At 40.1% G+C, this 230,686-nt stretch carries 224 protein-coding genes, 6 tRNA genes, 1 other RNA gene and 1 riboswitch (1 of these 232 cut by a window edge); of the genes, 180 read left to right on the plus strand and 51 right to left on the minus strand.

Annotated elements, in window-relative coordinates; all coding sequences use genetic code 11:
* Window positions 1-11: 11 nt before the first annotated feature.
* From AB8E63_RS00005 to AB8E63_RS00025, 5 genes are all read left to right on the plus strand, one after another.
* Window positions 12-92, plus strand: a tRNA-Tyr gene (locus AB8E63_RS00005).
* Between the two features lie 6 nt (window positions 93-98).
* Window positions 99-169 (plus strand) — tRNA-Trp (locus tag AB8E63_RS00010).
* A gap of 12 nt (window positions 170-181) precedes the next feature.
* A tRNA-His gene (locus AB8E63_RS00015) sits at window positions 182-254 on the plus strand.
* 13 nt (window positions 255-267) lie between these two features.
* A tRNA-Gln gene (locus AB8E63_RS00020) sits at window positions 268-339 on the plus strand.
* A gap of 9 nt (window positions 340-348) precedes the next feature.
* Window positions 349-432 (plus strand) — tRNA-Leu (locus tag AB8E63_RS00025).
* Between the two features lie 74 nt (window positions 433-506).
* Here the strand turns inward: AB8E63_RS00025 and AB8E63_RS00030 are convergent.
* From AB8E63_RS00030 to AB8E63_RS00050, 5 genes are read right to left on the minus strand one after another with little or no spacing between them, the layout of a single operon-like run.
* Window positions 507-1,640 carry a tyrosine-type recombinase/integrase gene (locus AB8E63_RS00030; protein ID WP_368909402.1) on the minus strand — a complete coding sequence of 378 codons (1,134 nt, stop codon included), beginning with the start codon at window positions 1,638-1,640 and terminating at the stop codon, window positions 507-509.
* A 3-nt stretch (window positions 1,641-1,643) separates the two neighbouring features.
* Window positions 1,644-1,838: a DUF3173 domain-containing protein gene (locus AB8E63_RS00035; protein ID WP_247935092.1), complete on the minus strand. Its 195-nt coding sequence runs from the start codon at window positions 1,836-1,838 to the stop codon at window positions 1,644-1,646.
* 59 nt (window positions 1,839-1,897) lie between these two features.
* Window positions 1,898-2,284 (minus strand): hypothetical protein, encoded by a 387-nt coding sequence (locus AB8E63_RS00040; protein ID WP_001096844.1) that lies wholly within the window; start codon window positions 2,282-2,284, stop codon window positions 1,898-1,900.
* Between the two features lie 2 nt (window positions 2,285-2,286).
* Window positions 2,287-3,483 (minus strand): replication initiation factor domain-containing protein, encoded by a 1,197-nt coding sequence (locus tag AB8E63_RS00045; protein ID WP_368909405.1) that lies wholly within the window; start codon window positions 3,481-3,483, stop codon window positions 2,287-2,289.
* A gap of 40 nt (window positions 3,484-3,523) precedes the next feature.
* Window positions 3,524-3,997: a hypothetical protein gene (locus tag AB8E63_RS00050; protein WP_368909406.1), complete on the minus strand. Its 474-nt coding sequence runs from the start codon at window positions 3,995-3,997 to the stop codon at window positions 3,524-3,526.
* A gap of 321 nt (window positions 3,998-4,318) precedes the next feature.
* Here AB8E63_RS00050 and AB8E63_RS00055 point away from each other — a divergent pair, with 321 nt between their 5' ends.
* A complete protein-coding gene (locus tag AB8E63_RS00055) occupies window positions 4,319-4,774 on the plus strand; it encodes a helix-turn-helix domain-containing protein (protein WP_368909408.1) in 456 nt (151 codons plus the stop codon).
* Window positions 4,775-4,934: 160 nt separating this feature from the next.
* On the opposite strand, the gene AB8E63_RS00060 is transcribed toward AB8E63_RS00055, so the two are convergent.
* Both AB8E63_RS00060 and AB8E63_RS00065 read right to left on the minus strand, forming a co-directional pair.
* The gene (locus tag AB8E63_RS00060) at window positions 4,935-6,251 is read right to left on the minus strand and encodes a beta-carotene 15,15'-monooxygenase (protein WP_368909410.1); all 1,317 of its coding nucleotides are present in this window, start codon (window positions 6,249-6,251) and stop codon (window positions 4,935-4,937) included.
* Between the two features lie 17 nt (window positions 6,252-6,268).
* The gene (locus AB8E63_RS00065; RefSeq protein ID WP_016466107.1) at window positions 6,269-7,000 is read right to left on the minus strand and encodes an ABC transporter ATP-binding protein; all 732 of its coding nucleotides are present in this window, start codon (window positions 6,998-7,000) and stop codon (window positions 6,269-6,271) included.
* A 770-nt stretch (window positions 7,001-7,770) separates the two neighbouring features.
* Here AB8E63_RS00065 and nagA point away from each other — a divergent pair.
* From nagA to rpmH, 18 genes are all read left to right on the plus strand, one after another.
* Entirely contained in the window at window positions 7,771-8,922 is a 1,152-nt protein-coding gene (nagA, locus tag AB8E63_RS00070; RefSeq protein ID WP_368909412.1) for an N-acetylglucosamine-6-phosphate deacetylase, read from the plus strand.
* A gap of 140 nt (window positions 8,923-9,062) precedes the next feature.
* A complete protein-coding gene (locus tag AB8E63_RS00075) occupies window positions 9,063-10,121 on the plus strand; it encodes a zinc-dependent alcohol dehydrogenase family protein (RefSeq protein ID WP_004251543.1) in 1,059 nt (352 codons plus the stop codon).
* 136 nt (window positions 10,122-10,257) lie between these two features.
* On the plus strand, window positions 10,258-10,635 hold the full coding sequence (locus tag AB8E63_RS00080; protein ID WP_036752150.1) for a DUF1033 family protein: 378 nt from the start codon (window positions 10,258-10,260) through the stop codon (window positions 10,633-10,635).
* A 53-nt stretch (window positions 10,636-10,688) separates the two neighbouring features.
* Window positions 10,689-11,630 (plus strand): competence type IV pilus ATPase ComGA, encoded by a 942-nt coding sequence (comGA, locus tag AB8E63_RS00085; protein ID WP_070676995.1) that lies wholly within the window; start codon window positions 10,689-10,691, stop codon window positions 11,628-11,630.
* Window positions 11,551-12,594, plus strand: coding sequence for a competence type IV pilus assembly protein ComGB (comGB, locus tag AB8E63_RS00090; RefSeq protein ID WP_368909629.1), 1,044 nt, complete (start codon window positions 11,551-11,553; stop codon window positions 12,592-12,594). Before comGA ends, comGB begins: the two co-directional genes overlap by 80 nt.
* Window positions 12,595-12,918 (plus strand): competence type IV pilus major pilin ComGC, encoded by a 324-nt coding sequence (gene comGC, locus AB8E63_RS00095; RefSeq protein ID WP_368909413.1) that lies wholly within the window; start codon window positions 12,595-12,597, stop codon window positions 12,916-12,918.
* On the plus strand, window positions 12,881-13,315 hold the full coding sequence (comGD, locus tag AB8E63_RS00100) for a competence type IV pilus minor pilin ComGD (protein WP_368909414.1): 435 nt from the start codon (window positions 12,881-12,883) through the stop codon (window positions 13,313-13,315). The genes comGC and comGD overlap by 38 nt, the downstream gene beginning before the upstream one ends.
* Window positions 13,278-13,580 carry a competence type IV pilus minor pilin ComGE gene (gene comGE, locus AB8E63_RS00105; protein ID WP_368909415.1) on the plus strand — a complete coding sequence of 101 codons (303 nt, stop codon included), beginning with the start codon at window positions 13,278-13,280 and terminating at the stop codon, window positions 13,578-13,580. The genes comGD and comGE overlap by 38 nt, the downstream gene beginning before the upstream one ends.
* Entirely contained in the window at window positions 13,543-14,004 is a 462-nt protein-coding gene (gene comGF / locus AB8E63_RS00110) for a competence type IV pilus minor pilin ComGF (protein WP_368909416.1), read from the plus strand. Before comGE ends, comGF begins: the two co-directional genes overlap by 38 nt.
* The gene (gene comGG, locus AB8E63_RS00115; protein ID WP_368909417.1) at window positions 13,982-14,419 is read left to right on the plus strand and encodes a competence type IV pilus minor pilin ComGG; all 438 of its coding nucleotides are present in this window, start codon (window positions 13,982-13,984) and stop codon (window positions 14,417-14,419) included. The genes comGF and comGG overlap by 23 nt, the downstream gene beginning before the upstream one ends.
* A gap of 58 nt (window positions 14,420-14,477) precedes the next feature.
* Window positions 14,478-15,179 (plus strand): histidine phosphatase family protein, encoded by a 702-nt coding sequence (locus tag AB8E63_RS00120; protein WP_074324295.1) that lies wholly within the window; start codon window positions 14,478-14,480, stop codon window positions 15,177-15,179.
* Window positions 15,180-15,368: 189 nt separating this feature from the next.
* Complete coding sequence (locus tag AB8E63_RS00125) at window positions 15,369-17,075, plus strand: ABC transporter ATP-binding protein (protein ID WP_368909418.1); 1,707 nt, start codon at window positions 15,369-15,371, stop codon at window positions 17,073-17,075.
* A 1-nt stretch (window position 17,076) separates the two neighbouring features.
* Complete coding sequence (locus tag AB8E63_RS00130; protein WP_368909419.1) at window positions 17,077-18,843, plus strand: ABC transporter ATP-binding protein; 1,767 nt, start codon at window positions 17,077-17,079, stop codon at window positions 18,841-18,843.
* A gap of 288 nt (window positions 18,844-19,131) precedes the next feature.
* Window positions 19,132-19,821, plus strand: coding sequence for a gamma-glutamyl-gamma-aminobutyrate hydrolase family protein (locus AB8E63_RS00135; protein WP_004251575.1), 690 nt, complete (start codon window positions 19,132-19,134; stop codon window positions 19,819-19,821).
* A 178-nt stretch (window positions 19,822-19,999) separates the two neighbouring features.
* Complete coding sequence (locus AB8E63_RS00140; protein ID WP_368909421.1) at window positions 20,000-21,349, plus strand: glucose-6-phosphate isomerase; 1,350 nt, start codon at window positions 20,000-20,002, stop codon at window positions 21,347-21,349.
* Window positions 21,350-21,478: 129 nt separating this feature from the next.
* A complete protein-coding gene (gltX, locus tag AB8E63_RS00145; protein WP_368909422.1) occupies window positions 21,479-22,939 on the plus strand; it encodes a glutamate--tRNA ligase in 1,461 nt (486 codons plus the stop codon).
* Between the two features lie 471 nt (window positions 22,940-23,410).
* Window positions 23,411-24,625, plus strand: a complete 1,215-nt coding sequence (locus tag AB8E63_RS00150) for a pyridoxal phosphate-dependent aminotransferase (RefSeq protein ID WP_004251584.1) — start codon at window positions 23,411-23,413, stop codon at window positions 24,623-24,625.
* A gap of 144 nt (window positions 24,626-24,769) precedes the next feature.
* On the plus strand, window positions 24,770-24,904 hold the full coding sequence (rpmH, locus tag AB8E63_RS00155; protein ID WP_000831905.1) for a 50S ribosomal protein L34: 135 nt from the start codon (window positions 24,770-24,772) through the stop codon (window positions 24,902-24,904).
* A 182-nt stretch (window positions 24,905-25,086) separates the two neighbouring features.
* Here rpmH and AB8E63_RS00160 read toward each other — a convergent pair whose 3' ends face one another.
* Window positions 25,087-26,931, minus strand: a complete 1,845-nt coding sequence (locus AB8E63_RS00160) for an APC family permease (RefSeq protein ID WP_368909424.1) — start codon at window positions 26,929-26,931, stop codon at window positions 25,087-25,089.
* A 155-nt stretch (window positions 26,932-27,086) separates the two neighbouring features.
* Between AB8E63_RS00160 and AB8E63_RS00165 the strand changes: the two genes are divergently transcribed.
* The 12 genes from AB8E63_RS00165 (at window position 27,087) to pflA (ending at window position 38,419) form a co-directional block, all read left to right on the plus strand.
* Complete coding sequence (locus tag AB8E63_RS00165) at window positions 27,087-27,863, plus strand: TatD family hydrolase (RefSeq protein WP_368909425.1); 777 nt, start codon at window positions 27,087-27,089, stop codon at window positions 27,861-27,863.
* The gene (gene rnmV / locus AB8E63_RS00170) at window positions 27,860-28,423 is read left to right on the plus strand and encodes a ribonuclease M5 (RefSeq protein WP_368909426.1); all 564 of its coding nucleotides are present in this window, start codon (window positions 27,860-27,862) and stop codon (window positions 28,421-28,423) included. Before AB8E63_RS00165 ends, rnmV begins: the two co-directional genes overlap by 4 nt.
* A 133-nt stretch (window positions 28,424-28,556) precedes the next feature.
* Window positions 28,557-29,975, plus strand: coding sequence for an SseB family protein (locus AB8E63_RS00175; RefSeq protein WP_368909427.1), 1,419 nt, complete (start codon window positions 28,557-28,559; stop codon window positions 29,973-29,975).
* Window positions 29,976-30,005: 30 nt separating this feature from the next.
* Window positions 30,006-30,878 (plus strand): 16S rRNA (adenine(1518)-N(6)/adenine(1519)-N(6))-dimethyltransferase RsmA, encoded by an 873-nt coding sequence (gene rsmA, locus AB8E63_RS00180; protein WP_247912864.1) that lies wholly within the window; start codon window positions 30,006-30,008, stop codon window positions 30,876-30,878.
* A 1-nt stretch (window position 30,879) separates the two neighbouring features.
* A complete protein-coding gene (gene rsgA / locus AB8E63_RS00185; RefSeq protein WP_247912893.1) occupies window positions 30,880-31,758 on the plus strand; it encodes a ribosome small subunit-dependent GTPase A in 879 nt (292 codons plus the stop codon).
* A 10-nt stretch (window positions 31,759-31,768) separates the two neighbouring features.
* A complete protein-coding gene (gene rpe / locus AB8E63_RS00190; RefSeq protein ID WP_368909428.1) occupies window positions 31,769-32,425 on the plus strand; it encodes a ribulose-phosphate 3-epimerase in 657 nt (218 codons plus the stop codon).
* Window positions 32,388-33,050 (plus strand): thiamine diphosphokinase, encoded by a 663-nt coding sequence (locus tag AB8E63_RS00195; protein ID WP_368909429.1) that lies wholly within the window; start codon window positions 32,388-32,390, stop codon window positions 33,048-33,050. The genes rpe and AB8E63_RS00195 overlap by 38 nt, the downstream gene beginning before the upstream one ends.
* 1 nt (window position 33,051) lies before the next feature.
* Window positions 33,052-34,308 (plus strand): DNA recombination protein RmuC, encoded by a 1,257-nt coding sequence (gene rmuC, locus AB8E63_RS00200; RefSeq protein WP_368909430.1) that lies wholly within the window; start codon window positions 33,052-33,054, stop codon window positions 34,306-34,308.
* The gene (locus AB8E63_RS00205; RefSeq protein ID WP_368909431.1) at window positions 34,298-35,239 is read left to right on the plus strand and encodes a 3'-5' exoribonuclease YhaM family protein; all 942 of its coding nucleotides are present in this window, start codon (window positions 34,298-34,300) and stop codon (window positions 35,237-35,239) included. The genes rmuC and AB8E63_RS00205 overlap by 11 nt, the downstream gene beginning before the upstream one ends.
* Window positions 35,240-35,341: 102 nt before the next feature.
* A complete protein-coding gene (gene purR / locus AB8E63_RS00210) occupies window positions 35,342-36,166 on the plus strand; it encodes a pur operon repressor (RefSeq protein WP_006147832.1) in 825 nt (274 codons plus the stop codon).
* A gap of 72 nt (window positions 36,167-36,238) precedes the next feature.
* Window positions 36,239-37,492 (plus strand): diaminopimelate decarboxylase, encoded by a 1,254-nt coding sequence (locus tag AB8E63_RS00215; RefSeq protein ID WP_368909432.1) that lies wholly within the window; start codon window positions 36,239-36,241, stop codon window positions 37,490-37,492.
* A gap of 132 nt (window positions 37,493-37,624) precedes the next feature.
* Window positions 37,625-38,419: a pyruvate formate-lyase-activating protein gene (pflA, locus tag AB8E63_RS00220; protein ID WP_004251620.1), complete on the plus strand. Its 795-nt coding sequence runs from the start codon at window positions 37,625-37,627 to the stop codon at window positions 38,417-38,419.
* A gap of 74 nt (window positions 38,420-38,493) precedes the next feature.
* Here the strand turns inward: pflA and yidC are convergent, their stop codons facing one another.
* Together yidC and AB8E63_RS00230 are read right to left on the minus strand one after the other, a co-directional pair.
* Window positions 38,494-39,420 (minus strand): membrane protein insertase YidC, encoded by a 927-nt coding sequence (gene yidC / locus AB8E63_RS00225; protein WP_368909433.1) that lies wholly within the window; start codon window positions 39,418-39,420, stop codon window positions 38,494-38,496.
* A 76-nt stretch (window positions 39,421-39,496) separates the two neighbouring features.
* A complete protein-coding gene (locus AB8E63_RS00230) occupies window positions 39,497-39,775 on the minus strand; it encodes an acylphosphatase (protein WP_004251635.1) in 279 nt (92 codons plus the stop codon).
* Window positions 39,776-39,808: 33 nt separating this feature from the next.
* Between AB8E63_RS00230 and AB8E63_RS00235 the strand changes: the two genes are divergently transcribed.
* From AB8E63_RS00235 to AB8E63_RS00285, 11 genes are all read left to right on the plus strand, one after another.
* Window positions 39,809-40,549, plus strand: coding sequence for a TrmH family RNA methyltransferase (locus tag AB8E63_RS00235; protein WP_368909434.1), 741 nt, complete (start codon window positions 39,809-39,811; stop codon window positions 40,547-40,549).
* Between the two features lie 53 nt (window positions 40,550-40,602).
* Entirely contained in the window at window positions 40,603-41,286 is a 684-nt protein-coding gene (locus AB8E63_RS00240) for a Bax inhibitor-1 family protein (protein WP_368909435.1), read from the plus strand.
* A gap of 95 nt (window positions 41,287-41,381) precedes the next feature.
* On the plus strand, window positions 41,382-42,374 hold the full coding sequence (gene asnA, locus AB8E63_RS00245; RefSeq protein ID WP_368909436.1) for an aspartate--ammonia ligase: 993 nt from the start codon (window positions 41,382-41,384) through the stop codon (window positions 42,372-42,374).
* Window positions 42,375-42,433: 59 nt separating this feature from the next.
* Window positions 42,434-42,973: a 16S rRNA (guanine(966)-N(2))-methyltransferase RsmD gene (rsmD, locus tag AB8E63_RS00250; protein ID WP_049494510.1), complete on the plus strand. Its 540-nt coding sequence runs from the start codon at window positions 42,434-42,436 to the stop codon at window positions 42,971-42,973.
* Window positions 42,963-43,451, plus strand: a complete 489-nt coding sequence (coaD, locus tag AB8E63_RS00255) for a pantetheine-phosphate adenylyltransferase (protein WP_368909437.1) — start codon at window positions 42,963-42,965, stop codon at window positions 43,449-43,451. Before rsmD ends, coaD begins: the two co-directional genes overlap by 11 nt.
* A complete protein-coding gene (locus AB8E63_RS00260; RefSeq protein WP_006147840.1) occupies window positions 43,435-44,472 on the plus strand; it encodes a SepM family pheromone-processing serine protease in 1,038 nt (345 codons plus the stop codon). Before coaD ends, AB8E63_RS00260 begins: the two co-directional genes overlap by 17 nt.
* Before the next feature lie 57 nt (window positions 44,473-44,529).
* Complete coding sequence (locus AB8E63_RS00265) at window positions 44,530-44,760, plus strand: DUF1146 family protein (RefSeq protein ID WP_033587493.1); 231 nt, start codon at window positions 44,530-44,532, stop codon at window positions 44,758-44,760.
* Between the two features lie 24 nt (window positions 44,761-44,784).
* The gene (murA, locus tag AB8E63_RS00270) at window positions 44,785-46,077 is read left to right on the plus strand and encodes a UDP-N-acetylglucosamine 1-carboxyvinyltransferase (protein WP_368909439.1); all 1,293 of its coding nucleotides are present in this window, start codon (window positions 44,785-44,787) and stop codon (window positions 46,075-46,077) included.
* Window positions 46,064-46,258, plus strand: coding sequence for a DNA-directed RNA polymerase subunit beta (locus AB8E63_RS00275; RefSeq protein ID WP_052689733.1), 195 nt, complete (start codon window positions 46,064-46,066; stop codon window positions 46,256-46,258). The genes murA and AB8E63_RS00275 overlap by 14 nt, the downstream gene beginning before the upstream one ends.
* A gap of 46 nt (window positions 46,259-46,304) precedes the next feature.
* Window positions 46,305-47,132, plus strand: coding sequence for a DNA/RNA non-specific endonuclease (locus AB8E63_RS00280; protein ID WP_368909440.1), 828 nt, complete (start codon window positions 46,305-46,307; stop codon window positions 47,130-47,132).
* 118 nt (window positions 47,133-47,250) lie between these two features.
* Window positions 47,251-48,582 carry a hemolysin family protein gene (locus AB8E63_RS00285; RefSeq protein WP_223333782.1) on the plus strand — a complete coding sequence of 444 codons (1,332 nt, stop codon included), beginning with the start codon at window positions 47,251-47,253 and terminating at the stop codon, window positions 48,580-48,582.
* Between the two features lie 84 nt (window positions 48,583-48,666).
* Here the strand turns inward: AB8E63_RS00285 and AB8E63_RS00290 are convergent.
* Window positions 48,667-48,737: transfer RNA gene (locus tag AB8E63_RS00290), tRNA-Cys, on the minus strand.
* Between the two features lie 179 nt (window positions 48,738-48,916).
* Between AB8E63_RS00290 and AB8E63_RS00295 the strand changes: the two genes are divergently transcribed.
* From AB8E63_RS00295 to AB8E63_RS00320, 6 genes are all read left to right on the plus strand, one after another.
* Window positions 48,917-50,917: a peptide ABC transporter substrate-binding protein gene (locus AB8E63_RS00295; protein ID WP_368909441.1), complete on the plus strand. Its 2,001-nt coding sequence runs from the start codon at window positions 48,917-48,919 to the stop codon at window positions 50,915-50,917.
* 65 nt (window positions 50,918-50,982) lie between these two features.
* Window positions 50,983-52,479: an ABC transporter permease gene (locus AB8E63_RS00300; RefSeq protein ID WP_036752263.1), complete on the plus strand. Its 1,497-nt coding sequence runs from the start codon at window positions 50,983-50,985 to the stop codon at window positions 52,477-52,479.
* Window positions 52,479-53,405: an oligopeptide ABC transporter permease OppC gene (oppC, locus tag AB8E63_RS00305; RefSeq protein ID WP_036752266.1), complete on the plus strand. Its 927-nt coding sequence runs from the start codon at window positions 52,479-52,481 to the stop codon at window positions 53,403-53,405. Before AB8E63_RS00300 ends, oppC begins: the two co-directional genes overlap by 1 nt.
* An 8-nt stretch (window positions 53,406-53,413) precedes the next feature.
* Window positions 53,414-54,481 (plus strand): ABC transporter ATP-binding protein, encoded by a 1,068-nt coding sequence (locus AB8E63_RS00310; protein ID WP_006151550.1) that lies wholly within the window; start codon window positions 53,414-53,416, stop codon window positions 54,479-54,481.
* 10 nt (window positions 54,482-54,491) lie between these two features.
* Window positions 54,492-55,418: an ATP-binding cassette domain-containing protein gene (locus tag AB8E63_RS00315; RefSeq protein ID WP_368909442.1), complete on the plus strand. Its 927-nt coding sequence runs from the start codon at window positions 54,492-54,494 to the stop codon at window positions 55,416-55,418.
* A 153-nt stretch (window positions 55,419-55,571) separates the two neighbouring features.
* Window positions 55,572-55,772, plus strand: coding sequence for a mechanosensitive ion channel protein MscL (locus AB8E63_RS00320; RefSeq protein ID WP_223333772.1), 201 nt, complete (start codon window positions 55,572-55,574; stop codon window positions 55,770-55,772).
* A 245-nt stretch (window positions 55,773-56,017) separates the two neighbouring features.
* On the opposite strand, the gene AB8E63_RS00325 is transcribed toward AB8E63_RS00320, so the two are convergent.
* A complete protein-coding gene (locus AB8E63_RS00325) occupies window positions 56,018-61,291 on the minus strand; it encodes an SIALI-17 repeat-containing surface protein (RefSeq protein WP_368909443.1) in 5,274 nt (1,757 codons plus the stop codon).
* Between the two features lie 311 nt (window positions 61,292-61,602).
* Here AB8E63_RS00325 and AB8E63_RS00330 point away from each other — a divergent pair, with 311 nt between their 5' ends.
* The 12 genes from AB8E63_RS00330 (at window position 61,603) to AB8E63_RS00385 (ending at window position 69,268) form a co-directional block, all read left to right on the plus strand.
* Complete coding sequence (locus AB8E63_RS00330; protein ID WP_368909444.1) at window positions 61,603-61,848, plus strand: YneF family protein; 246 nt, start codon at window positions 61,603-61,605, stop codon at window positions 61,846-61,848.
* Window positions 61,849-62,055: 207 nt separating this feature from the next.
* Window positions 62,056-62,850, plus strand: coding sequence for a glutamate racemase (gene racE, locus AB8E63_RS00335; RefSeq protein ID WP_006152238.1), 795 nt, complete (start codon window positions 62,056-62,058; stop codon window positions 62,848-62,850).
* Window positions 62,847-63,818, plus strand: coding sequence for a nucleoside-triphosphate diphosphatase (locus tag AB8E63_RS00340; RefSeq protein ID WP_368909445.1), 972 nt, complete (start codon window positions 62,847-62,849; stop codon window positions 63,816-63,818). The genes racE and AB8E63_RS00340 overlap by 4 nt, the downstream gene beginning before the upstream one ends.
* Window positions 63,794-64,315 (plus strand): metallophosphoesterase, encoded by a 522-nt coding sequence (locus tag AB8E63_RS00345; protein ID WP_368909446.1) that lies wholly within the window; start codon window positions 63,794-63,796, stop codon window positions 64,313-64,315. Before AB8E63_RS00340 ends, AB8E63_RS00345 begins: the two co-directional genes overlap by 25 nt.
* Window positions 64,312-64,773: a cyclic-di-AMP-binding protein CbpB gene (cbpB, locus tag AB8E63_RS00350; RefSeq protein WP_368909447.1), complete on the plus strand. Its 462-nt coding sequence runs from the start codon at window positions 64,312-64,314 to the stop codon at window positions 64,771-64,773. The genes AB8E63_RS00345 and cbpB overlap by 4 nt, the downstream gene beginning before the upstream one ends.
* On the plus strand, window positions 64,770-65,504 hold the full coding sequence (gene xerD, locus AB8E63_RS00355; protein WP_006147858.1) for a site-specific tyrosine recombinase XerD: 735 nt from the start codon (window positions 64,770-64,772) through the stop codon (window positions 65,502-65,504). The genes cbpB and xerD overlap by 4 nt, the downstream gene beginning before the upstream one ends.
* Entirely contained in the window at window positions 65,504-66,238 is a 735-nt protein-coding gene (locus AB8E63_RS00360; RefSeq protein ID WP_368909448.1) for a segregation/condensation protein A, read from the plus strand. Before xerD ends, AB8E63_RS00360 begins: the two co-directional genes overlap by 1 nt.
* Window positions 66,239-66,250: 12 nt before the next feature.
* Complete coding sequence (scpB, locus tag AB8E63_RS00365) at window positions 66,251-66,820, plus strand: SMC-Scp complex subunit ScpB (RefSeq protein WP_254724565.1); 570 nt, start codon at window positions 66,251-66,253, stop codon at window positions 66,818-66,820.
* Window positions 66,807-67,532: a pseudouridine synthase gene (locus AB8E63_RS00370; RefSeq protein WP_004251725.1), complete on the plus strand. Its 726-nt coding sequence runs from the start codon at window positions 66,807-66,809 to the stop codon at window positions 67,530-67,532. The genes scpB and AB8E63_RS00370 overlap by 14 nt, the downstream gene beginning before the upstream one ends.
* Complete coding sequence (gene yidD, locus AB8E63_RS00375) at window positions 67,532-67,768, plus strand: membrane protein insertion efficiency factor YidD (protein ID WP_025170542.1); 237 nt, start codon at window positions 67,532-67,534, stop codon at window positions 67,766-67,768. The genes AB8E63_RS00370 and yidD overlap by 1 nt, the downstream gene beginning before the upstream one ends.
* A 114-nt stretch (window positions 67,769-67,882) precedes the next feature.
* On the plus strand, window positions 67,883-68,947 hold the full coding sequence (pepA, locus tag AB8E63_RS00380) for a glutamyl aminopeptidase (protein WP_368909450.1): 1,065 nt from the start codon (window positions 67,883-67,885) through the stop codon (window positions 68,945-68,947).
* 24 nt (window positions 68,948-68,971) lie between these two features.
* Window positions 68,972-69,268 carry a bacteriocin immunity protein gene (locus AB8E63_RS00385; protein ID WP_314945637.1) on the plus strand — a complete coding sequence of 99 codons (297 nt, stop codon included), beginning with the start codon at window positions 68,972-68,974 and terminating at the stop codon, window positions 69,266-69,268.
* Between the two features lie 29 nt (window positions 69,269-69,297).
* Here the strand turns inward: AB8E63_RS00385 and AB8E63_RS00390 are convergent, their stop codons facing one another.
* Window positions 69,298-70,929, minus strand: coding sequence for a Na/Pi cotransporter family protein (locus AB8E63_RS00390; RefSeq protein ID WP_368909451.1), 1,632 nt, complete (start codon window positions 70,927-70,929; stop codon window positions 69,298-69,300).
* 300 nt (window positions 70,930-71,229) lie between these two features.
* On the opposite strand from AB8E63_RS00390, the gene AB8E63_RS00395 reads away from it, so the two are divergent.
* From AB8E63_RS00395 to AB8E63_RS00430, 8 genes are all read left to right on the plus strand, one after another.
* Window positions 71,230-76,290 (plus strand): G5 domain-containing protein, encoded by a 5,061-nt coding sequence (locus AB8E63_RS00395; RefSeq protein WP_368909452.1) that lies wholly within the window; start codon window positions 71,230-71,232, stop codon window positions 76,288-76,290.
* Between the two features lie 241 nt (window positions 76,291-76,531).
* Window positions 76,532-77,068 carry a hypothetical protein gene (locus AB8E63_RS00400; protein ID WP_368909453.1) on the plus strand — a complete coding sequence of 179 codons (537 nt, stop codon included), beginning with the start codon at window positions 76,532-76,534 and terminating at the stop codon, window positions 77,066-77,068.
* A 373-nt stretch (window positions 77,069-77,441) separates the two neighbouring features.
* A complete protein-coding gene (pgk, locus tag AB8E63_RS00405) occupies window positions 77,442-78,641 on the plus strand; it encodes a phosphoglycerate kinase (protein WP_368909454.1) in 1,200 nt (399 codons plus the stop codon).
* 297 nt (window positions 78,642-78,938) lie between these two features.
* The gene (folP, locus tag AB8E63_RS00410; protein WP_368909455.1) at window positions 78,939-79,889 is read left to right on the plus strand and encodes a dihydropteroate synthase; all 951 of its coding nucleotides are present in this window, start codon (window positions 78,939-78,941) and stop codon (window positions 79,887-79,889) included.
* Window position 79,890: 1 nt separating this feature from the next.
* Complete coding sequence (locus AB8E63_RS00415) at window positions 79,891-81,189, plus strand: folylpolyglutamate synthase/dihydrofolate synthase family protein (protein WP_368909456.1); 1,299 nt, start codon at window positions 79,891-79,893, stop codon at window positions 81,187-81,189.
* 3 nt (window positions 81,190-81,192) lie between these two features.
* Complete coding sequence (folE, locus tag AB8E63_RS00420) at window positions 81,193-81,747, plus strand: GTP cyclohydrolase I FolE (protein ID WP_368909457.1); 555 nt, start codon at window positions 81,193-81,195, stop codon at window positions 81,745-81,747.
* Between the two features lie 38 nt (window positions 81,748-81,785).
* Window positions 81,786-82,616, plus strand: a complete 831-nt coding sequence (gene folB, locus AB8E63_RS00425) for a dihydroneopterin aldolase (RefSeq protein WP_368909458.1) — start codon at window positions 81,786-81,788, stop codon at window positions 82,614-82,616.
* Window positions 82,600-83,883 carry a DUF308 domain-containing protein gene (locus tag AB8E63_RS00430; protein ID WP_368909459.1) on the plus strand — a complete coding sequence of 428 codons (1,284 nt, stop codon included), beginning with the start codon at window positions 82,600-82,602 and terminating at the stop codon, window positions 83,881-83,883. Before folB ends, AB8E63_RS00430 begins: the two co-directional genes overlap by 17 nt.
* A 33-nt stretch (window positions 83,884-83,916) precedes the next feature.
* Here AB8E63_RS00430 and AB8E63_RS00435 read toward each other — a convergent pair whose 3' ends face one another.
* Window positions 83,917-84,234 carry a DUF960 domain-containing protein gene (locus AB8E63_RS00435; protein WP_004251754.1) on the minus strand — a complete coding sequence of 106 codons (318 nt, stop codon included), beginning with the start codon at window positions 84,232-84,234 and terminating at the stop codon, window positions 83,917-83,919.
* A gap of 204 nt (window positions 84,235-84,438) precedes the next feature.
* On the opposite strand from AB8E63_RS00435, the gene ccpA reads away from it, so the two are divergent.
* Entirely contained in the window at window positions 84,439-85,446 is a 1,008-nt protein-coding gene (gene ccpA / locus AB8E63_RS00440; RefSeq protein ID WP_368909460.1) for a catabolite control protein A, read from the plus strand.
* A gap of 40 nt (window positions 85,447-85,486) precedes the next feature.
* On the opposite strand, the gene AB8E63_RS00445 is transcribed toward ccpA, so the two are convergent.
* Entirely contained in the window at window positions 85,487-86,449 is a 963-nt protein-coding gene (locus tag AB8E63_RS00445) for an asparaginase (protein ID WP_368909461.1), read from the minus strand.
* Window positions 86,450-86,514: 65 nt separating this feature from the next.
* Here AB8E63_RS00445 and AB8E63_RS00450 point away from each other — a divergent pair, with 65 nt between their 5' ends.
* Window positions 86,515-87,906 (plus strand): Cof-type HAD-IIB family hydrolase, encoded by a 1,392-nt coding sequence (locus AB8E63_RS00450; RefSeq protein WP_368909462.1) that lies wholly within the window; start codon window positions 86,515-86,517, stop codon window positions 87,904-87,906.
* Between the two features lie 32 nt (window positions 87,907-87,938).
* On the opposite strand, the gene AB8E63_RS00455 is transcribed toward AB8E63_RS00450, so the two are convergent.
* On the minus strand, window positions 87,939-88,391 hold the full coding sequence (locus AB8E63_RS00455; protein WP_223333731.1) for a universal stress protein: 453 nt from the start codon (window positions 88,389-88,391) through the stop codon (window positions 87,939-87,941).
* Between the two features lie 145 nt (window positions 88,392-88,536).
* Here AB8E63_RS00455 and AB8E63_RS00460 point away from each other — a divergent pair, with 145 nt between their 5' ends.
* Together AB8E63_RS00460 and AB8E63_RS00465 are read left to right on the plus strand one after the other, a co-directional pair.
* On the plus strand, window positions 88,537-89,376 hold the full coding sequence (locus AB8E63_RS00460; protein ID WP_368909463.1) for a metallophosphoesterase: 840 nt from the start codon (window positions 88,537-88,539) through the stop codon (window positions 89,374-89,376).
* A 70-nt stretch (window positions 89,377-89,446) separates the two neighbouring features.
* A complete protein-coding gene (locus tag AB8E63_RS00465) occupies window positions 89,447-89,884 on the plus strand; it encodes an Rrf2 family transcriptional regulator (RefSeq protein ID WP_368909464.1) in 438 nt (145 codons plus the stop codon).
* A gap of 152 nt (window positions 89,885-90,036) precedes the next feature.
* Here the strand turns inward: AB8E63_RS00465 and AB8E63_RS00470 are convergent, their stop codons facing one another.
* Together AB8E63_RS00470 and AB8E63_RS00475 are read right to left on the minus strand one after the other, a co-directional pair.
* On the minus strand, window positions 90,037-93,771 hold the full coding sequence (locus tag AB8E63_RS00470; protein WP_368909465.1) for a pullulanase: 3,735 nt from the start codon (window positions 93,769-93,771) through the stop codon (window positions 90,037-90,039).
* 219 nt (window positions 93,772-93,990) lie between these two features.
* Complete coding sequence (locus AB8E63_RS00475; protein WP_368909466.1) at window positions 93,991-94,569, minus strand: class I SAM-dependent methyltransferase; 579 nt, start codon at window positions 94,567-94,569, stop codon at window positions 93,991-93,993.
* A gap of 218 nt (window positions 94,570-94,787) precedes the next feature.
* Here AB8E63_RS00475 and recJ point away from each other — a divergent pair, with 218 nt between their 5' ends.
* From recJ to dnaJ, 20 genes are all read left to right on the plus strand, one after another.
* Window positions 94,788-97,007 (plus strand): single-stranded-DNA-specific exonuclease RecJ, encoded by a 2,220-nt coding sequence (gene recJ / locus AB8E63_RS00480; protein WP_368909467.1) that lies wholly within the window; start codon window positions 94,788-94,790, stop codon window positions 97,005-97,007.
* A gap of 212 nt (window positions 97,008-97,219) precedes the next feature.
* Complete coding sequence (locus AB8E63_RS00485; RefSeq protein WP_006151486.1) at window positions 97,220-97,876, plus strand: CHAP domain-containing protein; 657 nt, start codon at window positions 97,220-97,222, stop codon at window positions 97,874-97,876.
* Window positions 97,877-98,199: 323 nt separating this feature from the next.
* The gene (locus AB8E63_RS00490; RefSeq protein WP_004251767.1) at window positions 98,200-99,861 is read left to right on the plus strand and encodes a ribonuclease J; all 1,662 of its coding nucleotides are present in this window, start codon (window positions 98,200-98,202) and stop codon (window positions 99,859-99,861) included.
* Window positions 99,862-99,929: 68 nt separating this feature from the next.
* On the plus strand, window positions 99,930-100,709 hold the full coding sequence (locus AB8E63_RS00495) for an alpha/beta hydrolase (RefSeq protein WP_368909469.1): 780 nt from the start codon (window positions 99,930-99,932) through the stop codon (window positions 100,707-100,709).
* A gap of 106 nt (window positions 100,710-100,815) precedes the next feature.
* A complete protein-coding gene (locus tag AB8E63_RS00500; protein ID WP_368909470.1) occupies window positions 100,816-101,517 on the plus strand; it encodes a M57 family metalloprotease in 702 nt (233 codons plus the stop codon).
* A gap of 69 nt (window positions 101,518-101,586) precedes the next feature.
* Window positions 101,587-103,413 carry an excinuclease ABC subunit UvrC gene (uvrC, locus tag AB8E63_RS00505; RefSeq protein WP_368909471.1) on the plus strand — a complete coding sequence of 609 codons (1,827 nt, stop codon included), beginning with the start codon at window positions 101,587-101,589 and terminating at the stop codon, window positions 103,411-103,413.
* Between the two features lie 68 nt (window positions 103,414-103,481).
* Window positions 103,482-104,432, plus strand: coding sequence for a 16S rRNA (cytosine(1402)-N(4))-methyltransferase RsmH (gene rsmH / locus AB8E63_RS00510; protein WP_368909472.1), 951 nt, complete (start codon window positions 103,482-103,484; stop codon window positions 104,430-104,432).
* A 9-nt stretch (window positions 104,433-104,441) separates the two neighbouring features.
* Window positions 104,442-104,759, plus strand: a complete 318-nt coding sequence (ftsL, locus tag AB8E63_RS00515) for a cell division protein FtsL (RefSeq protein ID WP_024053600.1) — start codon at window positions 104,442-104,444, stop codon at window positions 104,757-104,759.
* 3 nt (window positions 104,760-104,762) lie between these two features.
* Window positions 104,763-107,018, plus strand: coding sequence for a penicillin-binding protein PBP2X (pbp2X, locus tag AB8E63_RS00520; protein WP_368909473.1), 2,256 nt, complete (start codon window positions 104,763-104,765; stop codon window positions 107,016-107,018).
* A gap of 1 nt (window position 107,019) precedes the next feature.
* Window positions 107,020-108,000 carry a phospho-N-acetylmuramoyl-pentapeptide-transferase gene (gene mraY, locus AB8E63_RS00525; RefSeq protein ID WP_368909474.1) on the plus strand — a complete coding sequence of 327 codons (981 nt, stop codon included), beginning with the start codon at window positions 107,020-107,022 and terminating at the stop codon, window positions 107,998-108,000.
* A 131-nt stretch (window positions 108,001-108,131) separates the two neighbouring features.
* On the plus strand, window positions 108,132-108,653 hold the full coding sequence (locus AB8E63_RS00530) for an aromatic acid exporter family protein (protein WP_075568048.1): 522 nt from the start codon (window positions 108,132-108,134) through the stop codon (window positions 108,651-108,653).
* An 82-nt stretch (window positions 108,654-108,735) separates the two neighbouring features.
* On the plus strand, window positions 108,736-109,092 hold the full coding sequence (gene glnR / locus AB8E63_RS00535; protein ID WP_000659542.1) for a transcriptional repressor GlnR: 357 nt from the start codon (window positions 108,736-108,738) through the stop codon (window positions 109,090-109,092).
* Between the two features lie 35 nt (window positions 109,093-109,127).
* Window positions 109,128-110,474, plus strand: coding sequence for a type I glutamate--ammonia ligase (glnA, locus tag AB8E63_RS00540; RefSeq protein WP_368909475.1), 1,347 nt, complete (start codon window positions 109,128-109,130; stop codon window positions 110,472-110,474).
* Window positions 110,475-110,593: 119 nt separating this feature from the next.
* Window positions 110,594-110,914 carry a PadR family transcriptional regulator gene (locus tag AB8E63_RS00545; protein ID WP_368909476.1) on the plus strand — a complete coding sequence of 107 codons (321 nt, stop codon included), beginning with the start codon at window positions 110,594-110,596 and terminating at the stop codon, window positions 110,912-110,914.
* Entirely contained in the window at window positions 110,914-111,489 is a 576-nt protein-coding gene (locus tag AB8E63_RS00550) for a DUF2812 domain-containing protein (protein WP_368909477.1), read from the plus strand. The genes AB8E63_RS00545 and AB8E63_RS00550 overlap by 1 nt, the downstream gene beginning before the upstream one ends.
* Before the next feature lie 21 nt (window positions 111,490-111,510).
* Window positions 111,511-112,023, plus strand: a complete 513-nt coding sequence (locus tag AB8E63_RS00555) for a DUF2812 domain-containing protein (protein WP_368909478.1) — start codon at window positions 111,511-111,513, stop codon at window positions 112,021-112,023.
* A 162-nt stretch (window positions 112,024-112,185) separates the two neighbouring features.
* Window positions 112,186-113,220, plus strand: coding sequence for a heat-inducible transcriptional repressor HrcA (gene hrcA / locus AB8E63_RS00560; RefSeq protein ID WP_368909479.1), 1,035 nt, complete (start codon window positions 112,186-112,188; stop codon window positions 113,218-113,220).
* Window positions 113,221-113,246: 26 nt separating this feature from the next.
* Window positions 113,247-113,762, plus strand: a complete 516-nt coding sequence (grpE, locus tag AB8E63_RS00565; RefSeq protein WP_368909481.1) for a nucleotide exchange factor GrpE — start codon at window positions 113,247-113,249, stop codon at window positions 113,760-113,762.
* Between the two features lie 256 nt (window positions 113,763-114,018).
* The gene (dnaK, locus tag AB8E63_RS00570; protein WP_368909482.1) at window positions 114,019-115,842 is read left to right on the plus strand and encodes a molecular chaperone DnaK; all 1,824 of its coding nucleotides are present in this window, start codon (window positions 114,019-114,021) and stop codon (window positions 115,840-115,842) included.
* A 395-nt stretch (window positions 115,843-116,237) separates the two neighbouring features.
* Window positions 116,238-117,374, plus strand: a complete 1,137-nt coding sequence (gene dnaJ, locus AB8E63_RS00575; protein WP_368909483.1) for a molecular chaperone DnaJ — start codon at window positions 116,238-116,240, stop codon at window positions 117,372-117,374.
* A gap of 71 nt (window positions 117,375-117,445) precedes the next feature.
* Here the strand turns inward: dnaJ and AB8E63_RS00580 are convergent, their stop codons facing one another.
* From AB8E63_RS00580 to AB8E63_RS00590, 3 genes are all read right to left on the minus strand, one after another.
* Complete coding sequence (locus tag AB8E63_RS00580; protein ID WP_368909484.1) at window positions 117,446-118,087, minus strand: hypothetical protein; 642 nt, start codon at window positions 118,085-118,087, stop codon at window positions 117,446-117,448.
* An 83-nt stretch (window positions 118,088-118,170) separates the two neighbouring features.
* Entirely contained in the window at window positions 118,171-118,458 is a 288-nt protein-coding gene (locus AB8E63_RS00585; protein ID WP_368909485.1) for a hypothetical protein, read from the minus strand.
* A gap of 9 nt (window positions 118,459-118,467) precedes the next feature.
* Window positions 118,468-118,878, minus strand: a complete 411-nt coding sequence (locus tag AB8E63_RS00590; RefSeq protein ID WP_368909486.1) for an HIT family protein — start codon at window positions 118,876-118,878, stop codon at window positions 118,468-118,470.
* A 67-nt stretch (window positions 118,879-118,945) separates the two neighbouring features.
* On the opposite strand from AB8E63_RS00590, the gene AB8E63_RS00595 reads away from it, so the two are divergent.
* From AB8E63_RS00595 to groL, 24 genes are all read left to right on the plus strand, one after another.
* Window positions 118,946-119,677, plus strand: a complete 732-nt coding sequence (locus tag AB8E63_RS00595; RefSeq protein WP_368909487.1) for an ABC transporter ATP-binding protein — start codon at window positions 118,946-118,948, stop codon at window positions 119,675-119,677.
* The gene (locus AB8E63_RS00600; RefSeq protein ID WP_368909488.1) at window positions 119,674-120,723 is read left to right on the plus strand and encodes an ABC transporter permease; all 1,050 of its coding nucleotides are present in this window, start codon (window positions 119,674-119,676) and stop codon (window positions 120,721-120,723) included. The genes AB8E63_RS00595 and AB8E63_RS00600 overlap by 4 nt, the downstream gene beginning before the upstream one ends.
* Before the next feature lie 47 nt (window positions 120,724-120,770).
* On the plus strand, window positions 120,771-121,565 hold the full coding sequence (ccrZ, locus tag AB8E63_RS00605; protein ID WP_006152316.1) for a cell cycle regulator CcrZ: 795 nt from the start codon (window positions 120,771-120,773) through the stop codon (window positions 121,563-121,565).
* Window positions 121,562-122,197, plus strand: coding sequence for a tRNA (guanosine(46)-N7)-methyltransferase TrmB (gene trmB, locus AB8E63_RS00610; protein ID WP_368909489.1), 636 nt, complete (start codon window positions 121,562-121,564; stop codon window positions 122,195-122,197). The genes ccrZ and trmB overlap by 4 nt, the downstream gene beginning before the upstream one ends.
* 168 nt (window positions 122,198-122,365) lie before the next feature.
* Window positions 122,366-123,517, plus strand: coding sequence for a glycoside hydrolase family 3 protein (locus AB8E63_RS00615; RefSeq protein ID WP_368909491.1), 1,152 nt, complete (start codon window positions 122,366-122,368; stop codon window positions 123,515-123,517).
* A 165-nt stretch (window positions 123,518-123,682) separates the two neighbouring features.
* Window positions 123,683-124,162 (plus strand): ribosome maturation factor RimP, encoded by a 480-nt coding sequence (gene rimP / locus AB8E63_RS00620; protein WP_368909492.1) that lies wholly within the window; start codon window positions 123,683-123,685, stop codon window positions 124,160-124,162.
* A 41-nt stretch (window positions 124,163-124,203) separates the two neighbouring features.
* Complete coding sequence (gene nusA / locus AB8E63_RS00625; protein WP_006147911.1) at window positions 124,204-125,340, plus strand: transcription termination factor NusA; 1,137 nt, start codon at window positions 124,204-124,206, stop codon at window positions 125,338-125,340.
* Window positions 125,341-125,361: 21 nt separating this feature from the next.
* Window positions 125,362-125,655 carry an RNase P modulator RnpM gene (gene rnpM / locus AB8E63_RS00630; protein ID WP_004251817.1) on the plus strand — a complete coding sequence of 98 codons (294 nt, stop codon included), beginning with the start codon at window positions 125,362-125,364 and terminating at the stop codon, window positions 125,653-125,655.
* Complete coding sequence (locus AB8E63_RS00635) at window positions 125,648-125,947, plus strand: YlxQ-related RNA-binding protein (protein ID WP_004251819.1); 300 nt, start codon at window positions 125,648-125,650, stop codon at window positions 125,945-125,947. Before rnpM ends, AB8E63_RS00635 begins: the two co-directional genes overlap by 8 nt.
* 16 nt (window positions 125,948-125,963) lie before the next feature.
* Window positions 125,964-128,705 (plus strand): translation initiation factor IF-2, encoded by a 2,742-nt coding sequence (gene infB, locus AB8E63_RS00640; protein ID WP_368909494.1) that lies wholly within the window; start codon window positions 125,964-125,966, stop codon window positions 128,703-128,705.
* A gap of 250 nt (window positions 128,706-128,955) precedes the next feature.
* A complete protein-coding gene (rbfA, locus tag AB8E63_RS00645; protein WP_223333672.1) occupies window positions 128,956-129,306 on the plus strand; it encodes a 30S ribosome-binding factor RbfA in 351 nt (116 codons plus the stop codon).
* Window positions 129,307-129,457: 151 nt separating this feature from the next.
* The gene (locus tag AB8E63_RS00650; RefSeq protein WP_368909495.1) at window positions 129,458-130,237 is read left to right on the plus strand and encodes a hypothetical protein; all 780 of its coding nucleotides are present in this window, start codon (window positions 129,458-129,460) and stop codon (window positions 130,235-130,237) included.
* A 101-nt stretch (window positions 130,238-130,338) separates the two neighbouring features.
* Window positions 130,339-130,572, plus strand: a complete 234-nt coding sequence (locus AB8E63_RS00655; RefSeq protein ID WP_000368732.1) for a DUF1858 domain-containing protein — start codon at window positions 130,339-130,341, stop codon at window positions 130,570-130,572.
* The gene (locus AB8E63_RS00660) at window positions 130,572-131,906 is read left to right on the plus strand and encodes a DUF438 domain-containing protein (RefSeq protein WP_368909496.1); all 1,335 of its coding nucleotides are present in this window, start codon (window positions 130,572-130,574) and stop codon (window positions 131,904-131,906) included. Before AB8E63_RS00655 ends, AB8E63_RS00660 begins: the two co-directional genes overlap by 1 nt.
* Window positions 131,907-131,915: 9 nt before the next feature.
* Window positions 131,916-132,170: a DUF1912 family protein gene (locus AB8E63_RS00665; RefSeq protein WP_000119707.1), complete on the plus strand. Its 255-nt coding sequence runs from the start codon at window positions 131,916-131,918 to the stop codon at window positions 132,168-132,170.
* 235 nt (window positions 132,171-132,405) lie between these two features.
* Complete coding sequence (locus AB8E63_RS00670) at window positions 132,406-132,696, plus strand: DUF4651 domain-containing protein (protein ID WP_024053819.1); 291 nt, start codon at window positions 132,406-132,408, stop codon at window positions 132,694-132,696.
* Entirely contained in the window at window positions 132,693-133,010 is a 318-nt protein-coding gene (locus AB8E63_RS00675; protein ID WP_368909497.1) for a thioredoxin family protein, read from the plus strand. The genes AB8E63_RS00670 and AB8E63_RS00675 overlap by 4 nt, the downstream gene beginning before the upstream one ends.
* 9 nt (window positions 133,011-133,019) lie before the next feature.
* Complete coding sequence (gene ytpR, locus AB8E63_RS00680) at window positions 133,020-133,670, plus strand: YtpR family tRNA-binding protein (RefSeq protein ID WP_368909498.1); 651 nt, start codon at window positions 133,020-133,022, stop codon at window positions 133,668-133,670.
* A 134-nt stretch (window positions 133,671-133,804) separates the two neighbouring features.
* Window positions 133,805-134,476 carry a CPBP family intramembrane glutamic endopeptidase gene (locus tag AB8E63_RS00685; protein WP_070460536.1) on the plus strand — a complete coding sequence of 224 codons (672 nt, stop codon included), beginning with the start codon at window positions 133,805-133,807 and terminating at the stop codon, window positions 134,474-134,476.
* 274 nt (window positions 134,477-134,750) lie between these two features.
* Window positions 134,751-134,912, plus strand: a complete 162-nt coding sequence (locus tag AB8E63_RS00690) for a histidine kinase (RefSeq protein WP_247912785.1) — start codon at window positions 134,751-134,753, stop codon at window positions 134,910-134,912.
* 222 nt (window positions 134,913-135,134) lie between these two features.
* Window positions 135,135-135,896 (plus strand): SDR family NAD(P)-dependent oxidoreductase, encoded by a 762-nt coding sequence (locus AB8E63_RS00695; protein WP_368909499.1) that lies wholly within the window; start codon window positions 135,135-135,137, stop codon window positions 135,894-135,896.
* Between the two features lie 72 nt (window positions 135,897-135,968).
* Entirely contained in the window at window positions 135,969-136,364 is a 396-nt protein-coding gene (locus AB8E63_RS00700; protein WP_247912784.1) for a single-stranded DNA-binding protein, read from the plus strand.
* A gap of 155 nt (window positions 136,365-136,519) precedes the next feature.
* On the plus strand, window positions 136,520-136,804 hold the full coding sequence (groES, locus tag AB8E63_RS00705; RefSeq protein ID WP_368909500.1) for a co-chaperone GroES: 285 nt from the start codon (window positions 136,520-136,522) through the stop codon (window positions 136,802-136,804).
* A 15-nt stretch (window positions 136,805-136,819) separates the two neighbouring features.
* The gene (groL, locus tag AB8E63_RS00710; RefSeq protein WP_368909501.1) at window positions 136,820-138,439 is read left to right on the plus strand and encodes a chaperonin GroEL; all 1,620 of its coding nucleotides are present in this window, start codon (window positions 136,820-136,822) and stop codon (window positions 138,437-138,439) included.
* A 95-nt stretch (window positions 138,440-138,534) separates the two neighbouring features.
* Here groL and serS read toward each other — a convergent pair whose 3' ends face one another.
* The 3 genes from serS to AB8E63_RS00725 form a co-directional block, all read right to left on the minus strand.
* The gene (gene serS / locus AB8E63_RS00715) at window positions 138,535-139,809 is read right to left on the minus strand and encodes a serine--tRNA ligase (protein WP_368909502.1); all 1,275 of its coding nucleotides are present in this window, start codon (window positions 139,807-139,809) and stop codon (window positions 138,535-138,537) included.
* A 213-nt stretch (window positions 139,810-140,022) separates the two neighbouring features.
* A complete protein-coding gene (locus tag AB8E63_RS00720; RefSeq protein WP_281137715.1) occupies window positions 140,023-140,394 on the minus strand; it encodes a DUF956 family protein in 372 nt (123 codons plus the stop codon).
* Window positions 140,395-140,396: 2 nt separating this feature from the next.
* The gene (locus tag AB8E63_RS00725; protein ID WP_368909504.1) at window positions 140,397-141,761 is read right to left on the minus strand and encodes an aspartate kinase; all 1,365 of its coding nucleotides are present in this window, start codon (window positions 141,759-141,761) and stop codon (window positions 140,397-140,399) included.
* A 253-nt stretch (window positions 141,762-142,014) separates the two neighbouring features.
* On the opposite strand from AB8E63_RS00725, the gene AB8E63_RS00730 reads away from it, so the two are divergent.
* From AB8E63_RS00730 to AB8E63_RS00795, 14 genes are all read left to right on the plus strand, one after another.
* The gene (locus AB8E63_RS00730) at window positions 142,015-142,800 is read left to right on the plus strand and encodes an enoyl-CoA hydratase (protein WP_368909505.1); all 786 of its coding nucleotides are present in this window, start codon (window positions 142,015-142,017) and stop codon (window positions 142,798-142,800) included.
* 91 nt (window positions 142,801-142,891) lie between these two features.
* Window positions 142,892-143,326, plus strand: a complete 435-nt coding sequence (locus AB8E63_RS00735) for a MarR family winged helix-turn-helix transcriptional regulator (protein ID WP_004251873.1) — start codon at window positions 142,892-142,894, stop codon at window positions 143,324-143,326.
* The gene (locus AB8E63_RS00740) at window positions 143,326-144,300 is read left to right on the plus strand and encodes a beta-ketoacyl-ACP synthase III (RefSeq protein WP_368909506.1); all 975 of its coding nucleotides are present in this window, start codon (window positions 143,326-143,328) and stop codon (window positions 144,298-144,300) included. The genes AB8E63_RS00735 and AB8E63_RS00740 overlap by 1 nt, the downstream gene beginning before the upstream one ends.
* A 58-nt stretch (window positions 144,301-144,358) precedes the next feature.
* Window positions 144,359-144,583: an acyl carrier protein gene (locus AB8E63_RS00745; protein WP_000257840.1), complete on the plus strand. Its 225-nt coding sequence runs from the start codon at window positions 144,359-144,361 to the stop codon at window positions 144,581-144,583.
* A gap of 116 nt (window positions 144,584-144,699) precedes the next feature.
* Window positions 144,700-145,674, plus strand: a complete 975-nt coding sequence (fabK, locus tag AB8E63_RS00750; protein WP_368909507.1) for an enoyl-[acyl-carrier-protein] reductase FabK — start codon at window positions 144,700-144,702, stop codon at window positions 145,672-145,674.
* Window positions 145,667-146,587, plus strand: coding sequence for an ACP S-malonyltransferase (gene fabD / locus AB8E63_RS00755; RefSeq protein ID WP_368909508.1), 921 nt, complete (start codon window positions 145,667-145,669; stop codon window positions 146,585-146,587). Before fabK ends, fabD begins: the two co-directional genes overlap by 8 nt.
* A 32-nt stretch (window positions 146,588-146,619) precedes the next feature.
* Window positions 146,620-147,354 carry a 3-oxoacyl-[acyl-carrier-protein] reductase gene (gene fabG / locus AB8E63_RS00760; protein WP_368909509.1) on the plus strand — a complete coding sequence of 245 codons (735 nt, stop codon included), beginning with the start codon at window positions 146,620-146,622 and terminating at the stop codon, window positions 147,352-147,354.
* Between the two features lie 22 nt (window positions 147,355-147,376).
* Complete coding sequence (gene fabF, locus AB8E63_RS00765) at window positions 147,377-148,612, plus strand: beta-ketoacyl-ACP synthase II (protein WP_368909630.1); 1,236 nt, start codon at window positions 147,377-147,379, stop codon at window positions 148,610-148,612.
* 2 nt (window positions 148,613-148,614) lie between these two features.
* Window positions 148,615-149,097, plus strand: a complete 483-nt coding sequence (gene accB / locus AB8E63_RS00770) for an acetyl-CoA carboxylase biotin carboxyl carrier protein (protein WP_368909510.1) — start codon at window positions 148,615-148,617, stop codon at window positions 149,095-149,097.
* The gene (gene fabZ / locus AB8E63_RS00775) at window positions 149,094-149,516 is read left to right on the plus strand and encodes a 3-hydroxyacyl-ACP dehydratase FabZ (protein ID WP_000565515.1); all 423 of its coding nucleotides are present in this window, start codon (window positions 149,094-149,096) and stop codon (window positions 149,514-149,516) included. Before accB ends, fabZ begins: the two co-directional genes overlap by 4 nt.
* 11 nt (window positions 149,517-149,527) lie before the next feature.
* A complete protein-coding gene (gene accC, locus AB8E63_RS00780; protein WP_368909512.1) occupies window positions 149,528-150,895 on the plus strand; it encodes an acetyl-CoA carboxylase biotin carboxylase subunit in 1,368 nt (455 codons plus the stop codon).
* Window positions 150,896-150,929: 34 nt separating this feature from the next.
* Window positions 150,930-151,793, plus strand: coding sequence for an acetyl-CoA carboxylase, carboxyltransferase subunit beta (gene accD, locus AB8E63_RS00785; RefSeq protein WP_004251892.1), 864 nt, complete (start codon window positions 150,930-150,932; stop codon window positions 151,791-151,793).
* Entirely contained in the window at window positions 151,793-152,560 is a 768-nt protein-coding gene (locus AB8E63_RS00790; RefSeq protein ID WP_368909513.1) for an acetyl-CoA carboxylase carboxyl transferase subunit alpha, read from the plus strand. The genes accD and AB8E63_RS00790 overlap by 1 nt, the downstream gene beginning before the upstream one ends.
* A 153-nt stretch (window positions 152,561-152,713) precedes the next feature.
* On the plus strand, window positions 152,714-153,439 hold the full coding sequence (locus tag AB8E63_RS00795) for a lysostaphin resistance A-like protein (protein ID WP_368909515.1): 726 nt from the start codon (window positions 152,714-152,716) through the stop codon (window positions 153,437-153,439).
* Window positions 153,440-153,492: 53 nt separating this feature from the next.
* On the opposite strand, the gene nusB is transcribed toward AB8E63_RS00795, so the two are convergent.
* From nusB to gatC, 9 genes are all read right to left on the minus strand, one after another.
* Window positions 153,493-153,915: a transcription antitermination factor NusB gene (gene nusB, locus AB8E63_RS00800; RefSeq protein ID WP_004251901.1), complete on the minus strand. Its 423-nt coding sequence runs from the start codon at window positions 153,913-153,915 to the stop codon at window positions 153,493-153,495.
* Entirely contained in the window at window positions 153,908-154,297 is a 390-nt protein-coding gene (locus tag AB8E63_RS00805; RefSeq protein WP_036756919.1) for an Asp23/Gls24 family envelope stress response protein, read from the minus strand. The genes nusB and AB8E63_RS00805 overlap by 8 nt, the downstream gene beginning before the upstream one ends.
* 21 nt (window positions 154,298-154,318) lie before the next feature.
* Window positions 154,319-154,879, minus strand: a complete 561-nt coding sequence (efp, locus tag AB8E63_RS00810; protein ID WP_004251910.1) for an elongation factor P — start codon at window positions 154,877-154,879, stop codon at window positions 154,319-154,321.
* An 80-nt stretch (window positions 154,880-154,959) separates the two neighbouring features.
* Window positions 154,960-156,087: an SPFH domain-containing protein gene (locus tag AB8E63_RS00815; RefSeq protein ID WP_368909516.1), complete on the minus strand. Its 1,128-nt coding sequence runs from the start codon at window positions 156,085-156,087 to the stop codon at window positions 154,960-154,962.
* A 9-nt stretch (window positions 156,088-156,096) separates the two neighbouring features.
* On the minus strand, window positions 156,097-157,083 hold the full coding sequence (locus AB8E63_RS00820) for a zinc-ribbon domain-containing transport protein (RefSeq protein WP_368909517.1): 987 nt from the start codon (window positions 157,081-157,083) through the stop codon (window positions 156,097-156,099).
* A gap of 62 nt (window positions 157,084-157,145) precedes the next feature.
* Entirely contained in the window at window positions 157,146-157,526 is a 381-nt protein-coding gene (locus tag AB8E63_RS00825; RefSeq protein WP_075566421.1) for a hypothetical protein, read from the minus strand.
* A 51-nt stretch (window positions 157,527-157,577) separates the two neighbouring features.
* A complete protein-coding gene (gene gatB, locus AB8E63_RS00830; RefSeq protein ID WP_225750686.1) occupies window positions 157,578-159,023 on the minus strand; it encodes an Asp-tRNA(Asn)/Glu-tRNA(Gln) amidotransferase subunit GatB in 1,446 nt (481 codons plus the stop codon).
* Window positions 159,023-160,489 (minus strand): Asp-tRNA(Asn)/Glu-tRNA(Gln) amidotransferase subunit GatA, encoded by a 1,467-nt coding sequence (gene gatA / locus AB8E63_RS00835; RefSeq protein WP_368909518.1) that lies wholly within the window; start codon window positions 160,487-160,489, stop codon window positions 159,023-159,025. Before gatA ends, gatB begins: the two co-directional genes overlap by 1 nt.
* The gene (gatC, locus tag AB8E63_RS00840; protein WP_006147946.1) at window positions 160,489-160,791 is read right to left on the minus strand and encodes an Asp-tRNA(Asn)/Glu-tRNA(Gln) amidotransferase subunit GatC; all 303 of its coding nucleotides are present in this window, start codon (window positions 160,789-160,791) and stop codon (window positions 160,489-160,491) included. The genes gatA and gatC overlap by 1 nt, the downstream gene beginning before the upstream one ends.
* Window positions 160,792-161,003: 212 nt before the next feature.
* Here gatC and AB8E63_RS00845 point away from each other — a divergent pair, with 212 nt between their 5' ends.
* The 3 genes from AB8E63_RS00845 to AB8E63_RS00855 all read left to right on the plus strand — a co-directional run bounded on the left by AB8E63_RS00845 (window position 161,004) and on the right by AB8E63_RS00855 (window position 164,159).
* Complete coding sequence (locus tag AB8E63_RS00845) at window positions 161,004-161,678, plus strand: TIGR02206 family membrane protein (RefSeq protein WP_368909519.1); 675 nt, start codon at window positions 161,004-161,006, stop codon at window positions 161,676-161,678.
* A gap of 34 nt (window positions 161,679-161,712) precedes the next feature.
* Window positions 161,713-162,405, plus strand: a complete 693-nt coding sequence (locus AB8E63_RS00850; protein WP_368909520.1) for a TIGR02206 family membrane protein — start codon at window positions 161,713-161,715, stop codon at window positions 162,403-162,405.
* A gap of 209 nt (window positions 162,406-162,614) precedes the next feature.
* Window positions 162,615-164,159 (plus strand): peptide chain release factor 3, encoded by a 1,545-nt coding sequence (locus AB8E63_RS00855; protein WP_368909521.1) that lies wholly within the window; start codon window positions 162,615-162,617, stop codon window positions 164,157-164,159.
* A gap of 338 nt (window positions 164,160-164,497) precedes the next feature.
* Here the strand turns inward: AB8E63_RS00855 and AB8E63_RS00860 are convergent, their stop codons facing one another.
* The 3 genes from AB8E63_RS00860 to trkA form a co-directional block, all read right to left on the minus strand.
* Entirely contained in the window at window positions 164,498-165,202 is a 705-nt protein-coding gene (locus AB8E63_RS00860; RefSeq protein WP_368909522.1) for a lysostaphin resistance A-like protein, read from the minus strand.
* A gap of 851 nt (window positions 165,203-166,053) precedes the next feature.
* The gene (locus AB8E63_RS00865) at window positions 166,054-167,493 is read right to left on the minus strand and encodes a TrkH family potassium uptake protein (protein ID WP_263393982.1); all 1,440 of its coding nucleotides are present in this window, start codon (window positions 167,491-167,493) and stop codon (window positions 166,054-166,056) included.
* Window positions 167,494-167,496: 3 nt separating this feature from the next.
* The gene (gene trkA / locus AB8E63_RS00870) at window positions 167,497-168,846 is read right to left on the minus strand and encodes a Trk system potassium transporter TrkA (RefSeq protein ID WP_368909523.1); all 1,350 of its coding nucleotides are present in this window, start codon (window positions 168,844-168,846) and stop codon (window positions 167,497-167,499) included.
* 424 nt (window positions 168,847-169,270) lie between these two features.
* Between trkA and AB8E63_RS00875 the strand changes: the two genes are divergently transcribed.
* The 13 genes from AB8E63_RS00875 (at window position 169,271) to AB8E63_RS00935 (ending at window position 181,484) form a co-directional block, all read left to right on the plus strand.
* Window positions 169,271-169,774: a tRNA (cytidine(34)-2'-O)-methyltransferase gene (locus AB8E63_RS00875; RefSeq protein WP_049494228.1), complete on the plus strand. Its 504-nt coding sequence runs from the start codon at window positions 169,271-169,273 to the stop codon at window positions 169,772-169,774.
* A 53-nt stretch (window positions 169,775-169,827) separates the two neighbouring features.
* Window positions 169,828-170,062, plus strand: a riboswitch (FMN riboswitch).
* Between the two features lie 148 nt (window positions 170,063-170,210).
* Window positions 170,211-170,774, plus strand: a complete 564-nt coding sequence (locus tag AB8E63_RS00880) for an ECF transporter S component (RefSeq protein WP_006147956.1) — start codon at window positions 170,211-170,213, stop codon at window positions 170,772-170,774.
* Window positions 170,764-171,414, plus strand: coding sequence for a phosphatase PAP2 family protein (locus AB8E63_RS00885; protein ID WP_006147957.1), 651 nt, complete (start codon window positions 170,764-170,766; stop codon window positions 171,412-171,414). The genes AB8E63_RS00880 and AB8E63_RS00885 overlap by 11 nt, the downstream gene beginning before the upstream one ends.
* Before the next feature lie 26 nt (window positions 171,415-171,440).
* Window positions 171,441-171,839 (plus strand): ParB-like protein, encoded by a 399-nt coding sequence (locus AB8E63_RS00890; protein WP_368909524.1) that lies wholly within the window; start codon window positions 171,441-171,443, stop codon window positions 171,837-171,839.
* A gap of 380 nt (window positions 171,840-172,219) precedes the next feature.
* On the plus strand, window positions 172,220-172,645 hold the full coding sequence (gene rplK, locus AB8E63_RS00895; protein WP_001085808.1) for a 50S ribosomal protein L11: 426 nt from the start codon (window positions 172,220-172,222) through the stop codon (window positions 172,643-172,645).
* A 96-nt stretch (window positions 172,646-172,741) separates the two neighbouring features.
* Complete coding sequence (gene rplA / locus AB8E63_RS00900; RefSeq protein ID WP_001085672.1) at window positions 172,742-173,431, plus strand: 50S ribosomal protein L1; 690 nt, start codon at window positions 172,742-172,744, stop codon at window positions 173,429-173,431.
* Window positions 173,432-173,960: 529 nt separating this feature from the next.
* A complete protein-coding gene (locus AB8E63_RS00905) occupies window positions 173,961-174,719 on the plus strand; it encodes a class I SAM-dependent methyltransferase (RefSeq protein WP_368909525.1) in 759 nt (252 codons plus the stop codon).
* A gap of 727 nt (window positions 174,720-175,446) precedes the next feature.
* A complete protein-coding gene (locus tag AB8E63_RS00910) occupies window positions 175,447-177,147 on the plus strand; it encodes an acetolactate synthase large subunit (RefSeq protein ID WP_006152123.1) in 1,701 nt (566 codons plus the stop codon).
* Window positions 177,140-177,616 (plus strand): acetolactate synthase small subunit, encoded by a 477-nt coding sequence (gene ilvN / locus AB8E63_RS00915; protein ID WP_223333610.1) that lies wholly within the window; start codon window positions 177,140-177,142, stop codon window positions 177,614-177,616. The genes AB8E63_RS00910 and ilvN overlap by 8 nt, the downstream gene beginning before the upstream one ends.
* A gap of 214 nt (window positions 177,617-177,830) precedes the next feature.
* On the plus strand, window positions 177,831-178,853 hold the full coding sequence (ilvC, locus tag AB8E63_RS00920; RefSeq protein ID WP_223333608.1) for a ketol-acid reductoisomerase: 1,023 nt from the start codon (window positions 177,831-177,833) through the stop codon (window positions 178,851-178,853).
* Between the two features lie 80 nt (window positions 178,854-178,933).
* Window positions 178,934-180,184, plus strand: coding sequence for a threonine ammonia-lyase IlvA (gene ilvA / locus AB8E63_RS00925; protein WP_004251960.1), 1,251 nt, complete (start codon window positions 178,934-178,936; stop codon window positions 180,182-180,184).
* A gap of 82 nt (window positions 180,185-180,266) precedes the next feature.
* Complete coding sequence (locus tag AB8E63_RS00930; protein WP_178895385.1) at window positions 180,267-181,163, plus strand: SPFH domain-containing protein; 897 nt, start codon at window positions 180,267-180,269, stop codon at window positions 181,161-181,163.
* A gap of 105 nt (window positions 181,164-181,268) precedes the next feature.
* The gene (locus tag AB8E63_RS00935) at window positions 181,269-181,484 is read left to right on the plus strand and encodes a hypothetical protein (RefSeq protein WP_004251963.1); all 216 of its coding nucleotides are present in this window, start codon (window positions 181,269-181,271) and stop codon (window positions 181,482-181,484) included.
* 83 nt (window positions 181,485-181,567) lie between these two features.
* Here AB8E63_RS00935 and AB8E63_RS00940 read toward each other — a convergent pair whose 3' ends face one another.
* Together AB8E63_RS00940 and AB8E63_RS00945 are read right to left on the minus strand one after the other, a co-directional pair.
* A complete protein-coding gene (locus AB8E63_RS00940; protein WP_368909526.1) occupies window positions 181,568-182,308 on the minus strand; it encodes an amino acid ABC transporter ATP-binding protein in 741 nt (246 codons plus the stop codon).
* The gene (locus AB8E63_RS00945) at window positions 182,308-183,873 is read right to left on the minus strand and encodes an ABC transporter substrate-binding protein/permease (RefSeq protein ID WP_223333606.1); all 1,566 of its coding nucleotides are present in this window, start codon (window positions 183,871-183,873) and stop codon (window positions 182,308-182,310) included. Before AB8E63_RS00945 ends, AB8E63_RS00940 begins: the two co-directional genes overlap by 1 nt.
* A 130-nt stretch (window positions 183,874-184,003) precedes the next feature.
* Here AB8E63_RS00945 and AB8E63_RS00950 point away from each other — a divergent pair, with 130 nt between their 5' ends.
* Window positions 184,004-185,896 (plus strand): DUF2207 domain-containing protein, encoded by a 1,893-nt coding sequence (locus AB8E63_RS00950; RefSeq protein ID WP_368909527.1) that lies wholly within the window; start codon window positions 184,004-184,006, stop codon window positions 185,894-185,896.
* 61 nt (window positions 185,897-185,957) lie between these two features.
* Entirely contained in the window at window positions 185,958-186,803 is an 846-nt protein-coding gene (locus tag AB8E63_RS00955; protein WP_368909528.1) for an undecaprenyl-diphosphate phosphatase, read from the plus strand.
* Window positions 186,804-186,838: 35 nt separating this feature from the next.
* Here AB8E63_RS00955 and dinB read toward each other — a convergent pair whose 3' ends face one another.
* Window positions 186,839-187,900: a DNA polymerase IV gene (gene dinB, locus AB8E63_RS00960; RefSeq protein ID WP_368909529.1), complete on the minus strand. Its 1,062-nt coding sequence runs from the start codon at window positions 187,898-187,900 to the stop codon at window positions 186,839-186,841.
* 238 nt (window positions 187,901-188,138) lie between these two features.
* On the opposite strand from dinB, the gene pflB reads away from it, so the two are divergent.
* Complete coding sequence (pflB, locus tag AB8E63_RS00965) at window positions 188,139-190,454, plus strand: formate C-acetyltransferase (protein ID WP_004251975.1); 2,316 nt, start codon at window positions 188,139-188,141, stop codon at window positions 190,452-190,454.
* A 404-nt stretch (window positions 190,455-190,858) separates the two neighbouring features.
* Entirely contained in the window at window positions 190,859-192,961 is a 2,103-nt protein-coding gene (locus tag AB8E63_RS00970) for an AAA family ATPase (RefSeq protein WP_006151750.1), read from the plus strand.
* 55 nt (window positions 192,962-193,016) lie between these two features.
* Here AB8E63_RS00970 and AB8E63_RS00975 read toward each other — a convergent pair whose 3' ends face one another.
* Both AB8E63_RS00975 and AB8E63_RS00980 read right to left on the minus strand, forming a co-directional pair.
* Window positions 193,017-193,499: an S-ribosylhomocysteine lyase gene (locus tag AB8E63_RS00975; RefSeq protein ID WP_178895378.1), complete on the minus strand. Its 483-nt coding sequence runs from the start codon at window positions 193,497-193,499 to the stop codon at window positions 193,017-193,019.
* 125 nt (window positions 193,500-193,624) lie between these two features.
* Complete coding sequence (locus AB8E63_RS00980; RefSeq protein WP_368909530.1) at window positions 193,625-195,895, minus strand: SEC10/PgrA surface exclusion domain-containing protein; 2,271 nt, start codon at window positions 195,893-195,895, stop codon at window positions 193,625-193,627.
* A gap of 305 nt (window positions 195,896-196,200) precedes the next feature.
* Between AB8E63_RS00980 and AB8E63_RS00985 the strand changes: the two genes are divergently transcribed.
* Window positions 196,201-198,177 (plus strand): peptide ABC transporter substrate-binding protein, encoded by a 1,977-nt coding sequence (locus tag AB8E63_RS00985; protein ID WP_368909531.1) that lies wholly within the window; start codon window positions 196,201-196,203, stop codon window positions 198,175-198,177.
* Window positions 198,178-198,256: 79 nt separating this feature from the next.
* On the opposite strand, the gene pbp1a is transcribed toward AB8E63_RS00985, so the two are convergent.
* Together pbp1a and recU are read right to left on the minus strand one after the other, a co-directional pair.
* Window positions 198,257-200,407, minus strand: coding sequence for a penicillin-binding protein PBP1A (gene pbp1a / locus AB8E63_RS00990; protein ID WP_368909532.1), 2,151 nt, complete (start codon window positions 200,405-200,407; stop codon window positions 198,257-198,259).
* Window positions 200,404-201,000, minus strand: coding sequence for a Holliday junction resolvase RecU (gene recU / locus AB8E63_RS00995; protein WP_316599726.1), 597 nt, complete (start codon window positions 200,998-201,000; stop codon window positions 200,404-200,406). Before recU ends, pbp1a begins: the two co-directional genes overlap by 4 nt.
* A gap of 67 nt (window positions 201,001-201,067) precedes the next feature.
* Here recU and AB8E63_RS01000 point away from each other — a divergent pair, with 67 nt between their 5' ends.
* The 15 genes from AB8E63_RS01000 to tig all read left to right on the plus strand — a co-directional run bounded on the left by AB8E63_RS01000 (window position 201,068) and on the right by tig (window position 215,155).
* Window positions 201,068-201,595: a DUF1273 domain-containing protein gene (locus tag AB8E63_RS01000; RefSeq protein WP_368909533.1), complete on the plus strand. Its 528-nt coding sequence runs from the start codon at window positions 201,068-201,070 to the stop codon at window positions 201,593-201,595.
* A gap of 69 nt (window positions 201,596-201,664) precedes the next feature.
* Window positions 201,665-202,000, plus strand: a complete 336-nt coding sequence (gene gpsB / locus AB8E63_RS01005; protein WP_368909534.1) for a cell division regulator GpsB — start codon at window positions 201,665-201,667, stop codon at window positions 201,998-202,000.
* Window positions 202,001-202,018: 18 nt separating this feature from the next.
* Window positions 202,019-202,400: RNase P RNA component class B (gene rnpB / locus AB8E63_RS01010), an RNA gene on the plus strand.
* Window positions 202,401-202,482: 82 nt separating this feature from the next.
* Window positions 202,483-203,661: a class I SAM-dependent RNA methyltransferase gene (locus tag AB8E63_RS01015; RefSeq protein WP_368909535.1), complete on the plus strand. Its 1,179-nt coding sequence runs from the start codon at window positions 202,483-202,485 to the stop codon at window positions 203,659-203,661.
* Window positions 203,654-205,090, plus strand: coding sequence for a cell division site-positioning protein MapZ family protein (locus tag AB8E63_RS01020; RefSeq protein ID WP_368909631.1), 1,437 nt, complete (start codon window positions 203,654-203,656; stop codon window positions 205,088-205,090). The genes AB8E63_RS01015 and AB8E63_RS01020 overlap by 8 nt, the downstream gene beginning before the upstream one ends.
* Window positions 205,091-205,166: 76 nt before the next feature.
* Complete coding sequence (gene gndA / locus AB8E63_RS01025; RefSeq protein WP_368909536.1) at window positions 205,167-206,591, plus strand: NADP-dependent phosphogluconate dehydrogenase; 1,425 nt, start codon at window positions 205,167-205,169, stop codon at window positions 206,589-206,591.
* Between the two features lie 11 nt (window positions 206,592-206,602).
* Complete coding sequence (locus AB8E63_RS01030; RefSeq protein ID WP_368909537.1) at window positions 206,603-207,292, plus strand: DNA-binding response regulator; 690 nt, start codon at window positions 206,603-206,605, stop codon at window positions 207,290-207,292.
* A 240-nt stretch (window positions 207,293-207,532) separates the two neighbouring features.
* Window positions 207,533-208,411: a mevalonate kinase gene (gene mvk, locus AB8E63_RS01035; RefSeq protein ID WP_006147980.1), complete on the plus strand. Its 879-nt coding sequence runs from the start codon at window positions 207,533-207,535 to the stop codon at window positions 208,409-208,411.
* Complete coding sequence (gene mvaD, locus AB8E63_RS01040; protein ID WP_006147981.1) at window positions 208,393-209,346, plus strand: diphosphomevalonate decarboxylase; 954 nt, start codon at window positions 208,393-208,395, stop codon at window positions 209,344-209,346. The genes mvk and mvaD overlap by 19 nt, the downstream gene beginning before the upstream one ends.
* Window positions 209,333-210,346: a phosphomevalonate kinase gene (locus tag AB8E63_RS01045; RefSeq protein WP_368909538.1), complete on the plus strand. Its 1,014-nt coding sequence runs from the start codon at window positions 209,333-209,335 to the stop codon at window positions 210,344-210,346. The genes mvaD and AB8E63_RS01045 overlap by 14 nt, the downstream gene beginning before the upstream one ends.
* The gene (gene fni, locus AB8E63_RS01050; protein ID WP_006147983.1) at window positions 210,324-211,325 is read left to right on the plus strand and encodes a type 2 isopentenyl-diphosphate Delta-isomerase; all 1,002 of its coding nucleotides are present in this window, start codon (window positions 210,324-210,326) and stop codon (window positions 211,323-211,325) included. The genes AB8E63_RS01045 and fni overlap by 23 nt, the downstream gene beginning before the upstream one ends.
* A gap of 98 nt (window positions 211,326-211,423) precedes the next feature.
* The gene (gene liaF, locus AB8E63_RS01055) at window positions 211,424-212,122 is read left to right on the plus strand and encodes a cell wall-active antibiotics response protein LiaF (RefSeq protein WP_006147984.1); all 699 of its coding nucleotides are present in this window, start codon (window positions 211,424-211,426) and stop codon (window positions 212,120-212,122) included.
* On the plus strand, window positions 212,119-213,108 hold the full coding sequence (locus AB8E63_RS01060; protein WP_006147985.1) for a sensor histidine kinase: 990 nt from the start codon (window positions 212,119-212,121) through the stop codon (window positions 213,106-213,108). The genes liaF and AB8E63_RS01060 overlap by 4 nt, the downstream gene beginning before the upstream one ends.
* A gap of 18 nt (window positions 213,109-213,126) precedes the next feature.
* Window positions 213,127-213,759, plus strand: coding sequence for a response regulator transcription factor (locus AB8E63_RS01065; RefSeq protein WP_006147986.1), 633 nt, complete (start codon window positions 213,127-213,129; stop codon window positions 213,757-213,759).
* Window positions 213,760-213,871: 112 nt separating this feature from the next.
* Complete coding sequence (gene tig / locus AB8E63_RS01070) at window positions 213,872-215,155, plus strand: trigger factor (RefSeq protein WP_368909539.1); 1,284 nt, start codon at window positions 213,872-213,874, stop codon at window positions 215,153-215,155.
* Window positions 215,156-215,200: 45 nt separating this feature from the next.
* Here tig and AB8E63_RS01075 read toward each other — a convergent pair whose 3' ends face one another.
* The 3 genes from AB8E63_RS01075 to rnhC form a co-directional block, all read right to left on the minus strand.
* Window positions 215,201-217,567, minus strand: a complete 2,367-nt coding sequence (locus AB8E63_RS01075) for an ATP-dependent RecD-like DNA helicase (protein WP_368909540.1) — start codon at window positions 217,565-217,567, stop codon at window positions 215,201-215,203.
* An 89-nt stretch (window positions 217,568-217,656) separates the two neighbouring features.
* Window positions 217,657-218,271, minus strand: coding sequence for a signal peptidase I (gene lepB / locus AB8E63_RS01080; protein WP_006152198.1), 615 nt, complete (start codon window positions 218,269-218,271; stop codon window positions 217,657-217,659).
* Between the two features lie 4 nt (window positions 218,272-218,275).
* Window positions 218,276-219,157 (minus strand): ribonuclease HIII, encoded by an 882-nt coding sequence (rnhC, locus tag AB8E63_RS01085; RefSeq protein WP_368909541.1) that lies wholly within the window; start codon window positions 219,155-219,157, stop codon window positions 218,276-218,278.
* A gap of 86 nt (window positions 219,158-219,243) precedes the next feature.
* On the opposite strand from rnhC, the gene zapA reads away from it, so the two are divergent.
* The 4 genes from zapA (at window position 219,244) to AB8E63_RS01105 (ending at window position 223,633) form a co-directional block, all read left to right on the plus strand.
* Entirely contained in the window at window positions 219,244-219,546 is a 303-nt protein-coding gene (gene zapA / locus AB8E63_RS01090) for a cell division protein ZapA (RefSeq protein ID WP_004252047.1), read from the plus strand.
* Window positions 219,543-220,091, plus strand: a complete 549-nt coding sequence (locus tag AB8E63_RS01095) for a CvpA family protein (protein ID WP_254733595.1) — start codon at window positions 219,543-219,545, stop codon at window positions 220,089-220,091. The genes zapA and AB8E63_RS01095 overlap by 4 nt, the downstream gene beginning before the upstream one ends.
* Window positions 220,092-220,200: 109 nt before the next feature.
* On the plus strand, window positions 220,201-222,537 hold the full coding sequence (locus AB8E63_RS01100; RefSeq protein ID WP_368909542.1) for an endonuclease MutS2: 2,337 nt from the start codon (window positions 220,201-220,203) through the stop codon (window positions 222,535-222,537).
* 199 nt (window positions 222,538-222,736) lie between these two features.
* A complete protein-coding gene (locus AB8E63_RS01105; protein WP_368909543.1) occupies window positions 222,737-223,633 on the plus strand; it encodes a TDT family transporter in 897 nt (298 codons plus the stop codon).
* Window positions 223,634-223,718: 85 nt separating this feature from the next.
* On the opposite strand, the gene AB8E63_RS01110 is transcribed toward AB8E63_RS01105, so the two are convergent.
* The 5 genes from AB8E63_RS01110 to AB8E63_RS01130 all read right to left on the minus strand — a co-directional run bounded on the left by AB8E63_RS01110 (window position 223,719) and on the right by AB8E63_RS01130 (window position 226,305).
* Window positions 223,719-224,258 (minus strand): DUF3278 domain-containing protein, encoded by a 540-nt coding sequence (locus AB8E63_RS01110; RefSeq protein ID WP_049494196.1) that lies wholly within the window; start codon window positions 224,256-224,258, stop codon window positions 223,719-223,721.
* A gap of 26 nt (window positions 224,259-224,284) precedes the next feature.
* On the minus strand, window positions 224,285-224,611 hold the full coding sequence (locus AB8E63_RS01115; protein ID WP_049494195.1) for a hypothetical protein: 327 nt from the start codon (window positions 224,609-224,611) through the stop codon (window positions 224,285-224,287).
* A gap of 10 nt (window positions 224,612-224,621) precedes the next feature.
* Entirely contained in the window at window positions 224,622-225,164 is a 543-nt protein-coding gene (locus tag AB8E63_RS01120; protein WP_049494194.1) for a DUF3278 domain-containing protein, read from the minus strand.
* A 15-nt stretch (window positions 225,165-225,179) separates the two neighbouring features.
* The gene (locus AB8E63_RS01125) at window positions 225,180-225,374 is read right to left on the minus strand and encodes a helix-turn-helix transcriptional regulator (RefSeq protein WP_036757040.1); all 195 of its coding nucleotides are present in this window, start codon (window positions 225,372-225,374) and stop codon (window positions 225,180-225,182) included.
* 121 nt (window positions 225,375-225,495) lie between these two features.
* Window positions 225,496-226,305, minus strand: coding sequence for an amino acid ABC transporter substrate-binding protein (locus AB8E63_RS01130; RefSeq protein WP_368909544.1), 810 nt, complete (start codon window positions 226,303-226,305; stop codon window positions 225,496-225,498).
* Window positions 226,306-226,536: 231 nt separating this feature from the next.
* Between AB8E63_RS01130 and AB8E63_RS01135 the strand changes: the two genes are divergently transcribed.
* The 5 genes from AB8E63_RS01135 to brnQ all read left to right on the plus strand — a co-directional run.
* Window positions 226,537-227,142, plus strand: coding sequence for a nitroreductase family protein (locus AB8E63_RS01135; RefSeq protein ID WP_368909545.1), 606 nt, complete (start codon window positions 226,537-226,539; stop codon window positions 227,140-227,142).
* Between the two features lie 9 nt (window positions 227,143-227,151).
* On the plus strand, window positions 227,152-228,552 hold the full coding sequence (gene pepV, locus AB8E63_RS01140; protein WP_368909546.1) for a dipeptidase PepV: 1,401 nt from the start codon (window positions 227,152-227,154) through the stop codon (window positions 228,550-228,552).
* A 52-nt stretch (window positions 228,553-228,604) separates the two neighbouring features.
* Complete coding sequence (locus AB8E63_RS01145; protein WP_368909547.1) at window positions 228,605-229,195, plus strand: uracil-DNA glycosylase family protein; 591 nt, start codon at window positions 228,605-228,607, stop codon at window positions 229,193-229,195.
* A complete protein-coding gene (locus AB8E63_RS01150) occupies window positions 229,192-229,473 on the plus strand; it encodes a rhodanese-like domain-containing protein (RefSeq protein WP_024053841.1) in 282 nt (93 codons plus the stop codon). Before AB8E63_RS01145 ends, AB8E63_RS01150 begins: the two co-directional genes overlap by 4 nt.
* Before the next feature lie 165 nt (window positions 229,474-229,638).
* A protein-coding gene (gene brnQ, locus AB8E63_RS01155; RefSeq protein ID WP_368909548.1) for a branched-chain amino acid transport system II carrier protein crosses the window boundary here: on the plus strand, window positions 229,639-230,686 show its 5' portion. 278 nt of this gene lie beyond the right edge of the window; only the first 1,048 of its 1,326 coding nucleotides appear in the window; it begins with the start codon at window positions 229,639-229,641; the stop codon falls past the right edge of the window.

The raw sequence follows: 230,686 nt of genomic DNA on the forward strand, positions 1-230,686 counted from the left end.
TTATATTACACGGAAGGGTAGCGAAGAGGCTAAACGCGGCGGACTGTAAATCCGCTCCTTCGGGTTCGGGGGTTCGAATCCCTCCCCTTCCATCTTATACGGGCATAGTTTAAAGGTAGAACTAAGGTCTCCAAAACCTTCAGTGTGGGTTCAATTCCTACTGCCCGTGTTAAACGTTATGGCGGGTGTGGTGAAGTGGTTAACACATCAGATTGTGGCTCTGACATTCGGGGGTTCGATTCCCCTCACTCGCCTATTTTATATTATTGGGGTATAGCCAAGCGGTAAGGCAAGGGACTTTGACTCCCTCATGCGTTGGTTCGAATCCAGCTACCCCAGTTACTATTTGCCGGCGTGGCGGAATTGGCAGACGCGCTGGACTCAAAATCCAGTGTCCGTAAGGACGTGCCGGTTCGACCCCGGCCGCCGGTATAGTAATAAAGACAAGGTTTTCGGGCCTTGTCTTTTTTTCTTTGTTGTATGTTGAGTTACCAATTTTTTCCATTTTAAAATAAATCATCAAGTTTATTAGCCAATGTTTTCTGTTTGCTTGGGTACAAATGAGAATAAGTATCAATTGTTGTTGTAATTGAAGCGTGTCCTAATCTTTCTTTAACAACAAGATAATCTTCTCCTTGATTTATAAGTAATGATGCATGAGAGTGTCTCAAATCGTGAATTCTTATTCTCTTTAAATCTTTATCCCTTTCTAGTATTTGCTTAAACTTCTTATCAATCATATTTTTTGTAATAGTTATTGGTGTACTCTGTATTATTTGTAGTTCGTCAGTATTTTTCGTAAATTCCTCAAGTTTTTCTTTTTGTTTTACTTTCCAATCTTTTAGCATTTCTGCTAATTTCTGATTGATTGTAATATTTCTAGTTCCTGATCGTGTTTTTGTTGTATTAATGTAGCTTGTATTATTTACAAAGTATACCGTTTTGGTAACGAAAATTGTATTTGTTAAAAGATTTATATCATTCCAGTTCAATGCTAGTATTTCTCCCATTCTCATCCCAGTAAAGAAAGCAATTACGAAAAACAGGTCATAGCTTATTTCATCATCTTGAATAAGTTCTCTAAATTTTGTGAATTCTTCTATACTCCAAAATTGAATATTAGGCTTCCTAATTGGTAATTTTCTCAAATTCTCAACAGGATTTTTATCAATGAGAGATTTTCTTATACCAGTATCAAAAATTTTTTTAAGTAGAATTAGAACTTTATTAATTGTATTATAGCTTAAAACTTCATTTTCATTTTGTTTTTTAGGTTTTGTTTTTAGGTATTCACGAAATTCGAATATATGGTCATACGTTAATTTATTTAAATTTGTATTTTTAAAATATGGCTTAATATGACGTTCATAATTGTTTCTTTGTGTACTTGTGTAGCTTATTTTTCTGCCATTTTTCAGATCATCTTCTTCAAGTAAGTCGAATAACATATCTGTTGTTACAACAAAGTCAAATTGTTTTTCTTTTAATTCTACAACTCTAATATGTTGTTCAAGTTCTAGGGCTTCCTTTTTAGAATTTAATCCTTTACGAATAATACGTATTCTTTTTTGTGTGACTGGGTGGAAACCGTTAGAAACATCAACGGTCCATTTACCACTCTTAGTTTTACGAATAGTCATTCATTATGCTTCTTTCTGGAGTTCAATTCCTAGTAGTTCTTCCGCAACACTGACTGGAATTGTACCAATCCGTTTGTTATCGTAGATGTTAAAACCACGATTCACTAATAGTAATTTGCCAGTATGGATAATCTTTCTTGCAGTTCCTGGAGCAAATCCAAGTTCGATAAGGTCATCTTTTGTTACAGTTTTAATCATGTGATCTCCTTTTCTATTCAGATTAAGTAAGGGGAGGATTAACTCCCCTTGTTTGATACTTATTTTTGTTTTACATCTACTAAATGGATAGCATCCGCCTTGTAGTACATCGTTGAACTAATCATAGTGGCTTGTAAATTGTCAAATGTAACTGGTACTTGATCCATCGCTTGGATATAGTCATTATCGACTAAAGCTTCTGGATTGTCTACTGAGACTTGGGTTGATTTCTTTTTGAATTGTCCATCCTTGATAGTTACATTGTATTTCCAACCAATGATTTTATCGGTATTAAAACGTCTTTCGCTACCATCTCGGTTTTTGATAATTTCTCCGTTTGCATCTGCTCGGACTTCTGTTTCAAATTTTGGAATAACTTCATCCAATTCAAATTTTGTTCCAATGTTATTAAAATTCCAGTCATTTTGTGAAAGCATTTTTGCCATAGTTAATTTCTCCTTTTGATATTTTCTTTGATTGTAGGGATTAAATCCTCTCTTTTAAAGAGAATTGCCCTTTCTATTAATCCACTTGCTAAATCTGGTGGATATTCCATATTGTTGAGTGCGAGATAGTTAGATTTCTCATACTCATGCAGTAAATTATTGTCGTATAGAAATTTATACGCTTTTAGAATAGCCCCTGAACCTTTATAGGTAAACCATTCTAATTTTTGTTCAAGTTCTGTTTTTGGTTTTGAAATAATGATAGAGATAGGTTTTGAGTGACCTAAAAACTTTTCCCAAGATCTCAAAGGTTTTGAGAAATGGCTATCACTATAAAATCTCACTTTTTCTTTGAGATATCCCTTGGTAAAGTTGAGAAGATCTATTTCTGAATGCAACCATTCTTGAATGAAGTAGTGAGCTTTTTCTTTCCTAAGTTCTAACTCAGTTCTTATCCAATTTTCTATAAAACGCTTGCTGATGCCGAGCTTCTCAGCTCGTTCTAAGCGTTTATCATAAATTCTAAGTCTTTCATCATCATTGGGTTTTCTCAAATATAAGGTTTGGCCGATTGTTTCATCTCCGTAGGTATTGTAGTAGGTGCTTTTTCCATATATAAAGCGTTTCTTCTGACAAATCTTTAGAAGCTGATTAGGAGTGAAATAGGGTGTTTCATTAAAATCATCTATTGCAATATCAATTCTTCTTACTGAAAATTGATTGTAATTGTAGTAGAGGTTGTTCAGAAACTGTCTTTCGGACAGACTATTTGGATCTAATACCATATCTCTAAAGAACTCGAGTGCCTGTCCTGACATGACAAGCATGTAGGACGACTCTTTCACTCCATAGTAGATACGGATATTCCCATAATGAAACTGGCTATCATAGTTATAGTATTTAAGGCTCCCTTTATTCTCAATAAATAGGTTATAGTCAAGAAATAGAATATCTTCGATTATTTCTCTTGGCGAAAATTCAGTCTTATCAAACTGAATTTGAATCCAGTCAAATACAGAACGTAAATGTTCATTTTTTGCCATAGATTTTGATTCAACTTTTTGCCTAATTTTGCCACCCTTAAAATCTCCGAAACCCTTGGGAATACTGAATTCTTTCGATGGTACACCTAACTTGCAGAGGGTGGTGTTACTACACACCCTAACGGTCAAAAATGGTCCGTCCGCATCTACGCTCATTTTCGGCTTTCTGCCTCATGGCTCAGCCGAAAACTCGCTATTAGCCGAACCTATTTTTTGACCTCTTCTGAACAAACCCTAATAAGCCGGTTTGCATCGACTCTTCAATATCTTGGATTTTCTTTTTTTGATTGGCATTCTCATTTTTTATCAGTCGTATTTCTCGCTTAAATTCCTGTTTTAAGGCGCTCAGTTCATCATAGAGTTCATCTACTACTTTGTTTAGGAGTTCTTGCTCATTGTCTGCTAGACTCCCAAATACTTTTTGTATAGCCTCTTTTAAACCTATTTCAAGTTTTAGGTTAGCTAACTTTTGAAATTGTCTAAGGTCTTCGTCTGTAAAGTCATAGGCAACTGTATAACTTAATTGATGAGTTCTGGGATTTCTACTGATAGGAATTTTAATTTTCTTAAATTCCTTGCCACTTATCTCTTTAATCAGTTGAATCCAATTTTTAAGAGTAGAGGTAGAGTTTAGGCCAGAAATTTGATTGACTAACTCTTTATTGGTCATCTTTTTGTGAAACCTCCGAAATTTTCTTGTGCAACTGAGGAGTTTTCTGTGGTATAATTGTTACATAATATGTTTTGATCTTGGAACGAACGGCACATTTGTTTCAAGATTTTTTTTATTTTGTCGAATCTTACCTCCTTTATTAAAATTTTTTAAATCAACTACTAATTACATACGCTTTTACCTCCTTTTATGCTATAATATTCTCAATGGAATATTTAATCTCAAAATAAATATTCCTTATGGAATAATTCTATTTTATACCGTTTAGAATATTTTGTCAAGCTAAAATATACAGAATCGAATATTAAAGAGGATACAATGTTTAATAATAATAATTCTTTTGGAGATCGTCTTAGGGAACTGAGAAAGAGTAAGAAGTTAACACAGGTACAAGTTTCTGAGATGATTGATGTACAACAAGGTACTTATTCTCGTTGGGAAAACGGAACTTTAGAGCCTAATTTAGAAGCGGTTGTCAAATTAGCAAAATTATTTGATACCACGACAGATTATTTATTAGGAAAAACGATTTACAGTACTCTAGATGTTGTCCCACATCCAATCACTAGAATTGATTTGAAGAAGCTAAAAGAGTTTAATAAAACTGAACTAGATGATCTGAAATTTGCAATTGTCATGAATGGAATTAAAAACCATTCTACTCTACCTAAGTATTTGGATGAGCTAGTCTCTGAAAATAATTTAGATGAAGAAGAGCAAGAAATATTGCAGACTCTTTTTAAAGAGGTTTCTGATTATTTTAATGCAGATTGATGGTTTGTTATATTTTTAGTTTCACTTATGGAACTATGATAGTCTAAGTTGCTAGTATTTTAAAAAGACAAGGTGTTTTATCCTTGTCTTTTTCATTTTAGTATTGCTTTTGTTTCAATGTCAATAAGTGTGTTCTTTTTGAATCAGTAACTATTCCAATTTATCTATCTCGAAATATATAAAATCCCTTTGTAATACTATAAAAAATAACTAACAAAGAAATAACTATAAGACTCGGTTGCCAGAAACCTGATATATCTACTACACTTTGGCCTAGAAGTTGGCCAATAAAGCTAACTAAAATTAAAATAATTAAATTGAAAATTACTGATACTAATAAAATTAACACCGAGTGTATTATTGCCTCGCCTATACGTATTTTAAAAAGTTGTGAACTTGACACTCCCAGTGTCTTTAACTGTTTAATGTCTTCAATATCTTTATTAGAAGATAAAATTGTAAGAGAAATAGAACTAGTAATAATCAGAATAATTGGAGCAGACAGATAAGCAATAAATGAAGCTCTTGCTTCGAGTACACCGTTTGCTGTATTCATGAATGAATACATATTTTGGGTGTAAAGAATAAACCCAGAAATGAGAGTTACTCCCATGCTCATTGAAGTTTGTATACTTTTCAAATAGCTAGGATTGGATAGTAGATTCCAAAAGCCTGTATTGATTACATAATTTTCAGTTGGGAATATCCTCATTAAAAATTTTATTAGAAACATTTGAATTGATGGAGATAGTGATTGAATAATAAGGATGTGAATAATTAATAAAAATAATATTATGCTTGACTGTGTTGAAATTATTTCTTTATTACTGCTAAAACCTGCTGAAACAATAAAACCTATACATAGTAACCATAGGATTAAACGAACAGAGATGTTAATAACACCAGTTATTGTAACTTTTCTTTTTTTCTTTTTTGGTTTTAATATTGATGATATTTTAAGTATTCGACTTGAATAAAAGTAAGCCCCTATCCCTACAATTGTTGGGACTATAAAAACACTCAATAAAATTGATTGAATGTTGGCTGTAATAACTAAATCAGGTAACTCATCTCTTCCTAATAAATTTTGTAAAAATTTGTAGTAACTATCTGCCAGGATAAATGAAAGTATTGTACCAATACTACTAACAATCACTGCCATTAAATAAAACTGTCCAGATACTAATAAAGATAGCTGAGTTCTGCTTGCGCCTAGGGTAGCCCATAATTGGTAATCCTTTTTAAAGATATCTATTAGCAGTCTTATATTATTTGAAATAAGGAAAAATAGAGTAGTCCCGCCAAAAACTATTAGCATTTGAAAAAGTTGTGAAGCGTTAATATTAGCAGTCTTTATTGAACTAGCAATACCAAATAAAGATGTTCCAACAATCAGGCTAGATACAAATAGTAATGGTATTGTTCCTAACCATTGTCTTTTTGAGTACTGAAATTGGTAAATGATTAATTTTAGCATAATATATCCTCCTCAAATTAATCTTTACTACTTTCAAGTGCTTGGTAGAGCTCATCAGCTGAAGGTTTAATAATTTGTCGAGATATTTTTCCGTCTTTTAAAATGAGTGCTCTGTCAGTTTTTGAAGCCAACTCAATATCATGAGTGACCATAAGAACACATTTTCCTTGACTCGCTAAATTACGAAGTGTTTCAAAAATAAGCTTTCTTGAGACGCTGTCCAGAGCTCCTGTTGGCTCATCAGCAAAAATAATTTTACTATCAGCTATTATTGCACGAGTAATAGCCACTTTTTGCTGTTCTCCACCTGATAAGGTAGCAACTAATGATGATAGTTCTGCTTTAAAATTCAAACTATCCAACATTTTTTTTACTTTATTACTATCAACACTCTTTCCTGAGAGTCTCAGAGGAAGTGTAACATTTTCTAGTACAGGTAGAGCGGGTACCAGATTATAGTTTTGAAAAATAATTGCAATATCTTGCCTTCTAAATTTAGCAAGCTTCCCTTCTTTTAAGGTATATGGATTTATACCATTGATAACAACTTCGCCACTTGTTGGTTCAGATAAACTTGATAAGCAACTTAGCAAAGTAGACTTTCCAGAACCACTGACACCAAGTATTGATACAAATTCCCCATAATTGACAGATAAAGAAACATCTTTCAAAATAGAGACAGTTTTGTCTTGCCCTAACAAAAATTCTTTTGAAAGGTTTGAGACTTTAACAGCTACATTATTAACCATAATAAATCCTCCTGATTCCAGTGTCATCTTTGATTTTATTATATAAATTGGAATTCTATTAATATCAAGTATGTAACTTATGAAACGAATTTTTAATGGATAAAATTTCTTTTTTATCTGGATCTCGAATAAAGGTCTTTAGCGAACTAAGAATCTTTTCTATTACTATAATAGTATCATAAAAGAGGTTTAATTGAAAGCGTAATCATAACTCTATTAAGAGGTACAGCTATTCTATACAAAATTCAAACATAAAACTTAGGTATACTTAATAAATGAGAATTAAAGTTAGCTATAACGAAGATAGTAGCATATGTAAAATGTTTTTGATACAACAGAGTTACCAAAAAGTTACAAAAATTTGAAAAATGAGTCTATTTTGCAAGATTCAAAGGTCCTAAAACCCTATTAAATCAAGGTTATAAGAGTTAAAAAATGTATTCATAGAACTCAAAATCCAGTGTCCGCAAGGACGTGCCGGTTCGACCCCGGCCGCCGGTATAGTAATAAAGACAAGGTTTTCGGATCTTGTCTTTTTAATTTCTCTTCCATTTTTTTCTCTCGCAATTACTTAAAATTACTTATTTTTTCTTAATTTTATTGTAAAGCTTAATGTTCAATATAACTTTACTATATATTTACTAAATCTTAAAATATTTCTTTATAAATTTAACTATAATAGGTCTATACCATTTACAAATTAATCAGAAAGGTTTATAATGTAATTGACATAATAAATATTAGAAAAATGAATTACGGAGGTTATCATTATGCCTAAATATATTAAAGCGGATCAATTTTTCTATCCTCATGGTGTGCGCCGTGGCGGTTTTCTAGAACTAGTTGATGGTAAATTTGGTAAGCATATGGATCAAGTATCTGATGACGCAGAAATTATTGACTATACTGGTTATAGTATTGCTCCTGGTCTTGTTGATACACATATTCACGGATTTGGTGGGGTTGATGTTATGGATAATAACATCGAAGGTATTCTTCATACAATGAGTGAAGGTCTTCTTAGCACAGGTGTTACTAGTTTCCTACCAACTACTCTAACATCATCATACGAACAATTATTAGCTGTTACTGAAAATATTGGTGCGCGTTATCAAGAGGCTTCTGGTGCTAAAATTCGTGGGATTTATTTTGAAGGTCCATACTTTACTGAGGAATTTAAAGGAGCTCAAAACCCTGCTTACATGAAAGATCCTCGCATGGATGAATTTCGTGCTTGGCAGAAGGCTGCTAATGGTCTTCTAAATAAAATTGCCCTTGCACCTGAACGTGAAGGTGTTGAGGACTTTGTACGTACGGTTACTGGTGAAGGTGTTACTGTTGCTTTAGGTCACTCAAATGCAACTTTTGATCAGGCTAAGAAGGCTGTTGACGCTGGTGCAAGTGTTTGGGTTCATGCTTATAATGGTATGCGTGGCTTAACTCACCGTGAGCTTGGTATGGTTGGTGCTATGTATGAATTGCCACATACTTATGCTGAATTGATTTGCGATGGGCATCACGTTGATCCTAAGGCCTGTGACATTCTACTTAAACAAAAAGGTACTGAAAATATTGCTCTTATCACTGACTGTATGACAGCGGGTGGTTTGCAAGATGGTGACTACATGCTAGGAGAATTCCCAGTTGTGGTTGCAAATGGTACTGCACGTCTTAAATCTACTGGGAACTTGGCAGGTTCTATTCTCAAACTTAAAGACGGTTTGAAAAATGTTGTTGAATGGGGTATTGCAAATCCACATGAAGCAGTTATGATGGCCAGTCTCAACCCAGCAAAATCAGTTCATATTGATGACGTTTGTGGACAAATCCGTGAAGGCTACGATGCTGACTTTATCGTTCTTGATAAGGATTTGGAATTGGTAGCAACTTACCTTGATGGTGAAAAACGTTATCAAGCATAATCTCTAAAGTAGAAACTAGTTTAGTTTCTACTTTTTTTAATTTAGTTTGTTATTTCCTTCACATATTACTTGATTTTATTTATGAAAAGGCTTACAATTATGATATAAACAATACAAATAAAAAAACGGAGGTAAGCTTTATGAAAGCCTATACTTATGTTAAACCAGGACTTGCTTCATTTGTTGATGTTGACAAACCAGTTATTCGCAAGCCAACAGATGCTATTGTGCGTATCGTTAAGACTACTATTTGTGGTACTGACCTACATATCATTAAAGGGGATGTTCCTGCTTGTAAGAGTGGAACTATCCTTGGACATGAGGGAATTGGTATTGTAGAGGAAGTTGGAGCAGGCGTTTCAAACTTCAAAAAAGGCGATAAAGTTTTGATTTCTTGTGTTTGTGCCTGTGGTAAATGCTACTACTGTAAAAAGGGAATCTATGCCCACTGTGAAGACGAAGGCGGTTGGATTTTTGGACATTTGATCGACGGTATGCAAGCAGAATATCTTCGTGTTCCTCATGCTGATAATACTCTCTACCACACTCCAGCTGATTTGTCTGATGAAGCCTTGGTTATGTTATCTGATATCCTACCAACTGGTTATGAAATTGGTGTCTTAAAAGGGAAAGTAGAGCCTGGTTGTAGTGTGGCTATCGTTGGTTCAGGTCCAGTTGGCTTAGCAGCTCTATTGACTGCTCAATTCTATTCACCTGCTAAATTGATCATGGTAGACCTAGACGATAACCGTTTGGATACTGCAGTTTCTTTCGGTGCTACTCATAAGATTAATTCTTCAGACCCTGAAAAAGCAATTCAAGAAATTTATGATTTAACAGATGGTAGAGGTGTGGATGTTGCTATAGAAGCTGTTGGTATTCCTGAAACGTTTGATCTCTGCCAAAAGATTATCGGTGTAGATGGAACAGTAGCCAACTGTGGTGTGCATGGTAAGCCAGTTCAGTTTGATTTGGATACTCTATGGATTCGTAACATTAACGTAACTACCGGTTTGGTTTCTACCAACACAACTCCTCAGCTTTTGAAAGCTTTAGAAAGTCATAAAATTGAACCAGAAAAATTGGTAACTCATTACTTCAAACTAAGTGAAATTGAAAAGGCCTATGAAGTATTTGGTAAGGCTGCAGATCATCATGCGATTAAGGTTATCATTGAAAACGATATTTCAGAAGGTTAATCGAATTTTGAATCCAGTTATTCTTTTTAGAATAGCTGGATTTTTTGAAAATATTAGATAATTCGTGAAAGCAAGCAAATTTCTTTCATTGTTCTTAAAATTTCGCTATAATATACGATACAAAGGAAATGAAACTATGTATCGAGTTATAGAAATGTACGGGGATTTTGAACCTTGGTGGTTCATAGAAGGATGGGAAGAAGACGTCATTAGTAGTAAGAAATTTGAAAATTACTATGATGCCTTGAAGTATTATAAATCTTGCTGGTTTGAACTGGAAAAGAAAATTCCACTATATAAAAGTCGAGGAGACTTAATGACCATATTTTGGAATCCGGAGGATAAGCGTTGGTGTGAGGAATGTGATGAATTTCTGCAGCAATATCATTCCTTGGCTTTACTGGAAGATGGTCAAGTTATACCAGATGAAAAATTCAGACCGGGTTATGAAAAACAAACTGGTTTAGAAATCCACCGGACGTGTCGCATCAAAAAAGATGGAACAACTTTTTAATAAAGTTGTTCTTTTTTTTGTATTTTCTTCGAATAATTAACTGAGGAGGGAATATGGTACAAGCACTTGCACAAGAATTGATTAGTCTCGCAAAAAAGGATGGAGCTCAGGATATCTATTTTATTCCCAAGGACAAGGGTTATGAGTTGCATATGCGAATAGGTGATGAAAGGCGTTTGATTAATAGCTATGACTTTGAAAAGTTGGGCGCAGTGATTAGTCATTTTAAATTTATTGCGGGGATGAATGTTGGAGAAAAGCGTCGTAGTCAGCTTGGGTCCTGTGATTATCAGCATGATGGCAAGGTTTCTTCACTCCGCTTATCGACGGTAGGAGATTATCGTGGTCATGAGAGTTTAGTTATTCGCCTTTTGCACGATGAAGAACAAGAGTTGCGCTTCTGGTTTCAAGACCTTAAGGAACTAGAAAAGGGCTTTAGGCAACGCGGCCTTTATCTATTTGCAGGACCTGTAGGAAGTGGCAAAACTACCTTAATGCATGAATTAGCTAAGTCATTGTTTAAGGGACAACAAGTCATGTCCATTGAGGATCCAGTCGAGATTAAGCAAGAAGAGATGCTGCAATTACAACTCAATGAAGCTATTGGATTGAGTTATGAAAACTTGATAAAACTTTCTTTGCGACACCGACCAGATCTTTTAATCATTGGAGAAATCCGGGATAGCGAAACAGCCCGTGCTGTTGTAAGAGCGAGCTTAACGGGAGCTACAGTGTTTTCGACCATCCATGCAAAGAGTATTCGTGGGGTCTATGAGCGTCTTTTAGAACTTGGTGTTAGTGAAGATGAACTCGCAGTTGTTTTACAAGGTGTTTGCTACCAGAGACTAATCGGGGGAGGAGGAATTATTGATTTTGCAAACCAAAATTATTCAGAACACCAGGCAGAAAAGTGGAATGAGCAAATTGATCAGCTTCTTAAAGACGGACATATCACTGCCCTTCAAGCTGAAACGGAGAAAATTAGCTACCAGTAAGCAGAAGAAAATCATCACTCTCTTTAACAATTTGTTTTCTAGTGGTTTTCACTTGGTAGAAATCATTTCCTTTCTTGATAGAAGTCTTTTGTTGGAGAAGGAATATGTTTCGCAGATGCGCCTAGGACTATCGAAAGGAAAATCTTTCTCGGAAATGATGGGGAATTTAGGTTTTTCGAGTGCGATTGTCACTCAGCTTTCATTGGCTGAAGTTCATGGAAATCTCCATTTGAGTTTGGGGAAAATTGAAGAATATTTGGATAATCTTGCTAAGGTCAAGAAGAAGTTAATTGAAGTTGCGACCTACCCACTTATTTTGCTAGCTTTTTTACTGTTAATTATGCTAGGATTGCGGAATTATCTCTTGCCCCAACTGGATAGTAGTAACATAGCTACCTTAGTGATTAGTAACCTGCCACAGATTTTTCTCGGACTTATTCTGGCACTAAGTCTTGCATCTTTAACAGGACTGATATTCTACAGAAAATCTAAGAAGATACAAGTCTTTTCTTATCTGGCTAGAATCCCCTTTTTAGGTGTGTTTGTTCAGTACTATCTAACTGCTTATTATGCTCGGGAATGGGGAAATATGATTGGACAAGGTTTAGAGTTGGCACAGATTTTCCAGATGATGCAGGAGCAAGGGAATCCTCTTTTTAAGGAAATTGGATACGATTTAGATCAATCTTTGCAAAATGGGCATGAATTTTCTAAGGTTGTTCAGATCTATCCCTTCTTTAGAAAAGAGTTGGTATTAATTATTGAATATGGAGAGGTTAAATCCAAGTTGGGAAGCGAATTGGAAATATATGCGGAAAAAACCTGGGAATCCTTCTTTACCCGAGTCAATCGGGCCATGAACCTTGTTCAACCACTGGTCTTTATTTTTGTAGCCCTGCTAATCGTTTTATTGTATGCAGCTATGTTGCTGCCGATGTATCAAAATATGGAGGTAAATTTTTAGATGAAAAAGATGTTGATGAAATTAAAAAAAGCTACGGTAAAAGGTTTCACTCTTGTAGAAATGTTAGTGGTGTTGCTTATCATTAGCGTCCTACTCTTACTGTTTGTGCCAAACTTAACTAAGCAAAAGGATGCAGTCAATGATAAGGGGAAAGCAGCTGTTGTCAAGGTGGTAGAAAGTCAGGCTGAACTCTATAGTCTGGATAAAAATGAAGATGCTAGTCTAGGTAAATTACAGGCAGATGGACGCATTACTGCTGAGCAAGCAAAAGCCTATAAAGAGTATCATGCCAAGCAAAATAAGAGTCAGTCAGTTGCAGATTAGGGCCTTTACCATGCTAGAAAGTTTATTGGTCTTAGGAATAGTCAGCCTGTTAGCCTTGGGTTTGTCAAGTTCAGTTCAATCAACTTTTGCAGCTGTGGAAGAGCAAATTTTCTTTATGGAGTTTGAGGAACTTTATCGGGAAACACAGAAGCGAAGTCTGGCTAGTCAGCAAAAGATCAACTTAATGTTAGAAGAGAGAAGTATTGGGAATGGCTATCAGAAATTAGCCATCCCTAAAGGCATTCAATTGCAGTCTAATCAGTCAATTACCTTTGATAAGGCTGGAGGGAATTCGTCTCTAGCTAGCGTGAGATTTCAAACAAGGAAAGAAGTGGTTCGCTACCAACTATATCTAGGAAATGGAAAGATTAAACGTATTCAAGAAGAAAAAAATTAAGGCGGTTATTCTACTGGAGGCAGTGATTTCACTCGCAATTTTTGCTAGTATTGCAACCCTCTTGCTGGGACAAATTCAAGAAAGTAGAAAAAGAGAAGTAGAACTTCTAAAACAGGAAGAAGTTTTGCGAGTGGCTCGTATGGCGTTGCAGACTGGACAAAAACATTTGACTGTCAATGGCCTTACGGTTCATGTTGTCTCGAATGAGCAAGGTTTGGAGGTATACCATGGAACGGAGAAATTACTGGCGATTCAAGACAAGTAGGGTCAGAGCCTTTACACTTTTAGAATCCTTGGTTGCCCTTATTGTGATTAGTGGTAGCTTGCTCCTCTTTCAATCTATGAGTCAGCTCTTGGTTTCAGAAGTTCGCTATCAGCAGAAAAGTGAGCAAAAAGAATGGCTTTTATTTGTGGATCAGCTGGAAGCAGAGCTGAATCGAACCCAATTTGAAAAAGTGGAGAATGATAGGCTTTACCTCAAACAGGAAGGTAAACCCATTTCCATGGGTAAATCAAAGTCAAATGATTTCCGGAAAACAGATGCTAGTGGACGTGGTTATCAACCCATGGTCTACGGCCTAAAATCAGCTCGAATTCAAGAAAAAGGGCAGGAACTGCACTTTCACTTTCAGTTTGAAAAGGGACTAGAGAGGGAATTTATCTATCGTGTTGAAAAAGAAAAAAGTTAGAGCAGGAGTTCTCCTATACGCTATCACTATTGCTGGAATTTTTAGCCTTTTGTTGCAGTTTTATCTAAATCGTCAACTAGCACATCATCAGGATTATGCCTTAAATAAAGAAAAACTTCTTGCATTTGCTATGGCTAAGAGAACCTATGAAAAAGCTTCTTCTGAAAATGGAGAGCAGTCATTTAATGTAGGGAAGTCAACTTATCGAAATGACGAAAAATTCTTCACAACGACTATTGACACAGGAAAAAATAAGTTTGAATTTCACTTTTCTCCTTTAAAAAAGACCGGTCAAAAGTCTGAGAAAACAGAAAACAAGTCCAAAGAAGGAAATGAGGAGAAAACAGAAGAAGTGAGCAAAAAAGAGACTGCTAGGTCTTCAAAATTAGCACCTTCAAAGAAGGACACAGAGTAGTTTGGACGAGGTTTTTACATGAAATCATGCTATAATAGATACATATGGAGGACCAAAAATGGCAAGTGTAAAATTGTATCTAGTGCGTCATGGGAAAACAATGTTTAATACGATTGGGCGTGCTCAAGGCTGGAGTGATACTCCTTTAACAGCTGAAGGTGAGCGAGGCATTCACGAACTGGGAATTGGTTTGCGTGAGTCAGGCTTAAAGTTTGAGCGTGCTTACTCGAGTGACTCAGGACGTACCATCCAGACTATGGGAATTATCCTTGAGGAACTAGGTTTAACAGGGCAAATTCCTTATCGTATGGATAAGCGAATCCGTGAATGGTGCTTTGGTAGCTTTGATGGTGCTTATGATGGGGACTTATTTATGGGGATTATTCCTCGTATCTTTAATGTCGATCATGTGCATCGTTTGTCCTATGCTGAGCTGGCTGAAGGTCTGGTAGAAGTAGACACAGCAGGTTGGGCTGAAGGATGGGAAAAGCTAAGTGGTCGTATCTGGGAAGGCTTTGAAGCCATTGCCAAGGAAATGGAAGCCAATGGTGGAGGAAATGCCCTGGTAGTCAGCCATGGAATGACAATTGGAACTATTGTTTACCTCATTAACGGCATGCATCCACATGGTCTTGATAACGGAAGTGTGACGATTCTAGAGTACGAAGATGGTCAGTTTTCAGTAAAGATTGTTGGGGACTGTAGCTACCGTGAAATTGGACGAGTTAAGCTAGACGAGCAAGATAGTTCAGAACAATAAAATTCAGCACTAAATTTAGAAGAATTTTTAAAGGATTGATAGAATGCTAATGTCGTGCTTGCACAAGCTTCTGAGAGCTGAGTGCTTTGACAATAGCATTCTTTTTTGTTAGAATAGTATCAACATGAAAGCATAAGAAGGGACTGACAGAACTGTCGTCCCCTTTTGTCTATCTTATAAGGGGGAAATATGCTGTTTCAGAAAATAAAAGCCTATAAATGGCAGGTCCTGGCTTCCTTGATTATGACAGGTCTAATGGTAACGAGTTCACTCTTGCAACCACGTTATCTACAGGAAGTTTTAGAGGCACTGCTAACGGGTGATAATGAAGCTATTTATCATATTGGTTTTTGGTTAATCCTTGTTGCCTTGATTGGTTTGATTGCAGGTGGCATTAATGTTGTGTTAGCAGCTTACATTGCTCAAGGAGTTTCGTCTGACTTACGGGAAGATGCCTTTCGTAAGATTCAAACTTTTTCATACGCCAATATTGAGAAGTTTAATGCAGGGAACCTCGTTGTGCGTATGACCAACGATATCAACCAGATTCAAAACGTCGTTATGATGACCTTCCAAATCCTCTTTCGACTACCGATTTTATTTATCGGTTCCTTTATTCTAGCAGTTGTCACCCTACCTTCTCTGTGGTGGGTGCTAGTTCTCATGGTCGTTCTGATTGTTGCCATAATGGGTTTTATGATGGGAGTTGTGGGACCGCGCTTTGCAAAATTCCAGACCTTACTAGAGCGTATCAATGCCATTGCTAAAGAAAATTTGCGTGGTGTGCGCGTGGTTAAGTCTTTTGTCCGAGAAAAAGATCAGTTTGCTAAGTTTACGCAGGTATCCGATGAATTACTGAGTGAAAACCTTTATATCGGCTACGCCTTTTCTATCGTTCAACCTGTAATGATGATGATTTCATACGGGGCTGTCTTTCTTTCAATCTGGCTTGTAGCAGGTATGGCAGAGTCAGATCCGTCAGTAGTTGGTTCCATTGCTTCCTTTGTAAACTACCTGAGTCAGATTATCTTTACCATCATCATGGTTGGATTTTTGGGGAATTCAGTCACTCGTGCCATGATTTCCCTTCGTCGTATTCGTGAAATCCTTGATACAGAACCAGCTATGACTTTCGATGATGTGGAAGATGAAGAATTGGAGGGAAGTCTCAGTTTTGAAAATGTGACCTTTACCTATCCAAATGATGAAGAACCTATCCTAAAAGATGTATCCTTCGATATCGCAGCTGGTGAAATGGTTGGGGTTGTCGGAGCAACTGGTGCAGGGAAATCAACCTTGGCTCAGTTGATTCCACGATTATTTGACCCTCAGCAAGGTTCGATCAAGATTGGTGGAAAGGACATTCGAACAGTTAGTGAAGGGACGCTTCGTAAGACAGTTTCTATCGTCCTACAAAGAGCCATCCTCTTTAGTGGAACCATCGCAGATAATCTCAGACAAGGTAAGGGAGATGCGACAGTTTCAGAAATGGAACGCGCAGCTCGCATCGCCCAGGCCAGTGAATTTATTAGTCGTATGGACTTGGCCTTTGAAAGTCCGGTTGAGGAACGTGGGACTAACTTTTCTGGTGGACAAAAACAAAGAATGTCTATTGCGCGTGGGATTGTCAGCAATCCTCGTATCTTGATTTTCGATGATTCAACCTCTGCCCTTGATGCCAAATCGGAACGTTTGGTTCAAGAAGCCCTCAACAAGGATTTGAAGGGGACGACTACGATTATCATCGCACAAAAAATTAGCTCTGTTGTGCATGCTGATAAAATTTTAGTGCTTGACCAAGGTCGCTTGATCGGTCAAGGCAAACATGCTGACTTGGTTGCATCAAACCCAGTTTATCGTGAAATTTACGAGACGCAAAAAGGAAAGGAGGAGTAGGATGAAGACATTTGAATTCTTTTGGAACTATTTTAAAGTTTATAAGATATCCTTTATCGTTGTCATTGCTATGATTATCATTGCAACGATTGCACAAGCCCTCTTTCCAGTATTTGCAGGTCAAACAGTCACAGAACTGGCTAATTTGGTTATAGCTTATCAAAATGGAAATCCTGATATGGTTTGGCAAAGTCTATTAGGACTCCTAATCAATCTTGCTTATATTTTGATTGTGCTAGTGGTGTCGAGTCTTATCTATATGGTTTTGATGAGCCGTATTATTGCCGAATCGACAAATGAGATGCGTAAGGGACTTTTTGGCAAGCTTTCGCGCTTGACCGTTTCCTTCTTTGACCGCCATCAAGATGGTGATATCCTGTCACGTTTTACCAGTGATTTGGATAACATCCTCCAAGCTTTTAACGAAAGTCTGGTGTCTGTTATGACCAATATTGCCCTTTATATTGGTTTGTTGATTGTTATGTTCGCAAAAAATGTGACCTTGGCTTTGATTACGGTTGCTAGCACTCCGATAGCTGTCATCATGTTGATTGTCATTTTGAAATTGGCAAGAAAATATACCAATCTTCAGCAAAAAGAGGTTGGAAAGCTTAACGCCTACATGGATGAGAGTATTTCAGGTCAAAAAGCCGTTATTGTTCAAGGCATTCAAGAAGATGTGATCGCAGGTTTCGTTGAGCAAAACGAGCGTGTCCGTAAAGCAACCTTTAAGGGAAGACTATTTTCAGGAATTCTCTTTCCTGTCATGAACGGAATGAGCTTGGTCAATACAGCTATTGTTATTTTTGTCGGTTCAGCTGTCTTACTGAATGATCAGAATATCGAGACAGCGACAGCTCTGGGTTTGATTGTCATGTTTACCCAGTTTTCTCAGCAATATTACCAACCTATTATCCAATTAGCGGCGAGCTGGGGAAGTTTGCAACTGGCCTTTACAGGTGCAGAACGTATCCAAGAAATGTTTGATGCAGAAGAAGAAATTCGTCCTCAAAATGCTCCAGTTTTTAACGAATTAAAAGAAGGTGTGGAGATTCGTAACGTGGACTTCTCCTACCTGCCAGGGAAACCGATTCTAAAAGATGTTAGCATTTCAGCTCCAAAAGGGAAAATGATTGCGGTTGTTGGTCCGACAGGTTCGGGGAAAACGACCATCATGAACTTAATCAATCGTTTTTATGATGTGGATGCAGGTGGTATCAGCTTTGATGGAACAGATATTCGCGAGTTTGATTTGGATAGCTTGCGAAGCAAGGTGGGAATTGTCTTACAGGATTCAGTTTTATTTAGCGGAACCATCCGAGACAATATTCGCTTTGGTGTCCCTGATGCTAGTCAAGAAATGGTAGAAGCGGCAGCTAAGGCTACGCATATCCATGAATATATCGAAAGTCTACCAGATAAGTACGATACTTTGATTAATGATGACCAGAGCGTCTTCTCAACAGGTCAGAAGCAGTTGATTTCTATTGCTCGTACCTTGATGACAGATCCACAGGTCTTAATCTTGGATGAGGCAACATCAAACGTGGATACTGTAACAGAAAGCAAGATTCAAAATGCCATGGAAGCTATTGTGGCAGGAAGAACTAGTTTTGTGATTGCCCATCGCTTGAAAACCATTCTCAATGCCGATCAGATCATTGTCCTTAAGGATGGTGAGGTTATCGAACAAGGAAATCACCATGAATTGCTCAAGCTTGGAGGCTTTTACTCCGAACTGTACCATAATCAATTTGTCTTTGAATAATACTCTTTGAACATCTCTTCAAACCACGTCAGCGTCCCCTTGCCGTATATGTGTTACTGACTTCGTCAGTTCTATCCACAACCTCAAAACTGTGTTTTGAGCAACCTGCGGCTAGCTTCCTAGTTTGCTCTTTGATTTTCATTGAGTATAAGCAAAAAAGTTGTCCTAATTTTGGGCAACTTTTTCTGATAAAAAAATTTTATCACGGACTTAAAAAATACATATTAGACAGGAGTGGGCAAGGATGATAAGATAAGATTATCAATGGAAAAGGAAAGGAAATCAGTGATGGCAAGAACAGTTGTTGGAGTAGCGGCAAACCTATGTCCTGTGGACGCAGAAGGAAAAAATATTCATTCATCAGTCTCTTGTAAATTTGCTGAGAGTATTCGTCAGGTTGGCGGACTTCCTTTGGTCATTCCGGTTGGTGATGAGTCGGTGGTCCATGACTATGTAGAAATGATTGATAAACTCATCTTGACTGGGGGACAAAATGTTCATCCTCAGTTTTATGGTGAGGAAAAAACAATTGATAGCGACGACTATAACCTAACTCGCGACGAGTTTGAGCTAGCTCTTCTACAAGAAGCCTTGCGTCAGAACAAGCCAATCTTAGCCATTTGCCGTGGTGTTCAGCTTGTCAACGTTGCCTTTGGAGGGACACTCAATCAGGATATTGAAGGTCATTGGCAAGGTCTACCTTTTGGGACTTCACATTCTATTGAGACAGTGGATGGCAGTGTAGTGTCTAAATTATTTGGTAAAGAAAGTCAGGTTAATTCAGTGCATCGTCAGAGCATTAAAGATCTGGCACCCAATTTCCGTGTGACGGCTGTGGATCCACGTGATCAAACTGTTGAAGCAATCGAATCTATCGATGAACACCGTATTATTGGTCTCCAGTGGCATCCAGAATTCTTGGTCAATGAAGAAGATGGCAACTTAGAATTATTTGAGTATTTATTGAATGAACTATAACGACTAGAATCCTAGTCGTTTTATTATTCGTAGGGTTTGATGCCTCAAGTTTTTAAATTTTGTAAGATTCTATGCAAACGTTTGAATTGTGATAAAAATTGGAAATTTTTAGTATAAAAACTTGAAAAAATTGTTAGTAAGCGTTATGATAGAAAAGAAGAAATTTTGGAGGAATACTATGTCACATATTAAATTTGATTATTCAAAAGTATTAGACAAATTTGTTGCATCACATGAAGTGGAATACATGCAAGCACAAGTTACAGCAGCAGACGAATTGATCCGTAAAGGAACTGGTGCTGGTAGCGACTTCTTGGGTTGGTTGGACCTTCCTGAAAACTATGACCGCGAAGAATTTGACCGCATCTTGAAAGCTGCTGAACAAATCAAATCAGACAGCGATGTTTTGGTGGTTATCGGTATCGGTGGATCATACCTTGGAGCAAAAGCTGCCATTGACTTCTTGAACCACCACTTTGCAAACTTGCAAACAAAAGAAGAACGTAAAGCACCACAAATCCTATACGCTGGGAACTCAATCTCATCTACTTACCTTGCTGACTTGGTAGAGTACGTTTCAGATAAAGATTTCTCAGTAAACGTGATTTCTAAATCAGGTACAACAACTGAACCAGCGATTGCTTTCCGTGTCTTCAAAGAACTTTTGGTTAAGAAATACGGACAAGAAGAAGCTAACAAACGTATCTACGCAACAACTGACCGCCAAAAAGGTGCTGTTAAGGTTGAAGCAGATGCTAACGGTTGGGAAACATTTGTTGTTCCAGATGATATCGGTGGACGCTTCTCAGTATTGACAGCAGTGGGATTGCTTCCAATCGCTGCGTCAGGTGCAGACATCAAAGCCCTTATGGAAGGTGCTAACGCAGCTCGTAAAGACTATACTTCAGATAAAATCTCTGAAAACGAAGCTTACCAATACGCAGCAGTTCGTAACATCCTTTACCGTAAAGGATATGCAACTGAAATCTTGGTAAACTACGAGCCATCACTTCAATACTTCTCAGAATGGTGGAAACAATTGGCTGGTGAGTCAGAAGGGAAAGACCAAAAAGGTATTTACCCAACTTCAGCTAACTTCTCAACAGACTTGCACTCATTGGGTCAATTTATCCAAGAAGGAACTCGTATCATGTTTGAAACAGTTGTCCGTGTTGACAAACCTCGTAAGAACGTGATCATCCCTACTTTGGAAGAAGACCTTGACGGACTTGGCTACCTTCAAGGAAAAGATGTTGACTTTGTAAACAAAAAAGCAACTGACGGTGTTCTTCTTGCCCACACTGACGGTGACGTACCAAACATGTACGTGACTCTTCCTGAGCAAGATGCCTTCACTCTTGGTTACACAATCTACTTCTTCGAATTGGCTATCGCCCTTTCAGGTTACTTGAATGCCATCAACCCATTTGACCAACCAGGTGTTGAAGCCTACAAACGTAACATGTTTGCCCTTCTTGGTAAACCAGGATTTGAAGAATTGAGCAAAGAACTAAACGCTCGTCTATAATTGACTAAAAAGAGTGGTTTTACCACTCTTTTTGTTTTTTCTCGAAAAGAGAAATTGGACTCTGGCGAGACTTGTGATATAATATAGAGAGCGAAAAGGCAGATGCCTAGAGACTTTATAGGAGAAGATATGTCAAAAGATATTCGTGTGCGTTATGCACCAAGTCCAACAGGACTATTACACATCGGTAATGCCCGTACAGCATTGTTTAACTACTTGTATGCACGCCACCATGGTGGAACTTTTATCATCCGTATCGAAGATACGGACCGCAAACGTCATGTCGAAGACGGAGAACGTTCACAGCTTGAAAACCTTCGTTGGTTGGGCATGGACTGGGATGAAAGTCCTGAGACGCATGAAAACTACCGCCAGTCTGAGCGTTTGGAACTCTATCAAAAATATATCGACCAACTCTTAGCTGAAGGAAAAGCCTACAAATCTTATGTGACAGAAGAAGAATTAGCAGCAGAACGTGAACGCCAAGAAGCCGCAGGTGAAACACCTCGTTACATCAACGAATACCTTGGTATGAGCCAAGAAGAAAAAGCAGTTTACGTTGCAGAACGTGAAGCCGCAGGTGTTATCCCAACTGTGCGTTTAGCAGTCAATGAGTCAGGTATCTACAAGTGGCATGATATGGTTAAAGGTGATATCGAATTTGAAGGTGGCAATATCGGTGGTGACTGGGTTATCCAAAAGAAAGATGGCTACCCAACATACAACTTTGCCGTTGTAATCGATGACCACGATATGCAAATCTCTCATGTCATTCGTGGAGATGACCACATTGCCAATACACCAAAACAGCTCATGGTCTATGAAGCACTTGGTTGGGAAGCACCTGAGTTTGGTCACATGACACTTATCATCAATTCTGAAACTGGTAAGAAGTTATCTAAACGGGATACTAACACCCTTCAATTTATCGAAGATTACCGTAAGAAAGGTTACCTTCCAGAAGCAGTCTTTAACTTCATCGCTCTTCTTGGATGGAATCCTGGTGGGGAAGATGAAATCTTCTCTCGTCAAGAACTCATTAACCTCTTTGATGAAAACCGTCTCAGCAAGTCTCCAGCAGCCTTCGACCAGAAGAAAATGGACTGGATGAGCAATGAGTACATTAAGAATGCGGATCTTGAGACTATCTTTGAAATGGCAAAACCATTCCTTGAAGAAGCAGGACGTTTGACAGACAAGGCTGAGAAATTGGTGGAGCTCTACAAACCACAAATGAAGTCAGTGGATGAAATCGTACCATTGACGGACCTTTTCTTCTCAGACTTCCCAGAATTGACAGAAGCTGAGCGAGAAGTCATGGCTGGTGAAACGGTTCCGACTGTACTTGAAGCCTTTAAAGCCAAACTCGAAGCCATGTCAGACGATGAGTTTGTGGTAGAAAATATCTTCCCACAAATCAAGGCGGTTCAAAAGGAAACTGGTATCAAAGGGAAAAATCTCTTCATGCCAATCCGTATCGCCGTTTCAGGTGAAATGCATGGTCCTGAATTGCCAGATACCATCTACTTGCTTGGACGTGAAAAATCAATCCAACACATCGAAAAAATGTTGGCAGAAATTGCAAAATAGCATACAAAAAGAGCTTAAATATTGAGCTCTTTTTATATGCATACTTATTTGAAAATGCAAAGATTTTAGTGTATAATATGAATTGACAGGGTAAGGAAATAAGTTAGTGAGATGGTATTTTTACAACTAGACTCGGCTTAGTCTAACATTATTCCTAATGTTGGTCAGTCTACTTATTTTTTCTTTGCGTTTTGCTGAATAGAAGTAGAAATTCTTTTGTTCATGCAGTTACCATCCCTTACAATGACTTTGTTTTCGATCGCCAGAGTTTCTCTACAAAGATTTTGGTCCAATTTGTCCAGCTTTTTAGAGAAGTATATCTACTCTTTCTTCTCCAAAAATAGAAAGAAATCGACTTTGCTCTGTTACCTTGCGTTAAGCAAGGTTTTTTTGTGGAATAGTACTGGGAAATTTACGATTTCGTTTTGGAGTGGTATAATATTAACTATCCTGATGAATAGAGGAACTCGAATGAAAGAATTTAACAAATCAATAAAATTAGAGCATGTGGCTTATGATATCCGTGGTCCAGTTTTGGAAGAGGCTATGCGCATGCGCGCAAATGGAGAAAAAATTCTTCGTTTGAATACAGGGAACCCAGCTGAGTTTGGCTTTACAGCTCCAGATGAGGTTATCCACGACTTGATTATGAATGCCCGTGATAGTGAAGGCTATTCAGATTCAAAAGGTATCTTTTCAGCTCGTAAGGCCATCATGCAGTATTGCCAACTAAAGAAATTTCCCAATGTGGATATTGATGATATCTACCTTGGAAATGGGGTTAGTGAGCTAATCGTTATGTCTATGCAAGGTCTCTTGGACAATGGCGATGAAGTCTTGGTTCCTATGCCTGACTATCCTCTTTGGACTGCTGCAGTTAGCTTGGCTGGGGGAAATGCCGTTCACTACGTCTGTGATGAAGAAGCTGAATGGTATCCAGACCTAGATGACATTAAGTCTAAGATTAGTTCAAATACTAAGGCTATTGTTTTGATCAATCCGAATAACCCAACGGGGGCTCTCTATCCTAAAGAACTCTTACTAGATATCATCGAGATTGCTCGTCAAAATGACTTGATTATCTTTGCGGATGAAATATACGACCGTATGGTTATGGATGGCAATGTCCATACACCCGTAGCAAGTTTGGCTCCAGACCTTTTCTGTGTCAGCATGAATGGTCTGTCTAAATCTCACCGTATCGCTGGTTTCCGTGTAGGTTGGATGGTCTTGTCTGGACCTAAACATCACGTAAAAGGCTACATTGAAGGTCTCAACATGCTTTCAAACATGCGACTTTGTTCGAATGTGCTTGCTCAACAGGTTGTTCAAACTTCACTAGGTGGTCACCAGTCAGTGGATGAGTTGCTTCTTCCTGGTGGTCGTATCTATGAACAAAGAAACTTTATTTATAATGCTATTCAAGATATCCCTGGCTTATCAGCTGTTAAGCCAAAAGCAGGTCTTTATATCTTCCCTAAAATCGACCGCAATATGTACCGTATCGATGACGATGAACAATTTGTCCTTAATTTTTTGAAACAAGAAAAAGTGCTTTTGGTACATGGACGTGGCTTCAACTGGAAAGAACCAGATCACTTCCGTATCGTTTATCTACCGCGTGTCGATGAGTTAGCCCAAATCCAAGAAAAGATGACTCGCTTCTTGAAGCAGTATCGTAGATAAGGCTTTCATAGCAAAAAAGCTGGAAACATTTGTCAGAGCTATTGACAAATACGTAAGAATCAGATAGAATAGTAAAGTATGTTTAGTAACTGATCACTTTATAGCCGGCTAAACGAATACAAAATCTATGAGGAGGTATTCATCGTGAAACGTACTTATCAACCAAGTAAACTTCGTCGTGCGCGCAAACACGGATTCCGTAACCGTATGTCAACTAAAAACGGTCGTCGCGTATTGGCAGCTCGTCGTCGTAAAGGACGCAAAGTTTTGGCTGCATAATCCAAACAAATGAAACAAAGAAGTCAGTAGGAACTCGAGCCTACTGATTTTTCTGTTTATCTAAAAGAGAGAAACTTCTATGGCAAGTGATGTAATCTGAAAACTGTAGAAGATGCATTGGAAAGATAATCATAGAAAAAGCTCAAAATCAGGAGGTGATTTCTCTGATTTTGAGCTTTTCTTTATTCTTTCAAATGATAAGAGTAGCTAGCCACGACGACCTCTTCGTGCCATCTGAGAGCATATTTTAATTTAAGGCTCATTTGATTGTGGAGGATATTTTGCCAAGGTTTGTTAGGGATAAATTGGGGTACTAGAACTGTAACCGTGTAGTTCTTTTTCTTGGCTTCTTGAGAAATCTTTCGTACATATCGAACTGTAGGTGTGATAATATCGCGATAGCTGGTATTAATGTTTTTAAGAGTAATATTTGGGAAGTAATCGGCAAATTCTTGGAGGATTTCTTGGTCTTTTTCCTCAGTTTCCTTAGTGGAAATGTGCATGGCCAAAACTTCATCTCCAATGCTTTGAGCGTAGTTAATAGCACCAACGCTGACTCGGGTAACATTTCCCACTAAGACAAGGACGACATTGCCGTCGTAGGTTTTCTTTTGAATTCCTTCATAAAGTCGAAGTTGTTTGGCCACTTTTTGGTAATGACTGTGGATGGACAAAAAGAGGAAGGTTAGGACCAGGATAATTGGGAAGAATGGCCAGATATCTCCAAGCCTGAAGAGGAGTAGAATAAGGACGATGGCGTAACAAATGATGGCACCGAGGATATTTGCAAAGGCAGATTTTAAGAAATGAGAGCCTTTTTCTTTTTTCCAGTGGCGAATCATCCCTGTTTGAGAAAGGGCAAAAGGAACAAAAACTCCGATAGTGTAGAGAGGAATCAAGCGTTCTGTATTTCCGTTGAAAATAAGCAGAAGGATTATAGCACCAAAAGCTAAGGTTAAAATACCGTTTGAATAACCCAGGCGGTCTCCCTTTTCCATAAAGAGATGGGGCATGTACTTGTTTTTGGCCATATTGTAAGCTAACATCGGAAAGGCAGAAAAACCAGTATTTGCAGCAACGGCTAGGATTAGGGCAGTTGAGAATTGGAAGAGATAATAAACGATCTGACCGAGAGCTGAACCCCCTAAAATCCCTTTAGCCATTTGTGAAAGGATTGTTTCTCCGTGTTGAGGGGTAATTCCCATCCAGTAGTTTAAGAAGGTAATCCCTGCAAATAGAAATCCAAGAATCAGAGACATGATGGTCAGTGTCTGGGCAGCGTTCTTCTCTTTGGGAGTTTTGAAAAATGGAACGGCATTTGAGATAGCTTCAACTCCAGTTAGTGAGGCCGAACCGCTGGTAAAGGCTCTTAAAATTAGGACAATTGACAGACTTGGGACAGTTTGACCAATTGCAGAAGTTGCATGATAGCTGAGAGAACCTGTCAACAGTTGGAAGATACCAAACAATAAGAGGAAGACCGTACTAAAGATAAAGAGATAGACTGGGATCATCAGAGAGCTTGCGGATTCCCTCAAACCTCGTAGATTTAAAAGCATGAGCAAACATACTAGAAAAATGGAGATGTGGAGGTTGTAAGGATGGAGGGCAGGAAGTGCAGCAGTGATAGCATCAGCACCTGCTGCCACTGATACGGCTACTGTTAACATGTAGTCAACAAGTAGACTTCCCCCAGCAATCAAACCTAACTCAGGGGAGAGGTTTTCTCGAGTAACCATATAGGCACCTCCACCTTGAGGGTAGGCATGGATGATTTGTCTATAAGAAATGGTCAGGCTAGCTAATAGTAAGAGGACAAAAATGCCGATAGGAAGACTCCACCAGATAGCAAGTGGAGAAAGGCTGGCCAAGACGAGAACGACCTGCTCGGGTCCATAAGCGATAGAAGATAGGGCATCGCTTGAGAGCATTGCGAGTGCCTGCGTTTTTCCAAGAAGTCCTCCTTCACCTTCTGTTAAGGATTTAAGGGGACGACCAATAAAGGTATATTTTAGTTTTGTAAACATTTTCTTTCCTTTTCTGAAAATTTCAACAAGAGTTATTATACTGCTATGAAAAAAAGTCGTCAAGAAAAAATGAATGATTTCAAAATATTTTTTCCTATAAGGATGAGACTAGTTTTTTTGGTATAATAGAAGGTAGAAAAAACGAGGAAATATAAATGATTTTTGATACTCATACCCACTTGAATGTGGAAGAATTTTTGGGACGCGAAGAAGAAGAACTTGCCTTAGCGGCTGAAATGGGTGTAACTCGGATGAATATTGTTGGCTTTGACAAGCCGACCATTGAGCGTGCTTTGGAGTTGGTGGAAGAATATGACCAACTCTATGCGACGATTGGTTGGCATCCGACAGAGGCAGGTACCTATACAGAGGATGTTGAGAATTACTTGCTAGAAAAACTAAAACATCCAAAAGTTGTAGCCTTGGGCGAGATTGGTTTGGACTACCACTGGATGACGGCATCTAAGGAAGTTCAAGAAAAGGTTTTTCGTCGTCAGATTCGGCTATCTAAGGAACTGGATTTACCTTTTGTAGTTCACACCCGTGATGCGCTAGAAGACACCTATGAAATTATTAAGAGTGAGGGAGTTGGTCCACGTGGCGGGATTATGCACTCCTTCTCAGGTTCTTTGGATTGGGCAGAGAAGTTCGTGGAGCTTGGGATGACTATTTCCTTTTCTGGAGTAGTGACTTTCAAGAAGGCGACAGATATTCAGGAAGCAGCCAAAGAGTTGCCTTTGGATAAGATTTTGGTAGAAACGGATGCACCTTATTTAGCCCCAGTACCCAAGCGCGGTCGTGAAAACAAGACAGCTTACACGCGCTATGTAGTAGACTTTATTGCAGACTTGCGTGGTATGACGACAGAAGAATTGGCAGAAGTGACAAGTGCCAATGCTGAAGGCATCTTTGGATTGGAACGTAAATCATGAAAGAGAAAATTTCCCAAGTCATCGTGGTAGAAGGACGTGACGATACGGCTAATTTAAAACGCTACTTTGATGTGGAGACCTATGAGACTCGTGGATCTGCGATCAATGAACAAGATCTTGAACGAATCCAACGTCTACACCAACGTTATGGGGTGATTGTCTTTACGGATCCTGATTTTAACGGGGAACGCATTCGTCGGATGATTATGACGGCCATTCCGACAGTTCAGCACGCCTTTCTCAAACGTGATGAGGCAGTGCCAAAATCTAAGACCAAGGGACGTTCTCTAGGAATTGAGCATGCTAGCTACGAAGACTTGAAGATAGCACTAGAACAAGTAACTGAACAGTTTAAAGTAGAAAGTGACTTTGATATTAGTCGTAGCGACTTGATTCGTCTTGGTTTTCTAGCCGGAGCAGATAGCCGAAAACGCAGAGAATATCTTGGAGAAAGTCTTCGTATCGGTTATTCCAATGGGAAACAACTCCTTAAACGTTTAGAGTTATTTGGGATAAGTCTAGCTGAAGTTGAAGAAGCCATGAAATCATATGAGAATTGAGAAACTCCCCCAAAATGTGGAGGGAATATGATACAATAGAAGTAATCATATACGGTTTAATCAGGCTTGGTAGCAAGCATTAGAAAAGTGACTCCATAGGAATTGAGCTAAGTGGAGATGATGAGGAAAAGTTATGGGAATCTTTGATTTTTTAAAAAAGACAGAAGCAACAAAACCAACTGAATCCAATAAGGAAGCAGAAGAGGCGAAAGGCAATGCTTGCGTGGGTGTTCTAGATTTGTTCCCGATGAAGGAAACGAACCAATTATTGATTGTTGGGAGTCTAGAAGGTAGTATCAAGGTTGGAGATCAGTTGCAGTTTTGCAATCCCGACCAAGGAATGGAAAGTCTTGGTACTGTAGAGGTTAAAAAACTCAGCAGTCAAAACAAAGATGCAGATAGTCTAACTGATGAAGTTCTTGCCCATCTAGTGGTTGATAGGATTCCTTCTTTGGATAAACTGAAAAAAGGAAGTGTGCTCTTTAGTTCAGGTATTGAGGAAGAGCAAAAATTATCTAGCTATTCAGATTCTCTTTATCGTGCTTTTGTAGCCATCCAAGAGGGCCAGTTAACAAATGAAGACTATTTGGCAGCTACCCTTGATGACAGCGTAGAGATTTTACGTCTCTTTTTATGGAAATGCCGTCAAAATCAGGAAACTGAAAGTGAAGAAAGCTATCAATCCAACACTCGCAAGTTGGAACGTCTAGCGGAAATCGTCAAGGACAAGTTATTAGCAGCAGATTCAATTTATGCTGTTTATTCGGAAAAAACAGGAGAACCCTATCTTTTCTCAACGACCTATGACAGAGGAGAAGAAGGGTATCTCTGCACTGATCCCATGATCATGCTTTTGACACCATCTTGGTATCGCCAATTCAAGGAAACCATTGACAGCCGACCAAATTCAGTCGTAAAACTAATTGAAAATACAGAAGATAAAAAAGGGATTGAGAATTTTCTTGGGACAGCCTTTTATTTAAACGGTGCTTTAGGTGCTTTCTTTAATAGTAAGGAAGTAAGTATCAGTGCTTCAGCCTTAGTCCAAAAACCAGATTTTTCTGATTTACCAGAAATACAAGTGCCTGTCATGAATCCCGATCTGGTAAGGTGGATGCTCTTGATGGGGCAGATGGACCAACCGACTACAGAAGAGCAAGAACTAGTTTATGGACTTTACTACAAGTTCTTCTCTATGGCTATGCCTAAAGCAAAATTCTTGCTTCCATTAGATGCAGCATCGGAATTTAAGGGAGAGAGTCAGGAAGGGAACTCCTTTGTCTTGGAAAAAGATTCCAGTTTTAACATTCCAGTCAAAGAAGGAAAAAATGGTAGAAATTCTGTTCCAGTATTTACTGATTGGAAACGTCTGAGAATGGTCTTTGACGAAAAGTGGAATGGCATGATAGAAGAAGCAGGAGGCATGATTGAAGTTTTTGACTATGCCATTAACCCAACGGAATACCATGAAGCGGGTGCCTATGTTAGCCTAACAGCTTTTAGAGACATGCAAAAGCTTAGTGAGGAACAAGAAGGAAGAGCTCAAGATTAGAAAACCTTTCAATATTAGAAAAGAGAATAAATGAGAATTGCAGATTATAGCGTGACCAAGGCAGTACTGGAGCGTCACGGTTTTACCTTTAAAAAATCCTTCGGGCAAAATTTCTTGACCGATACCAATATTCTTCAAAAGATTGTGGATACGGCTGAAGTTGATGACCAGGTCAATGTCATTGAAATTGGTCCAGGGATTGGTGCCTTGACGGAATTTTTGGCTGAGCGTGCGGCAGAAGTTATGGCCTTTGAGATTGACCACCGTTTGGTACCAATTCTAGCAGATACCCTGCGTGATTTTGACAATGTTACCGTAGTCAACGAGGATATTCTAAAGGTTGACTTGGCGCAGCATATCCAAAATTTTAAAAATCCTGACTTACCAATTAAGGTAGTGGCAAACTTGCCTTACTATATCACAACCCCTATTCTCATGCACTTAATCGAGAGTGGCATTCCTTTTAGTGAGTTTGTGGTCATGATGCAAAAAGAAGTGGCAGATCGTATCTCTGCTAAGCCAAATACCAAGGCTTACGGTAGCTTGTCAATTGCAGTTCAGTATTATATGACGGCCAAGGTTGCCTTTATCGTGCCTCGTACAGTATTTGTGCCAGCGCCCAACGTGGACTCAGCTATCCTGAAAATGGTGCGCCGTCCAGAACCAGCTGTAGCAGTTGAAGACGAGAACTTCTTCTTTAAGGTTTCCAAGGCTAGTTTCACCCATCGTCGCAAGACCTTGTGGAACAACTTGACAGGTTACTTTGGGAAAACTGAGGAGATCAAGGACAAACTGACAAAGGCTTTAGATCAAGCGGGCTTGTCACCGAGCGTACGTGGTGAAGCTCTGGGCTTAGAAGAATTTGCCAGTCTAGCAGATGCGCTTAAAGGACAAGGGCTCTAAGATGCAGGGACAAATCATTAAAGCCTTGGCTGGCTTCTACTATGTGGAGAGTGAGGGCCAGGTTTATCAAACACGCGCACGTGGAAATTTTCGAAAAAAAGGCCATACGCCCTATGTTGGGGATTGGGTAGATTTTTCTGCAGAGGAGAACTCAGAAGGCTATATTTTGGAAATTCATGAACGAAAAAATAGTCTGGTTCGCCCACCTATTGTCAATATTGACCAAGCCGTTGTTATTATGTCGGTTAAAGAACCTGACTTTAATAGCAATTTATTGGATCGCTTCTTAGTACTCTTAGAACATAAGGGCATTCATCCTATCGTCTATATTTCCAAGATGGACTTACTGGAAGATGGGGGAGAACTGGACTTTTACGAGCAGACCTATCGTGCTATTGGTTACGATTTTGTGACTAGTAAAGAGGAACTCTTGCTCTTGTTGACAGACAAAGTGACAGTCTTTATGGGGCAGACAGGTGTCGGGAAGTCAACCCTCCTTAATAAAATTGCACCTGACCTCAATCTCGAAACAGGAGAAATCTCAGACAGTCTGGGTCGTGGTCGTCATACTACTCGAGCTGTTAGTTTTTACAATCTCAATGGTGGTAAAATCGCAGATACACCAGGTTTTTCGTCGCTAGATTATGAAGTATCAAGTGCTGAAGAGCTGAACCAGGCCTTTCCAGAAATTGCTAGTGTCAGTCGCGACTGTAAGTTCCGTACTTGTACGCATACTCATGAGCCATCTTGTGCAGTGAAACCAGCAGTAGAAGAGGGCATCATTGCAAACTTCCGTTTCGACAACTATCTGCAATTCCTCAGTGAGATTGAAAATCGTAGAGAAACCTATAAAAAAGTCAGCAAAAAAATTCCAAAATAAGGAGAAACCTATGTCTCAATACAAGATTGCTCCGTCAATTCTGGCAGCAGATTATGCCAACTTTGAACGTGAAATTAAACGCCTAGAAGCAACTGGGGCAGAATACGCCCATATCGATATCATGGATGGTCACTTTGTACCTCAGATCAGCTTTGGTGCAGGTGTAGTCGAAAGTCTTCGACCTCATAGTAAGATGGTCTTTGACTGTCACTTGATGGTCTCTAACCCAGAACATCATTTAGAGGATTTTGCGCGTGCAGGAGCTGACATCATCAGCATCCATGTTGAAGCGACACCTCACATCCATGGAGCTCTTCAAAAGATTCGTTCTTTGGGAGTGAAACCTTCTGTAGTCATTAACCCTGGTACTCCTGTTGAGGCGATTAAACATGTCCTTCACTTAGTTGATCAAGTTTTGGTCATGACGGTTAATCCTGGATTTGGTGGGCAAGCTTTTCTGCCTGAAACCATGGATAAGATTCGTGAGTTAGTTGCCCTTCGTGAAGAAAAAGGACTGAACTTTGAGATTGAAGTGGATGGCGGGATTGATGATAAAACGATTGCTCAAGCCAAAGAAGCTGGCGCTACAGTTTTTGTAGCGGGATCTTATGTCTTTAAGGGAGATGTCAATGAACGAGTGCAAGCTCTCAGAAATCAACTGGACTAAAGCTGCAGTTTTTGCAGGGGGAGATTGCGGTCACTACCGGACAGATTTTGATTGCTATGTCGGTGTGGATCGAGGCTCACTCTGGGTATTGGAAGAAGAACTTCCTCTTGCTTTAGCAGTTGGGGATTTTGATTCTGTGACTGTAGAAGAGCGTCAGTTGATTCAAGAACGTGCCCAGCTCTTTGTCCAAGCTCAGCCAGAGAAGGATGATACCGATCTGGAACTAGCACTGTTAACGATTTTTGAAAAAAATCCTCAGGCTCAGGTGACCATTTTTGGTGCCCTAGGTGGTCGTATTGACCATATGCTGGCCAATGTCTTTCTTCCCAGCAATCCCAAATTGGCACCCTATATGCGCCAAATAGAGATTGAGGATGGGCAAAACTTGATTAGCTATTGCCCAGAAGGGACCAGTCAGCTAGAACCACGTTCGGACTATAATTATCTTGCTTTTATGCCTGTTAGGGATAGTCAGTTGACTATTATCGGAGCCAAGTATGAGTTGACAGAGGAAAATTTTTTCTTTAAGAAAGTTTACGCTTCTAACGAATATATAGATAGGGAAGTTTCGGTGACTTGCCCAGATGGATATGTGGTTGTACTGCATAGCAAGGACAGGAGATAGGATGGAGATTATATTACTACTGTTACTAATTGCTAACCTAGCCGGCCTCTTTCTTATTTGGCAGAGGCAGGATAGGCAGGAGAAATACCTGACCAAAAGTTTAGAAGACCAGGCAGATAACCTTTCAGATCAGTTAGATTATAGATTTGAGCAAGCCAGACAGTCTAGTCAGCTTGACCAAAAAAATCTAGAAGTGGTTGTTAGCGACCGTTTGCAGGAGGTGCGAATCGAATTGCACCAAGGTCTGACTCAGGTTCGACAGGAGATGAATGAAAACCTTCTCCAAACCAGAGATAAGACTGACCAAAGACTACAGGCCTTGCAGGAGTCAAATGAGCAACGTTTAGAGCAGATGCGCCAAACGGTCGAGGAAAAGTTAGAAAAGACCTTGCAGACACGCTTGCAAGCGTCTTTCGAGACAGTTTCCAAGCAATTGGAATCTGTCAATCGCGGCCTTGGAGAAATGCAGACGGTTGCCCGTGATGTCGGCGCTCTTAATAAGGTCTTATCTGGTACAAAAACTCGAGGAATTCTAGGAGAATTACAACTGGGACAGATTATTGAAGATATCATGACACCTGCCCAGTATGAACGAGAATTTGCAACAGTTGAAAATTCGAGTGAGCGAGTCGAGTACGCCATCAAGTTGCCTGGGCAAGGTGACCAGGAATATGTTTATCTACCGATTGATTCTAAGTTTCCACTGGCAGCTTATTACCGCCTTGAAGAAGCCTATGAAGCAGGTGATAAGGAAGAAATCGAAAATTGTCGCAAATCACTCCAAACAAGCGTTAAGCGTTTTGCCAAAGATATCAAGAACAAGTACATTGCACCACCAAGGACGACCAATTTTGGAGTTTTGTTTGTTCCGACAGAAGGTCTTTACTCAGAAATCGTTAGAAATCCGATTTTCTTTGATGGTTTGAGACGGGAAGAGCAGATTATCGTTGCGGGACCAAGTACCTTGTCAGCCCTTCTCAATTCCCTATCTGTTGGCTTCAAAACTCTAAATATCCAAAAGAGTGCCGACCATATTAGCCAAACTCTAGCCAACGTCAAAACCGAATTTGGCAAGTTTGGTGGTATTCTGGTTAAAGCGCAAAAACACCTCCAACATGCCACTGGTAATATTGATGAATTGTTAAACCGACGTACTTCAGCTATCGAGCGAACTCTCCGACATATTGAATTGTCAGAAGGTGAGCCTATGCTTGATTTGCTCCAGTTCCAAGAAGATGAGGAAGAATATGAAGATTAGTCACATGAAAAAAGATGAACTGTTCGAGGGCTTTTACCTGATCAAATCAGCCGATCTGAGACAGACGCGTGCTGGGAAAAATTACCTAGCTTTTACCTTCCAAGATGATAGTGGGGAAATTGAAGGGAAACTTTGGGATGCCCAACCTCATAACGTTGAGGCCTTTACCGCAGGAAAAGTTGTCCACATGCAAGGGCGTCGTGAAGTTTACAACAACACTCCACAGGTAAATCAAATCACCCTTCGCTTACCTCAGCCTGGCGAACCTAATGATCCAGCAGACTTCAAGGTCAAATCGCCAGTGGATGTTAGGGAAATCCGTGAGTATATGGCACAGATGATTTTCAAGATTGAAAATCCCATCTGGCAACGAATCGTTCGGGCCCTCTATACCAAATATGATAAAGAATTTTATTCTTATCCAGCTGCTAAGACCAACCACCATGCCTTTGAAACAGGGCTTGCTTATCATACAGCGACTATGGTTCGTTTAGCAGAGGCAATTGCAGATGTCTACCCACAGCTCAATAAGAGCTTGCTCTACGCTGGAATTATGTTGCATGACCTGGCTAAGGTTATTGAGTTAACAGGTCCGGACCAGACAGAGTATACAGTGAGAGGAAATCTTATCGGGCATATCGCCTTGATTGATAGCGAGATTACCAAAGCAGTTATGGAACTTGGTATCGATGACACTCGAGAAGAAGTGGTGCTTCTGCGCCATGTGATTCTCAGTCACCATGGATTACTCGAGTATGGTAGTCCAGTTCGTCCTCGTGTGATGGAAGCTGAAATTATTCATATGATTGATAATTTGGATGCGAGTATGATGATGATGTCAACAGCTCTGGCTCTTGTTGATGAGGGGGAAATGACCAATAAGGTCTTTGCAATGGACAATCGTTCCTTCTACAAGCCAAAATTAGACTAGAAACTAAAAAAATGAGCTTTATTTAGACGATAAAGTTCGTTTTTTTTGCTTTAGTGTGTTATAATGAGAAAAAGACTAATTAAAAAGAATGGTGAATAACTAATGAAATTAAGAAGAAGTGATCGGATGGTTGTTATTTCCAATTATTTGATTAACAATCCATACAAATTAACCAGTCTCAATACCTTCGCGGAAAAGTATGAATCTGCCAAATCTTCTATTTCAGAAGATATTGTCATTATTAAGCGCGCCTTTGAAGAAATTGAAATCGGCCATATTCAAACGGTGACAGGTGCTGGTGGTGGAGTTATTTTCACACCATCTATCTCTACCCTTGAGTCCAAAACAATCATCCAAGAGCTTCGCGATAAACTTTCAGAGAGCGACCGCATTCTGCCAGGAGGCTACATTTATTTGTCTGATCTCCTTAGTACTCCGGCTATTTTAAAAAATATTGGACGCATTATTGCCAAGAGCTTTATGGACCAAAAGATTGATGCTGTTATGACGGTAGCGACCAAAGGGGTTCCGCTTGCAAATGCAGTAGCAAATGTTCTCAACGTACCTTTTGTCATTGTCCGTCGTGACTTGAAAATCACAGAAGGTTCAACTGTGAGTGTCAACTATGTTTCAGGTTCTAGCGACCGTATTGAAAAAATGTTCCTTTCAAAACGTAGCCTTAAAGCAGGAAGCCGTGTCTTGATTGTTGATGACTTCTTGAAAGGCGGAGGAACGATTAACGGTATGATTAGCCTTTTAACAGAGTTTGATTCTGAGTTAGCTGGTGTAGCTGTCTTTGCTGATAATGCGCAGGAAGACCGTGAACAGCAGTTTGACTACAAATCACTCTTAAAAGTTACCAATATTGATGTGAAGAACCAACAAATTGAAGTTGAAGTTGGGAACATCTTCGAAACAGAAAAATAAGAGAGAATAAGATGCTTAAAGGTTGGAACTTTCGTCCCAGCCTTTCTTTGATAATGAACATGAAGGAGCCCTATGAAGACGCCATTTATTAAACGTGAAGACTTAGAAAAGATTGTTGAAGAGTTTCCAACTCCATTCCATCTCTACGATGAAAAAGGTATTCGCGAGAAAGCACGCGCAGTTAATGAAGCTTTCTCTTGGAATAAAGGCTTTAAAGAATACTTCGCAGTTAAGGCAACCCCAACCCCTGCTATCTTAAAAATCCTACAAGAAGAAGGATGTGGAGTGGATTGTTCTAGTTATGTAGAACTCTTAATGAGTCACAAACTAGGATTTGCCGGTTCCGAAATGATGTTCTCATCGAACAATACTCCGGATAGAGAGTATACTTATGCCCGCAAATTAGGGGCGACGATCAACTTGGATGCCTTTGAAGATATTGAGCATTTAGAACGTGCAGCAGGCATCCCTGAGATTATCTCATGCCGTTACAATCCTGGTGGCTTATTTGAACTAGGAACGGATATTATGGATAATCCTGGTGAAGCTAAGTTCGGGATGACTAAGGAACAGCTCTTTGAAGCTTTTGCTATCTTGAAAGAAAAGGGAGCAAGAACTTTTGGGATTCATTCCTTCCTAGCTTCTAATACTGTGACTCATCTCTATTATCCAGAATTGGCGCGCCAGCTTTTCCAGTTAGCCGTTGAAATCAAGGAAAAATTAGGAATTTCCCTTGATTTTATCAATCTTTCTGGAGGAATCGGGGTCAACTATCGTCCGGACCAGGAGCCAAATGATATTGCTTTAATTGGTGAGGGTGTTCGTCAGGTTTATGAAGAAGTTCTTACGCCAGCAGGTCTTGGTCAAGTTAAGATTTTTACAGAACTAGGACGCTTTATGTTAGCGCCTCATGGAACTCTAGTGACTAAAGTAACCCATAAAAAGAAAACCTACCGAACTTATCTCGGAGTAGATGCATCAGCTGTCAATCTTATGAGACCGGCTATGTATGGAGCTTATCACCACATCACCAATATGATGAATCCTGACGGTCAGACGGAAGTCGTTGATGTTGTTGGCTCTCTTTGTGAAAACAACGACAAGTTTGCAGTTAATCGTGAACTACCTCAAACAGAAATTGGTGATTTGTTAGTCATTCATGATACAGGTGCGCATGGCTTCTCTATGGGCTACCAGTACAATGCCAAACTTCGTTCAGCAGAGGTCCTCTATACAGAGGACGGTAGTGCACGACTAATCCGTAGAGCAGAGCGACCTGAGGACTATTTTGCAACTCTCTATGGATTCGACTTTGACAAGGATTAGAAGAATTTTTGAAAATCATGAAAGTTGAAAGTGAAAAACAGTTTGTTTTCTAAAAAATAGACAAAATCTGTGGTTTTTCTTTTCAGGCATGATATAATAAAGCTATAAAACGGTTTCAAGGAAGGTGACGTGATGTCTGAAGAAACAATTGACTATGGACAAGTGACAGGAATGGTGCATTCGACAGAGAGTTTTGGGGCGGTAGATGGCCCTGGGATTCGTTTTATTGTCTTTTTGCAGGGCTGTCAGATGCGTTGCCAATATTGCCATAACCCTGACACGTGGGCGATGGAAACCAATAAATCTCGTGTACGAACAGTAGATGATGTTCTAGAAGAAGCGCTTCGTTATCGTGGTTTCTGGGGAGACAAGGGAGGCATCACAGTCAGTGGAGGAGAAGCTCTCTTGCAGATTGATTTCCTAATTGCTCTCTTTACAAAAGCAAAAGAAAAAGGTATCCACTGTACCTTGGATACTTGTGCCCTTCCATTCCGTAATAAGCCACGTTATTTAGAGAAATTCAACAAACTCATGGCTGTGACAGACTTGGTTCTTCTTGATATCAAGGAAATCAACGAAGCACAACACAAGATTGTAACCAGTCAAACCAATAAAAATATCTTGGCATGTGCTCAGTACTTGTCAGATATTGGGAAACCTGTTTGGATTCGTCACGTTCTTGTGCCTGGATTGACAGACCGTGATGAAGATTTGATTGAACTTGGGAAGTTCGTAAAAACTCTTAAAAACGTTGATAAGTTTGAAATCCTACCCTACCATACTATGGGAGAATTCAAATGGCGTGAACTTGGGATTCCGTATTCACTCGAAGGGGTTAAACCTCCAACAGCAGATCGTGTGAAGAACGCTAAGGAATTGATGGATACAGAAAGTTATCAAGATTACATGAAACGTGTACATGGATAAAAAGAAGCCTGATGGGAACATCGGGCTTTTCTGATACAAAAAAAGCTTAGCTCGAATGCTAAGCCTTTTATTTTTTATCTAGAATGTTGTTTTCCAGAATTGCGTTTTTTATTTTTCTTCTTAGCAGAAGTTGAGATAACTGCTGCTGATTCAGGAGTTACATCTTTACGAGCAGCTGAAGTTTTGCTTGCTTTTGGTGGGTTCTTGGCATATTCTTCACGTACTTTTTTACGAAGTTTTGGACGAATGATGTAGTTGACGATGAATTGTTGAAGGATCATCATGAAACCACCGACAACCCAGTAAAGCGTAACGCTGGCTGGTGAGAAAATTGAGAACATGACAATCATCATCGGACTCATGTAAATCATCTTCTTGAGTTGTTCTCTTTGAGTCTCGTCTTCAACTCCGTGTAGTGAAAGGAGCGATTGGACGTAGTAGAGAACACCTGCACAGGCGATAAGAATCCAACTTGGAGAACCAAGTGCGATTCCTAAGAAGCTAGCTTCAGCAACACCTTCTGTATGTTGAGCAGCAAAGTAGATAGCTGAGAAGAAGGGCATTTGGATGAGGAGAGGGAAACATCCTACTCCGCCAAACATGCTGATACCGTGCTCTTTTTGAGCAGCAAAGAGAGCTTGTTGGGCTTCCAGTTTTTCTTCTTGAGTAGTTGCTTCTTTGAGACGAGTCTGATGTGGCTCAAGAACATGCTTGAGGGCGTTCATCTTTTCAGAATGAAGCGTTGCCTTCCATGATTGGTAGATCCCAAGTGGCAAAATAATCAAGCGGACGATAATGGTTACGATAATAATAGCGACCCCGAAGCCTAGCCCTTTATCAGTAGCAAAGTACTTGATAGCTTCAGCCATAGGTGCTCCGATTGTATTCCAAATAAATCCTGTTGGTTGTCCTGTTGCTTTATCAACCTGGACACAGCCTGTTAAGACTAATAGCATGGCCACTCCCATGATAGAGAGGGCGATTCGTTTAATTGATTTCACTGTTTTAATTCCTTCTTAAAAATGATACCTTTCTATTCTACTGTTTTTTTTGAAAATATACAATAGTTCTAGAGACCTAATTTGCTACTTTGAAATCTGAATAGGATGGGAAGTTGCTCAATTGAACATCTAGATAGGTTACTTTTGAGAAGGGAGTAGGTCCTTTTCGGATTTCTTGGATGAACTTAGCCATGATAGCTGAAGACTCTGCTTGGGCAAGAATTTCAACGGTTCCGTCATCGTTGTTCCAGACACGTCCAGTGATTCCACCTATTTCGAGGGCAAGGGTATAGACGCCCCAGCGAAAGCCAACACCTTGGACGCGACCCTGTGCGATCATTTTGACCTTTTGCATACCAAACCTCCTTGATTGTGTTATAATATTTCTATGACTATTATAACCTCTAAAGCTAATTCTGTGGTAAAAAATGCCAAGAAATTGCATCAAAAAAAATATCGAAAATCTTCTTATTTAATTGAAGGATGGCATTTGTTCGAAGAAGCTATTCAGGCTGGTGCAAAGATAGAGAAAATATTTGCTCTAGTAGAGTATGGAGATAAACTCGTAGATTACCCTCAGACTGTCTTTGTGGCCGAAGAAATCTTGCTTGATTTAGCAGATTCACAAACTCCTCAGGGCATTGTAGCCATTGTTCAAAAGGAAGAAGAGCAGTTGCCGGATTTGAGCCAAGGGAAATATCTTTTCTTGGAAGACGTGCAGGATCCTGGAAATGTTGGCACAATGATCCGAACGGCAGATGCGGCAGGTTTTTCGGGAGTCGTTGTTTCAAGCAAGTCAGCAGATATTTATAGCTTGAAGACTCTTCGATCCATGCAGGGCAGTCATTTTCATTTACCGATTTATCGGATGCCTATTGAAACTTTTGTTGAAGAGGCTAAAAAGGGCAATTTACCAATTCTGGCAACTACTTTGTCCCAAAACTCTAAAGATTATCGTGAGCTTGCTCAGCTAGCAGATTTCGTCTTGGTTATGGGAAATGAAGGTCAAGGCATTAGTCCATTCATGACAAATCAGGCAGATCAACTGGTTCATATTACCATGAAAGGGCAAGCGGAAAGTCTCAACGTTGCCATTGCTGCAGGCATACTCATGTTTTATTTGAGTTAAATTGTTTTATTTTTGTTATAATAAGTAAAAAGATTTCATAAGGAGAAAAAGATATGAATCAAACAATTATTCAAGAACGTTCTGGTCTGAATCAATTTTATGCAAAAGTATATGCTTTTATCGGGATTGGGATTGCCTTATCTGCAATCGTTTCAGCCTTGATGTTAACAACCTTCCAAGATCTTCTTGTTCAGTTAATGCTTAACGCCCGCATATGGTTAATTGTCACAGGAATTGTAGAAGTAGCTCTAGTGATTTTTGCGAGTGGTTTAGCGGTAAAGAATAGTCCAGCAACCTTTCCAATATTCCTACTCTATTCAGCGGTCAATGGTTTTTCACTAAGCTTCATTGTGTCGCTCTATCTTCCTGGGACAGTTTTGACAGCCTTTATCTCCAGTGCAGCCCTCTTCTTCGTGATGGCTATCATAGGAGTAGTCATTAAAAAGGATTTGAGTGGAATCGGTCGTGCTTTGATTGCAGCCCTATTTGGTCTGATACTCGCCATGGTTGTCAATATTTTCCTAAATAGTGACCTAATGGATTACATTATTAGTATTGTTATGGTGCTTGTTTTTGCAGGTCTCATTGCTTGGGATAATCAAAAAATTCGTTATGTTTACGAAGAGTCAGATGGTCAGGTCGCTACAGGATGGGCAATTTCTTTAGCACTTAGCCTCTACCTCGACTTTATCAACCTCTTCCTTAGCTTCTTGCGTATCTTTGGACGTGACGATTAATAATTTTAGAGCTCAAATGAGCTCTTTTTTAATTTTTACTTTCATTTTTACTAGCAAAAGGGTATAATCTTTTTATTATTCAAAAGGAGGAACGTATGAAGAAAAGTTTTATCCATCAGCAAGAAGAGATTTCCTTTGTAAAAAATACCTTTACCCAATATTTAAAAGATAAGTTAGAAGTAGTAGAAGTGCAGGGTCCAATCTTGAGTAAGGTTGGGGATGGGATGCAGGATAACCTTTCAGGGATTGAACATCCAGTTTCAGTTAAGGTTTTGCAGATTCCTAATGAAACCTATGAAGTGGTGCATTCACTTGCTAAGTGGAAACGCCATACCTTGGCACGTTTTGGTTTTGGCGAGGGTGAAGGCCTCTTCGTTCACATGAAGGCCCTTCGTCCAGACGAAGATTCGCTAGATGCTACTCACTCAGTCTATGTAGATCAGTGGGACTGGGAAAAAGTTATTCCAAATGGACAGCGCAATCTTGCCTACCTTAAAGAAACGGTCGAAAAGATTTATAAGGCTATTCGTTTAACAGAGTTAGCAGTAGAAGCACGCTATGATATTGAGTCTATCTTGCCGAAGCAAATTACCTTTATCCATACAGAAGAGTTGGTTGAACGCTACCCAGACTTAACTCCAAAAGAACGTGAAAATGCTATTTGTAAGGAGTTCGGTGCGGTCTTCTTGATTGGTATCGGTGGTGTATTGTCAGATGGAAAACCTCATGACGGACGTGCGCCGGACTATGATGACTGGACAACAGAATCTGAAAATGGCTACAAGGGCCTAAATGGAGATATCCTTGTTTGGAATGATAATTTGGGTGCAGCCTTTGAATTGTCTTCAATGGGGATTCGTGTCGATGAAGACACTCTTCGTCGTCAGGTAGCTATTACAGGAGATGAAGACCGCTTGAGTCTAGAATGGCATAAGGCTCTCTTGAACGGACTTTTCCCTTTGACAATCGGTGGAGGAATTGGACAGTCTCGTATGGCCATGTTCTTACTTCGTAAGAACCACATCGGTGAAGTTCAAACCAGTGTTTGGCCACAAGAAGTCAGAGATACTTACGAGAATATTCTTTAATCAATCGAACCGAGAGGTTCGATTTTCTTATTTCATCAGAATTTGGTATAATATACCTTATGAAAATCGTATCAGGAATCTACGGAGGACGTCCTTTAAAGACCTTGGACGGGAAAACAACGAGGCCTACATCGGACAAGGTCCGCGGAGCTATTTTCAATATGATTGGCCCTTACTTTGAAGGAGGACGTGTGCTAGATCTCTATGCTGGTAGTGGGGGCTTATCCATTGAAGCGGTTTCAAGAGGGATGTCGAGCGCTGTCCTAGTTGAGAAGGATCGCCGAGCACAGAATATTGTGGCAGAAAACATTCAGATGACCAAGGAAACCTCTAAATTTCAATTATTGAAAATGGAATCCAGTCGCGCATTGGAGCAAGTGGATGGTGTCTTTGATCTCATCTTTTTGGATCCTCCCTATGCAAAAGAACAGATCGTATCCGACATTGAAAAAATGGCGGAGAGAAATCTTTTCTCAGAAGATGTCATGGTGGTCTGTGAGACCGATAAATCAGTAGAACTTCCAGAAGAAATCGCCTGTTTGGGCATCTGGAAGGAAAAAATATATGGGATTAGTAAGGTGACGGTTTATGTCAGATAAAATTGGGCTATTCACAGGTTCTTTTGATCCAATGACAAATGGGCATATGGATCTCATTGAGCGTGCAAGTAAGCTCTTTGATAAATTGTATGTGGGAATTTTTTATAATCCACACAAAAATGGATTTTTACCGATAGAAAGTCGGCTAGAGACGGTTGAAAAAGCGGTGGGACACCTAAAAAATGTCCAGGTCATATCCTCTCATGATGAATTAGTCGTTGATGTTGCTAGAAAACTGGGTGCAGAGGTCTTGGTGCGTGGTTTGCGTAACGCTGCGGATCTTCAGTATGAAGCCAGTTTTGATTTTTACAATCATCAATTAGCAAGAGAGATTGAGACAGTCTATCTCCATAGCCACCCAGAGCATGTCTACATCAGCTCTTCAGCTGTGAGAGAACTATTGAAGTTTGGTCAAGATATTAGCAAGTATGTACCAAATGCTGTCTTAAAGGAGTTAAAACATGAAGAAAAAAACTAGATGGCCCATATATTTAATCATCGGGCTCATTATCACTTTTATAGCTTTTACGGTACCACTTCCTTATTACATTGAGGTGCCAGGGACTTCAGAAGATATTCGAAAGGTTTTACAAGTCAATAACCAATCTGACCAAGAAGAAGGTTCTTACCAATTTGTGACGGTAGGAGTTAAACACGCCAGAATGGTGGACTTGGTTTATGCTTGGCTAACACCTTTTACGGATATTCGAAGTGCTAAAGAGATGACAGGTGGTTCTTCAGATGCAGAATTTATGCGAATCAACCAGTTTTACATGGAAACTTCGCAAAATATGGCCAAATATCAAGGTCTGAAGGCGGCGGGCAAGGAGATAGAACTCAAATATCTGGGAGTCTATGTTTTGACCGTAACAGATAACTCAACCTTCAAGGGTATTCTCAATATCGCTGATACAGTGACAGCTGTCAATGATAAGACTTTTGAGAGTTCCAAGGAAATGGTCGACTACGTTAATTCTCAAACGCTAGGTGACAAGGTTAAGGTTACTTATCAAGAAGATGGGAAAGTCAAAACCGCTGAAGGAAAAATCATTACTCTGGAAAATGGGAAAAACGGTATTGGAATCGGTTTGATTGACCGCACAGAAGTGTCAAGTGATGTGCCAATCAAGTTTTCAACTGCTGGCATTGGTGGTCCGAGTGCTGGAATGATGTTTAGTTTATCCATCTATACGCAAATTGCAGATCCAACTCTTCGAAATGGACGTATCATTGCTGGTACAGGAAGTATCGACAGAGATGGAAATGTTGGTGATATTGGTGGAATTGACAAAAAAGTTGTTGCTGCTGCAAAAAAAGGAGCTACTGTATTCTTTGCTCCTAACAATCCAGTAACTGAAGAAGCTAAAAAGGCCAATCCTAATGCTAAAAGTAATTATGACACGGCTGTAGAAGCTGCAGAAATGATTAAAACAGACATGAAGATTGTTCCTGTAAAAACACTTCAGGATGCAATTGATTACTTGAAAAACAACCCATAGAATATAGTGCAAGTCCATAGACTAGCGTAGAAAAAAAGAAGATGGTATAATAGGCAGATGATTCAATTGTTTTTTACCCTCAGTAGTCATATGTTTTTTGTCTACCTAGTTTTTCAACTTTTGAAAGATTTAGTCAAATGGGATCAAATTTTGAAGGTGACCAAGGACAATGCGAGGAAGGTACGACTTTTGGTAGTGTTGTGTAGTATCGGTTTAGGGTATCTAATCAGTTCTTTTTTCCTAAATCTCTACCAACTATGGCAAGAAGCCGTACGGACATTATTCTAAACTCGAAAGTAAAGGAAAATATTTATGGAAAAAATTGTAGTTCGAGGTGGCGATAATCGCCTTGTCGGAAGTGTTACAATTGAGGGCGCGAAAAATGCAGTTTTGCCACTGCTTGCGGCGACAATTTTAGCAAGCGAAGGAAAAACAGTTTTAAAAAATGTTCCTATCCTATCGGATGTCTTTACCATGAACCAAGTAGTTCGTGGATTAAATGCGAAAGTTAATTTTGATCAAGATGCACACATTGTTGAAGTGGATGCGACAGATGATATCACAGAAGAAGCTCCCTATAAGTATGTCAGCAAGATGCGTGCTTCTATTGTAGTCTTGGGTCCAATCCTGGCTAGGGTTGGTCACGCTAAAGTTTCGATGCCAGGTGGTTGTACGATCGGTAGTCGTCCGATTGACCTTCACCTTAAAGGTTTGGAAGCAATGGGGGCTAAGATCACCCAAACAGCTGGCTATATCGAAGCTAAGGCAGAACGCTTGCATGGAGCCCATATCTATATGGACTTTCCTAGTGTTGGGGCAACCCAAAACTTGATGATGGCTGCAACGCTAGCTGATGGCGTAACTGTTATCGAAAATGCTGCGCGTGAACCTGAAATTGTAGACTTGGCTGTCCTCTTGAATAAAATGGGAGCTAAAGTCAAAGGTGCGGGAACAGAGAGCATTACCATCACTGGTGTTGAAAACTTGCATGGAGCAACCCATAACGTTGTTCAAGACCGCATCGAAGCAGGGACATTTATGGTTGCTGCTGCAATGACAGGTGGAGATGTCCTGATTCAAGATGCTATCTGGGAACACAACCGTCCCTTGTTGGCGAAATTACAAGAAATGGGTGTTGAAGTCATCGATGAGGATGAAGGTATCCGCATCCGTTCTCAACGGGATAAACTGAAAGCAGTTCATGTCAAGACCTTACCACATCCAGGGTTTCCTACGGACATGCAGGCGCAGTTTACTGCTCTTATGACGGTTGCTCAAGGAGAATCAACTATGGTTGAGACAGTCTTTGAGAATCGTTTCCAACATCTAGAGGAAATGCGTCGCATGGGCTTGCATTCTGAGATTATCCGTGATACAGCTCGTATCGTTGGCGGGCAACCTCTCCAAGGGGCAGAAGTGCTGTCTACGGACCTTCGTGCCAGTGCAGCCTTGATCCTGACAGGTTTAATAGCTGAAGGTGAGACTGTTGTTGGAAAACTTGTCCATTTGGATAGAGGTTATTATCGTTTTCATGAAAAGTTAGCTCAGTTAGGAGCTAATATTGAACGGGTAAGTGTGGAAGCTGATGAAGATGAAGATGAATAAAGAAGTATCTTATGTGCTGCGTCGATTTCTTTTAGTCATCATTGTTTTACTTTTAGGTGTCTTAGCACTTGGAATTGGCTTGATGATTGGCTACGGTATCTTAGGCAAGGGCCAAGATCCATGGGCGATTTTAGCTCCAGAAAAGTGGCATGAGTTAATTGCGAAATTTACAGGGAAATAGGCTGGGGGACCAGTCTTTTTCTAGGAACAAAAACTAAGGAGAAAAGATGAATAAGAAAACAAGGCAGGCACTCATAGGTCTTCTGCTTTTCCTACTTTTGTCGGCAGGAAGTTACTACATAAAAGAAATGCAGGCTTCCAATGCTACACCGAAAACACAGGTTAACCAGAAATCCCAGTCGCTTGATACTCCAAGTCAAGAATTGGCAGAGAGTGTACTGACTGATTCGGTCAAAAAACAAATTAAGGGTACTCTTGAGTGGAATGGAGCAGGTGCCTTTATCATAAATGGGAACAAAACGAACTTAGATGCAAAGGTTTCAAGTAAACCCTATGCTGATAACAAGACAAAAACTGTAGGTGGGGAGACAGTTCCAACTGTGGCTAACGCCCTCATGTCAAAAGCAACAAGACAGTACAAAGACCGTGAAGAAACCGGGAATGGTTCAACTTCTTGGACCCCGGCAGGATGGCATCAGGTCAAAAACCTAAAAGGGACTTATAATCACGCTGTAGATAGAGGACATTTATTAGGCTATGCCTTGATTGGTGGTTTAGATGGTTTTGATGCATCTACTAGCAATCCCAAAAATATCGCTGTACAAACAGCCTGGGCCAACCAAGCACGCGCAGAAGATTCGACTGGACAAAACTACTATGAAAGTTTAGTTCGAAAGGCTTTGGATCAAAATAAGCGCGTGCGTTACCGTGTCACATTGCTCTACGCTACAGAAGAAGATTTGGTTCCTTCTGCATCTCAGATTGAAGCCAAATCATCTGATGGTGAATTGGAGTTTAACGTCGTAGTTCCTAACGTTCAAAAGGGAATTCAGTTAGATTACCGAACAGGAAAAGTAACTGTTACAAAGAACTAATAGATAGTCGGTCCCTTATTGTTTCGGTAGGGGATTTACTATAGAAATCACAATTTAATGTGTAGAAGTTGAAAAATATGGTATAATAGTCACAATTATACTTTTTAGGAGAAGGAAAATGGAAGACCCGAGCAGTCAGGATTTGTTACTGCAATTTGTATTATTAGTTGTTTTGACCTTTTTAAATGCTTTTTTCTCTGCTACAGAGATGGCTATGGTTTCTCTTAGTCGCTCACGTGTTGAACAAAAGGCTGAAGAGGGAGATAAACGCTATATCCGTTTGCTAAAGGTACTTGAAAACCCCAATCACTTTTTATCAACCATTCAAGTTGGTATTACTTTAATTACAATCTTGTCAGGGGCTAAACTAGCAGACTCTCTAGGACAATTGATAGCCTCATGGATGGGAAATAGCGAAACTGCGCACGCAATCGCAAGTTTCCTATCACTTGCTTTTTTGACATATATTTCTATCGTTTTTGGTGAACTTTATCCTAAACGCATTGCTCTAAATCTTAAGGATGCCTTGGCAATCCGAACTGTACCATTTATTATTGCTCTCGGTAAGATTGTGAGTCCCTTTGTTTGGTTGCTATCTGCATCAACCAATCTTTTGAGCCGTTTGACGCCGATGACATTTGACGATGCAGACGAAAAAATGACTCGTGATGAGATTGAGTACATGCTGACTAAAAGCGAAGAAACTTTGGATGCTGATGAAATCGAGATGTTGCAGGGGATTTTCTCACTAGATGAGCTTATGGCGCGTGAAGTTATGGTTCCTCGAACAGATGCCTTCATGGTAGATATCCAAGATGACACTCAGACCATTATCGAAAGTATCTTAAAACAAAACTTTTCTCGAATTCCTGTTTATGACGGCGATAAGGACAATGTCATTGGTTTGATTCATACAAAGAGTCTCCTTAAAGAAGCCTTTGTCAGTGGGTTCGATAATATCGTCTGGAAGCGAATCTTACAAGATCCACTCTTTGTGCCTGAAACCATTTTTGTGGACGATTTGTTAAAAGAACTGAGAAATTCACAAAGACAGATGGCTATTCTTCTTGATGAATATGGTGGTATGGCTGGTCTAGTTACACTAGAGGATCTCCTTGAAGAGATTGTCGGTGAGATTGATGATGAAACTGACCGTGCTGAAGTTTATGTTCATACTATCGGCGAGGACACTCATATTGTCCAAGGGACAATGAATTTGAACGATTTCAATGATTATTTTGATGTCGAGCTTGAAAGTGACAATGTAGATACAATTGCTGGATACTATTTGACTGGTGTGGGAACTATCCCAACATCAGAAAAACTCAGTTATGAGTTAGATAGTGGCAACAAGCATATCACCTTGACAAATGACAAGGTAAAAAATGGTCGTGTAACCAAGCTTAAGGTTCAAATCCAAGAACTTGAATCAGAAGAAGAAACTGAATAAAACAAAAGCTTTATCAGAGAAGACTGATAAAGCTTTTTAAGTGCAAAAAAGAAAAGACTCCGTTAGGAGTCTTCGTTTATATAGAGGCGGTAGACGGATTTGAACCGACGATCAAGCTTTTGCAGAGCCGTGCCTTACCACTTGGCTATACCGCCTTAACTTTTATTATTATACCTTGAAAATTGTTTCTCGTCAATAGTTTTCTTTTCTGAAAACATAAGATTCAAATGTTTAAAAAAACATGCGACAAAATATTCTGAAAATTCGTTTACTTTTTGTAAAAACTGTGGTATAATCTTCAATATCCACAATTTAAAACGAGGAGTTTATAAATATGAAAAAAAGTCGGATTCTTGCAGTAGCAGGAGTATCCTTACTTGCAGTAGGAGTACTTGCTGCATGTTCAAATACAAATTCAAATGCAGGCTCAAGCAATACAAAATTAGCATCAGACTATAAATACGTTTATTCAGTTGATCCTGAAACATTGGATTACGTTGTTAACAACGTTGATTCTACTTCTTTTGTAACGACAAATGCGGTAGATGGTTTGCTTGCTAACGATAAATATGGCAACCTTGTACCATCGATTGCTGAATCATGGACAGTTTCACAAGACGGTTTGACTTACACTTATAAAATCCGTAAGGATGCTAAGTGGGTTACTGCTGAAGGAGAAGAATACGCTCCTGTTAAAGCCCAGGACTTTGTGACAGGTTTGAAACACGCGGTAGAAGGCAAATCAAAAGGTTTGTCAGTTATTAGTTCATCAATTAAAGGACTCAACGCTTACATTAATGGTGAAACAAACGACTTTTCAACGGTTGGTGTAAAAGCAGTTGACGACAACACTCTTGAATATACATTGAACCAACCAGAAACTTTCTGGAATGACAAAACAACAAACGGCGTGATGATGCCAATTAACGAAGATTTCCTTAAATCAAAAGGGGAAAGCTTTGGTGCACCTACAGATCCATCTTCTATTTTGTACAATGGACCATTTGTTTTGAAATCAATCACAGCTAAATCATCAATTGAAATGGCTAAGAACGACGCTTATTGGGATAAAGATGCTGTTAAAATTCAAAACATCAAATTTACTTACTGGGATGGTAAAGACCAAGATGTTGTTGCCAAAGGATTCTCAGAAGGACAATACAGTAAAGCTCGTATCTATCCTACTAGTTCAACATATGAAAAATATGCGTCTGAGTTCAAAGATAATATCTTCTTTAATGAACCAGGATCAGCTATCGCTACTGTAAGTGTGAACTATGGTCGTACAACTTATAACCATACTTCAAAAACAACAGATAGCCAAAAAGAATCTACAAGAAAAGCTTTGCTAAACAAGGAATTCCGTCAAGCTCTTAACTTTGCGGTAGACCGTAATTCATACTCGGCTCAGACAAATGGTACAGAGGGAGCTGCGGTTGGAATCCGTAATACTTTCTCACCATATGATCTTCAAGTTGGGGACAAACAGTTTGGTAAACTTGTAGAAGAAAGTCTTGCGAAGACAAACTCAAGCACATGGTCAAACGTATCGCTTGCTGATTCGCAAAATGGTCTCTACAACGAAGAAAAAGCTAAAGCTGCCTTTGCAAAAGCAAAAGAAAGCTTGAAAGCAGAAGGGGTAGAATTCCCAATTCACTTGGATGCTCTAACAATCCAAGAGTCTACAGCAGTTGTAAACCGTGTTCAATCACTTAAACAGTCTATTGAAAACGTACTTGGAGCTGACAATGTTGTCATCGATCTTCAACAAATGACTCAAGCAGAAGCATTACCACTTTCATTTAGTGCTCCAACAGCTAAAGAACAAGACTGGGATATTCATACCTTGACTGGATGGAATCCTGATTACCAAGATCCATCAACTTTCTTAGACCAGTTCACGATTAAAGGCGGTAATACTCGTTTGATTATGGGTATCGATAAAGATACTGATGCATCAGTTATCCAAAAACTTGGTTTGTCTGACTATGAAAAATTACTTGATGAAGCAAACAAAGAAAATCAAGACGTTCAAAAACGTTATGAAAAATATGCCCTTGCACAAGCTTGGTTAACAGACAACGGTTTGACAATTCCTGTAATGGCAGGTCCGAAAGAAACTGCTGTATCATTTGTATCTAAAGTTATTCCATTTACTTCTTCATACTCAGTTGCGGGTCTTAAAGGAGAAACCTCAGGTTACTTGAAGTACACTGAAGTTGGTGAAAAACCTATTACAAAAGAAGAATACCAAAAAGCTCGTGAAAAATGGATCAAAGAAAAAGCTGAATCAAATGAAAAAGCTCAAAAAGAATTAGCGAGCCACGTGAAATAAATAATGCTCATCAGAACTTTCTCTCCAAAAGGAGAAGGTTCTTTTGGGATTTTAAAGGAAATAATATGAAAAAATATGTTTTTATGCGTATCTTGCGGTCGTTAGTTTCTATCTTTTTAGTAACGACCTTGATTTACACAATCATCTATACGATGGTTCCACGGAAGTTGATCTTCAAACAAGATACTAACTACAATAAAATTGCAACAACAGCTGATAAACGTGATAACTATGAAAATACCGTTTTTGAGCGTATGGGGTATATCGAATATTACGATACGAAAGAGTTGCAGGAAAAAGCTAGTAGCATTGACCCTTCTGTAACCGTTGATGCAAACGATACAAATAAAGCTATCTACGAAAAATATATCCAACAACTTGGTAACGGTTGGACTTTGGGTGTATTCACAGAGAGCGGACAATTCTATGCTACTCGTGAAATCCCTATTTTCGAGCGTGTGTTCAAATTCTATGCAAACTTGCTTGACATTGACCATACAAACAAGATTCAAGACCCGGAAAATCCTAATTTAGAGCGTTATTTGCGATTTGAAAACGATCCGGCTATTGGATGGTCTCTAGTAGGTTCAGGGACTAAACATAAATACCTCTTGTACTTCAACAGTCAATTCCCATTTGTTCACCAAAACTTTGTCAACTTGAACTTAGGAGATTCTTACCCAACTTATGCCAATACTCCTGTTCTTCAAGTTATCACACAAGGTCAAGGACAAACCAAGACTTCAGAAGTTCAATTCCCAACTGGTAAGAAAACATCATCAGTTAACATTTACTCAAGAACCTACAAATCTCCAAGTCAAGCAGATGCACGTGAAGTAGCAAACTATGGTAAGGATGATCCTTATACAGCTACTGAAAGTAATTATCAATATCCTTCAATGATTACAAGCTCTGCTATCACAGGTTTGATTGGTCTTGCTATTTCATACGCGATTGCAATTCCACTTGGTTCTGCAATGGCTCGTTACAAAAATACATGGATTGATAGTTTCTCTACAGGAGCTTTGACCTTCTTACTTGCTCTTCCAACGATTGCCCTTGTATACATCATTCGTTTGATTGGTTCTTCAATTGGATTCCCAGATTCATTCCCTATCTTGGGTGCTGGAGACTGGCGTTCATATGTTTTACCTGTAGTGATTTTGGGCTTGTTGGGTGCACCTGGTATGGCAATTTGGATTCGTCGTTACATGATTGACTTACAATCTCAAGACTTCGTTCGTTTTGCACGTGCAAAAGGTCTATCTGAGAAAGAAATTTCAAACAAACACATCTTTAAGAACGCTATGGTACCACTCGTTTCAGGTATTCCAGGTTCTATTATTGGTGTTATCAGTGGAGCAACTCTTACAGAAACAGTCTTCGCTTTCCCTGGTATGGGTAAAATGCTGATTGACTCTGTAAAAGCATCAAACAACAATATGGTTGTTGGTCTTGTCTTTATCTTTACATGTATTTCTATCTTCTCATTATTTGTAGGGGATATTTGGATGACTATGATTGACCCACGTATTAAACTGACAGAGAAAGGAGGCAAATAATGTCTACAATTAGTAATGATAAATTTCAATTTGTAAAACGTGATGATTTTGCCTCTGAAGCAATTGATACTCCTGCTTATTCATACTGGGGTTCTGTCTTTAGACAGTTTTTGAAGAAAAAATCAACAGTCATCATGCTCGGTATCTTGATTGCCATCGTTTTGATGAGTTTCATCTATCCAATGTTCTCAGATTTTGACTTTAACGATGTAAGTAAGGTAAATGATTTTAGTGCTCGCTATATCAAACCGAATGGTGAATATTGGTTCGGTACAGATAGTAACGGGAAATCTCTCTTTGATGGTGTCTGGTTTGGAGCTCGTAACTCTATCTTGATTTCTGTAATTGCGACCTTTATCAACCTTGTTATCGGTGTGATTGTAGGTGGAATCTGGGGTATTTCAAAATCAGTAGACCGTATCATGATGGAAGTCTACAACGTTATCAACAATATTCCATCGCTATTGATCGTTATCGTTTTGACTTACTCTATCGGAGCAGGTTTCTGGAACTTGATTTTTGCCATGAGTGTAACTACATGGATTGGTATTGCTTATTCAATCCGTATTCAAATCATGCGTTATCGTGATTTGGAATATAACCTTGCTTCTCAGACGCTGGGGACACCAACTTATAAAATTATAGTAAAAAATATTATGCCTCAGTTGGTATCTGTTATCGTGACGACTTTGACACAAATGCTGCCAGCCTTTATCTCGTATGAAGCTTTCCTTTCATTCTTTGGACTCGGATTGCCGATTACAGTTCCAAGTTTGGGACGTTTGATCTCAGATTATTCTCAGAACGTAACGACAAATGCCTACCTCTTCTGGATTCCATTGACAACTTTGGTCTTGGTTTCTTTATCACTATTCATTGTTGGACAAAACTTAGCCGATGCTAGTGATCCACGTACACATAGATAGGAGTAGAAATGACGAATAATAAAAATGTAATTTTATCTGCTCAAGATATTGTCGTGGAATTTGATGTTCGTGACAAAGTTTTGACCGCTATTCGCGGAGTTTCTCTTGAGTTGATTGAAGGAGAAGTTCTTGCCTTGGTTGGAGAATCAGGTTCGGGTAAATCAGTTTTGACAAAAACTTTTACAGGAATGTTAGAAGAAAACGGGCGTATCGCTCAGGGGAGCATCGATTACCGTGGACAAGACCTAACAGCACTTTCGTCTCACAAAGATTGGGAACAAATTCGTGGGGCTAAGATTGCAACTATCTTCCAAGATCCTATGACTAGTTTGGATCCAATCAAAACAATCGGAAGCCAAATTACTGAGGTTATTATTAAACACCAAAGTAAAACAGCTAAAGAAGCAAAAGAAATGGCTATCGACTACATGAATAAGGTTGGTATTCCTGATGCTGAAAAGCGTTTTGAGGAGTATCCATTCCAATATTCTGGAGGGATGCGTCAACGTATCGTTATCGCTATCGCTCTTGCATGTCGTCCGGATGTTCTTATCTGTGATGAGCCAACAACTGCCCTTGATGTGACGATTCAGGCTCAGATTATTGACTTGTTGAAGTCTCTACAAAATGAATATCACTTTACAACAATCTTTATCACACACGACCTTGGTGTGGTAGCAAGTATTGCTGACAAAGTTGCGGTTATGTATGCTGGTGAAATCGTTGAGTATGGTACAGTTGAAGAAATCTTCTACGATCCACGTCACCCATACACATGGAGCCTCTTATCAAGTTTGCCACAGTTAGCTGATGATAAAGGAGAACTATATTCAATTCCAGGTACTCCTCCGTCACTATATACAGAATTAAAAGGTGATGCATTTGCTCTTCGTTCAGATTACGCAATGAAGATCGATTTTGAAGAAAAAGCACCTCAATTTGCTGTGTCAGATACTCATTGGGCTAAAACATGGTTACTTCATGATCAAGCACCAAAAGTTGCAAAACCAGCAGTAATTGCAGATTTACATGACAAGATTCGTGAGAGAATGGGTCTTGTTCATCTGGAAAACTAGGAGGAAGGAAATGTCTGAAAAATTAGTAGAAATTAAAGACTTAGAGATTTCCTTCGGTGAAGGAAGCAAAAAGTTTGTAGCTGTTAAAAATGCTAACTTCTTTATCAACAAAGGTGAAACATTCTCACTTGTTGGAGAATCAGGTAGTGGTAAAACAACAATTGGTCGTGCAATTATCGGTTTGAATAATACCAGCAAAGGTGATATCATCTTTGATGGTCAAAAAATTAATGGTAAAAAATCACGTACTCAAGCGTCAGAATTAGTCCGCCGAATCCAAATGATTTTCCAAGACCCTGCTGCTAGTTTGAATGAACGTGCAACAGTTGACTATATTATTTCTGAAGGTCTTTATAACTACCATCTATTTAAGGATGAGGAAGAAAGACAAGAAAAAGTTAAAAAGATTATCAGTGAAGTTGGACTTTTGGCTGAACATTTGACACGTTATCCTCATGAGTTTTCAGGTGGACAACGTCAACGTATCGGGATTGCCCGCGCTTTGGTTATGCAACCTGATTTCGTTATCGCGGATGAGCCAATTTCAGCCTTGGACGTTTCTGTGCGTGCCCAAGTTTTGAACTTGCTCAAGAAATTCCAGAAGGAATTGGGCTTGACCTATCTCTTTATCGCCCACGATTTGTCAGTAGTTCGTTTTATCTCTGATCGTATCGCGGTAATTTATAAGGGTGTTATTGTTGAAGTGGCTGAAACTGAAGAATTGTTTAACAATCCAGTTCATCCATACACACAAGCACTTTTATCAGCTGTGCCGATTCCAGATCCAATCTTGGAACGTAAGAAAGTTTTGAAAGTCTATGATCCAGACCAACATGACTACGAAACTGATAAACCGTCTATGGTTGAAATTCGTCCAGGACATTATGTTTGGGCTAACCAAGCAGAATTGGAACGCTATAAAAAAGATATGAACTAATGAAAAGTTTTATAATCTTCCTAGTATTATTCTAGAAAGGTTATGAAACTTTTTTATTTTGCAGATAAAAACTTGATAATCTATATAAATTTGATATACTGAATACAATAAGAACTAATCTGTTAGAAATGACATGAACTAGGGGAGAATCACATGGACAACCAACCAAATTTTTTTACAGGAATGGCTAGAATTATTGGGACATGCCTCTGGGTAAAAGGAATGGAAGTACTGACTGAGAAGAAGGAATCTGAGCCAAAAGCCCTAGAGGTTGCTAAATTTCTTGCGGCTTATAAAATGATATCTGCTCTGCCTTGGATTGCGGGACTTCCTAGAAAGGAAGAAAAAAAATGAAATTTATTTGGGATATTTTATTTTATATCCTAGTCAAGCCACTGATTACGATTGTAGAATTCATTTGGTATCACATTTGTTTATTTTTTTATGAATTCCTTTTGAATTTGTTATATTCGATTTTTAACTGGATTTATAACTGGCTTTTTAGTTTATTTTAAAAGACTCTGAAAGAAATCAAAAGGATGAGTAATTTACTCATCCTTTTTCTATTTTTCTAAATCTTTATAGATTTATTGGGATCACTATTTTTTACCTTTAAGCAAGAAGGCTGCAGCTAAAGCTAAGCTGAGACTTGCCATGAAGAGGAGTGGGCTGGCCTCTTCTCCAGTGGCAGGAAGTTGTTTGTCATTTGTAGAATTTTCACCATTGAGCTGGTTTTTATTTGCTAATGGACTAGCTTCTTCGATTTGACTTGAGCTTGGTTGTTGGACTTCTGTTTCAGTCTTGTAGACGATAGCATAAGTAGTCAAATCAATGGTGAGAAACTCAAGCATGCCATTACGAATTGTGAAATCTTGTGCTTTCAAGTCTTTTTCTGGACTGAAGCGATAGAATTCTTGGACTGTGCCAGAAATTGGTAACCGAACCAGTACAGCACCTTTTGCTTGGATTAGTTGACCATTTTCATTCTTGAGTTGAATGTCGTAGGCATCATATTTCTTGCCCAAGAGTTCTTGCTTGTCTACTTTCTGGATTTCAAGATAACTTGCTTCACCTAGCTCATTTGCTCCACTGATGACTTGAACTCCGGTAGCCTGGTCTTTTAAGGCTTTGAGTTTAAACTCAGGAAGAGAGATGATAGGCGCTGCTTGGTCGCTCGCAGTACCGATAGGGCCAGTGTATTCAGGAATATCCACGATAGGAGCTGCTTGGTCGCTCGCAGTACCGATAGGCTTAGTATATTCAGGAATATCTACGGTAGGCGCTGCCTGGTCGATCGCAGTACCGATAGGCTTAGTATATTCAGGAATATCCACGACAGGCGCTGCTTGTTCCCCTGCAGTACCGATAGGCTCAGTGTACTCAGGGATATCCACAATAGGCGCCGCTTGGTCGCCCGCAGTACCGATAGGCTCAGTATACTCAGGAATATCTACGGTAGGCGCTGCTTGTTCCCCTGCAGTACCGATAGGCTCAGTATACTCAGGAATATCTACGGTAGGCGCTGCTTGTTCCCCTGCAGTACCGATAGGCTCAGTGTACTCAGGAATGTCCACGATAGGCGCTTCCTGTTCTCCCGCAGTACCAATTGGGTCAGTATATTCAGGAATGGTTACTACTGGAGCAGGCTCGTCCCCTTTGCTTGTAACAACTGGATCTTCTATAGGTGCAGTTTCCCCTTTTGGAAAGACTGTTACAATAGTACTGCTTCGTGTTTCTCCTAGGATAGCATAAGCTTCTATTGGATTGCCAGTTTTACGTTCCGTAGTTTCAGGAATGTCGATTTGAACCTTGTTATCCTTTATGCTTAATACAGTTTGCTCGCCAGAAGTGACAAGATGATTTTCATCGACTTTTCTTAGGAGTAGGGGATCTGTAACACCAGGGAATGTCACAGCAACAGCATCCCAGTTACCAGTTGGTAAAGTTAGGGTAACTGTCTTATCTTCTACCTTTATAGGTTCGAGGCTTGGTGTATTTAATGATACTGATGGAGCTTTTAGAATATCGAATGAATCAAGGGAGATTTTCTTTCGACCGTCTGGAGAATCCGGGTCCACTTTCAAAGTTAGGACATGATCACCATCTGCTAGATTAGTAAACTCTCCAATCAATGCTCCTTTTTCGGTAGCTCCAGCAGTGTAAAAGTCAAGGCTTGGCATTTCTTTTCCATCGAGAGTCACAAGTGCCTTACCAAGGGCAGATGTTTTCAGTCCATAGATACGGATACCTGTACCAGAGAATGGAATTCTTGCAGTTGCTTCAGGGGCGAGACTATCGTCTGCATTAATATCTGCATATTTCTCTGTAGAAGCATAGAGTTCCGCATCAGTCCAGTCTTTAAATGCTGAGCCGTACTGGATACGAGAATCACGATCATCTATCTTCTCAACTGTTTCTCCTTGACCTGGGAAGACCTTGAAGTAGTCTAAGGAAATTTTTGAGCGTTCACTTCCACGTCCCTTATGTTCACGCTTAACAGTGATAGTCATGAGGTGAGGGCCTGAAGAAAGATTTGTATAACGACCAATTAGGACACCCTTTTCAGTAGCTCCATCTGTATAGAAATCAAGCTCTCCAACAGATTTACCATCAATTGTAACCTCAGCAAGTCCTAATTGAGAAGACTTGAGTCCGTAGATTTCAATACCAGGTCCATTGAAAGGAATGGTTGCTGTTGCATCCTTATCGGAATAATTCCCATTTGAGATATCGGCGTATTTTTCTGTTCCGCCAAAGAGTTCGGAGTCAGACCAGTCTCCAAAGGCAGCGCCATACTGAATGCGAGAGTCACGATCATCCATGAGTTCACTAAAGGCGGAGATTGAAGCAACATCAGAAACAGGTGTTGAACGGTCTCCTAGCATAGCCTTAACGGTATAAGTATAGGCATGGCTTGAATCAATAGAACGGTCGATAAAGCGAGTTTGGTTGGTTGTAAACTCACGGACAGTAGAAGTTTGACCAGTTTCATCTCTACTTTCCCGATGGATGACATAATGAGTCGCCCCTTCAACAGCATTGAAATTAAGTTCTGCAGTCGTTGTATCTTTTCGTTGGGCAGTCAGACGAGTAATACGACCAGGGAAGTTTTCAAAGGTAATGACATCGCCCTTTTGTGTCGTAAGTTGAATACGGTTGTCTTTGATGCGGGTAGCTTGTACTTCCTTACCGTTTACCTTGACAAGGCTAGCTTCGATATTTGGATAGTCTACGACTAAGTCTCCACCCACATTAGAAATGAAAGATAGCGTTTCAAGATTCTTTTCTTTCCATTTCATACTGACTTCAAAGTTACCACGAGCTACTAGGCCTGAGACTTGACCATCTTTCCATGCATCTGGAAGGGCTGGTAATGGGGCAATGTAGCCGGTGTGAGATTGAAGGAGCATTTCTGCCATTCCACTGGTTGCACCAAAGTTCCCATCAATTTGGAAAGGCGCGTGCGTATCCCAGAGGTTTTCTAGAGTTGAGGATTTGAGTTGTTCTGCCAATAAACGATGGGCACGATTTCCATCTAGGAGACGAGCCCAGAGGTTGATTTTATTAGCCTTAGACCAACCGGTACCACCATCTCCACGATGGTTTAGGGTTGCGCGTGCTGCTTCCAGATATTCAGGCTGATCTTTGCCAAATAAGGTTCCTGGGAAGAGCCCAACCAGATGAGAAACGTGACGGTGATGGTTTTCAATTCCTTCATTAGTAAATTGAGGACTGTCTTCCTCATACCATTCCTTGATACGGCCATCTTGGTTGATATGAAGTGGTTTGAGCTTGTCAAATTTAGCCTTCACTTCTGTCACCAAATCTTGGTCGACATTGAGATGATTGGCTGCCTCCATATAGTCGTGGAATAACTGCCAAACTAGAGATTGGTCAAAGGTATTTCCAATCGTGATAGTTCCATGCTCTGGTGAGTAGGATGGAGAAGAAACCCAACGGTCACTAGATTTGTCGTAGTGCAAGAAGGAATTCCAGAACTTGGCTGTTTCCTTGAGCATTGGATAAATTTTTTCTTTGAGATAAGTTTCATCCTTGGTGAATTTGTAGTAGTCATAGACGTTCTGCATCATCCAAGCATTGGCAGCAGGAGACCAACCCCAGTAATAATTCCAACCTGGAGTTGTCCAGCCAAATGGTGTCGCTTGAGTATGAACCAACCAACCGTTTTCTTGGCCTTCTTTGGATTCGATACCTGCATATTCTTTAGCAGCGATACGACCATAGTAGCGCATGTCATCAATATAATTGACCATTGGCTTAGCCGTTTCTGCAAGATTGTTCATGTAGGCAGGCCAATAGTTCATTTGTAGGTTGACATTGAGGTGGTAATCTGAGTTCCAAGGTGGATTGTCTACAGCGTTCCAAACTCCTTGTAAGTTGGCAGGAAGGGCATCTGTCCGATCACGGGAAGAACTAATGAGTAGATATCGTCCGTATTGGAAGAAGAGCTCTTCTAGTTTTTGCCCTTTTTCTGGGTTGTAGGTATGCAGAGCTTCTTTTGTAGTTTGGCTAGACTTGCTACCGCCAAGATTTAGTTGAACACGATTGAAGAGACTTTGATAATCCTTGATGTGGTTATTTTTTAGGGTTTCATAATCTTTTGCCTTGGCAGCTTCTACGATAGACTTAACAGTATTTTCTAGGTCAATATCCTTACGATAATTGGTTTTCGGATTTTGAGCAAAGTTGGTCTTGGCACTGAGTAAAAGGGTCGCATAGCTGGCTCCGGTGACAGTTAAATAGCCATCTTGTGCAGTGACTTGTCCGTCTGTCTTGATTCCGAGATAGGAAGCAAATTTCAGACCATTGTCTTTGACAGTTCCTTTGAGCAAAATACCATTAGAATCAGTCGTAACTGCTCCTTGTTTATAATTCGAATATTCCCAGGAGTAGTCGCCATTCGCAATCAAATCTTCAGTCAAGCTATTCCAGAGTGTAAAATCAAGCGTCTTATCCCCTTTTTTACTCAAGTGGGTCACAGTAACATCGTCAGGATAGCTAGAGAAGGTTTCGCGTTTAAAGTTTGTACCGTCTTGGGTATAAGAAGTGGTCGAGATGGCCTCAGAAATATCTAAACCACGATGATAGTCGGTAACATTCTCCAAGCCTTTCTTTTGGTTGTTAAAGACCATAAAGATATCACCAAAAGATAAGTAACGACCATACTGAGCATTGTTTGGTCCGACTAGGTTGCGCTCCGCTAATTGTTTTGCTTTTTGGCGGTTTCCTTCTTCTAATGCCTTACGAATTTCTGCTAAGACCTTATAGCGGTCTTGATAGTTCCCCCCATTATAATCGGTGCTATCCGGTTGCGGCCCACCAGACCAGAGAGTTTTTTCATTGTATTGGATTCTTTCTTCACCGATGAGCCCAAAAACTTTTGCCCCCATTTCTCCATTTCCCACTGGCAGGGCTTGTTTTTCCCAGCCGTCATAAGAAGGAGCAGTTGGTTGGTCGTAATGAAGTTGATAGTTTTCTTGCTTAGTCATAGGAAGTTCTGGTTTTTCACTCTCCTTATTTTCAGAAGGTTCAACTACAGCCTTAGTCTCTGATTGATTATGTATTTGGGGTGTTTCCTTTTCAGGTTTTACCTCTTTGTCAGCTAATTCAGTAGAAGTTTGATTTTTTGTGCTTGGTTGATTTTCCTTATCCTCTTGAGTGGGTTCCTCTACTTTTGTATTCACTTGAACCGTAGTCTCACTGACACTTGCTTGATTTTCTTTCACTTCGATGCCATCGGCAGCTACATTCTGTGTTGCTAGAAAAACAGCTCCCAGTAAAACAGAAGCAGTTCCAACGGTCAATTTTCGGATGCTATACTTACAGGATTTTTCCCAATAGCTCTTCTCCATAAAAACTCCTTTCTCAAATCTGTAAGCGCATACATTTTCTTGTAAAAAAATAAGCCTTGCAGAAAGATGTTTCCTTTGTTTTGTATAATCTTAATATAGCAAATAAATAGATTCAATGCAAGGTTTTTTAGGAAAAACTGAATTATTTTACCAAATTTTAGTTCTTTTTTAATTTTATTGAATTAAAAAAGATTAGAGCTGAGAAAGAATCTGAGTAATGCCCTACCCTTTTGAAAGCGTAAATCAAACTAGTCAGGCGTGGGACTTTATGGTATAATATAGAAGATTCAAAAAGAAACAGGAGAAATATTATGGACCTTATTTTAGCAATTGTCTTGATTGTTTTAGCTTTTCTAGGTGGAGCTCTTGGAGGAATGTACTTGGTGCGCAAGCAAATTGAAAAAGAATTTGCTGATAACCCACGTTTGAATGCAGAAGCAGTTCGTACTCTGTTGAGTGCAAATGGTCAAAAACCAAGCGAAGCTAAGGTGCAACAAGTGTACCACCAAATCATTCGCCAACAAAAAGCAGCCCTTGCTAACAAAAAAAAGAAATAAATAGGAAAAGTCTGGGATGAAAATTCCAGACTTCTCACTATGTTCAACTGATATTTAAGGATAAGACTTTTTCCTTGCATTCTATTGATATTTGATTATGATTAAGAGGGAGATAGTCTGGAGTTTACCAGTCTGTCAGAAATTTCAGCGAGAAATGTAATGATAATGAACTATCAATCAGAAAAATAAGACTAGAAAGAAGACTGTATGGATAATCGACCAATTGGTTTTTTGGATTCGGGCGTTGGAGGCTTGACCGTTGTACGTGAGCTCATGCGCCAGCTTCCTCATGAAGAAATCGTCTATATTGGAGATTCGGCACGGGCACCTTACGGGCCTCGTCCTGCTGAGCAAATTCGTGAATATACTTGGCAGTTGGTCAACTTTCTTTTGACCAAGGATGTCAAGATGATTGTCATCGCTTGTAATACTGCAACAGCAGTTGTTTGGGAAGAAGTCAAGGCTAGGTTGGATATCCCTGTCCTGGGTGTCATTTTACCGGGTGCTTCAGCTGCTATCAAAGCAAGTCAGGGGGGGAGAATCGGTGTGATTGGAACACCGATGACAGTACAATCAGATATCTATCGTCAAAAAATTCATGACCTAGATCCAAATTTGCAAGTTGAAAGTTTGGCCTGCCCTAAGTTTGCTCCCTTGGTTGAGTCTGGTGCCCTTTCAACCAGTGTGACCAAGAAAGTAGTTTATGAAACCTTGCGCCCATTAGTTGGCAAGGTAGACAGCTTGATTCTGGGCTGTACCCACTACCCGCTCCTCAGACCCATTATCCAAAATGTGATGGGACCAGAGGTAAAACTGATTGATAGTGGTGCAGAGTGTGTACGTGATATTTCTGTATTACTTAATTACTTCGAGATTAATCGTGGCCGCGATGCAGGGCCTCTACAACATCGTTTTTATACGACTGCAAATAGCCATAGTTTTGCTCAGATTGGAGCGGAATGGCTAGAAAAAGAGATTCATGTGGAGCATGTAACATTATGACAAACAAAATTTATGAATACAAGGATGACCAGGACTGGTATGTAGGTGTCTGGGACGTCTACGGTGGAATCTATAGCCTCATAAAAGATCCTCTTGATCTTGATTTTATGGATTTGGCTCGCATTTTCCGTGATGAGGAAAATGGTTTTCCAATCACGATTACGGTAATGCGCTGGTCTTCCAACTTCCGCTTGCTATCTTTTATCGTTGAGATTTTAAATGCAGAAGCCGGTCGAAACTTGGAAGTCATTCAACGCCAAGGAGCCTTACTCTTAGTTGAAAATGGACAACTCTTGCATGTGGAATTACCTAAAGAAGGAGTAAATGTTGAAGCCTTCTTTGAAACTAGCAAAGTCAGAGAAACCTTGTTGATAGCGACTCGTAATGAAGGGAAGACCAAGGAATTTCGTGCTATCTTTGACAAACTTGGATACGATGTGGAGAATCTCAATGATTACCCAGATCTGCCTGAAGTTGCTGAAACTGGTATGACCTTTGAAGAAAATGCTCGCCTTAAGGCTGAAACCATCTCCAAATTGACAGGCAAGATGGTTCTAGCAGATGATTCCGGTCTTAAAGTCGATGTCCTCGGTGGATTGCCAGGCGTTTGGTCAGCTCGATTTGCAGGAGTGGGAGCCACTGACCAGGAAAACAATGCTAAACTCTTGCACGAATTAGCCATGGTCTTTGAACTCAAGGACCGTTCGGCACAATTCCACACCACTTTGGTTGTGGCTAGCCCAGGTAAGGAAAGCTTGGTGGTCGAAGCTGATTGGCCAGGCTACATTAACTTTGAACCTAAGGGTGAAAATGGTTTTGGCTATGATCCTCTTTTCCTAGTAGGAGAAACAGGCAAGTCATCAGCTGAATTAACCCTTGAAGAAAAAAATAGTCAATCTCACCGTGCCTTAGCCGTTAAGAAACTTTTGGAGGTATTTCCATCATGGCAAAGCAAACCATCATTGTAATGAGTGACTCCCACGGAGATAGCTTGATTGTAGAAGAAATACGTGACCGCTATCTTGGGAAAGTCGATGCTATTTTTCACGATGGTGACTCGGAACTTCGCCCAGATTCACCACTCTGGGAAGGAATCCGGGTAGTCAGAGGAAACATGGATTTTTATTCAGACTATCCAGAACGCTTAGTGACTCAACTGGGTCCTACCAAGATTATCCAGACCCACGGACACTTATTTGACATTAACTTCAATTTCCAAAAACTAGATTTCTGGGCCCAAGAAGAAGATGCTGATATCTGTCTCTATGGTCACTTGCATGTGCCAAATGCTTGGATGGAAGGGAAGACCCTCTTTCTAAATCCAGGTTCTATCAGCCAACCACGTGGAACCATCAGAGAATGTCTCTACGCTCGTGTAGAGATTGATGACAGCTATTTCAAAGTGGACTTTTTGACACGTAATCATGAGGTTTATCCTGGCTTATCCAAGGAGTTTGCTCGATGATTGCTAAAGAATTTGAACTCTTTTTGCTGGAGCAAGAGGAAACATTTTTGACTTCTGCTGAAAATTTGGCTGTGCTCATTGATACTCACAATGCAGATCATGCAATTCTCCTCCTTAGCCAGATGACTTATACACGAGTTCCAGTAGTGACTGCTGAGAAAAAATTTGTTGGGACCATAGGGCTTAGAGATATTTTTGCATACCAAATGGAGCAGGGTTTGAGTCAGGAAATCATGGCGGATATGGATATTGTTCACATGACAAAGAAGGATGTCGCGGTAGTTAATCCAGACTATACATTGACGGATGTATTGCACAAGCTAGTGGATGAGTCTTTCCTGCCAGTCGTTGATAAGGATGGTATTTTCCAAGGGATTATCACGCGGAAGTCAATCCTCAAGGCTGTCAATGCCCTCCTGCATGACTTTAGTAAGGAATATGAGATTCAAAGCAAATGAGAGAATGGATTTTAACATTTTTAGAAGAAAAGCAAAATCTATCTAGTAATTCTAAACAGTCTTATAAATATGACTTGGAGCAGTTTTTAGATCTTATTGGAGGACGAATTTCTGAGACAAGTTTAAAAATCTACCAAGCTCAACTATCAAATTTTAAAATTAGTGCCCAAAAGCGTAAAGTTTCTGCTTGCAATCAATTTCTTTACTTTTTATATCAGAAAGGAAAGATTGGCACCTTTTATCGTTTAGAATTGCCGAAACAGGCTGAGAAAAAACAAGTTAAGTCAGAGCTTTTAGACTTGAGTTCTTTCTGGCAAGAAAGTACCTATCCAGAAGGGCGTTTAATAGCCTTATTGATAGTTGAATTGGGCCTCTTGCCTAGTGAAATTCTAGCCATAAAAATAAGTGATGTGAATCTAGATTTTCAAGTGTTGAGAATCAATAAAGCCTCTCAACAAAGAATCTTGAGTCTTCCCACAAAATTACTTGCAGAGTTAGAACCCTTGATGGGACAGACCTACCTCTTTGAAAAAACTGGTAAGCCATACTCTCGTCAGTGGGCCTTTCGTCAGTTAGAAGCCTTTCTAAAGGAAAAAGGCTTTGCAGATTTATCGGCTCAAGGGTTAAGGGAACAGTTTATACTGAGACAAATTGAAGAGAAGGTTGACTTGTACGAAATCGCCAAAAAATTGGGATTAAAAACAGTTATGACCTTAGAAAAATATAGATAATGGATATTAAATTAAAAGATTTTGAAGGGCCTTTGGACTTGCTCTTACACTTGGTTTCAAAGTATCAGATGGATATCTATGATGTACCGATTACAGAAGTTATTGAGCAGTATCTAGCCTACATATCAACCTTACAAGCCATGCGTTTAGAAGTGGCAGGTGAATATATGGTGATGGCTAGCCAACTGATGCTGATCAAAAGTCGTAAACTCTTGCCAAAGCTTGCGGAAGTGACAGATTTAGAGGATGACCTAGAGCAAGATCTCCTTTCTCAAATCGAAGAATACCGTAAGTTTAAACTTTTGGGAGAGCAGTTGGAAGCTAGGCACCAAGATCGAGCCCAGTATTATTCTAAAGCACCGACAGAATTAATTTACGAAGATGCAGAACTCGTGCATGATAAGACCACGATCGATCTTTTCTTAGCCTTTTCAACTTTATTGACCAAGAAAAAGGAAGAATTCTCGAAAAACCATACAACCATTTTACGAGATGAGTATAAGATTGAGGATATGATGGTCATCGTTCGGGAAGCCTTGGTAGAAGGGCAACAACTATGTCTGCAGGATTTGTTTAAAGAAACCAAGGATTTACAAGAGGTCATTACACTTTTTTTAGCAACCTTGGAGTTGATTAAAACCCAAGAAATTCTCTTGATTCAAAAAGAGAGTTTTGGAGATATCTATCTCATGAAAAAGAATGAGGAAAATCAAGTAGAGCAAAGTCAGGCTTGATAGAGAGGAAGTATGAGTACTTTAGCAAAAATAGAAGCGCTCCTGTTTGTGTCAGGTGAAGATGGGATTAGGGCTCGTCAGTTAGCAGAACTCTTATCGTTACCACCAACAGGAATTCAGCAAAGCTTAGAAAAATTAGCCAAAAAGTATGAAAAAGACCAGGATTCTAGTTTGACCCTGATTGAGACAGGAGGTGCCTACAAATTGGTAACCAAGCCTCAATTTGCTGATATTTTAAAAGAATATTCTAAGGCGCCAATCAACCAGAGTCTATCTCGGGCTGCGCTTGAAACCTTGTCCATCATTGCTTATAAGCAACCTATCACACGTATAGAAATCGACGCTATTCGTGGGGTTAATTCAAGCGGAGCTCTAGCTAAATTACAGGCCTTTGACTTGATACGAGAAGATGGGAAAAAAGAAGTTCTTGGTCGCCCTAACCTCTATGTAACTACGGATTATTTTCTAGATTACATGGGTATTAACCATTTGGAAGAATTGCCTGTGATTGATGAGCTTGAAATTCAAGCACAAGAAAGCCAATTATTTGGTGAAAGGATAGAAGAAGATGAGAATCAATAAGTATATTGCCCACGCAGGAGTGGCCAGTAGGAGAAAAGCAGAGGAGTTGATCAAGCAAGGCTTGGTGACTGTTAACGGTCAGGTAGTACGTGAATTAGCGACAACCATTAAGTCTGGTGATAAGGTTGAGGTTGAGGGCCAACCCATCTATAACGAAGAAAAGGTTTACTATCTGCTCAATAAGCCACGTGGAGTGATTTCTAGTGTAACAGATGATAAGGGACGTAAGACGGTTGTCGATCTTTTGCCTAATGTGAAAGAGCGTATCTACCCTGTAGGACGTTTGGACTGGGATACATCAGGTGTATTGATTTTGACCAATGATGGTGACTTTACAGACGAGATGATTCACCCTCGAAATGAAATCGATAAGGTTTATGTGGCGCGTGTAAAAGGGATTGCTAACAAGGAAAACCTCCGCCCCTTAACTCGTGGTCTTGAGATTGATGGCAAGAAGACTAAGCCGGCCGTCTACGAAATTCTCAAAGTAGATCCTGTCAAAAACCGTTCTGTTGTACAGTTGACCATCCATGAAGGACGTAACCATCAGGTTAAAAAGATGTTTGAAGCAGTTGGGCTTCAAGTGGATAAGTTGTCTCGGACACGTTTTGGACACCTAGACTTAACAGGTCTCCGTCCAGGTGAATCCCGTCGTCTTAACAAAAAAGAAATCAGCCAACTACACACCATGGCTGTAACAACTAACAAATAATGAAACGAATTTTAATTGCGCCTGTGCGCTTTTACCAACGCTTTATATCCCCTGCATTCCCACCTTCTTGTAGATTTGAGCCTACTTGTTCAAACTACATGATTCAGGCTATTGAAAAGCATGGATTTAAGGGGGTTCTGATGGGGTTGGCACGGATTTTACGATGTCATCCTTGGTCTGAAATAGGTAAGGACCCCGTACCAGATCACTTTTCTTTAAAGAGAAATTCAAAATAAAAAGAATCACAGTCGTGATTCTTTTTTGGTGTAGATAGATCTATAGATTGATGATTTTCACTACCCTTCTCCTATAAAAAGTGGTAAAATGGTTGAAAGAAAGAAGGGATAGAAATGACAACATTATTTTCTAAAATCAAAGAAGTAACAGAACTTTCTGCTATCTCAGGTCATGAAGCACCTGTACGCGCTTATCTTCGTGAGAAAATAACTCCTCACGTGGATGAAGTAGTAACAGATGGCCTAGGTGGTATTTTTGGTATCAAACACTCAGAAGCAGTCGATGCACCTCGTGTTTTGGTAGCATCTCACATGGATGAAGTTGGTTTTATGGTAAGTGAAATCAAACCAGATGGAACCTTCCGAGTAGTTGAAATTGGCGGTTGGAACCCGATGGTTGTCAGCAGCCAACGATTTAAACTCTTTACGCGCCAAGGACGTGAAATTCCAGTCATCTCAGGTTCAGTACCTCCACATTTGACTCGTGGGACAGGCGGGCCAACCATGCCAGCTATTTCAGATATCGTCTTTGATGGTGGTTTTGCAGATAAGGCTGAGGCTGAAAGTTTTGGTATCCGTCCTGGAGACACCATCGTTCCGGATAGTAGTGCAATCCTAACTGCTAATGAAAAAAATATCATCTCCAAAGCTTGGGATAACCGTTATGGAGTGCTCATGGTTAGTGAATTGGCAGAAAACTTGTCAGGTCAAAAACTGGGAAATGAACTTTACCTTGGTGCTAACGTCCAAGAAGAAGTCGGACTTCGTGGTGCTCATACCTCAACAACCAAATTTGATCCAGAAGTATTTTTAGCAGTTGACTGTTCACCTGCTGGTGATGTTTATGGTGGTCAAGGTAAGATTGGTGATGGAACCTTAATTCGTTTCTACGATCCAGGTCACTTGCTTCTCCCAGGTATGAAGGATTTCCTTTTGACGACAGCTGAAGAAACTGGAATCAAGTACCAATACTACTGTGGAAAAGGTGGAACCGACGCAGGTGCAGCTCATCTGAAAAATGGTGGTGTCCCATCAACAACAATCGGTGTTTGTGCCCGTTATATCCACTCTCATCAAACACTTTATGCTATGGACGATTTCCTTGAAGCTCAAGCTTTCTTACAAGCCTTGGTTAAAAAATTGGATCGTTCTACAGTAGATTTAATCAAAAATTATTAAACAGAAAAGATGGAGGTGATAGGGATGGAAGAACCAAACCTAGAAACCTTGATACGGGATCTTTACAATAATGCCCGTCAAAACCTGAGTGAAGATCTAGTGAATGCACTGCTAGAGACTGCTAAGAAATTACCTAGCACCAATGAGCGCTTGCTAGCAGTGCGACTTTCAGGGCTAGTCACACTTGAACTACTCAAAAATCCCAAGACCCCAGCGCCAGAGTTAGTCAATTTGGCTCGCTTTATCAAAAAGGAAGAAGCGAGATACAGGGGTGCAGCCGCATCTTCCTTTATGATTGGAGAGCTATTTAAAATGCTTTGATTCGAAAGAATCAAAGCATTTTTTTCGTTTTAAATTTGTTCTGCCAAAACCTTTTCAGCAAGGTTCATAGCGTGGTCTGATACACGAGTGTAATGTGAAATAATATCAATAAAGTTGACACCTGCTTGGGTAGAACATTCTCCGTTATTTAGACGTTTGATGTGAGTCTTACGAAGGACACGTTCCATGTTATTGATGTCTTCGTGTCGCTCGATAAGAGCTTGAGCTTTCTCAAGGTCGTTGTTTTCCACACTCTCAAGAGCATCTTTGACGAAATCACTAGTTTTAAGATAAATCTCTGCTAGTTCTTCTAAGGCAGCCTCAGAGAACTGAACATTCTTGCGTTGCAAGTAATCGTTAAGATTGAGCAGGGCTTCTGCGTGGTCTCCGATACGTTCCAAGTCTCGTGAAGAGTCAAGGATATTGGTTAAGACTTCACTCTCTTTTTGGCTCAAAGCTTCACCAGATAAACTAATGAGGTAACGAGTCAATTTTTCATCAATGGTATTGATAGCTTCTTCAGTCTTATGTCCCTTTTCTGCAACTTTTTCATTAGAGTTGATGATATAGTCGTAAGAGAGGTCAAAGGCTTTCGCAGCATAATTACCCAAGTGTAGAAGTTCTTTTTTAGCATTTCCAAGAGCGATAGATGGAGCTTGTTTGATCAGTTGCTCATCAAGGTAAAGTGGCTCGTATTTGACAACTTCGTCTTCTCCAGGGATAAGTTTGGTTACCAAGAAGGCAAGAGCTCCGATGAATGGAAACTGAATGATCGTATTGGTAATGTTGAAGGTTCCGTGGGCGAAGGCAATGGTCATTTCTGGAGCTAGATTTAAGAAGCTCTCAAACCATTGGATTAAGCCTGTAAATGGAACGAGGAAGATAATACAGATAACAGTCCCGATAACGTTAAAGGCCACATGGGCTGCCGCCACACGTTTGGCTGCAATATTAGCACCCAAAGAAGCGATAATAGCAGTGATGGTTGTTCCAATGTTGTCTCCAAAGAGCACTGGTAGGGCACCCTGAAGGTCAATCAGATTGCTAGCGTAGAGATTTTGTAGAATCCCGATGGTCGCTGAGGAGGCTTGAATCAGAAGGGTTAAACCTGTTCCGACAAGAACACCCAAGATTGGATTTTTACTAAGTTCTACCATGTAATCTTTAAAGACTTGTAAATCCTTAAGGGGTTCCATAGCGCCACTCATAAGATTGAGGGCAAAGAAGATACCACCGACACCAAAGACAATTCGTCCGATGTTATTGATGGTTCTATTTTTTGTGAAGAAGAGACAGACTGCTCCGAGAAAGAGCATAGGTAATGCGTAGTCTCCCAACTTAAAACCAATGATAAAGGATGTGACAGTTGTTCCAATATTGGCACCCATGACAATCCCAATGGCCTGACGTAAAGTCAATAGTCCAGCGCTAACCAGACCAACTGTAATAACCGTAACACCTGAACTCGATTGAATCAGGGCAGTCATCCCAATTCCAACTAAAATTCCCAAGAAAGGATTGCTAGTATATTTGTCAATGTAATATCGAAGACGATCTCCAGCAGCTTGTTGCAAACCGTCCCCCATGGTCTTGATACTATACAAAAATAGTCCTAGACCACCTAAAAAGTGAAAAATAATTTCCTGCCAATTAATGGACATTTCCTTTTTCCTCCGAAAAATAATCACGGAATTTCTCCCATTCTATTTTAAAGGATTAATAGCAATCTAACAAGTAGTAAATGAAGTTTTTTTAAGAAAAATGCCAGTAAAAGTAGAAAAAATGCTTCTGATTGTCTAATTTATATCATTTATTCACTCCTTTATAGATATTTTAGGATGACTGTTGACTCTACTTATAAATATCGTAAAATAAGAATGAACAGTTCTGCTATTTTAAGGGCAGTTACTTTTTTAAAATAAAAATAAAGCGCTTACTTTTCGGAAGTGAAAGGAGAAAAAATGAAGAATCCATTTTTTGAGAAACGTTGCCGCTATAGTATTCGAAAATTATCAGTGGGGGCCTGCTCTTTGATGATTGGATCTGTTTTGTTTGCTAACCAGGCTTTAGCAGAAGAAGTAGCCCTTCCAGCAAATGAACCAACAACTACTGCTGTAGCTGCAGTGCAACCGTCAAATAACACGACTGAACAGCCATCGACTGCAACTACAGAACAACCTCTAACTACTTCACCTGAAGTCTTGAAGCAGTTAGAGGGAACTGAAAATAAGGTTAGTGAACAACCTGTATCAGAAGAAAAACCAACCTTGGACCAATTGACTGCAACTGATAAGGAAGTAGCTAGTCCGGTTGCTGAAGCGCCTAAGGCTGAAGAGGCACCTGTAGCTACAGGAAATAAGGCTGAGGAAGCACCTGTGGCTACAGAAAATAAGGCTGAAGAGAAAGCAACTGTCTCAGATGTTCCTAAGAAAGAAGAAAAAAGTCTTCGACCAAAAGAAATTAAGTTTGACACTTGGGAAGATTTGTTGAAATGGGAACCGGGTGTCCGTGAAGACGACGCTATTAACCGTTCTTCGGTTGAATTGGCTAAACGTTACCGTGGGCATGTAGTCAACGAAAAAGCCAATAAGGACGCCAAGGTTGAAGCTCTTGCCAATACCAACTCTAAGGCTAAAGATCACGCTTCTGTAGGTGGTGAAGAGTTTAAAGCCTATGCTTTTGACTACTGGCAATACTTGAATTCAATGGTCTTCTGGGAAGGGCTCGTTCCAACTCCGGACGTGATTGATGCTGGTCACCGTAATGGTGTTCCAGTATTGGGTACTCTTTTCTTTAACTGGTCTAATAGTATTGCAGACCAAGAAAAATTTGCTGCAGCTCTTCAACAAGACGAAGACGGTACTTTCCCTATCGCTCGCAAGTTGGTTGATTTGGCTAAATACTATGGATTTGACGGCTATTTTATCAACCAAGAAACAACAGGAGATATCGTAACGCCTCTCGGTAAGAAAATGCGTGACTTCATGCTCTATACCAAGGAATATGCGGCTCAAGTCAATCATCCAGTGAAATATTCTTGGTACGATGCCATGACTTATGAATACGGCCGTTATCATGCAGATGGTTTGGGTGAATACAATTACCAATTCATGGAAAAAGAAGGCGATAAAGTACCTGCAGATCACTTCTTTGCAAATTTTAACTGGACTAAAGAGAAAAATGATTACTCTGTAACAATGGCGCAATGGCTAGGACGCAGTCAGTATGATGTTTTTGCAGGTTTGGAATTGCAACAAGGTGGTTCTTACAAGACAAAAGTGAAATGGGATGCTCTTTTTGATGAAAAAGGCAAGCTCCGCTTATCACTTGGTCTCTTTGCGCCTGATACTATCACTAGTCTTGGTAAGACTGGAGAAGACTATCACAAGAATGAAAATATCTTCTTTACAGGTTACCAAGGAGATCCAACTGGTCAAAAACCAGATGACAAGGACTGGTACGGGATTGCCAACCTTGTAGCTGACCGTACACCAGCAGTGGGACGTACTTTTACAACATCCTTTAACACAGGACATGGTAAAAAATGGTTTGTAGACGGCAAAGTTTCTAAGGATTCTGAATGGAACTATCGTTCTGTATCAGGTATCTTGCCTACATGGCGCTGGTGGCAAACTTCATCAGGTGCTAAACTTCAAGCTGACTATGACTTTGAAGATGCCTACAATGGTGGTAACTCACTTAAGTTTGCGGGTGATTTAGCTGAAAATACCAACCAAGATGTTCGTCTCTACTCTACAAAACTGGAAGTAACAGATAAAACAAAACTTCGTGTTGCTCATAAAGGTGGTAAGGGAAGCAAGGTCTATGTAGAGTTTGCGACTCAGAAAAACTACACCTATGGTGGCGAGAATGCTCGTAAAGAGCTGACTCTATCTGACGATTGGACAAAAGATGAATTTGATTTGAGTGCCTTGGCAGGTCAGACTATTTACGGTATCAAGCTCACTTTTGAAAATACTGCTGCCCTTAAGGGCTATCAATTTAACTTGGGTGAGTTGACTGTAACAGATAATCAAGAGGCTCCTCAAGCACCAACAGCTCTTAAAGTAGCTAAACAATCCCTTAAAAATGCCCAAGAAGCAGAAGCCATTGTCCAATTTACTGGAAATAAAGATGCTGATTTCTATGAAGTTTATGAGAAGGATGGCGATGCTTGGCGCCTATTGACAGGCTCATCTGCAACTACGATCTACCTACCAAAAGTTAGCCGTTCAGCTAGTGCAACTGGTACTAGTCAGGAGTTGAAGGTTGTCGCAGTTGGTAAGAATGGCCTTCGTTCTGAAGCGGCAACTACAAACTTTGAGTGGGGGATGACTGTCCAAGACACAAGTCTTCCAAGACCTCTAGCAGAAAACATCGTTCCAGGAGCGACTGTTATCGGAAGTACCTTCCCAGATACAGAAGGCGGCGAAGGTATCGAAGGTATGTTGAATGGAACTATCACTAGTCTATCTGACAAATGGTCTTCTGCTCAGTTGAGTGGTAGCGTTGATATCCGTTTGACACAACCACGCCGTGTCGTTAGATGGGTCATGGACCATGCCGGTGCTGGTGGAGAATCCGTCAACGATGGTTTGATGAATACGAAGGATTTTGACCTCTACTATAAGGATGAAGCTGGAGAATGGAAACTGGCCAAGGCTGTTCGTGGCAATAGAGCCCATGTTTCAGATATTACCCTTGATAGCCCAATTACAGCGCAAGACTGGCGTTTGCACGTTATTACATCTGACAATGGAACACCATGGAAAGCTATCCGCATCTACAACTGGAAGATGTATGAAACTCTTGATACGGAGAGCCAAAACATTCCAATGGCTAAAGTTGCAGCGCGTGTTCTAACGGACAATAAGATTCAACTTGGATTCTCAGAAGTTCCTGCTGGAGCAACAATTACAGTTTATGACAAGGCAGATTCACAAACTCCAATCGCTACCTTAAACACAGTAGTTGGAGGCGATTTAGCAACAGACCCATTAAGTTTTGAAAAACGTCCAAGCCTTCTTTACTACCGAACACAATTGCCAGGTAAAGAAATCAGTAATACTCTTGCTGTAACGATTCCTCAGGATGAGAGAAAGATTAAGGCTGTCAGTCTAGAAGTAGCACCTAAAAAGACAACTTACCAAGATGGCGAGGAATTGAATCTCAAAGGTGGTCTTCTTCGCGTCAAATATGAGGGTGAAGAAGCAGATGAAGTCATCAACCTCAGTCATGCAGGTGTAGTTGTTAACGGCTTCGATGCCCACCATCATGGTGAACAAGACTTAACAGTAACCTATCTTGGTCTTCCAGTTGCAGGAAGCTTCAAGGTTCAAGTGACTGGTGAAGAAGCTGGTCCAAAAGAAGTCGCAGCCGTGTATATTAGCAAGCAACCGAAGATTGATTACTTTGTAGGTGATACTCTTGACTTATCAGAGGGACGCTTCAAGGTCTTGTATGATGATGAAACTGAAACAGAACATAGCTTTACAGACCAAGGAGTCGAAATTACAGGCTATGATGCTCAAAAAACAGGCCGTCAAAAACTTCAATTGCACTATCAAGGTCAAACTGTCGAGTTTGATGTTCTAGTATCACCTAAGGCAGCCATTAACGACGAATATCTGAAACAAGAAATCACATCTGCTCAAGGACGCAAAGAAACATTAGCTTATACATTTGCGGATGCAGCAAAACAAGCAGCTCTTGTTGAGAAGCTTGATGCAGCAAAAGCCATCTTAGAAAACCACGATGCTAGTCAAGAAGCGGTCAACCAAGCCCTGAACGATTTAAAACAAGCAGGTGCAGACTTGGATGGAAATCAACGTTATCAAACTGCTAGAGAAGAATTGGAAAGCTTGCTTGAATCCGTTCTTGAAAAAGATCCTCAATCTGAGTTGATTGCGCAAGCTGAGGCTTTATTATCTTCACAAACGCCAACTCCAGCAGCATTTGCGGACATGAAAGAAAAGCTGAATAAGAAACTAGCTCCTGCAGAAGAAAGCCACCATGTAGGTAGCTTAGAAGAAGGGGAATCTGCTCCAACAGTTGAAACTCTACCTGAGCTAGTGATTGAAACAGAAACTCAAGCCTTCGAACGCCAAGAACGTCCGTCAGGAGACCTATTGGCGGGTGAACGTAGAATCGTTCAGGCAGGTGTAGAAGGTCAAACTCGTCGTCTGATTGAAGTGGATGCTAAAGGCAACCGCACTCTTCTTGAGACAGAAGTAGTCAAGGAAGCAGTGGCTGAGATTACTGAAGTTGGTACCAAGGTAGAAAGTCGTGTTCAACCGCTAGACGGAGTCAAAGATTTGACTATCAGCAATCCAACATTAGTAGTTGAAGAAGAAAAAGTTGCATACGACCATGAAGAACGAGTAAATCCTAGCCTTCAAGCAGGAGAACGTAGAATCGTTCAGGCAGGTGTAGAAGGTCAGACTCGTCGTCTGATTGAAGTTGATGCCAAAGGCAACCGCACGCTTCTTGAGACAGAAGTAGTCAAGGAAGCAGTGGCTGAGATTACTGAAGTTGGTACCAAGGTAGAAAGCCGTGTTCAACCACTAGACGGAGTCAAAGATTTGACAATTAGCAATCCAGCATTAGTGGTTGAGGAAGAAAATCTTGCATACGGCCATGAAGAACGAGTAAATCCTAGCCTTCAAGCAGGAGAACGTCGCTTGGTTCAAGCAGGAGTTGAAGGGCTTCGTAGAAATCTTGTAGAAGTTGACGCAGAAGGCAACCGCAGTCTGAAGGGAACAGAGCTTATCAAAGAAGCTGTTACTGAGATTGTTGAGATTGGTCCAAAAGTGGAATCCCAAGATGACAAAACTCTTGCACCTGCTCCAGTAGCACAAGCAGCTAAGCAGGAAGCAACAACCGCAGAAGCACAAGCTGAAAAACCTGAAGGAAAACAACTTCCAAGTACAGGTGAAGGAGTAGATGCAAATCTCCTTGCCCTTGGCTTGGTTGGAGTTCTAGGTAGCTTTGGGCTTCTCGCTCAAAAGAAAAAAGAAGAGTAAGTTGGACTTCTAATTACCGTCTGACAAGATAATAGTATTAAAAGGCAAGAGCCATTTTTGGCTCCTGCCTTTTTGCATTCTTAGAATGTTTATGTTAAGATTTTTATAATTTCATAAGGATTGTTGTAGTGAGATATCTGCATGTTTTACTTTGAAGATTGATTATGTATATTGAATTTTAAAAGCTATTTATCCTTAATCCCATCAAGAATTGGTTTGGGAAAAAGAAAGGAAAAAGAAGATGAAATTATTAAAAGTAGTCATTGCTGTAAACATTGTAGTAGTGAGCATTGGCTTAGTAGTATTTATAGGAGCGAGTATGTATGCTGTTACTACGATTAATTTGCTATCTAACTCAGTTTATTATGCGCAACGGATGCCTCATAAGGAAGGAACAGAACCCGACTTAGTCATGTTGATTGAAAACATGGGGGAGATTTATACTCCGAAAATTGAAGGTATTCGCTATGATGATGATGGAGCGAATTTTATCGAAAATTCTATTGATTCAAGTGATCATCCTACCAGTTTTAGTGAGTTTGATGAAGGTTATCACTACAGTGATAAAAACGATGTGTCCTATAAGTTTGATAAGAATTTTGAGCTTGAGTGGGCTCTCGACAAAGATTATAAAAAAATTGATATTGCAACAATTGATGAAACAAAGATAAAAGGAGAGATTCGAGAAACCGTTCAACCGGTACTTGATGTACAGAGTAAACCCCTCATCAATCTTCAGTGGTTGTTTAACATGAAGTATCAGGACAGGTTTAATTAGAGATGCGGATAAGTCTTTAATTTGAAATTAAACTGAACAAAAGTGATTCAACCTTTAGAAACAGGTTAACCTTTCGATGGCATTTTCTATTTCAATATAAAACTTTCAAAATAGATTTTGAAAATTGAGCAGTTTCTGAAGAGCTAGTTAAGAAAAAATAAAGACACAACTCCAGACAATAGCTCTTCCTTTATAAATGAGCAGCATACCATAGATGAAGATAAAAACAGTGAGGGATTTCCTTAGAAAGTAAAGATTGAGTTTAATTTACTAGAGAGAGTTGTTTCAGGGTAAAAGTTTAAGGTTTTGCTATCTCTTTTATTGATTTTGTGATATAATTAACACGTAAAAAAAAAAGAAGGAGTCATATCTAATGGCAAAATTGACTGTTAAAGACGTTGACTTGAAAGGGAAAAAAGTTCTCGTTCGTGTTGACTTCAACGTACCTGTAAAAGATGGCGTGATCACTAACGACAACCGTATCACTGCTGCCCTTCCAACTATCAAGTACATCCTTGAACAAGGTGGACGTGCAATCCTCTTCTCTCACCTTGGACGTGTTAAAGAAGAAGCAGACAAAGAAGGTAAATCACTTGCTCCTGTAGCTGCTGACTTGGCTGCTAAATTGGGTCAAGAAGTTACATTCCTTCCAGGTGTTACACGTGGTGCTGAATTGGAAGCAGCTGTTAACGCTCTTGAAGATGGCCAAGTTCTTTTGGTTGAAAACACTCGTTTCGAAGATGTTGATGGTAAGAAAGAATCTAAAAATGATCCTGAACTTGGTAAATACTGGGCATCACTTGGAGATGGTATCTTCGTAAACGATGCATTCGGTACAGCTCACCGTGCACACGCATCTAACGTTGGTATCTCAGCAAACGTTGAAAAAGCTGTTGCTGGATTCCTTCTTGAAAACGAAATTGCCTACATCCAAGAAGCAGTTGAAGCTCCAGAACGTCCATTCGTGGCTATCCTTGGTGGTTCAAAAGTTTCAGACAAGATCGGTGTTATCGAAAACTTGCTTGAAAAAGCTGATAAAGTTCTTATCGGTGGTGGTATGACTTACACATTCTACAAAGCACAAGGTATCGAAATCGGTAACTCACTTGTAGAAGAAGACAAATTGGATGTTGCTAAAGCTCTTCTTGAAAAAGCAAACGGTAAATTGATCTTGCCAGTTGACTCAAAAGAAGCGAACGCATTTGCAGACTACACTGAAGTGAAAGACACTGAAGGTGAAGCAGTAGACCCAGGATTCCTTGGTTTGGATATCGGTCCAAAATCTATCGCTAAATTTGATGAAGCATTGACTGGTGCGAAAACAGTTGTATGGAACGGACCAATGGGTGTATTTGAAAACCCTGACTTCCAAGCTGGTACAATCGGTGTGATGGACGCTATTGTGAAACAACCAGGTGTTAAATCAATCATCGGTGGTGGTGACTCAGCTGCCGCAGCTATCAACCTTGGTCGTGCAGACAAGTTCTCATGGATCTCTACTGGTGGTGGAGCTTCAATGGAGCTTCTTGAAGGTAAAGTTCTTCCAGGACTTGCAGCTTTGACTGAAAAATAAGATTATAAAAAAGGAGGCTGGGACAAAAGTCCTAGCCTCTCAATTGTCTTTGGATTTTCGAGCAGGACGCAGTTGTTGAGTGGTCTCTACTACGCTGATTTCATCAGCTTTTACAGCCCTACTCAACTGTGCGGAGGTGGGACGACGAAATCGAATTCTAACGAATTACCGGTTTCTGTCCCACTCTCTTTTTTTCGCTCTTTTAAAGTTTGAGAGTAGCGAGGGATAATTGGACAGAATCCAAAAAAAACAGTAAAATAGAGGAATACCAATATAAATGAAATTTGAGTAATAATCGTGGAAAAAAGAGACAATCATACAAAAACAGCTATTTGCGGTATTATCAATGTCACCCCAGATTCTTTCTCTGATGGGGGCCAATTTTTTGCTATTGAAGAAGCCTTAAAACAGGCTCGAAAATTGATAGCTGAAGGTGCTACTATCTTAGATATCGGTGGAGAATCTACTCGACCTGGAAGTAGCTATGGCTATGTTGAGATTGAAGAGGAAATCCAACGTGTGGTTCCAGTTATTCAGGCTATCCGTCAAGAAAGTGATGTTTTGATTTCAGTAGACACATGGAAAAGTCAAGTTGCAGAAGCAGCTCTAAAGGCTGGGGCCCATATAGTCAATGACATTACAGGTCTTATGGGGGATGAGAAGATGGCGGAAGTTGTTGCCAAAGCTGGAGCTCAGGTAGTCATCATGTTTAATCCAGTAATGGCACGCCCTCAGCATCCTAGTTCACTTATCTTCCCTCATTTTGGCTTTGGAGAGCCTTTTACAAAGGAAGACTTAGATGAGTTTGAAAAACTACCAGTAGAAGAATTGATGACAGCTTTCTTTGACCGTGCTCTAGTAAGAGCGGAAAAAGCAGGAATTTCGAAAGAAAACATCATGCTAGATTCTGGGATTGGCTTTGGCTTGACCAAAAAGGAAAATCTCATACTTCTACGTGACCTTGATAAATTACACGAGATGGGCTATCCTATCTTTTTAGGAGTCTCTCGCAAGCGCTTTGTCATCAATATTCTGGAAGAAAATGGTTTTGAAGTAAACCCAGAAACTGAAGCAGGCTTCCGAAATCGTGATACTGCTTCAGCTCATGTGACCAGTATCGCTGCTAGACAGGGTGTAGAAGTGGTGCGTGTACACGATGTAGCCAGCCACAAGATGGCAGTCGAGATCGCGTCTGCTATTCGTCTGGCAGATGATGCGGAAAATTTAAACTTGAAACAGTATAAATAAGATGAATAAAAACGAAACGAATCAGTGGATAGCTAACTATCGGACAGACCAACCGCATTTTGGTTTGGAGAGGATGGTGAAGCTATTAGCCTTACGTGGCAATCCCCATCTGAAACTCAAGGTTATCCATATCGGAGGAACCAATGGTAAGGGATCTACTATAGCCTTTTTGAAGAATATGTTGGGAAAGATGGGGCTAAGAGTTGGAGTCTTTAGCTCACCCTATCTGATTCATTATACCGATCAGATTGCCATTAATGAGGAATCTATCCCAGAAGCAAGATTAGAGACCTTGATGGTAGACTATCGCTCACTACTTGAGGGGGAGCATGCTCATGATTTGCAGGGGACGACAGAGTTTGAGATTATCACTGCTATAGCCTATGACTATTTTGCTTCTGAGCAAGTCGATGTGGCCATTATGGAAGTAGGTATGGGTGGACTTTTGGACAGTACCAATGTTTGTCAGCCTATCTTAACAGGTATTACGACCATTGGCCTGGATCACGTAGCTTTACTAGGGGCTAGCTTGGAAGCTATCGCGGAGCAGAAAGCTGGAATTATCAAACAAGGAGTTCCCCTGGCAACAGGAAATATTGTCCCAGAAGCCTTAGCAGTTATCAACCAAATCGCGAAAGTGAAAGAGGCTCCTAGGCTTGTTTATGGGGAAGATTATCAAGTCAGTCATCAAGGGAGTGTGGGGACGGGAGAAGTCTTTGACTATACAAGCCCGCTTAGACAAGGTCGCTTTCAGACAGGATTGCTGGGTTTGCACCAGATAGAGAATGCAGGGATGGCGCTGGCCTTGTTAGATAGCTATTGCAAAGAGACTGGTCAGAAATTACCAGAAAATGACTTGTTGGCTCAAGCCTTAGAAGAAACAAGTTGGCCAGGACGCTTTGAAATTGTTTCTAGAAGCCCTTTGATGATTTTAGACGGGGCCCATAATCCCCATGCTATCAAGGCTTTGGTAGAAACATTGCAAGAACGATTTGCTGATTATCACAAGGAAATACTTTTTACATGTATCAAAACCAAGGCCTTGGAGGATATGTTAGACTTGTTAGGAACTTTGCCAGATACTGAGCTGACATTGACTCACTTTGATGATGGTCGAGCGACAGACGAAGAGGTGCTAAAAGAAGAAGCTCGTTCTAGAAATCTCAACTATCAAAGTTGGCAGGAATTTCTAGACCAAAAAATGACAGAAAATGAAGAGAAAAAAACAGTTAGGATAGTAACGGGCTCCTTGTATTTCTTGAGCCAGGTGAGAGCCTATCTGATGGAGAGGAAAAACTAGAAAATGGATACACAAAAGATTGAAGAAGCTGTAAAAATAATTATCGAGGCAGTTGGTGAGGATGCAAATCGCGAAGGCTTGCAGGAAACTCCTGCACGTGTCGCTCGTATGTACCAAGAGATTTTTTCAGGTCTTGGGCAAACTGCTGAAGAGCACCTGTCAAAATCCTTTGAGATTATTGATGACAATATGGTAGTGGAAAAGGATATCTTTTTCCATACCATGTGTGAACATCACTTCTTGCCATTTTATGGGAAAGCTCATATCGCCTACATTCCAGACGGACGTGTGGCAGGTTTGTCAAAGCTGGCACGTACTGTGGAAGTTTATGCTAAAAAGCCACAGATTCAAGAGCGCTTGAATATCGAAGTAGCAGATGCTTTGATGGAATATCTAGGTGCCAAAGGTGCTTTCGTTGTTATTGAAGCAGAGCATATGTGTATGAGCATGCGTGGTGTTCGAAAACCAGGAACTGCAACCTTGACAACAGTAGCTCGTGGAGTTTTTGAGACAGACAAAGATCTTCGAGATCAAGCATACCGTCTCATGGGGTTATAAAAATCGATTCAAACGATTTTTTCTAGAAAGGACTAGTTATGGATCAATTGCGCATTAAGGATTTGGAAATTTTTGCCTATCATGGTCTTTTCCCGAGTGAGAAGGAACTGGGTCAAAAATTTATCATTGATGCAAGCTTATCCTATGATATGACCAAGGCTGCTACGGACTTAGATTTGGAAGCTTCTGTCCATTATGGCGAGCTCTGTCAGCAATGGACGACTTGGTTTCAGGAAACCACTGAAGACTTGATTGAAACAGTAGCCTACAAACTAGTAGAGCGGACTTTTGAAACTTATCCAATAGTTCAAGAAATTAAACTGGAACTCAAAAAACCATGGGCGCCTATTCATCTACCACTAGACACCTGTTCAGTAACCATCCATCGCCGCAAACAAAGAGCCTTTATTGCTCTAGGTAGCAATATGGGGGATAAGACGGCTAATCTCGAACTAGCTCTTGACAAGATGCGTACTCGAGGCATTCGTATTCTCAAAGAATCTAGTGTGATTACAACTGAGCCATGGGGTGGTGTAGAACAAGATAGTTTTGCCAATCAGGTCATTGAAGTCGAAACTTGGCTTCCAGCCCCAGTCTTGTTAGATACCTTGTTGGACATTGAGGCAGAAATGGGTCGGGTTAGAGAAGTGCATTGGGGACCTCGTTTGATTGACTTGGACTTGCTCTTTGTAGAGGATCAAGTAATTTATACAGATAATCTCATCTTGCCGCATCCTTATGTTGCTGAGCGACTCTTTGTCTTAGAGTCGCTGCAGGAAATTGCGCCTCATTTTATCCATCCAGTCCTAGGACAACCGATTCGTCACTTATATCTTCAATTGGAGAAAGACAATGGCCAAGTTTTCTGAAACTTATAGTAAATGGAAAAGTATAGGGGAAGGTCTTGTAGCTATTGTCTTAGGCCTTCTCTTAGTTTGTTTTGGGCAGGTAGTTCCGATACTGGGTTACCAACTCCTGATGGCCTACTTTTCCTTGTCAGCAGTTTGGCAACTATTGACGCGATGGTTTCAAGAAAAGTCCCGTAGAGAAAATATATTTGTAACTCTAGCCAAACTTTTTCTTGCAGTCATCCTATTTGATTCAGTCATCTTGCAGGGCATCGCTCTCTATCTCTTGGTTATTCTCATTGGAAGTTATCAGCTTTTTACAGGCCTAATCAGTCTGATTACCTGGTTGCTATACCGAAAAAATCATATTTATCCAAGGATTAATTACTTATTTGATGCTGTATGGATGATGGGATTTGGTTTCTATAGTATTTCCCCCTTTCATGATGCGACAAATTTTGAATTGCTCTTACTTGGTTTTTACTTGATTATGTTGGGGGCAAGCAGCCTAAGAGATGGTTTCTTTTTTGAAAAAGGGAGAAGCAATCCTAAGCTCAAACGTAGAATGAGAATGACCCTACCTATATTCATGACAGCATTGATTCCCATCAGCACCTTACGACGATGGAATGAAAGGTTATCTAGTCATCAGGTAGAAGAAAATGAAGTGCATTTGGAGAGAAAAAATGAAAAATCTGTTGATTTAGAAATTTTCATCCATACTTCAGAATCATCTTTCTTCTTGGCAATGGGTCATGTAGATATCTGCTATCAAAGTCAGGTTATTTCCTACGGTTCTTATGACCCACATTCAGAACGCTTGTTTGGTACAATTGGCGACGGGGTTTTATTTAAGGCCAATCGTGAAAAATATATTGAACTTTGTAAGAGAGAAAGCCAGAAAACCCTATTCGCCTATGGTTTAAGCCTGTCTCAACAACAGAAAAAAGCCATCGAAGAACGATTGAGAGAGATAGAAAGCCTCTTGATACCTTGGGAACCAAGTTCACAACTACTGAAAAGAAGGGAAGGAGAGGTCAAACATACCTACTCTTATCAGCTGAAACACGAGGCTGATGCAACCCTCTATAAGTTCACATCATCTAAATTTAAAACCTACTTTGTTCTCAGTACAAACTGTGTTCTATTGGCCGACTCTATTGTTGGAGAGGCTGGAACAGATATCCTGAGTCCCCAAGGTTTTATCGTCCCTGGGACTTATCAGGACTATCTTGATTTAGAATTTAAAAAACCGAGTGGTATCGTGGTCAGTCGTTCTATTTATTAAAATAAGAAAACTCTAGTCAGAAGACTAGAGTTTTTAAAATAGGTCATTTTCTTCAGGTAGGAGGATGGTTTCCTTACCGTCCATATCCATAACAAGTACTTTCGGTGGGTACAATGGGTCAAAGGGATGATTAAAATCGAAGTCAATCGTAGTCGGTAGGTGCTCACTTGAAAAACGGAAGGTGATGGAGCCGTTACTGTTTAAGAGCTGAAATTCCAACTCATCTTCTAATTCAAAAACATGCTTTAAGAAATGATCAATAATGTACCAAATTGAGTCAATCACATCGTCTGGAAGATTTGTTACCACACCAAAGCTGGCACAACGTCTATGAGAATCCGTAAAAGCCATCCATGCCTCCTACTTAATTTTTTATTATCATACTGCAAACTGGCCTAAAAATCAAGAAAAGTAAACTAATTTACAAAAATATGATTATCGGTGAAATTTTTTCAAAGAAAGTTCAATTAATCCTTGAAAATGCTTACAATTAGTGGTAAACTAGTAGTGGTGTAAACATGAAAACAAAATTTTCAACATTAGAAAGGAAACGGTATGAACACAGATGATACAGTAACAATTTATGACGTTGCCCGAGAAGCAGGAGTTTCAATGGCAACTGTCAGTCGTGTAGTCAATGGCAACAAGAATGTCAAAGAAAACACTCGTAAGAAAGTTCTAGAGGTGATTGATCGCCTAGACTATCGTCCAAATGCAGTAGCTCGTGGCTTGGCAAGCAAACGAACAACAACTGTTGGGGTTGTCATTCCAGATATCACTAACACGTATTTTGCTGCGCTAGCAAAAGGGATTGATGATATTGCAGAGATGTACAAATATAACATCGTCCTTGCGAATAGTGATGAGGATGATGAAAAAGAAGTGGCAGTAGTGAATACACTCTTTTCAAAACAAGTTGATGGTATTATCTTTATGGGCTATCACTTAACAGAGAAAATTCGCTCAGAGTTTTCACGCTCACGCACCCCTGTAGTTCTTGCAGGAACAGTGGACGTAGAACATCAGCTTCCAAGTGTTAATATTGACTATAAGAATGCTACTGCGGATGCTGTTCGTCATTTGTTGAAGCGTAACAAGAAGATTGCTTTTGTTAGCGGACCATTGGTAGATGATATTAACGGAAAAATTCGCTTGGTTGGGTACAAAGAAGCTTTGAAACAGGCTGGAGTCAACTACAGTGAAGGTCTTGTATTTGAGTCTAAATATCGCTATGATGATGGCTATGCCTTGGCAGAACGCTTAGTTTCTTCAAAAGCAACTGCAGCGATTGTGACGGGTGATGAATTGGCAGCTGGTCTCTTGAACGGCTTAGCTGACCATGGAGTTTCAGTACCAGAAGACTTTGAAATCATTACAAGTGATGATTCTCAAATCGCACGCTATACTCGACCAAATCTGACAACTATCGCACAACCCTTGTATGACCTTGGTGCGATTAGTATGCGTATGTTGACTAAGATTATGCATAAGGAAGAATTGGAGGAACGTGAAGTTCTTCTCCCTCACGGTTTGACAGAACGCAAATCAACTCGCAAAAAGTAATAAAAATCCCCAGGAATCTAACTGATTTCCTGGGTTTTTCTTATCCTTCCATATATGCCCGGAGCTCATCGCCTTTAAGCCCTGCATTAACTGCAATGAGGAGCTTGAGCCGTGCTTTCTGAGCGTTTAGTTCTTTTACAAAATAAACACCGTCATTTTGTAGGCAGACACCACCGCCTTCGTAGGCGTAAACAGGTTCTGCTATCCCATTGAAACAACGAGAAACAAGTGCAATAGGAAGTCCTGACTGACAAAGAGATTTTAATTTTTCAGCTGTTTCCTTAGGTACATTTCCAGCGCCAAAAGCCTGAATAATCAATCCATCTAGTTGGTCAACAGGAAGTAAATCGAGAAGTTCATCGGTCATGCCCGCATAAACAGGGATAATAGGGACCAACCCTTGAATGCTCTCAAGGTCAAAACGAACACGAGGTTCAGCCGTTTTGAAGTAGAGGATTTCCTGCTTCATAATGAGCCCGAGTGGCCCATGAGTTGGTGTTTGAAAGGTACTAACGTTAGTAGTATGCGTTTTTGTGACATATTTAGCGGCGTGAATTTCATCGTTCATAACGACCAAGACACCCTTATCTGAAGCCTTGTCATCACTCGCAACGCGTAAGGCACTGAGATAATTGTAGACGCCATCGCTTCCCAGTTCATTGGAGCTTCTCATAGCGCCTGTCAGGACGATAGGTATATGAGGTACTTCCATGGTGTCGAGGAAATAAGCCGTTTCTTCTAGAGTATCTGTCCCATGTGTAATCACAACGCCATCGTATGCAGCTGCCTCTTCTTTTATCTTTTTGTAAAGAGCTAGCATATGCTTGGGTTTGATGTGTGGGCTAGGCAAATTTAAAAAATCCAAGGAATGGACTTCGACACCTTCGAGAGGATTAGAGATATGATTCATAGGGTTATCAGCACTAGTCCTTACAGCTCCAGATTCATCTGCCTGCATGGAGATAGTGCCACCAGTATGTAAAACAAGGATTTTCTTAGTCATGATTCACTCACTTTTTCTGAAATGTGGTATAATCATTGTATCATAAAAGAAAGGAATGAGATAGGATGGAAGTCAAAGCAGTTTTTTTTGATATCGATGGAACGCTTGTAAATGACCGTAAGAGTGTTTTGAAGTCCACTAAAGAAGCTATCAAGATTGTGAAAGAACAAGGGGTACTTGTTGGGGTAGCAACAGGGCGAGGACCTTTTTTTGTTAAGGATTTGATGGATGATTTGGATCTGGATTTTGCAGTAACCTACAATGGCCAATATATCTTTAACAAAGATCGTGTTCTTTTTGCTAGCCCTATTGATAAGGGAAGTCTTAGACAAATCATCTCTTACGCCAAGAAAAATCGAAAAGAGATTGCCATGGGAACGAGACAAGATGTTGTCGGTTCTCGGATTATGTCCTTTGGACTCAGTCCTCTTTCACAACTAGTTAGTCGATTTGTACCTAAATTTTTGACTCGTACTGTTAGTCATTCCTTTAATCGTATGGTCAGTAAGGCCCTTCCTCAGAAGGAAGATGATTTGTTGGACTTAATCAATCAACCGATCTATCAAGTGCTCATGTTGATGACGCCTGAGGAGACAAACCATGCTGCTGAAGAATTAAACAATCTGAAGTTCACCAGAAGTAATCCTTTCGCGGCTGACATTATCAATCAAGGAAATTCCAAGTTAGAGGGAATTCGCCGTGTCGGAAAAGAGTATGGTTTTGAACTCAATCAAGTCATGGCCTTTGGAGACTCGGATAATGACTTGGAAATGTTGGCGGGTGTTGGTATGTCTGTTGCCATGGGAAATGGTAGTAGCAGTGTAAAAGAAGTTGCCAAGCATATCACTGCTAGCAACCAAAATGATGGGATTCACAAGGCTTTAGAATATTTTGGAGTTTTGTCTTCTGAAAAAGTCTTTGTCAGTCGCGACTATCATTTCAACAAGGTTAAAACTTTCCATCGTATGATGGACGAGCGAACTCAAGAAGAACCAATAGCTTGGGATTTGCAAGGGGCAACTCATCGCGCTGGCTTTAAGATTGAAGAGTTAGTTGAATTTGTCCGTGCTGCAAGCCATTCTGAAGAGGAATTCAAACAAGCTGTACAAGATTTGCACCAGGCACTTGATAAAGCAGCCGAAAAAGTAAGCAAATCAACACCAGCTGAGAAAAGCCTCGTTGGTCAAGTAGATGCTTTGATTGATACGCTTTACTTTACCTATGGAAGTTTTGTTCTGATGGGGGTAGACCCAGAGAGAATCTTTGAAATTGTCCATCAAGCGAATATGGGTAAAATCTTCCCAGATGGTAAAGCTCATTTTGATCCAGTAACCCACAAAATCTTGAAACCAGATAACTGGAAAGAAAAATACGCCCCAGAACCTGCGATCAAAAAGGAAATTGAACGCCAAATCAAGGCTTATGAACGCCATAAAGAAAGAGAAAAGAAACAATAAAAAGGAGCCCATTGGCTCCTTTTTTAGTCTATTTATAAAGTTTTATCCTTGTCTCGAACGACGAGAAGGTCAACGCTTGTGTGGCGTAAAATATATTCTGATGAAGATCCGACAAGCAAACGTTCGAAGGCGTTAAGTCCTGTTGCTCCAACCAAAATCAAATCAACATGTTCTTGTTCAGGGATTGTTTTGGCTAATAGAGTTTTAGGATTTCCCATTTCGATGACAACTTGAATATCTGTAAGACCAGCGTCTCTTGCACGTTTTTCATATTCTGCCATCAAATCTTGGGCCTCCACTTGTAACTCTTCGTAAACTTCTGCATCGAAAGTTGAAATGCTTTGAATACCACGAGTATCAATGACATGGGCAATGGTTAATTTAGCCTGGTTACGCACTGCTGATTGAACTCCTTTGACAAAAGCCAAATCAGCTTCTTTTGAACCGTCGACTGCTACCATGATGTTTTCGTAACGTTGTGTCATAGCAAAAACCTCCTTATTTCTTATCACCTTCATTGTAATCCTTTTCACTAAAAAAGTAAAGTAAAACATGATAGCAAACAAGATGCTTTTTGACTTTGGTTTTGAGAGTGTTATAATTAAATGTGAGAAAACATGAGGGATTGATATGACAAAAATTGCGGTACTTTCAGATATTCATGGCAACACAGGAGCATTGGAAGCAGTTCTCGCAGATGCGGAAAAGGCAGGAGTTGAGGAATATTGGCTTTTGGGAGATATTCTCATGCCTGGGACAGGACGAAAAAATATTCTCAGACGATTAGAGGACTTGCCGATTACGATTCGAGTTCTGGGAAATTGGGAAGAGAGTTTATGGCGAGCTGCTCATCGAAAATTAGATACAAGTAGACCTAGCCATCGCTACCTCTTGCGCCAATGCCAGTATATTATGGAAGAAATTAGTCTAGATGAAATTGAAGCTCTACAGGCATTTCCAATGCACATCCACCGCCAGTTTGGAAATCTGAAGGTAGGGATAAGCCATCATTTGCCGGATAAAAATTGGGGAAGAGAACTGATTCATCTTGGAAAGCAAGAAGATTTCGATCGTTTGGTGACGAATCCTGACTGCGATATTGCCATCTATGGGCATATCCACCAGCAATTTCTACGTTATGGAAGTGGTGGGCAACTTATTTTGAATCCTGGTTCGATTGGGCAACCCTTCTTTTTATCAGCAAGTCTACGTGAGGATTTGCGGGCGCAATATATGATTTTAGATTTTGATGACAAAGGTTTGAAGGATATAGATTTTCGTCGTGTTGATTACGATGTTGAGTCAGAATTACAATTGGCTAGAGATTTGAAATTGCCCTACTATGAGGTATACTATGAAAGCTTAGTCAATGGAATTCACCATACCCATAATCAGGACTTGTTGCACGAAATCGCTCAGAGTCAAGGACATGATGTTGAATTGGACGACTGGCTTAGTCGTAACTCTTGACATTACAACTCTAGGAGATATAATAAATATAAGAGAAGAATGAGCTTGGTTGATAATAAAGGAGGACTGCATGCAAATTTCAAGCCGATTTACCATTGCGACACATATGTTGGTAATCATTGCCCTAAAAGGGAAGGAAAGCAAGGTAACCAGCGATTTTCTAGCTAGTAGTGTTGGAGTCAATCCAGTTATTATACGTAAAACCTTGTCCCAACTGAAAAAAGCAGAATTGATTTCCGTCGCGCGTGGGACTGGAGGGGCAGAAATTATCAAAAATCTTGAAGATATCAGTCTCTTGGATATTTACCAAGCAGTTGAATGTCTAGGGAAAACGGGTCAACTCTTTAGCTTTCATGACAATCCGAATCCAAATTGTCCTATTGGAGCAAATATTCATGGGGTTTTGGATCAAAAACTCGATAAGATTCAGATGGCAATGGAGCAGGAGTTGGGTCAAACTAGTCTTGCTCAACTAGTGGCAGATGCAAAAGCAAAAATAAAAAGTTAAGAGGAATTTAGTTCCTCTTTTCTTATAAGGGAATCCTCTGGTAATAAAAGTCTCAATTTTGACTCTCTAATTTAAAAAAGCAAGAATTTTTTAGTTCTTGCTTTTTTGTTGATTATTTATAAAGTGCTGAATTATTGAAGCCTATAGCCCTATTATTTCTCTTTTTTCTTTAGGAAACTTCCAAGTCCAAGAAGGGTAAGGATGCTGAATCCAGCTAGAGCAAGTGGTGATTTGTTTTCAGTTCCTGTTTTTGGAAGGACTTTTTGAGAAAGAGTCTCTGCAACAGTTTCCTGAGTTTCAGGATTTGTAGCTAGGTTTTGGGCTTGACTTTGGTCAGCTTCCAAGCTAGAAATATCAAATTCTGGTTTTTCTTCTACAGTTGGAGCGACAATGGCACCGCCTTGTGACAAGCGGAGAACAACAGCAGTGAGAGCGTTCAGTCTCAATCCTTTTTCAGTCCATTCGAGACCTTGAGGGTTGGCGATTCCTACTGGTCCGGCTTGATTTTCATCTGCGAGGACTTCAGCCTTTCTCAAGTGAGCAAAGGCAGCTCCTAGAGTAAATTCACGAGCCTTATCATCTGCATTGACAAATACTGCGTAGACATCGCCGTTTGGAGCAGTGATTTGGTAGCCGATGGTCACATCTTCTTTTTCAACACCATTTTGTCCTGGGACAGTAATGAGGCGGACGCGCTCTTTGATGTCTTGCAGACTCTTGAGTCGGAAGGCATCTGTCGATTGACGAAGGGCGATCAATCCTTTCATGTAGTTACGGCTCTTGACATTTTCAGGGAAGGCTTTACCATCTGTTGCCTTGGTCCAATCAAACTTGTTGACAGCATCACTAGAGTCGTAAGAGTCATGGATAAAGTAAGGATAGACAAATGGCTTGCCGTCCTTGTCGCGCAACAAGTGAGACTTGTTTGGAACCTTATCTTCAGGAACAGGATTCTTGTAGGCTGGGTCCAAGAATTGTTTGGTACGTCCATACTCCTGACCAGAGTGGATAAACGGAGTTCCTTGAGCTGTCAAGACCATGAGGTTTCCAAGACGCAAACGACGATGGATTTCAGCATAGTTTTCAGCCTTGCTTGGGTCTTTTTTGATAGACTGAGCAATGATGTCAAAGAGGGTCAAGTTATCGTGGGCTGCGATATACTGAATAACATCTCCTGGGTTGTCCGCTTCAAAGTTGGTTGGTTGAGCAATGAGATTTTTAAAGATGGTATTGATATCACGTTTACCACCTGTGATAAAGGAAGGTTGACCTTCATTTGGATAACCTGACTTAAGGTTGTTACGGATATCATCTGAAAATACAGCAACAGTATCTGTGTGTTTCATCCAATCCTGATCAGCAGGTTTGGTAGGCATGTTCTCGTCACCAGCATAGGTTCTCCAACCTTCACCTAACATGATGAGGTTTGGATTGAGGGCGCGTGCAGCCTTATAAGCTTCTTCGATAGAAGCTGCATCGTGGTCTCCCATCATATCGAAACGGAAACCATCCACTTTGTAGGTATCAACCAGATACTTGATTGAGTCTACCAAGACACGTTTAGACATGTAGTGGGTTGTTCCTAGACGACCACCACCAAAGCTAGTACGTGGAGAACCATCAGCATCCATGAAGTGATAGTAGTTTGGCTCAATATCCTCAAAAATGTCAACATTTGCAGTATGGTTGTAGACCACATCCAAGATGGCACCCATGCCACGTTTGTGGATTTCGTTGATGAGGTTTTTGAATTCTGCGATACGTTTTTCTGGATTCTTAGGATCGCTTGAGTACATACCAGTCAAGGAGAAGTAGTTTTGAGGGTCATAACCCCAGTTGTAGTTGCTGTTGCTTGAAGCGTAGGCAGACAAACGTTCATGGTTTTTCAATTCATTGACAAAGTAGTAAGACAAGACTGGAAGGAGCTGGATGTGGGTCACACCCAAGTCTTTGAGATAGTCCAGTTTTTCGATAAAGGCTTCAAAGGTACCAAATGGCTTGGTCAAGTCTTTTGCGATGGCAGGATCCGAAGTGAAGTCACGCACATGAGCCTCATAGATAACGGCATCTTCACGTGATTTGAAGTTACGAATCTTTCCATAGGTCAAGTCTTGCGGACCTAGTTTAGATGGGTCTACAAAGGCAGCTTTAGCGACCTTATGAGCGGCATCTGTTTTTGCTAGGTCACTGTTCCAAGCTGCTAATGATTTGGCATAAGGGTCAAGAACGAGGACAGTTTTACCTTGGCGCTCGATTTGGTAGTGGTAGTAGTAGCCAGTGTAGTTGCTGATACCGAGACCAGAGTTTGCATCCAGAGTTTGTTTCCAGGTTCCTTTTTCTCCTTTTTCAAGGGCGACAGTTCCAACTACTTTTTCAGGGTCTTTCTTGTCATAGACAACAACGGAAACCTTATCAGCACTTGGAGACCAGAGGGTGAGGTCAACACGCTTGCCATCTTCTTTTAGAGTTGCGCCGAGTGGACCATCGTAACTGTAGGATTCATCCTTGAGGCGCCAGCTTGAACGTGTGGTAAAGCGGTCTGAATTGTAGCTGACAGTGTACGGGTGTTGGGTGTCAGAGAAGTTGCCAATGTAGGTCACTTTTTTACCTGCCTCATCCACTTCCACGTCTGTGATAGCTACTTTATTCCCTTGGTAATCAGTGATGCTGGAGTGTTTGAGGATATCATCTTTCTTAGCTCCAACGAGGGTAGAAAAACTGCTTTCGATACGAGATTTAGCCACGTGTTGGGCACCAGTCATGCGGATATCGTGCACATAGTAGGGGTTGGTGTAGATGGTTTCGTCATCATCCTTGAGGAAAATCTGACTGTGATTTTTTAGATCCGTGAATTTATAATCCTCTTTTCTGATTTTCACATCATCGCCTTTCTTGCTTTCGTCTAGTAGTAAAAATCCAAATTCTCTAGCGGCTTCATTGAGTGGGATATCAATGTAACGGCCATATTTTCCTGTTGCGGTAAAGTCAGTACCGTCAGGCCATTCTCCACTGCTTGGGTTTTTGACATCACCCCAGTACCAGAGGGATTTTTTATCGTAATTTCCATCGGTGCGGAAATAGTTGACACGAACAGTTCCAGCTGGTTGAGGACGGTAGTTGTATACCTTGTAGCTTTCATCTAGCCAGGCTTCATTCATCTTTGGAGAAAGAAGCTCTACCGAACGGTCTCCAGTAAGGTTATCACCTTTGCTATTATTGATGAGGAAGCTGACTTTCTTGGCTTGTTCGTTTTTGAGTTTGACATCCAGGTAATAGCCGTAGTCGTCTTTCTTGGCATCTTTGAAGGACTGGGCTCCATTTGGCCAATTTTCAGATGGTTTTTCGACATCGTCCCAGGTCCAAAGACCTTGAGAATCCTTAGTTTCTTCTGGGAGTTTTTTTACATGGATACGGAAGTAGTTGTCTGCGATTGGAGTTTCAGAATTAGTTTCTACTTTTGTTTTTTCATCTGAAACTGGACTTGCAGCTACTTCAGTTTTTTTATCCTCTGAAGGTGTGGCTGGCTCTTCTTTCTTTTCTACTTGATTGCTAGAAGGATTGGTTGTAGTACCCTCAGCTTTAGCACTTTCAGTAGTTAAAGCTACTTCAGATTCTTTAGCCTTTTCTTCAGTTTTAAGGGAATCGTTTTCATTGTTTTGGCCAGAAACAGGACTTGGAGTTGGCATAGAATCTGTATCTACAGGGTTAACAGTAACAGCGCTTACATTTTCTCTAGTGCTTGATAAGTTCTCATCTGCAGCAACATGAGGAGTTGCAAGAGCTAGTAGAATAAAGCTCGCTCCGATAAGGACTGATCCTGTTCCGTTTTTCAAAGAACGGATACTATAAACCATTTTTTTCTCGCGTTGAGGGAATATGTTTTTCATCAATAGTCTCCTATAAATTTATTTTAAAATTAGTATAACACGAGGTAAAAAATTATGCAAGCGTTTTCCTAGACGCTTGTTTTATGGCAACAAGAAACTCTCCTTATTTTTTAAGGAGAGTTTTTATAATAGAAATAGTTGGAAAGAAGTAGACAGAAAAGCTTGATTACTGAAGAAAAAATGAAGTAGAATTTTTTCGGCGCTTGTTCTAAGAAGTGATTATCTTATCGCCGATGTGAGAAATAGTTGAGAAGGTTTATCAAGGAAAAGATTGTCGGAACTATAAAGTATTTGGGTCTGAATGTCTGAGAAGCCATGATTTTTAAGAGTCTCCTCAAGTTCCGAAATAATAAAACCATGGTTTTCTCCATCTGGTACGGTATAATCAGCGATAAATAGTTGTCCTCCGGGAGTCAAATGTTCCTGAAACATAGCTAGACTGGAATCAAGATGAGGCATGTGATGAAGAACACGACTAACGATAATGAGATCGAATGTTTGCTCTAATGGCTGAAGCACTAAGTCTTGTTGAATCAAGTGTAGATTTTTAAGTTTTTGCTTTTTAACCTTGATACGAGCTTGCTCCAGCATTTTTTCTGCGATGTCAACCAAGGTCACTGACTTGGCTTGTTTGGCTAGAGGAAGAGCGATAAGTCCAGTTCCTCCTCCAAAATCTAGGATTGATTTGGTAGATAGCTCAGAGACTTGTTGCTTGATCTCTGCATTTACAAGGTCTGCTAGAAATTGGTTTTTGGGAGAATCGAAAGATTCTGCTCGATGATTAAAATGATGTTCCATGTCAATAGTGTAGCATAAAGAGAAGATGTTTTAAAATGTTGGCTACGTCTTGTTGGAAAGGGATAGAGTTATCGACTGGTGTTTAGCTTCTTTTTTACCTTGATAAGGACCAGAGTTTTTTGGGATTTTGATTGAAAGAGTTAAGAAAATAAAGAGGAGAAAAACTTGAAATCATGTTATAATAAAACGATAGAATCGTAAGAAAGAGTGGATGAATTTTGATTATTCCGACTTATAATTGGCAATTTGCACCTCAAGTTGAGGATGCAGATTTTACAAAAATCGCCAAGAAAGCTGGGCTAGGGCCTGAAGCTGCTCGTTTATTATTTAGCCGTGGTATTAAGGATGAAGATAGTCTGACACGTTTTTTAGCACCAAGTCTAGATGATTTACACGATCCCTATCTTCTCCACGATATGGATAAGGCAGTGAATCGTATTCGTCGTGCTATAGAGCAGGGGGAATTTATTCTCATTTATGGAGACTACGATGCAGATGGGATGACATCAGCTTCTATCCTTAAAGAAACATTAGAACAATTAGGAGCCGAGTGCTTGGTCTATCTTCCTAATCGTTTTACAGATGGTTATGGTCCTAATGCCAGTGTTTACAAGTACTTCATTGAGCAACAAGGGATATCCTTGATTGTAACCGTAGATAATGGAGTTGCAGGCCATGAAGCTATTGACTTGGCTCAATCTATGGGAGTAGATGTTATTGTAACGGATCACCATTCTCTACCAGAGGTCTTACCAGATGCTCATGCAATCGTTCATCCGGAGCATCCTGAATCAGACTATCCTTTTAAACATTTAGCAGGTTGTGGAGTGGCTTTTAAACTAGCTTGCGCCCTCTTGGAGGAAGTGCAGGTTGAGTTGCTTGATTTGGTTGCTATTGGGACCATTGCCGATATGGTCAGCTTGACAGATGAAAATCGCATCATGGTTCAATATGGTCTAGAAGTTTTGCGCAATACCCAGAGACTAGGCCTCCAAGAACTATTTGAAATTGCAGGGATTTCTAGTGGTGACCTTACAGAAGAGACGGTTGGTTTTCAGTTGGCGCCTCGCTTGAATGCCCTAGGGCGCTTGGATGATCCCAATCCAGCTATTGAGTTACTAACTGGCTTTGATGATAAAGAGGTGCGTGAGATTGCCCTCATGATTCAAGATAAAAATGAAGAACGCAAGGAAATCGTTCAAGCCATTTATGAAGAAGCTAAAAGTTTGGTAGACCCTAACAAAAGTGTTCAAGTTTTAGCCAAAGAAGGTTGGAACCCAGGAGTGCTTGGGATTGTAGCTGGTCGCTTGTTGGAAGAATTAGGACAGACAGTTATTGTTCTGAATATTGAAGATGGTCGTGCCAAGGGGAGTGCTCGAAGTATTGAAGCAGTCGATATCTTTGAAGCCTTGAATCCGCATCGGGAACTTTTTATCGCCTTTGGTGGGCACGCAGGCGCTGCAGGTATGACACTTGAAGCGGAACAGCTAGAAGCCTTGTCGGAAATTTTAGAAACCTATGTAAAAGACAAAGGGATAGATGCCAAGGGAAAGAATACATTATATCTAGATGAAGAATTAGATTTGGAAAGTCTAAGTTTAGAGACGGTTAAAAGCTTTGAACGATTAGCTCCTTTTGGAATGGATAACCAAAAACCTGTTTTTTATATTCGAGATTTTCAAGTTGAAAATGCTCGTTCTATGGGAGCGGGAGATAGTCATCTAAAATTGAAGATTTCCAAAGGGACCGCGAGCTTTGAGGTAGTAGCTTTTGGCCAAGGATCAAAGGCTACAGAGTTTTCTCAGGTAAAACAACTGGAATTGGCAGTTACCCTTTCTGTTAACCAATGGAATGGGCAAACAACCCTCCAGTTGATGATGGTAGATGCCCGTGTGGACGGTGTTCAACTTTTTAACATCCGTAGTAAGAGTGTAGAGCTACCAGCGGGAGTGCCTATCCTAGATTTCACCAGTGATTTACCAGAAATGCTTTCTAGCCCAGCAATCGTTGTAAAAAATATTCCCGAGGATCTCAGTCTTCTCAAACAAGTGTTGCAAGAACAGGAATTCTCTGCTATTTACTTTAAAAATGATATCGCTAAAGCATACTACTTGACAGGTTATGGTACAAGAGAGCAATTCGCTAAGCTTTATAAGACAATCTACCAGTTCCCAGAATTTGATATTCGTTATAAGCTCAAGGACTTATCAGCTTATTTGAAGATAGAACAGATTTTGCTAGTCAAAATGATTCAGATTTTTGAAGAACTTGGTTTTGTCACAATTGAGAATGGTGTAATGAAAGTAAATAAAGATGCTGATAAACGGGACATCGCTGAAAGTCAGATTTATCAAAATCTCAAACAAACTGTTAAAAATCAAGAAATGATGGCACTAGGTACGGTGCAGGAAATCTATGACTTTTTAATGGAAAAATAGAAGAAAAGAAGCTGAGATAATCTATCTCAGTTTTTTGTTGTCTCTTATAATTTTTAAATTATTTGTTCTTTAGAATGTTATGTAGTAAAAGTATACATATTTGTAACATGACTACAACATAATTCTAAAACAACTGACATGTAAATCAGGTATGATTCTCTTGTCAACAAAAAAATTAAAAATAATCAATAAAATTTTAGGAGAAATTTATTATGAAAAAAACAGTTGCTAAACTGACTCTTGGTTTAACATCTACAGCTATTTTGGCGACAGTTGGAGCTCAAACTGTTAGTGCATCTTCTTACGTTGTCCAAGACGGAGATTCATTTTTTGGTATTGCTACTGCAAATGGCATGGATCCTTATGAGTTGGCAGCAAATAACGGGAAAAGCATTTTTGATATGATCCACCCAGGGGATGTGTTAGAAGTAAGCGGTCCAGCTCAGGCTACTTATTCATACGGTGCTCCTGCTTCTGAGGCAACTAGTACTTTAAATCCTGCTTCAGATGATGATGTTGTCGTGAATACTCCGACAGACTATGGAAACTCATATCCTGTTGGTCAGTGTACATGGGGCGTGAAAGAATTGGCTCCTTGGGCTAGCAACTGGTGGGGAAATGCTAATACTTGGGCGATTTATGCTAGTGCTCAAGGTTATCGTGTAGGAGATGTTCCAGTAGTAGGCGCAATCGCCGTTTGGGACGGTGGTGAATATGGACACGTTGCTTATGTGACAGATGTACAAAATGAGAATTCTATCCAGGTATTGGAAGCAAACTACAGACGTCAAAAACAAATTGCTAACTATCGTGGTTTCTTTAATCCACATGAATTTTTAGGTAAAGTTACTTACATTTATCCCAACTAAAGATGATTAAAAAGATTTAGAGCTTCTAAATCTTTTTTTATTTGTGAGCAAGTTCCTTATTACGATTTTTTGCCGAGTAGCTGCTTGTGAAGTAAGTCCCTAGGTCCCTTGGCGGACAGCGATTTCGCAAAGAGAAAACAAAGCAAGGCGATTCGGTTATCAGTGGTGAATGTTCTCTAGTTAAAATCCTATCTTCATTTTGAAAATTAGTAAAAAAATGGTATAATGAGAGGAAAAGATTCGGATAAAAGTAAATTGGACTTTTACAAAAAGAGAGTTGTGAAGGCTCTACAAACACGTTATAGTAATACTTCGGAGGGAAAATGACCAATATTAAATTAACAACTTTAGGCGGTGTTCGTGAAAACGGGAAAAACATGTACATCGCAGAAATTAACGATTCAATCTTTGTTTTAGATGCAGGTTTAAAATATCCTGAAAATGAGCAGTTGGGTGTCGATGTCGTTATTCCAAATATGGAATATCTGTTTGAAAATAGCGACCGTATTGCAGGTGTCTTTTTAACGCACGGACATGCGGATGCGATTGGAGCTCTTCCTTATCTTTTGTCAGAAGTGAAAGTTCCTGTTTTTGGTTCAGAGTTGACAATTGAGCTTGCTAAGCTTTTTGTTAAAGGAAATGATAGTGCTAAAAAATTCGATGACTTCCATGTTATTGATGAAAATACAGAAATCGACTTTGGCGGTACTGAGGTTTCCTTCTTCCGTACAACTCACTCTATCCCAGAGAGTCTGGGTGTCGTTTTGAAAACATCTGAAGGAAGTATCGTTTATACAGGGGACTTCAAATTTGACCAAACGGCTAGCGAATCATATGCAACTGACTTTGGTCGTTTAGCAGAAATTGGTCGCGAAGGAGTTTTAGCTCTTCTAAGCGACTCAGCAAACGCAGACAGTAATATTCAAGTAGCCAGCGAAAGTGAAGTTGGTGATGAAATTACGCAAACCATTTCTGACTGGGATGGACGTATCATTGTAGCCGCTGTTGCAAGTAACCTTTCTCGCATTCAGCAAGTCTTTGATGCTGCTGCAGAGACAGGACGTCGTGTTGTTTTGACTGGATTTGATATTGAAAATATCGTTCGTACAGCCATTCGCTTGAAAAAATTGTCATTGGCTAACGAAAGTCTCTTGATTAAACCTAAAGATATGTCTCGTTTTGAAGACCACGAGTTAATCATCTTGGAAACCGGTCGTATGGGTGAACCGATTAATGGACTCCGTAAAATGTCAATCGGTCGTCACCGCTATGTTGAAATCAAGGATGGAGACTTGGTTTATATCGTTACAACGCCATCAATCGCTAAAGAAGCTGTTATGGCACGTGTAGAAAATATGGTCTACCAAGCAGGTGGTGTCGTTAAGCCGATTACTCAAAGTTTACGTGTATCAGGACATGGGAATGCGCGTGATCTGCAATTGATGATTAATCTTTTACAACCTCAGTATCTCTTCCCAATCCAGGGTGAATACCGTGAGTTGGACGCTCATGCCAAGGCTGCTATGGCAGTTGGGTTGTTGCCAGAACGCATTTTTATCCCGAAAAAAGGCACAACCATGTCTTATGAACATGGGGACTTTGTCCCGTCTGGTGCAGTTGCTGCAGGTGATGTCTTGATTGACGGAAATGCTATTGGGGATGTTGGTAATGTTGTTCTTCGTGACCGTAAGGTCTTGTCAGAAGATGGTATTTTCATCGTAGCTATCACTGTTAACCGTCGTGAAAAGAAAATCATTGCCAAAGCACGAGTGCATACACGTGGCTTTGTCTATCTCAAGAAGAGTCGAGATATTCTGCGCGAAAGTACAGAGTTGGTGAACCAAACAGTCGAAGACTATCTCCAAGGGGAGGACTTTGACTGGGCTGATCTTAAAGGTAAGGTTCGTGACAATTTGGCTAAATTCCTTTTTGAACAAACGAAACGTCGTCCAGCCATTTTACCAGTGGTCATGGAAGCAAAATAAGGATTAAATAGCAAGAGAGAAAGTCGAGTTTCGGCTTTTTCTTATCTCAAACGAATAAGGAGCAAGTTATGGCAGTAATGAAGATTGAGTATTACTCAGAAGTTTTAGGTATGGAGTGGGGAGTAAATGTACTCTATCCGGATGCATCTCGGGTGACAGAGCCAAACAGTAAAAATATTCCAGTTCTCTATCTCCTTCATGGAATGTCAGGGAACCACAACAGCTGGCTCAAACGGACCAATGTAGAACGCTTGCTACGAGGGACCAATCTGATTGTTGTCATGCCCAATACAAATAACGGCTGGTATACAGATACTCAGTATGGCTATAACTACTACACAGCTCTAGCAGAAGAATTGCCTAAGGTGCTCAAACGCTTCTTCCCCAATATGACCAACGAGCGAGATAAAACCTTCATTGCTGGTTTATCAATGGGTGGCTACGGTTCCTTTAAGTTAGCACTGTCAAGTGACCGTTTCTCTCATGCCGCTAGTTTTTCTGGGGCGCTTAGCTTCGAGGAGTTTTCTCCTGAGAGTCAAGATTTAGGAACGCGTGCCTACTGGCGAGGTGTTTTTGGCAAAGTTAATGATTGGGTGAATAGCCCTTACTCGCTTGAGACCCTTGCCAAAAAGTCAGACAAGGAGACCAAACTCTGGGTTTGGTGTGGCGAACAAGATTATCTCTATTCTGCCAATAATCTAGCAGTTAAAAATCTTAAGAAACTTGGTTTCGATGTGACCTATAGCCATAGTGCAGGAACTCATGAGTGGTATTATTGGGAAAAGCAATTGGAACGTTTTTTAACTACCTTGCCAATCGATTTTGTGTTGGAAGAACGCTTGTCTTAATTTTAGCTTTCTTTCAGTTTGTTTTAGTAGAATTAAGAATCTATCTTTAGAATGGGAATCCATGGCTTAAAGATGGGTTCTTATTTTTTTAGAAAGGTGGGCAATTATGGGCTGGATTATTCGTGTGTTATGTCGGTTTTTACTAGGGATTTTGCGTATGTTTTGGCGCCTTGTATGGACGCTTATCTTCTTCATTCTCATCACTTTTGGGATTCTCTGGTATGTGACAGGTGATTTACCTACTACTTTAAATCAAGTTAGCAAAGTGGTCCAAGTCGGCCAAGCAGGTTGGCAACAATGGCAAGAAACTGGCACGTTGCAAGGTTTGTCTCAGACAGATCATCATCAAGATTCAGGAGCAAAATGGTCAAAGGCGCAAGCAACTATCTATATTGATTCTCAAATGGATGCCACTTTCCAAAAGGCCTACCTTGAAGCTATTGCCAACTGGAACCAGACTGGTGCTTTTAATTTTGAGCTTGTAACCGAACCGGACCAGGCCGATATTTTCGCTACTGAAATGAATGATGGTTCGACAGATGTAGCAGGTGAGGCGGAGAGTCAGACAAATCTCCTAACCAAACAATTCATTTCAGTGACCGTTCGCTTGAATCATTATTATCTATCCAATCCAAACTATGGTTATAGCTATGATCGTATCATGCATACAGCAGAGCATGAACTAGGTCATGCGATTGGTTTGGAACACACCAATGAAGTTTCGGTTATGCAACCAGCAGGCTCCTATTATGGAATCCAAGCTCAAGATGTAAAAGAAGTTCAAGAACTGTATGATTCTGGGGAATAAGTGATTTTCTAAGGGAACTGGAGCTCTCTGATTTAAGCAATACAGGGGGCTTTTTGCTATAATGGAATTATGAATAACTTGATTAAATCAAAACTGGAGCTCTTGCCGACTAGCCCTGGTTGTTACATTCACAAAGATAAAAACGGCACTATCATTTATGTAGGAAAGGCTAAAAATCTGCGCAATCGGGTGCGGTCCTACTTCCGTGGGAGCCATGATACCAAGACAGAAGCCTTGGTGTCTGAGATTGTGGATTTTGAATTTATTGTTACGGAGTCTAATATAGAGGCCCTTCTTTTAGAGATTAATCTCATCAAGGAAAACAAGCCTAAGTACAATATTATGCTCAAGGATGATAAGTCCTATCCTTTCATCAAAATCACAAATGAGCGCTATCCTCGCTTGATTATCACCCGTCAGGTCAAGAAGGATGGGGGATTATACTTTGGTCCTTATCCGGATGTGGGAGCAGCCAATGAAATCAAACGGCTATTGGATCGGATTTTCCCTTTTCGCAAGTGTACCAATCCACCATCAAAGGTTTGTTTTTATTACCATATCGGCCAGTGCATGGCTCACACCATTTGTAAGAAAGACGAGGCTTATTTCAAAGCTATGGCGCAAGAAGTCTCTGATTTTCTCAAGGGGCAAGACGATAAAATTATCGATGACCTCAAGGAGAAGATGGCTGTGGCAGCTCAGAATATGGAGTTTGAACGTGCAGCGGAATACCGTGATCTAATCCAGGCCATCGGCACCCTGCGGACTAAGCAACGAGTCATGGCTAAAGACCTCCAAAATCGTGATGTATTTGGTTACTACGTGGATAAGGGTTGGATGTGTGTTCAGGTTTTCTTTGTCCGTCAAGGTAAACTGATTGAACGCGATGTCAATCTCTTCCCTTACTACAACGATCCAGACGAGGATTTCTTGACCTATGTGGGGCAGTTTTACCAGGAGAAATCTCACCTGGTTCCAAATGAAATTCTGATTCCTCAAGATATTGACGAAGAAGCTATCAAGGCTTTGGTGGATACTAAGGTCCTCAAACCCCAGCGAGGGGAGAAGAAGCAACTGGTTAATCTAGCCATTAAAAACGCGCGTGTTAGTCTAGAGCAGAAGTTTAATCTGTTAGAAAAATCAGTTGAAAAGACTCAAGGAGCTATTGAAAATCTTGGGCGACTTCTACAAATTCCAACCCCAGTCCGTATCGAGTCTTTTGATAACTCTAATATTATAGGGACTAGTCCAGTCTCTGCTATGGTTGTTTTTGTCAACGGAAAACCAAGCAAAAAAGATTACCGCAAGTATAAAATCAAGACTGTGGTCGGACCAGATGACTACGCAAGTATGCGAGAGGTTATTCGTAGACGTTATGGACGGGTCCAGCGTGACGGTTTGACACCGCCAGATCTAATCGTCATCGATGGTGGTCAGGGACAGGTTAACATTGCTAAGCAGGTTATTCAAGAAGAGTTGGGCTTAGACATTCCCATCGCAGGACTTCAAAAGAATGACAAGCACCAAACCCATGAATTACTTTTTGGAGATCCGCTTGAGGTGGTAGAGTTGTCTCGCAATTCTCAGGAATTTTTCCTCCTCCAACGCATTCAAGATGAAGTGCACCGCTTTGCCATTACCTTTCACCGTCAACTTCGTTCTAAAAATTCCTTCTCCTCTCAATTGGATGGAATTGAAGGCTTAGGTCCCAAACGAAAGCAGAATTTGATGAAATATTTCAAATCTCTGACAAAAATCAAGGAAGCTAGCGTGGACGAGATTGTTGCAGTTGGTATACCAAGAGCAGTAGCAGAGGCAGTTCATCAACACTTAAATCCAGAAGTAGACTCAGCACTAGCTCAAGTAGCTGAGAAACCTCTTGAATACAAGGAATAAAGTAGCAATGGAATGTTTTGGCTTTAGTGGGTGCAAGCTAGTCGGATTTGTGGTAAAATAGATAAGATATGACAAAAGAATTTCATCATGTAACGGTCATGCTCCATGAGACCATTGATATGCTAGATGTAAAACCTGATGGTATTTACGTTGATGCGACCTTGGGAGGAGCAGGACACAGCGAGTATTTATTAAGTAAGTTAAGCGAGAAAGGGCATCTCTATGCCTTTGACCAAGACCAGAATGCCATTGATAATGCGCAAAAACGTTTGGCTCCCTATATCGAAAAGGGAATGGTCACCTTCATCAAGGATAATTTCCGTCATTTGAAGGACCGCTTATATGACTTAGGTGTGACTGAAATTGATGGAATTTGTTATGATTTAGGTGTGTCAAGTCCGCAGTTGGATCAGCGTGAACGTGGTTTTTCCTATAAGAAAGATGCACCGCTGGATATGCGCATGAATCAGGAAGCTAGTTTGACCGCTTATGAAGTCGTTAATCACTACGACTACCATGATTTGGTAAGAATCTTTTTCAAATATGGAGAAGACAAGTTTTCCAAACAGATTGCTCGAAAAATTGAACAGGCGCGTGAACAGAAGCCGATTGAGACCACGACGGAATTAGCAGAAATTATCAAATCTGCCAAACCAACAAAGGAACTCAAGAAAAAAGGTCACCCAGCCAAACAAATTTTCCAAGCTATCCGTATTGAAGTCAATGATGAGTTGGGTGCTGCAGATGAATCAATCCAGCAGGCAATTGAACTTCTAGCTCTCAACGGAAGAATATCAGTCATCACTTTTCATTCGCTGGAAGATCGCTTGACTAAGCAGTTATTTAAGGAAGCTTCTACAGTTGAAGTTCCTAAAGGACTACCTTTCATCCCAGACGATCTCAAGCCAAAAATGGAATTGGTATCTCGGAAACCGATTTTACCAAGCAAGGAAGAATTGGAAGCCAATAATCGTTCCCACTCGGCCAAGCTTCGAGTGGCAAGAAAAATTCACAAGTAAGAGGAAATAATGGCAGAAAACAGAGGAACAACGAGCCAATTGCTACAAGCTCGTATAAAAAAATTTTCACGTGTTGAAAAGGCCTTTTACTTTTCAATTGCCATCACAGCACTTGTCTTAGCAATCAGTGTAGTCTATATGCAGACTCAACTTTTGCAGGTTCAGAGTGATTTGACAACAGTCAATTCACAAATTGAGGAAAAAAAGACAGAGCTGGATGATGCGAAACAAGAAGTTAATGAATTGATCCGATCAGAACGTTTGACCGGAATTGCAGACTCACAAGACTTGCAATTAAATAATGAAAATATCCGATCGGCGGAGTAGTAAATGAAAAACTGGAAAGAACGAATCATACGCTTTGCCATTAAAAATCGCAAATCCCCAACAGAAAACCGCAGACTAGTGGGAAAGAATTTGAGCCTTCTGGCCGTCTTTCTCTTTGCTGTTTTTTTGGTTAACTTTGCGGTAATTATTGGTACAGGCTCAAAATTTGGTGTTGACTTAGTTAAGGAAGCAAGCAGGGTCCACCAAACAACTCGGACAGTTCCTGCAAAACGAGGAACTATCTATGACCGTAATGGTACACCTATCGCAGAGGATGCAACATCCTACAACATTTATGCGATTATAGATAAGGAATATAAATCTGCAAATGGGAAAATTCTCTATGTAGAGGAGTCTCAGTATAGCAAGGTTGCGGAAGTCTTCCATAAATATCTAGATATGGATGAATCCTACGTCAAGGAACAACTTTCTCAACCTAATCTTAAGCAAGTTTCCTTTGGTGTAAAGGGAAATGGTATTACCTATGCCAATATGATGTCCATAAAAAAGGATTTGGAAACAGCTAAGGTTGAGGGAGTTGATTTTACAACAAGCCCAAATCGAAGCTATCCTAACGGGAAATTTGCTTCATCTTTCATCGGACTAGCGCAGTTGCATGAAAATGAGGATGGTTCAAAGAGTCTCATTGGGACGTCTGGTGTCGAGAGTTCCTTGAATAGCTTATTGGCAGGAACAGATGGTATCATTACCTATGAAAAAGATCGCTTAGGGAATATTGTTCCAGGTACGGAGCAAGTTACCCGACAGACTGTAAACGGGAAAGATGTCTATACGACCCTATCTAGTCCTTTACAATCTTTCATGGAAAGTCAAATGGATGCCTTCCAAGAAAAAGTCAAGGGTAAATATATGACTGCGACCTTGGTTAGTGCCAAGACGGGAGAGATTCTCGCTACAACTCAAAGGCCAACCTTTGATGCTGATACCAAAGAAGGAATCACTGAGGACTTTGTTTGGCGTGACATTCTTTATCAAAGTAACTATGAACCAGGATCAGCCATGAAGGTGATGACTTTGGCGGCAGCCATTGATAACAATACCTTCCCAAGTGGAGAATACTTCAATAGCAGTGAATTTAAAATAGCGGATGTGACGATTCGAGATTGGGATGTTAATGATGGTTTGACTACTGGTGGGATGATGACTTTCTTACAAGGTTTCGCTCACTCCAGTAATGTTGGAATGAGTCTACTTGAACAAAAAATGGGAGATGCAACTTGGTTGGATTATCTCAATCGTTTCAAATTCGGAATTCCAACAAGATTTGGGATGAGTAATGAGTATGGTGGACAATTGCCTGATGACAATATTGTCAATATTGCCATGAGTTCCTTTGGTCAAGGGATTTCTGTTACTCAGACCCAGATGCTTCGTGCTTTTACAGCAATTGCAAATGATGGGGTTATGCTTGAACCGAAGTTTATTAGTGCCCTCTATGATCCAAATGATCAGACTGTTCGTAAATCACAAAGGGAGATTGTAGGGAATCCTGTTTCTAAAGAAGCGGCTAGTTTGACTCGTGAGAATATGATTTTGGTTGGTACGGATCCTATCTATGGTACTATGTACAATCACAGTACTGGTAAGGGAACAATTAATGTTCCAGGACAAAATGTTGCCTTGAAATCAGGAACAGCTCAGATTGCAGATGAGAAAAATGGAGGCTACCTGCGAGGGGAAACAAACTATATCTTCTCAGTTGTCTCTATGCATCCCGCAGAAAATCCAGATTTTATCCTCTATGTGACAGTTCAACAACCGGAACATTATTCTGGGATTCCGTTAGGAGAATTCGCAAACCCTATCTTGGAGCGTGCTTCTGCGATGAAAGAATCTCTCAATCTTCAATCAACTGCTAAAAGTCTGGATCAGATTACAACTACGACTAACTATGCTATGCCTTCGACAAAAGACTATAGCCCTGGAGATTTGGCAGAAGAACTACGACGTAACCTTGTTCAACCAATCGTTATCGGTTCAGGAACGAAAATCAAAGAAAGTTCAGCGGCAGAAGGAAGCAATCTAGACGCAAATGAGCAGATCTTACTCCTTTCTGACAAGGTAGAAGAGATGCCTGATTTGTATGGTTGGTCTAAGAAGAATGTCGAAACTTTTGCAAAATGGCTGGATATCGAAGTAGAATTTGAAGGTACAGGAGAAACTGTAAAAAAACAAAGTGTTCGTACCAATACAGCTTTAAAAAATATACAGAAAATAAAAATAACTTTAGGAGATTAGAATGCTAGTTTCTATCTTTCCTGGAATCCTTACTTTTGTTCTTACAGTGGTAGGAATTCCAGCTTTTATCCGTTTTTACCGTAAAGCACAGATTACTGGTCAACAGATGCATGAGGATGTTAAACAACACCAGGCAAAAGCTGGGACGCCGACAATGGGAGGAATTGTCTTCCTCGTAACCAGCGTTTTAGTTAGTTTAGTTCTTGCACTTTTGACTAATCAACTAACCAACAATGTCGGAATGATCCTCTTTATTCTCGTTTTGTATGGTTTGGTTGGCTTCTTAGATGATTTCCTCAAGGTTTTTCGTAAAATCAATGAAGGACTCAATCCTAAACAAAAGCTCTTGCTTCAATTAGTAGGAGGAGTTATCTTCTATCTCTTTTATGAAAGAGGAGGGGATGTCTTAAATGTATTTGGGTATCCATTGCACCTAGGTGTTCTTTACATTTTCTTTGCTCTCTTCTGGTTAGTTGGTTTTTCAAATGCTGTTAACTTGACTGACGGAATCGATGGCTTGGCAAGTATCTCAGTAGTGATTAGTCTGTCTGCCTATGGAGTCATTGCTTATGTACAAAACCAGTTGGATATCCTCCTAGTGATTCTTGCCATGATTGGTGGTCTTCTTGGTTTCTTTGTCTTTAACCATAAGCCTGCTAAAGTTTTCATGGGAGATGTCGGAAGTCTTGCTCTTGGAGGAATGTTGGCCGCTATTTCTATGGCGCTACACCAAGAATGGACGTTACTCCTGATTGGTATAGTGTATGTTTTTGAAACAACATCTGTCATGATGCAAGTTGCCTACTTTAAGTTGACTGGAGGAAAACGTATCTTCCGGATGACACCAGTTCATCACCATTTTGAGTTGGGTGGGTTTTCTGGTAAAGGCCAAGCCTGGAGTGAGTGGAAGGTCGATTTCTTCTTCTGGGGAGTTGGTTTGCTTGCTAGTCTCATGACCTTGGCTTTCATGTATTTATTCTAAAATAGAATATCGAATTGAAAAAGAGAAGGGTTTATTCCCTTCTCTTTTTAGTTCTTATTTTCTTCATTTGACGAATCCTTTTCTCAAAAAAAGTAAAATTATGATAAAATGGAAAAAAGAAAGTTGAAATGATGAGTTATTTTAAAAAGTATAGATTTGACAAATCCAAGTTTAAGTTAGGGATGCGAACTTTCAAGACAGGGATCGCTGTTTTTTTAGTTCTCATGATTTTTGGTTTTTTTGGCTGGAAAGGACTTCAGATTGGAGCCTTGACTGCGGTTTTTAGTTTAAGAGAAGACTTTGACAAGAGTGTTCATTTTGGTACTTCTCGTATTCTAGGAAATAGTATCGGTGGTTTTTATGCCCTGATTTTCTTTCTCTTGAACAACTTTTTCCATGGAGCCTTTTGGGTAACTCTCCTTGTGGTTCCGATATGTACCATGTTAACCATCATGACAAATGTTGCCATGAACAATAAGTCAGGAGTTATTGGGGGAGTTGCAGCTATGCTGATTATTACCCTATCAATTCCGAGCGGAGAGACTGTTTTGTACGTGTTTGCTCGAGTTTTTGAGACTTTTATGGGAGTTTTTGTAGCAATTCTAGTAAATTATGATATTGATCGCTTGCGGAGTCTCATACAGAAAAAATAAAATAATGTCATAAGATATAACATTAACAATTGACGATTGATTTTTTTTAGACTATAATAGACAGAAAGAAGAGGAAGTGCACATGAAGGAAAAAGAATTTCGTCGCAATATGGCAGTTTTCCCCATTGGTAGTGTTATGAAGCTGACCGATCTTTCGGCGCGTCAAATTCGTTATTATGAAGATCAGGAGTTGATAAAACCTGATCGAAACGAAGGTAACCGCCGGATGTATTCTTTAAATGATATGGATCGGTTGCTTGAGATTAAGGACTATATCTCTGAAGGTCTGAACATTGCTGCTATCAAGAAAAAATATGCCGAACGTGAGGCGAAAGCCAAGAAACCAGTTAGTCAAACTGAGGTGCGCCGAGCACTTCGGAATGAAGTTCTTCAACAAAGTCGCTTTGCTTCTCAACAATCACCTTTTGGTCGCGGTTAGGCAACCGCTAGTCGTCATATATAAGGAGAAAAACCATGCCAATCACAGCTGCAGATATTTGTCGTGAAGTTAAGGAAAAAAATGTAACCTTTATCCGTCTCATGTTTTCAGATATTTTGGGAACAATGAAAAACGTCGAAATTCCTGCTACAGATGAACAACTAGACAAGGTCTTGTCAAACAAGGCTATGTTTGATGGATCTTCTATTGAAGGGTTTGTTCGTATCAATGAATCAGATATGTACTTGTACCCTGACCTAGACACATGGACTGTCTTCCCTTGGGGAGATGAGAACGGTAGTGTCGCAGGATTGATCTGTGATGTCTATACAACAGAAGGAGAGCCATTTGCTGGAGATCCTCGAAGCAATCTTAAACGAGCTCTTCATCACATGGAGAAAGTTGGTTTCAAATCTTTCAACCTTGGTCCGGAACCAGAATTCTTCCTATTCAAGCTTGATGAAAATGGAGACCCAACTCTTGAGGTGAATGACAAGGGTGGTTACTTTGATTTGGCGCCTACAGACCTTGCCGATAATACCCGTCGTGAGATCGTTAATGTCTTGACTAAAATGGGATTTGAGGTAGAGGCTAGTCACCACGAAGTTGCCGTAGGTCAACATGAGATTGACTTTAAGTATGATGAAGTTCTTCGTGCTTGTGACAAGATTCAAATCTTTAAACTTGTTGTAAAGACAATTGCGCGTAAACATGGTTTGTATGCAACCTTTATGGCTAAACCTAAATTTGGTATCGCTGGTTCAGGAATGCACTGCAATATGTCCTTGTTTGATGATGAAGGGAACAACGCTTTCTTTGATCCAAATGATCCAAAAGGAATGCAATTGTCAGAAACAGCCTATCATTTCCTTGGTGGTTTGATCAAGCATGCCTACAACTACACAGCTATCATGAACCCGACCGTTAACTCATACAAACGTTTGGTTCCAGGGTATGAAGCACCTGTTTACATCGCTTGGGCTGGTCGTAACCGTTCACCGTTGGTGCGCGTTCCTGCTACTCGTGGAATGGGAACACGTTTGGAATTGCGCTCAGTAGACCCAATGGCAAACCCATATATCGCAATGGCTGTTCTTTTGGAAGTTGGTTTGCACGGTATTGAAAACAAAATCGAAGCACCAGCGCCAATCGAAGAAAACATCTATATCATGACTGCAGAAGAGCGTAAAGAGGCTGGTATCACAGACCTTCCATCAACTCTTCACAACGCTTTGAAGGCCATGACAGAAGACGAAGTGGTTAAAGCAGCTCTAGGTGAACACATCTACACTAGCTTCCTTGAAGCCAAACGAATTGAGTGGGCAAGCTATGCAACCTTCGTTTCACAATGGGAAATTGATAACTACCTAGATCTATACTAATGATAAATCAGAAAGATTGTCCGTGAGGACAATCTTTTTTTCTTGCATTTTATATCGAGGTGTGATATATTTTATATAACGAGGTGCGATATATCGAACTGAATAGGAGGTCTGATTAAATGGAATTAACAGATAAGATTAGGCGGGTTTACCTTCCCATGACTGAAACGGGTTTTTATATTCTGTTCTGTCTGCAGAAGGATAATCATGGCTATGGTATTACACAAAAGGTCAAAGAGATGACAAAATCGCAAGTATCAATTAGTCCTGGAACTATGTATGGAACCCTGTCAAAGATGGAAAAGGATGGTTTGGTTTCCTTTGTCCGAGAAGAGGAGAAACGTAAAATCTATCAGATAACAGACTTGGGCCGAAAAGTTTTAGAGATTGAGTTGAAACGTATTGAGCGGCTCTATAGAAACAGTCGGGAGGAGCTTTGATGGAAAAGAAAGTTGTTTATAGAATTGCTACCATTGCGGATTATGATAGAGAAGCTCTCTATCTCGGAGAAATGCATGCTCAGGGCTGGAAACTTAAGGAAGTAAGTTATTCTAACTTAGTAGTTGCGGTTAAGTATACTTTTGAAAAGTGCCAACCGGAGCAGGTGGTTTATCAGTTGGACTTTTATCCTATGAAAAAGTCAGAGAGAGCTTCCTATTTACAACTATTTAAAGATTGTGGCTGGGAGCATATTACAGACTTTAATGGTTTTTCCTACTTTAGAAAGCTTTATTCTGGAGTTGAGTCGGATGCCGAGTTTGAAATTTATAATGACGCGACAGGGAAGTTAGCAATGGTCAAGAAGATTTTAACAATGCGGATGCTTCCTATTTTGCTTCTCTTTTCAGCTCTACTACCGATTTTCTCAAAGTTTGTCAGTGGAGGTAGTTCTTTCAGTTGGGGAATGTTTTTGATTGTTATCATAGACTGTACTTTATTGATAGTTTTCGCGATTCAGATTTCTTATATTTTTTGGAGATTGTTTCAAAAGTGGAAAGAATTATCTGATAAATAAAACCATTTTGGAGGTTAGACAATGAATAGCAAAGTACAATTTCGAATGTTTACCATTTTTGATTTGGATAAGGTAGAAGATTATTTGCATGAGATGCATTTGAAAGGTTGGAAATTTAAATCGAATCGTTTTGGCTTTTTCTATTTTGAACTATGCCGACCAGATGATGTGGTTTACCGTGTGTGGAATACTAGCTATCTTAGAAAAAATGAGGTAAATTTACAAAGTATTAAGGATAGAGGATGGGAATTTGTGGAAAATTGTTCTTATACTGTTTTTCGAAAAGCAACTTGTGATGTAGATTCAAATGATCAATCATTCATGGACGATCGTCTTCGATGGGCTGATGTGAAATCTAGATTTCGTACATCTACAGTTTCTATCTCTGGCGGTCTAGTTATTTGTATGAGCTTGTTTCGCGAAAGTCTCTCTCAGTCTTTCTTCCTTATTTTTGCCCTTTATGCCCTCATGGTTTCTTACCTAATCTATAGTTTTTACAGACTTAAAAAGAAATATCTTGTGGATATAAGATGATTTTCTAGGTCCTCAGGCTGATTTTTAGCACTCTTAGAAAAAGAGTGCTAATTTTTTGAGTTTTTGTCTTGACATTCTTTTCTGAGGGTGTATAATAGAATCATAAGTTAGCACTTGGATACGTCGAGTGCTAAAAAAGATCTATCAGAGAGGAGTGACGAGATGGTTACGGAACGTCAGCAGAATATTTTAAATCTGATTATTGACATCTTTACCAAAACGCACGAACCTGTTGGATCAAAAGCCTTGCAAGAGTCTATCAACTCTAGTAGTGCTACCATTCGAAATGATATGGCAGCTCTAGAAAAGCAAGGTTTGCTTGAAAAGGCTCATACTTCCAGTGGTCGGATGCCGAGTGTGGCTGGATTTCAATACTATGTCAAACACTCCCTATCCTTTGACCGTTTAGCTGAAAATCAAGTTTATGAGATTGTAAAAGCCTTTGATCAAGAATTCTTCAAGCTTGAGGATATTCTTCAAGAGGCAACGAAAATTTTGTCAGACTTGAGTGGTTGTACGGTTGTAGCGCTGGATGTAGAACCAAGTAGGCAGAAGCTAACAGCTTTTGATATTGTTGTCCTCGGGCAACATACAGCTCTTGCTGTTTTTACGCTTGATGAGTCTAGAACAGTTACCAGTCAGTTTTTGATTCCGAGAAATTTCTTGCAGGAGGATTTAAATCGCCTCAAGACCATGATTCAAGAACGTTTCCTGGATCAGACTGTTTTGGATATTCACTACAAGATTCGGACAGAGATTCCGCAAATTATCCAACGTTACTTCACAACAACGGATAACGTCATGGACCTCGTCGAACATATCTTCAAAGAAATGTTCAATGAAAACATCGTGGTTTCTGGGAAAGTCAATCTTCTGAATTTCGCTAATTTAGCGGCCTATCAATTCTTTGATCATCCACAAAAAGTAGCATTGGAAATTCGAGAGAATTTGATTGGAGACCAGATGCAGAGTGTCCGAGTTGCAGATAGCCAAGAATCTTGTCTTGCTGACTTAGCAGTGATTAGCAGTAAGTTCCTGATTCCCTATCGTGGATTTGGAATTCTTGCGATTATAGGTCCGGTTAATCTGGATTATCAACAATTGGTTAATCAACTCAACGTTGTCAATCGAGTTCTAACCATGAAGTTGACGGATTTTTACCGCTATCTCAGCAGTAATCACTATGAAGTGAATTAAGATTGAAATCATTAAAGGAGGCGAAAATGGCCCAGGATATAAAAAATGAAGAAGTAAAAGAAGAGGAAGTTGTTGAATCAGTAGAAGAAACAACTCCTGAGAAGTCCGAATTGGACTTGGCAAATGAACGTGCCGAAGAGTTTGAAAACAAATACCTTCGTGCTCATGCAGAAATGCAAAACATTCAGCGACGTGCCAACGAAGAACGCCAACTCTTGCAACGCTATCGCAGTCAAGATTTAGCAAAAGCGATCTTACCATCATTGGACAACCTCGAACGTGCCCTTGCTGTTGAAGGCTTGACAGATGATGTGAAGAAGGGCTTGGAAATGGTCCAAGAAAGTTTGGTACATGCTCTGAAAGAAGAAGGAATCGAAGAAATTCCAGCAGACGGAGAATTTGACCATAACTATCATATGGCTATTCAAACCGTTCCAGCAGATGACGAACATCCAGCAGATACCATCGCACAAGTCTTCCAAAAAGGCTACAAACTCCATGACCGCATCTTACGCCCAGCCATGGTAGTTGTCTACAATTAGGCTAGAAAACTTGAAAAATCTTGTCCGAAACGACACTAAACTATGAAAGAAAGATAAGAAACGGTTCGGCTTTACCAATAGTGAGCGTAGCGAACCAAAGGCGATACTCTTCGCCGTGGCGGTATTTTCGCAAACTTTGAGACCTGAGGCTCAAAGTTTAGTCAAAGAGATTGACGAAGTCAAGCTCTGACGGCGTCGCCACTTAAGAAGAGTATCAAAAAGAAAAAAAGAATATAAAATTTAAGGAGAAAAACACATGTCTAAAATTATCGGTATTGACTTAGGTACAACAAACTCAGCAGTTGCAGTTCTTGAAGGAACTGAAAGCAAAATCATCGCAAACCCAGAAGGTAACCGTACAACTCCATCTGTAGTGTCATTCAAAAACGGTGAAATCATCGTTGGTGACGCTGCAAAACGTCAAGCAGTAACAAACCCAGATACAGTTATCTCTATCAAATCTAAGATGGGAACTTCTGAAAAAGTTTCTGCTAACGGTAAAGAATACACACCACAAGAAATCTCAGCGATGATTCTTCAATACTTGAAAGGTTACGCTGAAGACTACCTTGGTGAAAAAGTAACTAAGGCTGTTATCACAGTTCCTGCATACTTTAACGATGCTCAACGTCAAGCAACTAAAGACGCTGGTAAAATCGCTGGTCTTGAAGTAGAACGTATCGTCAACGAACCAACTGCAGCAGCTCTTGCTTACGGTTTGGATAAGACTGATAAAGAAGAAAAAATCTTGGTATTCGACCTTGGTGGTGGTACATTCGACGTATCTATCCTTGAACTTGGTGACGGTGTCTTTGACGTATTAGCTACTGCTGGAGATAACAAACTCGGTGGTGACGACTTTGACCAAAAAATCATCGATTACTTAGTAGCAGAATTCAAGAAAGAAAACGGCATCGACTTGTCAACAGACAAGATGGCTCTTCAACGTTTGAAAGACGCAGCAGAAAAAGCGAAGAAAGACCTTTCTGGTGTAACTTCAACTCAAATCAGCTTGCCGTTCATCACTGCTGGTGAAGCTGGACCTCTTCACTTGGAAATGACCTTGACTCGTGCTAAATTTGACGATTTGACTCGTGACCTTGTAGAACGTACAAAAGTTCCAGTTCGTCAAGCTCTTTCAGATGCAGGTTTGAGCTTGTCAGATATTGACGAAGTCATCCTTGTCGGTGGTTCAACTCGTATTCCTGCCGTTGTAGAAGCTGTTAAAGCTGAAACTGGTAAAGAACCAAACAAATCAGTGAACCCTGACGAAGTAGTTGCCATGGGTGCTGCGATCCAAGGTGGTGTGATCACTGGTGATGTGAAAGACGTTGTCCTTCTTGACGTAACTCCATTGTCACTTGGTATCGAAACAATGGGTGGAGTCTTCACAAAATTGATCGACCGCAACACAACCATTCCAACATCTAAATCACAAGTCTTCTCAACTGCAGCAGACAACCAACCAGCCGTTGATATTCACGTTCTTCAAGGTGAACGCCCAATGGCAGCGGACAACAAGACTCTTGGACGTTTCCAATTGACTGATATCCCAGCTGCACCTCGTGGTATCCCACAAATCGAAGTAACATTTGACATCGACAAGAACGGTATCGTATCTGTTAAAGCCAAAGACCTTGGAACTCAAAAAGAACAAACAATTGTTATCCAATCTAACTCAGGTTTGACAGACGAAGAAATCGACCGCATGATGAAAGATGCAGAAGCAAACGCTGAAGCGGATAAGAAACGTAAAGAAGAAGTTGACCTTCGTAACGAAGTAGACCAAGCTATCTTTGCAACTGAAAAGACAATCAAAGAAACTGAAGGTAAAGGCTTCGATGCAGAACGTGATGCTGCACAAGCTGCCCTTGATGAGCTTAAGAAAGCCCAAGAAGATAACAACTTGGACGAAATGAAAGCAAAACTTGAAGCACTGAACGAAAAAGCTCAAGGACTTGCTGTGAAACTCTACGAACAAGCTGCAGCAGCGCAACAAGCACAAGCAGGAGCAGAAGGCGCACAAGCAACAGGAAATGCAGGCGATGACGTCGTAGACGGAGAGTTTACTGAAAAGTAAGATGCAAAGCCCGTTAAAACCTCACAGTGAAAATAGAAAATCTGACGCAGAAACTTTAGTTTCTAGGAAGATTTATCTTTTTCACCAAGAGGTTAGGGCGTGCTCAATTCAGCTTAACAACTAAATGATAAAAAGAAATCCAGAGGTTGCAACCCAGCCTCTGTTTTTCGGTAAAATGGGACGATACTAATATTTTAGTTCGTTTCGCAATACTAGAAAGAAAGGAACAAAGGTGTTCGCAACTGAACACGGGTTCCAAAGTTTCTAATTCAATATAAAAGAAAGGAACTGAACCCGACCTAAATTCTCGGAAAAAAGATAAATCTGTCTAGGAGCATCGCTCTGGCGCCAGATTTCCTATTTTTCAGTCGAATTTTACGGTCTTGGTATCTTAAATGAACAATACTGAATTTTATGACCGTTTGGGCGTTTCAAAGAATGCATCTCAGGATGAGATCAAGAAAGCCTATCGGAAATTATCTAAGAAATATCACCCAGATATCAACAAGGAGCCTGGTGCTGAGGAAAAGTACAAGGAAGTTCAAGAAGCTTATGAGACTTTGAGTGACGAACAGAAACGTGCTGCTTACGACCAATATGGTGCTGCAGGTGCCAATGGTGGCTTTGGTGGTGCAGGCGGTTTTGGTGGTTTCGATGGTGCAGGTGGCTTTAGTGGTTTTGAAGATATCTTCTCAAGTTTTTTCGGCGGAGGCGGTTCTTCTCGCAATCCAAACGCTCCGCGTCAAGGTGATGACCTCCAATATCGCGTCAATTTGACTTTTGAAGAAGCCATCTTTGGTACTGAAAAAGAAGTCAAATACAACCGTGAAGCAACCTGTCGTACATGTAATGGATCAGGTGCTAAGCCTGGAACAAGTCCAGTTACTTGTGGACGCTGTCACGGTTCTGGTGTTATCAACGTCGATACTCAAACACCGCTTGGTATGATGCGTCGCCAAGTAACCTGTGATGTCTGTCATGGTCGCGGAAAAGAAATTAAAGATCCATGTACAACTTGTCATGGAACAGGTCATGAAAAACAAGCCCACAGTGTCCATGTGAAAATTCCAGCAGGTGTCGAAACTGGTCAACAAATCCGTTTAGCGGGTCAAGGGGAAGCTGGATTTAACGGCGGACCATACGGTGACTTGTATGTTGTGGTTAATGTTGAGCCGAGCGACAAATTTGAACGTGAAGGAACAACTATTTTTTACAAGTTGAACCTCAATATTGTCCAAGCAACTCTTGGTGATACTGTTGATATTCCAACCGTTCACGGTGATGTTGAATTGGTGATTCCAGAGGGAACTCAAACCGGTAAACGATTCCGCCTACGTAGTAAGGGGGCGCCGAGTCTTCGTGGCGGTGCTGTCGGTGACCAATATGTCACTGTTAATGTCGTGACTCCAACAGGTTTGAATGAACGCCAAAAAGCAGCCTTGAAAGAATTCGCAGCTGCAGGGGATTTGAAAGTCAATCCAAAGAAAAAAGGCTTCTTTGACCATATTAAGGATGCCTTCGAAGGTGAATAAAACAAAAAGAGCCATAAGGCTCTTTTTTTGTTTGTAGTTAGTAACGGAACAAAGATTCTCTGACTGATCTGCTATTTAGAACTTTGGCTGAACAAGCCGGTTTCATCCATTTCCTGGATGAGTTGCTTGAGTTCCGCTTCTTTACCAGGTTTCACGGTGACAGTATCAATATGCTTAATCGCCGAATTATCCTGAATATCTACCAAGGTCAAAGCTTTTTCATAGAATGCGACACCCTTTTTTAGTCTCTCCTGATCCTTCCAATATAGAATTGAGTAATTAGGATTTGGTTTCTTTCCGATTTCCTGTAAATAATTCCTACTTTCCTTCTCTAAAAATTGCAATAAACCGTGATTGAACAAGTTATCCCCTACTTTATAGTAAGAAATATCTCCTGTCTGTAGGACATAGACTTTGAGTCGGTTTTTAGTCAGATTTGGACTTTCTTTTAGGACAGGGTGGCTATTGATGACCTCATCTGAGAAAGTCACATAAAAATTTAAGCCTCCACCCTCGAATTCATAGTGTCCATCTGATTCTACTTTTTTAGGAGGCATGTCAAGGGAGATAAAGATTTGTTTTAAGGCTTCATTCCCCTCTCGGATGTCACTTGATGAAGCCTTGAAAAGATTGGCTACTAATAGAAATGCTAGGGTTGCAAGAAGACAGATGCAACCAGAAATAATCAAGATGACTTTTAAAAACAGTTTCATTTTTAGTCCCTCCCTTTTCTGTTAGGAGCTGGTAATCCAAGATGGATTTAAGGGGATATAAGGAAAGTTGGATGCTTTCTTTTTTAGTTTTCTTCAGTTTCTCGTAGTTCTTTTATCACAGCAAGTCTTGCTTGGATGTCTTTTTCTAAGACTTTAAATTTGTAAGTGAGGTCTTCTTGGTATTCCTTGATGACTTCTTTTTGTTGATTGATAATTTGTAAGCTATTTTGGATAACATCTAAATCACCTTTGATTGCCTCAACGCGATCAGTTGTATCTAAAACTTCTTCAGTGATAACTTCACGATTTTTAACGAGGAGGTAAGATCCGACTGCTGATCCAGCAAAAAGTAGTAAATTTGATAGTTTCATAGGAACTCCTTAAGCGTTTTTGATTGTTTCAGCGACTTGGGCAAGTTTGTCAAAGTCAGGTTCATGGGCAACAAAGTCAATTTTTAGGTCATCATCTGCACTATAACGAGGAACGAGGTGGATATGGGTATGAAAAACGGTTTGTCCAGCGACTTCTTCGCAGTTGGCGATGATATTCATGCCTTCAGCTTGGGTAGCTTTCATAACCTTTTGAGAAATGACTGGAATCTTTGCAAAGAGTTGACTAGCACTCGCAGCATCCATCTCTAAAAGGTTGCGATAGTGTTCTTTAGGTACGACCAAGGTATGACCAGGTGTTACTTGAGAAATATCGAGGAAGGCAAGAACCTGTTCATCTTCATAAACCTTTGCTGCAGGGATTTCTCCGGCTAAAATCTTACAAAAAATACAATCTGACATAAAAACCACCTCTAGTGTATTGAATTTTGATATAATATAGCTACATTATACCAGATTCGGAGAAAATATGTTAGAAATTAAAAATCTGACAGGAGGCTATATTCATGTCCCTGTCTTGAAAGATGTGTCCTTTACAGTTGAGAGCGGACAGTTGGTAGGTTTGATAGGTTTGAATGGTGCGGGGAAATCTACGACTATCAACGAAATTATCGGACTCTTGACTCCTTACAGTGGGGAGATTAAGATTGACGGATTGACTCTAGGAGAGGATGCTACGAGCTATCGCAAGAAGATTGGTTATATCCCTGAAACTCCTAGCTTGTATGAAGAACTGACTCTCAGAGAACATATTGAGACAGTTGCTATGGCCTATGGTATCGAGCAAAATATTGCTTTTGAACGTGTAGAGTCGCTTTTAAAAATGTTCCGTTTAGACCAGAAATTGGATTGGTTCCCGGTTCATTTTTCCAAAGGAATGAAGCAAAAGGTTATGATTATCTGCGCCTTTGTCGTGGATCCTAGTCTCTTTATCGTAGACGAGCCTTTCCTTGGTCTTGATCCTTTGGCAATTTCAGATTTGATTCAACTTCTAGAAGCGGAAAAGAAAAAAGGAAAGTCTATCCTTATGAGTACCCATGTTCTTGATTCTGCTGAAAAGATGTGTGACTCTTTTGTCATTCTTCACAAAGGTCAAGTAAGAGCCAAAGGAAATCTCCAACAACTTCGAAAAGCCTTTGATATGCCAGAAGCAAGTCTCAATGATATCTATTTGGCTCTGACCAAAGAGGAGGAGCTATGAAGGACTTGTTTTTAAAACGAAAGCAGGAATTTCGTAAGGAATGCTTGGGCTATCTCCGTTATGTGCTCAATGATCATTTTGTCTTATTTTTGTTGGTGTTGTTAGGATTTTTGGCCTATCAGTACAACCAGTTGCTCCAACACTTTCCTGAGAATCATTTCCCAATCCTAATTTTGATTGGGATGATATCTATTTTACTTTTGCTTTGGGGTGGTATTGCGACCTATCTAGAAGCGCCTGACAAACTATTTCTTTTAGTTGCTGAAGAAGAAGTGAGAGAACACATCCAGAAGCAAAGTCTGATTTCTTTCATCTTTTGGGTCAGTGTACAGACTCTCTTTTTGCTCCTGTTTGCGCCTTTATTCTTAGCCATGGGTCTTGGTTTGCCGATTTTTGGAGTCTATCTTATTGTCTTGGGGATAACAAAATACGTGATTTTTCGCCAAAAGTCTAGCAACTTTTTCCTTGGGAATGGACTTGACTGGGATTATGTCATTGCACAAGAATGTAAACGTAAGCAGTTCTTGCTTCGATTCTTTGCCCTCTTTACACAGGTCAAGGGGATTTCAAATAGTGTTAAGCGCCGAGCTTATCTAGACTTTATTCTCAAGGGAGTTCAGAAAGTACCAGGAAAAATCTGGCAGAACCTCTATCTCCGCTCCTATCTTAGAAATGGAGATTTATTCGCCCTTAGTTTGCGACTCATAATCCTATCTTTGACCGCTCTCATCTTCATTGAGCAATCTTGGATTGCAGTCGCAATTGTAATTTTATTCAATTATCTTTTGTTATTCCAGCTTCTAGCCCTCTATCATGCCTTTGACTATCAATATTTGACGCAATTATTCCCAGTAGGTAAGGGGCAAAAAGAGAAAGGCTTGAAGGAAATTTTGAGAGCGATTGGGGTCTTTGTATTAATCTTGGAAAGTCTCATAGGATTGCTTGTTTTTAAGGACAAAATTCTTGTTCTAGCACTTGTGGGAGCAAGTCTTGTCTTGCAATTTCTTTATTTGCCGTATCAACTGAGAAGATTGGTTGACGAATAGCATAAAAATTAGTAGAATAATAAGGAAACTTTATTCGGAGGAAAGAAATGGACTTGGGTGATATTGAGCTAACGCTAACCCCGATATCTGGGAAGAGCGGAAAAGCTTATATGGGAAGTTATCCTGATGGAAAACGTGTTTTTATAAAAATGAATACTTCTCCAATCCTGCCTGGTTTAGCTAGAGAGCAAATTGCACCACAATTGCTCTGGAGCCGTCGTTTACCAGACGGCCGTGATATGTCCGCTCAGGAATGGTTGACAGGAAAAATTTTGACGCCAAGTGATATGAACCGTAAACAAATTATCGATATTTTGACACGTTTACACTGTTCACGTCCCTTAATGACCCAGTTGACACGATTGGGATATGCAATGGAAACACCTTCGGATTTACTTCAGTCATGGGTAAACAAGGCTCCGGATGCTTTAAAAAACAACCAGTATCTACGTATGGTTTTAGGTGATTTGCGTGAGAATCTTCCTGGGTTTAGAGAAGATTATGCAACTATAGTCCATGGGGATGTCCGTCATAGCAACTGGTTTGAGACAGAGAGTGGCTTGATTTATTTAGTAGATTGGGATTCTGTTCGCTTGACTGATCGTATGTTTGATGTGGCCTATCTGCTCTGTCACTATATTCCAGAGTATCAGTGGCAAGAATGGCTAGCTAATTATGGCTATAAGTATAATCAAACTGTCTTGAATAAGTTATATTGGTATGCTCAACTGTCATTTTTGAGCCTCATTACCAAATACTATGAAAATCAAGATTTGGATAATGTAAATCGGGAAATCTATGCTTTGCGTAGCTTCCGAGAAAAGTATGGAAAGAAAAAATGAGAGTTAGAAATCGTAAAGGGGCAACAGAACTGTTAGAGGCTAATCCGCAGTATGTTGTCTTAAATCCCGCAGAAGCTAAAGGAAAGTGGCGAGATTTGTTTGGCAATGACAATCCAATCCATGTAGAGGTTGGTAGCGGTAAAGGTGCTTTCGTAACAGGAATGGCCAAACAAAATCCTGGCATCAACTATATCGGGATTGATATTCAGAAGTCTGTATTAAGCTATGCATTAGACAAGGTCTTAGAAGTTGGAGTTCCCAACATCAAACTTCTATGGGTTGATGGTTCAGAATTGACCAATTATTTTGAAGATGGTGAAATTGACCGCTTGTATTTGAATTTCTCGGATCCATGGCCTAAAAAACGCCATGAGAAGCGTCGTTTGACTTATAAGAGCTTCTTGGATACTTTCAAACGAATCTTGCCTGAACACGGTGAAATTCATTTCAAGACAGATAATCGTGGTTTGTTTGAATATAGCTTAGTGAGCTTTTCACAATATGGCATGAAACTCAAGGGCATTTGGTTAGATTTACATGCCAGCGACTTTGAAGGAAATGTCATGACTGAGTATGAGCAAAAGTTTTCAAGTAAGGGTCAAGTCATTTATAGAGTTGAAGCTCAGTTTTAATGTGAAGACTTGTTAGTGAAAAACTGTCGTTCACTCAAATGGAATGGAAACATGTAACTCAAGGATATAGTTCTGTCTTCGACAGGACTAAATCCTTGAGTTTTTTATAGATTTGGGTTTTTGATAAGTGTGTACTTGTGCCCTGATAAGTGGTATAATGAAGGGGTTATGAGAAGAAGCATAAAACCTGTTGTAGTCTATCTTTTCTTTCTCCTTGTGATAGGTGGTTTGATTTTTTTGGATTATCAACACCATCGACAAGCAGATGTGCAAGTAGAAAAAACTGAGAAAACTACTCAAACCAGTGAAACAGATAAGGAAAAGGTTGTTGAAGATAGATTAGCCACAATGACCTTGGAGGAGAAAGTCGGGCAATTATTCTGGGCTAGAGTTCCTGCCGATCATCAAATAGAAGATCTCAAATCCTATCATTTGTCTGGTTATATCTTATTTGGACGAGATTTTGAAGGACAAACCTTAGAGGATATGAAGGCTTTGACAAGTCGCTACCAGGCCGCTTCCAAGACACCTTTATTGATTGGTTCGGATGAAGAAGGGGGAACAGTAACACGTATCAGTTCGATTTTGGAGACTCCTTTCCAATCTCCTATGACCCTTTATCATCAAGGAGGGATGGAGGCTGTTCTTTCTGATACTAGGAAAAAGGCAGAGGTGCTGAAATCTGTTGGTATCAATGCTGGACTCTTTCCAGTTGCGGATCTTGCTGGTGATTCATCAACATTTATTTACGATCGGACCATCGGACAAGATGCCCAAACAACTGCAAGTTATGTTAAGCAAGTTGTAGAAGAACTTCAAAAGAATAAGGTCGGTTCAACCTTGAAGCATTTCCCAGGATATGGTGATAATGGAGACAGTCATACCGACATTATCCAAGACAACCGCTCTTTGGATGATTTAAGACAAGCAGATTTTCTACCCTTTCAAGCTGGCATAGATGCAGGTGCGGATAGTATTTTAGTTTCTCACAATATCCTGACTAAAATTGATACAGTGCCGTCATCTATCTCGCCAAAAATCAACGAAATTCTTCGCAAGGAGCTGAATTTTAAAGGGGTCATAATGACGGATGATTTAGATATGGCAGGATTAGCCGATTTTGTCAGTCAGGATGAAGCTGCTCTCCAGGTAATATTAGCTGGAAATGATTTAATCCTAGGTTCTTCCTACCAAACTCAGATTCCTTATCTATTAAAGAAAATTTCTTCTGGGGACTTGACAGAAGAGCGTATTGATGAGTCTGTACGACGTATTTTAGCATGGAAATATGACTTGGGATTATTCGATACGTCTCAGTAAAAGGAAACGTCATTTATAAAATCATGCAGAAACCTTTGAAGGAAAGCCTTCTATTGGTTGTGAAAAGGTCAAATCCTTGCAGATTGGATTGATTTGTGTTATACTAATAACAAGAATATAAGAAAGAGAGGCGGGGAGATATCTTCGCCTCTTGCTTATGAGGAGGTGGACGCAATCGCAACTATCGTTGAATTAGTCAGAGAAGTCGTAGAACCTGTTATTGAAGCTCCTTTTGAACTCGTAGATATCGAGTACGGAAAGATTGGCAGTGACATGATTCTTAGTATTTTTGTAGACAAGCCTGAAGGAATCACCTTGAATGATACGGCAGACTTGACTGAAATTATCAGTCCTGTCCTAGATACTATCAAGCCGGATCCCTTCCCAGAACAATATTTCCTAGAAATTACAAGTCCAGGATTGGAGCGTCCTTTGAAAACCAAGGAAGCAGTCGCTGGAGCGGTTGGGAAATACATCCATGTCGGGCTCTATCAATCCATCGATAAGCAAAAGGTTTTTGAAGGAACCTTGTTGTCCTTTGAAGAGGATGAGTTGACTATGGAATATATGGATAAAACTCGCAAGAAAACAGTCCAAATTCCATATAACTTGGTATCAAAAGCACGTTTAGCAGTAAAATTATAGAAAGAAAGGATAGCTTTTGAGAATTCAAAAGTAAAAAGAACATGAGTAAAGAAATGCTAGAGGCCTTCCGCATTTTGGAAGAAGACAAGGGAATCAAGAAAGAAGATATCATCGACGCAGTAGTAGAATCACTTCGTTCTGCTTACCGTAGACGCTATGGTCAATCAGACAGCGTAGCTATCGACTTCAACGAAAAAACAGGTGACTTTACAGTTTACACTGTCCGTGAAGTTGTTGATGAAGTATTTGATAGTCGTTTGGAAATCAGCTTGAAAGATGCTCTTGCCATTAATTCAGCCTATGAGCTTGGTGACAAAATCAAGTTTGAAGAGGCACCAGGAGAGTTTGGTCGTGTAGCAGCCCAATCTGCTAAACAAACAATCATGGAAAAAATGCGTAAGCAAACACGTGCCATTACCTATAATACTTACAAAGAGCATGAACAAGAAATCATGTCTGGTACAGTTGAACGTTTTGATAACCGCTTCATTTATGTCAATCTTGGCAGCATTGAAGCCCAATTGTCAAAACAAGACCAAATTCCTGGAGAAGTGTTTGCTTCCCACGATCGTATCGAAGTTTATGTCTACAAAGTGGAAGACAACCCTCGTGGAGTTAACGTCTTTGTTAGCCGTAGCCACCCAGAAATGATCAAACGTTTGATGGAACAAGAGATTCCAGAAGTATATGATGGAACTGTTGAAATCATGAGCGTAGCCCGTGAAGCAGGTGACCGTACGAAAGTTGCTGTTCGTAGCCACAATCCTAACGTGGATGCTATCGGAACAATCGTTGGACGTGGTGGAGCAAACATCAAGAAAATCACTAGTAAATTCCACCCAGCTCGCTACGATGCTAAGAGTGACCGCATGGTACCGGTAGAAGAAAACATTGACGTTATCGAATGGGTAGCAGATCCAGCTGAGTTTATCTACAATGCCATTGCTCCTGCCGAAGTTGACCAAGTTATCTTTGATGAAAATGACAGCAAACGTGCCTTGGTGGTTGTGCCAGATAACAAACTATCTCTTGCTATCGGTCGTCGTGGACAAAATGTTCGCTTAGCAGCACATTTGACTGGTTACCGTATCGATATCAAGTCTGCAAGTGAATTTGAAGCTATGGAAGAAGCAGGTCAAGTGGATTACGCTGAAACAGACGAATTGACTGAAGAATAAGATCTGCTAGAGGAGGGAAAGATGAAAACAAGAAAAATCCCTTTGCGCAAGTCTGTTGTTTCCAACGATGTGATTGACAAGCGAGATTTACTTCGTATTGTCAAGAACAAAGAAGGTGAGGTCTTTATCGACCCGACAGGCAAGGCTAATGGCCGGGGCGCTTATATCAAGCTAGACAATGCAGAAGCCCTGGAGGCTAAAAAGAAAAAAGTCTTTAACCGTAGCTTTAACATGGAAGTTGAAGAAAGCTTTTATGACGAGTTGATCGCCTATGTTGATCACAAAGTAAAAAGAAGAGAGTTAGGACTTGAATAAGCAAAAAGTAAGTAATCTCTTGGGATTGGCTCAGCGAGCGGGGAAAATCATCTCGGGTGAAGAAATGGTTGTCAAAGCCATTCAAGATCGGAAAGTTAAATTGGTATTTCTAGCTCATGATGCTAGCCCAAATCTAACCAAGAAGATTCAGGATAAAAGCCACTATTATCAAGTAGAAGTTATTACCGTGTTTTCAACACTGGAATTAAGTATAGCAGTCGGAAAATCGAGAAAGGTTCTGGCTGTAACAGATGCTGGATTTACAAAGAAAATGAGGTCTCTTATGGAATAGAAGAGGAGGACATGATTTGTCTAAAAAAAGATTGTACGAAATCGCAAAAGAACTTGGAAAAGAAAGTAAGGAAGTTGTAACGCGTGCAAAAGAGCTGGGCTTGGAAGTGAAAAGCCATGCTTCAAGCGTAGAGGCTGCTGCTGCTGAAAAAATCGTAGCTAGTTTTAAGCCTGCTGCTCCCAAAACAGAAGCAAAACCTGTAGCGCCAAAAGCAAGTGAAGCGAAGGTGGAAAGTAAACCAGCTACGCCAGCAACTCCTAAGGAAGAAAAAGTTGTAGCTGCAAGACCACAGAGTCGAAACTTTAAGGCTGAACGTGAAGCGCGTGCCAAAGAGCAAGCGGAACGACGCAAGCAAAACAAAGGTAACAACCGCGATCAACAACAAAACGGTAACCGTCAAAAGAACGATAACCGTAATGGTGGGAAACCTGGTCAAGGGAACCGTGACAATCGTCGTTTTAACGACCAAGGGAAGAAACCACAAGGCCAAGGAAATCGTGGCAATGATTATCGCCAACAAGCTGATAATCGTCCCAAACAAGCTGGTCCTCGTATTGACTTTAAAGCTCGCGCAGCAGCTCTGAAGGCTGAGCAAAATGCAGAATACGCACGCTCAAGCGAGGAACGCTTCAAACAGTCTCAAGTTGCCAAAGAAGCCTTGGCTCAAGCTAATAAACGCAAGGAGCCAGAGGAAATCTTTGAGGAAGCTGCCAAACTAGCTGAACAAACTCAGCCTGTAGTTGAAGTAGCTCCTGTAGTCAAAGAGGCTGTAGTGGATACACGTCGTAAAAAGCAAGCTCGGCCAGACAAAGATCGTGATGATTACGATCATGAAGAAGATGGTCCTAGAAAACAACAAAAGAATCGAAGTAGTCAGAATCAAGTGAGAAATCAAAGAAATAGTAACTGGAATAACAATAAGAAAAATAAAAAAGGCAACAAACAAAACAATCGTAATCAGGCTCCAAAACCTATTACAGAACGTAAATTCCATGAATTGCCAACAGAATTTGAGTATACAGATGGTATGACTGTTGCGGAAATCGCAAAACGTATCAAACGTGAACCAGCTGAGATTGTTAAGAAACTATTTATGATGGGCGTTATGGCCACTCAAAACCAATCTTTGGATGGGGAAACAATTGAACTCCTCATGGTTGATTACGGAATTGAAGCTAAACAAAAGGTTGAAGTGGACAATGCCGATATCGAACGTTTCTTCGTAGAAGATGATTATCTGAATGAAGACCAACTAGTGGAACGTCCACCAGTTGTAACGATCATGGGACACGTTGACCATGGTAAAACAACCCTTTTGGATACCCTTCGTAATTCTCGTGTTGCTACGGGAGAAGCTGGTGGTATCACTCAGCATATCGGTGCCTATCAGATTGAGGAAAATGGTAAGAAGATTACCTTCCTTGATACACCAGGACACGCGGCCTTTACTTCCATGCGTGCACGTGGTGCTTCTGTTACCGACATTACTATCCTAGTCGTAGCGGCAGATGACGGGGTTATGCCTCAGACTATCGAAGCCATTAACCACTCAAAAGCAGCTAATGTTCCAATTATCGTAGCTATTAACAAGATTGATAAACCAGGTGCAAATCCAGAGCGCGTTATCGGTGAATTGGCTGAACACGGTGTTATGTCAACAGCTTGGGGTGGAGATTCTGAGTTTGTAGAGATCTCAGCTAAATTCAACCAAAATATCGATGAACTCTTGGAAACTGTTCTTCTTGTGGCTGAAATCCAAGAACTTAAAGCAGACCCAACCGTTCGCGCCATCGGTACTGTTATCGAAGCGCGCTTGGATAAAGGAAAAGGTGCGGTTGCAACCCTCCTTGTTCAACAAGGTACTTTGAACGTTCAAGACCCAATCGTTGTCGGAAATACCTTTGGTCGTGTCCGTGCCATGACCAATGACCTTGGACGTCGTGTTAAGGTTGCAGGACCATCAACACCAGTATCTATTACAGGTTTGAATGAAGCACCTATGGCGGGTGATCACTTTGCTGTATACGAAGATGAAAAATCTGCTCGTGCAGCTGGTGAAGAACGTGCTAAACGTGCTCTTATGAAGCAACGTCAAGCTACTCAACGTGTCAGCCTAGAAAATCTCTTTGACACTCTTAAAGCTGGTGAACTTAAATCTGTTAACGTCATCATCAAAGCCGATGTACAAGGTTCAGTTGAAGCCCTTGCTGCTTCCCTTCAAAAAATTGATGTGGAAGGTGTAAAAGTTACCATCGTCCACTCAGCAGTTGGTGCTATCAACGAATCTGACGTGACTCTTGCTGAAGCTTCAAATGCCTTTATCGTAGGTTTCAACGTACGTCCTACACCGCAAGCTCGTCAACAAGCAGAAGCAGACGATGTAGAAATCCGCCTCCACAGCATCATCTACAAGGTTATCGAAGAGATGGAAGAAGCCATGAAAGGTATGCTTGATCCAGAATTTGAAGAAAAAGTTATCGGTGAAGCGATTATCCGTGAAACCTTCAAAGTGTCTAAAGTCGGAACAATCGGTGGATTTATGGTTACTAGCGGTAAAGTTACCCGTGACTCTAAAGTCCGTGTTATTCGTGACGGTGTTGTTATTTACGATGGTGAACTTGCAAGCTTGAAACACTATAAAGATGACGTCAAAGAAGTTACAAACGGCCGTGAAGGTGGTCTCATGATTGATGGTTACAATGATATCAAGATGGATGATGTGATTGAAGCATACGTCATGGAAGAAATCAAACGATAAGATTTTTGCTCCTTTCTTAGGTGGTGAGGGACGCAAGCAAACCGATGGTTTCATTGCTTATTTTTGAGCCTGAGGTCTCAAAAATCCCCTGTGATGGGCCTGATAAATCAGTTCCATCACTTTCACTGCAGCGAAAGAAGCAGGTGAGTTCAAATTGCACTTTGTTCCAATTTGAACTGAAAATCAGTAAGTTTAAAAATAGCTAGGTCTGCTGGCCTAGCTTTTGGTTCAATAGAGAGGAAGGAATAGCATGGGAAATCATTTCCGTACGGACCGTGTGGGCATGGAAATCAAGCGTGAAGTCAATGAGATTTTACAAAAGAAAGTCCGTGATCCGCGTGTCCAAGGAGTGACCATCACAGATGTTCAGATGCTTGGTGATTTATCAATGGCCAAGGTTTACTACACTATTTTGAGTAATCTTGCTTCAGATAATCAAAAGGCCCAAATCGGGCTTGAAAAAGCAACCGGAACTATCAAACGTGAACTTGGTCGCAATTTGAAATTGTATAAAATTCCAGACTTAACTTTCGTTAAAGACGAATCCATCGAGTATGGAAACAAGATTGACGAGATGCTACGCAATCTGGATAAGAAATAAGAAAGAGGGGCAACCCTCTTTTTTGTTTTAAAAACGAGGACTCTGCTTTACTAAAATCTTATCAAGAAAAAATGAGTTCAGAAAATTTCTTTTCAAGAATAAATGTGATATGATATAGTTCAAAATTGAAAGCAGAAGAGAAAACAACAATATGTCTAAACAAGATTTAGCTTTGCAAGTATTGCAACAAGTCGTGAAACTCCCTGTTGTGAAAGTTGATCGGTCAAAATTTTTAGTAGATAAATTTTCCAAACAATTAGACCCAAAAGATATTCCTAGATTACTAGAAGAGGGACCAACAGCCTTGTTACCCCAGGATATTTTAGATAAAGTTGCTGATTCTTGTATTAAGGATAATGTTCTATTGGCGAGTGGAACTTCTGTTCTTGCAGGTATTCCTGGTGGTCTAGCCCTTGCAATCACCATTCCAACTGATGTTGCTCAGTTTTATGCTTTTTCGTTAAAATTGGCTCAAGAATTGGGATATATTTATGGCTATGATGATCTTTGGGCTTCACGAAATGAATTGAGTGAAGAAGCCAAAAATACGCTCTTGCTCTATCTTGGGGTCATGCTTGGAGTCAATAGTGCTGGAGCCCTTCTTCGATCTGGTGGAGTTTCGGTTGCTAAACATGTCATGAAGACAGTTCCTCAGAAGGCTTTGGTTAAGACTTTGTGGTATCCTATTTTAGAAAAAATCCTGAAAATTTTTGGTGTTACCCTTACAAAGGGAGGCTTAGCAAAAGGGATGGGAAAAGTGATTCCTATTCTAGGTGGAGTAATTTCAGGTGGTTTAACCTATACAACTATGAAACCGATGGGTAAAAGTTTGCAAAGAGAATTATCCAAACTAGTCAATTACAGCGAAGTTCAATATCAAAGAGATGTGGAAACTATTCGAAAAGAAGCAGAAATCATCGAAGCAGAGTAATAGGAAGAAACTAGCAGACTTGTACTGCTAGTTTTTTTATCCTAGCCCTTGTGGTATAATGAAAAAAGAAAATCCAGTGTGAGAATTAAATGGAGGTTGTGATGGATAATATTATTGACGTATCTATTCCCGTTGCGGAAGTGGTGGATAAACATCCAGAAGTTTTAGATATTTTGGTTGAGCTTGGTTTTAAACCTCTTGCAAATCCCTTGATGCGTAATACTGTAGGGCGAAAAGTTTCGCTCAAACAAGGCTCAAAGCTTGAAGGGACTCCTATGGATAAGATTGTGCGTACACTTGAAGCAAATGGTTACGAAGTGATCGGGTTAGACTAATGACAGATGAACGTATTCATATCCTGCGGGATATTTTATTAGAATTGCATAATGGAGCCTCTCCAGAGTCCGTTCAGGAACGCTTTGATGCGACCTTTACAGGTGTATCTGCTATTGAGATTTCCCTTATGGAGCACGAGTTGATGAACTCTGACTCAGGCGTAACCTTTGAAGATGTCATGGAACTCTGTGATGTGCATGCCAATCTTTTTAAAAATGCTGTTAAGGGCGTCGAAGTTGAGGATACTGAGCATCCTGGTCACCCTGTGCGAGTCTTTAAGGATGAAAATCTAGCACTCCGTGCTGCCTTGATTCGGGTCCGTAGATTGCTCTCGACCTATGAATCTGTGGACGACGAGGAAATGCTGGCGGAGATGCGTAAGGGTTTGTTGCGTCAGATGGGGCTTGTTGGGCAATTTGATATTCACTACCAGCGCAAGGAAGAGCTCTTTTTTCCTATCATGGAACGTTATGGACATGATTCACCTCCCAAAGTCATGTGGGGAGTTGATGATCAGATTAGGGAACTCTTTCAAACAGCTTTAGCGACAACCAAGTCGCTTCCAGAAGTACCAATTTCCACCGTAAAGGAAGCTTTTGAAGCTTTTGCGACAGAGTTTGAAAGTATGATTTTTAAGGAAGAATCAATCCTTCTCATGATTCTGCTCGAATCCTTTACCCAGGATGACTGGATTCAGATTGCCGAGGAAAGTGACGCCTATGGCTATGCTATCATCCGTCCGTCTGAGAAATGGATTCCAGAACGTCAAAGTTTTGTTGAGGAAAAAAGTGTAGAAGAACCAATTCAGCCAGAAACTGTAGATGGACAAGTTCAGCAAGTGATTGATACGCCAGAAGGTCAGTTTACCATCACCTTCACACCTAAGGAAAAGGAAACAGTAGTAGATCGCAATAGCCAACAGGCTTTTGGAAATGGTTATCTCTCAGTTGAGCAGGCGAATCTTATCCTTAATCATTTGCCGATGGAGATTACCTTTGTTAATAAGGATGATATCTTCCAGTATTACAATGACAATACGCCGGCAGATGAGATGATTTTCAAGAGGACACCGTCTCAAGTTGGACGAAATGTCGAACTCTGCCACCCGCCAAAATATTTGGATAAAGTCAAAACGATTATGCAAGGTCTTCGTGAGGGGAAAAAAGACAAGTACGAGATGTGGTTTAAGTCAGAGTCGCGAGGCAAGTTTGTCCACATCACCTACGCTGCAGTACATGATGAAAACGGGGAATTCCAAGGCGTGCTAGAGTATGTTCAGGATATCCAGCCCTACCGTGAGATTGATACGGACTATTTCCGTGGATTAGAATAAGGAGAATCAATGAGTTACGAACAGGAATTTATGAAGGAATTTGAAGCCTGGGTCAATACCCAGATCATGATCAACGACATGGCGCACAAGGAAAGTCAAAAAGTTTACGAAGAAGACCAAGACGAGCGTGCTAAAGATGCCATGATTCGCTACGAAAGCCGCTTGGATGCTTATCAGTTCTTGCTTGGTAAGTTTGAAAATTTCAAGGCGGGTAAGGGATTTCATGATTTGCCAGAAGGCTTGTTTGGCGAGAGAAATTATTAATGTTTAGAAATTAGAAAGGAGGCTGGGACAAAAGTCCTAGCCTCTCAATTGTCTTTGGATTGTCGAGCAAGACGCAGTGGTTGAGTGGGCTCTACTACGCTGATTTCATCAGCTTTTACAGCCCTACTCAACTGTGCGGAGGTGGGACGACGAAATCGAATTCTAACGAATTACCGATTTCTGTCCCACTCTCTTTTTCATTGTTCCTTGAGCCTTTTTGTGTTACAATGTTAGCATGAAAACGAAAAATATTATTAAAACAGGTTTAGTCGTGGCAGGGCTTGGAGCACTTGCCTTTGGTGCCAAGAAAGTAGCTGATGATCACAAACTCATGAAAACACAGGAAGAGTTAACTGCTATTGTGCGTGACTATTTCTCAGAAATGGGTGAGATTGGGACTCTCTATGTCCAAGTATACGAAAGTAGCCTAGAACGTCTTGTTGGTGGTGTCATTTTTGAAGATGGTCGTCACTATACCTTTGTCTATGAAGATGAAGATCTCATCTACGAGGAGGAAGTCTTATGATTTCTCCTAAGAGTTTGGAAGAATTAGCGGATTTAGTAGAGCAGGACGGCAAAAAGGTCTTCCTTTTTGTTGCGGATTGGTGTGGCGATTGCCGTTATATTTATCCCGCCTTTCCAGAGATTGAAGTGGTAAATCCAGAGTTCACTTTTATACGAGTAGACCGTGATGAGTACATGGAACTTGCTAAACTTTGGGATGTATACGGGATTCCAAGTCTTGTTGTTTTAGACAAGGACAAGGAGATTGGACGTTTTGTCAATCGTGACCGTAAAACCAAGGGGCAAATCAATGACTTTTTAGCAGGTTTGAAATAGGAGAAAAGAATGATTTTTACATACAATAAAGAATATGTAGGCGATGTCCTTATGGTCATCGTGAAAAACAGTGGTGACGCCAAGCTAGATGTTGAGCGTAAAGGTAATGTAGCGCGTGTTTTTCTAAGAGAAACTGGTGAAACTGTTGCATGGAATATTTTTGAAGTTTCTAGCTTATTTGAGATTGAGAATCGTGGCCAAGTATTTCTAACAGACGACCAAGTGGCTCGTTTGAATCAAGAATTGCAAGCTCAAGGATTTACTGAAGAAATCATCAATGACAAGGAACCAAAATTTGTGGTTGGTGAGATTGTAGAAATGGTTGCGCATCCAGATAGTGATCACTTGAATATCTGCCAAGTTGCTGTTGGAAATGATAAAACAGTACAAATCGTTGCAGGAGCTCCCAATGCGCGTGTCGGTTTGAAAACCATTGTTGCTCTTCCTGGAGCCATGATGCCAAAAGGCAATCTCATTTTCCCAGGGGAACTTCGTGGGGAAAAGAGTTTTGGGATGATGTGTAGTCCTCGTGAACTTGCCTTGCCAAATGCTCCCCAAAAACGTGGTGTCATTGAATTATCAGACGACCAGGTAGTTGGAACACCCTTTAACCCAGCTACACACTGGACTCGATTACCAACGACAACAGCGAATTGTTGAGTGTGTAACTTTGCTCGTGAAATCCTAGAAATCTTTTGGCGAAAGTTTTTTAAGTCTTGAATTGTGCACCTAGTTTGACAATTCAGGACAAATGAATAACCATGTCGCCCTACTAACGTTGAGGATAAATATTTATGCCTGATTTTGCTAAAATAGATAAAAAGTCTGTATATACTACGATCATTGGTTTGTTTCTAATGGCAGTATTGTCTTTGACAAAGATAATACCTGAACTTTCTTTGTCAGGTCTCACTGTACTGATTGGTATTCTCTTTTTCTTTGTTCTTGAACATTTTGATAAAAAATCACATATAGAATCAGGTTTGCGCTTTAAATCATTTTTCGATGATTTGAAAAAACAAGGGGTAATTCTTTTGGTCTTGCTTCCTGTAGGAACCGCTGCAGCAACTTTGCTTATCGGCGATATGATATTTAAGGGCGCTTTTGCTAGTCATATTTTGGGAAGAACGGATGGTATGTTATCCTTCGATAAAATACCGCTCCTTATGGTTCAAATAGTAATCGCAGCCTTGGGGGAAGAAATTGCATGGAGAGGTTTCTTTCTTGGTAAGTCAATGAGAATTATACCATTTTGGCTTTGTGCCATTCTATCTTCTTTATTGTTCGCGATAGCCCATATTTCTAGTGGAAGCGTTGGGCTTGTAAGCTACGATATTTTCATGATTTTTGTTGATAGTATCATCTATGCAATGATTTATAAAAAGTCTGGGAATTGTTTGATTTCTACACTTTCTCATATTCTTGGAAATGCAACAGGAATTCTTTTGCTAATGATGTATAGCTAGACAGATTTTAATGTTATCTATCTAATAAAGGATTTTCATTATAGGGAGGAAATGGTCACTATCAGCAAAAGAGGGCTAGATGACTTGATTTATAAAAGTAAGGAATCTTGCTAAAAACTTGAATAATAAAAAGCATTGTTTTGTACAGACCCCAAAAAGTTAGACAAGTAATTTATCCAAAGGATTTAGTTCTGTATTGCACAAGACTGAGTCCTTTTGCTATCTTTATAAGTTTTACATGATTTACTTGTGGTTTATCCTCATAATTTCCATAATGGCTATCGGTATTTTATCCCTTGGAGTAGTAGCTGGTATGGAAGGAAAACTTACGTTTGGTTTCTTTGTTTTATCTTTTTTAGGTGTAGTTCTATTTAGTTTCTATATTTTTAGTATTCTAAAAGAGATAAAGGAATTAAAGCAAATAAAAGGTAAGTGAATAGATAGACGTAATCTAATTTGAATTGTCTTTATCTGGGCTATACATCCGTATCTTGAACAGGTTACTAAAAAGTTACTAAAATTTGAAAAATGAGTCTATTTTGAAAGATTCAAAAGTCCTAAAACCCTATTAAATTAAGGATATAAGATTTAAAAAGTGTATTCATAGAACTGTTTAATCACTAAAAGTGATTTATGATCTTTGACAGAGGGAAATAAGATGGCAAAAAATGTAGTCATTACAGGTGCAACATCAGGTATCGGTGAAGCCATTGCGCGTGCATATCTAGAAAAAGGTGAGAATGTTGTACTCACAGGGCGTCGAACAGAAAGACTCGAGGTTCTAAAAAACGAGTTTACAGAAGCCTTTCCAAATCAAAAAGTCTGGACCTTTCCGTTAGATGTTACGGATATGAGCATGGTAAAAACTGTTTGTTCAGAAATTTTAGAAACTGTTGGTCAGGTTGATATCTTGGTCAATAATGCTGGACTGGCTCTAGGTTTATCGCCTTATCAGGACTATGAAGAGTTGGATATGTTGACCATGCTAGATACCAATGTCAAGGGTTTAATGGCTGTTACTCGTTGTCTCTTACCTTCCATGGTAGCAACTAATCAAGGACATATTATCAATATGGGGTCTACTGCAGGTATATACGCATATGCTGGAGCAGCGGTCTATTCATCAACCAAGGCTGCAGTCAAAACTTTTTCAGATGGGCTTCGGATTGACACCATTGCGACAGATATCAAGGTGACCACTATTCAGCCAGGAATTGTAGAAACTGATTTTTCAAAAGTCCGTTTCCATGGAGATGAAGCACGGGCGGCGTCAGTCTATCAGGGACTCGAAGCTTTGCAGGCGCAAGATATCGCAGATACTGTCGTTTATGTGACCAGTCAACCACGACGAGTACAAATCACAGATATGACTATCATGGCCAATCAACAAGCAACTGGATTTATGATTCATAGAGATTAATATTATTAAAAAAGTTACAAATCTTGTAACTTTTTTTCTTTTCCTTCGAATAGATAAGTAGGAGGATGAAAAATGTATAATAAAGTTATTCTGATCGGACGTTTAACGTCTACACCAGAGTTGCACAAAACCAACAACGACAAGTCTGTAGCCCGTGCGACTATTGCTATTAATCGTCGTTTCAAGGACCAAAATGGGGAACGTGAAGCTGACTTCATTAACATTGTTGTCTGGGGGAAACTTGCTGAAACTTTGGCTAGCTATGCAAGCAAAGGTAGTCTCATTTCTGTAGACGGGGAGCTTCGTACCCGTAAGTTCGAGAAGAATGGTCAGATCAACTATGTGACCGAAGTTCTCGCCACAGGCTTCCAACTTTTAGAAAGTCGTGCCCAACGTGCTATGCGTGAAAATAATGCTGGCCAAGATCTAGCAGATTTGGTTTTGGAAGAGGAGGAACTTCCCTTCTAAAACGATAGGAGTTTGAGAGCTTTCTCGAACTCTTTTTTATGCTATAATCAGACTTTTTCCTTGACTATTTTTGACCAAGTGATACAATAGAACTATGGTTTAGCACTCATATACAAAGAGTGCTAACAATATGATTATCTCATGGAGGAAAGCAGATGTTGAAACCATTAGGCGACCGTGTGGTCTTAAAAATTGAAGAAAAAGAACAAACTGTTGGGGGATTTGTCCTCGCAAAATCAGCCCAAGAAGAAACGAAAACAGCTACTGTAGTGGCTACTGGACAGGGTGTTCGTACCTTGAGCGGTGAGTTAGTCGCTCCAAGTGTAAAAGCTGGAGATCATGTTTTAGTTGAAGCTCATGCAGGTATTGATGTTAAAGATGGGGATGAAAAATACATCATCGTAGGTGAAGCTAACATCTTAGCAATCGTTGAAGAATAATAGGAGAAAGTAAGTATGGCAAAAGACATTAAATTTTCATCAGACGCTCGTTCAGCTATGGTTCGTGGCGTTGATATCCTAGCTGATACTGTTAAAGTGACCTTGGGACCTAAAGGCCGTAACGTTGTTCTTGAAAAATCATTTGGTTCACCATTGATTACCAATGATGGGGTGACAATCGCTAAAGAAATTGAACTAGAAGACCATTTTGAAAATATGGGTGCCAAATTGGTATCAGAAGTAGCTTCTAAAACCAACGATATTGCTGGTGACGGGACAACCACTGCAACTGTCTTGACCCAAGCCATCGTTCGTGAAGGAATCAAGAACGTTACAGCAGGAGCAAACCCAATCGGTATCCGTCGTGGGATTGAAGCAGCAGTTGCAACTGCTGTAGAAGCCTTGAAGAACAATGCCATTCCAGTATCAAGCAAGGAAGCAATCGCACAAGTCGCTGCCGTATCCTCTCGCTCTGAAAAAGTGGGTGAATACATCTCTGAAGCCATGGAAAAAGTTGGTAAAGATGGAGTTATCACTATTGAAGAATCACGTGGTATGGAAACAGAGCTTGAAGTTGTAGAAGGAATGCAATTCGATCGTGGTTATCTATCACAGTACATGGTCACTGACAATGAAAAAATGGTTGCAGACCTTGAAAATCCATACATTTTAATCACTGATAAGAAAATCTCAAACATCCAAGAAATTTTGCCACTTCTAGAAAGTATTCTTCAAAGTAGCCGTCCGCTCTTGATTATTGCAGATGACGTTGACGGTGAAGCTCTTCCAACTCTTGTCTTGAACAAGATTCGTGGAACTTTCAACGTAGTTGCTGTTAAGGCTCCTGGTTTCGGTGACCGTCGTAAAGCGATGTTGGAAGATGTTGCGATTTTGACAGGTGGAACTGTTATTACCGAAGACCTTGGTCTTGAGTTGAAAGATGCTACCATCGAAGCTTTAGGTCAAGCAGCTAAAGTGTCTGTTGATAAAGATAGCACAGTTATTGTAGAAGGTGCAGGAAATCCTGAAGCCATCGCTAACCGTGTCGCTGTCATCAAGTCTCAAATTGAAACAACAACTTCAGAATTCGACCGTGAAAAACTCCAAGAACGCTTGGCTAAATTGTCAGGCGGGGTAGCAGTTATCAAGGTCGGTGCTGCAACTGAAACTGAGTTGAAAGAGATGAAACTCCGTATTGAAGATGCCCTTAACGCGACTCGTGCAGCCGTTGAAGAAGGTATCGTTGCCGGAGGTGGTACTGCCCTTGTTAATGTCATCTCAGCCGTTGAAACTTTGGAATTGACAGGAGATGAAGCGACAGGGCGCAACATCGTGCTTCGTGCCTTAGAAGAGCCAGTTCGTCAAATTGCCTACAATGCAGGTTATGAAGGTTCAATCGTTATTGATCGTTTGAAAAATGCAGAGCTTGGAACTGGCTTCAACGCTGCGACAGGTGAATGGGTTAATATGATTGAAGCAGGTATTATCGATCCTGTTAAGGTTAGCCGTTCAGCCCTTCAAAACGCAGCTTCAGTTGCAAGTCTTATCTTGACAACAGAAGCAGTTGTGGCTAACAAGCCAGAACCGGTAGCACCAGCTCCAGCTATGGATCCATCAATGATGGGTGGTTACTAATAAATAAAAACAGGTAGAAATCATAATTTCTACCTGTTTCTTTTGAATTACTTAAAAAGAGGGAGCACAGCTTCCTCTTTTTTTATCTGAAAATGTTATGGTTTGATAACTTCAGCTCCACCCATGTATGGACGAAGGATTTCTGGAATAGTAACAGAACCATCTTCGTTTTGATAGTTTTCAAGAATAGCAGCGACGGTACGTCCAACAGCAAGTCCAGAACCGTTCAAGGTGTGGAGAAGTTTAACCTTACCATCTGCTTCGTCACGATAACGGATTTGGGCACGACGTGCTTGGAAATCTTCTGTATTTGAACAGCTTGAGATTTCACGGTAGGTATTTTGTGCTGGGATCCAAACTTCCAAGTCGTAAGTCTTAGCAGCTGAGAAGCCCATATCTCCTGTAGAAAGAGCAACTACACGGTATGGCAAGTTGAGTTTTTGAAGGATGTTTTCAGCGTTAGCTGTCATCTTTTCTAGTTCTTCGTATGATTCTTCAGGTTTAGCAAATTTCACCATTTCTACCTTGTGGAATTGGTGCAAACGAATCAAACCACGAGTATCACGACCAGCTGAACCAGCTTCAGAACGGAATGATGGACTCATAGCAGTAAAGTAGATTGGCAAGTCTTTTCCTTCAAGAATTTCATCACGGTAGTAGTTAGTTAGAGGTACTTCAGCGGTAGGAATAAGGACATAATTAGTGTCTTTCAATTCAAAAGTATCATCCTTAAATTTTGGATAATTTCCGGTACCAAACATAGAATCATGGTTAACCATGTAAGGGGTGATGACTTCAGTATAACCTTCCTTACCATGCTCATCTAGCATAAAGTTGTAGATGGCACGTTCCAAGCGAGCTCCGAGGCCTTTATAGAAGAGGAAACGAGCTCCAGTGACTTTTCCACCACGTTCCCAGTCAAGAATACCAAGGTCTTCTCCGAGATCCCAGTGGGCTTTTGGTTCAAAGTCAAACTCACGAGGAGTTCCCCAACGGCGAACTTCTACGTTATCATCTTCGTCTGCCCCAATAGGAACACTATCAGCTGGGATGTTTGGAAGAGTAGTGGTAAATTCTGTCAATTTAGCATCGATTTCAGCTAATTCTGCATCGAGTGCTTTGACTTCGGCAGATAGGGTTTGCATGGCAGCGATCTTATCATCGGCATTTTTCTTGTTGCGCTTAGCTTGAGCAATTTCAGCAGAAACCGTGTTACGCTCTGCCTTGAGGGTTTCAACCTTAACCAAGATGTCACGACGTTTAGCATCGATTTCTTTCATCTCGTTCAAGATAGCAGCATCTACACCACGTGTAGCCAATTTTTCTGCGACAGCATCAAAGTCTGTACGAATACGTTTGATATCTAGCATATAAACTCCTTTATGAAAAAAGCACACCTGACAAAGCGTTGGAGTGGCAGAGCCACGGTTCCATCCAACTTCACAGGTGTGCACTTGATTCTGTATTTGATTTAAAACAACGGTAGAATTTCACCTATCTCTCCTATCTGCTCGCAGCATCCGCAGACTTTCTGGAAGAAGAGGATAACCTACTTATCCGTTTCTATGATTATACTAAACTTTCTATTTTTTTGCAAATAGATTTTTGATTTTACGACCGATGATTTGGAGTAAGGTTGGAAGCTTCACAACCTTTTCATTTCCTAGTTTTTCACGAGCAATTTTAAGAATTTTTCCAGAGTCTTTTGAAGCGAAGAGAAATTTTCCTTGGTCTGTGAATACTTCAAAATGGCGACTAACCTTACGGCCTGAAACATTGGCTCCGATTTGATTAACGCTAGACCATGGGATTTGAATATAATCCTCGACATTTCGGTCTGCGTAAAATTCTAGTGCTTGATCTCCAACAAGGAATTTTCCGACCTTTCCTGAAATGGAAAGATAGGAAGTTCCAGTTGTTTGTAGGTCAATGACTTTGTTGAGAGATTGTGCCATGTTTAGTCTTCCTTACTTTCACCGAAAAATGCTTGGTAGAGAGCCTTGATGGCAGCTTTTTCTTGGTCTTTTTGAACAACGAACATGATAGAAACTTCGCTCGAACCTTGTGACATCATTTGGATGTTGATATTATTTTCAGACAAGGCACGAGTAGCTGTAGCAGTTACTCCGATATGGCGCTTCATTTTTTCTCCAACAATCATTATGATAGACAGGTCATGTTCGATTTCAGCGTGGTCGACCTCTGCTTTTTGAACAAGTTGACGGAGGATTTCTTCCTCTTTGATTGGTGTAAGCTCGCGCTCACGAAGGATGATAGAAAGGTCATCGATACCTGTAGGCATGTGTTCCCAACCAATATTCAGGTCTTCTAGAATTTGAAGTACTTTACGACCAAAACCAACTTCGCGGTTCATGAGGTACTTGGACATATTGATGCTGACAAAACCAGAATCACCAGCAATCCCCACTACTGGGAATTCATCACTGCTGTGTTTCAGAACGATGCGAGTACCTGGATGGTCAGGATTATTGGTATTTTTGATAACAAGAGGGATTTTCCCGCGGTAGGCTGGAAGGAGTGCTTCGTCATGTAGTACAGAGAAACCTGCATAGGCCAATTCCCGCATTTCACGGTAAGTCAATTCAGGGATTGAGTGTGGCTTGTGAATGATACCAGGGTGGGCAGCAAAAATTCCGTCAACATCAGTAAAGTTTTCATAAAGGTCAGCTTTAACTCCAGCTGCGATAATTGAACCAGTAATATCAGATCCACCACGAGAGAAGGTACAGATTTGATCTTCCTTGGTCACGCCAAAGAATCCTGGGATAACTAGAACTTCTGTGCCATTATTGAGTTCTTCAATTTTGTCATAACTTGAAGGAATGATACGAGCATTTCCAGGTTCGCTTGTTACAACAATACCAGCCTCTCGTGGATGAACATAGCGAGCTTCTAATCCATTTTGGTTAAAGTAAGCTGCAATGAGTTTAGCGTTGTTATTTTCCCCTGCAGCAAGGAAGGTATCGTAGAGAAATTCATTGTTTTCAATTGGAAGGGTAGCGAGAGTTCGGATACTTTTAGAGATTCGTTCTAAAACAGCTGGTTTAAGTCCTAGTTCGCTAACCATTGCAGCGTAACGATCGATAATCCAATTTTGACTAGCACTGATATCATTTCCTGCTACATAATCACGATAATATTTAATCAAAGCATCCGTAACCTTGGTATCTTTTGCATCGCGCTTTCCTGGTGCAGATACAACTACAAAACGACGTTCAGGGTCACTTTTTACAATGCTTAAAACCTTTTTCAATTGGCTTGCAGAGGCGAGTGAACTTCCTCCAAATTTTACAACCTTCATAAGAACTCCTCAGTTAGTATTTTATACGATTATAGCAGAAAGAAGGGCTTTTTTCAATCTGCAATAGGAAAGGCTACATCTTATTAGAGGTCTGGACCTGATTAGCTTAACTTAGTTATTTTTAGTATAGAAAATACCCTTTAAAAATCGGCTGATACACTTTTATACAATTTTTACTTGTATAACTAAAAAGAAAAAGATATACTTTGAAGATAAAATAATTTAATCAGCTTTTTAAATTAAAGGAGTGGCTATGAATCATATTATCTTTCAAATTCAAGACGATTTAGCGGTGATTACTTTAAATCGTCCCGAGGTGGCAAATGGTTTCCATATTCCTATGTGTGAAGAAATTTTAGAAGCACTGGAATTAGCTGAAAAAGACGATTCTGTTTCATTTATTCTCATCAATGCTGCTGGTAAGGTGTTTTCTGTTGGTGGCGATTTAGTTGAAATGAAACGTGCTGTCGATGAGGATGATATTGCTTCCTTAACTCGAATTGCTGAATTGGTCAATACTATTTCTTATAAGATTAAACAGATTCCTAAGCCTGTTATCATGGAGGTGGATGGAGCAGTTGCTGGAGCTGCAGCCAATATGGCCTTGGCAGTTGATTTCTGTATCGCATCTGACAAGTCTAAATTTATCCAGGCTTTTGTAGGTGTAGGATTGGCTCCTGACGCGGGTGGCTTATTCTTGCTGACAAGATCGCTCGGCGCAACTAGAGCAACTCAACTAGCTATGACTGGAGAAGCTTTCACCGCTGAAAAGGCAATGGAGGCAGGAGCTCTATACCGTCTATGTACTAGTGAACAATTAGAAAAAACAAGAGAACAATTATTGAAGAAGTTGAGACGTGGCTCTTCAAATTCCTATGCTGCGATTAAGAAACTTGTTTGGGAAAGTGAGTTCAAGCAATGGCATGAATATGCTCAACTTGAATTGGAACTACAAAAATCACTATCCTATACGGAAGATTTTAAAGAAGGTGTTCGTGCACATTCTGAAAGAAGACGTCCAGAATTTATCGGGAAATAAAAAATACTTGCACTATTCTTTGAAGTTTGATATACTTTTTTTGTCAAATGTTTTGATTATTAAACTTTTTTTGATAAAGGAGGGAAGAGAAATGGACTACCAACAAGTCAATGACTATTTAACATCAATTTTTAACAACGTCCTAGTGATCGAGGAAGTAAGTTTGCGAGGTAGTCGTTTCAAAGACATCTCTATCAAAGAAATGCACACGATTGATGTTATCGGTAAGTATCCAGAAGTGACTCCAAGTCAAGTGTCCAAAGAGTTGATGGTAACTCTAGGGACTGTGACAACGAGTTTAAACAATTTGGAGAGAAAAGGATACATCGAACGTATCCGCTCAGATCAAGATCGTCGTGTAGTACATCTGCATTTGACAAAGAAAGGTCGTCTCGTTCACCGTCTTCATAAACGTTTCCATAAGGCCATGGTCGAAAGAATTATCGAGGGCATGAGTCCTGAAGAGATTGAAGTTATGGGAAAAGGCTTGACTAATCTTTATCACTTTTTGGAGGATTTGAAGTAATGGCTTTTGCAAAAATAAGCCAGGTCGCTCATTATGCTCCAGAGCAGATTATCACTAACGAAGACTTGGCTCAGGTCATGGATACGAGTGATGAATGGATCTCAAGTCGGACAGGGATTAAAGAACGCCATATTTCTAAGACAGAATCAACAGGAGATTTGGCTACAGAGGTTGCAAGACAACTTCTAGAGAAGGCAGGGATTTCTGCTGAAGAGCTAGATTTCATCATTATAGCGACTATGACACCTGACTCGATGATGCCCTCAACCGCAGCTCGTGTTCAGGCAAGGATTGGCGCTCATAAGGCTTTTGCCTATGATTTAACAGCTGCTTGTAGTGGATTTGTTTTTGCCCTATCAACTGCAGAAAAGTTCATTTCTTCAGGAACATATCGAAAGGGTCTGGTTATCGGTAGTGAGACCATGTCAAAATCTTTGGATTGGTCTGACCGCTCAACAGCTGTCTTGTTCGGAGATGGAGCTGGTGGTGTGCTACTTGAGGCAAGTGACAAAAAACATTTCTTAGCTGAAAGTCTCAATAGCGATGGTTCTCGTGGTGAGTGTCTCACTTATGGACAGACAGGATTGATTTCACCATTTTCGATTCAAGAAGAACCAGATGTTTTCTTGAAAATGGATGGGAGAGCAGTTTTTGACTTTGCAATTCGAGACGTGGCTAAATCTATTAAACAGACCATCGAAAAAAGTCCAATATCAGCAGATGAACTCGATTATCTCTTGCTTCATCAAGCTAATATTCGAATTTTAGATAAGATGGCTAGAAAAATCGGTGTCGATCGTGACAAGCTTCCTGCTAATATGATGAAGTATGGAAATACTAGTGCGGCAAGTATCCCGATTTTACTTTCTGAGTGTGTAGAAGAAGGGCTCATCCATTTGGATGGTAGCCAAAAAATTCTCTTGTCAGGTTTCGGTGGAGGTTTGACATGGGGCACACTTATTGTTACAATTTAGGTAATCATGTGGTGATCACATTGTTATAAAAAAACTATTTATTTTAAAGGAGTCTATCATGGCAGTATTTGAAAAAGTACAAGAAATTATCGTTGAAGAACTTGGAAAAGATGCATCAGAAGTAACACTTGAATCTACTTTTGATGATTTGGATGCAGATTCATTGGACTTGTTCCAAGTAATCTCAGAAATCGAAGACGCTTTTGATATCCAAATCGAAGCTGAAGACAACTTGAAAACAGTTGGCGACTTGGTTGCTTACGTTGAAGAGCAAACTAAATAATTAGAATAAATAAAGAAGGAGTAGGGGAGACCCGCTCCCTCTTGTTTAGGTAATAGTTTGACCGTCAAATTATAATAAAGTCGAACTATTACGTAAGCAAGACTTATGGAGGCAATATGAAAACACGTATCACTGAACTATTAAATATTAAATATCCTATCTTCCAAGGTGGAATGGCCTGGGTGGCAGATGGCGATTTGGCTGGAGCTGTTTCAAAAGCTGGTGGTCTCGGAATCATTGGTGGAGGAAACGCACCTAAAGAAGTGGTTAAAGCCAACATCGATAAGATTAAATCTTTAACAGACAAGCCTTTTGGTGTCAATATCATGCTCTTGTCTCCATTTGTTGATGATATTGTTGACCTTGTGATTGAAGAAGGGGTTAAGGTAGTCACAACTGGTGCAGGGAACCCAAGTAAATATATGGATCGATTTCATGAAGCAGGAATCACCGTTATTCCTGTAGTTCCTAGCGTAGCTTTGGCTAAACGTATGGAAAAAATCGGTGCAGATGCTGTCATTTGTGAAGGTATGGAAGCCGGTGGACACATTGGTAAATTAACAACCATGACCTTGGTTCGTCAAGTTGCGGCGGCTGTTTCAATTCCTGTTATCGCTGCAGGTGGTATTGCAGACGGTGAGGGAGCTGCTGCTGGATTTATGCTTGGTGCGGAAGCTGTGCAAGTAGGAACTCGTTTTGTAGTTGCTAAAGAATCAAATGCTCATCCAAACTACAAAGCTAAGATTTTAAAAGCTCGTGATATTGATACAACTATTTCAGCACAACATTTTGGTCACGCAGTTCGTGCCATCAAAAATCAATTGACTCGTGATTTCGAGCAAGCTGAAAAAGATGCCTTTAAACAAGAAAATCCAGACTTAGAAATTTTTGAACAAATGGGTGCTGGAGCCTTAGCTAAGGCTGTTGTCCATGGTGATGTAGATGGCGGTTCAGTAATGGCCGGCCAGATTGCAGGTTTGGTATCTAAAGAAGAAACAGTTGAAGAAATCTTAAAAGATATCTACTATGGTGCAGCTGAGAAAATTCAAAAAGAAGCCGCTCGTTGGGCAGGAGTTACAAGAAATGACTAAAACAGCCTTTCTATTTGCAGGTCAAGGAGCCCAGTACCTTGGAATGGGACGTGAACTATACGACCAATATGCTATCGTCAAAGAAACAATCGACCAAGCTAGCCAGGTCTTAGGTTATGATCTTCGTGACTTGATTGATAACGATGAAACGAAGCTAAATCAGACTCGTTACACACAACCAGCTATTTTGGCTACATCCGTTGCCATTTACCGACTACTAAAGGAGAAAGGTTACCAACCAGATATAGTGGCAGGCCTCTCTCTTGGTGAATATTCTGCCCTTGTAGCTAGTGGCGCCTTGGATTTTGAAGATGCAGTGGCTCTAGTTGCTAAGCGTGGAGCTTATATGGAAGAAGCAGCACCTGCAGGGTCTGGTAAAATGGTAGCCGTACTCAATACTCCAGTTGAAGTTATTGAACAAGCTTGTCAAGAAGCTTCTCAACTTGGAGTTGTGACTCCAGCTAACTACAATACCCCAAGCCAAATTGTTATTGGTGGTGAGGTGGTTGCTGTGGATCGTACAGTTGAACTCTTGCAAGAAGCAGGAGCAAAACGCTTAATTCCGCTAAATGTTTCTGGACCTTTCCATACAGCTTTATTGGAATCTGCTAGTCAAAAATTAGCTCAAGTCCTAGAAGATGTTGAGTTTAATGACTTTGCTTGTCCACTTGTTGGTAATACAGAAGCAAAAGTCATGGAAAAAGAACGAATTGCAGAACTCTTGACTCGTCAAGTCAAGGAACCTGTTCGTTTCTATGAAAGCATTGCAGTTATGCAAGAAGCTGGTGTGACACGTTTTATCGAGATTGGTCCTGGGAAAGTCTTGTCTGGATTCGTCAAAAAGATTGATAAAACTGCTCAACTTGCAAATGTGGAAGATCAAGCAAGTTTACAAGCACTCTTAGAAAATTAGATCAGGATGATAGAAGTTCTGAAAGGAGAAAAATGAAACTAGAACAGAAAAATGTCTTTATTACAGGCTCAAGTCGAGGAATTGGTCTTGCCATTGCTCATAAATTTGCCAGCTTGGGAGCCAACGTTGTCTTGAATAGTCGTGGTGAGATCTCCGAGGAGCTTCTAGACGAGTTTAAACCATACGGGGTGAAGGTCCTTGCTATTTCTGGTGATGTTTCTGATTTTACGGATGCAAAACGAATGGTGGACCAAGCTATTGAAGAGCTAGGTTCAGTTGACATCCTAGTGAATAACGCCGGGATTACTCAAGACACTCTCATGCTGAAGATGACAGAAGAAGATTTTGAGAAGGTCTTGAAAGTTAATCTAACGGGAGCCTTCAATATGACGCAAGCAGTCTTGAAGCAGATGATAAAAGCTCGTGAAGGGGCCATTATCAATATGTCCAGTGTCGTTGGTTTGATGGGAAATATCGGTCAAGCGAACTACGCTGCATCTAAGGCTGGTCTAATTGGATTTACCAAATCAGTAGCACGTGAGGTAGCCAATCGTAATGTACGTGTCAATGCCATTGCTCCAGGAATGATCGAATCTGATATGACTGCAGTCCTATCTGATAAGGTAAAAGATGCTATGTTGGCACAAATTCCGATGAAACAATTTGGCCAAGCTGAGCAAGTGGCAGAGGTCACAGCCTTTCTTGCAAGCCAAGATTATCTAACGGGACAAGTCATTGCAATTGATGGTGGACTTACCATGCAATAAGAGTTAAAATAGAGGTATGAAAATGAAACTAAATCGTGTAGTAGTAACAGGTTATGGATTAACATCTCCAATTGGGAATACGCCAGAAGAATTTTGGAACAGTTTAAAGAATGGAAAGATTGGGATTGGTGAAATCACCAAGTTTGATCACAGTGCTTTTGACGTCCATAATGCAGCAGAGATTAATGATTTTCCTTTTGACAAATATTTTGTAAAAAAAGATACCAATCGTTTCGATGATTATTCTTTGTATGCCTTGTATGCAGCTCAAGAAGCAGTGAACAATGCAAATCTTGACGTAGAAGCGCTTGATAAAGACCGCTTTGGTGTCATCGTTGCATCAGGTATCGGTGGAATCAGAGAAATCGAAGACCAAGTGCTTCGACTTCACGAAAAAGGACCAAAACGTGTTAAACCATTAACACTTCCAAAAGCCTTGCCAAATATGGCTGCAGGAAATGTAGCTATGCGCTTTGGTGCCAATGGTATCTGTAAATCTATCAACACAGCTTGCGCTTCATCAAACGATGCTATCGGAGATGCCTTCCGTTCTATCAAATTTGGTTTCCAAGATATCATGTTAGTTGGTGGATCAGAATCTTCAATTACTCCATTTGCAATCGCTGGTTTCCAAGCCTTAACAGCTCTTTCAACAACAGAGGATCCAACTCGTGCTTCTATTCCATTTGATAAAGACCGTAATGGATTTGTTATGGGTGAAGGATCAGGTATGTTAGTCCTTGAAAGTTTAGAGCATGCTGAAAAACGCGGTGCAACTATCCTAGCTGAAGTTGTCGGTTACGGGAATACTTGTGATGCCTACCATATGACTTCACCACATCCAGAAGGCCAAGGTGCTATTAAAGCTATCAAACTTGCTTTGGAGGAAGCTGAAATCACACCAGACCAAGTAGCTTATGTCAATGCTCACGGTACATCAACTCCTGCTAATGAAAAGGGAGAAAGTGGTGCTATCGTAGCGGTTCTTGGTAAGGAAGTACCTGTATCTTCAACCAAGTCATTTACAGGCCACTTGCTCGGTGCAGCAGGTGCAGTTGAGGCTATTGCAACAATTGAAGCAATCCGTAACAACTATGTTCCAATGACAGCTGGAACAACAGAAGTGTCAGACTACATTGAAGCAAACGTTATTTATGGACAAGGCTTGGAACATGAAATCCCTTATGCTATCTCAAATACTTTTGGATTTGGTGGGCATAACGCAGTTCTTGCTTTCAAACGTTGGGAGAATAAGTAAAAATGAATTTAAATGAAATCAAAGACTTGATGGCACAATTTGACCAGTCGAGCTTGAAAGAATTTTCTTATAAAAATGGAACGGACGAGTTGGTCTTCAGTAAGAATGAAGCGAAACTTGTGGCAGAAACAAGTCCAGCACCTCAGCCTGTAGTTCCAGCAGCTGTACCTACAGTTGCACCACAAGCTCCAACTACAACACAAGTTGTAGAAGCAGTTCCAGAATCAAATACTACTGAATCTGTAGCTGAAGGAGACCTTGTAGAAAGTCCACTTGTCGGAGTTGCTTACTTGGCTGCCGGACCAGACAAACCTAATTTTGTTTCAGTCGGTGATACTGTTAAAAAAGGCCAAACCTTGGTCATCATTGAAGCTATGAAAGTTATGAATGAAATTCCAGCACCTAAAGACGGTGTTGTAACAGAAATTCTTGTTGAAAATGAAGAAATGGTTGAGTTTGGGAAAGGCTTGGTACGTATCAAATGATTGATATTCAAGGAATTAAAGAAGCTTTGCCACACCGTTATCCCATGCTTTTAGTAGATCGTGTCTTAGAAGTTAGTGAAGATACAATTGTTGCCATTAAAAATGTGACGATTAACGAACCTTTCTTCAATGGTCATTTTCCTCAATACCCAGTTATGCCTGGAGTCCTCATTATGGAAGCCTTGGCTCAGACAGCAGGTGTTTTGGAATTGTCTAAACCTGAAAACAAAGGGAAACTTGTCTTCTATGCTGGTATGGACAAGGTTAAGTTCAAGAAACAAGTTGTTCCTGGTGATCAGCTTGTCATGACAGCAACTTTTGTCAAACGTCGTGGCACAATCGCCGTAGTAGAAGCGAAGGCAGAAGTAGATGGTAAGCTTGCAGCAAGCGGTACTCTGACCTTTGCTATTGGAAACTAGGGAGGTTTTCCATGTTTCGTAAGATTTTAATTGCCAATCGTGGTGAAATTGCTGTTCGTATTATTCGTGCAGCACGAGAGTTAGGAATCGCAACAGTCGCTGTCTATTCGACTGCTGACAAGGAAGCTCTCCACACGCTTTTGGCTGATGAGGCTATCTGTATCGGTCCTGGGAAGGCTACAGAATCTTATCTGAACATCAATGCCATCCTATCAGCTGCGGTCTTGACTGAAGCTGAAGCTATTCACCCTGGATTTGGTTTTTTAAGTGAAAATTCCAAATTTGCAACTATGTGTGAAGAAGTCGGTATCAAATTTATTGGGCCATCAGCTCGAGTAATGGATGTCATGGGAGATAAAATTAACGCCCGTGCTCAAATGATTAAGGCTAATGTGCCTGTCATTCCAGGATCAGATGGAGAAGTCCATACTGCAGAAGAAGCGCTTGCTGTTGCCGAAAAAATTGGTTATCCAGTTATGCTGAAAGCTTCAGCTGGAGGTGGTGGTAAAGGAATTCGTAAGGTTGAAAAGGCAGAAGATCTTGTATCAGCCTTTGAAACAGCCTCTAGTGAAGCCAAAGCAAACTTTGGTAACGGGGCTATGTACCTAGAGCGCGTGATTTATCCTGCTCGCCACATTGAAGTACAGATTCTTGCTGACCAGATTGGACATGTGATTCACCTAGGTGAGCGTGACTGTTCGCTTCAGCGGAATAACCAAAAGGTTTTAGAAGAAAGTCCTTCGATTGCCATTGGGAAAACACTGCGTAATGAAATTGGTGCTGCAGCAGTCCGTGCAGCGGAGTCTGTTGGTTATGAAAATGCTGGTACTATTGAATTCCTACTAGATGAAGCAAGTGGGAAATTCTACTTTATGGAGATGAATACTCGTGTCCAAGTAGAACACCCAGTAACCGAATTTGTTTCTGGTGTGGATATTGTCAAGGAACAAATCCGTATTGCGTCAGGTCAACCTTTGACTCTGAAACAAGAAGATATTATTCTAAAAGGACATGCTATTGAGTGCCGTATCAACGCAGAAAACCCAGCCTTTAATTTTGCACCGAGCCCAGGTAAGATTACTAATCTTTATCTACCAAGCGGTGGTGTTGGCTTGCGTGTTGACTCTGCAGTTTATCCAGGGTATACCATTCCACCATACTATGATAGTATGATTGCTAAAATTATTGTTCATGGTGAAAATCGTTTTGATGCACTCATGAAAATGCAAAGAGCTCTTTATGAACTCGAAATTGAAGGGGTCGTCACCAATGCTGATTTTCAACTCGATTTGATTTCAGATCGTCGGGTGATAGCAGGGGACTACGATACTTCATTCTTGATGGAAACTTTCTTACCACACTATCAAGAAAAAGAATAATGTAAAAAGAATATGAGACTGAAAAGGGGGATGTATGGCTCTATTTAGTAAAAAAGATAAATATATACGAATTAATCCCAATCGTTCACTTAGAGAAAAGCCCCAAGCCAAGCCTGAGGTTCCAGACGAACTCTTCTCAAAATGTCCAGGTTGTAAACATACCATTTACCAAAAGGATTTGGGGAGTGACCGTATTTGTCCTCACTGTGGCTATACCTTCCGTATTTCAGCTCAAGAGCGTCTTGCTTTAACCATTGACATGGGAAGCTTCCTAGAGATGTTTACAGGAATTGAGACACAAGATCCATTGGAATTTCCAGGCTACCAGAAAAAATTAGCCTCTATGCGTGAAAAAACAGGTCTTGATGAGGCTGTTGTTACAGGAACTGCTTTGATTAAGGGCGAAAAAGTCGCTCTTGGAATCATGGATTCTAACTTTATCATGGCGTCTATGGGAACAGTAGTTGGTGAAAAAATCACTCGTTTGTTTGAATACGCGACAGCTGAAAAATTACCAGTCGTTTTGTTTACAGCATCTGGTGGAGCACGTATGCAAGAAGGAATCATGAGTTTGATGCAGATGGCTAAAATCTCTGCAGCAGTCAAACGTCATTCCAATGCAGGTCTCTTTTACCTAACAATCCTTACTGATCCAACAACTGGTGGTGTTACAGCTTCCTTTGCTATGGAAGGGGATATTATCTTGGCAGAACCTCAAAGTTTAGTAGGATTTGCTGGACGTCGTGTCATTGAAAATACCGTAAGGGAAGATTTGCCAGAGGATTTCCAGAAGGCAGAGTTTTTGTTAGAACATGGATTTGTGGATGCGATTGTTAAACGGAGAGAATTGCCAGATATGATTGCTCGATTAGTAAGGTTACATAAGGGGGATTGTTGATGAATATTGCAAAAATCGTCAGAGAAGCACGTGAACAAACCCGCTTAACTGCCTTGGACTTCGCAATAGGAATATTTGATGACTTTGTAGAGCTACATGGTGATCGCTCTTTCCGAGATGATGGTGCTGTTATTGGTGGTATCGGTTGGTTGGGAAACCAAGCAGTAACTGTTGTTGGAATTCAAAAAGGTAAAAGCTTACAGGATAATCTTAACCGTAACTTTGGACAACCTCATCCTGAAGGTTATCGAAAAGCCCTTCGCTTGATGAAGCAGGCTGAAAAATTTGGCCGTCCTGTTGTAACCTTTATCAACACGGCTGGTGCCTATCCTGGTGTCGGAGCAGAGGAGCGTGGTCAAGGTGAAGCTATTGCTCGTAACCTTATGGAGATGAGCGATCTTAAGGTGCCAATTATTGCCATTATTATCGGTGAAGGTGGCTCAGGAGGGGCTTTAGCTCTTGCAGTAGCTGACCGTGTTTGGATGTTAGAAAACTCGATCTATGCAGTTCTCAGTCCTGAAGGCTTTGCGTCTATTCTTTGGAAGGATGGCAGTCGTGCTATGGAAGCTGCTGAGTTGATGAAAATTACTTCTTTCGAATTGCTAGATATGAAAATTGTTGATAAGGTCATCTCTGAGGTAGGTCTATCAAGTAAAGATCTAATCAAGCAAGTCAAAGAACAACTCCGAGCAGAACTTGATGAACTTGGTAAACTGCCACTAGAGCAGCTCATTGAGGAACGTTACCAACGCTTTAGAAAATACTAAAAAGTAAGCTAGGACTAAGATATAGTTCTAGCTTTTTGGATTCTATAAAATACACTTCAGGATGAAAAATTGACTCTTATAAAAATATCTGTTAATATAACAAGGGATGCGTGTGCTATAAAAATAAGTCAACAAACATTTTTGGGAGTGAGTATGAAAAAACTAGGGCATTTGGGAATCTATACATTACTGGTATTCCTATCAATTTATCTACTAGATTTCAGTAGTCTTTATCTGGCTAAGATGTTTGTCTGGGGTATGGATGGCTATTCTATTATTGTAGCAGTAGAGCAACTAGCTCTTTTAGGGCTATTTATCTATTGGCTTAAAAAGAAAAAAATGCTCTATATTTTTGAGAAAAGGGGCTCGAAAAAATCCAGATTCTTTTACCTTGTAGTTAGTCTAGTGGCTACTTATTTTGTCCGTCAGTTGTTAAGTGCTTTTTACTTACAGTTTAGTCGCTTCATTAATAACAACTATATCTTTGAAGACCTTCTTTCGGTCCTATCCTTCAGTGAGCAATCTACTATTTTAACGACTTGCTTCTCTTTTATCTCAGTTGTCATTTTGGGGCCTATATTGGAAGAGATTGTTCATAGGGGATATTTTATGAACACCTTCTTTCCCCAGTCCAAATACTACTTGGATGTCATCTTATCAGCTCTTATATTTGGGCTCAGTCATTTGGTATTGTCCCATCGCGACCCCATCAGTTTGATGATTTATTGTTTTTTCGGTCTTTTCTTTGCTTTAGTCTACCGTTGGACAAAGAATTTAAAAATCACCATCCTGTGCCATAGTTTTATTAACTTGCTCATTCATGCAGATTTCATCTGGTTGTTGCTTTCTAATTTAATCTATAATCGTTTTTTTAGATAGCATTTGAGGAGACAAATAAAAAGTGTTTGATAGATATCAAACACTTTTTATATTTAATTTTCTTCAGTTACAAATTGACTGAGTAGTCCGTTAATGAAACGGGCTGATTTTTGATCTGAAAAGCTTTTTGCAAGCTCAATAGCTTCATTCACAGCTACAAGTTGAGGAGTATCAAAGGAAGTGATTTCGAAAACTCCTAAACGCAATAAATTCTTTTCAACTAAGGTTAAACGTTCAATCGTCCAACCAGACTTTAAATGCTGAGTGATTTGTTTGTCTAGTTCCTCTTTTTGAGCTTGAACACCAGATACAAGATCGATTAGGAAGCTAGGGAGTTTTACCTCGTCGTCTTCTCGATCATGAGTATAAGCGAAGCGACAAGCAGTTTCAATATCAGAACCATATTCAAGACTCATCAGTGCTTGGAAGGCACATTTTCGTAGTTCGCGTCTAGATTCTAATAATGGACTAGTCATTGAGGAAGTCCTCATCAAATAAATCTGTTAATGCTGGTTTTGGTGTTTTATCTGGCGCAATACCAGCAACGTGAATATTCACAGCATTGAGTTCTACATCAGCCATATTACGAACGGCATCTTTTACAGCTTTTTGAATAGCCATTGCAACCTTAGGAACCTTGACACCATACTCAAGATAGAGATAGATATCAGCTATTAGTTCTTCTTCAGACTCTTTTAGATAGACACCACGGCCGAGTGAAAGTTTTGAAAGGGTGTCAGATACTGATTTGTTTGAAAAAGAGTGGACACCATCAACTTTAGCTGTAGCGATTGCAATGATTTTTTCAAGTACACGTGGGGCGATAACGATTTCGCCTAATTGTTCTTCAATTCCCATAGAATGACCTCTTTCTAGAGATTAGGCACGAGAAACGTAAGTTCCTTCTGCAGTGTTGATAACGAGTTTTTGTCCTGCTTCGATGAAGTCTGGAACGTTCACGACAAGACCAGTTTCCATTGTAGCTGGTTTACCAGAACCGGTAACAGTTGCACCTTTAATAGATGGTTGAGTTTCAGCAACTGTCAATTCAACAGTTGTAGGTACTGTTACACCGATTACTTCAGTTCCGTAAAATTGAATTTTAACTTCAGAATTTTCAAGGATATAAAGCAACTCATTTTCAACATTTACAACAGGAATTTCGTATTGGTCGTAAGTTTCAGTGTTCATGAAATAAGCTGTATCGTCCATTTTGTACAAGTATTGTGCTGGCACAGTTTCGATAATCGCTTGTTCAAATTTTTCCTCTGGACGGTAGCTAGTTTCAAATGTTGAACCAGTACGGACATCACGCAATTTCATACGCATGATAGTGTTTCCTTTACCTGGTTTGTGGTGGCTAGCTTCCAAAACGCGGATCAATTTTCCGTCAGCTGTTTCAAAGGTCATACCAGCCTTTAATTTACTTGCTTCGATCATGTTTTTACCTCTTTAATAAAATAATTTACTCTTTATTGTATCATAAATCGCAAGATTTCTCAAATATCAGGGAAGTGAGATTAGTTGACAGGAACGATGTTTCCTTCTTCATCTTTGGTTACTAATACATACTTGCCATCAACCTCGATGTAAAAGTTCTTACTTGTGGCTTGTCCATTGTTTTGAACCGGAGCTTGATTCTGAGCTTGTTGGCTGAGTTGGCCACCGAGTGTTTGACCGAGGTTCATTCCCATAAACATGTTCATACCATTGCCATTACCTTCATTATTAGCTGCAGCAATAAGGGCTTCGTTACGAGCACGACGTTCTTCAATTTCGATGGTATTGTATTTCATAGCAACGAGTTCGCTATCAAGTTTACGAACAATTTCTAGACTTTCTTGGTCGTAACTGAGATCTTCAAGCAAGATATTGGTTACTTCGATACCATAAAGTCCTGTCCAAACCTTGTTAACTTCTTGTTTAGCTACTTCATTGAAAGTGTCTTGGTTAGCATTTAGGCTATAGATATCAACTCCGTTTTCATTGGTATACTTAGCGATAGCAATTGCGATTTTTGGAGAGATATTTTGTCGAAGTGTTCCTTGAGCAATATCTTGGAGTGTAAATGGTTTGTGATCTTCAATTTGTTGACTGATAGAGCTAACATAGAAAAGAACTGGATCCGCGACCTTGATATCAAACAATCCGTAAAAACGAATGTTGAGCAATTGTTGGTAACGTTCACTGAAATACTCTACAGCATTTTGGGTACCAAATTTATTCCCTGCAATTGGTTGCATACGGATAAAGATGATTTCTTGTCGAGTAATAACTTGTCCACCAAAAGAGAAGCGGTTTTTGAAGTTTTCCCAAGTACCCTTGATTCCACCTTTTTCAAGGAGCCAAGCGTTATCACCTGCACGCCATTCATGGCTTCCAGCTTCAAGTACATCCCCTAGGAAGGTACCGTTATTGACAAGAACAGCAACATATCCTTGAGGGACAATAACAACAGAACCGTCTGTTAAAAGACCAGTATTTTGGTTGCTTTGTCTTGAACTACCGTCAGGATCTTTTGTAAGCAATAGTCCCTTGATGGCCATGACGTCTGAAGAGACGTGGTCTGGAAGTACAACGGCTTCCTTGAATTTGCTATCATTAAAACTATTTAGCCCAGCTGAAAGGGCAGCACGGATAAATCCCATAATTTCCTCCTAATTATAAAGTTCGTCTTCATCCACAACATCGTAGGTATCGAGTACCCATTGGTTAGGACTACGGGTGATATCAGATCCGCAATAGTCACATTTGCTGATAGCTGATATTTTCAGTGGCGCGCCACAGTTTGGACAGCGGTCGCTAACGGCTTCATCTTGGACAGAGCTTTCAGTTTGACTGCCATGTTTACGGATGAAGTTCATTTGATAAACTGTAAATAGATCTTTTTGAGGGTCTCCCTCAATAACCTTACGAGTCTTGTCGTCTATGACATAGTCTCTCAAGGTAGATGATAAGATAACGACTAAAGTATCATTTCCATCTGGATTACTATTGAAATCTTTAATTCGAACATTTTCAACGTAAACGCGTTCCAAAACATTCGTTGTTTGAGATTGGATATAGTCTTCCAGTTGAGCACTGTGTTGAGTATAGAGACTAACACTTTCAAGAGAACGCACCAAGTTCCAATCCTTTTTAGTCCAAGCAGCCTGCAACTGGATATAAACTTCTTTAGCCCATGAAGTGAAAGCAGAGGCATCAAAGTTTGGATCATAGTATCTAAGTCGATCAATGGCTTGGCTATTATTTTCAACTCGACGATGGATAGTTGGTTGTGGTTGGTAGTTAGTCGAACTTCCATAAGATTTACCAGATGATGAATTCTGGTCATTCAGATATTTGATAAGCATGAAGAGTATGAAACCTCCGACACCAAACATAATCAGAATGTTCATGCCAGTGCTTAAAGAATCCCCCAAATTCGAGTAACTACCGCCAGAACGATAGCTGCTTCTGGAAGAAGAACTACCACTTGAACGACCTCGGCTAGAGCTACTACTTCGAGAACTGCTACTACTTCGTGAGCTACTGCGACTAGAGCTACCACTTCGAGAATGGCCGACACCTGCATCGATGGATTGTAGGGGTGTCACAAAGAGAAGAAGCAAGCAAGCAGCGATAAGAGTATATAACTTTTTCATATGTCTCCTAACTATGTGAGTACAAAAATAGTTTTTGCTAAATTTTATGTCTATAAGGAGTTTTATAGTTTTATAGTTTTATTTTCAATAAACCACCCTATAATCCAACCCAACACGAGTAAATAATTCTCGATAGCACCAATCGCATTAACAGGAGAATGATATTCAATAAAATTTAGCAAATGATTTGTTCCTATTCCGATACCACCAATAATGAGGGCAAGAAGGGCAATTCTCAGGTAAAACCAATCGTACTTAATATTAACGGCAAGAATAATAATTAAGACGGCTAGATTCCAAATTCCAATTTCTCTTTGCCATCCTGCAGAAATTCCGTAACCAGAATGCTCTCCCATATATGATGGGAAAAAGATTTGTAGAATGGAAGCACCCAACATTGCGACAATAACTAAGATAAATAGTACTCGTAAAAATTTGTTCATTTATTCTCCTTATTCTATTTTTAGTAGAAAAGGCTATTAACGAAAGTATATTTACTCGTTCTCTTTCAACTTAGCCAATTCTTGGGCAAGTAGTTTAAGAGCTACTTGTGGGTTGGCTTGGCCTTTGGTTGCTTTCATGAGGAATCCTGTGAAGGCCTTGTCAGCGTTACGTTTGCCTGACTTGAAGTCGGCAACAGCGGCTTCGTTATCGGCAAAAACTTGATGGATAATTGGAATCAAGATATCTGGGTCTGAAATTTGAACTAAACCGGCTTTTTCAACGTATTCACGAGCACCTCCACCATTTTTAGCAAGGTGGACAAAGACTTTCTTGGCAATCTTAGATGAAATAGTGCCGTCTTCGATGATAGCGATCATTTCAACCAAGTTTTCTGGTGTCAACTCGATTTGTTCCAGTGTCTTACCTTCGGCGTTCAAGAATTGAGCGACTTCACCTTGGAGCCAGTTAGAGACTTGCTTAGCATCGCCACCAAGGGAAACTGCTTTCTCAAAGAAGTCAGAAGTGACTTTGTTGGCAGTCAACTGGCTAGCATCGTAGTCTGATAATCCGAGTTGAGAGACATAGCGTGCACGGCGCTCTTTTGGAAACTCTGGTAATTCCGTACGCATTTCTTCGATCCACTCATCAGAGATTTCAAAGAGGGGTAGGTCTGGTTCTGGGAAGTAGCGGTAGTCTGCAGCTCCTTCCTTAACACGCATGAGAATAGTAGCTTTATTAGCTTCGTCATAACGGCGCGTTTCTTGGCGGATTTGACCACCTGAGCGAAGGATTTCAGCCTGACGTTGGACTTCGTATTCAAGACCCTTACGCACGTTTGAGAAGGAATTGAGGTTTTTCAACTCAGTCTTGGTACCGAATTTCTCTTGACCATAAGGACGAAGCGAGATGTTGGCATCCACACGCATAGAACCTTCTTCCATCTTAACATCAGAAATGCCAGCGTATTGGATCACTTCCTTGAGGGCTGTTAGATAAGCATAAGCTTCTTCTGGTGAACGCATGTCTGCTTCAGATACGATTTCAATCAAAGGCACCCCTTGGCGGTTGAGGTCAACATAAGAGTAACCATCTGTACCATGAGTGTTTTTACCTGCATCTTCTTCTAGGTGAGCACGTTCGATACCGATTTTCTTAGTCGTACCGTCTTCTAGCTCCACTTCAATCCATCCATTGTAACCGATTGGTTCATCAAACTGAGAAATTTGGTAGGCTTTAGGATTATCAGGGTAGAAGTAGTTCTTGCGGTCAAAGTGCATCTTCTTATGGATGTCCATGTTAAGAGCGAGTGCAGCCTTGATACCAGCATCGACAACCCCTTTATTGAGAACTGGTAGTACACCTGGGAAAGACCAGTCAATCACGTTAGTGTTGGCATTTTGGTCGTTTCCAAAGTGGGCAGAAGTAGGTGAGAAGATTTTTGAATTGGTGTTAAGCTCTACGTGGACTTCAAGTCCAATGACTGTTTCAAAGTTCATTAGTTATCACCTCCAAAAATCACGGGTTGTTGTTTGTGGTAGTCTGTTGTCGCTTCAAAGGCAGCAGCAGCTTGGTAGATAGTTTCTTCTGAATACTTAGGACCAATCAATTGTAGTCCTACTGGTAGACCTTGAACAAATCCAGCAGGAAGCGAAATACCTGGTAGACCAGCCAAATTGACAGGAATTGTCAAGAGGTCAGCCAAGTACATAGCAACTGGATCGTGGTTGAGTGAATCCAAATCATAGGCAACGCTAGGAGCAGTTGGTCCCAAAATCAAGTCATAATCCGCAAAGACTTTTTCGAAATCTTGGATGATAAGGGTGCGAACTTGTCCAGCCTTCTTGTAGTAGGCATCATAGTAACCTGATGAAAGGCTGAAAGTACCTAGCATGATACGACGTTTAACTTCTTCACCGAAACCTTGACTGCGGCTGTTTACATAGATTTCATCAAGATTAGTCGCATCCTCTGCGCGGTAGCCGTAACGAATACCATCAAAACGTTGCAAGTTTGAGGAAGCTTCTGATGAAGCGATGATGTAGTAGACTGCCACACCGTATTTAGAGTGGGGAAGGCTAACTTCTTCGACGATAGCACCAAGTTTTTCAAAGTGCTTAGCGGCTTTGAGGATGGCTTCCTTAACCTCTGGGTCAATCCCTTCACCAAGATATTCTTTAGGCAAAGCAATTTTCATGCCCTTGATGTCTTGACCGATTTTTGAAGTAAAGTCAGCAATGCGGACTGGAGCAGAAGTAGAGTCTTTTGCATCTTGGCTAGCAATAGCATTGAGCAAGAGGGCATTTTCCTTAACAGTTGGTGCAAAAGGACCAATTTGGTCTAATGAGCTACCAAAGGCAATGAGACCGAAACGTGAAACTGTTCCGTAGGTTGGTTTGAGACCAACAATCCCGTTAAAGGCAGCAGGTTGGCGGATAGAACCACCAGTATCAGAACCAAGTGATAAACGGACTTGTCCAGAAGCTACAGCTACAGCAGAACCACTTGATGATCCACCAGGAACCTTGGTCTGGTCCCAAGCATTTTTAGTAGCACCGTAGTAAGAAGTCTCACCTGATCCCCCCATGGCAAACTCGTCCATGTTGGTTTTCCCAACAACGATCATGCCCTTAGCTTTTGCATTGGCAACAGCTGTCGCATCAAAGATAGGCTCGTAGTTATAGAGTATTTTTGAAGCTGCTGTTGTTAAGAGACCATCTGTAGAAATGTTATCCTTAACAGCTAGGGGAATCCCAGAAAGAACATTGTCAGCATCGATTCCAGCTTCATCAATAGCTTTAGCCTGAGCAAGAGCTTGATCTTCAGCGATTGTAACAAAAGAATTGAGGGCTTCCTCACGAGATTTGATATCTTCAAGCGTTGCTTGAGTTAGTTCAGTTGCTGAAATTTCCTTAGAGACAAGGAGATTGTGCAACTCTTCAATGGTTTTATTGTTAAAAGTCATTAGGCATCTCCTCCATCATCTAGGATAGCTGGCACCTTGATATAGTAGTTATCTTTTTCAGGTACATTTTTAAATAAGCGGTCACGGTCTGTTCCTTCTTCGGCCACATCAGGTCGGAGAACAGTTTTACGGTCAGCCATAGTTGTAGTTGGTGCGACACCAGTAGTGTCGACTTCACTGAGCAATTCGACCATATCAACAATTTTTGAGAGTGTTGTCGCAAACTCTGCAGTTTCTTCTTCTGAGAATTTTAATTTTGAAAGATTGGCAACGTGAGTTACCTCTTCTTGCGTAATTTTCATCGGAAATCCTTTCGTGAAATGATGATTCTTTATCTGTTCTATTTTACCATATTTTCCTATAAATAAGGCAAGCCAAGCTAAAAAGAAACAGAAATTGAAAAATACCTTTTATTTCGATATAATGGTTGAAATTAGAAGAAAGAATAACAGTCGTTTTTAGTTGGTAAAAAGGTTGTAGAATTGACTCAACTAGAACACTTTAAGGATGACATATGACGCTTTGGGAGTTGCTTTTTACCAGTAAAAAGACAGTTCCTCCTCATTTGGGAGCCTGGTACTTTTTATTACCTACTTCTTTGGTAATCATAGCTGTTTTATCGATTCGTTTCGCATCATCTAAAGGTTACAGAAACTTTTGGTATTGGGGACAATTGATTCAGTTGCTCATTATCAACGCTTGGTATATTGCTGCACGCCTGCCCCTATCTGAGGCTCTCCCTTTTTACCATAGTCGCATGGCTATGTGGATAATTCTTTTTGCCCCTAATAAGACCTTTTTTAAACAATATTTTGCCCTGGTTGGAGTTTTTGGTTCTATCATGGCCTTGGTTTATCCAGTCTTTTATCCTTTTCCTTTCCCTCATGTTTCGTCTGTGAACAATATTTTCGGACATTGGGCCCTCTTGGCTAACTGCTTGATTTATCTTGTTAGATATTATAAAGTTGAAAAAGGGGATACTTGGAAAATATGCCAGATGACTTTTGGAGTCAATGCCATTATCTTTCTTGCCAACCTCTTGACAGGAGGAAATTATGGCTTTATGAGTAAGCCCCCTGTGATTGGGGATCATGGCGCCTTGGTTAATTATTTGATAGTAACTAGTTTGATGACAGGTATTCTCATCCTCATCAATCAACTTGTTAAATACAAACATAAGAAAAGTTAATGTACAACTGAATTCGTTGCCTTAAGGAGATTTTATGCATCATTTTATTACAAGAACCCAAACAACACCGCCTCCCATTTCCATTTTTTGGTATGGAGTCATGATAGGCCTTCTTGCTTTGTCTATTTATGCTTCTCTTACTTTCTACAAAAATCCAAAATTTGTTCGATTGTTTAAGTGGATTCAAATAGCGCAACTGCTAGCTCTTTACACTTGGTATATTGGTTTTAGCATTCCATTTTCAAATAGCCTACCTCTTTACCATTGTCGTTTGGCCATGTTTGCGGTTGTTTTCTTACCAGATAAATGGAAAACCAAGCAGTATTTTGCCCTAATGGGAGCCAGTGGAGCAGTATTTGCCTTGGGCTATCCTGTTTTTGACCCCTATGATTTCCCGCATATTACTAGCTTTTCTTTCCTGATTGGCCATTATGCCCTCTTGGTCAATTCCCTGGTTTATCTCATGAATCACTACGATAAAAACCTACTTAAAAAGTATCGAATTATCGCCTACACTTTTGTTCTTAATCTTTTTCTAGTTGGGGTTAATCAAGTGACAGGTGGAAATTACGGACTCTTGAATACGACGCCGTTTATTCCAAATGCCCCTATATGGATAAAGTATCTTCTGGTTTCAATCATTCTATCTGCAGCCTTAGTGCTCTTTGATATCTTGTTTAAAAAACGTTGGCAAAAGAAAATTGCTCTAGAAAAAATTAAATTTTGAAGAGATTGTAACTAGCGATACAAAATAAATAATGAACAAAGAATCTGAAGAGCAGGTCTAGTATCTTGACCTGCTTTTTCTTGTGTAAGCAATTGAAAAACTCTCTAAAATCCGATATAATGGAGTGTTGAAAGGAATGTTAAGGTCCAATGTAATAAAGAGTGATTAGGAATTAAAATAATTAAAAAAATTAGAAAGATAGAGAACTTATGAACATTCAAGAAGAAATTAAGAAACGCCGTACCTTTGCCATTATCTCTCACCCGGATGCTGGTAAAACGACTATTACAGAGCAATTGCTCTACTTTGGGGGAGAGATTCGTGAGGCAGGTACTGTAAAAGGGAAGAAAACAGGAAACTTTGCCAAGTCTGACTGGATGGATATCGAGAAACAACGTGGGATTTCGGTCACTTCATCTGTTATGCAGTTTGACTATGATGGTAAGCGCGTAAATATCCTTGACACACCAGGGCACGAGGACTTCTCAGAAGATACCTATCGTACCTTGATGGCAGTGGATGCTGCGGTCATGGTAGTTGACTCTGCCAAGGGTATCGAGGCCCAAACTAAGAAATTGTTTGAGGTTGTTAAACACCGCGGGATTCCAGTCTTTACCTTTATGAACAAGCTGGACCGTGACGGTCGTGAGCCACTAGACCTTTTGCAAGAATTGGAAGAAGTCTTGGGCATCGCAAGTTACCCAATGAACTGGCCGATCGGGATGGGGAAAGCCTTTGAAGGACTTTATGACCTTTATAACCAACGTTTGGAACTTTATAAAGGGGACGAACGCTTTGCCAGTCTAGAAGATGGGGATAAACTCTTTGCTAGCAACCCATTCTACGAACAAGTGAAAGAGGATATCGAACTCTTGAATGAAGCAGGAAATGAATTCTCAGAGGAAGCCATTCTTGCTGGAGACTTGACACCAGTCTTCTTTGGCTCGGCCTTGACTAATTTTGGGGTGCAGACTTTCTTAGAAACCTTCCTCAAGTTTGCTCCAGAACCTCATGGGCACAAGAAAACAGACGGTGAACTTGTCGACCCTTATGATAAGGATTTCTCAGGTTTTGTCTTTAAAATCCAAGCAAACATGGACCCTCGTCACCGTGACCGTATCGCCTTTGTTCGAATCGTATCGGGTGAATTTGAGCGTGGGATGAATGTTAATCTTCCTCGTACTGGTAAGAGTGCTAAACTATCAAATGTTACCCAGTTTATGGCAGAAAGTCGTGAGAATGTGACCAATGCCGTAGCAGGAGATATCATCGGAGTTTATGATACAGGGACCTACCAGGTTGGAGATACGCTAACTGTTGGGAAGAACAAGTTTGAGTTTGAACCACTACCAACCTTCACGCCTGAGATTTTCATGAAAGTTTCGCCTAAGAACGTTATGAAACAAAAATCCTTCCACAAGGGAATGGAACAGTTAGTACAAGAAGGAGCCATCCAGCTTTATAAGAATTACCAAACAGGTGAGTATATGCTAGGTGCTGTTGGACAACTCCAGTTCGAAGTCTTTAAACACCGTATGGAAGGCGAGTATAACGCTGAAGTTGTCATGACTCCAATGGGTAAAAAGACAGTTCGTTGGATTAAACCAGAAGATTTAGATGAACGTATGTCTTCAAGCCGAAACATCTTGGCTAAAGACCGCTTTGACCAACCTGTCTTCCTCTTTGAAAACGACTTTGCCCTCCGCTGGTTTGCAGATAAGTATCCAGACGTTGAGCTAGAGGAGAAGATGTGATTCAGTAAGCCTACTTGATTGCAAGCAATCTAAGTAGACTACGGCAAGTCCTATTAGACTTGCCTAACTGCCTTACTAACTACGTTTGGCAAATATAATCGATTTGCCAAACTCCGTGTCGTAATCTAATAAACGGTAACTGCTATGGCAGTTTACTTAAACGCTTCACTAGGCAAAATCCACGAATGGTATTGATTCGTGGACTTTTTCGTCGTAATAGTTAGAAAGTAGTCTAGCTACCTGCCTCACTAACTTAGTTTGGAATCACTCAAAGAATAAACAAAAAGACTAGAAATTAGATAGATTTCTAGTCTTTTTATTAGTAGTGGAATCTTCATTTATTGAAAAGCATCTATACCAACAACCTTGATAAGAATTGTCAGAAGGATAAGCAATAGAATGCTGACTCCATTATTCACTAGGTGCAGTAAGATAGACATCTCTAGACGTTTGGTGCGATAAGCAGTCCAAGTTAGGACGGCAGACATCCAGCCATAGATCAAGAAAGAAGGAAGATTATTTGGTATATGGGCTATAGTGAAGAGAAACCAACCGAAAACATATCCAATTTTCTCGTATCCTTCGAAGAGTTTAGTAGGGATGATACCTCGACAGATAACTTCCTCACAAATAGGTGCCACTATTGCAACCACGAAAATGCTGGAAATTAGAGAGCTTTCTGACATGATGCTATTGATAGCCTCTTGATTCGAAGTAGTTGTTTGCTTCAGAAGTTGTAACCAAATCGCACCAATCAGATTTCCTGCGATAATGGCTACATAACTAAGAGCGATTCGAGGGGCGTCATTAATAGCAAAGAGTTTCGATTTTAGATTTAATAACTTACTTTTGTGAGCACCATATAAAAAGAGTGTAACAATAGCGGTAGAGACAAGCCCCACTATTAGAGATGACCAGATAGATCCAAGTTGCGTTTTTTGAAGTAGCATTAAAGTCACGATAGGAACTTGCGATAGGGCCATTGCCACAAGAAAGATTCCTAGCCAAATCAATCGTTTACGATAATCTTTAAAAAAATTCATTCATATATCTCCTAAAAAATTTATTTCATTATAGCATACTTTGGATAGGAATTCTATTAACTACCAGAACATGAGCGTAGATAAAACAAGTAAGATGTTTCGAATTAAATGACTATAGAAGGATAAATCTTGTCTTAAGGTTTTAGGAAATAAAAAGTTTAGAAAGCTGACTCCCAAAAGGATATAAAAACTGACAGAAAATATAGTTAAAGGATTGTGCAGAAAGAATAAACTAAGAAAGATAAGGGTTGTTAGCCTGCCTGTCTTTTTATGAGTTGGTAATTTTCTCCATTTGTTTAACGGCAGAAAGGTAGCAATATCAAGTCCGAAAAGGAAAAAGAAAGAGATGAGTAACAAGTCAACGATTTCCTTTTGTAGTAGAGTGTCAGTGCTTATGCTTTCAAATAAAATAAAACATACTCCAGCAACGTTAATGATAACCATGCTGCTATACAATAAAAAGAAGGATCGACTACGATTGTGTAGCTGACTATTCACATGATCATGTCCTGAAAGATAGTGGATAAATGTACAGATACCTGCTAAAAATAGTAAGAGAAGCAAAAAGTAAAAGCAGGATTGTTTGAGTGTTAAAGCAATACCAGGCCAAACTAAGCAACTACAGCAGCCTAAGTAGACCAAGGAAATCAATAAAAGAAGTTGGATTGATTTGTTCATTTTTTCCATATAAAACCCCTACGTTTTTTTAAAATTATAACTAAAATGATTCATGAAAAATCATCTTTTTCCCAAGTGTTATTTTTTGACTCTCAACTGTCTTTTAAAAATCTTATCAACAGAAAAAAACATCCCTCAAAAAATGAGGGATGTGCTTTTTGATAATAACATAGCTAGCGCTTAGACCAGGTTCGCTTCATAAAGAGTAATATGATTGGATAAATTTCAAGACGTCCTGCAATCATTGCAAAGGATAGGAGGAGTTTTGAAAATGGACTAAATATTGAAAAACTTGCAGTTGTTCCGAGAATTGGGCCGATATTGTTAAAGCAACTGAAAACGGCACTCGTAACAATCATTAAATTGTCAGCATCTAAACTGATAATGAACATTAAGCTGAGTAGAATCATGACGTAAACTACAAAGTACTTGAGAATCTTGTGCTGGGTATCCTTATCAATTACCGTTTGGTTAACATGGAGAGTTAAAACACGGTGAGGTGATATGGTAGACAAAAATTGATTTTTAGCAATTTTAGCTAGAATAACTCCACGCATCACTTTGAGACCACCAGCAGTAGATCCAGCAGAACCACCAATCGCCATCAGCATCAGTAGGATATACTGAGAAAATAAAGGCCAATTTGTAATGTTTCCGTAACCGAAACCAGTTGTAGTGATGATATTAGAGACTTGGAAGAAGGCCATCTCAAAACTTTGTGAAACGCCACTATAAAGGTGGAGTGTATTGAGAGTAATTAAGCCGGTAGAAACAACGACAATCAAGAGATAAGCACGAAGCTCCTCATCGAAAAAGAATTCCTTAACTCGACGAAGCATGAGATAGTAGTAGAGGTTGAAATTGACACCAAACATCAAGACCCCGACACTCGTCAGATAGGTAATGAGAGAACTATTATAGTGGGCGATTCCATCATTGTAAACCGTGAAACCACCAGTCCCAGCAGTTCCCATAGCGATGACAAAGCTATCGTAGAGTGGCATACCGGCAAGATAATAAATCACTACAAAGAGTGCGAACATTGCCAGATACAGGATGTAGAGGATTTGTGCTGTATTTTTTAGCTTAGACACCACCTTACCAAATACTGGTCCAGGAACCTCGGCCTTCATAACCTCTAAGTGGCTGTTTTTAGCATTGTCCATAATAGCTAGTGCAAAAACTAGCACCCCCATACCTCCGATGAGGTGGGTAAAGCTCCGCCAAAATAGAAGCGAACGACTTAGTACAGAAACGTCATTTAAGATAGTTGCTCCCGTAGTAGTGAAGCCGGAACTAGTTTCGAAGAAGGCATCGATAAAATTGGGGATTTGACCTGAAAAGACAAAGGGAAGGGAGCCAAAGAAAGACCAGAGGATCCAACATAGGGCAACAATTAAGACTCCTTCTTTGGCATAGATACGTTGTTTTTTAGGTTTACTGATGATTCCGAGTAGACCTAGGACAACAAGAATCCCGATGGTAGAGAAAAGAGCTGTAAAAACTTGACTAGATTCTCGATAGTAAAGAGCAATACCAACCGGAACTAAAAGTAGCCCAGCTTCAATCAAGAGTAGCTTTGCAAGAAGAAAGCGTACCATACTTCTATTCATAGCTTACCTCTCTAACAAATCATAAATCTTGGTGATATTTGAAAGCAAAGTGATAACCACTAGCTTATCACCGACCTGGAGGGTATCTTCTCCTGTTGGGAAGATCGTTTTCCCATTGCGGATAATAGCAGCAATCAAGACATCCTTTTTGAGCTTCAATTGAGTTAAAGGCTTGCCAGTCATTTTATTGGCTTCCTTGATTAGGAATTGAAGAGTTTCTACCTGTCCATTTGCTAGATGGTGCATAGCTTGAAGGTCAGAATATTGCGCATTTACACGACCATGGATAAAGTGCATGATGGTATCAACAGCGATTGTTTTAGGGGTGATGATACTTGAGAAATCCGTCGCGTGGATAATTTCCAAGAGACTAGTACGGTTAACTTTGGTAATGTTTTTTTGAACGCCAATACTATCCAAGAACATAGATGTAATGATGTTTTCCTCGTCGACTCCAGTCAGAGTGGCAACAGCATCGTAGTTCTGAGCACTTTCTTCTAAGAGGGTGTCCTTAGTTGTTCCATCACCTTGGACTATATAGAGTTTAGGGAATTTTTCGCTGAAAAAGGCAGCTCTTTCAGGATTGACCTCAATAACCTTGGTATCGATACGACTGTCTTTTAACATACCTAAGAGATAGTAAGCAATTTTCCCAGCTCCTATGATGAGTAAACTCTTAACAACTCTGGACTTAATATAGTTGTGGAAGAGCATCATATCGACACGATGTCCTGTCACAAAGATATGGTCTTTATCTTCTAAAATCATATCTCCACTAGGAATCATGAGTTTGTGGTCGCGTTCGATAGCACAGACAATAACATTACCAAACTTTTTACGGAAATCAGCAATAGACATCTGACAAATATTACTGAAATTTCGTACCTTGAATTCCATTAAGCTGACTAATCCACCTGCAAAACGCTCAACAGAAAGAGCATTGGGGAAGTCTATAATATTAGCGATAGCACGAGCTGCTAGGAGTTCAGGGTTTACAATGAGTGAAAATCCAAGAATATTTTTTTCTTTAAAGTAAGGGTTGGAATATTCAGGGTTGCGAACACGAACGATGGTTTCTTTGGCTCCCATTTTCTTGGCTAAAACAGCCGACACCATATTGACCTCGTCGTATTGAGTCATGGCAATGAAAATATCACAATCTTGAACATTGGCTGCTTCTAACATAGCAAAGTCAGCTCCGTTACCTGCGATTCCCATAATATCAAAACGGCTGGTCAAGTATTTTAGAACAGTTTCGTTCTGTTCAATTAAGACAACATCATGGTTGTCAGCAACCAGTGAACGACAGAGGGCAGAACCTACTTTTCCCCCTCCGACAAGAATAATCTTCATAGTTAGTTAACCTACTTTTTCAATATGTCTCTATCATACCTTTTTTTAGAAAAAAATGCACTCAACAACCGACTGTTTCCTTCTTTAATAAAGGGATTAGGGGAATTCGAATAAATATTTTGCTTTAAACATCATATGTTTATGAAAAAACTTGTTCCGAAAATTCTTAATCTATGTAAATTTTATGATATTGCTTACTGAAAGTTGAAATTTTAACTTTTGTAAATATGCTTGTAAAAAAAATGAAAAAATCAAGTCATTTCTATTGACAATCAGGCTGAAAGTGTTATACTAAAAAAGTAGTTTCGCTGATTTACTTCAAACCTGTTGTGAGGTAAGTTAACGATGCCTTAACCACGCTGTTTGCTGAGCTTGACTCCGGGCAGTGTGGCTATTTTTTTGCACTAGTGAGAGGAAGCAAGGCATGGCCAATCATATTGTATTGTTTGAACCACAAATTCCACAAAATACGGGAAATATTGCACGAACCTGTGCGGCGACGAATGCGCCCCTTCATATTATCAAACCGATGGGCTTTCCGATTGATGATCGTAAAATGAAGAGAGCCGGGCTAGACTATTGGGACAAACTTGAGATCTATTTTTATGATAGTTTAGATGAATTTATGAAAAAAATGGATGGTCAACTCTACTTGATTTCCAAGTTTGCAGAAAAGGTCTATTCAGATGCTGACTTCACGATAGAAGGAAACCATTATTTTCTTTTTGGGCGTGAAGATAAAGGTTTGCCTGAGGAATTTATGCGGGAACATCCGGAAAAAGCTCTCAGAATTCCTATGAATGATGAACATGTTCGTAGCCTCAATGTATCCAATACGGTATGTATGATTGTCTATGAGGCCCTTCGTCAACAGAATTTTGCGGGTCTCGAACTGGTTCATACTTACGAAACGGATAAGTTGAAATAAACACTGATAAGAGATAAAATGCTTGCGCTTGCAAGCTTTTTTTGTTATCATTAGAGGGTCTTCAGGGCTGGGTGAGATTCCCGACCGGCGGTGACTTTTACTCGGAAATGTTCTTTTCCTTTTATACTTTGTTGCCAAGCTTTGCCTAACCAAAAGTTATGCCTACAGCTTGTCGCCTAGTCTAAAAGAAAAATCTCCATTTCCTTACTCTAAAAGAAGTCCGTGAGCGCAAGCTGATGTGGTGAGATTCCACAACCGACAGTATAGTCTGGATGGGAGAAGACGAAAGGATAGCTTTGTCTATTCTGCTTCATTATAATAGAAATAAAACCAGTTTCTTTGTAAGCTTAGGTTGTTTTTTGAGATAGTTAAGAGAGTAGATAGAGAGAAACTTTCCAACTTCTTCTGATTTTATAGAAAATTGGAGGAACCTGTTATGACAAACACACGTCGACTTTCGACCATTGCAATTTTATCAGCACTTTCATTTGTGTTGATGTACTTTGACTTTCCGCTTCTACCGGCAGCAGCCTTTTTAAGGATTGAGTTCAGTATCTTACCAGTTCTTGTAGGTTTGGTAGTCTTGGATTTACCAGCTGCTTTAGGAGTACTATTCCTTCGGTCCTTGCTGAAAATCCTTCTGAACAACCAAGGAGTTAGTACCTATATTGGTTTGCCGATGAATATCGTAGCCTTAGGAGTCTTTGTTCTTGCTTTTGGTCTGATTTGGAAAAAAGAGCGTACAACCATGCGTTTTGTCCTAGCTTCATTAGCAGGGACGATTGGTCTTACTTTAGCCATGTTAGTTCTAAACTACGTTTATGCTGTACCTTTGTACGCAAAATTTGCTAACTTCGATATAGAGAACATTCTAGGACTTAGTAATTACTTGTTGGCAATGGTCTTACCATTTAATTTGATTGAAGGAGTCATCTTTGCCATCTCATTCTGGTTATTATTTGTCCTCTTGAAACCAACTTTGAAATACTATGAAAGATAAACAAACATATTTAACAAAGGGCTCTTTTGCCCTTTTACTATTTGTAATTCTGGGTTATGTCGTTAAGTTTTATCCAGAACAATTGATACCATTTGATTCGTCTATCCAGACAGCAATCCGTGGAGATTTACCAGCTATATTGACAACTATCTTTCGAGGGATTACTCGTCTGATTGACTTACCAATCGTTATTTCTTGGGCAATTCTATTGACTGTTATTTTTTATCTGAAAAAGTGGAAGTCAGAAAGCCTTTTAGTAGCTGGCAATCTTAGTTTGGCTGGAATTTTAATTGTGTCCTTAAAATACATCTATCAACGTCCCCGACCTGAAATTTTACACTTGGTCGAAGAAGAGGGCTTTTCTTTCCCTAGTGGTCACTCGCTAGCAGTAACCCTCCTAATCGGTTCTCTAATTATCATTGTGGGACAGAGAGTGAAAGATAGGACTGTAAAGCTCATTCTCCAGATTTTACTGGGAATCTATCTAGTAAGTGTAATCATTTCCAGAGTCTATCTGGGAGTTCATTACCCATCAGATGTTCTTGCCAGTCTCTGTCTGGGTCTTGGAATTCTATTCATTGAATTTCCATTTTATGACAAACTTCGCTTTCAATGGCGCTTTACAGGCAAACAAAAGTAGATATTAACTCTTCTTGAGGAGAAAAAATGGAAGTCAAGATAAAAAATCTTCATCCAACTCAACTATACTTATCAGAAAAGAAGTTGCAAGATATCCAGATGCTTTATCAGTCGGCTGAAATCATCAATATGGATCCAATCAGTGTTCTTGCATTTGGAGATCGCTTGCTGATTACAGATGGGCATCACAGAGCTTACCAAGCTTTGTTAGCAGGTCGGGATACGATTTTTGCTGAGTGGGATAAAGATGGTGGTGATGAACTATATCATCTCTATGCACAAGCTTGTGAGGAAAGAAAGATTTACTCTGTTCTGGATTTAAAAAATCATATCTTAGCCCAAGATGAGTATGAAGCAAAATGGTACAACTGGTGTGATGGTTTTAATCAAGCAGTGACTCTCTTATTGAAAAGGAAGTTAAAGTGAAACAAATCATTCAAGTAGAGAGTTCTTTACGCCTGGTTTCTTATTTTTTAGCAGATCATCGTGATGTAGATTTGACTTAGTATTAGGAAGCGGACTTGGTTGAACACTTGTAGATGGAGTCAGAAGCTCCAATAATGTATAAAATTTGAATGCCATTTATTCCAATTATCGCTCAAAACAGAGCGGTTTTTTGTTTGTAGTTCAGAACTCTTTCACGAAAGAAATAATAGCCAAATTCAGTAATAAAATTTCTCTAAAAATAGGATTTTTCTCTTGCATTTGAAATAGATTAGTGTATAATAGTAGGGTATGTGTAAAACATACTTGTGGGAGGTAAAAATCTCTAAATTACCGCCAAAACCACAAAGGAGGATTTAAAAATGGCTAAAAAAGTCGAAAAACTTGTAAAATTGCAAATCCCTGCTGGTAAAGCTACACCAGCTCCACCGGTTGGACCTGCTCTTGGTCAAGCTGGTATCAACATCATGGGATTCACAAAAGAGTTCAACGCTCGTACAGCTGATCAAGCTGGTATGATCATTCCAGTTGTTATCTCAGTATACGAAGATAAATCATTTACTTTCGTTACTAAAACACCACCAGCTGCTGTTCTTTTGAAAAAAGCTGCAGGTGTTGAAAAAGGATCAGGTACACCTAACAAAACTAAAGTTGCTACAGTTACTCGTGCACAAGTACAAGAAATTGCAGAAACTAAGATGCCAGATTTGAACGCTGCAAACATTGAGTCTGCAATGCGTATGATCGAAGGTACTGCTCGTTCTATGGGATTCACTGTTGTTGACTAATCAATAACTTCCCTATATAACCCGCAAGACTTCATCATTTCGAGAAGTGACGTGGGAGATGAAAATCGATTGAACCACTTACAAGGAGAATAGAAAATGGCTAAAAAAAGCAAACAACTTCGTGCTGCTCTTGAGAAAATCGACAGCACAAAAGCATACAGCGTAGAAGAAGCTGTAGCTCTTGCAAAAGAAACTAACTTTGCAAAATTTGACGCAACTGTAGAAGTTGCATACAACTTGAACATCGACGTGAAAAAAGCTGACCAACAAATCCGTGGAGCAATGGTATTGCCAAACGGTACTGGTAAAACAGCTCGCGTTCTTGTATTTGCACGTGGTGCAAAAGCTGAAGAAGCTAAAGCTGCTGGTGCAGACTTCGTTGGTGAAGACGACCTTGTTGCTAAAATCAACGATGGTTGGTTGGACTTCGATGTAGTTATCGCTACACCTGACATGATGGCTCTTGTTGGACGTCTTGGACGTGTCCTTGGACCACGTAACTTGATGCCAAACCCTAAAACTGGTACTGTAACAATGGATGTTGCTAAAGCAGTTGAAGAGTCTAAAGGTGGTAAAATCACTTACCGTGCTGACCGTGCAGGTATCGTACAAGCTATCATCGGTAAAGTTTCATTTGAAGCTGACAAGTTAGTTGAAAACTTCAAAGCATTCAACGAAACAATCCAAAAAGCTAAACCAGCTACTGCTAAAGGAACTTACGTAACAAGCTTGACAATCACAACTACTCAAGGTGTTGGTATCAAGGTTGACGTTAACTCACTTTAATTAGTAGTTTATACAGAGAGAACGAGTACGAAAGTGCTCGTTTTTTTTGGGTACGATGGTCATGTCGTTCATCTGGATTTGTAATACTCTTCAAAACCACGTTAGCTTTGTCTTGCCGTACTCAAGTACAGTATCCACCTAACATCCTAGTTTGCTCTTTGATTTCCATTGAGTATTATTTGTGGGTACCATTTACTAGTGAACCTGTTAGCGAATCTCAAGTCTGACGCTTAAAATAAGAATCGGCAGAGAAAGAGATAGAGAAATCTTGGCTATACGAATAGGCACGTGATAGTAAAGCGTATATAGCGGATAAGAAGGCCAGCAACTCTAAAGTACAAATATGTAGTCGTAACCTATATGAGTAAACTACGTGAGTAATTGAATTCGAACTAGAGAGGTGATTAATAGATTTATGCTATAGTCATGGCAGCTTGTACGCTTTTGATTCTAGTTTATCAAATAATAGATTAGAATTATCAGATAATATCATTTTATGTTATAATGAAGAAAAAATAGAGGTGTTCAAATGTCAGAAGCAGGTCATAAGTTTTTAGCAAAACTGGGGAAAAGACGCTTACGTCCAGGTGGAAAACGTGCTACAGATTGGTTAATTGCGGAAGGAGAATTTTCAAAAGAAAAGAGAATACTAGAAGTTGCGTGCAATAGGGGAACTACAGCAATTGAGTTGGCACAGCGTTTTGGTTGTAAGATAACTGCTGTTGATATGGATGGACAAGCCTTAGAAGTGGCTAAAAAATCTGCTGAAATGGCAGGTGTTGGTCATTTGATTAGATTTGAAAGAGCAAATGCAATGAAACTTCCTTATGAAGATGCTAGTTTTGATATTGTTATAAATGAAGCTATGCTGACTATGCAAGCCGATCAAGCTAAGAAAAAATGTGTAATGGAGTATCTAAGGGTTTTAAAACCTGAAGGTCTTCTTTTGACACATGATGTGCTTCTTAAGGAAGCTAAAGAGTCTGTCAGACAGGAATTGTCACAAGCAATTCATGTAAATGTAGGTCCTTTAACTCAAGATGGTTGGGAACAGGTGATGATAGAATCAGGTTATCATGATGTGAAAGTATTGACTGGTGAAATGACATTAATGAAATTATCAGGTATGATTTATGACGAAGGTTGGCTAGGAACTTTGAAAATTTGTGTAAATGCTTGTAAAAAGGAGAATAGAAAGCAGTTTTTAACGATGTATAAAATGTTTGCTAAGAATAAACAGAAATTGGGCTTTATTGCTATGGCTAGTCATAAAACGTCAAATCGTTAGATAATCATTGAAGTTAACTTTTCCTGTCAATCGAAAGTGATTATGTCCCAAAAAAATGGTGATATTGAGGGCAATTATTTTCATTTCATTTGACACGAGGAACCCTTGAAGCTGTTTTGTTAGCTAAACCAAGGCTAGTCTTAGCCTTAGCTCGCCAGCCTAACAGCTCCAAGCCTCATATCAAATGAAATTCTTTCCTCATACTGCTGGCTTTCTCTCTCCTAAGTTTACCGGATAGAGTGATTTGCTTTAAGGAAAAGTTTCCCATTTAGCGATAATATGATGGTTATCAAAGTTCAAATGTAGCTAAAAATTGGCGAATTCGTTCAGGTCTTAGCCAAGGAGATACAGCTTTATCTACTGAACTTAATCTTTCGCTTGCTTTACAGAATTACGGCATCAAAAATGTAGGTTTTGCAACTGTTTGGGGGCAACAACATACAGAGGCAGAAGTTTCTGGTGATTCGACAAGTAATTTTATTGAATGGGTAAATAGTAGTTTAAAATAGTTTTTACTTTATGATAATACTTATAAAAGGTTGAAGACAGATCTGTCTCAACCTTTTTTCTATTCAAAAAATATAAATACGTATAAACTTTCTAATCTATTTGATATTGTAAACTATCTAGATAGAAAATTCAGAAAATTGTTTCTTTTGTCTTGAAAATTTTTGAAAAAATGGTATTATAGAAACAAGTCATTTTATTGAGAAGAGAAAGGGGAACGATGGAGAAAATCATTTTAGACTCACCAAAGTCAGGTTCGGAACTCGTTTTGGAAACGCTCCGTGACCTAGGAATCGATACGATTTTTGGTTATCCAGGCGGGGCGGTATTGCCTTTATATGATGCTATTTATAATTTTAAAGGCATTCGCCATATTCTAGGTCGGCATGAACAAGGTTGTCTTCATGAAGCAGAAGGTTATGCTAAGTCAACAGGGAAACTTGGTGTCGCAGTCGTCACAAGTGGACCAGGAGCTACGAATGCTATTACTGGTATTGCAGATGCCATGAGTGACAGTGTTCCCCTTTTGGTCTTCACAGGTCAGGTGGCAAGAGCGGGAATCGGTAAAGATGCTTTTCAAGAAGCAGATATTGTCGGTATTACCATGCCGATTACCAAGTACAACTATCAGGTTCGTGAGACAGCAGATATTCCACGTGTGATTACAGAGGCTGTGCACATTGCGACTACCGGTCGTCCAGGACCAGTTGTTATTGACTTGCCAAAAGATGTTTCAGCTCTTGAAACGGACTTCGTCTATTCTTCAGAGATAGATTTACCAAGTTATCAACCAACTTTAGAGCCAAATGAGATGCAAATCAAGAAGATCTTGAAGCAACTCTCTAAGGCTAAGAAGCCAGTTTTGTTAGCTGGTGGTGGAATTAGCTATGCAGAGGCTGCAGCGGAGTTAAATGAATTTGCAGAGCGATATCAAATTCCTGTTGTTACCAGTCTTTTGGGACAGGGAACAATTGCAACTAGCCATCCACTGTTTTTGGGAATGGGTGGGATGCATGGTTCCTTTGCAGCCAATATCGCAATGACTGAAGCTGATTTTATGATTTCGATTGGGTGTCGTTTTGACGACCGTTTGACTGGTAATCCTAAGACATTTGCGAAGAATGCCAAAGTAGCGCATATTGATATCGATCCAGCAGAGATTGGTAAGATTATCGCTGTTGATATCCCAGTTGTCGGAGATGCTAAAAAGGCCTTGCAGCAGTTACTAGCGGAGCCAATCGTTCGTAACAATACTGAAAAATGGATTGAAAAAGTTACCAAAGATAAGAATCGTGTTCGTTCTTATGATAAAAAGGAACGTGTCGTACAACCACAAGCAGTTATTGAACGTATAGGCGAATTGACTAAGGGTGATGCCATTGTCGTAACTGACGTCGGACAACACCAAATGTGGACGGCTCAATACTACCCTTATCAAAACGAGCGTCAACTCGTAACTTCAGGTGGACTAGGAACCATGGGATTTGGAGTTCCTGCAGCCATTGGGGCAAAAATTGCTAATCCAGATAAGGAGGTCGTGCTCTTTGTCGGTGATGGTGGTTTCCAAATGACCAATCAGGAATTAGCAATCTTGAACATCTACAAGATTCCAATCAAGGTCATCATGCTTAATAACCATTCACTTGGGATGGTTCGTCAATGGCAAGAAGCCTTCTACGATGGTCGAACATCAGAGTCAGTCTTTGATAGCCTTCCTGATTTCCAATTGATGGCTCAAGCCTATGGAATTAAGAATTATAAATTTGATAATCCTGAAACCTTAGAGAAGGATTTGGAAGTCATCTTGGAAGATGTACCAATGTTTATCGAGGTAGATATTTCTCGTAAAGAGCATGTTTTACCGATGGTACCAGCTGGTAAGAGTAATCATGAGATGTTGGGGGTGAAGTTTAATGCGTAGAATGTTAACAGCCAAACTTCAAAACCGGTCAGGAGTTCTCAATCGCTTTACCGGTGTCTTGTCTAGACGCCAAGTCAATATTGAGAGTATCTCGGTAGGTGCAACAGAAAATCCTAATGTGTCTAGAATTACCATTATCATTGATGTTGCATCGAATGATGAGGTTGAGCAAATCATCAAACAACTCAACCGTCAGGTCGACGTTATTCGTGTCCGTGATATCACAGATAAACCGCACTTGGAGCGCGAAGTGATTCTGATCAAGGTCTCAGCGCCTGCAGAGAAGCGAGCAGAAATTTTAGCTATTATCCAGCCTTTCCGTGCAACTGTTGTTGATGTGGCTCCGAGCTCCATTACTGTTCAGATGACTGGGAATGCGGAAAAGAGTGAAGCTTTGATTCGGGTTATTCGACCATACGGTATCAAGAATATCGCTCGGACGGGTGCAACTGGATTTACCCGCGATTAATACTCTTCGAAAATCTCTTCAAATCACGTCAGCTTTGCTTTGCCGTAGGTATATGTTACTGACTTCGTCAGTCTTATTTACAACCTCAAAGCAGTGCTTTGAGCAACCTGCGCCTAGCTTCCTAATTTGCTCTTTGATTTTCATTGAGTAAAAAATAACTTAAATTTGTTAATCTAGCCTATCAGGCAATAAATATAGAAAAGAGAGAAAAACTATGGCAGTTCAAATGGAATACGAAAAAGATGTAAAAGTAGCAGCACTTGATGGTAAAAAAATCGCTGTTATCGGTTATGGTTCACAAGGTCATGCTCACGCTCAAAACTTGCGTGATTCAGGTCACGATGTGATCATCGGTGTTCGTCCAGGTAAATCTTTTGATAAGGCAAAAGAAGATGGTTTTGATACTTATACAGTAGCAGAAGCAACTAAATTGGCTGATGTTATCATGATTTTGGCACCAGACGAAATCCAAGCTGACCTTTACGCAGAAGAAGTAGCTCCAAACTTGGAAGCTGGGAATGCAGTTGGATTTGCGCATGGCTTCAATATCCACTTCGAATTCATCAAAGTTCCTGCAGATGTAGATGTCTTCATGTGTGCTCCTAAAGGGCCAGGTCACTTGGTACGTCGTACTTTCGAAGAAGGATTTGGTGTTCCAGCACTTTATGCAGTTTACCAAGACGCGACTGGAAATGCTAAAGATATCGCCATGGACTGGGCTAAAGGTGTTGGTTCAGCACGCGTTGGTCTTCTTGAAACAAGTTTTAAAGAAGAAACAGAAGAAGATTTGTTCGGTGAACAAGCAGTTCTTTGTGGTGGGTTAACTGCCTTGATGGAAGCAGGATTTGAAGTCTTGACTGAAGCTGGTTATGCACCAGAATTGGCTTACTTTGAAGTCCTTCACGAAATGAAATTGATCGTTGACTTGATCTACGAAGGTGGATTCAAGAAAATGCGTCAATCAATTTCAAACACTGCTGAATACGGTGACTATGTTTCTGGTCCACGTGTCATCACTGACCAAGTGAAAGAAAACATGAAAGCCGTTCTTGCGGACATCCAAAATGGTACATTTGCCAACGACTTTGTGAACGACTACAAAGCTGGACGTCCAAAATTGACTGCTTACCGTGAACAAGCAGCTAACCTTGAAATTGAAAAGGTTGGTGCAGAGTTGCGTAAAGCAATGCCATTTGTTGGTAAAAACGACGATGACGCATTCAAAATCTACAACTAATTTTTGAGAATAAAAATAGAAGGCGAGTTGGGGGGTACCTAACCCGCTTTTTATCTTGAAAAAGAATCAAGGAGAAGATTATGCTTAGTGCAAAAGATGTGGTGAAGGCCCACAAGGTTCTGAGTGGTGTCGTAGCCAATACACCACTTGACTACGATCATTATTTATCCGAAAAATACGGAGCGAAAATTTATCTCAAAAAAGAAAATGCTCAACGTGTCCGCTCTTTTAAAATTCGTGGAGCTTATTATGCCATCTCACAATTGACTAAGGAAGAACGTGAACGTGGAGTAGTGTGCGCATCAGCGGGAAATCATGCTCAAGGAGTTGCCTACACTTGTAACGAGATGAAAATTCCTGCAACAATCTTTATGCCCATTACAACGCCTCAACAGAAAATTGGGCAGGTTCGTTTCTTTGGTGGAGATTTTGTAACTATCAAATTGGTAGGAGATACCTTTGATGCCTCGGCTAAGGCAGCTCAAGACTATACAGTTGCTGAAAATCGTACGTTTATTGATCCTTTTGATGATCCCTATGTTCAAGCTGGTCAAGGAACAGTAGCTTATGAAATTTTAGAAGAAGCGCGAAAAGAATCCATTGATTTTGATACTGTCTTGGTGCCTGTAGGAGGTGGAGGACTCATTGCAGGAGTTTCTACTTATATAAAGGAAACGAATCCTGCTATTGAAGTTCTTGGTGTAGAAGCTAACGGAGCTCGTTCCATGAAGGCAGCATTTGAGGCTGGAGGTCCCGTTAAACTCAAAGAAATTGATAAGTTTGCAGACGGAATCGCTGTGCAGAAGGTTGGACAATTGACCTATGAAGCAACCCGTAAAAATGTTGAAACTCTAATCGGAGTGGATGAAGGTTTAATCTCTGAGACCTTGATCGATCTTTATTCTAAACAAGGGATTGTGGCTGAACCTGCTGGTGCTGCTAGTGTGGCGGCTCTGGAAGTACTGTCAGACTATATAAAAGGAAAGACTATTTGTTGTATCATTTCTGGAGGAAATAACGATATCAACCGTATGCCAGAGATGGAAGAGCGTGCCTTGATTTACGATGGAATCAAGCATTACTTTGTGGTAAACTTCCCACAACGTCCAGGGGCTCTTCGTGAGTTTGTAAATGATATCTTGGGGCCAAATGATGATATTACTCGTTTTGAGTATATTAAACGTGCCAGCAAGGGAACAGGACCAGTCTTAATCGGGATTGCTCTTGCTAACAAGCATGATTATGCGGGCTTGATTCACCGAATGGAGAAGTTTGACCCGTCTTATATTAACTTGAATGGGAATGAAACTCTATATAATATGCTTGTTTAATATCCTATAAAATTTTTATCATATCATTTGCCTAACCTATATACGAGTGCTATAATGTAAGTGAAGAAAGGGGGAGATTCCCATGGTTTTACAAGTTTTACTTGTTCTAGTGATTCTAATGCTTATTGTAGGAGCTGTGTTAGTGAGCTCTGTTTATGTCGTTCGTCAACAATCTGTTGCAATTATCGAACGATTTGGTAAGTATCAAAAGTTAAGTAATAGTGGTATTCATCTACGGGCACCATTTGGCATTGACAAAATTGCAGCTCGTGTGCAGCTACGCCTTTTACAAAGTGAGATCGTGGTTGAAACCAAAACCCAAGATAACGTTTTTGTGACTATGAATGTCGCAACTCAGTATCGTGTAAATGAGTTAAACGTTACAGACGCTTACTATAAATTGATGAGACCTGAAGCTCAAATCAAATCTTATATTGAAGATGCATTGCGCTCATCTGTTCCTAAGTTAACTTTGGATGAATTGTTTGAGAAAAAAGATGAAATTGCATTAGAAGTTCAAAAACAAGTGGCGGAAGAAATGTCAACGTATGGGTATATTATCGTTAAGACGCTGATTACTAAAGTTGAGCCGGATGCAGAAGTCAAACAATCAATGAACGAGATTAATGCTGCCCAACGTAAGAGAGTGGCAGCTCAAGAATTGGCTGAAGCAGATAAAATTAAGATCGTTACAGCGGCAGAAGCTGAGGCAGAAAAAGATCGCCTCCATGGTGTGGGGATCGCAGAGCAGCGAAAAGCAATTGTTGATGGACTTGCTGATTCTATTAAAGAGTTAAAAGGAGCCAATGTCGAATTAACTGAAGAACAAATTATGTCAATCCTATTAACCAATCAGTATTTGGATACATTGAATAATTTTGCAGATAAACAAGGAAATAATACAATATTCTTGCCAGCAAATCCTAATGGAGTTGAAGATATTCGAACCCATATATTATCAGCTTTGAAAGCTAAATAATTACAATCTTAACGCAATAATCTAGTTAATATATGTGTTTTAATTGACAAATATTATAAAAACATATAGAATGAAGTTGCGTAAAGAAAAAAATAGGAGAATAACATGGCTAAGTCTAACTTTGAAAAAGTAGAAGCAGTTGTTAGCTGGGTTCGTGATAAGAAGATCACAGGGTATCGTATTTCTAAGGAAACGAATGCGCGTGAGATGTCTATCATTGCTTTGGCTCAAGGACGTGCAAAAGTTAAAAACATTTCCTTTGAAACAGCCCTCGGCTTAATTGATTTCTACAATAAAAATCATGAAAAATTTGAAGATTAGTCTTTGGATATAGGCAGGTTCGAAAAGAATCTGCCTTTTCATTTTTTGGAATATAAAAAAAGACTGCCATTGCAGTCTTTTTCTTATCGAAGATAGCGTTGTAAAAATTCTCTTGTACGTTCTTCTTTAGGATTGGTAAATAGATCTTCAGGTTTGCCTTCTTCTGCAATAACCCCCTTATCCATAAAGATAACACGGTTTGAGACATCGCGAGCAAATTCCATTTCATGGGTTACAACGATCATGGTCAAGCCTTCTTGAGCTAGTTCTTGCATGATTTTGAGAACTTCACCGACCATTTCAGGGTCGAGGGCTGATGTAGGCTCGTCAAAGAGAATGGCATCAGGATTCATAGAAAGAGCACGAGCAATAGCCACACGTTGCTTTTGACCACCAGAAAGTTGTTTAGGTTTGGCTTGCCAGTAACGTTCTCCCATGCCGACTTTTTCAAGGTTTTCTTTAGCAACTTTCTCTGCTTCTGAGCGATCACGTTTGAGTACAGTTGTTTGGCCAACGATTGTATTTTCTAGCACGTTTAGATTTTCAAAAAGGTTGAAGGACTGGAAGACCATTCCTAGTTTTTCTCGATAGTGAGTGAGGTTATAGCCTTTTTCGAGGACGTTTTCACCGTGATAAAGGATTTTACCCTCAGTGGGTGTTTCAAGTAAGTTGATAGAACGTAGGAAGGTTGATTTACCACTACCAGAACTACCGATGATAGAAATAACTTCTCCTTTATGGATAGTGAGTGAGATGTCTTTTAGGACCTCGTTTTGTCCATAGGATTTTTTGAGGTGTTTGATTTCAAGAATGGGTTGATTCATTATTTCAAATCCTCCGTTTGCATTTGGTTAGCACCTGTTGTGTAGGTATCCATATCCATACGTTTTTCAATGTAACGGAGAATACGCGTTACTGTAAAGGTAAGGACAAAGTAGATAACTGCGATGATGGTAAAGGTTTGGAAGTATTGGTAGGTTTGTGTTGCTACTGTATTTCCTGAGAAGTAAAGTTCTACAACAGAGATAACGTTCAATACAGAAGTATCCTTGATGTTGATGACGAACTCATTACCAGTTGCTGGTAGAATATTTCGAACAACTTGAGGCAAAACAATCTTACGCATGGTTTGATTATGAGTCATACCAAGTGCAGTTGCCGCTTCGAATTGTCCCTTATCAACAGCCAGAATACCGCCACGGACGATTTCTGTCATGTAGGCACCCGTATTGATAGAAACGATAAAGATAGCAGCCAGTGTTCGGTCTAGGTTGATTCCAAAGGCTTGTGCAGTACCATAGTAGATAACCATGGCTTGTACAATCATAGGAGTACCACGGAAAATTTCAATATAGACGTTGAGAATCCAGCCAAGTAGATTTTGGATAACGTAGATAAATTGATTTTCAGATTGAGGTGCAGTACGGAAGACACCGATAGCAAGACCAATGATGAGACCGACGATAGTACCGATAATGGAAATGAGAAGAGTAATACCTGCACCACGCAAGAGTTGTTGCCAGTTCTCAGATAGAATTTTAGTAACTTGGCCAAAGAAATTACTGTTGCTTTCTTCAGTTGTTGTAGATTCGGCAGGTTGCTCTTTGATCATACGATCCATGAGCGCAACTTGTTCTTCTTTAGAAATGGTTTCAATGCTAGCGTTGATTTGACTGATACGTTCGTCGTCTTTACGGAGCCCGATAGCAATAGATGTATCTTCTTCTCCAGTTTTAAAACCAGGTTCTGGCTGAATCATTTTGAACTTAGCGTTTGCTGATTCGGCAGTTAAGGCTTCTGGACGTTCAGAAACATAGGCGTCAATAACACCAGCTTCAAGGGCTTGACGCATCTGTGCGAAATCACCCATGGCAGTTTCTTTCTGAGCACCTGAGATTTGTGAAATCAAATTATAAAGGTAAACACCTTGCTGAGAAGTGATTTTTGCTCCGCTAAAGTCGTCTAGTGATTTAGCATTAGCATAGGCAGAATCCTTCTTGACCAAAAGTACTGGTTCGCTAGTGTAGTAGCTGCTTGAGAAGGCAATTTCTTGTTTGCGTTCGGCAGTTGGGCTCATACCTGCAATGATCATATCGATTTTACCAGAGGTAAGGGCTGGAACGAGTCCTTCCCATTTAGTTTTTACAACCAAAGGTTCTTTACCAAGGTCCTTAGCAATCTTTTTAGCGATTTGGACATCATACCCGTTGGCATATTGATTGGTTCCATCGATTTTGACAGCACCATTACTGTCGTCATCCTGAGTCCAGTTAAAAGGTGCGTAAGCTGCCTCCATTCCGATGCGTAAATATTCATCGGCTTGGACCTGGCTAACTAGTCCTAGAGTAAGGGCTAGGCTAGCAAGGATAGATAAGCATAATTTTTTCATGTTTTCTCCTAATTCTAGTCTAAAAATGGCTTCCTCTATTGTATCTAAAAATGGTGAGATTTTCAATACAAGTAAACCTTAAGTTCTAAAAAATGATATAATAGTGAAAAAACATGAAAGGGAATGTAAGATGAAAAAGAGATGGCTTCTTGCTCTGGTATTTACCTGTTTGCTATTTGTGCCTCGTCTAGTTTTTGCAGTAGATTTCGATATTCTTTCCTATAAAGGAGATTTGAATATTCATGCAGATAATACAGCAGTTTTCAAAGAAACAATCACCTACCACTTTAAAGATGATTTTAATGGTCAATTGATTGGACTCGGAAAAGCAGGGAAAATGCCGAAGGGATTTGAAATTGATCCTGATCCAAAGGTTGAGGCATCTAAAAACGGTCATAAAATCGAAAATCTTACTAGCGAAGTGACAGAAGAAACGAATGGTTATACTGTTAAAGTCTATAATCCAGGTCGGGAAGGGGACAGGGTCGAAGTGGAACTTACCTGGCAATTGAAAAACCTTCTTTTCTTGTATAATGATATCGCTGAATTAAATTGGCAACCCTTAACAGACAGTTCAGAATCTATTGAAAAGTTTGAGTTTCATGTAAGCGGAGAGAAGGGGGCTGAAAAACTCTTTTTCCACACAGGTCAACTTTATAGAGAGGGAAGTATTGAACAGAGTGGTCCTGACTATACTATTCGCTTAGATAATCTTCCGTCTAAGCGCGGAGTTGAGTTGCATGCCTACTGGCCTCGAACTGATTTTGCTAGCGCTATGGATCAGGGCTTAAAAGGGAATCGTTTAGAAGAGTTTAATAAGATAGAAGACTCGATTGTTAGAGAAAAAGAGCAGAGTAAACAACTCGTTACTTGGGTGTTTCCTTCAATACTTTCCATCTCCTTGTTATTGAGTATCTGCTTCTATTTTATTTATAGAAGAAAAACCACTCCTTCAGTCAAATATGCCAAAAATCATCGTCTCTATGAACCGCCGATGGAATTAGAGCCTATGGTTTTATCTGAAGCTGTTTATTCTACTTCCATAGAGGAAGTAAGCCCTCTAATCAAAGGAGCAGGCAAATTTACCTTCAACCAGCTTATTCAAGCTACCTTGTTAGATGTGATTGACCGTGGGAATGTTTCTATTATTTCAGAAGGAGATGTAGTTACTTTAAGGTTGGTAAAAGAAGATGGCTTGGCAAGCTTTGAGAGGACCTGTCTAAATCTGGCCTTTTCAGGTAAAAAAGAAGTTGCTGTTTCTGATTTATTTGCGGATTATAAGGTCTCTGAGAGTCTTTACCGTGGAGCAAAAGCTGCTGATGAAAGACGGATTCAAACAAAAGGTCGTAAGCTCAAATATTCTTTTGAAAGAGCATTGAAAGAGATGCAAGAAGGGGTCAAGGACCGAGTCGCTTTCTTGGGGCTACCAGATTATTATCGCCCCTTGACTAGCGGGGATAAGGTCTTGCAAGTGAGCATGGGTGTTTCTACTATTTTCCCACTAATCATCGGATTTGGTTTGTTCTTGTACAGTTTGGACGTTCATGGCTATCTTTACCTGCCCTTGCCAATACTTGGCTTAATAGGTTTAGTTTTGGCTGCTTTCTATTATTGGAAGATTCGACTAGATAATCGTGATGGTGTCCTAAATGAAGCAGGAGCAGAGGTCTATTATCTTTGGACGAGTTTTGAAAATATGTTACGTGAGATTGCACGACTGGATCAGGCTGAATTGGAAAGTATTGTTGTTTGGAATCGTCTATTAGTGTATGCAACTTTGTTTGGATATGCTGACAAGGTTAGCCATTTGATGAAGGTTCACCAGATCCAAGTTGAAAATCCAGATATCAATCTCTATGTAGCCTATGGCTGGCATAGCATGTTTTATCATTCAACAGCGCAAATGAACCATTATGCCAGTGTCGCAAATACGGCAAGTACTTACTCAGTATCTTCTAGTAATGGAAGTTCTGGAGGCGGATTCTCTGGAGGCGGTGGAGGCGGTAGTATAGGCGCCTTTTAAAGAAAATTAAACACAGCTTATAAAAGTATGATATAATGGAGGACAGAAAAAGGAGTTATCTATGTATCTTATTGAAATTTTAAAATCTATCTTTTTTGGTATTGTTGAAGGAATTACGGAATGGTTGCCGATTTCAAGTACTGGTCACTTGATCCTAGCAGAAGAGTTTATCCAGTATAAAGATCAAAATGAAGCCTTCATGTCTATGTTTAACGTAGTCATTCAGTTGGGTGCAATCTTAGCCGTTATGGTTATCTACTTTAACAAGCTTAATCCCTTCAAACCAGGTAAGGATAAAGTTCAAGTTCGTAGAACTTGGCAATTATGGTCCAAAGTTTTTGTTGCAACCCTACCTCTTCTCCTAGTCTTTAAGTTTGATGATTGGTTTGATACTCACTTCCATAATATGGTTTCAGTAGCCATCATGTTGATTGTTTATGGGGTTGCCTTTATCTATCTTGAAAAACGTAACAAAGCGCAAGCAATTGAGCCAACAGTTACTGAGTTAGACAAATTACCTTACAAAACAGCATTGTATATCGGTCTTTTCCAAGTCTTGGCCCTTCTACCAGGGACTAGCCGTTCCGGAGCAACTATCGTAGGTGGTTTGTTGAATGGGACTAGTCGTTCAGTGGTAACAGAATTTACCTTCTATCTAGGAATTCCAGTTATGTTTGGAGCCAGCGCTTTGAAGATTTTTAAATTCATCAAGGCTGGAGAAGTCTTGAGTTTTGGTCAATTCTTCTTGCTCTTGGTAGCAATGGTAGTGGCTTTTGCAGTCAGCATGGTTGCCATTCGTTTCTTGACCAGCTATGTCAAAAAACACGACTTTACAGTGTTTGGTAAATACCGTATTGTCCTTGGGAGTGTGTTGCTACTTTATAGCTTCATTCGACTATTTGTATAAGAAAAAAACCTTGAGGGTAGATTCCTTCAAGGTTTTTAAAATCCAGTCACAGTGACTCCTAATAAACGGACTCCCTTGTCTTTATCACTCAGTGTTTCGTAGAGTTGGATGATACTTTGAGCAATTTCTTCAGAGTCTTGTGTTTGTTGATTCAGTGTTTTTCGTTTTGTTAAAGTAGAAAAGTCAGCATAGCGGATTTTCAAAATGACGATCTTACCACTTTTTTCATATTTTTGAAGACTAAGAGCCACTTTTTCCGAAAGGAGAGTTAGCTCTTTTTTAATATCTTCATCTAGACTTAGAATCTTACTGTAAGTTTTTTCTTTACCAATAGACTTACGGATACGATTTGATTTGACGGGAGAGTTATCTATACCTCGAGCCTTACGATATAGATCAAAGCCGAGTCTTCCGAAACGATCAATGAGAGTGATTTCAGAAATCTCTAAAAGGTCAGTACCCGTATATACACCCATTTGATGGAGTTTTTCAACTGTTTTCTTGCCCACACCGTGGAATTTAGCGATATCCATTTGTTTGAGAAAATCTTCAGCTTCATCAGGAAGAATGACTGTCAAACCATGAGGCTTTTGATAGTCACTTGCCATTTTAGCTAAAAATTTATTGTATGATACACCAGCAGAAGCTGTTAATTGTAATTCATTCCAGATATCCTGTTGAATTAAACGAGCAATTTTAACAGCAGATTTGATACCAAGCTTGTTTTCAGTTACATCTAGATAAGCTTCGTCGATACTCATGGGTTCAATTTTATCCGTATATCGTTTAAAAATAGCTCGAATCTGTTGGCCAACACTAGTATATTTTTCATAGTTCCCAGAAATAAAAATAGCTTGAGGACAGCGTTCATAAGCTTCTTTAGAACTCATGGCTGAGTGAATGCCGAATGCTCTGGCTTCATAACTACAGGTTGAAACAACTCCGCGACCTCCTGTTTTTCTTGGGTCGCTACCAATAACAACGGGTTTCCCTTTTAGTTTGGGATTGTCTCGAATTTCTACCGCAGCAAAAAAAGCATCCATGTCAATATGGATAATTTTACGGGATAAATCATTCATCAGTGGAAATATCAGCATGAAATGGCCTTTCTTTAGTAGTTTTTCTAGCCTTATTATACCTTTTTTCTGAAAAAATAGGAAATAGCTAATTATTTTTCAAAACTATACTACAGTTTGGAATAAAAAAACAACTGTATTATAAAAGAAAGTGTTAAAAAAGAGCGATTTCACTTGTTGAAATCGTTTACTGTGTGTTATACTGAATACATGAATGTAACAGATGACTGTTACTAGAAAGATAAAAGAGGACATTAACATGGTTGTTAAGACAGTTGTTGAAGCACAGGACATTTTTGACAAAGCCTGGGAAGGCTTTAAAGGTGTTGACTGGAAAGAAAAAGCAAGTGTATCACGCTTTGTGCAAGCTAACTACACACCTTATGATGGAGATGAAAGCTTCCTTGCAGGACCAACAGAGCGTTCACTTCACATCAAAAAAATCGTAGAAGAAACTAAAGCACACTACGAAGAAACTCGTTTCCCAATGGACACTCGTCCAACGTCTATCGCTGACATCCCTGCAGGATTCATCGACAAAGAAAACGAAGTTATCTTTGGTATCCAAAATGACGAACTCTTCAAATTGAACTTCATGCCAAAAGGTGGTATCCGTATGGCTGAAACTACTTTGAAAGAAAATGGATACGAGCCAGACCCAGCTGTTCACGAAATTTTCACAAAATATGTAACAACTGTTAACGACGGTATCTTCCGTGCTTACACTTCAAACATTCGTCGTGCTCGCCACGCTCACACTGTAACTGGTCTTCCAGATGCATACTCACGTGGACGTATCATCGGTGTTTATGCGCGTCTTGCTCTTTACGGTGCAGACTACTTGATGCAAGAAAAAGTAAACGATTGGAACTCAATCGAAGAAATCGATGAAGAAACAATCCGTCTTCGTGAAGAAATCAACCTTCAATATCAAGCATTGCAACAAGTTGTACGCTTGGGTGATCTTTACGGAGTTGACGTTCGCAAACCAGCGATGAACGTTAAAGAAGCTATCCAATGGGTAAACATTGCCTTCATGGCTGTCTGCCGTGTTATCAACGGTGCAGCTACATCTCTAGGACGTGTGCCAATCGTATTGGATATCTACGCAGAACGTGACCTTGCTCGTGGTACATTTACTGAATCAGAAATCCAAGAATTTATTGATGATTTCGTTATGAAACTTCGTACAGTTAAATTTGCTCGTACAAAAGCTTATGACCAATTGTACTCAGGTGACCCAACCTTCATCACAACTTCTATGGCTGGTATGGGTAACGACGGTCGTCACCGTGTTACTAAAATGGATTACCGTTTCTTGAACACTCTTGATAACATCGGTAACTCTCCAGAACCAAACTTGACAGTTCTTTGGACTGACAAATTGCCATACAACTTCCGTCGCTACTGTATGCACATGAGCCACAAACACTCTTCAATCCAATACGAAGGTGTTACAACAATGGCTAAAGATGGATATGGTGAAATGAGCTGTATCTCATGTTGTGTGTCTCCACTTGACCCAGAAAACGAAGAACAACGTCACAACATCCAGTACTTCGGTGCTCGCGTTAACGTTCTTAAAGCTCTTCTTACTGGTTTGAACGGTGGTTACGACGATGTTCATAAAGACTATAAAGTATTTGACATCGAACCAATCCGTGACGAAGTTCTTGAATTCGAATCAGTTAAAGCAAACTTTGAAAAATCTCTTGACTGGTTGACTGACACTTACGTAGATGCTTTGAACATCATCCACTACATGACTGATAAGTACAACTACGAAGCTGTTCAAATGGCCTTCTTGCCAACTAAACAACGTGCTAACATGGGATTCGGTATCTGTGGATTTGCGAACACTGTTGATACATTGTCAGCTATCAAGTACGCTACAGTTAAACCAATCCGTGACGAAAATGGCTACATCTACGATTACGAAACAATCGGTGAATACCCACGTTGGGGTGAAGATGACCCACGTTCAAACGAATTGGCAGAATGGTTGATCGAAGCTTACACAACTCGTCTACGTAGCCACAAACTTTACAAAGACGCAGAAGCTACTGTATCACTTTTGACAATCACATCTAATGTTGCTTACTCTAAACAAACTGGTAACTCACCAGTCCACAAAGGTGTATACCTCAACGAAGATGGTTCTGTGAACTTGTCTAAACTTGAATTCTTCTCACCAGGTGCTAACCCATCTAACAAAGCTAAAGGTGGATGGTTGCAAAACTTGAACTCACTTGCTAGCCTTGACTTTGGTTATGCAGCTGATGGTATCTCATTGACAACTCAAGTTTCACCACGTGCTCTTGGTAAAACTCGTGACGAACAAGTTGATAATTTGGTAACAATCCTTGATGGTTACTTCGAAAACGGTGGACAACACGTTAACTTGAACGTTATGGACTTGAACGATGTTTACGAAAAGATCATGTCAGGTGAAGACGTAATCGTACGTATCTCTGGATACTGTGTAAACACTAAATACCTCACTCCAGAACAAAAAACTGAATTAACACAACGTGTCTTCCACGAAGTTCTTTCAATGGATGATGCATTGAGCTAAGATTTATAAATAGTAAATCAAAAACCAGTCACTCTGACTGGTTTTTTTGTTATAAAAATTTTTTAAAAAAAATTAGTCAAATTTAGTCAAAACTCTTGACTAAAACTGACCAAAGTGATATACTAAGAACATAAGGATAAGGAAAGTCCTTAGAAAACCTTGATTTTAAGGTGATTGCATATACTATCTTAAGATCAAAGTATGGGTAAAACCTAGAAAAGAGGTACAACCTATGGTTAACATTAGTATTTTTAGAAGTCCAATCGAAAAACCTGTATTGGATAAAGAAAAACCTGAAATTATACGTAGAGTAGCAAATAGCTAGTCTAAATTTTTTAAAACAAAGGTCAGAGAAAGTCAAAATGTTTTGACTAAATAAATTTGAAACAAACGAGGTATGAAATATGAATAACAACTTTAATAACTTTAACAACATGGATGATTTATTTAACCAATTAATGGGTGGTATGCGTGGATATAGTTCAGAAAACCGTCGTTACTTGATTAACGGTCGTGAAGTAACACCTGAAGAATTCGCTATTTACCGTCAAACCGGTCAACTTCCAAGCGAAGGAAGTGAACAAGCTCAGTACGTTCAAGGTAAAGGTATGAAACAAGATGGGATTCTTGCAAAACTTGGACGTAACTTAACAGCAGAAGCACGTGAAGGGAAGCTGGATCCGGTTATTGGACGTAACAAGGAAATTCAAGAAACATCTGAAATCCTTTCTCGTCGTACAAAGAATAACCCAGTTCTAGTAGGTGATGCTGGTGTTGGTAAAACGGCAGTAGTAGAAGGTTTGGCCCAAGCTATTGTGAATGGAGACGTTCCAGCAGCAATCAAGAACAAAGAAATCATTTCAATTGATATTTCTGGACTTGAAGCTGGTACTCAATACCGTGGTAGCTTTGAAGAAAACATTCAAAACTTGGTAAACGAGGTTAAAGAAGCTGGAAATATTATCCTCTTCTTCGATGAAATCCACCAAATCCTTGGTGCAGGTAGCACAGGTGATGGTCAAGGATCTAAAGGACTTGCTGATATCTTGAAACCAGCTCTTTCACGTGGGGAATTGACAGTGATTGGTGCAACAACTCAAGATGAATATCGCAACACTATTTTGAAAAATGCTGCTCTAGCTCGTCGTTTCAACGAGGTGAAAGTTAATGCTCCATCTGCTGAAGATACTTTCAAGATTCTCCAAGGGATCCGTGATCTTTATCAACAACACCACAATGTTATTTTGCCAGATGAAGTCTTGAAAGCTGCCGTTGATTACTCTGTTCAATATATTCCACAACGTAGCTTGCCAGATAAGGCTATTGATCTTGTCGATGTGACCGCTGCTCACTTGGCAGCACAACACCCAGTGACAGATGTACATGCAGTTGAGCACGAAATTCAAGCGGAAAAAGCTAAACAAGAAGAAGCTGCTGCAAAAGAAGATTACGAAGCAGCTCTAAATGCAAAAGTTCGTATCGAAGAACTTGAAAAGCAAATTGCTAACCATACAGAAGATCACAAGGTTACAGCGACTGTAAATGACGTAGCTGAGTCTGTAGAACGTATGACAGGTATTCCTGTTTCACAAATGGGTGCAACTGATATTGAACGTTTGAAAGATATGGGCCACCGTTTGCAAACTAAGGTTATCGGTCAAGACAAGGCTGTTGAAGCCGTTGCCAAAGCGATCCGTCGAAACCGTGCTGGTTTTGATGAAGGTAACCGTCCAATCGGTAGCTTCCTCTTTGTAGGTCCTACTGGTGTTGGTAAGACTGAGTTGGCTAAACAATTGGCTCTTGATATGTTCGGAACGAAAGATGCTATCATCCGTTTGGACATGTCAGAATATAGCGACCGTACAGCCGTTTCTAAATTGATTGGTACAACAGCTGGTTATGTTGGTTATGATGACAATAACAATACTTTGACAGAACGTGTTCGCCGTAACCCATACTCAATCGTCCTTCTCGACGAAATTGAAAAGGCTGACCCTCAAGTCATTACTCTTCTTCTTCAAGTCTTGGATGATGGTCGTTTGACAGATGGTCAAGGTAACACTGTCAACTTCAAGAATACGGTGATTATCGCAACTTCAAACGCGGGCTTTGGTTACGAAACTAACTTGACAGAAGATGCTGATAAACCAGAACTCATGGATCGATTGAAACCATACTTCCGTCCAGAATTCCTCAACCGTTTCAACGCTGTGATTGAATTCTCACACTTGAGCAAGGAAGACCTTTCTAAGATTGTTGACTTGATGTTGATTGATGTCAATAAGACACTTTCTAAGAAAGAAATTGACTTGGCAGTGAGCGATGCAGCCAAAGAATACATGACTGAAGAAGGTTATGATGAAGTTATGGGTGTTCGTCCACTCCGTCGAGTAGTTGAACAACAAATCCGTGATAAAGTAACAGACTTCCATTTGGATAATCTTGATGCTAAACACCTAGAAGCTGATATGGAAGATGGTGTCTTGGTCATTCGTGAAAAAGCCTAAATCAAGGTTTTGTGAATCAAAAAAGGAACCAGCTGAAAAGCTGGTTCTTTTTTTGTTAAATGACGTGACGTTCAAAGGCATCATCTGAAATTCCTTGTTCAAGAATTAATTTAGCCCATTCCTTAGCAGAAAAGAGGCTGTGATCCTTGTAGTTTCCGCAAGATTCAATGGTTGTTCCTGGGACATCTTCCCAAGTTGTTGTTTCAGCGATTTCCTTCAGTGAATCCTTGATGACAGCTGCGATTTCAGCGCTAGAATGACGTCCCCACATAATCATATGGAAGCCTGTACGACAACCAAATGGTGAACAATCAATCATACCGTCGATGCGAGTACGGATAAGCTTAGCCAAGAGGTGCTCAATTGTATGAAGTCCAGCAGTAGGGATAGAGTCCTCATTTGGTTGCACCAAGCGGATATCAAAGTTAGAAATGATATCTCCTTTCGGTCCAGTCTCTTCTCCAATCAATCGGACATAAGGAGCTTTTACAATCGTATGGTCTAGTTCAAAACTTTCAACAATAACTTCTTTTGACATGGGTATTCCTTTCAACTTTCTTCTTTCATTATATCATAAAGCTAAGCTATGATACCTTTAGAAACTAATAAAAACCCCATTCAATTATGAATGGGGGAAATTAATTACAGACTAACTAATCGAATTTAGTCTTTTGAACGTTTTATCACTGCGAGACCAAGTAGTGAAAGGAGTCCTAAACCAGCAAGAGAAAGTGATGATTGATTAGAACCAGTATTAGGAAGAACCTTAGTAGGGGCTTGGTGGTTTGAAGCTGGTTTACTATCTTTCTTAACTGTTGAAGGAGCAATTTTTGTTTTAGCAGTAAGATTCGTCAACTCAGCCTTATTTTCACCATTTTCTAGAATCGGAGATGATGACTTCTCTTTTTCAAGAATAGCAAAGGCTGCTAACAAACCTTCTAATTTTGCTGCTTCAACTTTGTATATTTCTTCTTTTGCGACTAAATCTGCTTTAGCAACTTTAAGAGCTTGTTTAGCTTCTATAAGAAGGGCTGGTGCATTTTTGAGACGAGATAAGTAGTCTTTAGCATCTTGAAGAGCCTTTTTAGCCTCAGCAAGAGAAGCTTCAGCTTTAGCAACTTTAGTTTGGGCTGCCATTGTTTTAGCTTTTAAAAGAGTCAGTTTTTCAGTTGCCTTATCAAGATTAGCTTGTGCTGATTTTTGTGAAGCCTCTTTAGCCTTAAGAGCATCCTTAGCTTGAGTTAGAGCTGCAAGTTTTAGTTTAGTATCTTCGGATAGAGAGTCTTTACTTTGTTTTAGGGCTTTTTGATAAGCTTTTTCTGCATGAGCTACTTGATCCGTAGCTGTTTTAACAACCTGGCGTAGTAGTGGAGCTGCTTCATTTTTATTTTTAGCAATCTTCAAATCACGTTGAGCAGTTTCCAGTTTTGCTTGAGAAGCTGCCAAGTCCTTACGGGATGCATCAGCATCTTTTGAAGCCGTATTTGGATTAATCAAAGCTGGAGTAATCTTAGAATAGTCTTTAATATCATTGTCGTAGTTGTTGAAAAGAAGGATATTTACGCGGTTGATAATACCGTTGTTACTGTAGCTAACTGCTAGAAAGGCTCCTTTTTTATGAATATCCAAGCTACCAACAGTTTTTTGAGCATAGATTGTAGATCTTGAACGATCACCTACGCTATCGCCTAAGTCAAATAGTTGGAATTTAATATTGTTATAAATAGCTTGTTTCAAGTAGTCTACAGAAACTTTTTCTTGGCTTGCTAGGGTTGGAGAGAACCCAAGTTGGTTAAGTCCGGTTGGACGGTAGCCAAACTTATCAAGTCCATGTTTAGTTACAACACTACTTGGAGTTCCAACTGTTGAAGTAATTGGATCCTTAGCTTGGTATTTGTATTTTTCTTCACGGGCAACTTGAGCAAGAGCTGCAGCATAGTCCATACTGTTTTGGGTCACTGTTACTGGACTAGTTCCTGCTTGTTTACGAATCTGATTGATTAAGTCTTGAGTGTAGAAGTTGAGCTCTAGAATGACATCCTTTGGAATAGAATTAATGTCATAGATGCGTTCAGCATCTTTTTTGCTACTGATATAGTTGTTTGTTGTTTTTAATACACTAGCTTCTTTATAAAGGACTTCTTTAGCTTCATCTGTTAACTGAGAGGAGCTTCCACTTCTTATAGATTTTACAGCTTTGATGTAATTTTGTGATAGGGTAAATGTGTTTTGGACTTGATCTTGTGAAGAAACTTTTTTCTGTTTCTCTTTGATTTCTGCTTGTGCAACCTTGATCTCAGCTTCAGCTTTGTCGATGGCAGACTGGCGTTTTGCATCAGCAACTTCAGCTTGCTTCAATTCTTCTTCGTGGGCAGTCAAACGTTTTTGGGCTTTATCTAACTCTTCTTTAGCTTTTTGAACTTTTTCATCGGCAGGTTTGCTATCAAGTCCTTTTTGAGCCGCTTCGACGGATTTTTTGGCAGTTTCTGTTTCAGATTTGGCAGATTCTAATTTATTTTGTTCTTCTTTAACAAGCTCTTGCTGATCCATTTCAGCTTTCTTGGCTGCCTCAAGAGATGCTTTCTCTTGCTCTACAGTTTTTTTAGCTGGAGCAACTTGTTTTTGGGCATCGGTCACAGATGATTGGGCTTTAGCAATAGTTGCTTCGCTCGTGTCAATAGAATCTTTCTGGGCTTCAGCCAATTTTTCTTCAGCCTTAGCTTTATTGTTAGAAGCTTTATTTAGATTTTCTTTAGCTTTGGCGACAAGTTCAGTTTGTTGTTTAACCGTTTCTTTAGTAACAGAAGCTTTGTTATCTTTAGTAGAAAGTGTTTTGCTTTCTACTGGTGTAGTATCCGCATTTACAGTGCTTACTATTCCTGTACTTGCTAGAAGCGCGGCACCGATAATGAATTGTTTTTGAATTTTTTTCATGAAAATAATTCCTCCTATAATTTATATTATAACTTAAATATAGTTACAATGTCAACCAAATAAGGTTTTGCAGTAGGGTTTTAAATACGCTAAAAATCTACTCTAAATCGAAAAAATTTAGGACAAGCAAGATAGCTAAAATGACTCTCGGATAGGTTAAAAATCATTAGAAAATCTATGCTAACATACATAAAAGTGACAATTAAAAAACATTCAATTCAATAAGTTTTAAAAATTCTGAAAATTGTATTGACACTTAGCAAAAAAGGGACTATAATGTATAAAAAGTCATAAAGGAGTTTATTATGAAATTTTCAAAAGTAATGGCCCTAGCAGGAGTGACTCTGTTAGCGTCAGGTGTTTTGGCGGCTTGTTCAGGTTCGAGCGCAAAAGGTGAGAAAACTTTTTCTTACACGTATGAAACCGACCCAGACAACCTCAACTATTTGACAACTGGTAAAGCAGCAACTTCTAATATCACTAGTAACGTCATTGACGGTTTGATGGAAAATGACCGCTACGGAAACTTTGTGCCATCAATTGCAGAAGATTGGTCTGTATCTCAAGATGGTTTGACATACACTTATACAATCCGTAAAGATGCTAAATGGTATACTTCTGAAGGTGAAGAGTACGCAGCTGTGAAAGCTCAAGACTTTGTAACGGGTCTTAAATATGCAGCTGACAACAAGTCAGAAGCACTTTATCTCGTTCAAGATTCTATTAAGGGTCTGGATGCATATGTGAAAGGTAAAGTTAAAGACTTTTCTGAAGTTGGAATCAAAGCAATTGATGATCAGACTGTTCAATATACTTTGAACAAACCTGAAAGCTTCTGGAACTCTAAAACAACTATGGGTGTTCTTGCACCGGTCAATGAAGAATTCCTTACTTCAAAAGGAAGTGACTTTGCCAAAGCAACAGATCCAAGTAGTATCCTTTATAACGGTCCTTACTTGTTGAAATCATTGGTAGCTAAATCTTCAGTAGAATTTGAAAAGAATCCAAATTATTGGGATAAGGACAATGTTCATATTGATAAAGTAAAACTATCATTCTGGGATGGTCAAGATACAAACAAACCTGCAGAAACCTTTAAGGCTGGTGGTTTCTCAACGGCTCGTCTATTCCCAACAAGTGCAAGTTATCCTGAAACTGAAAAAGAGTTTAAAGACAATATCGTTTATACACCACAAGATTCTTCAACTTACTTAATCGGTACTAATATTGATCGCCAGTCTTATAAATATACTTCTAAGACTACAGATGAGCAAAAAACTTCAACTAAGAAAGCTCTCCTTAACAAAGACTTCCGTCAAGCGATTGCCTTCAGTATTGATAGAACAGCTTATACTTCTCAAATCAATGGAGAAAGTGGAGCAACAAAACTTCTTCGTAACTTGTTCGTACCACCAACATTTGTTCAAGCAGATGGTAAAAACTTTGGTGAGTTAGTTAAGGAAAAATTGGTGACTTATGGTGACGAGTGGAAAGATGTTAACCTAGACGATGCTCAAGACGGTCTTTACAGTCCAGAAAAAGCAAAAGCAGAATTTGCTAAAGCTAAGACAGCTCTCCAAGCAGAAGGTGTTCAATTCCCAATTCACTTGGATATGCCGGTAGACCAAACAAGTACTACAAAAGTACAACGTGTTCAATCATTGAAACAATCACTTGAAGCAACATTAGGAACTGATAACGTAGTCGTTGATATCCAACAACTTCAAAAAGATGAAGTTCAGAATGTCACTTACTTTGCTGAGTCAGCTGCTGGGGAAGATTGGGTTCTTTCAGATAACGTTGGTTGGACTCCAGACTTTGCAGACCCATCTACTTACCTTGATATCATTAAACCATCAGTCGGTGAAAATACTAAGACTTACCTAGGATTTGATGCAGGTACAAATAATGCAGCAGCCAAACAAGTTGGTTTGGAAGACTACGAAAAAATGGTTGTTGAAGCCGGAAACGAAAACACTGACGTTTCAAAACGTTATGACAAATATGCTGCAGCCCAAGCTTGGTTGACAGATAGCGCTTTGATTATTCCAACAGCTTCTCAAACTGGACGTCCAATGTTGTCTAAGATGGTACCATTCACACTTCCATTTGCATACTCAGGTAACAAGGGAACAAGTGAGGCACTCTTGTACAAATACCTTGAACTTCAAGATAAACCAGTAACTGCTGAAGAATATCAAAAAGCTCAAGATAAATGGAAGAAAGAAAAAGAAGAATCTAATAAAAAAGCGCAAGAAGATCTTGCAAAACATGTAAAATAAAAGAAAGTGGAGTTAGTGATTAACTCCACTTTCTTTTAATATTAAAAAACCTAGGAAACTGTTCCTAGGTCTTTCTTGCTTATTGTTGCCCTTGAGAGTTTTGATTTTGTTGAGGATTTTGATTTTGTTGAGGGTTTTGATTTGTATTTGGAACAGTTTGGTTTTGTCCATTATTTGGACTAGTAGTTTCAGCTACTGTAGTTTGATTTTCGGTTGTTGTAGTAGGAGCTACTGTAGTAGCTTGTTGGGTTGTTTGAGGGATCCAGTTACTACGAGCGCCGACTTTGAAGACATACTCACCATTACGATACAAGCCCTCAGGCATTGTCCAATCACCTGGGTGATCATCCTCGGAAAGATATTCCATCATTGATCGGTAGATGTTTGCTGCTACTCTAAATCCATCTCCTTCGATTGGAGTGAGGCGGTTTGAATAGCCTGTCCAAACAGCCATTGAATATTTGCGGGTATATCCTACAAACATTTCATCAGGTGCGACATAATCGTATCTCTTAATGTAATTTTCAATTTCATCATCTGTATAGTTAGATGTACCCGTCTTACCTGCTTGAGGTAACCAAGACATATAAGCACCACGACCCGTTCCGTATGCCAAGACAGTCTTCATCATTTCTGTCATCATATAGGCAGTAGTCTCCTTCATGGCACGTGTTCCAGGATCAGAGAACTCTTTTGAACTTCCGTCACTAAAGACAATCTTGTTGATATACATTGGTTTGCGGTAGATACCACCGTTAGCAAAAGCAGCATAGGCAGCAGCCATTTTCTCACTACTTGCTCCGTACTTTTTGTTTGACTCAGTCGTGTTACTTGAAATAGCGTTGGCATAGTGCATATCCGGATAGTCAATACCTAAACCATTCAAGAAAGTCTTAGCTTTGTCTAAACCAACCTTTTCAAGTGTTTCAACGGCAGGTACGTTACGCGATTGTTGGATTGCATATTGTAGTGTGATGTTTCCATAGTATGCTTTATCCCAGTTATAAACAGGAATATCTGTTCCAGGATAGTTATAAGGGGCATCTTTTATGATTGATGCAGTAGAGTCGTAAATTCCGTATTCAAGTGCAGGTGCATAATCTGTGATTGGTTTCATAGTAGAACCCCAGTCACGGTTGGTTTCAACGGCCTGATTGAGTCCGAAGGATACATTGCTCGACTGGTGTCTTGAACCAAGCTGAGCAATAACTTTACCATTTGTAACGTCTACGATAGTAGAAGCTGCTTGAAGTTCATCATCCGGATAATAAACATACTCATCTGTGTTGTATATATCCCAAAGACGCTTTTGAACGTCTTGGTCTACGTTAGTGTAGACGTCCATTCCAGTAGTTAAAAGGTTGTAACCTGTCTCTGTTTCAACTTGTTCAATCACTTCTTTAAGGTAATTATCTAAGTATGGAGGATAGGTGTTGCTTCCTTTCAGACTTTGTAAACCATCAGTAATAGGTGTATTTATAGCCGTTTCATATTGTTCAGCTGTTAGATAGCCTTGCTTTTGCATCTCTGATAGGACTAGATTACGACGTTCTGTTGCTTCTTCTGGATGAGAATAAGGATCATATTGGTTAGGGGCTTGTGGCATTCCGGCTAGAAGAGCAAGTTGTGGAATAGATAGGTCTTTTAAATCTTTACCATAGTAATTTTGAGCAGCAGTCTGCATCCCATAGTTACCATTTGACATGTATACTTTATTGATGTAATATGTCAAAATTTCCTGTTTGGTCGCAGTTCTTTCTAACTGAATAGCTAGCCAAGCTTCTTGGGCCTTACGTGAGATTGTTTGGTCTGATGAAGAAGTTGAGAAATATGTTAGCTTAATCAACTGCTGAGTCAAGGTTGAACCACCTTGGAGACCATTGCTACGGAGGTTTCGTAAGAAAGCGCCCATGATACGGATGCTGTCAATTCCTCGGTGGTTAAAGAAGCGGTGATCCTCGATAGAGACAATTGCATTAACCAGTTCAATAGGAATTTCATTGCTTTGAGCATTGACACGGCGCTCTGCTCCTAAGTCAGCAATCAATTCGTTTTTACTGTCGTAAATCTTACTTGAAGTTGTTGCGACCAGTTTGCTTTCAGAAAGTTCTGGCGCTTTAGATACGTAGTAGAAGAAGACACTCGCACCAATCAATATCGAAGCGATAAAGGCTACTAAGAATCCAATTCCTAGATATTTAGCGATGCGCCAAATAAGTTGTTTGTTCATATTGTTTTACCACCTAGTAAATGTTGTTTGACGATATCGAGATAAGGTATTTGAGGAAAGGCTTGTTGTTCAATCACAAAACCGTGCTCTCGAATATAATCAAGCGGCATTGATTTTTTCCCCATATCCTGACGATAAAAACGGATGAGGTCAATTGCCGGTAATAAATACGTTTCCTGATAAGAAGAAAAATGGATTAGGACGAAGCAAATCCCTTTTTGTTCAAGAACCTGTTCCATATGCTGTATCTGATGAGAATGGAAGTTCTTCATCGGGAAAGCATTTTTTTGTCTGGTTTCCTTTGCTTCGAAATCAATGTAAAATCCTTCATAAACACCCGAGTAGTCAGTAGTTGAAGCTTGTCTAAAATAGGCTTCGACAATTTTAGCGCGACTCCGTTGAGGGTAGTCGACCCGAACAATCTGAACTGGGGTTGGCTTTTTGTGAATGACTGCTATTCCATGTGATAGATAGTAGTCATTGGTAGCATTAATCATCTTTTCAAAGCTCATACCTCGATTTGCGAAATTTTTAGTTTGAGGTAGAGAAGTTTTGCTTGGTTTAGATGAAAGTTTATGTGGATAGTTGACCATAGTCCTCCTTATTGGTACAATAACATCACTCTATTATACCACAAAGGTCAACAGAAAGGGTGAAAAAATGCATACAGCCTTGGTTTTGGGATACTCAGCTTTTGATTTGGGATTATTTAATGAGAAGGATGCTCGTTTAAAAATTATCAAAAAAGCCATTCGTAGAGATTTGGAAAGAATGGTTGAAGAAGGCTTGAAATGGCTCGTTTTTACGGGTTCTCTTGGTTTTGAACATTGGGTTTTAGAAGTCGCCAAGGAAATGAAAGATGATTATGGATTTCAACTAGCGACTATTTTTGACTTTGAGACACATGGCTCGAATTGGAATGAAGCTAATCAGATCAAATTGAGTGATTTTAAACAGGTCGATTTTATCAAGTACGCCTATCCGGCTTATGAGCATAAAGGTCAATTGAGAGATTATCAGACTTTTTTACTTGAAAATACGGATGGAGCCTATCTTTTTTACGATGAAGAAAACGAAACAAAACTGAGATTTTTTTACGAACTGATGAAAAAGAAAGACAACTATATTACAAAAAGATTAACATTTGAGGATTTAAACGAAATAGCCGAAAATTTTTCCGAAAATTGAGGCTTTGACCTTGCTTTTTGTTTGCCTTTTTTTATATAATAATACTAGTAACTGAGAATGGAGAGAGACATGGCAAGTATTATTTTTACAGCAAAGGATATTTTTGAGCAGGATTTCGGAAGAGAAGTACGTGGATACAGTAAAGCAGAGGTAGATGAATTCTTAGATGACGTTATCAAAGATTATGAAACCTATGCAGCGTTGGTTAAATCATTGCGCTTGGAAGTCGCAGAATTGAAAGAGCAATTGGCGAACAAACCTCAGGTGGCACCTGTAACTGTAACATCTGAGCCTGCTGAGCTTGGAAGTACGACTTCTATGACTAACTTTGATATCTTGAAACGCTTGAATCGTCTTGAAAAAGAAGTATTTGGCAAACAAATCGTAGAAAATTCTGATTTCTAAGAATCATACAGTTGTGCAATTTTTGGATAATCGCGTGGAGAGTTTATCTTTTCATGAGGAAAGTCCATGCTAGCACAGGCTGTGATGCCTGTAGTGTTTGTGCTAGGCGAAACCATAAGCCTAGGGACGAGAAATCGTTACGGCGAGTGAATAGACTAAGTTTTCGGATATGTTTTAGTAGCTCTGAAAGTGCCACAGTGACGAAGTCTCTCTGGAAACAGAGAGAGTGGAACGCGGTAAACCCCTCAAGCTAGCAACCCAAATTTTGGTCGGGGCATGGAGTGCGCGGAAACGAACGTAGTACTCTGACTGCTAGCAGCTTCTAGCTGTTAGTGGTAGACAGATGATTATCGAAAGAAGTGGTCCTAGTCACTTCTGGAACAAAACATGGCTTATAGAAAATTGCATATAGGTTGGGGCTGAGAAATTTTCTCAACCTCATTTTTTAAAGGTGAACAAGAGAAAGGTCTTTAAAGACTGACATGAAACAAACATTTAACTTAATAGCGACTGCTGCAGCAGGCTTAGAGACTGTTGTAGGTCGTGAAGTGCGTGCACTTGGCTATGATTGTCAAGTTGAGAATGGTCGCGTTCGCTTTGAAGGAGATGTGAAGGCAATTATTGAAACTAATTTGTGGCTACGAGCTGCAGATAGGATTAAGATTGTTGTTGGGACTTTTCCAGCAAAAACATTTGAAGAACTTTTTCAAGGAGTTTTCGCCTTAGATTGGGAAAACTATTTACCACTTGGAGCGCGTTTTCCAATTTCAAAGGCTAAGTGTGTCAAATCAAAACTTCATAATGAACCTAGTGTTCAAGCTATTTCTAAAAAGGCAGTTGTCAAGAAATTGCAGAAACATTATGCTCGACCAGAAAGTGTTCCGCTGATGGAAAATGGTCCAGAGTTTAAAATAGAGGTTTCAATTCTTAAAGATATTGCGACTATCATGATTGACACGACAGGTTCTAGTCTTTTCAAACGTGGTTATCGTACTGAAAAAGGTGGGGCTCCTATTAAAGAGAACATGGCAGCAGCAATTCTGCAATTATCAAACTGGTATCCTGATAAACCACTGATTGATCCGACTTGTGGTTCAGGAACCTTCTGTATTGAGGCAGCTATGATTGCTCGTAATATGGCGCCAGGCTTACGCCGTTCCTTTGCTTTCGAGGATTGGAACTGGGTTAGCGACAAGTTAATTCAGGAAATTCGTACGGAAGCTAGCAAAAAGATTAATCGTGAGATTGAACTAGACATCATGGGCTGTGATATCGATGGCCGCATGGTGGAAATTGCTAAGGCAAATGCTCAGACTGCGGGGGTTTCTAAGGATATCATCTTTAAGCAGATGCGCGTGCAGGATTTGCGAACAGATAAGATTAATGGAGTTATTATTTCAAATCCACCATATGGGGAACGCTTATCAGATGATGCTGGAGTAACCAAGCTCTATGCTGAGATGGGAGACGTATTTGCTCCACTCAAAACCTGGAGTAAATTTATCCTGACTAGTGACGAAGCTTTTGAAAGTAAATATGGTAGTCAGGCAGATAAAAAACGAAAACTCTATAACGGTACTTTGAAAGTTGATTTATATCAATATTTTGGTCAACGAGTGAAAAGACAAGATGTCAAAGTGGAAAGGAATGCAAATGAGTAAGAAAAGACGCGATAGCCATCACAAGGATGAGCAAGAATCTAAATTTGAATTTGAAGAGGCTAAAGATTTAACGGTTGGTCAGGCTATTCGCAAGAACGAAGAGGTTGAAGCAGGTGTGACTCCAGATGATACCATCTTAGATAAATATATCAAGCAACACCGTGAAGAAATCGAAGCAGACAAATTTGAAAATTTACAAACGAAAAAAGAGGAGTCTGCTCAAAGCTTGGATGATATGATCCAAGAAGTGATAGAAACTACTGAACAAGAAAATGTGTTAAGTCCGGAAGAGGAAGCGATTGCTCTTGTAGTAGCCACAGATACAACTGAAATCGTTGCCCAAGAATCCGAAGAAGAGGAAACGAAAGTTCTCGAGCAACCTTTTAAGGATGAATTGGAAGCTGTTGAAAAGGCTCAAGTCGATTCTTCTCAAGTGTCAGTAGTTGATGAGAAAAATGAAGAACAACTTCAACCCTTGTCTCGTTCTGCTCAAGCAGATGATAAACCACAAAATAAAAAGAAATGGGCAATTTTGTCAGCTATTATTTTAGGTTTCCTCTTAATTTTTGGAGGTGGTTATTATGTTTATCGTCAGATTACGCGTTCTTCTCAAGAGCTTCAAACGAAGGCGGCAGATTCAGGTTTGGTAAGCAATCAGTCAGTCTATGAACAATTCAATACGCTCTACGACACGTTTTATACTGATGAAAACAAAACAGCTCTTAAAAATAGCCAGTTTAGTCAACTGAATCAATTGAAGGAACTTCTAGATAAACTTGAAGGAGCGAGAGAACATACTTTAGCCAAATCAAAATATGATAGTCTAGAAACCCAAATAAAGGCTATCCAAGAAGTGAACTCTCAATTTGAAACACCAGCTATTACAGATGGTGTCTTGGATACAAACGCAAAAATCAAAGCGGATGCTAAATTTACAGATATTAAGACTGGTAATACAGAAATTGACAAACTTCTAGATAAAGCAATCAGCCTTGGGAAGAGCCAACTAGCAAGTACAACAACGGCCTCAACAACAGCCTCGACAACAGCGTCAAGCCCGACAACAGAAAGCAGTCCATCTACTTCAACAAGTGATACTGCGGCATCTGCTAATAGTGGCTTGTCAAGCGAAGGTGTTAATTTGCAAAGAAGCGCTAGCCGAGTGCCGTATAATCAATCTGCTGTAAACGATAGTAGTAATCCTGCCTGGACCTTTGCAGATGGTGTTCTTGAACAAATCCTTGAGACATCCCGTGCGCGTGGATATATCACTGGAAACCAATATATCTTAGAACGTGTAAATATTGTGAATGGAAATGGATATTACAATCTTTACAAACCAGATGGAACTTATCTCTTCACTCTAAACTGTAAGACAGGATACTTTGTTGGAAATGGTTCTGGCCATGCGGATGATTTAGACTACTAGTCAAATTGTTATAAAATTCTTTCTTTTCACAGATAAACATGATAAAATAAAACTTATTAAATAAGAGGAGTGTCACATGACAAAAGCAAACTTTGGTGTTGTTGGTATGGCTGTAATGGGTCGTAACCTTGCCCTTAATATCGAATCTCGTGGCTATACAGTCGCCATTTATAACCGTAGTAAAGAAAAAACAGAAGATGTAATTGCTTGCCACCCTGAAAAGAACTTTGTGCCAAGCTATGATATCGAAAGCTTCGTAAACTCTATCGAAAAACCACGTCGTATCATGCTCATGGTTCAAGCTGGACCTGGTACAGATGCTACGATCCAAGCCCTTCTTCCACACTTGGATAAAGGTGATATCTTGATTGACGGAGGAAATACTTTCTACAAAGATACCATCCGTCGTAATGAAGAATTGGCGAACTCAGGTATCAACTTTATCGGTACAGGGGTTTCAGGTGGTGAAAAAGGTGCCCTTGAAGGTCCTTCAATCATGCCTGGCGGACAAAAAGAAGCCTATGAATTGGTTGCCGATGTTCTCGAAGAAATCTCAGCCAAAGCACCAGAAGATGGTAAACCATGTGTGACTTACATCGGTCCTGATGGAGCTGGTCACTACGTGAAAATGGTCCACAACGGGATCGAGTACGGTGATATGCAATTGATCGCAGAAAGCTATGACTTGATGCAACACTTGCTCGGTCTTTCAGCAGAAGACATGGCTGAAATCTTTACCGAGTGGAACAAAGGCGAATTGGACAGCTACTTGATCGAAATCACTGCTGATATCCTTGGACGCAAAGACGATGAAGGTCAAGATGGACCAATCGTTGATTATATCTTGGATGCTGCAGGAAACAAAGGAACTGGTAAATGGACTAGCCAATCAGCTCTTGACCTTGGTGTGCCATTGTCGCTCATCACTGAGTCAGTATTTGCACGTTACATTTCTACTTATAAAGAAGAACGTGTACACGCTAGCAAGGTGCTTCAAAAACCAGCTACTTTCAAATTTGAAGGAGACAAGGCTGAGTTGATTGAAAAAATCCGTCAAGCCCTTTACTTCTCAAAAATCATCTCTTACGCACAAGGTTTTGCGCAATTGCGTGTAGCTTCTAAAGAAAACAACTGGAACTTGCCATTTGCGGACATCGCATCTATCTGGCGCGATGGCTGTATCATCCGTTCTCGTTTCTTACAAAAGATCACAGATGCTTACAACCGTGATGCAGATCTTGCTAACCTTCTTTTGGATGAGTACTTCTTGGATGTAACAGCTAAGTACCAACAATCTGTTCGTGACATTGTAGCTCTTGCTGTTCAAGCAGGTGTACCAGTACCAACCTTCTCAGCTGCCATCACTTACTTTGATAGCTACCGTTCAGCTGACCTTCCAGCGAACTTGATCCAAGCACAACGTGATTACTTTGGTGCCCACACATACCAACGTAAAGACAAAGAAGGAACATTCCACTACTCTTGGTATGACGAAAAATAAGTAGGTCAGCCATGGGGAAACGGATTTTATTACTTGAGAAAGAAAGAAATCTAGCTCATTTTTTAAGTCTGGAACTCCAAAAAGAGCAATACCGAGTTGATCAGGTAGAAGAGGGACAAAAAGCCCTCTCCATGGCTCTTCAGACAGACTATGACTTGATTTTACTGAATGCTCATCTAGGGGATATGACAGCCCAGGATTTTGCAGATAAGTTGAGTCGGACCAAGCCAGCTTCGGTTATCATGGTCTTGGACCATCGAGAAGAATTGCAAGATCAAGTTGAAACAATCCAGCGTTTCGCTGTTTCATATATCTACAAGCCAGTCATTATCGATGATTTGGTGGCTCGTATTGCAGCAATTTTCCGAGGTCGGGACTTTATCGACCAACACTGTAGTCAGATGAAGGTTCCAACATCCTATCGCAATCTGCGTATGGACGTAGAACATCATACCGTCTATCGTGGCGAGGAGATGATTGCCCTGACGCGCCGTGAGTATGACCTTTTGGCCACTCTCATGGGAAGCAAGAAGGTTTTAACTCGTGAGCAGTTGCTGGAAAGTGTTTGGAAGTATGAGAGTGCGACCGAAACCAATATTGTGGACGTTTATATCCGTTATCTACGTAGCAAGATTGATGTCAAAGGTCAAAAGAGCTACATTAAAACCGTGCGTGGTGTGGGTTACACCATGCAGGATTAATAAGCACTATTTTATCAATTAAAGTCGAAGAGCACTTGCCTATAAGCAAGTGCTTTTTTGAAGCATTAATTGCCTCTTTTTTAAAGGTTGAGAAAATGATAAGTTTAATTTTTTATCTCAACGATAAGCGATTGTGAAGGAAACAATCGCTTTTTTTGTGAAAATATAATAAAATAGAAAGGAATAAAGTTCTAAAATTTTATCTAGAAACAGACGCTTTTCGTCTGATAGTAGGATTAAATGACAAAAGAAGTTGGTGTCGGTCAGGCACATAGTAAAATTATTTTAATAGGAGAGCATGCAGTCGTTTACGGCTATCCAGCCATCTCTTTGCCTCTTTTAGAGGTTGAAGTGACTTGTCGGGTGGTTCCAGCAGCGACACCATGGTGTCTTTTTGAAGAAGACACCTTGTCCATGGCAGTTTATGCTTCCCTAGAGTATCTGAATATCAAAGATGCTTACATCCGTTGCCAAATTGACTCAGCTATTCCAGAAAAACGTGGAATGGGTTCTTCGGCAGCCATTAGCATTGCGGCTATTCGCGCTGTATTTGATTATTACCAAGCAGAACTACCGCGAGATGTGTTAGAAATTCTGGTCAATCGCGCTGAGATGATTGCCCATATGAATCCTAGTGGATTGGATGCTAAGACCTGCCTTAGTGACCAGCCTATTCGTTTTATCAAGAATGTTGGTTTTGAAGAACTAGCCATGGACTTGTCGGCTTATCTGGTCATTGCAGATACAGGAGTCTACGGACACACTCGTGAAGCTATTCAGGTTGTAGAGAGCAAGGGTAAGGAAGCTTTACCTTTCTTGTATGCACTTGGAGAGTTGACCCAGCAAGCAGAAGAAGCAATAAAAGCAAGAGATGCCGTGATGCTGGGAGAGATTTTAACAAAAGCGCATGGAAATTTAAAAGAAATAGGAGTTAGTAGCCTTGAGGCTGATGCCTTGGTGGAAACTGCTCTTCAACATGGTGCTTTAGGTGCTAAGATGAGTGGTGGTGGTTTAGGTGGCTGTATCATAGCCTTAGTAGCCGACTATCACCAAGCTCAAGATTTAGCTGAAAGATTAGAAGAGAAAGGAGCTGTTCAGACATGGATCGAAAGCCTGTAACAGTACGTTCCTATGCCAATATTGCTATTATTAAATATTGGGGAAAGAAGGCAGAAAAAGAGATGGTTCCTGCGACTAGCAGTATCTCTCTGACTTTAGAAAATATGTATACGGAGACGACACTTTCTCCTTTACCAGCAGATGCAACCGCTGATGCCTTTTACATCAATGGTCAGTTGCAAAACGAAGCTGAGCATGCCAAGATGCGTAAAATCATTGACCGCTACCGTCCTGAAGGAGCAGGGTTTGTTCGTATCGATACTAAGAACAATATGCCAACAGCAGCAGGCCTTTCTTCAAGTTCCAGTGGTTTATCTGCCTTGGTCAAAGCTTGTAATGCATATTTCCAACTTGGACTGAATCGCAGAGAATTGGCCTTGGAAGCTAAGTTTGCATCGGGTTCTTCATCTCGTAGTTTTTATGGCCCCTTGGCAGCCTGGGACAAGGATAGTGGAGAGATTTATCCTGTCGAAACTGACTTGAAACTAGCTATGATTATGTTGGTCTTGGAAGACCAGAAAAAACCAATTTCCAGTCGAGATGGGATGAAGCTTTGTGTCGAAACTTCTACGACTTTTGATGAGTGGATTCGTCAATCTGAACAAGATTACAAGGATATGTTAGTCTACCTCAAGGAAAATGACTTTAAGAAAGTTGGAGAATTGACAGAGAAGAACGCCTTGGCTATGCATGCTACGACAAAAACTGCAACTCCATCCTTCTCTTATCTGACAGATGCTAGTTACGAGGCAATGGATTTTGTTCGTCAGCTTAGAGAAAAAGGAGAATCTTGCTACTTTACCATGGATGCAGGGCCTAATGTAAAGGTTCTTTGTTTAGAAAAAGACTTTGAACATTTATCAGAACTTTTAGGTCAACGCTATCGCTTAATCGTTTCAAAAACAAAGGATTTGAGCCAAGATGACGATTGTTAAAACTTGTGGGAAGCTCTATTGGGCTGGGGAGTATGCCATTTTAGAACCAGGACAGTTGGCGCTAATAAAGGCTATTCCCATCTATATGACGGCTGAGATTAAAGCGTCTAATGTTTATCGACTCTACTCAGATATGTTTTCCTATAGTGTAGACTTGCGACCAGATTCTTCATATGCCTTGATTCAAGAAACAGTTGCCTTGGTGGAGGAGTATCTAACTGCCCAAGGAGTTGAACTGCATCCTTTTTCTTTAGACGTTCGTGGGAAAATGGAGCGTGAGGGCAAGAAGTTTGGCCTAGGTTCTAGTGGTAGTGTAGTTGTCTTGGTTATCAATGCCATGCTTGCTTTTTATGAAAGACCAGCCGAAATAGACCTTTTGTTTAAACTGGCGAGTGCTGTACTTCTGAAACGTGGGGACAATGGCTCCATGGGGGACATTGCCTGTATCGTATCAGAAGACCTCGTCCTCTATCAGTCATTTGACCGTGAGAAAGTGGCACAATGGCTAGAAAAGGAAGAACTGCAAGCTGTATTAGCACGTGATTGGGGCTTTTCTATTAGGAGTGTTGAACCAGCTTTGAAATTTGATTTTCTGGTTGGTTGGACCAAGGAAGTGGCTGTATCAAGTCATATGGTTAAGCAAATCAAGGATAATATGAATTCTAGATTTTTACAGGCTTCGAAAGAAACAGTAGCTAACTTGGTAAAGGATTTGGAGGTAGGTCAAGAAGAAACCATTATTGACTTGCTGGAACAAGCCAGCCAACTTTTAGAAGGCTTGAGTTCAGAAATTTACACACCTTCGCTCAGACAACTAAAAAATGCCAGCCGAGATTTGAAAGCTGTTGCTAAAAGCAGTGGTGCTGGTGGTGGAGACTGTGGGATAGCACTTAGTTTTGACCAAGATTCGACCACATTACTGAAAAAACGCTGGGCTGATTTAGGAATTGAGCTCTTGTATCAAGAAAGGATGGAACATGACGACAAATCGGAAGGATGAACACATCCGCTATGCCCTTGAACAAAACAGTACTTATAATAGTTTTGATGAAGTTGAACTGATTCATTCTTCGCTACCCTTATATGACTTAGATGAAATTGATCTTTCGACAGAATTTGCAGGGCGAAAATGGGACTTTCCTTTTTATATCAATGCCATGACGGGTGGAAGCGATAAGGGGAGAGAAATCAATCAAAAGCTGGCTCAGGTGGCAGATGCTTGTGGGATTTTATTTGTGACGGGCTCATACAGCGCTGCACTCAAGGATCCTTCAGATGACTCTTTTTCAGTCAAAACTAGTTACCCTAACCTCCTACTTGGAACCAATATTGGCTTAGACAAACCTGTAGAACTAGGATTACAAACAGTTAAAGAGATGAATCCCCTTCTATTACAAATTCATGTTAATGTCATGCAGGAATTACTTATGCCAGAGGGTGAACGTCAATTTAGATTATGGCAACATAATCTTTCAGATTATGTTGAGCAAATCTCTGTGCCACTTGTTTTAAAAGAAGTCGGCTTTGGCATGGATGTGAAAACCATTGCTAAGGCTTATGAGATGGGAATACGAACCGTTGATTTGTCTGGTCGTGGGGGAACGAGCTTTGCCTATATCGAAAACCGTCGCAGTGGACAGCGTGACTACCTAAATGACTGGGGTCAATCGACCATGCAAGCTCTTCTAAATGCCCAAGACTGGAAAGACAAGATGGAACTTTTGGTTAGTGGAGGAGTTCGCAATCCACTAGATATCATCAAATGCTTAGTGTTTGGAGCCAAGGCAGTTGGTCTATCACGCACTATGTTAGAGCTGGTTGAAAATTACTCTGTTGATGTCGTTATTTCCATTATTGAAAGCTGGAAGGAAGACCTACGCTTGATTATGTGTGCCCTTAATTGTAAAAAAATTGAGGATTTGCAAGAGGTCGACTATCTCTTATATGGAAAATTAAAAGAAGCAAAAGACCAAATGTAAAGAAAGAGGTCGGGATTTTAGTCCCGACCTCTTTATCATTCCTCAGACTGATGTGACTTTTGGGATTTGTGATACAATTAAATAGAGAGGTCGGTTACATGCGAAAATTTCAAATTTTTCTATTTATTGAAGCTTGTTTATTGACAGGAGCTCTGATTATGATGGTATCAGAGCATTTTTCCCGTTTTCTACTGATATTGCTCTTGTTTTTACTGCTGATTCGATATTATACTGGAAAACAGGGGAACAATTTTATTTTAGTGGCAGTGAGCATCCTATTTTTCTTTATCATCATGCTCAATCCCTTTGTCATTTTAGCCATCTTTGTGGCCTTGATATACAGCCTGTTCCTACTTTACCCTATGATGAACCAGGAAAGAGAAGATACCAATCTGTTTTTTGAAGAAGTAGTGACGGTAAAGAGGGAGAAAAATCGCTGGTTTGGGAATCTCCACCATTTTTCAAGTTACCAGACTTGTCGTTTTGATGATATCAATCTCTTTCGCCTTATGGGGAAGGATACCATTCATCTAGAGCACGTGATTTTGAGCAATCATGATAATGTCATCATCTTGAGAAAACTGGTCGGCACAACCAGAATTATCGTACCAGTGGATGTGGAAGTCAGCCTTAGTGTTAATTCTTTGTATGGAGATTTAACCTTTTTTGACCAGCCTAAACGTGCTTTGCGTAATGAGCAATTTCATCAAGAAACCAGAGATTATCTCAAGAGTCCTAAGAGTGTTAAGATTCTTTTGACAACTATGGTTGGAGATGTTGAGGTGGTGAGAGGATGAAAAAGCAACCCTATATTTTAATTGGTCTCACCTCATTTCTCTTTGTTGCTTTTCTATTTCGAAGCATTTTTAAGGTCTTAGATTTGGAATGGACTTCTCTTTTCCAAGATTTAGAAAAGACAGAAAAAGTCCTATTTCTAGCTTTGATGTTTAGTCTTGCTCTAGCCTTTTTATTGGTCTTGTTTTGGACAATGGTTGATGAAATTTCAAGAAGAAGAATCCAAGCAAATCTTAAACGTCTGCTAGCAGGTAAAGATATTAAAAGCCTTGGAGATGCTGATTTAGACGCAAGTTTTAGAAATCTATCAGGCAAGCTTGGTTTATTGACAGAAGCCATTCAAAAAGCGGACAATCAAGCCTTGGTCAAGGAAGAAGTGATTATTGAAAAGGAGCGCAAGCGAATCGCGCGTGACTTGCATGATACGGTTAGCCAAGAAATTTTTGCTGCCCATATGATTTTATCAGGACTCAGTCAACAAGCTTCCAGATTAGACAAAGAGAAGATGCAGACACAACTCCAGAGTGTGACAGCTATTTTGGAGACAGCCCAGAGAGATTTGCGTATCCTACTCTTGCATTTACGGCCAATTGAACTGGAACAAAAGAGTCTAGTTGAGGGGATTCAGTTGCTTCTCAAAGAATTGGAAGAAAAAAGTGAACTCAAAGTCAGTTTTAAATATCAGGTAGACGAATTGCCTAAAAAGATTGAGGAGCATGTCTTTCGTATCGTCCAAGAATTGATTAGTAACACTCTCCGTCATGCCCAAGCTTCTTGTCTAGATGTTTATCTTTATCAAACGGAAACTGAATTGCAGTTGAAGGTAGTAGACAATGGTCTCGGTTTTCAGTTAGATGATGTTGATGAACTAAGCTATGGACTACGCAATATCAAAGAACGAGTGGAAGATATGGCAGGGAGCATACAACTATTAACAGCACCCAAGCAGGGTTTGGCAGTGGATATTCGGATCCCCTTGCTTGATTGACGAACAAAAGGAAATAAAATGAAACTATTATTAGTAGATGACCACCAAATGGTGCGTCTTGGATTAAAAAGTTATTTTGAACTACAAGATGATGTAGAGGTTGTTGGAGAAGCAACTAATGGCGCAGAAGGGATTTCCATGGCCTTGGAGCTTCGTCCAGATGTGATCGTCATGGATATTGTTATGCCTGAAGTCAACGGAATTGACGCAACTCTAGCTATTCTCAAAGAATGGCCGGAGGCTAAAATTTTGATTGTGACTTCTTATCTAGACAATGAAAAAATCATGCCAGTCTTAAATGCTGGAGCTAGGGGTTATATGCTCAAGACATCAAGTGCCGATGAGTTGTTCCATGCTGTTCAAAAGGTGGCAGCTGGAGAGCTAGCTATCGAACAAGAGGTGAGTAAGAAAGTAGAATACCACCGCAATCATATGGAACTTCACGAAGAATTAACTGCGCGAGAACGCGATGTCCTTCAACTGATTGCCAAGGGCTATGAAAATCAGCGCATTGCAGATGAGCTCTTTATCTCCCTTAAGACAGTTAAAACCCATGTCTCCAATATCCTAGCCAAACTTGAGGTCAGTGATCGTACCCAGGCAGCAGTTTATGCTTTTCAACATCATCTGGTGGGTTCTGATGAATTTTAAGAGACATAGGATGTAACTGAAGCATGGACGAAAAGCGCATCCATTACTTGAAAAAGTTCGCTACTATGTGGTATAATGGACTGTATTAAAAATTTTAAGGAGAAATGACAGAATGTCTGTATCATTTGAAAACAAAGAAACAAACCGTGGTGTCTTGACTTTCACTATCTCTCAAGACCAAATCAAACCAGAATTGGACCGTGTATTTAACTCAGTAAAGAAAACTCTTAACGTTCCAGGTTTCCGTAAAGGTCACCTTCCACGTCCTATCTTCGACCAAAAATTTGGTGAAGAAGCACTTTACCAAGATGCAATGAACGCTCTTTTACCAGACGCTTATGAAGCAGCTGTTAAAGAAGCAGGACTTGAAGTAGTTGCTCAACCAAAAATTGATGTAACATCAATGGAAAAAGGTCAAGACTGGGTTATCACTGCAGAAGTTGTTACAAAACCTGAAGTTAAATTGGGTGAATACAAAAACCTTGAAGTATCAGTTGATGTAGATAAAGAAGTAACTGACGCTGATGTTGAAGAGCGTATCGAACGTGAACGCAACAACTTGGCTGAATTGGTGATCAAAGAAGGTGCTGCTGAAAACGGCGACACTGTTGTTATCGACTTTGTTGGTTCTATCGACGGTGTTGAATTTGACGGTGGAAAAGGTGAAAACTTCTCACTTGGACTTGGTTCAGGTCAATTCATCCCTGGTTTCGAAGACCAATTAGTTGGACATTCAGCTGGTGAAACTGTTGACGTTATCGTAACATTCCCAGAAGACTACCAAGCAGAAGACCTTGCAGGTAAAGAAGCTAAATTCGTAACAACTATCCACGAAGTTAAAGCTAAAGAAGTTCCAGCTCTTGACGATGAACTTGCAAAAGATATCGACGAAGAAGTTGAAACTCTTGATGAATTGAAAGAAAAATACCGCAAAGAATTGGCGGCTGCTAAAGAAGAAGCATACAATGATGCCGTTGAAGGTGCAGCAATCGATAAAGCAGTTGAAAACGCTGAAATCGTAGAACTTCCAGAAGAAATGATCCACGAAGAAGTTCACCGCTCAGTAAATGAGTTCCTTGGAAACTTGCAACGTCAAGGTATCAACCCTGACATGTACTTCCAAATCACTGGAACTACTCAAGAAGACCTTCACAAACAATACGAAGCAGAAGCTGAGTCACGCACTAAGACTAACCTTGTTATCGAAGCAGTTTCGAAAGCTGAAGGATTTGACGCTACTGAAGAAGAAATCCAAAAAGAAATCGAGCAATTGGCTGCAGACTACAACATGGAAGTTGCTCAAGTACAAAGCTTGCTTTCAGCTGATATGTTGAAACACGATATCACAATCAAAAAAGCTGTTGAATTGATCACAAGCACTGCAACAGTAAAATAATTTGAAAAGATAAAAAACCACCGGATTCGGTGGTTTTTTGGTGCTTTATTTTCCGAAAAACTCATCAAGGTCATCTTGACTAATTCCAATCATAGCTGGGATACTAGTCCAGTTTTCTTCGGTCAGGATGTAAGGTTGATGAGGATCAATCTGGTTTTCTGTTTCATGAATTGGCTCATTTATTTCTTCAGAGCTTTCAGTTAAGTCGCTGAAACGTTCAATCAGATAGGTTTTTCGAGCTGTTCCGATATGTTTAGTCGCATAATCAAAGGCTTGAAGTTCACCGAGTAGAATGAGTTTGCTTTTAGCCCGAGTAATAGCAGTGTAGATGAGGTTACGCTCCAGCATGCGCTTGCTAGCACTGGTGATGGGAAGAAACACAACTGGGAATTCACTCCCTTGAGATTTATGGATACTCATGGCATAGGCAAGACGAATCTTGTACCATTCATTACGAGGATAGGAAACCTCGTTCCCATCAAAATCAATCATCATTTCATCTTGTTTAGATTCAGTGTATTTAGCAGGAATGAGGTCCGTGATGTAGCCTAGGTCTCCGTTAAAAACGTTGACTTCTGCATCGTTAACCAAATGAATGACCTTATCTCCACTACGATACTGAAACTGACTTGCCTCAAAACTAATCTGTCCCTTTTGAAGAGGATTGAGCAGTTCTTGCATGAGTTGATTGATGGCATCGATTCCTGCTGCTCCCCGATACATAGGAGCTAGAACTTGGATGTCTCGTGCAGGGATGCCACTTCTGATGGCAGCGTCTAGGATTTTTTCAATGGTCGCTGGGATCTGGTTACTAGCGATTTCAAAGTAGGAACGGTCTGCTTTTTTCTGAGTGAAATCTGCAGGTAAAATCCCCTGACGAATCTGACTCGCAAGTGTGACAATGGTTGATTCTTCGCTCTGGCGGTAAATTCGTTCCAAACGTGTTTGCGGAATACTTGGAATTTGGAGTAAGTCAGCCAGAACTTGACCTGGGCTAACCGATGGCAACTGATCACTATCTCCAACGATGAGAATTTTACTAGTAGAGGAGATATTTGAGAAGAGTTGATTGGCTAGCCAAGTATCTACCATAGAGAACTCGTCTACGATGATAAAGTCAGCATCTAGATAATCTTCTAAATGGCTTGTGTCGTCGTCACCAGTCATACCCAAGTGGCGGTGAATGGTTGCACTAGGCAAGCCTGTTAGTTCATTCATGCGACGAGCAGCACGACCAGTTGGAGCAGCAAGGAGAATCGGTAGATTACTTTTCTTTCGAAGGTCCAGTCCTTCTAATAGAGCATAGACAGCAATAATCCCATTGATAACAGTGGTTTTTCCAGTACCAGGTCCGCCAGTCAGGATAAAGACCTTGTTTTGGATAGCATCGCAGATTGCCTGTTTTTGAATGGCATCGTATTGAATACCTAATTCTTCTTCCACAATTGCGATCTGCTCCTGGATGATTTCTGTTTCTTGTTTATCGGTTTCTTCTTTTTCAAGGATACGAATGAGGTGATTGTGAATCCCTTCTTCTGCAAAAAAGAGACTGTTATCAAAGATTTTGGTGTCAACTTGTTGGACTTTTTCTTCTCCAATGAGATTGGACAATTCTTGAGCAAGTTGACTTGGTTCTAGTTCTACAGGACGTGAGGATTCCAGTAGATTTAGAGTCTTTTCTAATAAGTCTCTAGCTTCAACATAAGTATCCCCGCTCTCCATACAAGCGTTTAAAAGGCTATGAATGAGTCCTGCTCGGAAACGTTCAGGTGCCTGGCTTTCAATGCCCAGTTCTTGCGCCAATTGGTCAGCGATGGTAAAACCCAATCCCTTGATATCTTCTACCAACTGGTAAGGATAGTTCTCAACGATATCGATGGTTTCCTCTTTGTAGGTATCCTGAATTTGAATAGCTAATTTATTAGGAATGCCATAGTTGGCAAGCTTGGCCAAGACCATTTCTGTACCGTAGTTGAGACGGAGTGTGGATACAAAGGCCTCACGACTTTTAGAAGACAGCCCTGAGATAGTCTCAAGTTTTTCAGGATGTTCTAGGATTTCATCGATAGTATTTTCCCCATAGAGTTCCACAATCTTTTGGGCAGTTTTGAGACCAATCCCCTTGAAATGGCTGCTAGAGAAATATTTGACCAATCCCTTACTAGTTGGTTTTGCTCTTTCGTAACGGGAAATCTGCAGTTGTTCTCCGTATTTGGAGTGTTGGACAATCTGCCCCCAGAAAGTGTATTCTTCTCCCTCGATAACATCAGCCATGGTCCCTGTAACAATGATCTCGAAATCATCAAAGTCCTCAGCATTGGTATCATCTATATCTAAAAGGAGAATACGGTAAAAGTTGCTGACATTTTCAAAAATAATACGTTCAATCGTACCTGTAAAATAGACTTCCATATAATTCCTTTACATTCCTGAATGAAATCTATCATTCAGAATAGAATGAGAAGAGGCTGAGATTTATATTTCTCGGCCTCTTAGTGTTCTTAAAATGTTCCGATACGTTTGAGTGGCCAGAAACGGAATTTAGCCTCTCCAATGATATCTTTTGCTTTAAAAGTACCAACATGTCGACTGTCACTAGATACCAGACGGTCATCACCAAGTAGGAGGTATTGTCCCTCTGGAACAGTGAAGGTAAAGCTAGTATTGAAGTTAACATCTAAGGTAAAGGCATCAGCTTTTTCAGCAAGACTTCTGAAGTACTCGCCTTTTTTCCCATCCCAGCTATCTCCGGTATAGGTTGATTGGAGTTTATCCTCTTTAAAGCGTTTGAGATAATCTGCTAGGTAAGGCTCATCGGTTTCTTGATTGTTGATGTAGAGCTTATCATTTTCGTAACGGATGGTATCACCTGGCAATCCGATGACTCGCTTCACGATATCTTTATTCCCTTCATCCTCATGAGCGACAACTATATCAAAGCGATCGATAGGGAGATGTTTGACAACGAAGAGAATTTCTCCATCAGCTAGAGTAGGGTCCATAGAGTGTCCTTCTACACGAACATTGCTCCAGAGAAAGAGACGGCTGAGACCTACTAATGCAATAATCAGGAAGAAAATTCCCCACTCTTTTAAAAATATTTTAAAATAATTCATACTTTTACCTTTCTAGAAGTTGCTTGGCTTTTTCTGTGTTTTTAAAATGCAGCTTTGCACAGAAGCCGAGCCCTTTCATTCCATATGCTTGAAGGATTTGGCTAGCTACCTTGTCAGAAGCAGCTCCAGCACCACTTGGAAGTTGATAGCCTAACTCTCGTCCTAAGTTTTCAAGATTTTCTAGGAAGAGATCACGCGCAATGATGGAGCTAACTGCAACAGCCAAGTACTTGCCCTCAGCTTTTTCCTCTAGCGTGACTGGATTAGGAAAATGATTGGCTTCATTTTTTAGATATTTTTCATAATTTTGTGAGCTGGTAAAGGCGTCAATAACAATTTTTTCAGGCTCAACTCCCTTTTGAAGGAGGAGAAAGATTGCTTGATTGTGAAGAGCTACCTTGACAGAAACAGCATTATAGCGTTCTCCAATGACTTCGTTATACTTACTTGGCGAAAGAAGGAGTGCTTGATGCTGAATCTTCTCCTTAAGAAGGGGAGCAAGCTGACGAATCTTTTGGTCAGTTAGTGTTTTAGAATCTCCAACCCCGAGTTTTCGTAAAAAGTCATGCTGATCAGGAGTTACAAATGACGCCACTACAGCCAGACCACCGAAATAGGAACCATTTCCAACCTCATCTGTTCCAATCAAGGGGAAATTTTGCCCGCTAACTACTTGTGCTTCTTGATAACCAAAAAAGCTAGCATAGCTTTCAGCAGCTTCTCCTTGCAAGAGGACTTTCCCAGATGTATAGACGGAAACACTGGCTTGAGGAAGTTTTAAAAAGTAGCGAATATAGGGATTTTTACTAGGAGTGAGTGCATGTTCATGCTTTTGAATAAAAGCCTGAATTTCCTTTTCACTCGGAGTTAATGTGATACTTGCCATAGTCTCTATTGTACCATAAAAGCGCTAGAATTGGTAAAAACTGACAAACTAAGTGAAATTTGGTATAATATCTTGAGGTGAATTTTATGGCAAATTTAAATCGATTCAAGTTTACATTTGGGAAAAAAACATTAACGCTGACAACTGAACATGACAATCTTTTCATGGAGGAGATTGCTAAAGTTGCGACGGAAAAGTATGAAGCAATCAAAGAACAAATGCCTGGAGCTGATGATGAGACAGTAGCTATTCTCTTAGCGGTTAACTGCTTGTCAACACAGCTCAGCCGTGAGATTGAATTTGATGATAAGGAGCAAGAGTTAGAATCGCTCCGTTATAAAGTGGTTGCGGCTAAACAAGAGCAGAGTAAGATTGAGGATTCCCTATGATTTCCATTCTACTCTTATTAATCCTTGCTTGGAGCTTTTATATTGGCTACCGCAGAGGAATTATTTTGCAAGCATATTATCTTGTAGCAACGATTGTCTCTGCTTATTTTGCAAGCAAATATTACCTAGCTTTAGGGCAGAAGTTCAATTTATTAATCCCTTATGCTAATCCGCAGGAAGGACAGGGAACTTTCTTTTTCCCATCCAATCAACTTTTCCATCTAGATAAGGTTTTTTATGCAGGTGTCGGCTTCCTCTTAGCCTTTACGATTTTTTACTGCATCGGCCGTTTGCTTGGTCTTTTTCTAAACCTAGTACCAAGTAAGATACTTGATGGGAAATACTACCGTATCGGTGCGGGTGTGCTATCAATCGGTGTGACCTTGTTTGTCCTCCAGATGATGCTAACGATTCTCGCGACTGTGCCATTACAAATTGTTCAAAATTCACTTGAAAATAGCTTTGTAGCTAGACATATCATCCAAAGCATTCCATTCACAACTAATTTTATTAAACAGCTTTGGGTTACTAAATTAATCGGATAAAAAGGGCGGGAACTATTCCTAGCCTTTTGTTTACAATTTCGAAAAGTAAGAGATTGATTTAAAGAGTTAAAGATAAGAAAAGCCATAACTTTTATACTAAGGAAATAAGATGAATACAAAAATACTAGAAACGTTAGAATTTAACAAGGTCAAGGCTTTATTTGAGCCTCATCTTTTAACGGAACAAGGACTAGAACAGTTAAAAGAGCTAGTCCCAACAGATAAAGCTGATAAAATTAGACAGGCCTTTGCAGAGATGAAGGAGATGCAAGAACTCTTTGTTGAGCATCCTCATTTCAGCATTTCGGCAACAAAAGATATTGCAGCTACCTGCAAACGTTTGGAGATGGGTGCTGATCTCAACATAGAGGAATTTCTCCTTCTCAAACGTGTCATCTTTGCCAGCCGTGAACTGAAAAATTTCTATGATAATCTTGAAAATGTCCGCTTGGACCACTTGGCAAATTGGTTTGAGAAACTTCATGATTTTCCACATCTGCAGGGTAATCTCCAAGCCATCAATGAAGCTGGATTTATTGAGAATTTTGCTAGTGAAGAACTAGCACGAATCCGTCGTAAAATCCATGATAGCGAGAGCCAAGTTCGCGACGTCTTGCAAGAACTTCTCAAACAAAAGGCTCAGATGTTGACAGAAGGTATCATCGCTAGTAGAAATGGTCGCCAGGTTCTTCCTGTCAAAAACACCTATCGTAATAAGATTGCCGGTGTGGTTCATGATATTTCTGCCAGCGGGAACACTGTCTATATCGAACCGCGTGAAGTAGTCAAGCTGAGTGAGGAAATTGCTAGTCTTCGTGCAGACGAACGCTATGAGATGATGCGTATCCTGCAAGAACTCTCTGAACGAGTAAGATCGCATGCGGCTGAAATCGCAAATGATGGCTGGATTATTGGACATTTAGACTTGATTCGTGCTAAGGTGCGCTTTATCCAAGAGACAGGAGCAGTAGTTCCTCAAGTCTCTGAGGACCAGGAGATTCAACTCCTTCATGTTCGTCATCCCTTGGTGCAAAATGCTGTTGCTAATGATGTACACTTTGGTAAAGATCTAACAGCCATCGTCATCACTGGTCCCAATACGGGTGGTAAGACCATTATGCTCAAAACCTTAGGTTTGACGCAATTGATGGCTCAGTCAGGTTTGCCGATTTTGACCGATAAGGGAAGTCGTGTGGGAATTTTTGAGGAGGTCTTTGCGGATATTGGAGACGAACAATCCATCGAACAAAGTCTTTCAACCTTCTCTAGTCACATGACTAATATCGTTGATATTCTCGGTAAGGTTAACCAAAACTCGCTCTTGTTACTAGATGAGCTTGGAGCAGGAACAGATCCCCAAGAAGGTGCAGCCCTTGCCATGTCTATCCTAGAGGACTTGCGCTTGCGTCAGGTCAAGACTATGGCAACCACTCACTATCCTGAACTCAAGGCCTATGGGATTGAAACGGCTTATGTTCAGAATGCCAGCATGGAGTTTGACACAGCTAGCTTACGCCCAACTTATCGCTTTATGCAAGGCGTACCTGGTCGAAGTAATGCCTTTGAGATTGCTAAACGTCTCGGCTTGTCAGATGTCATTGTAGGCGATGCCAGCAAGCAGATTAATCAAGACAATGATGTCAATCGCATTATTGAACAATTGGAAGAGCAGACGCTGGAAAGCCGTAAACGTCTTGAGAATATTCGCCAAGTCGAGCAAGAAAACCTCAAGATGAACCGTGCGCTTAAAAAACTCTACAACGAGCTTAATCGTGAGAAGGAAACAGAACTCAATAAGGCGCGTGAGCAAGCTGCGGAGATTGTTGACTTAGCTCTGGCAGAAAGTGATGATATTCTTAAAAATCTTCACAGCAAATCTCAACTAAAACCACATGAGATTATCGAAGCCAAGGCTAAACTCAAGAAGTTAGCACCTGAAAAAGTTGATCTTTCTAAAAATAAGGTCCTCCAAAAGGCTAAGAAAAAACGAGCTCCAAAAGTTGGGGATGATATCATCGTTTTAAGCTATGGTCAACGAGGTACCTTGATCAATCAACTCAAGGATGGTCGCTGGGAAGCTCAAGTTGGATTAATTAAGATGACCCTTGAGGAAAGAGAGTTTGACTTGGTTCAGGCTCAGCAAGAAGCACCAGTCAAGAAAAAACAAGTCAACGTTGTCAAGCGTGCTGCTGGTAAAGCACCACAGGCTCGACTGGACCTCAGAGGCAAACGCTATGAGGAAGCTATGGAAGCCTTGGACGCCTTTATCGACCAATCCCTACTCAACAACATGGCTCAAGTGGACATCATCCATGGTATCGGTACAGGAGTCATCCGCGAAGGAGTAACCAAATACCTTCAAAGAAACAAGCAAGTCAAGAGCTTTGGCTATGCGCCACAAAATGCAGGTGGTTCTGGAGCGACTATCGTTACCTTTAAAGGCTAACCAAACTATAGAATAAAATGTCAAAAGAGTACCTATCAAGTGATAAGTACTTTTTTTGATGAATATATTTTAATCATTATTCTTAGTGAGTATTTTAAAAAGGGACAATCGTTTTATAGCCAAAAAAAATTGATGAAGTCTTGTCTAGCTGAGCTTTATTTATGCTATACTGATAGTAACGTCATTTTCGGAGGTTGGTATGAAAAAACTCCCCTTAGCCTTTTCAGGTTGCTTATTGGGATTGGCTGGAGCAGGAAATCTCATCTTGGATATTTTTCCGCTTTTATCACACATCTTTAGTTTGTCAGGTTTGATTTTATGGTTTTATTTTTTGGTGAGCCACCTCAATAACTGGCATGAAAGTAAGCAAGAATTAAAGAAAGCCCCTGTTTTGTCAGGAATGGCAACCTTTCCCATGGCAGGGATGATTTTATCAACGTATTTATTACGAATCTTACCCCCGAACATGAGCATTGTTGCTCAGATTCTCTGGTGGTTTGCTTTTCTTCTAGATGTTTACCTCATCTTATACTTTACAAAGAACTATGTCTTGGTTAAACAAAGGGCCAGTGCAACACCAACTTGGACGGTTCTTTATGTAGGAATAGCAGTAGCAAGTTTGACCTACCCCGTGGTGGGCGTTGTTGGGATTGCCTATGGAGCTTGGATTTTTGGTTTTATCTTAACCCTTATCCTTTACCCTCTAATTTATCAAGATTTGAGGAAAAATCCATTACCGCTCGCTTTGTTGGGGCAAGAAGGAATCTATTGTGCTCCATTTTCTCTCCTTTTGGCAGCATTAGTAAGAGTAGGAGGACACAGTCTTCCTAGTTGGATTTTACTAGTTATGATCCTTGCATCACAGACCTTCTTTTTCTTTGTCCTTAGTCGCTTGCCAAGGATTTTAAAACAAGGCTTCCAACCTTCTTTTTCAGCCCTAACTTTCCCTACCATCATCACAGCAACTTCATTGAAAATGTCCCAAGGCATTCTGCAGTTTTCGGTCCTCAACCTCCTCGTTTGGTTAGAGATTATCATTTGTTTAACAATCCTCATCTACGTATTAGTAGAGTATATACGATATTTAAGGAGCTAAAAGACCCCCTAGCACGGAGAAGTGTTAGGGGTTTGTTTTTTCTGTTAGGTTCAAATCTATTATAACCAACAATCCAAGTAGTTTCTTACTTTTCCTTATGTAGTGATAAAAAGCTGTAGACCATAGTCCCAAAGATGGCTCCAATACTAAGACCAAAGACAAGTAAGGGAATCATTATCTCTGTTTGGATGATTTTTTCCAAGAAAGTTGAAAGGGACATCTGTTGAACGAAGAGTTTATGAAAGAGCAACAGAGCAAATAAGCCAATCTCAATACTTATAAATACCAACCAACTACGAACTTTTATTTGGCGTTTGCTGTAGGTTTTGTAGATGATTTCTGATTTGTCATCCTTTTCAAGATGAAGCTCTTGTACGGCTCTTTGAGCTTTTATACTCATGAACAGAATGAGTCCAAAATAGAGGTAGGGCATAAGCGATCGAACAATTTCTATAAAGCGTCCGAACAAAATATAGAACAGGAAGAGAAAGAAGGAAGAGTAAAAGATTTGGACCATGGAACGGGCGCAAGCCTTGTAGATAACCTCTTGACGGCATTCGTCAAAAGGCCCTTGTATATGAAAGAAATTTCGAAGTAAGCGAGTTGTTAAGTCTTCTTTTTGCATGGATAATTTCTCCTAAATGAACGATGTTACTTTGTTGCTTTTACGAATTGATAGAGATAATAAAGATAAGTGGTAGAAGAAAGGCTAGCGATAATTAATAATAAATAATATTTCCAATCGCTTGAAATAACCGTCAGTTGTGGCAAGGATATAATCATAAAGCATAGTGCTAAGTTGAGTATGCGCGTTTTTTGGGAATCTATCTTTAGATAAGTCAGTCCTTTGTTGAGTGCTGGAACAAAGACAAGAACAAGGACTATTTCGTAGATGGGCAAGTTCCCTGAAATGATGATGAAGGCGAGTAGAGAACTGAACAAAAGATGATAGGTAAGTAACGTTACTAGTGATTTCATAAGGTACCTCCTAATCCTCATCCGGATCTTTCTTAGTTTTTGCAATGCGACGGGAGATGAGGAACTGTATGCTTGCTCCGAAGAAGATAGAACCGAGAATGCTTGATACACCATTTCTTATAGTGAGAAGAGAATTAAAATAGTCCGGACTTTCACCTATGAGTATACTGAGAAGAGGAGTTATAAAAAACATCCATAGACCAAAGAACAAACCTGCTTTAAGACCTGGGTAGTGTAGTTGCTTACTTTCTTTCTCACTCAGCATATCTGGTTCAATAGTTGTAATCCCTGTTTTTTGCATTTGATAGGTGAGATAGCTAGCAGCGATGAGGGCAATCACTAAAATCAGAGGAGGATAGACCAGAGCCACTAGTTGAGGAAATTTATAGGCTAGAAGGAGTGGAATAAGATTTCCGAAAATCATCAGATAAAAGAGGATGATAAAGACTTGGTTACCGATACGATCGGCCTCGCGCCGTTTGTATTCGTCAAGGGGCTCAGAAATGCCGTATGTGCGTTTGATCAGTTTTTCAGTAAAGGTTTCTTTTTTCATGAGTTTGCTCCTTTTTTAAAAATCATCCTCCCAAAAGAGACTGTTGAGGTCAGTTTGGAGGCTGCGGGCGAGATTGAGACAGAGTTCCAGGGTTGGATTGTACTTGTCGTTTTCAATCATATTGATGGTTTGTCTCGAGACACCGATATCCTTGGCGAGCTCAAGCTGGGACATGCCCAGTTTCTTGCGGAATTCTTTCACACGATTCATGCTTCCTCCTTTTTAGATTGTGTCACATATATTTGACTATAGTATATTCTTTTGAAAATAAAATGTCAACTATTTTTGACATATTTTTTGCTAGAAAAAAAGATTGGCCTAGCCAATCCTTTTATTTTAATTCTGATGCATCTGGTAGGTAGGAACCACCGAGATAGGTTTTGCTAAGTTTTTCAAGGGTTCCGTCTTGGTAGAGTTCTTTGAGAACCTTGTCAAATTGTTCTTTAAATTCTTTTTGATCGCTTGAGAAGATAATGTAGTTATTTGGATTGTCATTGCTCTCCAAGTCGACTACGTTCAAGTCTAATCCTCGGTCTTGGATAATCTTTTGAACAGAGATTTTATCAAAGATTAGGAAGTCAAATTCACCATTGGTGAGGTCAGTCAGGCGTTTAGCGACATCCTCACCAGAGTATTGGATGGTGGCAGGATTGTCGGAGTGGCTTTGATTCCAGTCTGTAACAACCTTGGCAGTAGAAGTTCCAGTGTCATCCTGAGTAGTTTTACCAGCGATGTCTTGAAGAGAGGTAAGAGCCTTGTCTTTTCTGCTCACGAGAACCAAAGGATTTTTTGCGATTGGGAGTGAGTAGAGGTATTTGTCGGCTCTCTCTTTGGTGTAGCTCAAGTTGTTGGCAGCAGCTTGGTAACGGCCAGCATCAACTCCAGGGAAGATACTCTCCCAAGCTGTTTTTTGAAATTCAATCTTGTATTGATCTAGTTTTTCATCGACCGCTTTTAAAACTTCAACATCATATCCAGTCAAATTACCATCTTTTTCAAAATCAAAAGGAGGGATGTCTCCAGCAGTTGCTACGACAATGGTTTTAGGGCTAGTAGTAGAAGTTGAAGCACTATCCTGTTTAGATTGCCCACAGGCCACCAACAAGGGACTAATGGCTAATAATAAGAATAATTTTTTCATGTGTGTCTCCTTTACTTAATGGTATCTAGCTTACCAGACAATCAATCAAATAGCCAATATATATTTTTTATGGAAGTGATAGAAAAATATTATAATTTTCAGTTAGAGTTTGTAATCTAAAATTTAAATCAGATAAGAAAAAGATAATTTAGGCCACAAATGAAAAATCTCTGCAAGCTCTTTCAGAATGTGGTAAAATGGAAGCAGTAGAAATAGAAAAGGAAATCAATTATGAAATTTCTTGAGTTAAATAAAAAACGTCATGCGACAAAGCACTTTATTGATAAACCAGTTGATCCTAAGGATGTTCGAACAGCTATTGAAATCGCAACCTTGGCACCAAGCGCTCACAACAGTCAGCCTTGGAAGTTTGTTGTGGTTCGTGAGAAAAATGCTGAACTAGCAAAATTGGCTTACGGTTCAAACTTTGAGCAAGTAGCATCTGCCCCTGTAACCATTGCCTTGTTTACAGATACTGACCTAGCTAAACGAGCTCGCAAGATTGCCCGTGTTGGTGGAGCAAAGAACTTCTCAGAAGAACAACTTCAGTACTTTATGAAAAATCTTCCAGCAGAGTTTGCGCGTTACAATGAACAACAAATCAGTGACTACCTAGCCCTTAATGCAGGGTTGGTTGCGATGAACTTAGTCCTTGCATTGACTGACCAGGGAATCGGATCAAGCATTATCCTTGGTTTTGACAAATCAAAAGCCAATGAAGTCTTGGAAATTGAAGAACGCTTCCGTCCAGAACTTTTGATCACAGTAGGATACACAGACGAGAAATTGGAACCAAGCTACCGCTTGCCAGTAGATGAAATTATCGAAAAAAGATAGGAAGTAAAAATGACAGTTATTGATTTTACAGCAGAAGTAGAAAAACGTAAAGAAGCCCTCTTGGCTGACTTGTTCAGCCTTTTGGAAATCAACTCAGAACGCGATGACAGTAAGGCAGATGCGCAGCATCCTTTTGGACCTGGTCCGGTAAAAGCTTTGGAGAAATTCCTTGAAATCGCAGACCGTGATGGTTACCCAACAAAAAATGTCGACAACTATGCAGGACATTTCGAGTTTGGTGAAGGGGAAGAAGTTCTCGGAATCTTTGCCCACATGGACGTAGTGCCAGCAGGTAGTGGATGGGATACTGATCCTTACACTCCAACTATCAAAGATGGTCGTCTCTATGCGCGTGGTGCTTCAGATGATAAGGGTCCTACAACTGCTTGTTACTATGGTTTGAAAATCATCAAAGAATTGGGACTTCCAACTTCTAAGAAAGTTCGCTTTATCGTCGGAACTGATGAAGAATCAGGTTGGGCAGACATGGACTACTACTTTGAGCATGTAGGACTTGCGAAGCCAGATTTTGGTTTCTCTCCAGATGCTGAATTCCCTATTATTAATGGTGAAAAAGGAAATATCACAGAATACCTCCACTTTGCTGGTGAAAACAAGGGTGCAGCTCGTCTTCACAGCTTCACAGGTGGTTTGCGTGAAAACATGGTGCCAGAATCAGCAACGGCAGTTGTTTCAGGTGACTTGGCTGATTTGCAAGCGAAACTAGATGTCTTTGTTGCAGAGCACAAGCTTAGAGGAGACATTCAAGAAGAGAATGGTAAGTACAAGGTTACAATTATCGGTAAATCTGCCCACGGTGCTATGCCTGCTTCAGGTGTCAATGGTGCAACTTACCTAGCCCTCTTCCTCAGCCAATTTGCCTTTGAAGGAGCTGCAAAAGACTTCCTTGACATTGCAGGAAAGATTCTCTTAAATGACCATGAAGGCAAAAACTTGAATGTGGCTCATGTGGATGAAAAGATGGGTGCCCTTTCTATGAATGCTGGTGTCTTCCGCTTTGATGAAACAAGTGCTGACAATACCATTGCCCTTAACTTCCGTTATCCAAAAGGAACAAGTCCAGAGCAAATCAAGTCAGTTCTTGAAACCTTGCCAGTTGATTCAGTTAGCCTTTCTGAACATGGTCACACACCTCACTATGTACCAATGGAAGATCCGCTTGTCCAAACCTTGTTAAATGTTTATGAAAAACAAACAGGTCTTCAAGGGCATGAACAAGTTATTGGTGGCGGAACATTTGGCCGTCTCTTAGAGCGTGGTGTAGCCTACGGTGCTATGTTCCCAGATTCTATCGATACCATGCACCAAGCCAACGAATTTATCGCCTTGGATGATCTCTTCCGTGCAGCAGCCATCTACGCTGAAGCTATCTATGAATTGATCAAATAATGCTATAGAAGTCTGAGATTTTATGCTTAGACTTCTTTTTGGAGGAGAGTAGATGTCTCAAATCGAAAGAATCAAACAAGCCATCATGGCTGATCCACAAAATCAACACTATACTGAGCAAGGAATCGAACCTCTCTTTGCTGCTCCCAAAACTGCTCGTATCAATATCATTGGGCAGGCACCTGGTCTCAAAACCCAAGAAGCAGGACTTTACTGGAAGGATAAAAGTGGCGACCGCTTGCGAGACTGGTTGGGTGTGGATGAGGATACTTTTTATAATTCAGGTTATTTTGCAGTCATGCCCATGGATTTCTATTTTCCAGGACATGGGACATCTGGTGACTTACCGCCCAGACCTGGTTTTGCAGAAAAATGGCACCCTAAACTTTTGAAAGAATTACCAGATATTCAATTGACGCTCTTGATTGGGCAGTATGCCCAGTCCTACTATCTGCATGAGAAAGTCAGTGGCAAGGTGACAGATCGGGTTCGTCACTATCAGGATTACTTACCAGAATTTTTCCCTCTGGTGCACCCGTCACCTCGGAACCAAATCTGGATGAAAAAGAATCCTTGGTTTGAAGCAGATGTTTTGCCTGACTTGAAAGAAAGAATTCAAAAAATTCTCGGAGAAGAAAAATGAAAGAAATTACTTTTAATGATTTTTACCATCTATACCAGAAAGAGTCGCTTTCTGTATTAGATGTGAGAGAAGTAGAGGAATTTGAGACTCTTCATTTAGAAGGCGCTCGTAATTTACCTCTCAGCCAATTAGCTGATACTTATAAACAACTAGATAAGGATAATCTTTACTACGTGATTTGTAAATCAGGAATGCGTTCAGCACGCGCTTGTCAATTTTTAGCAGAACAAGGATATGAGGTTATCAATGTCCAAGGTGGCATGGATGCCTTAGAATAAGAAAGAACTCCCTTTAAGACCGAAAATAAGAAAGGTTTTAAAGGGAGTTTATTTGCTCTAAAAATCAGAAAATTGAAAACATTTTAAAATTATTCCGAGATAGCCTTTTCAAGCCTTTAATCATGTTATACTAAGAAAGTATTTTATTTTATATAAGGAGAGTTTATGGCTAAAAAAGGTGCTTTAACAGGATTACTCCTGTTTGGAATATTTTTTGGTGCGGGTAATTTGATTTTCCCCCCTACCCTAGGTGCTCAATCTGGGGAACACTTTCTCCCTGCCATTGCAGGATTTGTACTTTCAGGTGTCGGACTTGCCGTCTTGACCTTGATCATCGGGACCTTAAATCCTAAGGGATATATCTATGAGATTTCTACAAAGATTTCCCCTTGGTTTGCAACGATTTATCTAGCAGTTTTGTACTTGTCGATTGGTCCATTCTTTGCCATTCCACGTACTGCAACAACTTCTTATGCAGTAGGGATTAGTCCCCTCTTAGCAGATGCTGATAAAGGTCTAGGCTTGATTGTCTTTACCCTTATCTACTTTGTTGCAGCATTCTTAATCGCGCTTAATCCTTCAAAGATTTTGGATCGTATCGGTCGTGTTTTGACACCAGTTTTTGCCCTCTTAATTATCATCTTGGTAATCCTTGGAGCCCTCAAATATGGTGGAAATGCTCCTCAAGCAGCTACAGCAGCTTATCAAGCTTCAGCATTTGGAGCAGGATTCCTTGAAGGATATAATACTCTAGATGCTCTCGCATCTGTTGCCTTTAGTGTAATCGCGGTTGAAACCTTGAAACAACTTGGATTTTCGAGTAAGAAAGAGTACATCTCAACCATTTGGGTAGTCGGAATTGTAGTAGCGCTTGGCTTTAGTGCTCTATACATTGGTCTAGGTTTCCTTGGAAATCACTTCCCAATGACAGAAGAAGCGATGAAGGGTGGAACTCCAGGGGTTTATATCTTGTCACAAGCGACCCAAGAAATCTTTGGTTCAACAGCTCAATTATTCCTAGCAGCCATGGTAATAGTAACTTGCTTCACAACGACTGTAGGTTTGATTGTTTCAACTGCTGAATTCTTTAACGGACGTTTCCCACAACTTAGCTATAAGGTTTATGCGACTGTCTTTACCTTGATTGGTTTTGCAATTGCCAACCTTGGTCTTGATGCAATCATCAAATATTCTATCCCTGTCCTAGTTATCT

This window comes from Streptococcus sp. oral taxon 061, from assembly GCF_964211575.1.
Classification (GTDB): domain Bacteria; phylum Bacillota; class Bacilli; order Lactobacillales; family Streptococcaceae; genus Streptococcus.

Coding starts and splice junctions, on each gene's coding strand:
- AB8E63_RS00930 (WP_178895385.1), top strand. CDS start 180,267: ATGGTTTTACAAGTTTTACTTGTTCTAGTGATTCTAATGCTTATTGTA.
- AB8E63_RS00360 (WP_368909448.1), top strand. CDS start 65,504: ATGGATATTAAATTAAAAGATTTTGAAGGGCCTTTGGACTTGCTCTTA.
- AB8E63_RS00160 (WP_368909424.1), bottom strand. CDS start 26,931: ATGTTTACAAAACTAAAATATACCTTTATTGGTCGTCCCCTTAAATCC.
- AB8E63_RS01130 (WP_368909544.1), bottom strand. CDS start 226,305: ATGAAAAAATTATTCTTATTATTAGCCATTAGTCCCTTGTTGGTGGCC.
- AB8E63_RS00475 (WP_368909466.1), bottom strand. CDS start 94,569: ATGGAACATCATTTTAATCATCGAGCAGAATCTTTCGATTCTCCCAAA.
- AB8E63_RS00050 (WP_368909406.1), bottom strand. CDS start 3,997: ATGACCAATAAAGAGTTAGTCAATCAAATTTCTGGCCTAAACTCTACC.
- AB8E63_RS00460 (WP_368909463.1), top strand. CDS start 88,537: ATGACAAAAATTGCGGTACTTTCAGATATTCATGGCAACACAGGAGCA.
- AB8E63_RS00240 (WP_368909435.1), top strand. CDS start 40,603: ATGAATCAAACAATTATTCAAGAACGTTCTGGTCTGAATCAATTTTAT.
- AB8E63_RS00370 (WP_004251725.1), top strand. CDS start 66,807: ATGAGAATCAATAAGTATATTGCCCACGCAGGAGTGGCCAGTAGGAGA.
- rsgA (WP_247912893.1), top strand. CDS start 30,880: ATGCAGGGACAAATCATTAAAGCCTTGGCTGGCTTCTACTATGTGGAG.
- AB8E63_RS00860 (WP_368909522.1), bottom strand. CDS start 165,202: ATGAATTTTTTTAAAGATTATCGTAAACGATTGATTTGGCTAGGAATC.
- AB8E63_RS00390 (WP_368909451.1), bottom strand. CDS start 70,929: ATGTCCATTAATTGGCAGGAAATTATTTTTCACTTTTTAGGTGGTCTA.
- rplA (WP_001085672.1), top strand. CDS start 172,742: ATGGCTAAAAAAAGCAAACAACTTCGTGCTGCTCTTGAGAAAATCGAC.
- AB8E63_RS00805 (WP_036756919.1), bottom strand. CDS start 154,297: ATGGGAATTGAAGAACAATTAGGCGAAATCGTTATCGCCCCACGTGTA.
- mvaD (WP_006147981.1), top strand. CDS start 208,393: ATGGATCGAAAGCCTGTAACAGTACGTTCCTATGCCAATATTGCTATT.
- ilvA (WP_004251960.1), top strand. CDS start 178,934: ATGCTTAGTGCAAAAGATGTGGTGAAGGCCCACAAGGTTCTGAGTGGT.
- AB8E63_RS00385 (WP_314945637.1), top strand. CDS start 68,972: ATGGAAGAACCAAACCTAGAAACCTTGATACGGGATCTTTACAATAAT.
- AB8E63_RS01095 (WP_254733595.1), top strand. CDS start 219,543: ATGATTTCCATTCTACTCTTATTAATCCTTGCTTGGAGCTTTTATATT.
- AB8E63_RS01115 (WP_049494195.1), bottom strand. CDS start 224,611: ATGAAATCACTAGTAACGTTACTTACCTATCATCTTTTGTTCAGTTCT.
- AB8E63_RS01120 (WP_049494194.1), bottom strand. CDS start 225,164: ATGAAAAAAGAAACCTTTACTGAAAAACTGATCAAACGCACATACGGC.
- AB8E63_RS00970 (WP_006151750.1), top strand. CDS start 190,859: ATGAATAACAACTTTAATAACTTTAACAACATGGATGATTTATTTAAC.
- AB8E63_RS00310 (WP_006151550.1), top strand. CDS start 53,414: ATGACGAATAATAAAAATGTAATTTTATCTGCTCAAGATATTGTCGTG.
- AB8E63_RS00490 (WP_004251767.1), top strand. CDS start 98,200: ATGACCAATATTAAATTAACAACTTTAGGCGGTGTTCGTGAAAACGGG.
- AB8E63_RS00065 (WP_016466107.1), bottom strand. CDS start 7,000: ATGGTTAATAATGTAGCTGTTAAAGTCTCAAACCTTTCAAAAGAATTT.
- comGC (WP_368909413.1), top strand. CDS start 12,595: ATGAAAAAGATGTTGATGAAATTAAAAAAAGCTACGGTAAAAGGTTTC.
- AB8E63_RS00140 (WP_368909421.1), top strand. CDS start 20,000: ATGTCACATATTAAATTTGATTATTCAAAAGTATTAGACAAATTTGTT.
- AB8E63_RS00120 (WP_074324295.1), top strand. CDS start 14,478: ATGGCAAGTGTAAAATTGTATCTAGTGCGTCATGGGAAAACAATGTTT.
- rmuC (WP_368909430.1), top strand. CDS start 33,052: ATGGAGATTATATTACTACTGTTACTAATTGCTAACCTAGCCGGCCTC.
- ftsL (WP_024053600.1), top strand. CDS start 104,442: ATGGCAGAAAACAGAGGAACAACGAGCCAATTGCTACAAGCTCGTATA.
- AB8E63_RS01045 (WP_368909538.1), top strand. CDS start 209,333: ATGACGATTGTTAAAACTTGTGGGAAGCTCTATTGGGCTGGGGAGTAT.
- AB8E63_RS00885 (WP_006147957.1), top strand. CDS start 170,764: ATGAAAGATAAACAAACATATTTAACAAAGGGCTCTTTTGCCCTTTTA.
- AB8E63_RS00125 (WP_368909418.1), top strand. CDS start 15,369: ATGCTGTTTCAGAAAATAAAAGCCTATAAATGGCAGGTCCTGGCTTCC.
- xerD (WP_006147858.1), top strand. CDS start 64,770: ATGAGAGAATGGATTTTAACATTTTTAGAAGAAAAGCAAAATCTATCT.
- gndA (WP_368909536.1), top strand. CDS start 205,167: ATGACAAAAGCAAACTTTGGTGTTGTTGGTATGGCTGTAATGGGTCGT.
- AB8E63_RS00135 (WP_004251575.1), top strand. CDS start 19,132: ATGGCAAGAACAGTTGTTGGAGTAGCGGCAAACCTATGTCCTGTGGAC.
- AB8E63_RS00675 (WP_368909497.1), top strand. CDS start 132,693: ATGATTTCTCCTAAGAGTTTGGAAGAATTAGCGGATTTAGTAGAGCAG.
- AB8E63_RS01015 (WP_368909535.1), top strand. CDS start 202,483: ATGAAACAAACATTTAACTTAATAGCGACTGCTGCAGCAGGCTTAGAG.
- AB8E63_RS00850 (WP_368909520.1), top strand. CDS start 161,713: ATGCATCATTTTATTACAAGAACCCAAACAACACCGCCTCCCATTTCC.
- AB8E63_RS00820 (WP_368909517.1), bottom strand. CDS start 157,083: ATGAAAAAGTTATATACTCTTATCGCTGCTTGCTTGCTTCTTCTCTTT.
- AB8E63_RS00435 (WP_004251754.1), bottom strand. CDS start 84,234: ATGGCTTTTACGGATTCTCATAGACGTTGTGCCAGCTTTGGTGTGGTA.
- asnA (WP_368909436.1), top strand. CDS start 41,382: ATGAAGAAAAGTTTTATCCATCAGCAAGAAGAGATTTCCTTTGTAAAA.
- AB8E63_RS00345 (WP_368909446.1), top strand. CDS start 63,794: ATGGCAAAGCAAACCATCATTGTAATGAGTGACTCCCACGGAGATAGC.
- AB8E63_RS00500 (WP_368909470.1), top strand. CDS start 100,816: ATGGGCTGGATTATTCGTGTGTTATGTCGGTTTTTACTAGGGATTTTG.
- yidD (WP_025170542.1), top strand. CDS start 67,532: ATGAAACGAATTTTAATTGCGCCTGTGCGCTTTTACCAACGCTTTATA.
- comGD (WP_368909414.1), top strand. CDS start 12,881: ATGCCAAGCAAAATAAGAGTCAGTCAGTTGCAGATTAGGGCCTTTACC.
- AB8E63_RS00165 (WP_368909425.1), top strand. CDS start 27,087: ATGATTTTTGATACTCATACCCACTTGAATGTGGAAGAATTTTTGGGA.
- AB8E63_RS00280 (WP_368909440.1), top strand. CDS start 46,305: ATGAATAAGAAAACAAGGCAGGCACTCATAGGTCTTCTGCTTTTCCTA.
- AB8E63_RS00395 (WP_368909452.1), top strand. CDS start 71,230: ATGAAGAATCCATTTTTTGAGAAACGTTGCCGCTATAGTATTCGAAAA.
- pgk (WP_368909454.1), top strand. CDS start 77,442: ATGGCAAAATTGACTGTTAAAGACGTTGACTTGAAAGGGAAAAAAGTT.
- AB8E63_RS00875 (WP_049494228.1), top strand. CDS start 169,271: ATGGCCAATCATATTGTATTGTTTGAACCACAAATTCCACAAAATACG.
- AB8E63_RS00665 (WP_000119707.1), top strand. CDS start 131,916: ATGAGTTACGAACAGGAATTTATGAAGGAATTTGAAGCCTGGGTCAAT.
- rnpM (WP_004251817.1), top strand. CDS start 125,362: ATGAAAACAAGAAAAATCCCTTTGCGCAAGTCTGTTGTTTCCAACGAT.
- fabK (WP_368909507.1), top strand. CDS start 144,700: ATGAAAACACGTATCACTGAACTATTAAATATTAAATATCCTATCTTC.
- AB8E63_RS01020 (WP_368909631.1), top strand. CDS start 203,654: ATGAGTAAGAAAAGACGCGATAGCCATCACAAGGATGAGCAAGAATCT.
- AB8E63_RS00260 (WP_006147840.1), top strand. CDS start 43,435: ATGAAGAAAAAAACTAGATGGCCCATATATTTAATCATCGGGCTCATT.
- AB8E63_RS00295 (WP_368909441.1), top strand. CDS start 48,917: ATGAAAAAAAGTCGGATTCTTGCAGTAGCAGGAGTATCCTTACTTGCA.
- purR (WP_006147832.1), top strand. CDS start 35,342: ATGAAATTAAGAAGAAGTGATCGGATGGTTGTTATTTCCAATTATTTG.
- AB8E63_RS00080 (WP_036752150.1), top strand. CDS start 10,258: ATGTATCGAGTTATAGAAATGTACGGGGATTTTGAACCTTGGTGGTTC.
- AB8E63_RS00890 (WP_368909524.1), top strand. CDS start 171,441: ATGGAAGTCAAGATAAAAAATCTTCATCCAACTCAACTATACTTATCA.
- AB8E63_RS00055 (WP_368909408.1), top strand. CDS start 4,319: ATGTTTAATAATAATAATTCTTTTGGAGATCGTCTTAGGGAACTGAGA.
- AB8E63_RS00795 (WP_368909515.1), top strand. CDS start 152,714: ATGAAAAAACTAGGGCATTTGGGAATCTATACATTACTGGTATTCCTA.
- AB8E63_RS00340 (WP_368909445.1), top strand. CDS start 62,847: ATGACAAACAAAATTTATGAATACAAGGATGACCAGGACTGGTATGTA.
- AB8E63_RS00955 (WP_368909528.1), top strand. CDS start 185,958: ATGTATCTTATTGAAATTTTAAAATCTATCTTTTTTGGTATTGTTGAA.
- AB8E63_RS00465 (WP_368909464.1), top strand. CDS start 89,447: ATGCAAATTTCAAGCCGATTTACCATTGCGACACATATGTTGGTAATC.
- AB8E63_RS00075 (WP_004251543.1), top strand. CDS start 9,063: ATGAAAGCCTATACTTATGTTAAACCAGGACTTGCTTCATTTGTTGAT.
- AB8E63_RS01075 (WP_368909540.1), bottom strand. CDS start 217,567: ATGGAAGTCTATTTTACAGGTACGATTGAACGTATTATTTTTGAAAAT.
- AB8E63_RS01100 (WP_368909542.1), top strand. CDS start 220,201: ATGAATACAAAAATACTAGAAACGTTAGAATTTAACAAGGTCAAGGCT.
- recU (WP_316599726.1), bottom strand. CDS start 201,000: ATGGTCAACTATCCACATAAACTTTCATCTAAACCAAGCAAAACTTCT.
- scpB (WP_254724565.1), top strand. CDS start 66,251: ATGAGTACTTTAGCAAAAATAGAAGCGCTCCTGTTTGTGTCAGGTGAA.
- rsmA (WP_247912864.1), top strand. CDS start 30,006: ATGAGAATTGCAGATTATAGCGTGACCAAGGCAGTACTGGAGCGTCAC.
- AB8E63_RS01150 (WP_024053841.1), top strand. CDS start 229,192: ATGAAAGAAATTACTTTTAATGATTTTTACCATCTATACCAGAAAGAG.
- AB8E63_RS00880 (WP_006147956.1), top strand. CDS start 170,211: ATGACAAACACACGTCGACTTTCGACCATTGCAATTTTATCAGCACTT.
- coaD (WP_368909437.1), top strand. CDS start 42,963: ATGTCAGATAAAATTGGGCTATTCACAGGTTCTTTTGATCCAATGACA.
- mvk (WP_006147980.1), top strand. CDS start 207,533: ATGACAAAAGAAGTTGGTGTCGGTCAGGCACATAGTAAAATTATTTTA.
- trmB (WP_368909489.1), top strand. CDS start 121,562: ATGAGAGTTAGAAATCGTAAAGGGGCAACAGAACTGTTAGAGGCTAAT.
- trkA (WP_368909523.1), bottom strand. CDS start 168,846: ATGAAGATTATTCTTGTCGGAGGGGGAAAAGTAGGTTCTGCCCTCTGT.
- AB8E63_RS00545 (WP_368909476.1), top strand. CDS start 110,594: ATGGAATTAACAGATAAGATTAGGCGGGTTTACCTTCCCATGACTGAA.
- AB8E63_RS00530 (WP_075568048.1), top strand. CDS start 108,132: ATGAGTTATTTTAAAAAGTATAGATTTGACAAATCCAAGTTTAAGTTA.
- AB8E63_RS00045 (WP_368909405.1), bottom strand. CDS start 3,483: ATGAGCGTAGATGCGGACGGACCATTTTTGACCGTTAGGGTGTGTAGT.
- zapA (WP_004252047.1), top strand. CDS start 219,244: ATGGCAAATTTAAATCGATTCAAGTTTACATTTGGGAAAAAAACATTA.
- AB8E63_RS00325 (WP_368909443.1), bottom strand. CDS start 61,291: ATGGAGAAGAGCTATTGGGAAAAATCCTGTAAGTATAGCATCCGAAAA.
- comGB (WP_368909629.1), top strand. CDS start 11,551: ATGAGCAAATTGATCAGCTTCTTAAAGACGGACATATCACTGCCCTTC.
- folB (WP_368909458.1), top strand. CDS start 81,786: ATGGATCAATTGCGCATTAAGGATTTGGAAATTTTTGCCTATCATGGT.
- pepV (WP_368909546.1), top strand. CDS start 227,152: ATGACAGTTATTGATTTTACAGCAGAAGTAGAAAAACGTAAAGAAGCC.
- AB8E63_RS00585 (WP_368909485.1), bottom strand. CDS start 118,458: ATGAAACTATCAAATTTACTACTTTTTGCTGGATCAGCAGTCGGATCT.
- AB8E63_RS00910 (WP_006152123.1), top strand. CDS start 175,447: ATGGAGAAAATCATTTTAGACTCACCAAAGTCAGGTTCGGAACTCGTT.
- AB8E63_RS01060 (WP_006147985.1), top strand. CDS start 212,119: ATGAAAAAGCAACCCTATATTTTAATTGGTCTCACCTCATTTCTCTTT.
- AB8E63_RS00730 (WP_368909505.1), top strand. CDS start 142,015: ATGAATCATATTATCTTTCAAATTCAAGACGATTTAGCGGTGATTACT.
- AB8E63_RS00150 (WP_004251584.1), top strand. CDS start 23,411: ATGAAAGAATTTAACAAATCAATAAAATTAGAGCATGTGGCTTATGAT.
- AB8E63_RS00815 (WP_368909516.1), bottom strand. CDS start 156,087: ATGGGATTTATCCGTGCTGCCCTTTCAGCTGGGCTAAATAGTTTTAAT.
- AB8E63_RS00950 (WP_368909527.1), top strand. CDS start 184,004: ATGAAAAAGAGATGGCTTCTTGCTCTGGTATTTACCTGTTTGCTATTT.
- dnaK (WP_368909482.1), top strand. CDS start 114,019: ATGTCTAAAATTATCGGTATTGACTTAGGTACAACAAACTCAGCAGTT.
- groES (WP_368909500.1), top strand. CDS start 136,520: ATGTTGAAACCATTAGGCGACCGTGTGGTCTTAAAAATTGAAGAAAAA.
- AB8E63_RS01110 (WP_049494196.1), bottom strand. CDS start 224,258: ATGCAAAAAGAAGACTTAACAACTCGCTTACTTCGAAATTTCTTTCAT.
- nusA (WP_006147911.1), top strand. CDS start 124,204: ATGAGTAAAGAAATGCTAGAGGCCTTCCGCATTTTGGAAGAAGACAAG.
- AB8E63_RS00600 (WP_368909488.1), top strand. CDS start 119,674: ATGAAGGACTTGTTTTTAAAACGAAAGCAGGAATTTCGTAAGGAATGC.
- AB8E63_RS00720 (WP_281137715.1), bottom strand. CDS start 140,394: ATGGCACAATCTCTCAACAAAGTCATTGACCTACAAACAACTGGAACT.
- fabG (WP_368909509.1), top strand. CDS start 146,620: ATGAAACTAGAACAGAAAAATGTCTTTATTACAGGCTCAAGTCGAGGA.
- ccrZ (WP_006152316.1), top strand. CDS start 120,771: ATGGACTTGGGTGATATTGAGCTAACGCTAACCCCGATATCTGGGAAG.
- rbfA (WP_223333672.1), top strand. CDS start 128,956: ATGGGAAATCATTTCCGTACGGACCGTGTGGGCATGGAAATCAAGCGT.
- fni (WP_006147983.1), top strand. CDS start 210,324: ATGACGACAAATCGGAAGGATGAACACATCCGCTATGCCCTTGAACAA.
- AB8E63_RS00330 (WP_368909444.1), top strand. CDS start 61,603: ATGGACCTTATTTTAGCAATTGTCTTGATTGTTTTAGCTTTTCTAGGT.
- hrcA (WP_368909479.1), top strand. CDS start 112,186: ATGGTTACGGAACGTCAGCAGAATATTTTAAATCTGATTATTGACATC.
- AB8E63_RS00595 (WP_368909487.1), top strand. CDS start 118,946: ATGTTAGAAATTAAAAATCTGACAGGAGGCTATATTCATGTCCCTGTC.
- accC (WP_368909512.1), top strand. CDS start 149,528: ATGTTTCGTAAGATTTTAATTGCCAATCGTGGTGAAATTGCTGTTCGT.
- AB8E63_RS00455 (WP_223333731.1), bottom strand. CDS start 88,391: ATGACACAACGTTACGAAAACATCATGGTAGCAGTCGACGGTTCAAAA.
- AB8E63_RS00615 (WP_368909491.1), top strand. CDS start 122,366: ATGAGAAGAAGCATAAAACCTGTTGTAGTCTATCTTTTCTTTCTCCTT.
- rsmH (WP_368909472.1), top strand. CDS start 103,482: ATGACAAAAGAATTTCATCATGTAACGGTCATGCTCCATGAGACCATT.
- AB8E63_RS00655 (WP_000368732.1), top strand. CDS start 130,339: ATGGATAATATTATTGACGTATCTATTCCCGTTGCGGAAGTGGTGGAT.
- rpe (WP_368909428.1), top strand. CDS start 31,769: ATGTCTCAATACAAGATTGCTCCGTCAATTCTGGCAGCAGATTATGCC.
- AB8E63_RS00825 (WP_075566421.1), bottom strand. CDS start 157,526: ATGAACAAATTTTTACGAGTACTATTTATCTTAGTTATTGTCGCAATG.
- AB8E63_RS00195 (WP_368909429.1), top strand. CDS start 32,388: ATGAACGAGTGCAAGCTCTCAGAAATCAACTGGACTAAAGCTGCAGTT.
- ytpR (WP_368909498.1), top strand. CDS start 133,020: ATGATTTTTACATACAATAAAGAATATGTAGGCGATGTCCTTATGGTC.
- pbp2X (WP_368909473.1), top strand. CDS start 104,763: ATGAAAAACTGGAAAGAACGAATCATACGCTTTGCCATTAAAAATCGC.
- AB8E63_RS00985 (WP_368909531.1), top strand. CDS start 196,201: ATGAAATTTTCAAAAGTAATGGCCCTAGCAGGAGTGACTCTGTTAGCG.
- racE (WP_006152238.1), top strand. CDS start 62,056: ATGGATAATCGACCAATTGGTTTTTTGGATTCGGGCGTTGGAGGCTTG.
- AB8E63_RS00855 (WP_368909521.1), top strand. CDS start 162,615: ATGAACATTCAAGAAGAAATTAAGAAACGCCGTACCTTTGCCATTATC.
- AB8E63_RS00940 (WP_368909526.1), bottom strand. CDS start 182,308: ATGAATCAACCCATTCTTGAAATCAAACACCTCAAAAAATCCTATGGA.
- AB8E63_RS01000 (WP_368909533.1), top strand. CDS start 201,068: ATGCATACAGCCTTGGTTTTGGGATACTCAGCTTTTGATTTGGGATTA.
- rsmD (WP_049494510.1), top strand. CDS start 42,434: ATGAAAATCGTATCAGGAATCTACGGAGGACGTCCTTTAAAGACCTTG.
- AB8E63_RS01135 (WP_368909545.1), top strand. CDS start 226,537: ATGAAATTTCTTGAGTTAAATAAAAAACGTCATGCGACAAAGCACTTT.
- gatC (WP_006147946.1), bottom strand. CDS start 160,791: ATGAAAATTACGCAAGAAGAGGTAACTCACGTTGCCAATCTTTCAAAA.
- AB8E63_RS00660 (WP_368909496.1), top strand. CDS start 130,572: ATGACAGATGAACGTATTCATATCCTGCGGGATATTTTATTAGAATTG.
- glnR (WP_000659542.1), top strand. CDS start 108,736: ATGAAGGAAAAAGAATTTCGTCGCAATATGGCAGTTTTCCCCATTGGT.
- AB8E63_RS00230 (WP_004251635.1), bottom strand. CDS start 39,775: ATGCAAAAGGTCAAAATGATCGCACAGGGTCGCGTCCAAGGTGTTGGC.
- fabF (WP_368909630.1), top strand. CDS start 147,377: ATGAAACTAAATCGTGTAGTAGTAACAGGTTATGGATTAACATCTCCA.
- AB8E63_RS00580 (WP_368909484.1), bottom strand. CDS start 118,087: ATGAAACTGTTTTTAAAAGTCATCTTGATTATTTCTGGTTGCATCTGT.
- dnaJ (WP_368909483.1), top strand. CDS start 116,238: ATGAACAATACTGAATTTTATGACCGTTTGGGCGTTTCAAAGAATGCA.
- AB8E63_RS01030 (WP_368909537.1), top strand. CDS start 206,603: ATGGGGAAACGGATTTTATTACTTGAGAAAGAAAGAAATCTAGCTCAT.
- AB8E63_RS00445 (WP_368909461.1), bottom strand. CDS start 86,449: ATGACTAAGAAAATCCTTGTTTTACATACTGGTGGCACTATCTCCATG.
- cbpB (WP_368909447.1), top strand. CDS start 64,312: ATGATTGCTAAAGAATTTGAACTCTTTTTGCTGGAGCAAGAGGAAACA.
- AB8E63_RS00130 (WP_368909419.1), top strand. CDS start 17,077: ATGAAGACATTTGAATTCTTTTGGAACTATTTTAAAGTTTATAAGATA.
- AB8E63_RS00485 (WP_006151486.1), top strand. CDS start 97,220: ATGAAAAAAACAGTTGCTAAACTGACTCTTGGTTTAACATCTACAGCT.
- pepA (WP_368909450.1), top strand. CDS start 67,883: ATGACAACATTATTTTCTAAAATCAAAGAAGTAACAGAACTTTCTGCT.
- AB8E63_RS00725 (WP_368909504.1), bottom strand. CDS start 141,761: ATGAAGGTTGTAAAATTTGGAGGAAGTTCACTCGCCTCTGCAAGCCAA.
- AB8E63_RS00685 (WP_070460536.1), top strand. CDS start 133,805: ATGCCTGATTTTGCTAAAATAGATAAAAAGTCTGTATATACTACGATC.
- AB8E63_RS00450 (WP_368909462.1), top strand. CDS start 86,515: ATGGAAGTCAAAGCAGTTTTTTTTGATATCGATGGAACGCTTGTAAAT.
- AB8E63_RS00315 (WP_368909442.1), top strand. CDS start 54,492: ATGTCTGAAAAATTAGTAGAAATTAAAGACTTAGAGATTTCCTTCGGT.
- fabZ (WP_000565515.1), top strand. CDS start 149,094: ATGATTGATATTCAAGGAATTAAAGAAGCTTTGCCACACCGTTATCCC.
- AB8E63_RS00735 (WP_004251873.1), top strand. CDS start 142,892: ATGGACTACCAACAAGTCAATGACTATTTAACATCAATTTTTAACAAC.
- tig (WP_368909539.1), top strand. CDS start 213,872: ATGTCTGTATCATTTGAAAACAAAGAAACAAACCGTGGTGTCTTGACT.
- AB8E63_RS01145 (WP_368909547.1), top strand. CDS start 228,605: ATGTCTCAAATCGAAAGAATCAAACAAGCCATCATGGCTGATCCACAA.
- mraY (WP_368909474.1), top strand. CDS start 107,020: ATGCTAGTTTCTATCTTTCCTGGAATCCTTACTTTTGTTCTTACAGTG.
- AB8E63_RS00060 (WP_368909410.1), bottom strand. CDS start 6,251: ATGCTAAAATTAATCATTTACCAATTTCAGTACTCAAAAAGACAATGG.
- ilvN (WP_223333610.1), top strand. CDS start 177,140: ATGCGTAGAATGTTAACAGCCAAACTTCAAAACCGGTCAGGAGTTCTC.
- AB8E63_RS00865 (WP_263393982.1), bottom strand. CDS start 167,493: ATGAATAGAAGTATGGTACGCTTTCTTCTTGCAAAGCTACTCTTGATT.
- comGF (WP_368909416.1), top strand. CDS start 13,543: ATGGAACGGAGAAATTACTGGCGATTCAAGACAAGTAGGGTCAGAGCC.
- AB8E63_RS00275 (WP_052689733.1), top strand. CDS start 46,064: ATGAAGATGAATAAAGAAGTATCTTATGTGCTGCGTCGATTTCTTTTA.
- AB8E63_RS01105 (WP_368909543.1), top strand. CDS start 222,737: ATGAAAAAACTCCCCTTAGCCTTTTCAGGTTGCTTATTGGGATTGGCT.
- ccpA (WP_368909460.1), top strand. CDS start 84,439: ATGAACACAGATGATACAGTAACAATTTATGACGTTGCCCGAGAAGCA.
- AB8E63_RS00265 (WP_033587493.1), top strand. CDS start 44,530: ATGATTCAATTGTTTTTTACCCTCAGTAGTCATATGTTTTTTGTCTAC.
- AB8E63_RS00300 (WP_036752263.1), top strand. CDS start 50,983: ATGAAAAAATATGTTTTTATGCGTATCTTGCGGTCGTTAGTTTCTATC.
- AB8E63_RS01125 (WP_036757040.1), bottom strand. CDS start 225,374: ATGAATCGTGTGAAAGAATTCCGCAAGAAACTGGGCATGTCCCAGCTT.
- AB8E63_RS00550 (WP_368909477.1), top strand. CDS start 110,914: ATGGAAAAGAAAGTTGTTTATAGAATTGCTACCATTGCGGATTATGAT.
- serS (WP_368909502.1), bottom strand. CDS start 139,809: ATGCTAGATATCAAACGTATTCGTACAGACTTTGATGCTGTCGCAGAA.
- AB8E63_RS00905 (WP_368909525.1), top strand. CDS start 173,961: ATGTCAGAAGCAGGTCATAAGTTTTTAGCAAAACTGGGGAAAAGACGC.
- AB8E63_RS00175 (WP_368909427.1), top strand. CDS start 28,557: ATGGGAATCTTTGATTTTTTAAAAAAGACAGAAGCAACAAAACCAACT.
- AB8E63_RS00430 (WP_368909459.1), top strand. CDS start 82,600: ATGGCCAAGTTTTCTGAAACTTATAGTAAATGGAAAAGTATAGGGGAA.
- AB8E63_RS00285 (WP_223333782.1), top strand. CDS start 47,251: ATGGAAGACCCGAGCAGTCAGGATTTGTTACTGCAATTTGTATTATTA.
- AB8E63_RS00695 (WP_368909499.1), top strand. CDS start 135,135: ATGGCAAAAAATGTAGTCATTACAGGTGCAACATCAGGTATCGGTGAA.
- pbp1a (WP_368909532.1), bottom strand. CDS start 200,407: ATGAACAAACAACTTATTTGGCGCATCGCTAAATATCTAGGAATTGGA.
- nusB (WP_004251901.1), bottom strand. CDS start 153,915: ATGACTAGTCCATTATTAGAATCTAGACGCGAACTACGAAAATGTGCC.
- AB8E63_RS00040 (WP_001096844.1), bottom strand. CDS start 2,284: ATGGCAAAAATGCTTTCACAAAATGACTGGAATTTTAATAACATTGGA.
- AB8E63_RS00470 (WP_368909465.1), bottom strand. CDS start 93,771: ATGAAAAACATATTCCCTCAACGCGAGAAAAAAATGGTTTATAGTATC.
- AB8E63_RS01065 (WP_006147986.1), top strand. CDS start 213,127: ATGAAACTATTATTAGTAGATGACCACCAAATGGTGCGTCTTGGATTA.
- rnhC (WP_368909541.1), bottom strand. CDS start 219,157: ATGGCAAGTATCACATTAACTCCGAGTGAAAAGGAAATTCAGGCTTTT.
- AB8E63_RS00980 (WP_368909530.1), bottom strand. CDS start 195,895: ATGAAAAAAATTCAAAAACAATTCATTATCGGTGCCGCGCTTCTAGCA.
- AB8E63_RS00670 (WP_024053819.1), top strand. CDS start 132,406: ATGAAAACGAAAAATATTATTAAAACAGGTTTAGTCGTGGCAGGGCTT.
- AB8E63_RS00035 (WP_247935092.1), bottom strand. CDS start 1,838: ATGATTAAAACTGTAACAAAAGATGACCTTATCGAACTTGGATTTGCT.
- AB8E63_RS00790 (WP_368909513.1), top strand. CDS start 151,793: ATGAATATTGCAAAAATCGTCAGAGAAGCACGTGAACAAACCCGCTTA.
- AB8E63_RS00845 (WP_368909519.1), top strand. CDS start 161,004: ATGACGCTTTGGGAGTTGCTTTTTACCAGTAAAAAGACAGTTCCTCCT.
- AB8E63_RS00740 (WP_368909506.1), top strand. CDS start 143,326: ATGGCTTTTGCAAAAATAAGCCAGGTCGCTCATTATGCTCCAGAGCAG.
- comGA (WP_070676995.1), top strand. CDS start 10,689: ATGGTACAAGCACTTGCACAAGAATTGATTAGTCTCGCAAAAAAGGAT.
- gatB (WP_225750686.1), bottom strand. CDS start 159,023: ATGAACTTTGAAACAGTCATTGGACTTGAAGTCCACGTAGAGCTTAAC.
- AB8E63_RS00945 (WP_223333606.1), bottom strand. CDS start 183,873: ATGAAAAAATTATGCTTATCTATCCTTGCTAGCCTAGCCCTTACTCTA.
- liaF (WP_006147984.1), top strand. CDS start 211,424: ATGCGAAAATTTCAAATTTTTCTATTTATTGAAGCTTGTTTATTGACA.
- AB8E63_RS00030 (WP_368909402.1), bottom strand. CDS start 1,640: ATGACTATTCGTAAAACTAAGAGTGGTAAATGGACCGTTGATGTTTCT.
- grpE (WP_368909481.1), top strand. CDS start 113,247: ATGGCCCAGGATATAAAAAATGAAGAAGTAAAAGAAGAGGAAGTTGTT.
- AB8E63_RS00205 (WP_368909431.1), top strand. CDS start 34,298: ATGAAGATTAGTCACATGAAAAAAGATGAACTGTTCGAGGGCTTTTAC.
- pflB (WP_004251975.1), top strand. CDS start 188,139: ATGGTTGTTAAGACAGTTGTTGAAGCACAGGACATTTTTGACAAAGCC.
- AB8E63_RS00495 (WP_368909469.1), top strand. CDS start 99,930: ATGGCAGTAATGAAGATTGAGTATTACTCAGAAGTTTTAGGTATGGAG.
- ilvC (WP_223333608.1), top strand. CDS start 177,831: ATGGCAGTTCAAATGGAATACGAAAAAGATGTAAAAGTAGCAGCACTT.
- AB8E63_RS00215 (WP_368909432.1), top strand. CDS start 36,239: ATGAAGACGCCATTTATTAAACGTGAAGACTTAGAAAAGATTGTTGAA.
- AB8E63_RS00650 (WP_368909495.1), top strand. CDS start 129,458: ATGTCTAAACAAGATTTAGCTTTGCAAGTATTGCAACAAGTCGTGAAA.
- AB8E63_RS00935 (WP_004251963.1), top strand. CDS start 181,269: ATGGCTAAGTCTAACTTTGAAAAAGTAGAAGCAGTTGTTAGCTGGGTT.
- AB8E63_RS00400 (WP_368909453.1), top strand. CDS start 76,532: ATGAAATTATTAAAAGTAGTCATTGCTGTAAACATTGTAGTAGTGAGC.
- AB8E63_RS00415 (WP_368909456.1), top strand. CDS start 79,891: ATGAATAAAAACGAAACGAATCAGTGGATAGCTAACTATCGGACAGAC.
- efp (WP_004251910.1), bottom strand. CDS start 154,879: ATGATCGAAGCAAGTAAATTAAAGGCTGGTATGACCTTTGAAACAGCT.
- AB8E63_RS00700 (WP_247912784.1), top strand. CDS start 135,969: ATGTATAATAAAGTTATTCTGATCGGACGTTTAACGTCTACACCAGAG.
- murA (WP_368909439.1), top strand. CDS start 44,785: ATGGAAAAAATTGTAGTTCGAGGTGGCGATAATCGCCTTGTCGGAAGT.
- comGE (WP_368909415.1), top strand. CDS start 13,278: ATGGAAAGATTAAACGTATTCAAGAAGAAAAAAATTAAGGCGGTTATT.
- gatA (WP_368909518.1), bottom strand. CDS start 160,489: ATGACTTTTAACAATAAAACCATTGAAGAGTTGCACAATCTCCTTGTC.
- fabD (WP_368909508.1), top strand. CDS start 145,667: ATGACTAAAACAGCCTTTCTATTTGCAGGTCAAGGAGCCCAGTACCTT.
- AB8E63_RS00975 (WP_178895378.1), bottom strand. CDS start 193,499: ATGTCAAAAGAAGTTATTGTTGAAAGTTTTGAACTAGACCATACGATT.
- pflA (WP_004251620.1), top strand. CDS start 37,625: ATGTCTGAAGAAACAATTGACTATGGACAAGTGACAGGAATGGTGCAT.
- dinB (WP_368909529.1), bottom strand. CDS start 187,900: ATGCTGATATTTCCACTGATGAATGATTTATCCCGTAAAATTATCCAT.
- lepB (WP_006152198.1), bottom strand. CDS start 218,271: ATGAATTATTTTAAAATATTTTTAAAAGAGTGGGGAATTTTCTTCCTG.
- glnA (WP_368909475.1), top strand. CDS start 109,128: ATGCCAATCACAGCTGCAGATATTTGTCGTGAAGTTAAGGAAAAAAAT.
- AB8E63_RS00555 (WP_368909478.1), top strand. CDS start 111,511: ATGAATAGCAAAGTACAATTTCGAATGTTTACCATTTTTGATTTGGAT.
- gltX (WP_368909422.1), top strand. CDS start 21,479: ATGTCAAAAGATATTCGTGTGCGTTATGCACCAAGTCCAACAGGACTA.
- accB (WP_368909510.1), top strand. CDS start 148,615: ATGAATTTAAATGAAATCAAAGACTTGATGGCACAATTTGACCAGTCG.
- AB8E63_RS00690 (WP_247912785.1), top strand. CDS start 134,751: ATGGCTATCGGTATTTTATCCCTTGGAGTAGTAGCTGGTATGGAAGGA.
- AB8E63_RS00235 (WP_368909434.1), top strand. CDS start 39,809: ATGACTATTATAACCTCTAAAGCTAATTCTGTGGTAAAAAATGCCAAG.
- AB8E63_RS00590 (WP_368909486.1), bottom strand. CDS start 118,878: ATGTCAGATTGTATTTTTTGTAAGATTTTAGCCGGAGAAATCCCTGCA.
- groL (WP_368909501.1), top strand. CDS start 136,820: ATGGCAAAAGACATTAAATTTTCATCAGACGCTCGTTCAGCTATGGTT.
- oppC (WP_036752266.1), top strand. CDS start 52,479: ATGTCTACAATTAGTAATGATAAATTTCAATTTGTAAAACGTGATGAT.
- folE (WP_368909457.1), top strand. CDS start 81,193: ATGGATACACAAAAGATTGAAGAAGCTGTAAAAATAATTATCGAGGCA.
- rplK (WP_001085808.1), top strand. CDS start 172,220: ATGGCTAAAAAAGTCGAAAAACTTGTAAAATTGCAAATCCCTGCTGGT.
- rnmV (WP_368909426.1), top strand. CDS start 27,860: ATGAAAGAGAAAATTTCCCAAGTCATCGTGGTAGAAGGACGTGACGAT.
- gpsB (WP_368909534.1), top strand. CDS start 201,665: ATGGCAAGTATTATTTTTACAGCAAAGGATATTTTTGAGCAGGATTTC.
- AB8E63_RS00320 (WP_223333772.1), top strand. CDS start 55,572: ATGGACAACCAACCAAATTTTTTTACAGGAATGGCTAGAATTATTGGG.
- AB8E63_RS00745 (WP_000257840.1), top strand. CDS start 144,359: ATGGCAGTATTTGAAAAAGTACAAGAAATTATCGTTGAAGAACTTGGA.
- uvrC (WP_368909471.1), top strand. CDS start 101,587: ATGAATAACTTGATTAAATCAAAACTGGAGCTCTTGCCGACTAGCCCT.
- nagA (WP_368909412.1), top strand. CDS start 7,771: ATGCCTAAATATATTAAAGCGGATCAATTTTTCTATCCTCATGGTGTG.
- accD (WP_004251892.1), top strand. CDS start 150,930: ATGGCTCTATTTAGTAAAAAAGATAAATATATACGAATTAATCCCAAT.